Source organism: Pseudomonas sp. P1_A1, from assembly GCF_056406935.1.
Genome location: NZ_JBFTZE010000011.1, coordinates 1 through 216,136, shown reverse-complemented (window position 1 = coordinate 216,136; position 216,136 = coordinate 1). Strand labels below are relative to the sequence as shown.

General features: G+C 59.2%; 206 protein-coding genes, 9 tRNA genes and 4 pseudogenes. 115 read left to right on the top strand and 104 right to left on the bottom strand.

The window, feature by feature from the left end; genetic code table 11:
- Positions 1–226: 226 nt before the first annotated feature.
- The 5 genes from AC1D2Q_RS18485 to AC1D2Q_RS18465 all read right to left on the bottom strand — a co-directional run bounded on the left by AC1D2Q_RS18485 (position 227) and on the right by AC1D2Q_RS18465 (position 5,334).
- Entirely contained in the window at positions 227–1,621 is a 1,395-nt protein-coding gene (locus AC1D2Q_RS18485) for an undecaprenyl-phosphate glucose phosphotransferase (RefSeq protein WP_477814112.1), read from the bottom strand.
- Positions 1,622–2,112: 491 nt separating this feature from the next.
- On the bottom strand, positions 2,113–2,781 hold the full coding sequence (locus tag AC1D2Q_RS18480) for a winged helix-turn-helix domain-containing protein (protein WP_477814111.1): 669 nt from the start codon (positions 2,779–2,781) through the stop codon (positions 2,113–2,115).
- 38 nt (positions 2,782–2,819) lie between these two features.
- Positions 2,820–3,575 (bottom strand): EAL domain-containing protein, encoded by a 756-nt coding sequence (locus AC1D2Q_RS18475; protein ID WP_018928260.1) that lies wholly within the window; start codon positions 3,573–3,575, stop codon positions 2,820–2,822.
- Positions 3,576–3,587: 12 nt separating this feature from the next.
- On the bottom strand, positions 3,588–4,316 hold the full coding sequence (locus AC1D2Q_RS18470; RefSeq protein WP_477814110.1) for a winged helix-turn-helix domain-containing protein: 729 nt from the start codon (positions 4,314–4,316) through the stop codon (positions 3,588–3,590).
- 604 nt (positions 4,317–4,920) lie between these two features.
- A complete protein-coding gene (locus AC1D2Q_RS18465) occupies positions 4,921–5,334 on the bottom strand; it encodes a VOC family protein (protein WP_477814109.1) in 414 nt (137 codons plus the stop codon).
- Positions 5,335–5,580: 246 nt separating this feature from the next.
- On the opposite strand from AC1D2Q_RS18465, the gene AC1D2Q_RS18460 reads away from it, so the two are divergent.
- Complete coding sequence (locus AC1D2Q_RS18460; protein ID WP_477814108.1) at positions 5,581–7,392, top strand: ABC transporter ATP-binding protein; 1,812 nt, start codon at positions 5,581–5,583, stop codon at positions 7,390–7,392.
- A gap of 16 nt (positions 7,393–7,408) precedes the next feature.
- Here the strand turns inward: AC1D2Q_RS18460 and AC1D2Q_RS18455 are convergent, their stop codons facing one another.
- Complete coding sequence (locus tag AC1D2Q_RS18455) at positions 7,409–8,626, bottom strand: YbfB/YjiJ family MFS transporter (protein ID WP_477814107.1); 1,218 nt, start codon at positions 8,624–8,626, stop codon at positions 7,409–7,411.
- Between the two features lie 114 nt (positions 8,627–8,740).
- Between AC1D2Q_RS18455 and AC1D2Q_RS18450 the strand changes: the two genes are divergently transcribed.
- Positions 8,741–9,616 (top strand): LysR family transcriptional regulator, encoded by an 876-nt coding sequence (locus AC1D2Q_RS18450; protein ID WP_477814106.1) that lies wholly within the window; start codon positions 8,741–8,743, stop codon positions 9,614–9,616.
- 30 nt (positions 9,617–9,646) lie between these two features.
- Here the strand turns inward: AC1D2Q_RS18450 and AC1D2Q_RS18445 are convergent, their stop codons facing one another.
- On the bottom strand, positions 9,647–10,162 hold the full coding sequence (locus AC1D2Q_RS18445) for a methylated-DNA--[protein]-cysteine S-methyltransferase (protein ID WP_096480759.1): 516 nt from the start codon (positions 10,160–10,162) through the stop codon (positions 9,647–9,649).
- A gap of 152 nt (positions 10,163–10,314) precedes the next feature.
- Between AC1D2Q_RS18445 and ggt the strand changes: the two genes are divergently transcribed.
- Positions 10,315–12,042 carry a gamma-glutamyltransferase gene (gene ggt / locus AC1D2Q_RS18440; protein WP_477814105.1) on the top strand — a complete coding sequence of 576 codons (1,728 nt, stop codon included), beginning with the start codon at positions 10,315–10,317 and terminating at the stop codon, positions 12,040–12,042.
- Between the two features lie 245 nt (positions 12,043–12,287).
- Positions 12,288–12,821: a cysteine hydrolase family protein gene (locus tag AC1D2Q_RS18435; RefSeq protein WP_477814104.1), complete on the top strand. Its 534-nt coding sequence runs from the start codon at positions 12,288–12,290 to the stop codon at positions 12,819–12,821.
- A gap of 77 nt (positions 12,822–12,898) precedes the next feature.
- Here the strand turns inward: AC1D2Q_RS18435 and AC1D2Q_RS18430 are convergent, their stop codons facing one another.
- Complete coding sequence (locus tag AC1D2Q_RS18430) at positions 12,899–13,189, bottom strand: DUF3630 family protein (protein WP_019582000.1); 291 nt, start codon at positions 13,187–13,189, stop codon at positions 12,899–12,901.
- Between the two features lie 130 nt (positions 13,190–13,319).
- Here AC1D2Q_RS18430 and AC1D2Q_RS18425 point away from each other — a divergent pair, with 130 nt between their 5' ends.
- From AC1D2Q_RS18425 to AC1D2Q_RS18415, 3 genes are all read left to right on the top strand, one after another.
- On the top strand, positions 13,320–14,351 hold the full coding sequence (locus tag AC1D2Q_RS18425) for a lysozyme inhibitor LprI family protein (protein ID WP_477814119.1): 1,032 nt from the start codon (positions 13,320–13,322) through the stop codon (positions 14,349–14,351).
- Between the two features lie 223 nt (positions 14,352–14,574).
- The gene (locus tag AC1D2Q_RS18420) at positions 14,575–15,987 is read left to right on the top strand and encodes a purine-cytosine permease family protein (protein WP_477814103.1); all 1,413 of its coding nucleotides are present in this window, start codon (positions 14,575–14,577) and stop codon (positions 15,985–15,987) included.
- Positions 15,988–16,155: 168 nt separating this feature from the next.
- Complete coding sequence (locus tag AC1D2Q_RS18415) at positions 16,156–16,809, top strand: peroxiredoxin (protein WP_477814102.1); 654 nt, start codon at positions 16,156–16,158, stop codon at positions 16,807–16,809.
- Between the two features lie 134 nt (positions 16,810–16,943).
- Here AC1D2Q_RS18415 and AC1D2Q_RS18410 read toward each other — a convergent pair whose 3' ends face one another.
- Complete coding sequence (locus tag AC1D2Q_RS18410; protein WP_477814101.1) at positions 16,944–17,804, bottom strand: CAP domain-containing protein; 861 nt, start codon at positions 17,802–17,804, stop codon at positions 16,944–16,946.
- Positions 17,805–18,052: 248 nt separating this feature from the next.
- Between AC1D2Q_RS18410 and AC1D2Q_RS18405 the strand changes: the two genes are divergently transcribed.
- From AC1D2Q_RS18405 to AC1D2Q_RS18395, 3 genes are all read left to right on the top strand, one after another.
- Positions 18,053–18,865 carry an AraC family transcriptional regulator gene (locus AC1D2Q_RS18405; RefSeq protein WP_477814100.1) on the top strand — a complete coding sequence of 271 codons (813 nt, stop codon included), beginning with the start codon at positions 18,053–18,055 and terminating at the stop codon, positions 18,863–18,865.
- Positions 18,866–18,961: 96 nt separating this feature from the next.
- Complete coding sequence (locus AC1D2Q_RS18400) at positions 18,962–19,336, top strand: cupin domain-containing protein (protein ID WP_477814099.1); 375 nt, start codon at positions 18,962–18,964, stop codon at positions 19,334–19,336.
- A 171-nt stretch (positions 19,337–19,507) separates the two neighbouring features.
- Entirely contained in the window at positions 19,508–20,329 is an 822-nt protein-coding gene (locus AC1D2Q_RS18395) for a MinD/ParA family ATP-binding protein (RefSeq protein ID WP_305411871.1), read from the top strand.
- Between the two features lie 48 nt (positions 20,330–20,377).
- On the opposite strand, the gene AC1D2Q_RS18390 is transcribed toward AC1D2Q_RS18395, so the two are convergent.
- The 3 genes from AC1D2Q_RS18390 to AC1D2Q_RS18380 all read right to left on the bottom strand — a co-directional run bounded on the left by AC1D2Q_RS18390 (position 20,378) and on the right by AC1D2Q_RS18380 (position 22,076).
- Entirely contained in the window at positions 20,378–20,863 is a 486-nt protein-coding gene (locus AC1D2Q_RS18390; protein ID WP_477814098.1) for an adenosine-specific kinase, read from the bottom strand.
- 48 nt (positions 20,864–20,911) lie between these two features.
- On the bottom strand, positions 20,912–21,415 hold the full coding sequence (locus tag AC1D2Q_RS18385) for an SLATT domain-containing protein (protein WP_477814097.1): 504 nt from the start codon (positions 21,413–21,415) through the stop codon (positions 20,912–20,914).
- Between the two features lie 97 nt (positions 21,416–21,512).
- Positions 21,513–22,076, bottom strand: a complete 564-nt coding sequence (locus AC1D2Q_RS18380; RefSeq protein ID WP_477814096.1) for a histidine phosphatase family protein — start codon at positions 22,074–22,076, stop codon at positions 21,513–21,515.
- A 164-nt stretch (positions 22,077–22,240) separates the two neighbouring features.
- Between AC1D2Q_RS18380 and AC1D2Q_RS18375 the strand changes: the two genes are divergently transcribed.
- Entirely contained in the window at positions 22,241–22,642 is a 402-nt protein-coding gene (locus AC1D2Q_RS18375) for a DUF1801 domain-containing protein (RefSeq protein WP_477814095.1), read from the top strand.
- Between the two features lie 110 nt (positions 22,643–22,752).
- On the opposite strand, the gene AC1D2Q_RS18370 is transcribed toward AC1D2Q_RS18375, so the two are convergent.
- Positions 22,753–23,313, bottom strand: coding sequence for a thioesterase family protein (locus AC1D2Q_RS18370; protein ID WP_477814094.1), 561 nt, complete (start codon positions 23,311–23,313; stop codon positions 22,753–22,755).
- A 106-nt stretch (positions 23,314–23,419) separates the two neighbouring features.
- On the opposite strand from AC1D2Q_RS18370, the gene AC1D2Q_RS18365 reads away from it, so the two are divergent.
- From AC1D2Q_RS18365 to AC1D2Q_RS18355, 3 genes are all read left to right on the top strand, one after another.
- Positions 23,420–24,385, top strand: coding sequence for a GlxA family transcriptional regulator (locus AC1D2Q_RS18365; RefSeq protein ID WP_477814093.1), 966 nt, complete (start codon positions 23,420–23,422; stop codon positions 24,383–24,385).
- A 100-nt stretch (positions 24,386–24,485) separates the two neighbouring features.
- A complete protein-coding gene (locus AC1D2Q_RS18360; protein WP_477814092.1) occupies positions 24,486–24,875 on the top strand; it encodes a c-type cytochrome in 390 nt (129 codons plus the stop codon).
- Between the two features lie 117 nt (positions 24,876–24,992).
- Positions 24,993–25,328 carry a hypothetical protein gene (locus AC1D2Q_RS18355; RefSeq protein WP_477814091.1) on the top strand — a complete coding sequence of 112 codons (336 nt, stop codon included), beginning with the start codon at positions 24,993–24,995 and terminating at the stop codon, positions 25,326–25,328.
- 72 nt (positions 25,329–25,400) lie between these two features.
- Here the strand turns inward: AC1D2Q_RS18355 and AC1D2Q_RS18350 are convergent, their stop codons facing one another.
- The 6 genes and pseudogenes from AC1D2Q_RS18350 to AC1D2Q_RS18325 form a co-directional block, all read right to left on the bottom strand.
- On the bottom strand, positions 25,401–25,706 hold the full coding sequence (locus AC1D2Q_RS18350; RefSeq protein ID WP_007935408.1) for a hypothetical protein: 306 nt from the start codon (positions 25,704–25,706) through the stop codon (positions 25,401–25,403).
- 296 nt (positions 25,707–26,002) lie between these two features.
- Positions 26,003–26,365, bottom strand: coding sequence for a hypothetical protein (locus AC1D2Q_RS18345; protein ID WP_477814090.1), 363 nt, complete (start codon positions 26,363–26,365; stop codon positions 26,003–26,005).
- Between the two features lie 212 nt (positions 26,366–26,577).
- Positions 26,578–27,117: a hypothetical protein gene (locus tag AC1D2Q_RS18340; RefSeq protein ID WP_477814089.1), complete on the bottom strand. Its 540-nt coding sequence runs from the start codon at positions 27,115–27,117 to the stop codon at positions 26,578–26,580.
- Positions 27,118–27,206: 89 nt separating this feature from the next.
- On the bottom strand, positions 27,207–27,965 hold the full coding sequence (locus AC1D2Q_RS18335) for a sulfite exporter TauE/SafE family protein (RefSeq protein WP_477814088.1): 759 nt from the start codon (positions 27,963–27,965) through the stop codon (positions 27,207–27,209).
- 129 nt (positions 27,966–28,094) lie between these two features.
- Positions 28,095–28,382: a hypothetical protein gene (locus AC1D2Q_RS18330; protein WP_231380649.1), complete on the bottom strand. Its 288-nt coding sequence runs from the start codon at positions 28,380–28,382 to the stop codon at positions 28,095–28,097.
- Positions 28,383–28,566: 184 nt separating this feature from the next.
- Positions 28,567–28,858 (bottom strand): annotated as a pseudogene (locus AC1D2Q_RS18325) (DUF3077 domain-containing protein).
- Between the two features lie 100 nt (positions 28,859–28,958).
- On the opposite strand from AC1D2Q_RS18325, the gene AC1D2Q_RS18320 reads away from it, so the two are divergent.
- A complete protein-coding gene (locus AC1D2Q_RS18320; protein WP_477814087.1) occupies positions 28,959–29,897 on the top strand; it encodes a LysR family transcriptional regulator in 939 nt (312 codons plus the stop codon).
- Positions 29,898–29,995: 98 nt separating this feature from the next.
- On the opposite strand, the gene AC1D2Q_RS18315 is transcribed toward AC1D2Q_RS18320, so the two are convergent.
- Positions 29,996–30,556: a lipid-binding SYLF domain-containing protein gene (locus AC1D2Q_RS18315; protein ID WP_477814086.1), complete on the bottom strand. Its 561-nt coding sequence runs from the start codon at positions 30,554–30,556 to the stop codon at positions 29,996–29,998.
- A 347-nt stretch (positions 30,557–30,903) separates the two neighbouring features.
- On the opposite strand from AC1D2Q_RS18315, the pseudogene AC1D2Q_RS18310 reads away from it, so the two are divergent.
- Together AC1D2Q_RS18310 and AC1D2Q_RS18305 are read left to right on the top strand one after the other, a co-directional pair.
- Positions 30,904–31,167: pseudogene (locus tag AC1D2Q_RS18310) on the top strand (hypothetical protein); the annotation flags it as partial.
- Positions 31,168–31,211: 44 nt separating this feature from the next.
- Complete coding sequence (locus AC1D2Q_RS18305) at positions 31,212–31,454, top strand: hypothetical protein (RefSeq protein WP_477814085.1); 243 nt, start codon at positions 31,212–31,214, stop codon at positions 31,452–31,454.
- Between the two features lie 123 nt (positions 31,455–31,577).
- Here AC1D2Q_RS18305 and AC1D2Q_RS18300 read toward each other — a convergent pair whose 3' ends face one another.
- Complete coding sequence (locus tag AC1D2Q_RS18300) at positions 31,578–31,850, bottom strand: hypothetical protein (protein ID WP_477814084.1); 273 nt, start codon at positions 31,848–31,850, stop codon at positions 31,578–31,580.
- A 234-nt stretch (positions 31,851–32,084) separates the two neighbouring features.
- Here AC1D2Q_RS18300 and AC1D2Q_RS18295 point away from each other — a divergent pair, with 234 nt between their 5' ends.
- A complete protein-coding gene (locus AC1D2Q_RS18295; RefSeq protein WP_477814083.1) occupies positions 32,085–33,446 on the top strand; it encodes an MATE family efflux transporter in 1,362 nt (453 codons plus the stop codon).
- 15 nt (positions 33,447–33,461) lie between these two features.
- Here the strand turns inward: AC1D2Q_RS18295 and AC1D2Q_RS18290 are convergent, their stop codons facing one another.
- From AC1D2Q_RS18290 to AC1D2Q_RS18260, 7 genes are all read right to left on the bottom strand, one after another.
- On the bottom strand, positions 33,462–34,211 hold the full coding sequence (locus AC1D2Q_RS18290) for an SDR family oxidoreductase (RefSeq protein ID WP_477814082.1): 750 nt from the start codon (positions 34,209–34,211) through the stop codon (positions 33,462–33,464).
- A gap of 240 nt (positions 34,212–34,451) precedes the next feature.
- Complete coding sequence (locus AC1D2Q_RS18285) at positions 34,452–35,387, bottom strand: SdiA-regulated domain-containing protein (RefSeq protein ID WP_477814081.1); 936 nt, start codon at positions 35,385–35,387, stop codon at positions 34,452–34,454.
- Positions 35,384–36,904: an ArnT family glycosyltransferase gene (locus AC1D2Q_RS18280; protein ID WP_477814080.1), complete on the bottom strand. Its 1,521-nt coding sequence runs from the start codon at positions 36,902–36,904 to the stop codon at positions 35,384–35,386. The genes AC1D2Q_RS18285 and AC1D2Q_RS18280 overlap by 4 nt, the downstream gene beginning before the upstream one ends.
- A 3-nt stretch (positions 36,905–36,907) precedes the next feature.
- Positions 36,908–37,186 (bottom strand): lipid-A-disaccharide synthase N-terminal domain-containing protein, encoded by a 279-nt coding sequence (locus AC1D2Q_RS18275; protein WP_018928220.1) that lies wholly within the window; start codon positions 37,184–37,186, stop codon positions 36,908–36,910.
- Positions 37,183–37,923 (bottom strand): glycosyltransferase family 2 protein, encoded by a 741-nt coding sequence (locus AC1D2Q_RS18270; RefSeq protein WP_018928219.1) that lies wholly within the window; start codon positions 37,921–37,923, stop codon positions 37,183–37,185. The genes AC1D2Q_RS18275 and AC1D2Q_RS18270 overlap by 4 nt, the downstream gene beginning before the upstream one ends.
- 49 nt (positions 37,924–37,972) lie before the next feature.
- A complete protein-coding gene (locus AC1D2Q_RS18265) occupies positions 37,973–38,950 on the bottom strand; it encodes an NAD-dependent epimerase (RefSeq protein ID WP_477814079.1) in 978 nt (325 codons plus the stop codon).
- A 279-nt stretch (positions 38,951–39,229) separates the two neighbouring features.
- Positions 39,230–40,018, bottom strand: coding sequence for an alpha/beta hydrolase (locus AC1D2Q_RS18260; protein WP_477814078.1), 789 nt, complete (start codon positions 40,016–40,018; stop codon positions 39,230–39,232).
- Between the two features lie 142 nt (positions 40,019–40,160).
- Between AC1D2Q_RS18260 and AC1D2Q_RS18255 the strand changes: the two genes are divergently transcribed.
- The gene (locus AC1D2Q_RS18255; RefSeq protein ID WP_477814077.1) at positions 40,161–40,982 is read left to right on the top strand and encodes an aldo/keto reductase; all 822 of its coding nucleotides are present in this window, start codon (positions 40,161–40,163) and stop codon (positions 40,980–40,982) included.
- An 11-nt stretch (positions 40,983–40,993) separates the two neighbouring features.
- Here the strand turns inward: AC1D2Q_RS18255 and AC1D2Q_RS18250 are convergent, their stop codons facing one another.
- The 3 genes from AC1D2Q_RS18250 to fnr (AC1D2Q_RS18240) form a co-directional block, all read right to left on the bottom strand.
- Positions 40,994–42,808: a DAHL domain-containing protein gene (locus tag AC1D2Q_RS18250; protein WP_477814076.1), complete on the bottom strand. Its 1,815-nt coding sequence runs from the start codon at positions 42,806–42,808 to the stop codon at positions 40,994–40,996.
- Positions 42,809–42,979: 171 nt separating this feature from the next.
- The gene (locus AC1D2Q_RS18245) at positions 42,980–43,963 is read right to left on the bottom strand and encodes a zinc-dependent alcohol dehydrogenase family protein (RefSeq protein WP_477814075.1); all 984 of its coding nucleotides are present in this window, start codon (positions 43,961–43,963) and stop codon (positions 42,980–42,982) included.
- A gap of 33 nt (positions 43,964–43,996) precedes the next feature.
- Positions 43,997–44,743 carry a fumarate/nitrate reduction transcriptional regulator Fnr gene (fnr, locus tag AC1D2Q_RS18240; protein WP_477814074.1) on the bottom strand — a complete coding sequence of 249 codons (747 nt, stop codon included), beginning with the start codon at positions 44,741–44,743 and terminating at the stop codon, positions 43,997–43,999.
- 215 nt (positions 44,744–44,958) lie between these two features.
- Between fnr (AC1D2Q_RS18240) and AC1D2Q_RS18235 the strand changes: the two genes are divergently transcribed.
- Positions 44,959–47,340 carry a phosphoketolase family protein gene (locus AC1D2Q_RS18235; RefSeq protein WP_477814073.1) on the top strand — a complete coding sequence of 794 codons (2,382 nt, stop codon included), beginning with the start codon at positions 44,959–44,961 and terminating at the stop codon, positions 47,338–47,340.
- Positions 47,341–47,356: 16 nt separating this feature from the next.
- Here AC1D2Q_RS18235 and AC1D2Q_RS18230 read toward each other — a convergent pair whose 3' ends face one another.
- The 3 genes from AC1D2Q_RS18230 to groL all read right to left on the bottom strand — a co-directional run bounded on the left by AC1D2Q_RS18230 (position 47,357) and on the right by groL (position 51,412).
- Positions 47,357–47,782, bottom strand: coding sequence for a potassium channel family protein (locus AC1D2Q_RS18230; RefSeq protein ID WP_111453728.1), 426 nt, complete (start codon positions 47,780–47,782; stop codon positions 47,357–47,359).
- Positions 47,783–47,837: 55 nt separating this feature from the next.
- Positions 47,838–49,664: an ATP-dependent zinc metalloprotease FtsH gene (gene ftsH / locus AC1D2Q_RS18225; RefSeq protein ID WP_305411903.1), complete on the bottom strand. Its 1,827-nt coding sequence runs from the start codon at positions 49,662–49,664 to the stop codon at positions 47,838–47,840.
- Positions 49,665–49,795: 131 nt separating this feature from the next.
- Positions 49,796–51,412, bottom strand: a complete 1,617-nt coding sequence (groL, locus tag AC1D2Q_RS18220) for a chaperonin GroEL (RefSeq protein ID WP_477814072.1) — start codon at positions 51,410–51,412, stop codon at positions 49,796–49,798.
- Positions 51,413–51,523: 111 nt separating this feature from the next.
- On the opposite strand from groL, the gene AC1D2Q_RS18215 reads away from it, so the two are divergent.
- Positions 51,524–52,348 carry a universal stress protein gene (locus AC1D2Q_RS18215; protein ID WP_477814118.1) on the top strand — a complete coding sequence of 275 codons (825 nt, stop codon included), beginning with the start codon at positions 51,524–51,526 and terminating at the stop codon, positions 52,346–52,348.
- Between the two features lie 64 nt (positions 52,349–52,412).
- Here the strand turns inward: AC1D2Q_RS18215 and AC1D2Q_RS18210 are convergent, their stop codons facing one another.
- Genes AC1D2Q_RS18210 through AC1D2Q_RS18200 form a run of 3 tightly spaced genes read right to left on the bottom strand, consistent with a single transcriptional unit; the run spans position 52,413 to position 56,868 of the window.
- Positions 52,413–54,791 (bottom strand): exo-beta-N-acetylmuramidase NamZ domain-containing protein, encoded by a 2,379-nt coding sequence (locus AC1D2Q_RS18210; RefSeq protein ID WP_477814071.1) that lies wholly within the window; start codon positions 54,789–54,791, stop codon positions 52,413–52,415.
- The gene (locus AC1D2Q_RS18205; protein WP_477814070.1) at positions 54,743–56,014 is read right to left on the bottom strand and encodes a putative glycoside hydrolase; all 1,272 of its coding nucleotides are present in this window, start codon (positions 56,012–56,014) and stop codon (positions 54,743–54,745) included. Before AC1D2Q_RS18205 ends, AC1D2Q_RS18210 begins: the two co-directional genes overlap by 49 nt.
- Positions 56,011–56,868, bottom strand: coding sequence for a polysaccharide deacetylase family protein (locus AC1D2Q_RS18200; protein ID WP_477814069.1), 858 nt, complete (start codon positions 56,866–56,868; stop codon positions 56,011–56,013). The genes AC1D2Q_RS18205 and AC1D2Q_RS18200 overlap by 4 nt, the downstream gene beginning before the upstream one ends.
- 220 nt (positions 56,869–57,088) lie before the next feature.
- Between AC1D2Q_RS18200 and AC1D2Q_RS18195 the strand changes: the two genes are divergently transcribed.
- Together AC1D2Q_RS18195 and AC1D2Q_RS18190 are read left to right on the top strand one after the other, a co-directional pair.
- Positions 57,089–57,649, top strand: a complete 561-nt coding sequence (locus AC1D2Q_RS18195) for a nitroreductase family protein (protein ID WP_305478320.1) — start codon at positions 57,089–57,091, stop codon at positions 57,647–57,649.
- A 158-nt stretch (positions 57,650–57,807) separates the two neighbouring features.
- Positions 57,808–58,392, top strand: coding sequence for a Spy/CpxP family protein refolding chaperone (locus tag AC1D2Q_RS18190; RefSeq protein ID WP_477814068.1), 585 nt, complete (start codon positions 57,808–57,810; stop codon positions 58,390–58,392).
- 35 nt (positions 58,393–58,427) lie between these two features.
- Here AC1D2Q_RS18190 and AC1D2Q_RS18185 read toward each other — a convergent pair whose 3' ends face one another.
- Complete coding sequence (locus tag AC1D2Q_RS18185) at positions 58,428–58,994, bottom strand: phosphoribosyltransferase family protein (RefSeq protein ID WP_028939728.1); 567 nt, start codon at positions 58,992–58,994, stop codon at positions 58,428–58,430.
- 289 nt (positions 58,995–59,283) lie between these two features.
- On the opposite strand from AC1D2Q_RS18185, the gene AC1D2Q_RS18180 reads away from it, so the two are divergent.
- A complete protein-coding gene (locus AC1D2Q_RS18180; protein WP_477814117.1) occupies positions 59,284–59,988 on the top strand; it encodes a phosphoribosyltransferase in 705 nt (234 codons plus the stop codon).
- Positions 59,981–60,631, top strand: a complete 651-nt coding sequence (locus AC1D2Q_RS18175; RefSeq protein ID WP_477814067.1) for a dienelactone hydrolase family protein — start codon at positions 59,981–59,983, stop codon at positions 60,629–60,631. The genes AC1D2Q_RS18180 and AC1D2Q_RS18175 overlap by 8 nt, the downstream gene beginning before the upstream one ends.
- Positions 60,632–60,663: 32 nt before the next feature.
- Here AC1D2Q_RS18175 and AC1D2Q_RS18170 read toward each other — a convergent pair whose 3' ends face one another.
- Both AC1D2Q_RS18170 and AC1D2Q_RS18165 read right to left on the bottom strand, forming a co-directional pair.
- Positions 60,664–62,031: an erythromycin esterase family protein gene (locus AC1D2Q_RS18170; protein ID WP_477814066.1), complete on the bottom strand. Its 1,368-nt coding sequence runs from the start codon at positions 62,029–62,031 to the stop codon at positions 60,664–60,666.
- A 154-nt stretch (positions 62,032–62,185) separates the two neighbouring features.
- Positions 62,186–62,728 (bottom strand): Hsp20/alpha crystallin family protein, encoded by a 543-nt coding sequence (locus AC1D2Q_RS18165; protein WP_477814065.1) that lies wholly within the window; start codon positions 62,726–62,728, stop codon positions 62,186–62,188.
- A gap of 403 nt (positions 62,729–63,131) precedes the next feature.
- On the opposite strand from AC1D2Q_RS18165, the gene AC1D2Q_RS18160 reads away from it, so the two are divergent.
- Positions 63,132–65,414 carry a heavy metal translocating P-type ATPase gene (locus AC1D2Q_RS18160; RefSeq protein WP_477814064.1) on the top strand — a complete coding sequence of 761 codons (2,283 nt, stop codon included), beginning with the start codon at positions 63,132–63,134 and terminating at the stop codon, positions 65,412–65,414.
- 14 nt (positions 65,415–65,428) lie between these two features.
- On the opposite strand, the gene fnr (AC1D2Q_RS18155) is transcribed toward AC1D2Q_RS18160, so the two are convergent.
- The 3 genes from fnr (AC1D2Q_RS18155) to AC1D2Q_RS18145 form a co-directional block, all read right to left on the bottom strand.
- Positions 65,429–66,175 (bottom strand): fumarate/nitrate reduction transcriptional regulator Fnr, encoded by a 747-nt coding sequence (gene fnr / locus AC1D2Q_RS18155; RefSeq protein ID WP_477814063.1) that lies wholly within the window; start codon positions 66,173–66,175, stop codon positions 65,429–65,431.
- 164 nt (positions 66,176–66,339) lie between these two features.
- Entirely contained in the window at positions 66,340–66,987 is a 648-nt protein-coding gene (locus AC1D2Q_RS18150) for a BON domain-containing protein (RefSeq protein WP_105346849.1), read from the bottom strand.
- Between the two features lie 50 nt (positions 66,988–67,037).
- Positions 67,038–67,958 (bottom strand): universal stress protein, encoded by a 921-nt coding sequence (locus AC1D2Q_RS18145; RefSeq protein ID WP_477814062.1) that lies wholly within the window; start codon positions 67,956–67,958, stop codon positions 67,038–67,040.
- 259 nt (positions 67,959–68,217) lie between these two features.
- On the opposite strand from AC1D2Q_RS18145, the gene AC1D2Q_RS18140 reads away from it, so the two are divergent.
- Together AC1D2Q_RS18140 and AC1D2Q_RS18135 are read left to right on the top strand one after the other, a co-directional pair.
- Positions 68,218–69,456: an MgtC/SapB family protein gene (locus AC1D2Q_RS18140; RefSeq protein WP_477814061.1), complete on the top strand. Its 1,239-nt coding sequence runs from the start codon at positions 68,218–68,220 to the stop codon at positions 69,454–69,456.
- 107 nt (positions 69,457–69,563) lie between these two features.
- Positions 69,564–70,481 carry a universal stress protein gene (locus AC1D2Q_RS18135; protein ID WP_477814060.1) on the top strand — a complete coding sequence of 306 codons (918 nt, stop codon included), beginning with the start codon at positions 69,564–69,566 and terminating at the stop codon, positions 70,479–70,481.
- Between the two features lie 61 nt (positions 70,482–70,542).
- On the opposite strand, the gene AC1D2Q_RS18130 is transcribed toward AC1D2Q_RS18135, so the two are convergent.
- Positions 70,543–71,109: a GNAT family N-acetyltransferase gene (locus tag AC1D2Q_RS18130; RefSeq protein ID WP_253425801.1), complete on the bottom strand. Its 567-nt coding sequence runs from the start codon at positions 71,107–71,109 to the stop codon at positions 70,543–70,545.
- A gap of 224 nt (positions 71,110–71,333) precedes the next feature.
- Between AC1D2Q_RS18130 and AC1D2Q_RS18125 the strand changes: the two genes are divergently transcribed.
- From AC1D2Q_RS18125 to AC1D2Q_RS18115, 3 genes are all read left to right on the top strand, one after another.
- Positions 71,334–72,266 (top strand): universal stress protein, encoded by a 933-nt coding sequence (locus tag AC1D2Q_RS18125; protein ID WP_477814059.1) that lies wholly within the window; start codon positions 71,334–71,336, stop codon positions 72,264–72,266.
- A gap of 93 nt (positions 72,267–72,359) precedes the next feature.
- Positions 72,360–73,277: a universal stress protein gene (locus tag AC1D2Q_RS18120; protein WP_477814058.1), complete on the top strand. Its 918-nt coding sequence runs from the start codon at positions 72,360–72,362 to the stop codon at positions 73,275–73,277.
- 97 nt (positions 73,278–73,374) lie between these two features.
- Positions 73,375–74,742: an MBL fold metallo-hydrolase RNA specificity domain-containing protein gene (locus tag AC1D2Q_RS18115; protein ID WP_477814057.1), complete on the top strand. Its 1,368-nt coding sequence runs from the start codon at positions 73,375–73,377 to the stop codon at positions 74,740–74,742.
- A gap of 72 nt (positions 74,743–74,814) precedes the next feature.
- On the opposite strand, the gene AC1D2Q_RS18110 is transcribed toward AC1D2Q_RS18115, so the two are convergent.
- Positions 74,815–75,360: an Hsp20/alpha crystallin family protein gene (locus tag AC1D2Q_RS18110; protein ID WP_477814116.1), complete on the bottom strand. Its 546-nt coding sequence runs from the start codon at positions 75,358–75,360 to the stop codon at positions 74,815–74,817.
- A gap of 153 nt (positions 75,361–75,513) precedes the next feature.
- Positions 75,514–76,410: a DMT family transporter gene (locus AC1D2Q_RS18105; RefSeq protein ID WP_477814056.1), complete on the bottom strand. Its 897-nt coding sequence runs from the start codon at positions 76,408–76,410 to the stop codon at positions 75,514–75,516.
- Between the two features lie 90 nt (positions 76,411–76,500).
- On the opposite strand from AC1D2Q_RS18105, the gene AC1D2Q_RS18100 reads away from it, so the two are divergent.
- Positions 76,501–77,832, top strand: a complete 1,332-nt coding sequence (locus tag AC1D2Q_RS18100; protein WP_477814055.1) for an aminotransferase-like domain-containing protein — start codon at positions 76,501–76,503, stop codon at positions 77,830–77,832.
- A gap of 137 nt (positions 77,833–77,969) precedes the next feature.
- Here AC1D2Q_RS18100 and AC1D2Q_RS18095 read toward each other — a convergent pair whose 3' ends face one another.
- Positions 77,970–78,845 (bottom strand): LysR family transcriptional regulator, encoded by an 876-nt coding sequence (locus tag AC1D2Q_RS18095; protein WP_477814054.1) that lies wholly within the window; start codon positions 78,843–78,845, stop codon positions 77,970–77,972.
- A 119-nt stretch (positions 78,846–78,964) separates the two neighbouring features.
- Here AC1D2Q_RS18095 and AC1D2Q_RS18090 point away from each other — a divergent pair, with 119 nt between their 5' ends.
- From AC1D2Q_RS18090 to mqo, 6 genes are all read left to right on the top strand, one after another.
- Positions 78,965–79,390: a VOC family protein gene (locus AC1D2Q_RS18090; protein ID WP_008013629.1), complete on the top strand. Its 426-nt coding sequence runs from the start codon at positions 78,965–78,967 to the stop codon at positions 79,388–79,390.
- A 113-nt stretch (positions 79,391–79,503) separates the two neighbouring features.
- Positions 79,504–80,760: a cation:dicarboxylate symporter family transporter gene (locus tag AC1D2Q_RS18085; RefSeq protein ID WP_477814053.1), complete on the top strand. Its 1,257-nt coding sequence runs from the start codon at positions 79,504–79,506 to the stop codon at positions 80,758–80,760.
- A gap of 174 nt (positions 80,761–80,934) precedes the next feature.
- The gene (locus AC1D2Q_RS18080; protein WP_477814052.1) at positions 80,935–81,315 is read left to right on the top strand and encodes a nuclear transport factor 2 family protein; all 381 of its coding nucleotides are present in this window, start codon (positions 80,935–80,937) and stop codon (positions 81,313–81,315) included.
- Positions 81,316–81,484: 169 nt separating this feature from the next.
- The gene (locus AC1D2Q_RS18075; protein ID WP_477814051.1) at positions 81,485–82,054 is read left to right on the top strand and encodes a YceI family protein; all 570 of its coding nucleotides are present in this window, start codon (positions 81,485–81,487) and stop codon (positions 82,052–82,054) included.
- Positions 82,055–82,119: 65 nt separating this feature from the next.
- Entirely contained in the window at positions 82,120–82,830 is a 711-nt protein-coding gene (locus AC1D2Q_RS18070; protein ID WP_477814050.1) for a GNAT family N-acetyltransferase, read from the top strand.
- A 318-nt stretch (positions 82,831–83,148) separates the two neighbouring features.
- Positions 83,149–84,789, top strand: a complete 1,641-nt coding sequence (gene mqo, locus AC1D2Q_RS18065) for a malate dehydrogenase (quinone) (protein WP_477814049.1) — start codon at positions 83,149–83,151, stop codon at positions 84,787–84,789.
- Between the two features lie 93 nt (positions 84,790–84,882).
- Here the strand turns inward: mqo and AC1D2Q_RS18060 are convergent, their stop codons facing one another.
- From AC1D2Q_RS18060 to AC1D2Q_RS18030, 7 genes are all read right to left on the bottom strand, one after another.
- Positions 84,883–85,134 (bottom strand): hypothetical protein, encoded by a 252-nt coding sequence (locus tag AC1D2Q_RS18060; protein ID WP_477814048.1) that lies wholly within the window; start codon positions 85,132–85,134, stop codon positions 84,883–84,885.
- Between the two features lie 69 nt (positions 85,135–85,203).
- On the bottom strand, positions 85,204–85,974 hold the full coding sequence (locus AC1D2Q_RS18055) for a sensor histidine kinase (protein WP_477814047.1): 771 nt from the start codon (positions 85,972–85,974) through the stop codon (positions 85,204–85,206).
- Positions 85,949–86,227, bottom strand: a complete 279-nt coding sequence (locus tag AC1D2Q_RS18050) for a hypothetical protein (protein ID WP_477814046.1) — start codon at positions 86,225–86,227, stop codon at positions 85,949–85,951. The genes AC1D2Q_RS18055 and AC1D2Q_RS18050 overlap by 26 nt, the downstream gene beginning before the upstream one ends.
- A gap of 9 nt (positions 86,228–86,236) precedes the next feature.
- Positions 86,237–87,712, bottom strand: a complete 1,476-nt coding sequence (locus AC1D2Q_RS18045; RefSeq protein WP_477814045.1) for an ATPase domain-containing protein — start codon at positions 87,710–87,712, stop codon at positions 86,237–86,239.
- Positions 87,709–88,143, bottom strand: coding sequence for a hypothetical protein (locus AC1D2Q_RS18040; RefSeq protein ID WP_477814044.1), 435 nt, complete (start codon positions 88,141–88,143; stop codon positions 87,709–87,711). Before AC1D2Q_RS18040 ends, AC1D2Q_RS18045 begins: the two co-directional genes overlap by 4 nt.
- Before the next feature lie 370 nt (positions 88,144–88,513).
- The gene (locus AC1D2Q_RS18035; RefSeq protein WP_477814043.1) at positions 88,514–89,743 is read right to left on the bottom strand and encodes a hypothetical protein; all 1,230 of its coding nucleotides are present in this window, start codon (positions 89,741–89,743) and stop codon (positions 88,514–88,516) included.
- Positions 89,744–89,989: 246 nt separating this feature from the next.
- Complete coding sequence (locus tag AC1D2Q_RS18030; protein ID WP_477814042.1) at positions 89,990–90,898, bottom strand: LysR substrate-binding domain-containing protein; 909 nt, start codon at positions 90,896–90,898, stop codon at positions 89,990–89,992.
- Positions 90,899–91,006: 108 nt separating this feature from the next.
- Here AC1D2Q_RS18030 and AC1D2Q_RS18025 point away from each other — a divergent pair, with 108 nt between their 5' ends.
- Positions 91,007–91,381 carry a tautomerase family protein gene (locus AC1D2Q_RS18025; RefSeq protein WP_204124335.1) on the top strand — a complete coding sequence of 125 codons (375 nt, stop codon included), beginning with the start codon at positions 91,007–91,009 and terminating at the stop codon, positions 91,379–91,381.
- 105 nt (positions 91,382–91,486) lie between these two features.
- On the top strand, positions 91,487–91,816 hold the full coding sequence (locus AC1D2Q_RS18020) for a DHCW motif cupin fold protein (protein ID WP_305411942.1): 330 nt from the start codon (positions 91,487–91,489) through the stop codon (positions 91,814–91,816).
- Between the two features lie 310 nt (positions 91,817–92,126).
- On the opposite strand, the gene AC1D2Q_RS18015 is transcribed toward AC1D2Q_RS18020, so the two are convergent.
- Together AC1D2Q_RS18015 and katG are read right to left on the bottom strand one after the other, a co-directional pair.
- Positions 92,127–92,558, bottom strand: a complete 432-nt coding sequence (locus tag AC1D2Q_RS18015; RefSeq protein WP_477814041.1) for a hypothetical protein — start codon at positions 92,556–92,558, stop codon at positions 92,127–92,129.
- 255 nt (positions 92,559–92,813) lie between these two features.
- The gene (gene katG / locus AC1D2Q_RS18010) at positions 92,814–95,111 is read right to left on the bottom strand and encodes a catalase/peroxidase HPI (RefSeq protein WP_477814040.1); all 2,298 of its coding nucleotides are present in this window, start codon (positions 95,109–95,111) and stop codon (positions 92,814–92,816) included.
- A 492-nt stretch (positions 95,112–95,603) separates the two neighbouring features.
- Here katG and AC1D2Q_RS18005 point away from each other — a divergent pair, with 492 nt between their 5' ends.
- Positions 95,604–95,975, top strand: coding sequence for a hypothetical protein (locus AC1D2Q_RS18005; protein ID WP_477814039.1), 372 nt, complete (start codon positions 95,604–95,606; stop codon positions 95,973–95,975).
- A 3-nt stretch (positions 95,976–95,978) separates the two neighbouring features.
- Entirely contained in the window at positions 95,979–96,161 is a 183-nt protein-coding gene (locus AC1D2Q_RS18000; protein ID WP_081626539.1) for a DUF1289 domain-containing protein, read from the top strand.
- Positions 96,162–96,168: 7 nt separating this feature from the next.
- Here AC1D2Q_RS18000 and AC1D2Q_RS17995 read toward each other — a convergent pair whose 3' ends face one another.
- Complete coding sequence (locus tag AC1D2Q_RS17995; RefSeq protein WP_477814038.1) at positions 96,169–97,062, bottom strand: LysR family transcriptional regulator; 894 nt, start codon at positions 97,060–97,062, stop codon at positions 96,169–96,171.
- 129 nt (positions 97,063–97,191) lie between these two features.
- On the opposite strand from AC1D2Q_RS17995, the pseudogene AC1D2Q_RS17990 reads away from it, so the two are divergent.
- Positions 97,192–98,583 (top strand): annotated as a pseudogene (locus tag AC1D2Q_RS17990) (MFS transporter); the annotation flags it as partial.
- Positions 98,579–98,842: pseudogene (locus AC1D2Q_RS17985) on the top strand (LysR substrate-binding domain-containing protein); the annotation flags it as partial. The pseudogenes AC1D2Q_RS17990 and AC1D2Q_RS17985, both read left to right, overlap by 5 nt.
- Here the strand turns inward: AC1D2Q_RS17985 and tcuC are convergent.
- Positions 98,839–100,140 (bottom strand): tricarballylate/proton symporter TcuC, encoded by a 1,302-nt coding sequence (tcuC, locus tag AC1D2Q_RS17980; protein ID WP_477814037.1) that lies wholly within the window; start codon positions 100,138–100,140, stop codon positions 98,839–98,841. The pseudogene AC1D2Q_RS17985 and the gene tcuC sit on opposite strands and share 4 nt — an antisense overlap.
- A 90-nt stretch (positions 100,141–100,230) precedes the next feature.
- Here tcuC and AC1D2Q_RS17975 point away from each other — a divergent pair, with 90 nt between their 5' ends.
- A complete protein-coding gene (locus AC1D2Q_RS17975; RefSeq protein ID WP_477814036.1) occupies positions 100,231–101,280 on the top strand; it encodes an FAD:protein FMN transferase in 1,050 nt (349 codons plus the stop codon).
- A gap of 207 nt (positions 101,281–101,487) precedes the next feature.
- Positions 101,488–102,882, top strand: a complete 1,395-nt coding sequence (gene sthA / locus AC1D2Q_RS17970; RefSeq protein ID WP_095189133.1) for a Si-specific NAD(P)(+) transhydrogenase — start codon at positions 101,488–101,490, stop codon at positions 102,880–102,882.
- Positions 102,883–102,924: 42 nt separating this feature from the next.
- Here the strand turns inward: sthA and AC1D2Q_RS17965 are convergent, their stop codons facing one another.
- Both AC1D2Q_RS17965 and AC1D2Q_RS17960 read right to left on the bottom strand, forming a co-directional pair.
- On the bottom strand, positions 102,925–103,647 hold the full coding sequence (locus AC1D2Q_RS17965; RefSeq protein WP_477814035.1) for a glycerophosphodiester phosphodiesterase: 723 nt from the start codon (positions 103,645–103,647) through the stop codon (positions 102,925–102,927).
- Between the two features lie 13 nt (positions 103,648–103,660).
- Positions 103,661–104,242 carry a PilZ domain-containing protein gene (locus tag AC1D2Q_RS17960; RefSeq protein WP_230172758.1) on the bottom strand — a complete coding sequence of 194 codons (582 nt, stop codon included), beginning with the start codon at positions 104,240–104,242 and terminating at the stop codon, positions 103,661–103,663.
- 94 nt (positions 104,243–104,336) lie between these two features.
- Here AC1D2Q_RS17960 and AC1D2Q_RS17955 point away from each other — a divergent pair, with 94 nt between their 5' ends.
- From AC1D2Q_RS17955 to AC1D2Q_RS17945, 3 genes are all read left to right on the top strand, one after another.
- Positions 104,337–105,587, top strand: a complete 1,251-nt coding sequence (locus tag AC1D2Q_RS17955) for a lipoprotein-releasing ABC transporter permease subunit (RefSeq protein WP_258673107.1) — start codon at positions 104,337–104,339, stop codon at positions 105,585–105,587.
- A gap of 7 nt (positions 105,588–105,594) precedes the next feature.
- Positions 105,595–106,278 (top strand): lipoprotein-releasing ABC transporter ATP-binding protein LolD, encoded by a 684-nt coding sequence (lolD, locus tag AC1D2Q_RS17950; RefSeq protein ID WP_018928149.1) that lies wholly within the window; start codon positions 105,595–105,597, stop codon positions 106,276–106,278.
- 65 nt (positions 106,279–106,343) lie between these two features.
- Positions 106,344–107,588 carry a lipoprotein-releasing ABC transporter permease subunit gene (locus AC1D2Q_RS17945; protein ID WP_477814034.1) on the top strand — a complete coding sequence of 415 codons (1,245 nt, stop codon included), beginning with the start codon at positions 106,344–106,346 and terminating at the stop codon, positions 107,586–107,588.
- 118 nt (positions 107,589–107,706) lie between these two features.
- Here AC1D2Q_RS17945 and AC1D2Q_RS17940 read toward each other — a convergent pair whose 3' ends face one another.
- Both AC1D2Q_RS17940 and AC1D2Q_RS17935 read right to left on the bottom strand, forming a co-directional pair.
- Entirely contained in the window at positions 107,707–109,053 is a 1,347-nt protein-coding gene (locus AC1D2Q_RS17940) for a heavy metal sensor histidine kinase (protein WP_477814033.1), read from the bottom strand.
- Positions 109,053–109,733, bottom strand: a complete 681-nt coding sequence (locus AC1D2Q_RS17935; protein ID WP_064616953.1) for a heavy metal response regulator transcription factor — start codon at positions 109,731–109,733, stop codon at positions 109,053–109,055. Before AC1D2Q_RS17935 ends, AC1D2Q_RS17940 begins: the two co-directional genes overlap by 1 nt.
- A 154-nt stretch (positions 109,734–109,887) precedes the next feature.
- On the opposite strand from AC1D2Q_RS17935, the gene copI reads away from it, so the two are divergent.
- Together copI and queF are read left to right on the top strand one after the other, a co-directional pair.
- The gene (gene copI / locus AC1D2Q_RS17930; protein WP_477814032.1) at positions 109,888–110,424 is read left to right on the top strand and encodes a copper-resistant cuproprotein CopI; all 537 of its coding nucleotides are present in this window, start codon (positions 109,888–109,890) and stop codon (positions 110,422–110,424) included.
- A gap of 61 nt (positions 110,425–110,485) precedes the next feature.
- Positions 110,486–111,316: an NADPH-dependent 7-cyano-7-deazaguanine reductase QueF gene (gene queF / locus AC1D2Q_RS17925; RefSeq protein ID WP_477814031.1), complete on the top strand. Its 831-nt coding sequence runs from the start codon at positions 110,486–110,488 to the stop codon at positions 111,314–111,316.
- Between the two features lie 173 nt (positions 111,317–111,489).
- Here queF and AC1D2Q_RS17920 read toward each other — a convergent pair whose 3' ends face one another.
- Both AC1D2Q_RS17920 and AC1D2Q_RS17915 read right to left on the bottom strand, forming a co-directional pair.
- The gene (locus tag AC1D2Q_RS17920; protein WP_427624503.1) at positions 111,490–111,753 is read right to left on the bottom strand and encodes a DUF4404 family protein; all 264 of its coding nucleotides are present in this window, start codon (positions 111,751–111,753) and stop codon (positions 111,490–111,492) included.
- 109 nt (positions 111,754–111,862) lie between these two features.
- Positions 111,863–112,483, bottom strand: a complete 621-nt coding sequence (locus AC1D2Q_RS17915) for an HAD family phosphatase (protein ID WP_477814030.1) — start codon at positions 112,481–112,483, stop codon at positions 111,863–111,865.
- A 200-nt stretch (positions 112,484–112,683) separates the two neighbouring features.
- On the opposite strand from AC1D2Q_RS17915, the gene AC1D2Q_RS17910 reads away from it, so the two are divergent.
- Complete coding sequence (locus tag AC1D2Q_RS17910; RefSeq protein ID WP_428636450.1) at positions 112,684–113,373, top strand: MlaA family lipoprotein; 690 nt, start codon at positions 112,684–112,686, stop codon at positions 113,371–113,373.
- A gap of 72 nt (positions 113,374–113,445) precedes the next feature.
- Here AC1D2Q_RS17910 and AC1D2Q_RS17905 read toward each other — a convergent pair whose 3' ends face one another.
- On the bottom strand, positions 113,446–113,745 hold the full coding sequence (locus AC1D2Q_RS17905) for a PilZ domain-containing protein (protein ID WP_007935265.1): 300 nt from the start codon (positions 113,743–113,745) through the stop codon (positions 113,446–113,448).
- A gap of 276 nt (positions 113,746–114,021) precedes the next feature.
- Here AC1D2Q_RS17905 and rssB point away from each other — a divergent pair, with 276 nt between their 5' ends.
- The gene (rssB, locus tag AC1D2Q_RS17900; RefSeq protein WP_007935264.1) at positions 114,022–115,203 is read left to right on the top strand and encodes a two-component system response regulator RssB; all 1,182 of its coding nucleotides are present in this window, start codon (positions 114,022–114,024) and stop codon (positions 115,201–115,203) included.
- Positions 115,203–115,685, top strand: a complete 483-nt coding sequence (gene rssC / locus AC1D2Q_RS17895) for an anti-sigma factor antagonist RssC (protein WP_007935262.1) — start codon at positions 115,203–115,205, stop codon at positions 115,683–115,685. Before rssB ends, rssC begins: the two co-directional genes overlap by 1 nt.
- 141 nt (positions 115,686–115,826) lie before the next feature.
- Here rssC and tal read toward each other — a convergent pair whose 3' ends face one another.
- Positions 115,827–116,753 carry a transaldolase gene (gene tal, locus AC1D2Q_RS17890; protein WP_477814029.1) on the bottom strand — a complete coding sequence of 309 codons (927 nt, stop codon included), beginning with the start codon at positions 116,751–116,753 and terminating at the stop codon, positions 115,827–115,829.
- Between the two features lie 358 nt (positions 116,754–117,111).
- Positions 117,112–118,113, bottom strand: coding sequence for a tRNA dihydrouridine(20/20a) synthase DusA (gene dusA, locus AC1D2Q_RS17885; RefSeq protein ID WP_477814028.1), 1,002 nt, complete (start codon positions 118,111–118,113; stop codon positions 117,112–117,114).
- 272 nt (positions 118,114–118,385) lie between these two features.
- Here dusA and AC1D2Q_RS17880 point away from each other — a divergent pair, with 272 nt between their 5' ends.
- The gene (locus AC1D2Q_RS17880) at positions 118,386–118,949 is read left to right on the top strand and encodes a hypothetical protein (RefSeq protein ID WP_477814027.1); all 564 of its coding nucleotides are present in this window, start codon (positions 118,386–118,388) and stop codon (positions 118,947–118,949) included.
- 382 nt (positions 118,950–119,331) lie between these two features.
- Here the strand turns inward: AC1D2Q_RS17880 and AC1D2Q_RS17875 are convergent, their stop codons facing one another.
- On the bottom strand, positions 119,332–119,790 hold the full coding sequence (locus tag AC1D2Q_RS17875; RefSeq protein ID WP_477814026.1) for a hemerythrin domain-containing protein: 459 nt from the start codon (positions 119,788–119,790) through the stop codon (positions 119,332–119,334).
- 485 nt (positions 119,791–120,275) lie between these two features.
- Between AC1D2Q_RS17875 and AC1D2Q_RS17870 the strand changes: the two genes are divergently transcribed.
- Entirely contained in the window at positions 120,276–120,473 is a 198-nt protein-coding gene (locus AC1D2Q_RS17870; protein ID WP_019582096.1) for a hypothetical protein, read from the top strand.
- A 127-nt stretch (positions 120,474–120,600) separates the two neighbouring features.
- Here the strand turns inward: AC1D2Q_RS17870 and AC1D2Q_RS17865 are convergent, their stop codons facing one another.
- From AC1D2Q_RS17865 to AC1D2Q_RS17820, 10 genes are all read right to left on the bottom strand, one after another.
- Positions 120,601–121,392, bottom strand: a complete 792-nt coding sequence (locus AC1D2Q_RS17865) for a transporter substrate-binding domain-containing protein (protein WP_477814025.1) — start codon at positions 121,390–121,392, stop codon at positions 120,601–120,603.
- Positions 121,393–121,473: 81 nt separating this feature from the next.
- On the bottom strand, positions 121,474–123,555 hold the full coding sequence (locus tag AC1D2Q_RS17860; RefSeq protein WP_477814115.1) for a copper-transporting P-type ATPase: 2,082 nt from the start codon (positions 123,553–123,555) through the stop codon (positions 121,474–121,476).
- A gap of 90 nt (positions 123,556–123,645) precedes the next feature.
- Positions 123,646–123,852, bottom strand: coding sequence for a DUF2933 domain-containing protein (locus AC1D2Q_RS17855; protein WP_477814024.1), 207 nt, complete (start codon positions 123,850–123,852; stop codon positions 123,646–123,648).
- Positions 123,853–123,947: 95 nt separating this feature from the next.
- Positions 123,948–124,352, bottom strand: coding sequence for a hypothetical protein (locus AC1D2Q_RS17850; protein WP_477814023.1), 405 nt, complete (start codon positions 124,350–124,352; stop codon positions 123,948–123,950).
- A gap of 227 nt (positions 124,353–124,579) precedes the next feature.
- The gene (locus AC1D2Q_RS17845; protein ID WP_019582098.1) at positions 124,580–124,921 is read right to left on the bottom strand and encodes a hypothetical protein; all 342 of its coding nucleotides are present in this window, start codon (positions 124,919–124,921) and stop codon (positions 124,580–124,582) included.
- 154 nt (positions 124,922–125,075) lie between these two features.
- Positions 125,076–125,999 carry a copper homeostasis membrane protein CopD gene (copD, locus tag AC1D2Q_RS17840; RefSeq protein ID WP_477814022.1) on the bottom strand — a complete coding sequence of 308 codons (924 nt, stop codon included), beginning with the start codon at positions 125,997–125,999 and terminating at the stop codon, positions 125,076–125,078.
- 3 nt (positions 126,000–126,002) lie between these two features.
- Positions 126,003–126,386, bottom strand: coding sequence for a copper homeostasis periplasmic binding protein CopC (gene copC, locus AC1D2Q_RS17835; protein ID WP_007935236.1), 384 nt, complete (start codon positions 126,384–126,386; stop codon positions 126,003–126,005).
- A gap of 55 nt (positions 126,387–126,441) precedes the next feature.
- Positions 126,442–127,329: a copper resistance protein B gene (locus AC1D2Q_RS17830; RefSeq protein ID WP_477814021.1), complete on the bottom strand. Its 888-nt coding sequence runs from the start codon at positions 127,327–127,329 to the stop codon at positions 126,442–126,444.
- 10 nt (positions 127,330–127,339) lie between these two features.
- Positions 127,340–129,157 (bottom strand): copper resistance system multicopper oxidase, encoded by a 1,818-nt coding sequence (locus AC1D2Q_RS17825; RefSeq protein ID WP_477814020.1) that lies wholly within the window; start codon positions 129,155–129,157, stop codon positions 127,340–127,342.
- 146 nt (positions 129,158–129,303) lie between these two features.
- A complete protein-coding gene (locus AC1D2Q_RS17820) occupies positions 129,304–130,011 on the bottom strand; it encodes a murein L,D-transpeptidase catalytic domain family protein (RefSeq protein ID WP_477814019.1) in 708 nt (235 codons plus the stop codon).
- 81 nt (positions 130,012–130,092) lie between these two features.
- Here AC1D2Q_RS17820 and AC1D2Q_RS17815 point away from each other — a divergent pair, with 81 nt between their 5' ends.
- Complete coding sequence (locus AC1D2Q_RS17815) at positions 130,093–131,844, top strand: L,D-transpeptidase family protein (RefSeq protein WP_477814018.1); 1,752 nt, start codon at positions 130,093–130,095, stop codon at positions 131,842–131,844.
- Between the two features lie 3 nt (positions 131,845–131,847).
- Here the strand turns inward: AC1D2Q_RS17815 and AC1D2Q_RS17810 are convergent, their stop codons facing one another.
- The gene (locus tag AC1D2Q_RS17810; protein WP_477814017.1) at positions 131,848–132,330 is read right to left on the bottom strand and encodes a hypothetical protein; all 483 of its coding nucleotides are present in this window, start codon (positions 132,328–132,330) and stop codon (positions 131,848–131,850) included.
- Between the two features lie 193 nt (positions 132,331–132,523).
- On the opposite strand from AC1D2Q_RS17810, the gene AC1D2Q_RS17805 reads away from it, so the two are divergent.
- The 4 genes from AC1D2Q_RS17805 to AC1D2Q_RS17790 all read left to right on the top strand — a co-directional run bounded on the left by AC1D2Q_RS17805 (position 132,524) and on the right by AC1D2Q_RS17790 (position 138,702).
- Complete coding sequence (locus AC1D2Q_RS17805) at positions 132,524–134,095, top strand: sensor domain-containing diguanylate cyclase (protein WP_477814016.1); 1,572 nt, start codon at positions 132,524–132,526, stop codon at positions 134,093–134,095.
- 189 nt (positions 134,096–134,284) lie between these two features.
- Complete coding sequence (locus AC1D2Q_RS17800; RefSeq protein ID WP_477814015.1) at positions 134,285–136,870, top strand: bifunctional diguanylate cyclase/phosphodiesterase; 2,586 nt, start codon at positions 134,285–134,287, stop codon at positions 136,868–136,870.
- Between the two features lie 84 nt (positions 136,871–136,954).
- Positions 136,955–137,749: an exodeoxyribonuclease III gene (gene xth / locus AC1D2Q_RS17795; protein ID WP_477814014.1), complete on the top strand. Its 795-nt coding sequence runs from the start codon at positions 136,955–136,957 to the stop codon at positions 137,747–137,749.
- A gap of 113 nt (positions 137,750–137,862) precedes the next feature.
- Entirely contained in the window at positions 137,863–138,702 is an 840-nt protein-coding gene (locus AC1D2Q_RS17790; RefSeq protein WP_477814013.1) for an arylamine N-acetyltransferase family protein, read from the top strand.
- A gap of 69 nt (positions 138,703–138,771) precedes the next feature.
- Here AC1D2Q_RS17790 and AC1D2Q_RS17785 read toward each other — a convergent pair whose 3' ends face one another.
- Together AC1D2Q_RS17785 and AC1D2Q_RS17780 are read right to left on the bottom strand one after the other, a co-directional pair.
- Positions 138,772–139,116 carry a BrnA antitoxin family protein gene (locus AC1D2Q_RS17785; protein WP_477814012.1) on the bottom strand — a complete coding sequence of 115 codons (345 nt, stop codon included), beginning with the start codon at positions 139,114–139,116 and terminating at the stop codon, positions 138,772–138,774.
- Positions 139,117–139,119: 3 nt separating this feature from the next.
- Positions 139,120–139,401: a BrnT family toxin gene (locus AC1D2Q_RS17780; protein WP_477814011.1), complete on the bottom strand. Its 282-nt coding sequence runs from the start codon at positions 139,399–139,401 to the stop codon at positions 139,120–139,122.
- 253 nt (positions 139,402–139,654) lie between these two features.
- Here AC1D2Q_RS17780 and AC1D2Q_RS17775 point away from each other — a divergent pair, with 253 nt between their 5' ends.
- Positions 139,655–141,172 carry a nucleobase:cation symporter-2 family protein gene (locus tag AC1D2Q_RS17775; protein WP_477814010.1) on the top strand — a complete coding sequence of 506 codons (1,518 nt, stop codon included), beginning with the start codon at positions 139,655–139,657 and terminating at the stop codon, positions 141,170–141,172.
- Positions 141,173–141,355: 183 nt separating this feature from the next.
- On the opposite strand, the gene AC1D2Q_RS17770 is transcribed toward AC1D2Q_RS17775, so the two are convergent.
- Positions 141,356–141,431: transfer RNA gene (locus AC1D2Q_RS17770), tRNA-Asn, on the bottom strand.
- 227 nt (positions 141,432–141,658) lie between these two features.
- Here AC1D2Q_RS17770 and AC1D2Q_RS17765 point away from each other — a divergent pair.
- The gene (locus tag AC1D2Q_RS17765; protein ID WP_019649343.1) at positions 141,659–141,889 is read left to right on the top strand and encodes a hypothetical protein; all 231 of its coding nucleotides are present in this window, start codon (positions 141,659–141,661) and stop codon (positions 141,887–141,889) included.
- On the opposite strand, the gene AC1D2Q_RS17760 is transcribed toward AC1D2Q_RS17765, so the two are convergent.
- Together AC1D2Q_RS17760 and AC1D2Q_RS17755 are read right to left on the bottom strand one after the other, a co-directional pair.
- Complete coding sequence (locus AC1D2Q_RS17760) at positions 141,886–142,086, bottom strand: hypothetical protein (RefSeq protein WP_007935214.1); 201 nt, start codon at positions 142,084–142,086, stop codon at positions 141,886–141,888. The two genes, AC1D2Q_RS17765 and AC1D2Q_RS17760, sit on opposite strands and share 4 nt — an antisense overlap.
- A 140-nt stretch (positions 142,087–142,226) precedes the next feature.
- Positions 142,227–143,423 (bottom strand): amino acid aminotransferase, encoded by a 1,197-nt coding sequence (locus AC1D2Q_RS17755; protein WP_086945457.1) that lies wholly within the window; start codon positions 143,421–143,423, stop codon positions 142,227–142,229.
- Positions 143,424–143,759: 336 nt separating this feature from the next.
- On the opposite strand from AC1D2Q_RS17755, the gene uvrB reads away from it, so the two are divergent.
- The 13 genes from uvrB (at position 143,760) to AC1D2Q_RS17690 (ending at position 155,425) form a co-directional block, all read left to right on the top strand.
- Positions 143,760–145,775: an excinuclease ABC subunit UvrB gene (gene uvrB, locus AC1D2Q_RS17750; RefSeq protein ID WP_019582112.1), complete on the top strand. Its 2,016-nt coding sequence runs from the start codon at positions 143,760–143,762 to the stop codon at positions 145,773–145,775.
- A 189-nt stretch (positions 145,776–145,964) separates the two neighbouring features.
- A complete protein-coding gene (gltX, locus tag AC1D2Q_RS17745) occupies positions 145,965–147,446 on the top strand; it encodes a glutamate--tRNA ligase (RefSeq protein WP_018928106.1) in 1,482 nt (493 codons plus the stop codon).
- 189 nt (positions 147,447–147,635) lie between these two features.
- Positions 147,636–147,711, top strand: a tRNA-Ala gene (locus AC1D2Q_RS17740).
- A 79-nt stretch (positions 147,712–147,790) separates the two neighbouring features.
- Positions 147,791–147,866: transfer RNA gene (locus tag AC1D2Q_RS17735), tRNA-Glu, on the top strand.
- A gap of 53 nt (positions 147,867–147,919) precedes the next feature.
- Positions 147,920–147,995 (top strand) — tRNA-Ala (locus tag AC1D2Q_RS17730).
- Between the two features lie 80 nt (positions 147,996–148,075).
- Positions 148,076–148,151 (top strand) — tRNA-Glu (locus AC1D2Q_RS17725).
- A 183-nt stretch (positions 148,152–148,334) separates the two neighbouring features.
- Positions 148,335–148,874, top strand: coding sequence for a TetR/AcrR family transcriptional regulator (locus AC1D2Q_RS17720; RefSeq protein WP_477814009.1), 540 nt, complete (start codon positions 148,335–148,337; stop codon positions 148,872–148,874).
- 31 nt (positions 148,875–148,905) lie between these two features.
- A complete protein-coding gene (locus AC1D2Q_RS17715; RefSeq protein ID WP_477814008.1) occupies positions 148,906–149,739 on the top strand; it encodes an alpha/beta fold hydrolase in 834 nt (277 codons plus the stop codon).
- Between the two features lie 48 nt (positions 149,740–149,787).
- Complete coding sequence (locus AC1D2Q_RS17710; protein ID WP_477814007.1) at positions 149,788–150,225, top strand: acyl-CoA thioesterase; 438 nt, start codon at positions 149,788–149,790, stop codon at positions 150,223–150,225.
- A gap of 97 nt (positions 150,226–150,322) precedes the next feature.
- Positions 150,323–151,282 carry a tRNA dihydrouridine synthase gene (locus tag AC1D2Q_RS17705; protein WP_064616984.1) on the top strand — a complete coding sequence of 320 codons (960 nt, stop codon included), beginning with the start codon at positions 150,323–150,325 and terminating at the stop codon, positions 151,280–151,282.
- A gap of 133 nt (positions 151,283–151,415) precedes the next feature.
- The gene (locus AC1D2Q_RS17700; RefSeq protein WP_305478220.1) at positions 151,416–151,862 is read left to right on the top strand and encodes an Hsp20 family protein; all 447 of its coding nucleotides are present in this window, start codon (positions 151,416–151,418) and stop codon (positions 151,860–151,862) included.
- 189 nt (positions 151,863–152,051) lie between these two features.
- Entirely contained in the window at positions 152,052–152,750 is a 699-nt protein-coding gene (locus tag AC1D2Q_RS17695) for a DUF1266 domain-containing protein (RefSeq protein ID WP_064616985.1), read from the top strand.
- Entirely contained in the window at positions 152,747–155,425 is a 2,679-nt protein-coding gene (locus AC1D2Q_RS17690) for a DUF805 domain-containing protein (protein WP_477814006.1), read from the top strand. Before AC1D2Q_RS17695 ends, AC1D2Q_RS17690 begins: the two co-directional genes overlap by 4 nt.
- Here the strand turns inward: AC1D2Q_RS17690 and AC1D2Q_RS17685 are convergent.
- The 3 genes from AC1D2Q_RS17685 to AC1D2Q_RS17675 all read right to left on the bottom strand — a co-directional run bounded on the left by AC1D2Q_RS17685 (position 155,422) and on the right by AC1D2Q_RS17675 (position 161,465).
- The gene (locus tag AC1D2Q_RS17685) at positions 155,422–157,113 is read right to left on the bottom strand and encodes an Hsp70 family protein (RefSeq protein ID WP_477814005.1); all 1,692 of its coding nucleotides are present in this window, start codon (positions 157,111–157,113) and stop codon (positions 155,422–155,424) included. The genes AC1D2Q_RS17690 and AC1D2Q_RS17685 overlap by 4 nt on opposite strands.
- A 99-nt stretch (positions 157,114–157,212) precedes the next feature.
- Positions 157,213–160,491: a PAS domain S-box protein gene (locus AC1D2Q_RS17680; RefSeq protein WP_477814004.1), complete on the bottom strand. Its 3,279-nt coding sequence runs from the start codon at positions 160,489–160,491 to the stop codon at positions 157,213–157,215.
- Positions 160,492–160,574: 83 nt separating this feature from the next.
- Positions 160,575–161,465, bottom strand: a complete 891-nt coding sequence (locus AC1D2Q_RS17675) for a LysR family transcriptional regulator (RefSeq protein WP_018928099.1) — start codon at positions 161,463–161,465, stop codon at positions 160,575–160,577.
- Between the two features lie 158 nt (positions 161,466–161,623).
- On the opposite strand from AC1D2Q_RS17675, the gene leuC reads away from it, so the two are divergent.
- The 19 genes from leuC to AC1D2Q_RS17580 all read left to right on the top strand — a co-directional run bounded on the left by leuC (position 161,624) and on the right by AC1D2Q_RS17580 (position 180,716).
- On the top strand, positions 161,624–163,042 hold the full coding sequence (gene leuC, locus AC1D2Q_RS17670) for a 3-isopropylmalate dehydratase large subunit (RefSeq protein WP_019582119.1): 1,419 nt from the start codon (positions 161,624–161,626) through the stop codon (positions 163,040–163,042).
- 11 nt (positions 163,043–163,053) lie between these two features.
- On the top strand, positions 163,054–163,698 hold the full coding sequence (gene leuD / locus AC1D2Q_RS17665; RefSeq protein WP_018928097.1) for a 3-isopropylmalate dehydratase small subunit: 645 nt from the start codon (positions 163,054–163,056) through the stop codon (positions 163,696–163,698).
- A gap of 130 nt (positions 163,699–163,828) precedes the next feature.
- Entirely contained in the window at positions 163,829–164,596 is a 768-nt protein-coding gene (locus AC1D2Q_RS17660) for a class I SAM-dependent methyltransferase (RefSeq protein ID WP_477814003.1), read from the top strand.
- 51 nt (positions 164,597–164,647) lie between these two features.
- Positions 164,648–165,730, top strand: a complete 1,083-nt coding sequence (gene leuB / locus AC1D2Q_RS17655) for a 3-isopropylmalate dehydrogenase (protein WP_007935187.1) — start codon at positions 164,648–164,650, stop codon at positions 165,728–165,730.
- Between the two features lie 68 nt (positions 165,731–165,798).
- Positions 165,799–166,911 (top strand): aspartate-semialdehyde dehydrogenase, encoded by a 1,113-nt coding sequence (gene asd / locus AC1D2Q_RS17650; protein WP_477814002.1) that lies wholly within the window; start codon positions 165,799–165,801, stop codon positions 166,909–166,911.
- 213 nt (positions 166,912–167,124) lie between these two features.
- The gene (locus AC1D2Q_RS17645) at positions 167,125–168,135 is read left to right on the top strand and encodes an aspartate-semialdehyde dehydrogenase (RefSeq protein ID WP_477814001.1); all 1,011 of its coding nucleotides are present in this window, start codon (positions 167,125–167,127) and stop codon (positions 168,133–168,135) included.
- A gap of 208 nt (positions 168,136–168,343) precedes the next feature.
- On the top strand, positions 168,344–171,013 hold the full coding sequence (locus AC1D2Q_RS17640; RefSeq protein ID WP_477814000.1) for a motility hub landmark protein FimV: 2,670 nt from the start codon (positions 168,344–168,346) through the stop codon (positions 171,011–171,013).
- A gap of 184 nt (positions 171,014–171,197) precedes the next feature.
- The gene (gene truA / locus AC1D2Q_RS17635) at positions 171,198–172,022 is read left to right on the top strand and encodes a tRNA pseudouridine(38-40) synthase TruA (protein ID WP_477814114.1); all 825 of its coding nucleotides are present in this window, start codon (positions 171,198–171,200) and stop codon (positions 172,020–172,022) included.
- 63 nt (positions 172,023–172,085) lie between these two features.
- Positions 172,086–172,718 (top strand): phosphoribosylanthranilate isomerase, encoded by a 633-nt coding sequence (locus tag AC1D2Q_RS17630; RefSeq protein WP_477813999.1) that lies wholly within the window; start codon positions 172,086–172,088, stop codon positions 172,716–172,718.
- 212 nt (positions 172,719–172,930) lie between these two features.
- Positions 172,931–173,851: an acetyl-CoA carboxylase, carboxyltransferase subunit beta gene (gene accD / locus AC1D2Q_RS17625; RefSeq protein WP_477813998.1), complete on the top strand. Its 921-nt coding sequence runs from the start codon at positions 172,931–172,933 to the stop codon at positions 173,849–173,851.
- Positions 173,848–175,155 carry a bifunctional tetrahydrofolate synthase/dihydrofolate synthase gene (gene folC, locus AC1D2Q_RS17620; protein ID WP_477813997.1) on the top strand — a complete coding sequence of 436 codons (1,308 nt, stop codon included), beginning with the start codon at positions 173,848–173,850 and terminating at the stop codon, positions 175,153–175,155. The genes accD and folC overlap by 4 nt, the downstream gene beginning before the upstream one ends.
- The gene (locus AC1D2Q_RS17615; protein ID WP_477813996.1) at positions 175,139–175,801 is read left to right on the top strand and encodes an SPOR domain-containing protein; all 663 of its coding nucleotides are present in this window, start codon (positions 175,139–175,141) and stop codon (positions 175,799–175,801) included. Before folC ends, AC1D2Q_RS17615 begins: the two co-directional genes overlap by 17 nt.
- A 98-nt stretch (positions 175,802–175,899) precedes the next feature.
- On the top strand, positions 175,900–176,460 hold the full coding sequence (locus AC1D2Q_RS17610) for a CvpA family protein (RefSeq protein WP_477813995.1): 561 nt from the start codon (positions 175,900–175,902) through the stop codon (positions 176,458–176,460).
- A 41-nt stretch (positions 176,461–176,501) separates the two neighbouring features.
- On the top strand, positions 176,502–178,007 hold the full coding sequence (gene purF, locus AC1D2Q_RS17605) for an amidophosphoribosyltransferase (protein ID WP_007935163.1): 1,506 nt from the start codon (positions 176,502–176,504) through the stop codon (positions 178,005–178,007).
- A gap of 67 nt (positions 178,008–178,074) precedes the next feature.
- Positions 178,075–179,286 carry an O-succinylhomoserine sulfhydrylase gene (locus AC1D2Q_RS17600; RefSeq protein WP_477813994.1) on the top strand — a complete coding sequence of 404 codons (1,212 nt, stop codon included), beginning with the start codon at positions 178,075–178,077 and terminating at the stop codon, positions 179,284–179,286.
- Positions 179,283–180,059: an SDR family oxidoreductase gene (locus tag AC1D2Q_RS17595; protein WP_008007225.1), complete on the top strand. Its 777-nt coding sequence runs from the start codon at positions 179,283–179,285 to the stop codon at positions 180,057–180,059. Before AC1D2Q_RS17600 ends, AC1D2Q_RS17595 begins: the two co-directional genes overlap by 4 nt.
- A gap of 268 nt (positions 180,060–180,327) precedes the next feature.
- Positions 180,328–180,403, top strand: a tRNA-Val gene (locus AC1D2Q_RS17590).
- A gap of 54 nt (positions 180,404–180,457) precedes the next feature.
- Positions 180,458–180,534, top strand: a tRNA-Asp gene (locus AC1D2Q_RS17585).
- A 105-nt stretch (positions 180,535–180,639) separates the two neighbouring features.
- Positions 180,640–180,716: transfer RNA gene (locus AC1D2Q_RS17580), tRNA-Asp, on the top strand.
- 264 nt (positions 180,717–180,980) lie between these two features.
- On the opposite strand, the gene AC1D2Q_RS17575 is transcribed toward AC1D2Q_RS17580, so the two are convergent.
- Complete coding sequence (locus AC1D2Q_RS17575) at positions 180,981–182,264, bottom strand: NAD(P)/FAD-dependent oxidoreductase (RefSeq protein ID WP_477813993.1); 1,284 nt, start codon at positions 182,262–182,264, stop codon at positions 180,981–180,983.
- 183 nt (positions 182,265–182,447) lie between these two features.
- On the opposite strand from AC1D2Q_RS17575, the gene AC1D2Q_RS17570 reads away from it, so the two are divergent.
- The 4 genes from AC1D2Q_RS17570 (at position 182,448) to AC1D2Q_RS17555 (ending at position 184,538) form a co-directional block, all read left to right on the top strand.
- Positions 182,448–182,524: transfer RNA gene (locus tag AC1D2Q_RS17570), tRNA-Val, on the top strand.
- A 202-nt stretch (positions 182,525–182,726) separates the two neighbouring features.
- Complete coding sequence (locus AC1D2Q_RS17565) at positions 182,727–183,194, top strand: anti-virulence regulator CigR family protein (RefSeq protein WP_007935023.1); 468 nt, start codon at positions 182,727–182,729, stop codon at positions 183,192–183,194.
- Between the two features lie 178 nt (positions 183,195–183,372).
- The gene (locus AC1D2Q_RS17560; protein WP_477813992.1) at positions 183,373–183,912 is read left to right on the top strand and encodes a hypothetical protein; all 540 of its coding nucleotides are present in this window, start codon (positions 183,373–183,375) and stop codon (positions 183,910–183,912) included.
- A 170-nt stretch (positions 183,913–184,082) separates the two neighbouring features.
- Complete coding sequence (locus tag AC1D2Q_RS17555; RefSeq protein ID WP_477813991.1) at positions 184,083–184,538, top strand: DUF2214 family protein; 456 nt, start codon at positions 184,083–184,085, stop codon at positions 184,536–184,538.
- A gap of 194 nt (positions 184,539–184,732) precedes the next feature.
- On the opposite strand, the gene csrA is transcribed toward AC1D2Q_RS17555, so the two are convergent.
- On the bottom strand, positions 184,733–184,927 hold the full coding sequence (csrA, locus tag AC1D2Q_RS17550; protein ID WP_007938114.1) for a carbon storage regulator CsrA: 195 nt from the start codon (positions 184,925–184,927) through the stop codon (positions 184,733–184,735).
- Positions 184,928–185,177: 250 nt separating this feature from the next.
- On the opposite strand from csrA, the gene AC1D2Q_RS17545 reads away from it, so the two are divergent.
- Positions 185,178–185,543, top strand: a complete 366-nt coding sequence (locus AC1D2Q_RS17545) for an SPOR domain-containing protein (protein WP_477813990.1) — start codon at positions 185,178–185,180, stop codon at positions 185,541–185,543.
- A gap of 95 nt (positions 185,544–185,638) precedes the next feature.
- On the opposite strand, the gene AC1D2Q_RS17540 is transcribed toward AC1D2Q_RS17545, so the two are convergent.
- From AC1D2Q_RS17540 to ftrA, 5 genes are all read right to left on the bottom strand, one after another.
- Positions 185,639–187,102: a GDL motif peptide-associated radical SAM/SPASM maturase gene (locus AC1D2Q_RS17540; RefSeq protein WP_477813989.1), complete on the bottom strand. Its 1,464-nt coding sequence runs from the start codon at positions 187,100–187,102 to the stop codon at positions 185,639–185,641.
- 170 nt (positions 187,103–187,272) lie between these two features.
- Entirely contained in the window at positions 187,273–187,854 is a 582-nt protein-coding gene (locus AC1D2Q_RS17535; protein WP_477813988.1) for a DUF1842 domain-containing protein, read from the bottom strand.
- 55 nt (positions 187,855–187,909) lie between these two features.
- Complete coding sequence (locus AC1D2Q_RS17530; protein ID WP_477813987.1) at positions 187,910–188,545, bottom strand: DUF1842 domain-containing protein; 636 nt, start codon at positions 188,543–188,545, stop codon at positions 187,910–187,912.
- A gap of 41 nt (positions 188,546–188,586) precedes the next feature.
- A complete protein-coding gene (locus AC1D2Q_RS17525) occupies positions 188,587–188,775 on the bottom strand; it encodes a DUF1843 domain-containing protein (RefSeq protein ID WP_477813986.1) in 189 nt (62 codons plus the stop codon).
- Between the two features lie 257 nt (positions 188,776–189,032).
- On the bottom strand, positions 189,033–190,004 hold the full coding sequence (gene ftrA / locus AC1D2Q_RS17520; RefSeq protein WP_477813985.1) for a transcriptional regulator FtrA: 972 nt from the start codon (positions 190,002–190,004) through the stop codon (positions 189,033–189,035).
- A 101-nt stretch (positions 190,005–190,105) separates the two neighbouring features.
- Between ftrA and AC1D2Q_RS17515 the strand changes: the two genes are divergently transcribed.
- Positions 190,106–190,540, top strand: coding sequence for a rhodanese-like domain-containing protein (locus AC1D2Q_RS17515; protein WP_477813984.1), 435 nt, complete (start codon positions 190,106–190,108; stop codon positions 190,538–190,540).
- Between the two features lie 95 nt (positions 190,541–190,635).
- On the opposite strand, the gene AC1D2Q_RS17510 is transcribed toward AC1D2Q_RS17515, so the two are convergent.
- Positions 190,636–191,277 carry a type 1 glutamine amidotransferase gene (locus tag AC1D2Q_RS17510; RefSeq protein ID WP_477813983.1) on the bottom strand — a complete coding sequence of 214 codons (642 nt, stop codon included), beginning with the start codon at positions 191,275–191,277 and terminating at the stop codon, positions 190,636–190,638.
- Between the two features lie 321 nt (positions 191,278–191,598).
- On the opposite strand from AC1D2Q_RS17510, the gene AC1D2Q_RS17505 reads away from it, so the two are divergent.
- The 3 genes from AC1D2Q_RS17505 to AC1D2Q_RS17495 all read left to right on the top strand — a co-directional run bounded on the left by AC1D2Q_RS17505 (position 191,599) and on the right by AC1D2Q_RS17495 (position 194,472).
- A complete protein-coding gene (locus AC1D2Q_RS17505; RefSeq protein ID WP_064617000.1) occupies positions 191,599–192,378 on the top strand; it encodes an ABC transporter substrate-binding protein in 780 nt (259 codons plus the stop codon).
- A 121-nt stretch (positions 192,379–192,499) separates the two neighbouring features.
- Positions 192,500–193,612: a succinylglutamate desuccinylase/aspartoacylase family protein gene (locus tag AC1D2Q_RS17500; protein ID WP_477813982.1), complete on the top strand. Its 1,113-nt coding sequence runs from the start codon at positions 192,500–192,502 to the stop codon at positions 193,610–193,612.
- A 143-nt stretch (positions 193,613–193,755) separates the two neighbouring features.
- On the top strand, positions 193,756–194,472 hold the full coding sequence (locus tag AC1D2Q_RS17495) for an alpha/beta hydrolase (RefSeq protein WP_477813981.1): 717 nt from the start codon (positions 193,756–193,758) through the stop codon (positions 194,470–194,472).
- An 11-nt stretch (positions 194,473–194,483) separates the two neighbouring features.
- On the opposite strand, the gene AC1D2Q_RS17490 is transcribed toward AC1D2Q_RS17495, so the two are convergent.
- Positions 194,484–195,071 carry a DcrB/PsbP domain-containing protein gene (locus AC1D2Q_RS17490; RefSeq protein WP_477813980.1) on the bottom strand — a complete coding sequence of 196 codons (588 nt, stop codon included), beginning with the start codon at positions 195,069–195,071 and terminating at the stop codon, positions 194,484–194,486.
- Positions 195,072–195,142: 71 nt separating this feature from the next.
- Complete coding sequence (locus AC1D2Q_RS17485) at positions 195,143–195,925, bottom strand: hypothetical protein (protein ID WP_477813979.1); 783 nt, start codon at positions 195,923–195,925, stop codon at positions 195,143–195,145.
- 148 nt (positions 195,926–196,073) lie between these two features.
- Between AC1D2Q_RS17485 and AC1D2Q_RS17480 the strand changes: the two genes are divergently transcribed.
- Entirely contained in the window at positions 196,074–197,393 is a 1,320-nt protein-coding gene (locus tag AC1D2Q_RS17480; RefSeq protein ID WP_477813978.1) for an Nramp family divalent metal transporter, read from the top strand.
- Between the two features lie 200 nt (positions 197,394–197,593).
- Here the strand turns inward: AC1D2Q_RS17480 and AC1D2Q_RS17475 are convergent, their stop codons facing one another.
- Genes AC1D2Q_RS17475 through AC1D2Q_RS17465 form a run of 3 tightly spaced genes read right to left on the bottom strand, consistent with a single transcriptional unit; the run spans position 197,594 to position 200,187 of the window.
- A complete protein-coding gene (locus tag AC1D2Q_RS17475) occupies positions 197,594–198,775 on the bottom strand; it encodes an acetyl-CoA C-acetyltransferase (protein WP_477813977.1) in 1,182 nt (393 codons plus the stop codon).
- 11 nt (positions 198,776–198,786) lie between these two features.
- Positions 198,787–199,452 (bottom strand): CoA transferase subunit B, encoded by a 666-nt coding sequence (locus AC1D2Q_RS17470; RefSeq protein WP_018928064.1) that lies wholly within the window; start codon positions 199,450–199,452, stop codon positions 198,787–198,789.
- Between the two features lie 36 nt (positions 199,453–199,488).
- Positions 199,489–200,187, bottom strand: coding sequence for a CoA transferase subunit A (locus AC1D2Q_RS17465; RefSeq protein ID WP_018928063.1), 699 nt, complete (start codon positions 200,185–200,187; stop codon positions 199,489–199,491).
- Positions 200,188–200,335: 148 nt separating this feature from the next.
- On the opposite strand from AC1D2Q_RS17465, the gene AC1D2Q_RS17460 reads away from it, so the two are divergent.
- Positions 200,336–201,232 (top strand): LysR substrate-binding domain-containing protein, encoded by an 897-nt coding sequence (locus AC1D2Q_RS17460; protein WP_477813976.1) that lies wholly within the window; start codon positions 200,336–200,338, stop codon positions 201,230–201,232.
- A 39-nt stretch (positions 201,233–201,271) separates the two neighbouring features.
- On the opposite strand, the gene AC1D2Q_RS17455 is transcribed toward AC1D2Q_RS17460, so the two are convergent.
- Positions 201,272–202,318 carry a class I SAM-dependent methyltransferase gene (locus tag AC1D2Q_RS17455; RefSeq protein ID WP_477813975.1) on the bottom strand — a complete coding sequence of 349 codons (1,047 nt, stop codon included), beginning with the start codon at positions 202,316–202,318 and terminating at the stop codon, positions 201,272–201,274.
- Positions 202,319–202,618: 300 nt separating this feature from the next.
- Here AC1D2Q_RS17455 and AC1D2Q_RS17450 point away from each other — a divergent pair, with 300 nt between their 5' ends.
- The 5 genes from AC1D2Q_RS17450 (at position 202,619) to AC1D2Q_RS17430 (ending at position 210,174) form a co-directional block, all read left to right on the top strand.
- A complete protein-coding gene (locus AC1D2Q_RS17450) occupies positions 202,619–203,455 on the top strand; it encodes an HvfB family MNIO-type RiPP peptide maturase (protein ID WP_477814113.1) in 837 nt (278 codons plus the stop codon).
- The gene (locus AC1D2Q_RS17445; RefSeq protein WP_477813974.1) at positions 203,448–204,218 is read left to right on the top strand and encodes an HvfC family RiPP maturation protein; all 771 of its coding nucleotides are present in this window, start codon (positions 203,448–203,450) and stop codon (positions 204,216–204,218) included. Before AC1D2Q_RS17450 ends, AC1D2Q_RS17445 begins: the two co-directional genes overlap by 8 nt.
- Positions 204,219–204,366: 148 nt before the next feature.
- On the top strand, positions 204,367–209,028 hold the full coding sequence (locus AC1D2Q_RS17440) for an RHS repeat-associated core domain-containing protein (RefSeq protein ID WP_477813973.1): 4,662 nt from the start codon (positions 204,367–204,369) through the stop codon (positions 209,026–209,028).
- Positions 209,021–209,395 (top strand): hypothetical protein, encoded by a 375-nt coding sequence (locus AC1D2Q_RS17435; RefSeq protein ID WP_477813972.1) that lies wholly within the window; start codon positions 209,021–209,023, stop codon positions 209,393–209,395. The genes AC1D2Q_RS17440 and AC1D2Q_RS17435 overlap by 8 nt, the downstream gene beginning before the upstream one ends.
- A 455-nt stretch (positions 209,396–209,850) precedes the next feature.
- Positions 209,851–210,174 (top strand): hypothetical protein, encoded by a 324-nt coding sequence (locus AC1D2Q_RS17430; protein ID WP_477813971.1) that lies wholly within the window; start codon positions 209,851–209,853, stop codon positions 210,172–210,174.
- A gap of 189 nt (positions 210,175–210,363) precedes the next feature.
- Here AC1D2Q_RS17430 and AC1D2Q_RS17425 read toward each other — a convergent pair whose 3' ends face one another.
- Both AC1D2Q_RS17425 and AC1D2Q_RS17420 read right to left on the bottom strand, forming a co-directional pair.
- A complete protein-coding gene (locus AC1D2Q_RS17425) occupies positions 210,364–211,674 on the bottom strand; it encodes an ATP-binding protein (RefSeq protein WP_477813970.1) in 1,311 nt (436 codons plus the stop codon).
- Positions 211,671–212,411, bottom strand: coding sequence for a response regulator (locus tag AC1D2Q_RS17420; RefSeq protein ID WP_026345826.1), 741 nt, complete (start codon positions 212,409–212,411; stop codon positions 211,671–211,673). Before AC1D2Q_RS17420 ends, AC1D2Q_RS17425 begins: the two co-directional genes overlap by 4 nt.
- Before the next feature lie 315 nt (positions 212,412–212,726).
- On the opposite strand from AC1D2Q_RS17420, the gene AC1D2Q_RS17415 reads away from it, so the two are divergent.
- Complete coding sequence (locus tag AC1D2Q_RS17415; protein ID WP_019649304.1) at positions 212,727–212,990, top strand: DUF2790 domain-containing protein; 264 nt, start codon at positions 212,727–212,729, stop codon at positions 212,988–212,990.
- A 51-nt stretch (positions 212,991–213,041) separates the two neighbouring features.
- Complete coding sequence (locus AC1D2Q_RS17410) at positions 213,042–214,250, top strand: cytochrome c biogenesis protein DipZ (protein ID WP_477813969.1); 1,209 nt, start codon at positions 213,042–213,044, stop codon at positions 214,248–214,250.
- Positions 214,251–214,267: 17 nt separating this feature from the next.
- Here AC1D2Q_RS17410 and AC1D2Q_RS17405 read toward each other — a convergent pair whose 3' ends face one another.
- The gene (locus tag AC1D2Q_RS17405; protein ID WP_477813968.1) at positions 214,268–214,726 is read right to left on the bottom strand and encodes a GNAT family N-acetyltransferase; all 459 of its coding nucleotides are present in this window, start codon (positions 214,724–214,726) and stop codon (positions 214,268–214,270) included.
- Positions 214,727–214,958: 232 nt separating this feature from the next.
- Between AC1D2Q_RS17405 and AC1D2Q_RS17400 the strand changes: the two genes are divergently transcribed.
- On the top strand, positions 214,959–215,231 hold the full coding sequence (locus AC1D2Q_RS17400; protein ID WP_253425282.1) for a DUF4242 domain-containing protein: 273 nt from the start codon (positions 214,959–214,961) through the stop codon (positions 215,229–215,231).
- A 37-nt stretch (positions 215,232–215,268) separates the two neighbouring features.
- Positions 215,269–216,081, top strand: coding sequence for a class I SAM-dependent methyltransferase (locus tag AC1D2Q_RS17395; protein ID WP_477813967.1), 813 nt, complete (start codon positions 215,269–215,271; stop codon positions 216,079–216,081).
- Positions 216,082–216,136: the final 55 nt, after the last annotated feature.

Below are 216,136 nucleotides of genomic sequence, written 5' to 3'. Positions count from 1 at the left end.
GATACACCGCATGTTCTGGTTTGACGACTGCTGCGCAGCCGAACGCAGCCTCGCAGGCTCGCAGGCTCGACAGCTGCTACGGGTGAACGCAGCCGTTGGCAGGCTACAAAACAGAGGGCGAATGGGGTGAGGCGGGGAGATAGGCTCGGGCAGTCAGAGATCTGACTGCCCGGACTGCGGCTCTGTTAGCCACAAGCTGAAGAACAGGCGGGGGGAATCGCAGCGGTTAATAGATGTCCTTGGAAAAGAGCGTAAAGGGTGTCTTGATCAGGATCTTGATGTCGAGCCACAACGACCAGTTGTTGATGTAGTTGAGGTCGATCTCCACGCGCTTTTGCATCTTGTCGAGGGTCTCGGTTTCGCCACGGCAGCCACTGATCTGGGCCAGCCCGGTGATGCCCGGTTTGATTCGATGACGGGCCATGTAGGCCTGGATCTTGCCGGTGTAGTAGTCGTTATGGGCAATCGCATGCGGCCGCGGCCCGACCAGCGCCATATGGCCTTGCAGTACGTTGAAGAACTGCGGCAGTTCATCGATGGACGTGCGTCGAATGAAACGGCCAACCGGGGTAATGCGAGGGTCTTCACGGCCGGCCTGGCGGACTTGATGGTCGTCGTGCAGGCGCATGGAGCGGAACTTCCAGACCTTGATGATCTTGCCGTTCCAGCCGTGCCGTTCCTGTTTGAAAATGATCGGCCCCGGGGAGGAGATCTTCACTGCGACGGCGATCACCAGCAGCAGTGGACTGAAGGCGATCAGCGCCAGGGCGGCGAGACCTCTGTCCAGCAGGGTCTTGCTGAGCGCCGCCGTCGGGTAGCTGGTCAGCGGGCTTTCATTGAGGTGGATGGCGGGCAGGCCATCCAGCTCGCTGACGGAGTGATTGAGCAACGTCATGCTGCCCAGGTCGGGAACCCAGACCACATCCACATTCGAATCGAGAAGGTCGATATACAGTGCTTCCACCTGTTTGGCTTCGCTCAAGGGCAGCGCGATGTACAACCGCCGGACATCGTGCACCCGGATCAGCTCGCGCAGCTCCTGCAACTGGCCCACGATCCGGTGGGTATTGAGGTTGGTCGACAGCTCGTTGGGTTTCGAGCTGATCAGACCGACCAGCGGTGGAAACTCGGTTTTGGCCAGTTTGTCCGCCAGATTCACCGCCAATTGATCGGTGCCGATGATCAGGGTGTTGTATTGGCTGTGCAGTTGCCGATGGTAGTGCCTGGAAAAGCTGTGCAAAGGCAGGTACAGCAAGGCCTGCACGCAATAACCTGCCACAGCCCAGACCATGATGATTTCCCGGGAGAACAATTCGCTGGTCTTGCTGAGAAAGCCAATGCTGGTCATCCCGGCCAGCGTCAGCAGCCATCCCAGCAGCAGTCGGCCCAGACCGGAGAGGTATCCATGTTGCTTGTGATAGACCAGCAGCAGCGAGTAGGAAGGGACCGAGCCCAGGAAAGTCAGCACGGCAAGCACACGATAATGAGCTTCGATTTCTCCTGTCTGGTACAACGCCAAAGCAAATAACAACACATTGACCGAAGTGATGGCAATTATCCATTGCCCCCAGAAGGTCAGTCCTTTGGATATGCTGTTTCGATTAATACGATTATGTACCATCGCGGTGTCCCTCGGGCGTGCGCCACGTTGTGTATCAGTCGACGGTTAATAAATGGCAGCCGCGCGCAAAGGCTGAGCGAGCGCAGTTCGGTCAGAAGTTATTTTTATTATTGGAAGGGAATAACGCGGGCTATGGCTGGCCATCCGAATGTTGTGTTCAAGTCAGCTGATACGGTTGTCTCAGTGTCCGGTTTTTATACTAGTACCTTAATCTTTGTGGGTGTCTGACGAATTATAACGGACACTACTTCCAGTGCCCCTGTTATAAAAGGTCGTGCTCTTTTGTTAGGAGGGCATCGCTAAATCGTCTATAAAATTACAGCATTCCGATAAGCGCTTGCCCGCCATGGGGAGGACCCCGGCAGGAACGATGGAGAGAAAGATGTGCGAGGGGCAGGCGGCAGGAAGTACAAGGCGAGGTGGTTAGGCAATCAAGCGGTATTGGGTGGGGTGGAAAATCGCATTTATTGTTATTGTTCTTGCGATCTCACTCAGTAAGCGATTCTGATCCTTTGTGCCAGGCAATAACCACGGTTTCTGACCGAACGAATCAGACGTTCCCCGTTGGCGGCCGTCTTGAATTTTTTCTGCAGCCGGCTCAAGCACATTTCAAGGCCGCTGTAATTCTCCGGATCTTTATCGATGCGTAGAATAAGATCGTTTTTGCTAAGTACCCGTCGATCACTGATGACCAGTTGGGTGAGCATTAACGATTCGGTTCCGGTCAATGGGATGGTTATATCTTCCTTGATTAATGTTCTATCGTCGGCATTAAACCACCAGATGTCGGGGTTACCCTGAGACTCTTTAATTCGGCTGACTGCAGAGATGAACTCTTCGTCTGCCACCGGTTTCTTGAGAAAACCATCAACCCCGAAATGCGAAAAGTGATGGAGTTCTGAATGCTCCGAGTTGGGAGTTATGAGTATGATTTCCGCATCTTTTTGATTCTTGCGGATAAAGCTGACATCGCTTAGCGAGATATCGGCCTGGTCGAGCAGGATGTGCGTAAATCGACTCTTTCGGATGCGTTCGCTGCTGAGTTTGCCAGATTCGATTTCAAAAGATAAATACAGGCGTTGTGCGAGAAGCGATTCTATAGCTTGTCGCGCCAGTTGATCTCGGGTGAAAATTAGAAAGCTGTTGTTTGACGTATTCACAATAAGGCTCCTTCCTAGTTTGGTGAAATTTTTAAAGCTTAAATAACCTCGGTCGGAGAGTAGTATCTCCCCTGGAAAAAATCGAAAGGCATGCTGCGGGCCAGTGTGTGCAGTGCTTTGTGCTCGACCCGGTCCGCGATGAATCTGATCTTACTGTCATGGATCATGCTGCTCAGGCAGTCGTAAGATCTGTTGAAAAAGTCCTGGCTGTTGTCGACCATGATGTCGAAATTGGATCGGGTCAGGTCCACTTTTATGTAATCGAACAGCTTCGGGCTGATCAGTTTTTCAGCGCTGTCATCGCTTAAGTCATAGCCGTCGAAAGCAATCTCGATCCCGTTGTCCTTCAATAAATGGATGTGATTGATAATGGTTCTTTTTTCTTTGAGATTGAACGAAAGGAGCGAACTGCCGTTAATGCTGGGGATTAACTGTTGTTCATGCTTCTTGAGTGTCGTTTGAGCGTCGTTCAGTTCTCGGATGAACGCTTTATCCAATAACGCGGATTGGTTCATGGTCACGAATAATTTATTGGGTGTCTGTACGGATGGAGACGACGTGGCCTCGATCTGTGAAAGGGCATTTAATTGGATCCGCATCAGTACTTCACGATAAATCGCCAGTGGGTGATCGGGATGCAACGGCTGATACCCCTTGTTCAGAGGTGTCTGTTGTTTGGTCGCTTTGGCATAAATCTCACTGCCGAACAATTCATCGTTTCGCTTGAGGATTGATTGCCTGAAGAAAACCAATGCGAAGTTATCTTGCACGGTATATTGCCTGCTGGACTCCATCGTTTAGTCCCTTTAAGAATGAAAGTTTGCTTGCTTTACTGAGACGACCCCTCGAAGTAATCGATAGCCATAACCGCGAACACTATGAATGATGTTAATGCCGAAGTGCTTTTTGATTTTGTTTCGAAGGCGGCTGATGGATTTCTCCAGAACACGTGAGTCATAAAGCTTGATATTCAAACCCATGGATTCGGCCATGCAATCGTGGTGCAGGATATTACCTTCCGCATTAATAAGCGCATCCAGGGCTTTCATTTCCTGATAAGCCAGATCCAGTTTGAACTCATCGTTGTATAAGTGCAGGCATGTTTGGTCCAGGGTCAACTTAATGGCGGACTGCCATTCAGGTGTTTCGAGCAACTCTGAAATTAACCTGGCTTTTTCATCCTGGTCGTTAGGTACATTGATACAATGATCGGCGCCGGCCAGGTAACATTCAATTTTTGTTTGCGGAGCACGAAAATTGATTGCAACGATAATGGACAGTTCTGTTGGGCTCGTACGTAATTTCTTGATGAGCGCCAGGCAGTCATTAAGAATGGAAGGGCTTTCAATGTCGATTAGTACGGCATCGTGGGCTTGAGCTTCGTTATCTGGGCTTAATGGGTTTGTATAATCTAATGTATATATAGGCGTGAGATTGGGTGCAAATAACTGTCGAAGTTTCTCTGCCGAGCGCCAAGTGCGCCCAATAGCGAGAATACCCCTCTGGCTATTTTCGATTTTGCTCTCAGTACTCATCGTGCAAATTACTCATATGTGCTGGCGTTGCAATCTTAATACACAAAATACTGAAATTATCTGACTTTTTATAACATTTTGAGCTTGTCAACAGGTGCCATTCTATCGCCAGTAGTTTCAGTTGATTCAATGACATAGCCAACTGTGGAGGCTTTAGCCAATTTGATTTTCTGATATCCGAATTAGTTGGTGAGCGCCTTTGCGTCGGACTAGGCCCTCGAGGTTGACTTTTCTATGATCAACACTGAGGCGTGGCTGATCCGCGGATTGGGCTACAGAACGAGGCATCACTGAGATGTCTTGCGTATAAATTGTGCGGAAGTCCGCATTTTTGATATCTGGAGTTGATTTATAAGGATATTCCACGGTGTTCTATGGCAGTTCAGGTGCGCGCTCGAAAGGCGCCAGTTCAACTGTTGCCTCTTTTTAGGGCGAATGAGAGCGGGGGGGGCATATTAATTGACTCCTTTTGCGTTGTATTCGTAATATTTTATGTCAAGAGCTGATTTTTTGAACGATGTAGTTGTTCCGTCTGGTTATTGAATAAAAAAAGCTAAGATTGATATCAGGGGGCCATTATACTTAAGTATTAGTCTTGGGCCCATCATTGGCCCTTTTCGCAATTAATCATCCATGACACGCCAAACCGATCGACCAGCATCCCGAAGCGTGCCGCCCAGAACGTCGTCTCCAATGGCATTTGAATACTCCCGCCTTGCGCCAATGCCGCAAACACTCGCTCTGCCTCAACCACACTGTCGAAATTCAATGACACCGAACAACCGCTCATGCCGGCGCTGGGGCGATCGGGTGTGGTATCCGACCCCATGATCGACTGATCCCCGACCAGCAGGCGCGTATGAATGATCAGGTTGTGGCAGTCCGCCGGCACATGGTCGCGAGCCGGGGTTTCGCCGAAGGTCATCATGACTTCGATCTGGCCAGGCAGGCTTTTGGCGTAGAAGTTGAAGGCATCCTGGCAGTCGCCGTTGAAGATCAGGTAGGGGGTGATTTTCATGTTCTGCTCCCGGTGATGGAGTGGGGCACATTGGTTGGACGTTCAGGTTCGTCTTCCAATCCCGATAGGCATTGACTCCTCATAGCAAAGCGCTAAAACGTGGTGAGCGACGATACTTTTTTAGATGTTTTTCCTATGGGCGAGGCGAGGCTTATCGCCTCATATCCACGTAAAGCGGGCGTCGCTCATTCCCCATACAGTATGACCTGCAGCGCCCCTTTACATCCGCCACCGAGTCCATCGCCCATGCCTGTCCTTACCCGTTTCGCCTCTTTGCTCGACCRGGCGAGGCGTGCCTTGCTGCTGGTCTGGGGAACGTCCCGCGGGCTGTTTCTGGGGTTGGTGCTGGGGACGCTGATCGCTGGTGTGCTGCCGGCACTCGCGGCCTGGTTGGGGCAGCGGATTGTCGACGCGGTAGTTACCGCGATGCAGTTGCACGCGCAACAGGGCAGCGCACCGTTGTGGCCGGTCGTGCGCTATGTGCTGTTTGAAGCGGGCGTGCTTGCGTTGCTGTCCGGGACGCAGCGCGCACTGTCGGTGCAGCAGTCGCTGTTGCGGGTGCAGTTGGGGCAGAAGGTCAACACGATGATTCTGGAGAAGGCCCAGACGTTATCGTTGGTGCAGTTCGAGAACTCCGAGTTCTACGACAAACTGGTTCGGGTGCGGCGCGAGGCATCGACCCGGCCATTGGCGCTGGTGATGAAGTCGCTGGGGCTGATCCAGAACCTGATCGTGTTGATCAGCTTTGGCGTGTTGCTGGTGCATTTTTCGCCCTGGGCGCTGGTACTGCTGGTGGTCGGGGCATTGCCGGTGTTCTTTGCCGAAGCGCACTTTTCCGGGGATGCCTTTCGGCTGTTCACGCGCCGGGCGCCGGAGAGTCGGCAGCAGAACTACATCGAGACACTGCTCTCCCATGAGGGCTACATCAAAGAGGTGAAGCTGTTTGGCTTCGCGCCGCTGTTGTTGCAGCGTTATCGGGACACGTTTGCTCGTCTCTACGCCGAAGACCGGCGTCTGACGTTACGTCGCGATGGTTGGGGATTTGTGCTGGGACTGCTGGGCACCGCGGCGTTTTATCTGGCCTATGCGTGGGTCGTGGTCGATACCGTTCACGGCAGCATCAGCCTCGGGCAAATGACCATGTACCTGGTGCTGTTCAAGCAGGGGCAGACGGCGGTGAGCAGCAGCTTGAGCGCGATCAGCGGTCTCTATGAGGATGGTCTTTACCTGTCGAGCCTCTATGAGTATCTGGCCGAACCGGTGGTGGCCGATGCCGGAAGCCTTACAGTGGGTGCGGTGCCCGGCGATGGGTTGCGTTTCGAGAGTGTCGGTTTCCGTTATCCGGGGGCGAGCCGCGCTGCTTTGCAGGGCATCGATCTGCACCTGTTGCCCGGACACAGTGTCGCGCTGGTGGGAGAAAACGGTTCGGGCAAAACCACGCTGATCAAGTTGCTGACGCGGTTGTATCGCCCTGATCAGGGCCGCATTCTGTTGGATGGCAGTGATTTGCAGGCCTGGGAAGAAGAGGCGCTGAGACGGCGCATCGGCGTGATTTTCCAGGACTACATTCGCTACCAGTTCTCCGTCGGCGAGAACATTGGTGTGGGCGACACCCTGGCGTTCAACGATGAAACCCGTTGGCAGCAAGCGGCCGCCGAAGGCATGGCCGCGCCTTTCATCGAGCGTCTGGATCGTGGTTACGCCACGCAATTGGGACGGTGGTTTGCCGGTGGGCAGGAACTGTCCGGTGGGCAATGGCAGAAGATCGCCTTGTCTCGCGCCTACATGCGCCGCGACGCCGATATCCTGATCCTGGACGAACCGACCTCGGCCCTGGATCCGGCGGCGGAAGCGGCGGTGTTCGAGCATTTCAGCCAACATACCGAAGGGCGCATGACGTTGCTGATTTCTCACCGCTTCTCCAGCGTGCGCAATGCCGACCACATCATCGTGCTGGATCAGGGGGCGATCCTTGAGCGAGGCGATCACGACAGCCTGGTCGCGGTGGGTGGGCGTTATGCGCAGTTGTTCAACGTGCAGGCGCGTGGTTATCGATAGCCGCAAACTTGGGCGATCATGAACAACTCACCGGCATCATCCGGTCGCGCAGGTTCAGCAAGCGCAAGGCCTGTTCCAGCAAGAGCGCGACGACGATGGCCCCGGCCGCGATGACGAACAGTAACCCGTGATGACCGCCGCTGGCGTTGAACAGCGCCGAGTAGGCAAACCCGGCGATGGCCTGAAAGGTTGCGAATGAAACCGTGGCTCGGCTCCAGGCCACTTGCTGTTGATGGTGTTGTGGCACCAGCTCATGCACCCGGGCCAGCGCCAGCGGCACGATGCCCGGCGGGAACGAACCGAGGATGACTGCCAGCAGGGCCAGGGCGGTGAACGAACTCGATATCGCCAGCAGGCCGACGGCAATCGCCTGCACCACCAGCACCAGGCGGATGCTCAGCTTCGCCCCCAGTTGATCGGCCAGAAAGCCATAACTCACCGGCCCGACTATCGCGCCGAGGCCGTACATCAGCCAGATCAGTGCACCGACATGGGGCCCGGCACCGAGGCCGCGTGCCACGTAATCCACCAGAAACACCATGGCTGGCACCAGCCCGGCAGCCATGAACGCGTACTGTGCAAACAGCAGATAAAGGTTGGGATCAAACGGCGATTTGGTGTGCTGAGCGTGTGGTGCAGCCGTTTCATTGGCAACGGATGACGGCCAGCCAAACCAGCTGGCGGCGGTCAGAATCAAGGCCAAGGCGCCGAGCCCAAGCCAAGTGTTCTGTAAGCCAAGGCTCAGCAGCGGTGGAACGAGGGTGCCTGAGCCGGCAATGCCCAAGCCGATGCCAAGGAAAATCGCACCGCTGGCCAGGCCTCGGCGCGAGGCGGGCACATGGGGCAACACGGTCGACGCCACCAGCACCATGATCGCGCCACCGGCAATCCCCGACAGCAAACGCCAACCGAAGAACCAACTCACCGATAACGGAAAGGCACAGGCAAAAAACGCCAGTGTCACCGCCAGCATCATCAGCCGCAAAGCGGTTTTGTTGGATGTGCGACGGGCCAGCGGATGGCCGATCAGTGCGCCGATCAAGTAGCCCACCAGATTGGCGGCGCCGAGGTACACCACGTCGTTGGCGGAAAACCACTGGGCCTGAATCAACGACGGTATCAACGGCGTGTAGGCAAAACGCGCCAGACCAATACTGACCAGGCTGGCGCAGAGGCCGGCGAAGATCGGCAGCCAGATCGCGCTGCGCCCAGTGTCGAGGGATGTGCTGTGCATGGGAGCGGTCCTGTGAGTTTGTGTTTGGCCTCAAGCATATCGAGGAACACTGATGCAATATTGCTGCGATTTCGCGCTACGATGATGCGTATATGCATCACTACAGGAAACGCTATGAATTGGGATGATGCGCGAGTGTTTTTGGCGGTTTGTCGCGAATCGACATTACGCGGTGCAGCGCGGGTGCTGAAGGTCGATCAGGCAACCGTCGGCCGGCGAATCGCCGCGCTGGAAAAATCGTTGAGCGCGACCCTGTTTCTGCGCACCTCCGAGGGCTATGCGCTGACCGCGGTCGGCGAAGCGGCGTTGCAATCCGTGGAAAAGATGGAGCACTCGGCATTTGAGCTGGAGCGACAGATTCAGGGCCTCGACGAACGATTGATCGGCAATGTGCGCGTCAGCACTACCGATTCTCTGGCCATCGATTTTCTGATCCCGGCCATCGCTCGTTTGCATGCGGTGCACCCCGACGTGCGGGTGCAGTTGGACGCCTCCACGCAAATCCTCAGCCTGGCCAAGCGCGAGGCGGATATTGCCGTGCGTAACACCCGGCCGGACAATCCCGACCTGATCGCCCGGCGCATCGCGCGCTGGCCGGTGGGGCTGTTCGCCTCGCGAAGTTATGTCGACGCCAACGGCATGCCGCAACCGGGCTCGGCCTTCGAGGGGCATGATCTGGTGGTGTATCAGCCGTACTTGCAGGGCAACAAGAACATGACCCTGGTCTCGGAACCCCTGAGCCGCGGGCGGATTGTCGCCAGCCTGAGTTCCAGCCTGCTGGTGCGTCGTTCGATTGCCGCAGGTCTCGGGGTGGGGGAGATCCCGGTGTACATGGGCGAGCGCGATGGGCTGGTCAGGCTCTGGCCGGAACGCACGCGCCCGTTGCCGTATGAAGTGTGGCTGGTGACCCATGCGGACCTGCGCCATACCGCGCGGGTGCGGGCGGTGATTGAGCAGATTGTCGAGGCGTTTGCACTGGAGAATGAATAAGTCAGGTTGTTCGTGTCGGTGCCCATTCAGTCAAAACAAATCACCCATCCTGCCTGCCCCCGACCATTCACAGCCTTCCAGCGTCAGCAACCGCTCTTTGGCCTCAAGCCCCCCGGCAAACCCCGTCAATTTCCCCGACGCCCCAATCACCCGATGACACGGCGCGACGATCGATATCGGATTTTTGCCGTTGGCCGCGCCCACCGCCCGAACCGCGCTGGGATTGCCGATCTGCCGGGCTATCTCGCTGTAGCTGCGCGTCTCGCCAAACGGAATCGTCAGCAATGCCTGCCACACCTGCTTCTGAAAGTCCGTCCCGGCAAAGTCCAGTTCCAGCTCGAAATGATTACGCGTGCCGGCAAAGTATTCCCGCAACTGCTGTGCGGCGCGTATCAGGATCGGGTTGTCCGCCGCTTCACTCATCGGCCCCAGTCTTACCCGGCCGGGTTTGTCGTTTTCCCAGAGGATGGCCGCCAGACGCGTGCCTTTCGCGACCAGCTTCAACTCGCCGACCGGCGACGCCAGGGTGGTGAAGGTGTAGGTCATGCCGGCGGACTCCGCACACGTGTTGAACAGGGGCCCAGCATACTGCCTCACCGGGGAGGCGCAATACGCAATTGCAGCCATACTTGCCTACTGCTTTTGAACCGTTCCCTCTGTTTCTGCACAGAGCCTAAAAACAAAAAAGAGACCGACTCATGAAGTTTGAACCTTTTGCCAAATCGCTCATGGCGACCACCTTGGCGCTGAGCTGCCTGATGGCTCACGCGGCCTCCGTTGCCCCGGTCGCGGCCGAAAACGGCATGGTCGTCACCGCCCAGCATCTGGCCAGCCACGTCGGCGTCGATGTCCTCAAGAATGGCGGCAATGCGGTCGATGCGGCGGTGGCGGTGGGTTATGCGCTGGCGGTGGTGTACCCCGCTGCAGGCAACCTGGGCGGCGGCGGCTTCATGACGATTCAATTGGCGGACGGGCGCAAGACCTTCCTCGACTTCCGTGAAAAAGCGCCGCTGGCCGCCACGGCCGACATGTACCTCGACAAGCAGGGCAGCGTCATCCCTGATCTCAGCACCCGCGGCCACTTGGCCGTCGGCGTGCCGGGCACTGTGTCTGGCATGGAGCTGGCGCTGAAGAAATACGGCACCAAACCCCGCAAGGAAGTGATCGCCCCGGCGATCAAACTTGCTGAAGACGGTTTTGTGCTGGAGCAGGGCGATGTCGATTTGCTGGAGTACGCCACAGACGTCTTCAAGAAAGACCTGCGCGACTCGGGCTCGATCTTCCTGAGCAACGGTGAGCCGATGCAGGTCGGGCAGAAACTCGTGCAAAAAGACTTGAGCAAAACCCTGCGGGAAATTTCCGAGAAGGGCGCCGACGGCTTCTATAAAGGCTGGGTGGCCGACGCCATTGTCACCTCCAGCCAGGCCAACAAGGGCATCATCACCCAGGCCGACCTCGACAAATACCAGACCCGCGAACTGGCACCCATCGAGTGCGACTACCGCGGCTACCACGTGGTCTCGGCGCCGCCGCCAAGCTCCGGCGGTGTGGTGATCTGCGAGATCATGAACATCCTCGACGGTTACCCGATGAAAGACCTCGGCTACCGCTCGGCGCAGGCCATGCACTACCAGATCGAAGCGATGCGCCACGCGTATGTGGATCGCAACAGCTACCTCGGCGATCCGGACTTCGTGAAAAATCCGATCGCCCATTTGCTGGATAAAAACTACGCGACCAAAATCCGCGCCGCCATCGATCCGCAAAAGGCCGGCGTGTCCCGCGAGCTCAAACCTGGTGTGGCGCCCCACGAAGGCAGCAACACCACCCATTACTCGATCGTCGACAAATGGGGCAACGCGGTGTCGGTGACTTACACCCTCAACGACTGGTTTGGCGCCGGCGTGATGGCGAGCAAAACCGGGGTCATCCTCAACGACGAAATGGACGACTTCACCTCGAAAATCGGCGTGCCGAACATGTACGGCCTGGTGCAGGGCGAAGCCAATGCCATCGCCCCTGGCAAGGCACCGCTGTCGTCCATGAGTCCGACCATCGTCACCAAGGACGGCAAAGTCGTCATGGTCGTCGGCACGCCCGGCGGCAGTCGCATCATCACCGCAACCCTGCTGACCATGCTCAACGTGATCGACTACGGCATGAACATCCAGGAAGCGGTGGATGCGCCGCGTTTCCACCAGCAATGGCTGCCGGAAGAAACCAACCTGGAGAACTTCGCCACCAGTCCGGACACCAAGAAGATGCTCGAAAGTTGGGGGCACAAATTTGCCAAGCCGCAGGACCCCAACCACATTGCGGCTATTCTGGTAGGTGCGCCTTCGCTGGAAGGCAAACCCGTGGGCAAGAACCGGTTCTATGGGGCGAACGACCCACGGCGTAATACCGGGTTGTCACTCGGTTACTGAAACAGGCGATCATCGGCCACCTGAACTCCCTGGGTGGCCCTGATCCCCGTAGGAGCTGCCGAAGGCTCGGGCCGCGTTCGGACGATCTTTTGATCTTGCTTTCGCTGACATCAAAGGCAAAAGATCGCAGGCTGCGCCAGCTCCTACAGGTGCTCGAACGCAGCCTCGCAAGCTCGACAGCTGCTACACAGGCTGAAAGGGAGTTGAAATCCATCGTTCCAGCGACCTGTCTAAGGAAGGAAGCCATGAGCACCGCACTCCTGATCATCGATGTCCAACGCGCGCTGTGTACCGGCGAGTATGAATGCTTCGACATCCAGCGCGTCATCGACACCATCAACGGCCTCAGCTCCAAAGCCCGAGCCGCCAATATTCCGGTCATCCTGATTCAGCACGAAGAAGAGGGCGACCTGCTGCAATACGGCACCGAAGGCTGGCAACTGGCCGACGGCCTGAAGACGTCACCCCAAGACCTGCGCGTGCGCAAAACAACTCCGGATTCGTTCTACCAGACCCACCTGCATGAACATCTGCAAGAGCTGGACGTCGACTGCCTGATTATCTGCGGCCTGCAAACCGACTACTGCGTCAACGCCACGGTCCGTGAGGCATTATCGCGAGGCTATGACGTAGTGCTGGCAGCCGACGCCCATACCACGATCGACAATGGCACGATGAGCGCCGAAGACATCATCACCGAACACAACAAGGTTCTGGCGCATCTGACCGGTTCCGTGGCGCGGATTGACGTAGTGCCGGCCAGCGAAATCAATATCTGAAAGCATCGGTAATTCCTGGATGTATTTCCCTCTCGCTTCAAATAAAACGGGCGCCGATCATGGCGCCCGTTTTTTGTTCAATCCGTCTGTAGCCGCCGCACCACCGCCTGAAAACGCTCCGACGCAATCCAGTCCGGATCCGCGTCCTCCACCAGCAGCATGATCCCCAGATAGTGTTCCAGATGCAGCGTAATCGTCTGCCCCTCGACGGCCAAGTCCCAATAACGCTGGTCCAATCCATTGATCTGTGCCGTCCAGGTCCCGCCCAGCCCTCGTGCCAATTCACTGGCGATGCGATTGAACAGATCCCGGTCGGATGTCTGCGAGAGATAAATTTCCCGTGGCGGCGGGGGCGACGGATCAGTCATGTTTTGCTCCTTGAGAATGAGCATGACTTTACGCTTCCTGCTGGATTTGTGGCGAGCGAGCCATACCAAAACAAGCGCCTTTTCACGTTTGTCTCGGCATACTGGCGCGCTCAAAGAATGGAATCTGCCCATGCCCCCGACCTTGTTCTGCTCTAACGCTCGCCGCGCTTTACTGCTGGGGTTTCTCGCATTCTCTGCCGCAGCCCATGCCAGTAGCTTCGATTGCACCAGCGCCGCCAGCTCCAGTGAAAAAGCCATTTGCGCCGACGCTTACACGTCGAAGCTGGACCAAAAACTGGGAGCGGTCTGGCGCTCGACGCTGGAAAAAGTCCCCGCCCCTAAAGTGTTAAAAGCAGACCAGCGTGAGTGGTTGAAACAACGTAACCGCTGCGCAGACCAAATCGATTGCTTGCGCCAACAGTACTTGATGCGCATCACTGAACTCGAACACGCGGCCATTCCGTTTACCTGGGACGCGACTTGGCAGCGCATTCCCTGGGGCGTTTCGACGGGAGCTGAGTTGAAGACAAAGCGTCGGGATTCGACTCATCTCGCCTTCGAAGTTTCTGCCGCGAGCGGCGCAAACTCTGGCGACCTGGATGGCGTCGCCAAACTGGATGGCACTCAGGCGCATTACGTCGAAGGTGCATGCGCGTTGACCTTCCAAGCCATCAACGGCGTGCTTGATGTCACCCAGGACGGCGCCGATGCCGATTGTGGTGCGGGCATGGGCGTGTTCTATGCCGGGCGCTATGTCGCGTCGGAACAGCCCTTGGCTCTGGACAACGATTTGCTGAGTCTGGGGTTGGCGCGTACACAGCAAGAAGACGATGCATTGCGGCAATTGCTCAAGGACGATTACCAGACGCTGGTGGACAGCAGCAGTTCCAGGCTGATCGGCGATGAGTCGAATGACCTGCCGGGCGCCGAAGTGACTGAAATGTGGGTACGCGGGCTGGGCAATACCAACGCCGCCATCCTCATGCGTACAGCGGACGTTCGATTTTGGCTAGTGCTGCTGGTGTTCGATGAGCAGAACAATTCCCGAGCCCGTTACTACACCAACGCGTCGGGTTGGAAAGGCCGCTTGCCCGATGTGCTGCAGCATTGGTATGACGAGCGAACGAAAGGGCAGGTGATGCCGTTGGATCTGATGCCTTAATGCAATCTCGTTGGCGACCACGCTAATGCGACGCTGCCGAGTAGTTATGTCTAGACTCGGTTGTTGGCTCGATAGAAGTGGGCGGTAACGGAACAACAGAAATAAAAGCACGCCCCAATGCCGGTAAGTTAAGAAATTTGAGCGACGAAAGCCTCGCTCCCACAGGTTCTGCACTTTGGCTCACTGGCATTAGCGTCTACCTCAATAAGAAGAGAACAAAAAAATGACCAAGGTCAGCGATATCCAGCAGCGAAGTCCCCTGATCGAGACACGTTCGATCGATTACATCCCCGAGGCCGAGCGCCATGGCAGCCTCTACAGCCAGTTCACCCTGTGGCTCGGCGCCAATCTGCAGATCACGGCGATTGTGACTGGCGCGCTGGCCGTGGTGCTGGGTGGCGATGTGTTCTGGTCACTCATTGGTTTGCTGATCGGCCAGTTGCTCGGCGGCGCGGTGGTGGCCCTGCACGCTGCACAAGGACCCAAGCTCGGGCTGCCGCAGATGATCTCCAGTCGTGTGCAATTCGGGGTCTATGGGGCGGCGATTCCGATTGTGCTGGTGTGCCTGATGTACCTCGGCTTCAGCGCCACCGGCGCGGTACTGTCGGGGCAGGCCATTGCCCAGTTGGTCCATGTCAGCGACAGCGCCGGCATCCTGATTTTCGCCTCCTGCATCGCGTTTCTGACCCTCTTCGGCTATCGGGTCATCCACCTGGTCGGCAGGGTGGCGAGCGTGCTGGGGATCATCGCCTTCGTCTATCTGTTTACCCGGCTGATGACGCTCAACGACATCGGTCTGTTGCTGGAAAACCGCCATTTCGGTTGGAGTACTTTCTTGCTGGCGGTGTCTCTTTCCGCATCCTGGCAGATTGCGTTCGGCCCTTATGTGGCCGACTACTCACGCTACCTGCCGAGCAAGACCTCGTCCTGGAAGACGTTCACCGCCGTCGGCCTGGGGACGGTGGTGGGGGCCCAGGCTTCCATGGTGCTGGGAGTGTTCGCCGCTGCGTTGGCGGGCGCGAATTTTCGTGGGCATGAGGTCGCTACCATCGTCGGGTTGGGCAGTACCGGGGTGATGGCCTCCCTGCTGTACTTGAGTGTGGTGTTCGGCAAGGTCACGGTGTCGACCCTCAACGCTTATGGCAGCTTCATGTGCGTGGCCACCATCATCAGTGGCTTTCGTCGTGGCTTCGAAATATCCGCCGGTAAACGCCTGCTGTTTGTGCTGGTGATTGTCGGCGCGTCCACCACGCTCGCGCTGCTGGGGCAGTACTCGTTCCTGAGCACGTTCAAGTACTTCATCCTCTTCCTGCTGACGTTCTTCACGCCGTGGAGCGCGATCAACCTGGTGGATTACTACTTCATCAACAAGGAGCGCTATGACATTCCGGCGTTGTCCGACCCAGCGGGGCGTTATGGCCGTTGGAATGTGTTGGGGATCAGTGTGTATGTGCTCGGGGTGTTGGTCCAGCTGCCTTTTGTCGACACTCACTTCTACTCCGGACCAATGGTCGCGCAGCTCGGCGGTGTCGATATTTCCTGGATCGTCGGGCTGGTGGTGCCGGGCATGCTCTATTACTGGCTGGCCAGGACATCAGCGCTTGCGGTGTCGGTCGAGCGCAGTTCGCAGGCTTGAATGCCCGGTCATCAAAGGGGGCAGGGCGGGCGCGCGGCTAACTACCGGGTCCTCGAGCGTCTCCTATACTGATCCGCGTTGACGGTTCAACGCAGACACCGAATGCCGCCGGAACAGCAGCCAGCGTTCCGGCGACTTCCCTACGACTCAACAGTAAGGAGAACGAACATGGCAATCCGTATTGGCGACGAAGCACCGGACTTTACTGCCGAAAGCACCGAAGGCCCGCTGCATTTCCATGAGTGGATCGGTGACAAGTGGGCGATTCTGTTCTCGCACCCCAAGGACTTCACCCCGGTGTGCACCACTGAGCTTGGCTACATGGCGGGGCTCAAGCCGGAGTTCGATAAGCGCAACACCAAAATCGTCGGGCTCAGTGTCGACCCTGTCAGTAACCATAAGACCTGGGCCAAAGACATCGAAGAAACCCAGGGGCATGCGGTCAACTACCCCATGATCGGCGACGAGAACCTGGTGGTGGCGAAGCTCTACGACATGATTCATCCGAATGCCAGTGGCGGCGCACGGACTGCCGTGGACAACGCCACGGTGCGTTCGGTGTTCATTATCGGCCCGGACAAAAAGGTCAAGGCGATGCTGATCTACCCGATGAGTGCCGGGCGCAACTTCGATGAAGTGCTGCGTCTGCTCGACTCTCTGCAACTGAACGCCAAGCACACCGTCGCCACGCCGGTGAACTGGCGTCCGGGCGAGGACGTCATCATTCCCACGTCGGTCTCCGATGAGGACGCCAGGAAGAAATACCCGGATGGCTTCAAGACGCTGAAACCTTATTTGCGCACGGTGGCGCAACCGAGGTAAGGCGCAGAACCTGTGGGAGCGTGGCTTGCCCGCGAAGAATGCACCGCGGTTTTTCAKGGATTACGCGTCATCGTTCTTCGCGGGCAAGCCACGCTCCCACAGGATTTTCGTCACTCGAATTTGCCGGCATTCACTCAAGGCGCCCCAAACAGCATCGTCCAATAAACCCCTTTGTTGCTGCGCGAATCGCTGGCATACGCCGCGCCGACCTGGGTAAACATCGGGTTCATCAGGTTGGCGCAATGCCCGGGGCTGGCCAGCCAGCCGGACATCGCCTGGCCGGGGGAGCCTTGCCCGGCGGCGATGTTCTCTCCGATCTGCCGGCCGCGGTAACCGGCGGCTCTGGCGCGATCCGCCGGCATGTCACCGTCGGGATCCTGGTGGGCGAAGTAGTTGCCGTAGGCCATTGCCTTGCTGTGGCCTTGAGCGGCGGCGCCAAGGGCGGCGTTCCAGGTTAATGGCCGTGCGGCGGCAAAGCGTTGGCGCCCACACATACGTGGCCTGGCCCTTGCCGCGTTGACCTGCGCCAGCAACGTCTTGCCCGCAGCGCGCGAATCGCCGATACGCCCATCGAGCACCGGTTGCGCCAGCACCACCCGCCATTCGCTGCGGGCACGAGTGACGCCGATGTCGGCGTATTGGGTATCGAGCAGCGCCCCACAGTAATCGCTCTGAAGCATGTCGAACGCCTCATCGGCGTCTTGCGCGCCGACCAGGCGGATGGTCCGCACCGTTACAGCCTGATAGCCGTTAGCCTTCAAGCCTTCCCGCAAGCCACCGCCATAGCTGATCGGCAAGGACAAGTCCGATTTCAGCGCCAGTGGCCGTAACGGCCTGACCGCACGCCCCGCGCAGCGGTCGGGATCGGCGCGATAGTCGTTAATGACTTCCACCAGTTGCCGTTCCCCACTGGCCTGGGCGGGGCTGGCGAACAGCGGAAACAAAGGCATCAGGCACAGCGAAATAAAGCGGCAGCAGCGGACAGTCGGGCGCATGAACAGACAGCTCTGATGAGTTGACGACGATAAGGGTGGGATAAAGATGAGCAATAACCGCATGAGCGCTTCTTTGGGCGAGCGTCTTTTACGGCACGGCTATGACTGCGGGTCTCAAAACTGGTTCACGAGGGGAGCAGACAAATTTGACGGCTACGCTGAGAGGCCCGATTCAGGCGGGTCACCAGCCTGGGACAGCAGACGCTCGCACTGGTAACGTACTGACATCATTCGAGTGGTACAGGGACATGACTAACACCAAGGGCGACAAGGATTGGGTCAAGCGCTCGGCACAGCCGTTGAAGATGGAGCGCATCGAAGCCTTTTTTGGCGGCCATGGCTTTACGCCGCATCGCCACGATACTTACGCGATCGGGCGAACGCTGTCGGGTGTACAAAGTTTCCAGTACCGCAAATCCCAGCGCCACAGCCTGCCCGGGAAAACCATCGTCTTGCACCCGGACGAGGTGCATGACGGTGAGGCCGGTACCGAAGCGGGTTTTCATTACCGGATGATCTACATCGAACCTGCCTTGATTCAGCAGGTGTTGGGCGGCAAGCCGTTGCCATTTATCGAGGGCGGCTTATCGAGCGACCCACGGCTGGGTGCCGCAACCCAGGTGCTGCTGCAAAACCTCGACGCTTGCATTGAGCCCCTGGAAGAAGACGATGCCATTTACGATCTCGCGCAGGCGCTGGATACGCTCTCTGGTCAGCGTGGGCGGCGCAAGTCATTTGATTTTGCAGCGGCCGAGCGCGCGCGTGCGCTGATTCATGACTCGCTGGATCGAGTCATTACCCTGGATGAATTATCCCAGGCGAGTGGTCGAGACCGGTGGAGCCTGAGCCGTGATTTTCGGGCGCTGTACGGCACAAGCCCCTATCGGTACATGACCCAACGCCGGCTCGACCTGGCAAGGGCATTGATGATTGGGGGCCACTCGATGGCAGAGGCGGCCGTATGCGCAGGTTTTTTCGACCAAAGCCACATGACGCGTCAATTCGTCCAGACCTACGGCGTCTCCCCCGGCCGGTGGCTGAAGAGGTTGGGCCTTGATTGAGCATGGCCCCCGCCAACTTGCACAATCATGCAATACGCAGCGTTAGGTCATCCCTAGAGTCAGGGCTCGATATCTTGTCCAATGAGGGTGACTTAAATGAATTCCCAGGCCTGCACCGCGATTAACTTTGCCGAAAAATATGCCTTGTTCAGCGAGCAATGGGCGCCAAAGGTGATTGCCGAAATGAACGACTATCAGTTCAAGGTGGTGAAAATCGAAGGCGACTTTGTCTGGCATTCCCATGCCGATACCGATGAAGCCTTCATCGTCCTTGAAGGCGAGCTTCGCATCGATCTTCGGGAGGGGGCCGTCGTGGTTGGGCGGGGAGAAATGTACGTCGTCCCCAAGGGCGTCGAACACAAGCCTTACGCTGAACGCGAGGTGAAGCTGTTGCTGATCGAGCCGCGAGGTGTGCTGAATACCGGTGATCAAGCCGGGGAAAGAACCGCAATGAATGATGTGTGGATCTAGACGTTTTAGTGGTTTTTGCCGGCCTTTTCGTTGAAACGATTCGATGGAGGCCGGCAGAATGCCTCTCGTCGGGAGATAAAGCAGCTATTGCGCGCTTTTCAGCTATTCTTGCGGCATCTGGAGGGTGCCATTACGTGATGGCACACGATGCACAGGGAAGGGAAAGATAAAATGGATGATGTGCATTGCGTGCAAGTTATCGCTGTGACCGGCGGCAAGGGTGGCGTGGGCAAGACCACGGTGGCGGTTAACCTCTCGTTGGCGTTGGCGAAAATGGGGCGGCGCGTCGTATTGCTGGATGCCGATCTTGGCCTGGCGAATATCGATATTCTGCTGGGGCTGACCCCGCGCTACACACTGGCCGATGTTCTCGAAGGGCGTTGCGAGCTGTCCGAGGCACTCATGCCAGGGCCTGGAGGCATTCGTGTGGCCCCGGCCTCTTCTGGTTTGCAGAACATGACTCATCTGGAGCCTGCGCAATACCGCGCGCTGATCCAGGCCTTTAGCGATATCGGCGACAAACTGGATGTGCTGATCATCGATACGGCCGCCGGTATCGGTGGCTCAGTGATCAATTTCATCCGCGCGTCTCAGGAAGTGCTGGTGGTGGTGTGCGATGAACCCACCTCGATCAGCGGCGCCTACGGGCTGATCAAATTGCTCAACCTGAACTACGGTTTGCAGCGTTTTCGCGTGCTGGCCAACATGACAGGCAGTCCGGCGGAAGGTCGCAATCTGTTTGCCAAGCTGGAAAAGATTACCGAAATGTTCCTGGATGTCTCGCTGCAATACGTCGGCGCGGTGCCGAACGACGAAAGTGCGCACAAAGCCGTGCAGAAGGGGCGTGCAGTGTTTGAAGCCTTCCCTCGTTCCAAGTGCGCTCAAGCTTTCCAGGCCCTTGCTCACAACGTCGATAGTTGGCCATTGCCGACTCATCCGAGAGGGCACGTGGAGTTCTTCGTTGAGCAACTCGTGCAGAATTCCGGCAGGTGAGRCTGTCGACGGCGGCAGCCCATCGCTAGCTCGGCAGCGAAACGTGTTTCACAGCTTGTAGCCAATCTGCCGCAACAAATTCTTGCGCCACAGGATGTCTTCGTCGCCTTCAATGCCATTGGCACAGAAGCCATCCACGACGCCCAGGATCGCGCGTCCCTGTTCCGTCTCGGCAAGAATCACTTCGGTTGGATTGGCTGTTGCACAAAAAATGCGGCACACCTCTGGCACCATTTTTACGACGTTCAACACGTTCAGCGGATAGAAACCGTCGCCGAGGAAAATGATGAAGCTATGGCCGGCGGCAATGGCTTGCGCGTTTTTCTGCGCCAGCTCGATCATGGCGGTATTGGTGCCAGACCATCGCACCAGGCATTTGCCGGAGGCTTCACAAAAAGCCACGCCAAACTGGATACCTGGCACGGCGTTTATCAACGCTTCGTGGATGTCTTCAACGGACTTGATGAAGTGCGTCTGACCAAAAATGAAATTCGTCGCTTCCGGTTTGTCGATTTTCAACGTGATGAGTTGCATCTCAAACGCCTCCTGTCACGATGTCGCGGACCGGCATCGGGCCTCAATTCAAGCCGGGACGATCTCCTGCTCCTCTGGCTGCGTCTCCGGGTGGATGCGAACATCCCCCAGTCTCCTTATGGTTGACTTGGGCAAGGTCGGGGCATCCAGAAGAATCGCATCGATGCGCTTGCGGATGTCCAGCACGATTGGGCCCAGGATAGCTTCGTCCTTGCCGCTGGCGATTTCGTCCTGAATCTCGCGAGACATCGCACCGAGCTTCTCGGAGGTGTCTTTGTGCCCGGCAGCCCGGGTATCAAAGTTCAGGAAGGTCTGCACTGAACTCAGCACCAGGGTCAGCAGTGAAAGGATGCCGGCTGCATATTGGAGCCATGCTGGCGATGAGTCACTGATTGAACCAAAGACGCTGGCGCTGACTATCGCCGACAACACCACGCAAGGGATGCCCAGTTTCCAGCTGAACTTCTCGAAATCCCGGGCACTGATTTCGTGCTCGATCTGCAACCGCACGATCATGCGATTCCATTTGGTCAGTAACTCGAGCCGGCTCATGATTGCAGTCCTTTGCAGAGGAATACAGATGAATATTAGCTCCTATTTGACCACCAGCCAGGGCGCCGGGATTCAGTCTGTGGGCTGTCGTCGTACCTTAACGTGGTTTCATTCGATAGGCCGTCGCGCTCCAGTACCGATTACCATTGCTGGTATGGCGAATCCATCCGGTAGCCTCCAGGTGCTTGGCAATCATTCGATTCATTATTCCATGACCGAGCAGTAGAACGGGCCCTTCGTCGGCAAAGGATTGAAGCCGTTGAGCTGCCGTATTGGCCCGCATTCTGGCCTTACTGGCAGACTCGACCTTCCCCGAGAAACCGCACAACCATAAAACACGAAGAATAAATGCCCACGTAAACGGTGAAAGGCGCGGCAGTGTCCATCGTCCATGGGGGAGCTGCGCTTCGCAGAACACATCATCGACAAGGCTGGCTTGCAGGCCTAGCGCTCGAACCGACGTCAGCGCCCGGGGCGCACTGCTCGACACGATCATTCTGGCGGTACGCGCCAGCGCGACACTCGATTGCGGGGCGGGTTGGTCGATGATTTCTGACAGGTCGTATTGCTCGATCCAGCGTTTCATATCGCGCGCTGAAACTTTGTCTTGCACGGCCAGATCTGGCTGGCCATGACGCATCAAGATGATTTCCTTTTCCACTGTTGTTACGTCCTTGTTTTGCTATTCCGTGAGTGGTTGCACCCATCGGGGATTTGAAGGCAAACGACTCGTTGTGGGTCAAACTACAATGCCTGCGTTGTAGTCCTGTCAGCGATACTCAAGAGGCAGGCGAGCGACAATCATTATGAAGAGGGATAACCACCATGAGCAAGGAGACGGCCGGTTCAAAGGACACTGAGGGGCAAGGCTCTGCCTCTGCGCTGATCGAGGCGAAAATCAAGGCACTGGATGATTGGCGGGGCGAGACGCTCGCTCGGGTTCGAACGCTCATCAAACAGGCCGACCCCGACGTGGTCGAGGAGTTGAAATGGCGGGGCGTTCCGGTGTGGTCGCATGCCGGCATCCTCTGCACCGGCGAGACGTACAAAAATGCCGTGAAGATGACGTTCGCCAAGGGCGCCTCGCTGGAAGACCCTTCAGGACTGTTCAACGCCAGCCTCGATGGCAACACCCGGCGTGCCATCGATATTCATGAGGGCGACCGGATTGATGAAACAGCCTTGAAGGCGCTGATTCGCGCCGCCGTGGCGCTTAATCTGTCGTAGCGCCGTTCAGTCGAGCACAGATTCCGGTTCATCCAGGTGATCGATGTGCTTGAACCGCTCGACCAGAAAATCGATCAGGCTGCGCACTCGCTCCAGGGAATTGCGCTTGATCAGAGGGGCGGTTGAGCAACCAGGCCTTCTTCCCCTCGCAGCTGACGGCTCATGTCGTCGCAGCTTTGCGACCAGGTTGTCAGCCACATCGACATCTCGGGTGACTGTTCGGCCAACCCCAGCTCGCGGACGAACTCGACCGGTGCAACCGTGCCTTTGGCCGCGCGGAACAGCCCCCGCATGATGACGACGCCAATTACCCGGCCTTTACTCACGAAGCGGTGTTCCATAAAGCTCCATTTATCGTCCCAGCCGAGTATGCGGGTATGAATCTCGAACGATTCGAACAGCTTCAGTTCACGACGAAACTTGCCCCAGGTATCGCCAACGATCGGCACGGCCTTATTGCGCAAGGCTACTCGAAAGGCGCCACTGCGCAGCACGAAATCCATGCGGCCTATATCGGCCAGAGTGAAATAGCGGCCATTGGTGACGTGGCGGTTGAGGTCGAGGTCGAGCGGCCAGACACGCAGGCGGATGACGGTGGTGGCCAGGCCGTCCACCGGTTTGCGCCATGGGCGACGGAACAGCATGAGGATAAGTCGGAACCAGAGATTCATAAGTACGCCGAGGATTGAATGACCGGTGAACTTTAGGGGGCGGAAATCGGATAAGGTAGGTGCACAAATGACTTTTTTCATGCGAAAAGCGCAATCTGGATGATTCATGCACGTCACCCTGTTACTGGCTGATCAATGTTCCGCCGCCAGCGCCACCCTGGCGCTGGAGGTCCTCAGTGCCGCCAACCTGTTCGCCGATACCGCCAGCGCGCCGTTTGAGGTGGTTGCCGCCTCGCTGGATGGCGCCAATGTCGCCGCATGGGGAGGGCAAACGCTGCGCGTGGACCAATCCATCGCCGACATCCCCCGAACCGATCTGGTGGTGGTCCCGGGGTTTCTCTTCACCCTGAAGGAGGCCTTGCCAGCATTTCCCGGTTATGGGCCGTGGCTGCGTCAACAGCACGCGCAAGGTGCCGTCGTGGCTTCCATGTGTACGGCGGCGTTCATGCTCGCCGAAGCGGGAATGCTGGACGGCATTCGTGCCACCACGCACTGGGCCTTCGCCGATTTTTTTCGGCGCCGGTATTCAGAGACCTGTCTGGAAGAGGCGCAGATCCTCTGTGAAGACAATCGCGTGATCACCTGTGGTGGCGCGATGGCCGCCATGGATCTGTTGCTGCATCTGATCCGCCGCTTCGCGTCACTGGAACTGGCGCAGAAGTGCGGCAAATACTTGCTGGCCGACAACGTACGCAGCGAGCAATCGGTCTATGTCATGTGGTCGATGCCGAAGAACCATGGGGATGGCGAAATCCTGCAGGTTCAAGCGTGGCTGGAAGATCACTTCCATCAGCCGCTGCTGATCAATGACATGGCCGAGCGATTCGGATTCGGCGTCAGGAACTTCAAAAGGCGTTTCAAGGAAGCCACCGGTTACACGCCGCTGACCTACCTGCAAACGCTGCGTCTGGAAAAGGCAAAGCAGTTGCTCGAATCCACACGAATGACCCTGGACAGCATCACCTACAAAGTAGGTTACGAGGACAGCAACTCATTTCGCAGGCTTTTCCAGCAGCGCGTGGGCCTGCTTCCGGCGGCTTACCGGAAGAAGTTTCAAGCGAGTGTGGGTTGAGTGACACGCCTGGTCCAGATCAGTGTTTCGACGTAGCAGCCAGTCATGATGAAATAGCCGCCCGCTTTTGCTGTCAGCAACACCTGATTTGGAGCCGAACATGAAAAACGCCGCCGTACTCACCTTGGCCTTGGTGCTCAACATGGGGTTGTTCAGCACGCAAGCAGCAGCGGCCGGCGATGCTGAGGCGGGTGAGAAACTGTTCAAGCGAATCTGCGGTGGCTGCCATCAGGTAGGGAGTTCGGCGCGAGGTTTTTTTGGTCCGCAACTCAATGCGATTTTCGGGCGCCCTGCGGGCAGCACGGCGGACTACCAGTACTCAGACGCGATGAAATCATCAGGCGTCGTCTGGACCCGCGAAACACTCACCGCCTACATCCAGGCACCGAAGGAAGTGGTCCCCGGCACCCGCATGATTTTCTGGGGCCTCAGCGATCCGGAAAAGATCGAAAACCTGTTGGCCTATCTGCAGACGTTTCAGCCGCAATGATCGGTGCCTCATCGATCCGCTTTTTTCAGTGCTGAGTGATATCAATGAGCCACTTCATCCGTTAGAGTATGCGCCGCCCGAGAGATGGATCCCGGGTATTTCTAACGGAGTGACACAGTGAATGACCTCAGCAAAGCGGTTGCCGTAGCCCTGTTTGGCCTGGTTCTGGCGGGTTGCACCGGCACCCCGATGAAGACCCAGCAATACGACAGCAGCCAGTACACCGTTGTCGGCCACAGTGAAGCCACCGCCACTGGCCTGCTGCTGTTCGGTGTCATCCCGATCCAGCAGAACAACCGCTTCATCCGCGCTCAAGACGCTGCGATCAAGGCCAAGGGCGGCGACGCGATGATCAACACCCAAGTGCAGGAAAACTGGTTCTGGGCTTGGGTCCTGACCGGCTACACCACCAAAATCTCCGGTGATGTGGTCAAGCTGAAAACCGTTCAGTAAGCGTCAGTGCTTCGCCTTTGTGGCGAGCGAGCATGCCCCCTCGCCACAGGTTTCTCACTCATTGATCATGCCTCACGCCCACGCTTTTCCGAGTTCCTCCAGACCGGCGTTTTGCAGGTCCTGCGGGTTCATGACCACACGGAATTTGCAGTTGGCCTGGAAGTTGAGGAAGAAGGGTTCCGCATATCCGGGGATTTCTGAGGGATCCACGATATCGATCAAAAAAATCCCATTTCGCATGCCATCTTGCTCAGTGAAATAAGTCGCCTCGGGCTTAATGGTGTCCAGGATACGGTTCATGATTTCGCCGATCTTCCCGGACCTGACAAACGCGTTGAAAGGCTCATGGGGAAACTCGACCATCAGTAGCATTTTCATCATTCGATACTCTGTGAGAAGTGGCGCACTCCTTACCCGGATCCTTACTCCTGGTTTTGATGCCGCAAGCCGTGCCCGCGGTGTGTGTGGTTAAGAATAGCGAAGGGTGAGAGGCCGTCGGGGCGGGGTTACGGACGGTCGTTGTTGATGATTCAGCGCGGGCGCTAATTCGCTGAAACCCGCATCTATGCGGCTTCGGGTGAACATCGATGCAGTCGGGTACTAAAAAAAGGCATGAAAAAACCCGGCTGATGAGGCCGGGTTCTTTGGTCGAGTGTTGCGGTAAAGCCACTCATTCATGCAGCACGGTTTTCGATCAGACGATCCGAACCACCTTCAGCGACGCGGTTTTCGATCAGACGATCCGAACCACCTTCAGCGACGCGATTCTCGATCAGACGATCCGAACCACCTTCAGCGACGCGGTTTTCGATCAGACGATCCGAACCACCTTCAGCAACGCGGTTTTCGATCAGACGATCCGAGCCGCCTTCAGCGACGCGGTTTTCGATCAGACGATCCGAGCCGCCTTCAGCGACGCGGTTTTCGATCAGACGATCCGAGCCGCCTTCAGCGACGACCGGGTGAGCAGGGGAAGCGGCGAAAGCGTTTACTGCAAAAACCGAGAAAGCGATGCTGAGAAGGGTTTGGCGTTTCATGATGGTGTGCTCCGGGGTGTTATTGGTTGGGTATGGAGCGGATGTTACGCCGAGGATTTTTTATGAGAACTTCATTGACGTGATGGTGACTATCGACGTCAGCAATGGTTGAAACGTGGTGGGCAACCCCAGCCAATCTGGCGGTGCTGGGAGTGATGCTCTATGCCGCTACAGCCAGGCTGACAACGGCGGTCAGCGGTGTAAAGAACCACTTACTTCAGCGTGAATGTTGCTTTGAGCGGCATGACTACCTTGCGCAAGTTGTCTTTGAGGGTGATTTCCAGCGTCCAGACGCCTACGGGATCGTCAGGCTCACCGATGAAACCGATCACGGGGGCGGCGAGATACATGTTGTTCGGGTCCCCTTTAAGACGCCCTTGAAAACAAACGGCATCTCGCTGATTGATCGATTCTGTACCGTTCGGCCTTGTGGCTTTCAAATCGCACGTGATGTTGGCTTCGTGATTGGCATTGAGCTTCGGGTTTGCAAAAAACGTAAGCGCGAAGATCCTTTCACCTCGGGTGACTATTTTGGCTTCGGTAAATACTGGAGTGGTTTCGGCCGGTGTATTCCACTTTTTCTCCCAATCGGGATCGGAAGTGATGAACAGCGAGCCACCAAACTCCCCGATGGTTCGTCTTGATTCAGAGTCCGGGATTGGATTGCCGTTTGAATCCTTCCAGTAGCCGGCCTGTGCACTTGCCCATGAAAGAGAAATCGCGATGAAAGCGGTGAGCAATCGACGGTTCATGAACGACCCACTCTCAATAGACGATGGAAATGGCGTAATGCCCATGTGTAATGCCTTGCTCCGCTTGAGTGTAGCGGCAGAAAACGCGCTTACACGAACAGGTCATAAGACAGTTTGCCGATCAGGATCAGCAGCAACACCAGGAACAGCGCGCGGACAAAGGGCACGCCTTTATGCACCGCCAGCCAGGTGCCGGTCAGCGCACCCAGGATGTTGAATGCAGCCATGGGGATGGCGATCAGGTAGAGCACGTTCCCCGTCGGAATGAAGAACATCAGCGCTGCTACGTTGGTGGCGATGTTCACCAGCTTGGCCGACGCCGAGGCATGCAGGAAGTCGAAGGCGAAGCAGCGGATGAACAGGAAGATCAGGAAGCTGCCAGTGCCGGGCCCGAACAGCCCGTCGTAGAAGCCGATGGCGCCGCCGATGACGATCGCCAGCAGTTTTTCCTTGGTGCCGATGTGCATGGGCTTGTGCAGGGCGCCGAAGTCCTTTTTCCAGAAGGTGTAGATCGCCATCAGCACGATCAACACCAGCACCGCTGGCCGGATCACCGACTGGGGGACGAACGACACCGTGGCCGCTCCGAAGAAGGACATGACAAACGCCGAACTGGCGGCGGGGATCACCAGACTCCAGTTGATCACTACCTTGCGCACGAAGGATCGGGCGGCGAATGCAGTGCCGCAGGCTGCCGCAACTTTGTTGGTCCCTAGCAGCGCCGCCGGTTGTGCCGTGGGCAGCACGTTGAACAGCGCGGGAATCTGGATCAGTCCACCGCCGCCCACCGCCGCATCGATCAGGCCGGCGGAGAAGGCGAATACGCAAAGGATGACAATATCGATCATGGAATCAGGCTCTGACGGTGAAGGGGGCAGCGGCTTCGACGTGTTTCATGGCATCGGCCCAAGTCATGGTCGATTGGTCACACCTTGGCGCATCCCGTAAAGCCTCAATTGAGTAGTCGAGAAATTGAATCAATCGTCCTGCTCCTTAATCAAAGTGAACCAGACCACGCCAACACCACGGATCGTTGCCATATTTCGGGCAAAGCGCCCATCGGCGCTGCAGTGCATTGCGCGAAGCTCATGCCCAAAATGCCGCGATAGCAGCTCGACGCTTCGCTGAGTGACGAAAATTTTATTGTCAGCAAGTACCAACGCCTTGATTGCAACTCCCGCCTCACGCATGTCGCGAGTCAGGGCATTGAAGGCCATCAGCTTTGCAGGAAACTCTTCAGTGAGAATGCTCAACGGTTCGGCCACTTGTGCGTGCCTACCGAGTACCGAGTACCGAGTGACCATGCCACACCTCCTTGACCACGATGACCGCACTCATACGGGCCGCTGATTACCCGACTATCTGGCCGCACTGGGGCCATGGGGAGTGCTCCCCCATGGCGATCTGAATGTCCCGAAAGCGCCGGGCTCATGTCAGGGTTGATTAGTGTTAAATCTCGGTTTGGTCCCTCGTCCGAGCAGGTTTCGGAGTAACTGCCTTCACCACATCATCAATCACCGCCTTACCCATTGACGTTAAATAATGCGTGGCCCAGGCATGTCGGTCAGTGTCTCTTTCGAAAGCTGCGTCTTCTGCAAGTACCTTGGCTAGGCACAGCAGATCGGAAGCCATTGCCAATGCTTTGTTAACGGGTACGCCAGCGCTTACATGGAACAGGGGGGGCTGAGCAGTAAATGCAGGGGGTGACGCCTATGGTTTTTGCTTCTGCTTGTTCGGTCATTTTCTGTTACTTACATCCTTGTGAATTGAGCGAGAAGGTTAACGGAAGCGTTTTTTTTGTGTTGCAATACCACGTTGTGAAAAGTGCAACGAGGTGGCGCATGGCATTGGATATGTTGGGGGAACTTGAAGCCTTCGCAACGGTGGCTCGTAAGCGAAGCTTCATCGCGGCAGCACGAACTCTGGGGCGCTCCCCCAGCGCGCTGACCCGCGCCGTTCAAGCCCTGGAGGAAAGTGTCGGGGTCAAGTTGTTCAATCGCTCCTCCAATGCCGTGAGCTTGACCGAGGCGGGTGAGCGCTTGTTGCCCCACGCCTACAAAATGCTGGATCTGCAACGTGAGGCGGACGAAGACCTGGCCGGCATCAGCGGCCAGGCCTACGGCTGGGTCCGCTTTTCCGCCCCCGAGTTTCTCGGGCACGGGGTATTGCCCCGGCTGATCGCGCAGTACGCCGAGCGTTATCCAGACGTGAACGTCGATGGGATTTTCACCGACGAAACCATCGACCCGGCCAAGAGCAAACTGGACTTCTCGATTCGCGGCGGGTATCCGCAATCCAGTGACCTGATCGGCTTTCCACTCTGGAGTTATTCACGTTACCTGTATGCCAGCCCCGGATACCTGGAGCGGTGCGGAATGCCCGACTCCATCGAGGCGCTGGAGTCGCACTCGCTGATCCTGCACACGGCGCCGCGGATTCTCAAGGAGTGGAATTTTCGCAGTGAGGCGCAGGCCATCAGCGTTCGGGCTCATCCCAAATTTCGCTTCAACTCCGGTTCGGCGGTGTTCCAGGCGGCCCTGGCAGGCCTCGGTATTGCCCGCCTGGCGGACTGGCTGGCAGAGCCCGAAGTGCAAGCGGGGCGCCTGCTGCGGGTCTGTCCCGAGTACAAACTCACCTCCAGCAGTGGTGAGAGCCCGCAGATGCACGCGGTGTACCCGGCCGGGAATCTGCCGCTGCGGGTGAAGTCGTTGCTGGAGATGATCCGTGGTTTTGGTGAAAGTCTTGATCGAAAGCATGCAGTAACGCTCCAGGGGGCCTGACGCATCACGAATCGCGGACATAAAAAAGCGGGCGCCACTCGGCTGCCCGCTTTCATTTCACTTCACCGCTTGCGCCCGCAAGCGCCAAACGAACGGTTTCAGCGCTTGATCCGGGAAATCTTGGTTCCTTCGATGCTGACCCCAGCCATTAATCCCTGCTGGTCGAAAATGAACGCGTAAGCATCGTCCTTCAGCGTGGAGCTGGACAGATTCTTCGCCACCCCTTCATCAACCACAACAACAGTGGGGCCTACGCCAATTTCCCAACCCTTGGTTTCACGTAAATATTTCACGGCTTTATCGGTCATCAGGAACACCGCATAGCCATATGACTGGGCGCCTGCCTGCAACCCCCAGGACCCGGTTACGGAGTTGTAATAATCCTCGACTTTCTTACCCATCAACAATTCGCCTTCGCCATAGCTGCCGCCAAACACCAGGCCCGCCTTGATGATTTTCGGGAAGACAAGAATCGCTTTAGCGTCGTGTGAGATTTTTTCGGCAACTGGTCTGGCCTTGTAGAGCGTTTGCAACGCTTGCCGAGAGTCGGTATTCAGATCCTCGGCGGTTGCCGCACCTGCAGTGTTCAGAAAGCTCGCCGATGCCAGTGAGGCCGTCGCAAGAACGATCGATAGGAAGAACCGCATTGACTGAGTCATGTTAGTACTCCGATACGGGAGCATGGGATGTGAGCAGCAGTCAGCACCTGCCCTCGGCAGAATCTGAGCCTGCTGAAATTATCCGGCGCACCCTAAAGTGTGTGAGCTACTGGCGTCGCCCTTGAATGAAGCAGGCCAGAGGCCTGTGATCAGTGGCAATGTCATCACTTGTTTCGACATCTGTGTGTTGGCGGGGTTCGAAAAAACAAAACGGGCGCCTGACAAGGCGCTGGCATCATTCAAGTACTGACAAACCGAGTACACACCTTGCCAGCAAGGTGAAATGATTTGAACCCAATGCGCTCCTTGTAGAGAATCGCCGTCTTTGCCTCGAAAGGATGCGCGGGATGAAGTTCGGAGGGACTTTCCAATACATGGGGACTCACGGGATCGTCTTCAACGTCTCGCAGATCACCCTCAACGACAGCGAACGTGGGCGCCTGCGCGAGTTGCATTTTGGCGAAGCGAAAAGCGCCCACTATGAGGTCAACAGCAAGGTCGTCGAGGTGTACGACAAGATGCAGGCCAAGAGCCTGCCGTGCGTGATGATGATCGGTATCTCCAAACCGCTGACCCGGCAACAGGGCGATACCCTCGATGCCCAACGCACCAAGCCCTCTCGACATTGATCATCAAGGCCTGACTGGAAACGTACATGTCCGTAATTACTCAATTGGTCATTGCCTTGGTGTTGTCCTTTCTGCTTGATCAATTCCTCAAACCGTACCTGCTACGCAAGTGGCTAGGAGTGGTGTTGGTGGTGGCGGGTGCGGTTGGCTGCGTTGTGGCAGGTCAGATCCGCTTGTTGGGGTTTGATCTGGGGTTGCTGTCGGTTTTTGCCGTGGCGATAGGGATGGGATTGTTCATGAAGCGGCGGCGGTTCGAGCAGATTGACTGAAGGGATGTAGGGATTTATCGCTACCAGGGATAAATCCTACCGCTATGCTGGGGCTGTACGACATCGCCATGAAGCGTTCACGCCATATCAAAAAAACGGGCGCCGGTCAGCACCCGTTTTCATTTACTCCGCCGCCTGCGCCCGCAAGCGTCGGCCAATCACATCCATCAAGTCACAGCCATCGCGCAGGGGAATGGCCAGCAGTTTGGCAAAATCCGACAGCACCACCGGATCGCAACCGATCTCGGCGCGGAAGGCGATGTTTTCCAGCACTTGGGTGACCGTGCGGATGCGGTAGTCGGCCATGGCTTGCAGGACATCGAGTGGGGCTTGGGTGTCGATGAGCAGGGAGGCCGGGATCAGGTCGATTCCGGTGAGGGGCATGTATCTATCCATAGGTGAAACTCCGAATCAGATTTAAAGGGACTGATCCGATCTGCAGGTCGCCAAACCTGGTCGCGTTGTGGGTGACGGGGTGACTATAGGTTTTTCCGCACCGGTGGTGATAGGAGCGATTTCCGAGGTTGGTGTAGGAACTGTATGCAAAGCAGACGTGATAGGAGCGCGTTATTCCCAGTGCCCTAGCGTAGAATTTCCAAAACGCCAGCCCCCACCCGAGACGGACCCTCAATGCAAACCCCAGCCAAACCCCAACACCCCCTCTGGCAAACCTACCTCCTGTTCCTCGCCCCCATGGTCCTTTCCAACTTCCTCCAGGCCATGTCCGGCACCGTCAACAGCATCTACATCGGCCAATTGCTCGGCACCCAGGCATTAGCGGCGGTATCGGGCATGTTCCCCGTGGTGTTCTTCTTCATCGCCCTGGTCATTGGCCTCGGCGCCGGTGCTGGGGTGTTGATCGGTCAGGCCTGGGGCGCCCGTGAGCCGCATCTGGTGAAGGCCATCGCCGGTTCGACGTTGCTGTTGGGGGCGATGATCGGCTTGGCGGCGGCGGTGTTGGGCAGTGTGTTTGCCCGGCCTGCGTTGCAGGGGTTGGGCACGCCGGGGGATGTGCTGGACGATGCGGTGGCGTATGCGCATGTGATGATGTGGATTTTGCCGTCGCTGTTGGTGTTTGTGTTGTTCACGCAGTTGCTGCGTGGGGTGAGCGATACGCTGTCGCCGTTGTTGGCGCTGGTGGTGTCGACGTGTGTCGGGCTGGCGCTGACGCCGGCGTTGATTCTCGGGTGGTTGGGGCTCCCGCCGATGGGGATTCAGAGTGCGGCGTGGGCGGGGTTGGTGGGTAACTTGTCGGCGATGGGGTGGCTGGCGTGGCGGTTGATTCGCAAGGGGCATCCGTTGGCGCCGGATCGCGAGATGTTTGCGGCGATGCGGCTCGACAGGGTCATCCTCGGCAAGGTGTTGCGCATCGGGCTGCCGACCGGGTTGCAGATGGTGGTGTTGTCGTTGTCGGAGTTGGTGATTCTGGCGCTGGTGAACCAGCACGGGTCCCAGGCGACGGCGGCGTACGGGGCGGTGACGCAGATCGTCAATTACGTGCAGTTCCCGGCGCTGTCGATTGCGATCACGGCGTCGATCCTCGGCGCGCAGGCGATCGGGGCAGGGCGCCTTGAGCGCATGGGGGAGATTTTGCGCACGGGGTTGTTGATCAACGTGTGCCTGACCGGCGGCCTGGTACTGTTGGGTTATCTGCTGCCGCACTGGTTGCTGGGGTTGTTTCTTACGGATGATTCCACCCGGGCGATGGCCGAACACCTGTTGCACATCATGCTCTGGAGCCTGCTGGTGTTTGGCTTTCAGGCAATTGTCGGCGGCATCATGCGCGCCAGCGGCACGGTATTGGTGCCGGTAGCGGTGTCGATCGTTTGCGTGGTCGGGGTGCAGTTGCCGGTGGCCTATTTGCTGGATACGCGCTTCGGGCTGCCAGGGGTGTGGATGGCGTTTCCGGTGGCGTATCTGGGCATGCTGATGCTGCAGACCCTGTATTACAAAATGGTCTGGCAGCATCAGAAGATCGAGCGGTTGGTGTAAGCCCTCGATTGAAGGTTAAACGCTGCTCTTGAGCCAGGTTTCGAAGCGCGTCGGCCCGACGATGGGGTGCTCTCCCGGCGTCAGTGAGTGGTCATCGATCGGCGCGCCGAAGTAGGGGACCGTGTCGTCCGGTTGGGCCTGGCGCGGGTCGTTGGTGTGTTGCAGAAACAAGCGCACGAACTCCACCAGCGGCCAGCGCTCGGGCCCGGCCACTTCCAGGGTGTTATTGCTCGGCGCTTGCACCGCGACTTTCGCCAGCGCCGTCGCAACATCGAACGCGGCAATCGGTTGCAACGCGGCGGAGGTCAAGCGCACTGCGTCGCCATCCTGCACGCCCGAGTACGAAATGGCCCCGATGAACTCGAAGAACTGTGTGGCCCGCAGGATTGTGTAAGGAATGCCTGAGTCCTTGACGAGTTGTTCCTGGGCCATTTTTGCCCGGAAATAGCCGCTGTCGAGCATGCGCTCGGTGCCTACCACCGACAGCGCGACATGGTGTTTGATGCCGGCGGCTTTTTCGGCGGCGAGCAGGTTGCGCCCGGAGGTTTCGAAGAACTCGAGCACGGCAGCGTCTTCGAAGGAGGGCGAGTTGGCCACGTCGACCACCACGTCGGCGCCTTGCAAGGCACCTTGCAAGCCCTCGCCAGTGAGGGCGTTGACACCGGTGCTCGGTGATGCGGCCAGGGTTTCATGCCCCAGGTCTTGCAGGTTTTTGCAGAGCTGCTTGCCGATCAGCCCGGTACCGCCAATCACGACGATTTTCATGACGAGTCTCCCGATGCGTGTGCAGTGGGGTGCGAGGTGTCAGCCCCGCTTGGACGTCGTGTTTCTGGTGGGGGTGGGGGCTGGCTTGGAATCCTGCAACCATTAAAGACCCGGAATCGGCTTAATGGCGCAAGGGGTGGGAAGTTGTCCGATAGGTGGTCAGTACAGACGTGATCCGATCCGTAGCAGGTAAGGTCGGAGGTTGGAGGAGCTCGCGTGCCCCATCCAACACAAAACCCACTATTGCTTCTGCTGATTCTCTGCCACAGCAGCCTTTGATTTGCTGAACCGATAGAACAGGTTGGGCTCGCTCACAATGTAGAGCTCGCCGGAAGTGTCCATGGTCATGCCTTCGGCTTGCGGTATGGTTTTTTTCAGGTCATTCAGGCCGAGCAGGGAGCGGAAGCTGACGAAGTTGCCGTCCTGGTCCAGTTCGGTCACGTTGCTGGATTGCTCGCTCAATAACAGCAAGTGACCGGTCCGCGGGTCGTAGTAACCCTCGGAAAGATCCAGGCCGAAGACGCTACGGTCGATCCAGTGGGTCAAGTCCTGGATGTGCACCTGCAACGGGCTGCCGATGGACGCCAGCATGCCCGTGACCGTAAACAGCTGCCGCGGATCGCGCTCCTTGATCGCAAAGATACGATCATTGGCCGCGTCATAGGTCACGCCTTCAAAGCCCTTGTTGTGTTCGCTCAGGTTGATCTCGATGGCAACAAACGGGGCGTTCTCGACATGGATCGGGCCAGGGCTGTCCGGCAAGGTGACGACGTACAGTCGCTGCAACTGTTCATCGGCGATCACTACACGTCCGTTGCCTATGTAAGCAAGGCCTTCGGTGTCCTGGAAGCCGATCAGCGGGTAACGTTCAAGCAGATCGCCGTTGCGGTTCATGGCCACAATCTGCATGGGCCCACCATTGGTGATGCCCAGCAGCCGATCATGGTCCGGGTCATAGGCGATGCCGGACAAATTGGTGATGTCCGCTACGGGCTTGGCCTGGATCACGGCTTTATAGTCTGGCAGCCAGATATTTTTATCGGGCGCCTGATTGCCATGCCAGAGGTTTTGCCAGTACGCATACAGCTGCTGGTGGACCATGAAACGTGCGGAAATCGCGTAGGCGCCAAGCAGTACAACAATGAACACTATCCCCAGCGTCCCTCTCTTGCTCATGACTTGTCCTTGTCCCAGCTGAAGCGATAGACCTTTTTGGGTTGTCCGGGCTGGCATTGGCCGTTATCGGCATCGGCGCCGACGATCGACCATTGCGCACGGGACGTTTCGCCCAGTTCATGAGCGGCTTGGGGATTGAAACACTTGCTCAGCACTTCGTCCGGGACCAATGCGTAGGCGTCACGGTGTTCGCGCAGCCACAGCGCCGCTTGTTCGACCGAGGAGTTGCTCATCCCGAAATGCACGATCGGCTGCCGGGCGAATAACCAGTGCCCCTCGCGCCAGTCGACCAGCACCAGCTCGGCACCGTGGGTCATGGTCGCCGCCTGCGCCATGATCGCTTCGTGGGGGTTCGGACCTTCCTTGATCGGCTCGATAAACCCGCGGGCGAACCACAGAACGAACCAGCTCACCACCAGCGCCTGGAATACCCGCATACCGCGCGGACGCTTTCCGAACCAGCGCTTGAGCAGCCAGGGAATCAGTGGCGCCGCCACCAGCACCAGACCGGGCAACGCCGGATAGATGTACAACTTGCGCTTGCCGGTGCTCAGGCAGAAAAACAGCACCACCAGCACGACCCAGCTCAACAGCACCAGCACTCGACCGTCGTGCTTGCGCAGTTGCTTGCGCCAGGCCGGCACCAGCCACGGCAGGGCCAGCACCAACGGCAGCCAGTATTGCGGGATCACGTTGACGAAGAAGTACCAGAATGGTTCGCGATGGTCCCACGCGGCGGCATAGCGTGCTGCTGTCTGGCGCAGCAGGATTTCTCGCGCATAGGCGACTTCTTCCGCGGTGCCATTGAGCACAATGGACAGTGCCAGAGGCAGCAGCCAGATCGCGATAGCCCCGAGCGCCACCAAAAAGCCCAGGAACCATTTGCGCTTCTGGCCGGGCATGGCCACCACGCCGGACCAGTTTTTGCGCACCGCGTAGGCATACGGAATCAGCATCAAGGCCGGGACGAAGCCGACCCCTTTGGTGATTATGCCAATGCCCATGGCGGCGCAGCCCACGTAAAACCAGCGCCAGGCTGGCCCGAGCAGCAGGTGCCGCGCCAGTCCGTACAGGCCCAGGGAGGTGAACAGAATCAACAGGCTGTCGATCTGGCCGGTACGCAGGATGCTGTAAGTCTGATAGGTGGCCAGGTACAACAGCGCCGCTATTCGACCGATGCGCTGATTCCACAGCCGGCGGCCCAGGTCATAGACCACGGCCGTGACCGTCGCCGCCGACAACATCCCCGGAATATACAGGGCGAGGGCGGGCAGGCCGGTGAGCCACGCGAAGAACGCCACCATCCACATGAAGACCGGCGGTTTATCGCCGTAGATCTCCGCAGCGCGGTGAGGGATGAACCATGACCCGTTGTGCAGCATCTCCAGCGCTACGCCGAGGAAACGCTCCTCGTCGACGTTTTGCGGTTGACGCAGCCCCAGGCCAGCGCCGATCAACAGCAAGGCAAGCAGCACCAGGCCCAGGCATTCGATGCTGGGCGACAGGGTTTTACGCATGGCTCAGTCCTTCAGGTGTTTGGTGCGGGCAATCAATTGCAAATTGCGCAGATAGACGATGGAACCAAAGGCCTGGCCAGCGATGAACACCGGGTCTGCCCGGTAAATGGCATAAGCGAGCAGCAGGGCGCTGCCGACAATGCTCAGGTACCAGAAGCTCACCGGGATCACGCTGCGTTTTTTGTACTCGCTATACAGCCACTGCAGGATGAAGCGACCGGTAAAGGCGATCTGGCCAGCGAAGCCGACCACCAGCCACAGGGTTTCGCGGGAGAGGTTCATCCTTCGATCTCCTGCGCGTTGGTGTTCAACCGCGTGCGCTTGATCAGCCACCACACACCGAACAGGTCGAGAATACCCACCAGGGCGCGGTCGATGTTGCCGTATTTGGACACACCCGCGGTACGGGGCCGGTGGTTGACCGGGTGGACGATCATTCGGCCGTTGTGACGCTGGATCAGCGCGGGAATGTACCGATGCATGTGGTCGAAGTACGGCAGGCGCAGAAACGCCGCGCGTTCGATCAGCTTCAGCCCGCAGCCGGTGTCCGGGGTATCGTCATTGAGCAGGCGGCGACGCAGCCCGTTGGCAAAACGCGAAGCCCAGCGCTTGCTTGCGGTATCGCGGCGGTTGACCCGGTGCCCGGCTACCAGCTGAACGTCGACCAGACCCTTTTCACCGCGCACCAGCGCCAACATCCCGGGGATGTCCGCGGGGTCGTTTTGACCGTCGCCATCAAGCGTGGCCAGCCATTGCCCCCGGGCGGCGATTGCCGCGTGGTAGAGCGAGGTGCTTTGCCCCAGCGAGCGCTCATGGCGCAGGATGCGCAACGCGTCCAGGCCATTGTTTTTCAGCTGCCGCAGTTCATGCAGGGTGGAGTCGGTGCTGCCATCGTCCACCACAATGATTTCGTAGGCCTCACCGTTCAATGCGGCGTGGACTTCCTCAAGTAACGGCTTGAGGTTGTTTGCTTCGTTCTTTGCTGGAATCAATACAGATACAAAAATGTCTTGGCTCATAGAGTCCTCTCCCTTGCTCCCTGGTCTATTTTTATCAAGGGCTAACGTTTTATATCTGATAGAAGTGGCGATACCACTTCACAAATTCCGCTACGCCAGTTTCAACCGCCACTTGAGGGCGGAAATCGACCCACTCGGCCAGCGCCGAAATGTCGGCCCAGGTCTTGATCACATCGCCTGCCTGTAGCGGCATGAAATTGCGTTGGGCCTTGATGCCCAGCGCCGATTCCAGGCAGTCGACAAACTCCAGCAGTGGCACGGGTTGGCCACGGCCGATGTTGAAAATCCGGTTTACGCCAGCGCCCGGCTCGTTCGGCACCGGTGGCTTGGAGCGCAGGCGGGCGACGCTTTCAACGATGTCGTCGACATAGGTGAAATCGCGCGACATCTGGCCATGGTTATAGATGTCGATCGGCAAGCCTTTCAGGAGTGCCTCGGTAAACTTGAACAGCGCCATGTCGGGGCGCCCCCAAGGTCCGTAAACGGTGAAAAAGCGCAGGCCGCTGGCTTTCAGGCCATAAAGGTGGCAATAGCTGTGCGCCAGCAGTTCATTGGCGCGTTTGCTGGCGGCGTACAGCGAAATGGGGTGATCGACGGCGTCTTCGACACTGAACGGCATTTTGCTGTTGGTGCCGTACACCGAGCTGCTCGAGGCATAGATCAGATGCGCGGGGCGATGGTGCCGGCAAGCTTCCAGCACATTCAGAAAGCCCACAAGATTGGACTGCGCATAGACATCCGGGTTGTCCAGTGAATAGCGAACACCCGCCTGGGCGGCCAGGTGCACAACCTCGGTGAAAGCATGGTCTTTGAACAAGGCCATCAAGGCTGGTTTGTCGACGATATCCATGGTCTGGAAACGAAAGCCCGGCAAGGATTCCAGCTCTTTGAGCCGTGCGTGTTTGAGTTCTACGCTGTAATAGTCGTTGAGATTGTCGATGCCGACGACTTCAAGGCCTTCTTGACACAAACGCTTGACGGTGTGATACCCAATAAAACCGGCGGCGCCAGTAACCAGAACCGTCATGAGGCCTGCGCCTGTGCGTGACTGATTCCGATTCTGCGCAAAGGGCGCTTTTGCATCACAATCCCCTGTAAGTACTCGCTGATCAGTATATTTTTTGGGCTTGTTGCCACCATTGGCTCCATGCCTTGCTCCATTGTATTGGTAAAGTTCTGTGCAGTGCACATCATGAGCCGCAGAAATGGCAGCCGTATACCCTGCCAGTTGGATTGTAAAAAAAACGTTAAGTAATTACTTCGTTTTTCTGACCGCCTGCTTAAAGGCGTGCTGGTGTGAGGGTGCTCACAACGCGGCGCCTAGCATTTGCAGGTAGTTGGGGCTCTCGGAGATCGAGTTGTGGCCCGTGTCCGGTATGACCTGCAGCGAGGCCACGCCTTTGGCGAAATGGGTGTATAGCTGGTCTGTGCTTGCGCGCGGTATGACTTCGTCGTGCTCGGCCGCAACCAACAGCGTCGGGACGGTGATGTGAGCGGCGTATTTCCAGGATTCGAACTTGTCCTGCAACAGCCATTTCACCGGGAACCAGGGAAACTGGCGGGCGGCGAGGTCTTCAAGGCTGTTGTAGGGCGTGATTAGGATTAGCCGCGACGCCGGGCGCTGGCTGGCCAGACGCACGGCAACGCCTGAACCCAGGCTGCGTCCGATCACTGCAATATCGGGATGGCTGTTGTAGACATAGTCGAACAGGGTCATGGCGTCACGCTGAATCGCCTCCTCGGACGGCGACCCGGTACTGCCACCGTAGCCTCGGTAATGAAGCAAGTAGATCGCATGATCCGCAAACGCCTGCGAAAACCCGGGCAGGCTGCGGGAAACGTCCTCGGCGTTGCCACCAAAGTAGATCAACGCCTTCGGCCCGTCGTGCGGCCTGACGGTCACCAGCACCTGCGCGTCGGCGACTGACAAGGCAAGCAGCGATTCGGGTGTGTCGATGGCGCGAGGTTGCGGGTAGTAGATGAGGGCCCGTTGAAACACGAACAGCGCGACGCAGAGCAGCAGGTATGCAACGGCAATGAAAGCGAAGAGAGACACCAGGGTTCGCGACATTCGGCTAAGTTTAGTGGACGACATGGACTGCTTCGGGCCTTGAGACAGCTATTGCTGGAGCGTCGCCAGAGTGTAGTCCAGCAATATCGGCTGTGCAGGAGCGGTCTTCACCTTCGATCCGGCCTTTGCTGCATCGACGCCATCGACGCAAACAGGAGGCAAGAACATGCTGACCCGAGCCATTCCTTCCAGCAACGAGCCGTTGCCCATCGTCGGCTTGGGTACTTATCGCGGTTTTGATGTCACGCCTTCCGACGCCGCTTACAAGCAACTGCAGGCGGTGCTCAGCGCGTTGTTCGAAAAGGGTGGAAAGGTGATCGACAGTTCGCCCATGTACGGTCGCGCCGAGCAGACCACCGGTGAGTTGCTGTCGATCCATCGCCCTCGCTCGCCGGCCTTCCTCGCCACCAAGGTCTGGACCCGTGGCCGCGAAGAAGGCATCGCGCAGATGGAGCAGTCGTTCAAACTGTTGCAGACCGACCGGATCGACCTGATGCAGATTCACAACCTGCTGGACTGGAAAACCCATTTGCCGACCTTGCGTCAATGGAAGGCAGAAGGGCGCATCCGCTACATCGGCATCAGCCATTACACGGCGTCGGCCTACGACGAAGTGGAGGCGGTGTTGAAAGCCGAATCGATGGATTTTTTGCAGATCAACTATGCCCTGGACGACCGCGCTGTCGAAAAGCGAATCCTGCCGCTGTGTCGTGAGCGTGGTGTGGCGGTGATCTGCAATCGGCCCTTCGGCGGCGGTGGCTTGCTCGCTCGCTTGAAAGGCCAACCGTTACCGGGATGGGCTGCGCAAGTGGGGATTAATAGCTGGGCGCAACTGGCGCTCAAGTTCCTGCTGGCTCATCCGGCGGTGACCTGTGTCATCCCAGGCACCGGCAACCCGCGCTACATGGCGGCAAACGCCGGTGCAGGTGGAGGACCGATGCTCACGGATGCACAGCGCCAGCAGTTGATTGCGCTGGTGGGTAGTTAGATTGGCAGCTGCTACAGGCTTACGGCTGTTGGTAACGCGTTCGCCGTCTCCAGCGGAATCTCCAGGGTAAAAACCGCTCCCTGGCCGGGTCCATCGCTATGGACGCGAAGGTGCCCGTTCATTTCCACCGCCGCGAGCGCGCAGCTGTGCAGGCCGAATCCATGGCCTTCCTTGCGCGTGGTGAAGCCGTGATTGAAGATGCGGGTCATGTTTTCGGCAGCGATCCCTTCACCCTCGTCCTTGACGCTGAAGCACAGCGTTGCGTTATCGATGATCCTGACGCCCAGCGTCATGTGGCGCTCATGATCGTTGACTTTCGACAGCGCATATTTGGCATTGCTGATCAGGTTGATCAGGATCAGCAGCAGACGGTGTTTGTCGCCGATGATGGTAGGCGTGGCCTGGTAGTCTTTGGTGACTGTCACATGGTGCCGATTCAAGGCACCGGAATTCATGCGTAACGCATCTTCGAACAGATCGACGACATTCAACGGCTCGACCAGCCGGGCGGCGCCGGCATAGGCCTGTTGGGTGGCAACAATATCCTTGATGTGATCAATGCTCTTGGTGAGTTGCGCCAGCTCGTCAACGATGCTCGATTGCTCGGCCGCGATGGAATCGACCAGTTGATTGAAGTAAAGGGGCAGCAGTTTGCCTTTTTCATCGTGCGTCATGAACTGCCCCAGGTCTTCGGCATGTTCATTGATCATTTTTACCGCTTTGCCCAGGCCGAGGGTTTTGCTGGTCGACAATTTGCGGGTGATCAATTCCGCGGAGACGTTAACGCTGTTCAGTACATTGCCGACGTTGTGCAGCACATTGGTGGCGATCTCCGCCATACCGGCCATCCGCGCGGCGTCGATCAGTTCGCGCTCGGCTTCCAACAGTTCGCGAGTGCGTTCCTCGACACGTTGTTCCAGTCGCTCGTTTGCCGTCTGCAATTGGTTGTTCATCTTGTTGATCAGCGCATAACTGCGAATCAGACGGGCCGCCAGGTACAGCAACAGCAGCGCCATGATGCCGGCGCAGATCCCCAGGTAAAGGTGGTATTGGCGGTCTGTCGCGGCTGTGCGCCGTTGTGTCTCGTTCAATAATTCGTTGATGCTGTCCAGTTGCTGTGCGACCGGAATGACACTGATGCGATCAACCAGGTCATTGACGATGGGCTGCTCTTGCACAATCGCATTCACAGCCTCTACCAAGGCAGTGAATGGCGGGCGCTGTTCAGGCGGCAGTTGATGGATGTATTCATCCAGATATTTCAGATGTCCGGAGATTTCCTCAGCCCGTTCGCTGGTGACATAGAGAGCGTATTCAAGGGTGTCCAAGGTAAGGTCGAACACCTCTGAGGCCGCCCGAGCATCCACCGACGGGCGTTTTGCGCTGGAATCCTGCAGCAACACCCGGATGGCATCTTCCAGCGCAGGCAAGGCCTCGAATGCTGTTCGCAAAGCCGTGTTGTGCTGTTTGAATTGCTCGACCAACCGGGTTTTGTTTTCTACCGCATTCATATAACCCTGGCGTCGGGATTGCCAAAGGGGCGAGAGGGGGCCGACCGCGTTGAGGCTATCGAGCTTTTCCCAGCGCTCTTCCGCTTCAGGAGGCGCCACCAGCAGCAGGTTGTTGTTCATGCCGATTTTGGCCCGCAGGATCTTCACGCTCCAGTTGGCATCGTATTGCTTGAGTTGACGCACGAAGTCGCGCGACTCGAAGTAGGTCGATGTGTCGTACGAGTAGGATTTGATCAGCAAAAATATCAGTACGCTGAAGAGGGTCAGTGCAATGGCTGCCAAGGCAGTCCATTTGTAATGATTAGAAATCTGCATGGCGGCATTCCTCCCTGATACAGGCTGTCCTGAGAGAGAGAGGCTGCCAACGGTCAATTAATTCCATTTTTTGCGCTCCCTGCAGAATGACGAGGCATCGCCACGTCATCCGTAAGCCTAGCGGTGTTAGTGGACGGTGCCGGAAAAAACACCGAACGGCAGGGGCGAGCGTCAGGGGACGAGCACGATCGCCCCTTTGACCTGACCGGCCCGCAGGCTTGCCAGCGCCTGATTGGCATCGTCCAGGGCAAAGCAGGTGATGTCGCTGTGCACGGGCGTATGACGCAGCTCTGCAAAAAACGCCGTGCCGTCTTCGCGGGTCAGGTTCGCCACCGAGCGGACGCTGCGTTCGCCCCACAGCAGTCGATAGGGAAAGCTGGGGATGTCGCTCATATGGATGCCGGCGCAAATCACGCAGCCGCCCTTGACGCTGGCTTCCAGCGCCAGCGGCACCAGCGCACCGACGGGGGCGAAGATCAGGCTGGCGTCGAGCGGGTGTGGCGGTGGCTGATCCGAGGGGCCCGCCCACTCCGCTCCCAGGGTTCGGGCATAGGCCTGGCCCTCGCTGTCGCCCGGTCGAGTGAAGGCGTACACCTGCTGCCCCCGTCCCCGCGCCACCTGAATTGCCAGATGCGCCGCGGCGCCGAAACCATAGAGGCCCAGGTGGCGTGCGCCTTTGGCCATTTGCAAGGCGCGAAAACCGATCAGCCCGGCACACAGCAGCGGTGCGGCTTCGGTGGCCAGGAGCGCGTCCGGGAGGGGGAAACAGAAGCGCGCGTCGGCAACCGTGTAGTCGGCATAACCGCCATCCAGATGACAGCCGGTAAACTGTGCCCGGTCGCAGAGATTCTCCCGGCCCGAGCAGCAGAAGGTGCACTCACCGCACGTCCAGCCAAGCCAGGGAACGCCGACGCGCTTGCCGACCCAGTCGGGCGCGACGTCGCCACCCACCGCCGTCACTTCACCGACGATTTCATGGCCCGGCACCCGCGGCAGCACTGCTTGCGGCAATTCACCGTCCAGCAGATGCAGGTCGGTGCGGCACACGCCACAGGCCAACACCTTGATCAACAGTTGCTGCGCGCCGGGCTGCGGTACAGGGCGCTCTTCCCGTTGCAGTGGCTGGCCGGGGGCATGCAGAACCATGGCGCGCATAACGATTCTCCAAAACCGATGCACCGCAAGGCGTCAGAGGGGCGCCTCCCGGTGGCAGCCGGCGACCAGTTGCTTGAGCCCGTCCAGATCCAGCACCTTGACGTTACGCCCGGAAATCTCGACCAGTTCCGAGTCCCGCAGATGAGCGATGCCCCGACAGATGGTTTCCAGACGCAGGCCCAGGTAGGAGCCGATCTCTTCGCGACGCATCTTCAGCACAAAATCTCGGGACGAGTAACCTCGAATACTCAGCCGTTGCGACAGGTTCAGCAGGAAGGCGGCCAGGCGTTCATCGGAGTTCATGTTGCCCATCATCATCAGCAGGTTGTGCTCACGGACGATTTCCCGGCTCAGGATCTTGTTCATGTTGTGCTGCAACGAGGGCAGCTCCAGAGCGAGCTTCTCCAGTTGGGTGAAGTTGAAGGGGCAGACTTCGCTGTCCTCCAGAGCAAAGGCACTGCAGGTGTGATGATCGTCGCTGATGGCGTCCAGACCGAGCATCTCGCCGGGGATCTGAAAACCGGTGACCTGTTCGCGGCCGTCGACCGACAGCATGCTGGTCTTGAATGAGCCAATCCGTACCGCATAGAGCGAGCGCAACGGATCGCCGGCCCGGTACAGGGCTGCACCTTTTTTAACCTTTACACGCTGAATGATCAGGGTATCCAGCCGTTCGACTTCGTGACTGGTCAAGCCAATCGGCAGACACAACTCCAGAACGCTGCAATTGGCACACGCGGCTTTCAGATAATGATGTTGATACGGCCGGGTTTCAGGCATTGCAAAAGTCCCCCCTGACAGGAGCTTAAAGCATAGTTCGGATCCCCCGTTTCAATCGGGCGTTTACAGATAGAGTCGATGAGCGGGGAAAAGCTTGTTCCTGTTGAGCCGGGATAGACGGCCCAAGACTTGATGTAAATCAAGTCTTGGGCGGTGCAGACACCCAGAATCGACGCATGTCTTGCGGTTTACCCCAGGCCCTGGCGGAGGACGTCATGAGCGATTTTCTGAGTGCCGAGCAACTGGAAGGGCTGGATGCCTACTGGCGGGCGTCCAATTACCTGGCGGTCGGGCAGATCTACCTCAAGAACAATCCGCTGATGGCGGTGCCGCTGACGCTGGCGGATGTAAAGCCACGGTTATTGGGGCACTGGGGCACGACGCCGGGGTTGAACCTGATCTATACGCACCTCAATCGCCTGATCACGGCCTATGACCTGAACATGATCTTCATTGCCGGCCCCGGACATGGCGGGCCGGCCATCGTGGCCCAGACCTACCTGGAAGGCACGTACACCGAGCTCTACCCGTCGGTGGGGCGCAATACCAATGGCCTGGCCCGACTGTTTCGGCAGTTTTCCTGGCCCTATGGCATTTCCAGCCATGTGTCGGCGCAGATTCCGGGGTCGATCCATGAAGGCGGCGAGCTGGGCTACAGCCTGGCCCATGCCTATGGCGCTGCGTTCGACAACCCGGACCTGATCGTGGCGTGTGTGATTGGCGACGGCGAGGCGGAAACCGGGACGCTGGCGGCCAGCTGGCATTCCAACAAGTTCCTCAACCCGGCGCGTGACGGGGCGGTGTTGCCGATTCTGCATTTGAACGGATACAAAATCGCCAACCCGACGGTGCTCTCCAGCATCAGCGAGGAGGAGTTGTCGGCGTTGATGTACGGCTATGGCTACGATCCGTATTTCGTCGAAGGCGATGACCCGGCAGAGGTTCATCAAACCCTGGCCAGAACGCTGGACACCATCGTGCAGGAGATTCGCGACATTCAGCGGGGCGCGCGTCAACGATCGTCGTCCCGGACGCTGGAGCGGCCCCTGTGGCCAATGCTGATCTTGCGCACGCCCAAGGGTTGGACGGGGCCGACATTCGTCGATGGCCAGCGGGTCGAAGGCACCTGGCGGGCGCATCAAGTGCCCTTGGCCGACTTCCAGCAGCCGCAGCATCTGCGGCAACTGGAGGAATGGCTCCGCAGTTATCGCCCCGACGAATTGTTTGACGCCAATGGCACCCTGTTGCCCGAGATCGCGGCGTTGGCGCCGACCGGCCATCGGCGAATGAGCGCCAACCCCCACGCCAACGGTGGGCTGCTGTTGCGCACGCTGGACCTGCCACGGTTCACCCAGTATGCGGTGAACGTCGAGGCGCCCGGTGGCCTGCGGGCAGAGGCCACGCGGGTGCTGGGCCGGTTTTTGCGCGACGTGATGAAATGCAATCTGACGTCGAGCAATTTTCGCCTGTTCGGTCCGGACGAAACCGCCTCGAACCGGCTGGATGCAATGTATGAAGTCAGTGCCAAGGCGTGGATGGAGCCGCTGGGGCCTGATGACGTCAATCTGTCGACCGATGGCCGGGTGATGGAGATTCTGAGCGAACAGGTGTGCGAAGGCTGGCTCGAAGGTTATTTGCTGACCGGCCGTCATGGGGTGTTTTCCTGTTACGAGGCGTTCATCCACATCGTCGACTCGATGTTCAACCAGCATGCCAAATGGCTGAAAACCGCCGCCGAAGTGCCGTGGCGCAAACCCGTGGCCTCGCTCAACTATGTGCTCACCTCCCATGTCTGGCGCCAGGACCACAACGGTTTTTCCCATCAGGACCCGGGGTTCATCGATCTGGTGGCGAACAAAACGGCGGACGTGGTGCGGATCTACTTGCCGCCCGATGGCAATTGCCTGCTGTCAGTGGCCGATCACTGCCTCAGGAGCCGCAACTACATCAACGTGATCGTGGCCGGCAAGCAACCGGAGTGGCAGTGGCTGGACATCGATGCCGCCATTCGTCATTGCCAGGCCGGTATCGGACGCTGGGATTGGGCCTGCCGCGATGACAGCGATCCGGACGTGGTGATGGCCTGTGCCGGCGACGTTCCGACCCTGGAAACCCTGGCGGCGGTCACTTTGCTGCGCGAATACGTGCCGGATTTGCGGGTGCGGGTGATCAATGTCGTCGACCTGATGGTCCTGCAGCCGTCGTACCACCATCCCCACGGTTTGCCCGATAGTGCCTTCGATGAACTGTTTACCGTCGACCGGCCGGTGATCTTTGCGTTCCACGGCTACCCCGCGCTGATCCACCGGCTGCTGTACAAGCGCACCAATCATGAAAACTTCCATGTTCGCGGGTTCAAGGACGAGGGGGCGACCACCACGCCGTTCGACATGGCGGTGCTCAATAACCTGGATCGGTATCAGTTGGCCCTGGATGTCATCGAGCGCGTGCCCCGGCTGCACGATCAGCTCCAGACCGCCCGGGCGCGCTACTGGGCGACGATGGAGAAACACAAGCTTTACCTTATCGAACACGGGCAGGACATGCCCGAAGTGATGCAGTGGCAATGGACGCCCGCGCCGGGCAATCAGGGCTGATGGACGGCGCCGGGCGTTACTTGCTCTTCCAGTACTTCTGCATCTCCAGAAACAGGAACGAAGCGGTCCAGGAAATCAGCACCAGTCCCGTCAGTGCCTCCAACCCGGTCAGGTACTTGAGGTTACCCATGGGTGAAATATCGCCGAAACCGATAGTCGTGAACGTGGTGAAGGAAAAGTACACGCAGTCCATGAACGAACCATCGAAATTGCCGCTCAGGCTGCCCCATTCACCGGAGCGGATCAGCAGGTAATAGACCAGCGCGAAACACCAGACTTCTAACGCATGGGCCGCCATCGCGCCGAATACCCCGACGACGATCCGAAAGCGGCTCCAGAGTTTGAGCCTGGGCAGCCAATCGTTCAGGCGCAGCAGGCATTCGTAATGAATCACCACCGTGATGACCACCACCAACGTGTTGATTAGCGTGACTGCGAACATGATGAGCCTTCAGCGATGGGGGCAGGGCGCCGTCTGCGGGCGATTGTTCGCAGCGTCATGGGGCTGGTAATGCCGGGGTGGGCTTGAATGGCATCAGCGCCGGGAACTCCTCGGGCGTGAGGGTTTCCTTTTCCAGTAACAGGCGGGCGCCCTCGTCCAGGTCGGCCCGACGACTCTGAAGCAGCGCCTTGGCCCGTTGGTAGGCTTCATCGAGCAGGGCGCGAATACCCAGGTCGATTTCCCGGGCGGTCTGTTCCGAATAATCCTTTTCGCCCATCGTGGCCATGCGATCTCCCAGGTACGTTGGGGTTTGCTTTTCCAGTACCGACTGGCCGAGTTCGGGGCTCATGCCGAAGCGGGTGATCAGTTGCCGGGCGATATCGGTCGCGCGACCCAGATCGTCGGCGGCCCCGGTGGAGATCTGGCCGTAGACAAGGTCCTCGGCGGCGCGTCCGGCCATCAGCACGACAATCCGGTCCTTGAGTGTCTGGCAACTGATCAGGAAGTGATCCTCGGTCGGTCGCTGCAAGGTATAGCCCAGCGAGCCGATGGCCCGGGGCACGATCGACACTTTATGCACCGGGTCCATGGCCGGCAGGCTGCTGGCGGCCAGGGCATGCCCCATCTCGTGATAGGCCACCACCCGGCGTTCGTCGGGATCGAGCAGGTTGCTCTTGCGTTCAAGCCCCGCGATAAGGCGTTCTACCGCGGCTGTGAAGTCATTCAGGTTGACGGCATCGGCGCCGCGTCGGGTGGCGACGATGGCCGCTTCGTTCACCAGGTTGGCCAGGTCGGCGCCGGTGAAACCGGTGGTGATTTCGGCGATACGTGCGCCATCGAGCCCTGGTTCCACAGTGATTTTCTTGAGGTGAACCTTGAGAATCGCTTCCCGGCCTCTGCGATCGGGACGGTCGATCAGAATTTGCCGGTCGAAGCGCCCGGCGCGCAACAACGCCGGATCAAGGACCTCCGGCCGGTTGGTCGCAGCCAGCAACACCACGCCCTCACGCGGATCGAAGCCGTCCAGCTCGGCCAATAACTGGTTGAGGGTCTGTTCTTTTTCGTCATTGCCGCCTAATACGCCGACGCCACGCATCTTGCCCAGCGCATCGAGTTCATCAATGAAGATGATGCAGGGTGACGCCTGGCGGGCCTGTTCGAACAGGTCGCGGACCCGGGCCGCACCGACCCCGACGAACATTTCGACAAATTCGGACCCCGAAATCGAGAAAAACGGCACACCGGCTTCACCGGCGATGGCTTTGGCCACCAGGGTCTTGCCGGTGCCGGGGGGGCCGACCAGCAAAGTGCCCTTGGGAATGTGCGCGCCCAGGCGTGCGTATCGGGCCTTGTCCTTGAGGAACGAGACGATTTCCACCAGTTCGGCCTTGGCTTCGTCGATGCCCGCGACATCGGCGAAGGTCACTCCGGTGTCGCGTTCGACAAAGATCCTGGCCCGCGACTTGCCGACATTCATCAACCCGCCAAGGCCTTGTTTGTCTGCCATCCCGCGAAACAGGAAATGCCAGAACACCATGATCATTATGAACGGCAACAACCAGCCCAACAGGCTGTTCATAAAGGTGTTTTCGTTGACTCCGGTAAAACCGACGCCCGATTGGGAGAGTTCGGTCGCCAGCGACGGATCGACCCGCACCGTGGAGAACCGGTCGCGTCCGTCGATGGGTTCCACCAATTTGCCGCTGATCCGGTCCTTGTCGATCTGCAAGTCACTGACTTTTTGCTCGTTCAACAATTGCATGAACTGGCTGTAGGGGAGGGGCTGCACGGCCTGGCGCTCGACAAAGAAGACCTGCATGAGGCCCATGACGATAAAAGCGATCGCCAAGTAGGACAGGTTCCACTGGTCGTTCTTTTTCATGGCCTTGGCTCAGAGTGGGAACGCATATCGGTAAGCCCGCGGCCAACCCATTTAATAAAGATAGCCTGCTTCAGCTTCTCCCTCGCGCAGGGCGCCGGATGATGTGCACAGATCACCTCACCTCGTGTAGGTCATTCAGGAAACGGTGGCTGGGCAGGTGATTCCTTTTCTGGAATATCCGTCATGGTCGCCTCGGTGAGCAGCAGGACACTGGCGACCGACACGGCATTTTCCAGGGCAATGCGTACCACTTTGGTCGGGTCGATGATGCCGGCTTCGTACATGTCCACATAACAATTGGCCGCCGCATCGAAGCCCACGTTGCCCGGTTCGGCGAGCATGCGGGCAATGACCACGCCGGCATCCACCGCCGAGTTTTCAGCGATGAACCGGGCCGGTGCTTCCAGAGCCCGACGCAGAATCTGCAGGCCGGTTTTGACATCGCCCTCATGGCTGGCTTCTTCGGCTGCAATCATCGGCACGGCTTTAAGCAGCGCCAGGCCGCCACCCGGAACAATGCCTTCGGCGATCGCCGCCCGGGTCGCGGAAATCGCATCGTCCAGTGCATCCTTGCGCGATTTCATTTCAGCTTCGGAAGGCGCGCCGACGCGGATCACCGCCACTCCGCCAGACAGTCTGGCCAGGCGTTCCTGAAGTTTTTCCCGGTCGTAATCGCTGGTGGTGTTGTCCATTTGCACGCGGATCTGTTGCAGGCGCGCCTCGATAGCTTCGCGTTTACCTGCGCCGCCAATCAGCGCGGTGCTGTCTTTTTGCACCACGACGCGATGAGCCCGGCCCAACTGGCTCAATTCCACCTGTTCGAGGTTGATCCCCAACTCATTGGAAATCACGGTTGCGCCGGTCAGAACGGCAATGTCCTGAAGCATTTCCTTGCGTCGATCACCGAAACCTGGCGCCTTGATCGCCACCGCGCGCAATACTCCCCGAATCTGGTTGACCACCAACGTGGTCAACGCTTCACCCTCTATGTCGTCGGCGATCAGGACCAGTGGCTGGCCACTTTTGGCAATCAGTTCCAGCAATGGCAGCAGGTCTTTGAGCACGCCGATCTTATGGTCACAGAGCAGCAGATAGGCATCGTCAAGTTCGGCCTGCATCTTCTCGGTATCGGTCACGAAGTAGGGCGAGACATATCCACGATCCAGGCGCATCCCTTCCATGACCTCGACCACTGTTTCGGTGGTCTTGGACTCTTCGACACTGACCACGCCTTCAATGCCGACCTTTTCCAGAGCGTCGGCCACCAGCTGACCGATGACCGCGTCGTTATGGGCCGAAAGCGTGGCGACCTGGGCTTTTTCCTTGGGCGTGCTGACCGGGCGCGATTGCGCCAGCAGTGATTGCATGACCAGAGAAAGCCCCCGGTCCATGCCGCGCTTGAGGTCGATCGCACTGGCACCGGCGACGACGTTGCGGATGCCGTCGGCCAGGATTGCATGGGCCAGCACCGTTGATGTGCTGGTCCCGTCCCCCACGGCCTCGCCGGTGCGTTCCGCCGCCTGACGCAGCATTTGCGCCCCCAGATTCTCCTCGGGGTCCAGCAGGTCGATCCGTTTGGCGATCGTCACGCCATCGTTGCAGACCGTCGGATTACCCCATTTATTCTGAATCAACACCGATTTCGATTTCGGTCCCAGGGTCACCCGGACAGCGTCCGCCAGTTGTGTGGCTCCGCTGAGGATTTTCTCGCGAGCGCCAGCACGAAACAGGATTTTAGTGTGAGCCATCAGGTTGTTCTCCTGAAGAGTTCTGCATTGTTTCAGCTTCTATGAAATGGCACGTGCAGCGTTGATTTTTATCAACAAAGTCACACAGGCGGGTGTGCAGTCGCTCCTGCGATACAACATGCGGCGGCCCTGGCCAAGGCCAGCGGGGCACGTTTGCATATCGCTGCCTTGATCAAGTCGTTGGATATTCTGTCGTTGCTTGAAGAGGGCGTGCGGGAAACGGCGCGGGAGACCTACCTGCAGGACCACCGTGACTGGTTGAAGTATCAGGCAAAAAATATCCGTGACCTGGGGATCGAGGTGACGGCGGAAGTGGCCTGGGCCGATGACCTGCAGCAAGACATTCTGGATCACGTCACGGAAATGCAGCCCGACCTGTTGATCAAGGAGGTTCAGCATGAATCGGCGCTCAAGCGCGCGTTCTTCACCCCGCTGGATTGGCACTTGCTGCGCCACTGTCCAGTGTCGGTCTATCTGATGGGCGGCAGTGGCCATACCTTGCCGCACAAGATCGTGGCCGCGGTTGACGCTTCGGGTACCGATGCCGACAAAGAATTGAATGACCGGATCATCCAGCAGGCCAATGGCCTCGCGCTGCAGTGCAATGCCGAGTTGCACCTGCTGTATGCCTGCGATACGACAGACTATCTGGGCGATATGGGCGGCGGCGGCCTGACACTGTCGCAGCTGACCAAGCAGCTGCGCAGGGAACTGGAAAAATCGTTCCTGGCACTTGCCGGGCGGTACGGCGTGGCCTCTGACCGTCGGCATTTCATTCTGGGGCACCCGGTCTCGGCGCTGAGTGAGTTTGCCGAGGAAAATCAGGTGGACGTGATCGTGATGGGCAGAGTCCAGTCCCATGGATTGAACAAACTGGTGGGCAGCACGACCGAACATATTCTGTATCAGGTGCCTTGCAGCGTCCTGGCGGTCTAGGGGACGGCCCGACAAAGCCCAATAGGCTGGACAGCCATCGACCGGCAACCGATGACGCTGCCGATCAATACAACAAATTCTCCTGCCGTAGCCGCGCGAAGCGCGCAAGTGGCACCGCGTCGAGCGCTTGCGCCGCGTCAGGTGTCGCGCCATCGCGAATCGCCTGCCACACGCTTTGCGAGCCGATTGAATCACGGGTCGCCGCCAGGTCGAGTATGTGGGGATAGAGCGTGTGCAAGGTGGCGAGCAGGGTCAGTCCAAGGCTGGCTACAGGGCGTTGCGCAGGCATTGAAAGGCGGGTGATGCTCACACCATGACAGAGCCGACCGTGCCAGTTTGATTCGGTGGGGACGAAGTCGATCGGCTCGAAATGCGCGCCGACGTCAAACGCATTCAGCGCGTTTGCGAGCCGGGTCGCGTCGATCCACGGCGCGCCGACCCACTCGAACGGGTGCGGTGTGCCGCGCCCCACACTCAGATTCGCCCCTTCGAGCAAACCGATATCCGGGTACAGGTCCAGCTGGGAGAGCGTGCGCAGGTTCGGCGAGAGCGGCACCCATCCCAACCCGGTGTCGGCAAAGGTCATCGTGCGCCGGTATCCCTGCATCGGCACAACGCGCAGATCCGCACCAATGTGCTTGTTGCGGTTGAATAGACGCGCCAGCTCACCGACGGTCATGCCGGGCTGTAGCGGTGCAGGGAAATAGCCGGTAAACGATTCGCGGCGACTGTCCATCACCGGGCCGCCGAAGCGCTGTGCGCCGAGCGGGTCGGGCCGGTCCAGCACGAACAGCGCAATGCCTTGCGCCGCGGCGGCTTCGAGTGCGTAGCCGAGTGTCGTCTCATAGGTGAAGAAGCGCACGCCGGCGTCCTGAATATCGAAGATCAGCGCATCCAGCCCTTTGAGCGAACCGGCCGGGAAGCGCTGCGTTGCGCCGTAGAGACTGTGCACGGTGAGGCCCGTCGCCGGGTCGCGGGTGTCACCGACTCGTTCGTCCACGTCGATGTTCAGGCCATGCTCGGGTGAGAACAATGCCGCCAGCCTGACACCTGGCGCGTGGGCGAGGACGTCGACGGTGCGTCGGCCTTTGGCGTCGAATCCGCTGCGATTGGTGATCAAGCCCACGCGCAGGCCGGTGAGCGGGGCAAATTGCTGTGCCTCAAGCACGTCAATGCCTGTCTGCACCGGGCCCGTCGAGGTGGGCAGGCGATCGGCGGCACGCAGCGCCGACAACGCGGAGGGCAGCAACCGGCCGATTTGCGCGCCGCTCCCAGGTGCGCCGCGACTGGCCATCAGTGCAAGCAATTGCGCACGAAGCGGGCGAGCGTCACCGCGGTCATCGGGATACACCCGGTTGCTCAGGATGACGATGAATTGGCGGGTCACCAGATCAATCCACAGTCCCGTGCCGGTGTATCCGGTATGGCCGATGACGCCAATCGGCGGCAGACGATCATGGTTCGATACGAACGGTGCGACCAGTTCCCAGCCGAGGCCGCGCCACGGCACGCTGTCGAGCGGCGAAGCGGCGCTCGTGAGGGCGGCGATGCTCGCTGGCCGCAGGATCTGTCGGTTGCCGGCGTGCCCCTGGTTCAGCACCATCTGCGCGAAACGCGCAAGGTCGTCCGCCGTGGAAAACAGCCCGGCGTTACCGGAGACACCGCCCATCCATTGCGCCGTCGGATCGTGTACGTGCCCCCGGAGCGTGCCGGCCTTGGTGGCGAGTGTCGGTGCGCTGCGTATCGCTCGCCGGGTATCCGGCAGAAAAACCGTGTCGCGCATGCCCAGCGGCCCGAAGATGTGAGCCTGGCAATAGGTGTCGAGCGAGCTGTGCGTGATGCGTTCGACCAGCTCGCCGAGCACCACGAAATTCAGGTCACTGTAAATGACTTGGGCACCCGGCGCGTTGCGCAGCCGCTGCGCCGCGATGGCGCTCAACACACCTTTGCGGCCCGCACCGGGTGGCCGCCCAGGCAAATCTGGGCGCAGCCCGGACGTGTGCGCCAGCAGGTCACGCACTTTCACCGCCTCTTTGCCGTGCGCCCCAAAGGCCGGCCAATACCGTGCAACGGGGGCGTCCAGGCTGATGCGGCCCGTTTCGGCCAGTTGCAGGATGGCCGTGGTCGTCGCGATGACCTTGGTCAGCGATGCCAGATCGAACTCGGTGTCCAGCGTCATCGGCTCGCGGGGGGGCGTCGTCGTGCGTTGTCCAAAGGCCTGACGATAGAACACCTTTGTGGCGTCACCGATCAGGACAACGGCTCCCGGAACGCGTCCGGCGGCGATCTGGCCCTCGACGATCTGTGCGACTTGCAGGCGCGTCGTCGCATCGAGATCGGCGGCGCATGCAATGTGCGCCGCCATCGCCAGGCCAAGCAGCATCGCCCAGCGCTTCAGCGCTGTGGCAAATCGGCGGCCTCGTAGTGATTGCGTGGGTTCCATAACATCCATCCATCGGTGCCGGCGGCGTCGGCGGCGTTCACCTGTGCGCTGATCGCTTCGGCGTCAAACGGCCGACGATCGAAGGCGTAGTCGCGAAAGCCCTGCAACCAGGGACGAAAGCGCACGCCCGGCAGGTGGGTGCGTTTCATCGCCTCCGCCAGGGTACGCCTGACAATCTGGCCGGGGTCGGCTGTCGGGTTGGTAAAGCCCGGCAGCCCCCATGTGAAACCGGACGGGTACAACATTGGCGAAATGTAGTCGAGCTCCGCGCCCAGCAGTTCGATTTGCTGGCCGATCGCCGTATCGTCGAGGTTCCAGCAGACGTAGCCGAAGATGTCCGCGGAGACGAATACATTGTAGGGAGCGAGCCGTGCGCGTGCGGCCTGAAGAAAGCCGATGATCGCCGCGGTCCGGTTGGCGCGGTTGTTGGGGAGGGCAAAGCGTAGCCCGCTCTTGTCGGGAAAACGCACATAGTCGAACTGGATCTCGTCGAAACCCATCCGCGCGGCCTCCTCGGCGACATCGAGATTGTGCTGCCAGACCTCGTGCGAAAACGGGTCCATCCATTGCAGTTTTTCGAGATCCCGCCACGGCTGGCCATCGGCGGTGTGCACGCTCCACTCTGGATGCGCACTGGCGAATGGATCGTCCTTGAACACCACGATGCGCGCGATCAGGTACGGGTGTTGCGCGCGCAGCTTGGCAAGCAGCGCCGGAAAGTCGCGCATCTGAGGTGCCCGTGTGGTCAAGTGGGCCGTTGCGCCGATCGCCTCGCGCGCCGCACTGCGATAGGGCGTCAGGCCACGGTCACCCTTGACATCGATCACCAATGCATTGATCTCGGTGTTTTCAGCAAGGCTGACAGCGTTGTTGCGCAGGGTCGAACTGGTCACGCCGAACACCGACAGATAGACCGCTTTGGGGCGAAACGGGGTCAGGGCGAGCGTCATAGGGGTTTCGTCGCTCACGTTGGCCTCGGTGCGCAAATACCCAGGGGCGCGGGCAGCGACACGCTCGACTGCCTTGGCCGTCTCGAACCGTCCGTTTTCGTCGGTACGCATCACGCCGGCCGACGTCGTGATGATGGCGTCGGCGATCGGGTTCTGCGTGCTCGAGTCGAGCACGACACCGGTGACGGCCAGTGCGCCTCGCCCGGTCAACAGGGCAGTGACGACGAGCAGCGCCGGGATCGCAGAGCGCCTCAATGCGCGAATGAAGGTCATCGCGGGTTCCCCGCGGTCGGCTGAGTGTCCGGTTCACCGAGCAACTGCGTGAACGCGTGCGCGCCGTAGGCATCACTCATCAGAAAGCGCGGCAGGGCGAGCAGTCGTGCGTGCCGGTCGGCCTTGCGCGCGTCTAGTGTGAAGGCCACTGCGTAACCCTCGTCGGAGGCGAGTGCGATCAATTCGTCGTCATAGATACCGAACGGCCACGCGAGCATGTCGATCTGCTGCACACCGGTTTGCGACTCGATGCGTTGACGTGATTTTTGCAGTTGGGTACGGACGAATTGCTGGAAATCCGCCGGCGTGCGGTGCCTGCGCTCGACGTTGAAATTGGGATGCCAGTACGTATGCGACTGGATGTCGATGAGCCCGGTCTGCTTCAGGGTTCGCAACTGCTCCCAGGTCAGCGCATAGGACGCGTTGGAGATGGCCGATGGATAGATAAACAGGGTCACCGGAAAGCGTTCGCGCTGGATGACGGGCAGCAGTTTGTCGAAGACCGAACGATGCCCGTCGTCGACGGTGATCGCCACCGGCTTCGACGCTAATGTCGCATCGGGATTGCGCAGCCAGTCGACCACCTCGCGCAGCGACACAATGTGATAACCGTGCTCGCGCAGGACGCGCAACTGAGTTTCGAAGGTGCTCATGCGCACGGTCATCGAGTCGTCGGCCGTGTCCGAGAACCGGTGGTAAACGAGGATCGTGACGCCTGGCTCGACGCTCTTTGCGGCGTTCTGTGCGGCGCCGTCCGCGCTCCAGGCCAGTGCGCAGACGCCTGTCAGCATGACGCGGATCAGCAGCCGCAACGCGACACTCCCACCGATACACGCCATGATTTTCCCGCGCATGTCAGCGCTCCTGCGCGAGCCAGACGCTTGCAGTGCGCATTGAGCGTTCATCGTCTATCAGATGCAGATCAATTTCGCGCAATGTGGTCCGCTCCGAGGGGGTGAGTCGTCAGACAAAACGGGAGGCCGGTTGTGCCTTGATTTGATTTTGATCAACAGCAAGCCCTCGTGGGCGGATGACTTTATAAAGGATATGACACTCTTTTGAGGTATGCCCCCCATGAACATCGATAAGGCGATCTCGGGCCGTCGCTCGACGCGGGAGTACACGACAGAAGCGGTTGATGAAGACGTCATTCGTCGTTTGATCAGTGCCGCTGCGCAGGCGCCCAGCGCGATGAACCAACAACCGTGGACATTTACCGTCATACGCGACCAGAGCCTGCTGGATCGGGTCTCGCGCGAAGCGAAGGCTCACCTGTTGGCGACAATACCCGCAGCGGCCCAGCCCGAGCACTTCCATACGTTGCTCGATGATGAAAACTATCAAATCTTCTACCACGCGCCGGTACTCATCCTGATTTCGGGAACCGCGCCGGGTCAGTGGGTCGTCGAAGACTGCGCACTTGCTGCCGAGAACCTGATGCTCGCGGCGTACGCTGAAGGGCTTGGTACTTGCTGGATCGGTTTTGCCCAGGGTTTTCTTGGTACGCCGGATGGAAAGCATGACCTTGGCCTTCCCGCCGAGTGGACGCCAGTGGCACCGATCATCGTCGGTCACCCGAAATCCGCGCCCGCGCCCGTGCCCCGGAAGGAGCCAGTGATCCGCTGGATTGGGTGACAGCACTGTGGATAGCGATGGTTGGCCGCTCCTCTTACGGGGCAACTCGACCGTCTATCCACTTGCCCGGCGGCCTGCCTGTTTTCTGATGTGGATCAGATACACCCCCAGGCCGACTTCTATTCTCGAATCAACCCACGGTGTCGAGATGAACTGAAATGAACAGATCAAGCCTGATCGGCCAATGCATGTTGATGGCGGCAAGCGTGTTGCTGGCGTCATCTACCAGCGTCTTCGCCAACCCGCCGATGTCTGCGCAAGGTGGCATGTATCATCGTTTTCAGGATTTCGATTGGGTCAAATACACGCAACAGACCCTGGACGATCTCAAGGGCAAGCTCAATCTCAAGCCGGAACAAATGGCTGCCTGGGATACCTGGGCCACGGGGGTCATGGCGGACGCCAATCAGCATCAGGAAAAGGCCAAGGCCGAACGTGATGAAAGGGCGAGCACGAAGAGGGCGTCGACGGATGAAACGACCCCCGAAAGAATGGCCAGAGAGATAGAGCGTTTGCGCATGCAAACCAAGTGGATGGAGGCGCATCTGGAGCGCATGGATGCTGCGCTGGTGCGTACCAAAACTTTCTACGAGGTTTTGGATGCTGAGCAGAAAACCATTTTCGATCTGTTCTGGACGGTGGTGCATCACCGGCTCTACGGCAATGACCGTTGGCAGATGCCGATGCACATGTTCAGACCACGAATGATGGAAGGCGACCAGGACGAAAAAAGTAAACAGTAAGCGCTACTCACTGTTCGATTACGCATGTCGCGCCGTCATCGCGCGGCGCCATGCCGCCAGACCTCAATACAGAACTCCTTTTCGTAAGGGGGCACGTTGCATTCGACGATGTCAGTGGCGGCCACTTGCAGATGCACGCCGACGATATCGGCATGGATCGGCTGCTGGCAGACGTGCCGGTCGACCAATACGGCCGTGTAGACCCGACGAGCACCGAGTTGCGCCAGATACGCGCAGGTACGCAGGAGTGAATGGCCTTCGAACAGCACATCGTCGACAACGAGCAGGGTGGTGCTGGCAAGGTCCAGTTCGCCCAGCAGCGGGTTTTCGGTCAGTTCGGTGTGGGCATGCAGCACTTTGAGGTCATCGGCATAGCGCTTGACCTTCAAGGGGTAGAGCGGCAGTTCTGGCTGGCCGGTCTGATGTGACAGATGCTGTTGTAGACGCTGCGCCAGAGGTTCGCCGCGGCGCTGGATGCCAATCAGTGCCACTTGAGTGGATGGCAACAGTGCCGCTGCCTGGCGCGCCATTGCCTGCAGCACCGAATCGAGTTCATCGCTGTCGTACAAGCGCAATCGCGGGCTCGCAAACAAGGTCGGCATGACAGTCTCCCATAGCGCGCCGCTGCGGGGCGGCGCTGTCCACTATTGGCAACGTAATCCATTGGGCCCCAGCCTGATTGATATTGATCAACAACGGCGAAATGAAATGCCCGGTCTCTTGCGCGGACAGGGTTGGCCTTGCGCGCGAGCTTGATAAAAATCAACGACAAGGAGACTCCAGCGGAGGATTTTTAATAAAAACTGATGCTTGATCCCGCAAGGACGTGGAGAGGTCAAGGCTGTGTGATACGAACCGACAGGTGTGCTCGCCTGGGGAGGTTTTCAAGTGATTTATAGTCCCTCAACGCAAACCCTCCTGCGTGACCGGGTGGATGCCGGTCGAAGGCTGGTGGAACCGTTGCTCAAATACGCTCATCGACCCGATGTCATCGTTCTCGCCTTGCCCCGTGGCGGCGTGCCGGTTGCCTATGAAATTGCCACGGCCCTGGAGGTTCGCCTGGACCTGATGCTGGTCCGCAAGCTCGGGGTGCCATTCCATCAGGAGTTCGCCATGGGCGCGATTGCCAGTGGCGGCATCCAGATCGTCAATGACGATACGCTGCGGGCGAACCGCATCGATCAGCGCACGCTCGATAACGTGGTAGCACGGGAAACCCAGGAGCTGTTGCGTCGCGAGCGCCTGTACCGGGGCTCGCGTGCCCCCTTGGCGCTCAAGGATCAGGTGGTGATTCTGGTCGACGATGGCCTGGCGACCGGGGCCTCGATGATGGCGGCGGTCCAGGCGGCGCGCCTGCAAGCACCGTCGCGTATTGTCGTCGCCGTGCCGGTGGCGCCACCGGAGACGGTAGCGGCGATGTATGGCGAAGTCGATGAGGTGATCTGCCCGCTCACCCCCGAGTGGCTGATGTCGATCGGCAATTGGTACATGAATTTTTCCCAGACCTCGGATGAAGAAGTCATCGATCTTTTGCATCGGGCCTGGCGCAAAGAATCCGGTACGAGTGCTTCCGGTCAGGAGAACTCCAATGTTTGAGCTTCGCTATCGAAAGCTGGACCTGGGGAACGTGGAGCTGTCTGCCGACCTGCGTCTGCCGGTGCACGCTGGCGGCCTGGTGGTGTTCGTTCATGGCAGCGGCAGTGGTCGCTCAAGCCCGCGCAATCAACAAGTTGCGCTGTCGCTGGCTCAGCGGGGGGTGGGCACGTTGCTGTTCGATCTGCTCACGGAGCCAGAGCAATACCTGGACAACCAGACCCGGGAATTGCGTTTCAATATTGCGCTGCTGTCCAACCGACTGGTGAAGGTGATCGACTGGATTGGCCGGGACGCCGAACTGCAACCGCTACCGATCGGATTGTTCGGCGCCAGCACCGGTGCTGCGGCGGCACTGTTGGCAGCCGCCGAGCGGGCGGACGTGGTGCATGCGGTGGTGAGCCGGGGAGGGCGCACCGACCTCGCTGGAGCGGCGCTGTCCCGCGTGAGGGCGCCGACCTTGCAGATTGTCGGTGAGCTGGATCCGGTGGTGCTCAATCTCAATATGCAAAGCAGTCGCGCCCTGCAGTGCGAGCAGCGTCTGGAAGTGGTGGCGGGCGCGACACATCTTTTTGAGGAACCGGGAACCCTCGAAGAAGTCGCCAGACTGGCCGGCGACTGGTTCGAGCAGTATTTGCGACGGTAGTCGTCCCGCGCGGACAACCACCGTCTGGCCTGTCATATGCCGAATGGAAAAGTTTCGTCTTCCGGTTCCAGCGCCTGGCTTTTCGGCAGGGGCAACGCGGTTACCGGTTGCGTCTGTTCAATCCAGACCATGGCGTCGAATTGTTCGCTCAGCACTGACTCGAAGTAGTGGCTGCTGCGCTCGCTGGCGGGTCGATAGATCACACCGATGGCCCGCTCCAGCAGCGGTTTGGACAGGGCCCGGCGCAGCTCTTTTCGCTGTGGATCCCGCCAGTCGGTCAATGAGGCCGGGACGCCGGCATCGAGGAACTTGCGCTCCCAGCTGTCTGGCCGGGACGGCCGGATCTCCTTGATGAGCATCTCGCCATCCCAGTCGTCGGCCGCGGCCACCTGGCCACGGTCGGTGCTCATGCCAATCAGAACCACATCGCGCCCATAGGCATTGCGGCACAGTTGACCGATATTGAACTGACCCTTCCAGCCCATTTCCGTGGCGGCCGCATTGCCGATATGCGAGTTGTGCGCCCACACAACGGCCTTGGCTTGAGGGCCACGGTGTTCGAGCAGTGCGCGTAACGTGTCGAACATGTGCCTGTCACGCAGGTTCCAGGAAGTCGTCGAACCTCGATAAATCGCTCGGTAATATTGTTCCGCCGCCTGGATGACCCGGGCGTTCTGGGTCGCATCGAAAAACGCCTCATCGTCCTTGATTGCCCCGCTCAGTTGCTCGGCCAGCATGGCATTGAGCTGTTCGACCACCGCATGCTCGCAGGGCATTATGCCGTCGCGTTCGACAAAGTGGCCGTACAGCGCAGGATCATCCTGCCACGGGGTCAAGCAGCCATAGCGCCGCCGCGCTTCGTGTGCCAGCGGCGGGTCGACACGGTCCAGATAGCTCAGCACCTCATGGATGGAGTTGCGCAAACTGTAAACGTCCAGACCGCGAAACTCGACGCGCTGTTCAGGCGCGTGTTGGTGGTTGTACTGATGCAGCCAATGGGTGAACGCTTTCACATCGGTGTTGCGCCACATCCAGGTCGGGAACCGGCTGAAAATGTGTCGTGCCCAGGCCGAGCGCGCCAGCCCCCGGGCATAACGGTCTACATGACCCGCGTCTGGCCAGTCTGCTTCAACGGCCACGATATTGAATCCGTGCTGCTCGATCAGCCGTTGGGTAATCGCCGCCCGGGTCCGATAGAAATCACGGGTGCCATGGCTGGCCTCACCGATCATCACCACGCGCGCATCCGCGAAGCGGTCGAACATTTCACCAAAGGCTGGTGAACTCAGTTCCGGCAGGGGTTCGGCGTATTGACGCAAGAGCGGGACGATGGAGGCCTCGTCAATGCGGGTATGTGAGCCATACAGCTGGTTCAGCATGTTTTGGGAAGGTGTGTTCATGAACGTCATCCCCATAAAGGCGGGTTGGTCGACGTGCAGGGCTGCGTAGTGTCATGTCGACGGCCAGAGGCCGCGCTGACTTGCACTTTTTTGATCGGGTCCCTCTCGGAAAGCAGCCCCCTGCCGGTTTCCCGGCAAGGGGCCGGGCTTGCGGTCAGTCGGCTTTGATCGTTACGACTTTGTCCGCTTTCATGGCTTCGGGTTTTTTCGGCAGCGAGATGCTCAGTACGCCTTTGCTGAAGCTCGCTTCGATCTTCTCGGCGTCGACCCCCTTGGGCAGGTTGAACACCCGTTCGAAGGAGCCATAGTGACGCTCGCTGAGGTGATAACCCTTTCTCTTTTCTTCCTTGTCCTCTTTCTTTTCTCCTTTAATGATCAGGCAACCGTTGGACAGTTTGAGCTCGATGTTCTTCTGATCCATGCCGGGCAGTTCGGCAGTGATTTCGAAGCTCTTGTCTTTCTCGGTGATGTCCACGGCAGGCACGCCATAGCCTGTCAGTTCCTTGCGCCAGAGCGGTTCGACATCAAACAGTCCGCGACCGAATAGCGACAGCCCTGTGCCGCGGCTGAAGTCTTCGAACACGTGATCGATCTGTTGGCGAAGGTTTTCAAAGGGCCGCCACAGCTCGGTTGTCATTGGCTGCGCAGCGGTTTTCTTTTCGGCTTGCACCGGCATTTTTTTCACGGAATTGGCCATTTCTTTCTCCTCTTGGCGAATAAGGTGAACCGAACGAACATGGGGTGTGCGGCCCACCACGACAAAACAACAACCCGACACTCGCCCTTACTAGGCCAGTGTTCCGGACCGCAACATCCAGCCGGAATCGAAAGAGTGGGTGCCGGCCGCAGATACGGCGGTGTGAACGCTGACTCTAAATGTCTACGTGAACGGGCAATGCCTGTTTGATTTAAATCAGAAAGAAAGCACACAGCGATTTTGTCCTGCTGCCGCTATTGCGCTAACGCCAGGCGAAGCTTCAATTGATAGCGCGCAGCGAACATGCCGGGCATTCCAGACCTAAGCTCTACCCATGACGGCGATGAGCCGCAGGCATTTGTACAACGAGGGCTGCGCAGCGTTTCTTGAGGAACCCACATCGATGTTCAGTAAGTGGCTGGACCCGATTTTATTGCTGCTCACCACCCTGACCCTGCTGGCCGGGGGCATTGCGCAGGTTGCTCACAAGTCTGACTGGGCATCGATTTGCTGGGCCGCGGGCAGTCTGGTGATGGCCCTGGTGCTGCTCGTCGAGATTGTCAGGCGCCTGGCCCGGCGCGAGGCGGGTGTGGACCTGATCGCCCTGCTGTCGATTGCCGCCGCGTTGTTTTTTCAGCAGACGCTGGTGGCGGCGGTGATTGCCTTGATGCTGGCGTCGGGGCGCATCCTGGAGTTCTTCACCCAACAACGCGCCGAACGCGAACTGCGTGCGCTGGTCGACCGGGCGCCACGCGTTGCCTGGCTGCAGGAGAACGGCAATTTACGGCAGATTCCGGTCGAGCAGATCCAACTGCATCAGACGCTGCTTGTGCGCCTGGGGGAGGTGGTACCGGTCGATGGCCGTCTACTCAGCCCCACGGCGATTCTCGACGAGTCGGCGCTCACCGGCGAGTCATTGCCGGTCACCCGCCGGGAAGGGGAACTACTGCCCAGCGGTGTGACCAATGTCGGTGCGCCGATGCTGCTGACAGCCACTCGAACCGCAGCGCAGAGCACCTATGCCGGGGTGGTGCGCCTGGCCGAAGCGGCACGACGCTCGCGCGCGCCTTTCGTGCGTTTGGCCGACCGTTACGCGTTGTTCTTCATTCCGCTGACATTGTTGATAGCCGGCATCGCCTGGTACATGAGTGGCGACTCTTTGCGCGCGCTGGCGGTTATGGTGGTGGCCACGCCTTGCCCGTTGATTCTGGCCGTGCCGATTTCGATCATGTCAGGTATTTCCAGGGCAGCGCGGCGCGGGATCCTGATCAAGGACGGCGTCACCCTGGAAGCGCTGGCCGAGGTCAAGCAAGTGTTTCTCGACAAGACCGGCACGTTGACCAGCGGCCACGCCCGTTTGCAGTCGATCGAGACCAACGGAGCGCTCGATCCGCAGCGTCTGTTGAGCCTGGCCGCTTCGCTGGCACAGGCCTCGACACACCCTATCTCCCAGGCCATTGTCGAGGCGGCCTGTCAGCGTGGATTGCCGCTCAGCGTGCCGCAGGCGGTCGAGGAAAGTCCGGGCTCCGGTCTTTGCGGGTTGATCGATGGTCTGCGGGTGCGTTTCGGCACGTTGTCCTTTGTTCAGAATGAATCACCGGTTGGCGACTGGGCCGCCACCATGCTGCGTCGCATGGATTACCTGGCGTGCAGCGGCAGCTTCGTTGAAGTGGACGGGGCACTCGCGGGCCTGCTGATCTTCTCCGACAAGCTGCGTCGGGAAACCCCGCTGACCCTGCGCCGACTGCGCAACAGAGGCATCGAGCGGATCGTCATGCTCACGGGCGATCGCGTGGAAACCGCCGAGATGATTGCATTGTCGGCCGGGATCGACGAGTTGCGCGCCGGGTTGAGTCCTGGGGACAAGGTGCGTGCGGTACAGGATGCCTGCCAGCACGCCAGCACACTGATGGTCGGTGATGGCATCAACGATGCCCCCGCCCTGGCGGCGGCCAATGTCGGGGTGGCCATGGGGGCGAGCGGTGCCACGGCGTCCGCGCAAGCAGCGGGTGTGGTGCTGCTGGTGGATCGTCTGGATCGTCTGGTCGAGGTGCTGGACATCGCCCGTCAGACCCGCCACATCGCCCGTCAAGGCGTATTGGCCGGCATGGGCATGTCGGTGCTGGCCATGGGAGTGGCCGCCTTCGGTTACCTGCCGCCGCTGGTCGGTGCCGTGGTGCAGGAGGGCATCGACGTGGTGATCATTTTCAATGCCTTGCGTGCATTGGGGCCGTTGCCGGGTTTGCGCCAACGCAAGCTGGCCGCCGAGCATATCGATCACCTGCAAGACGAACACGACCAGCTCGCTTCGGTACTGAGCGATCTGCACCAACTGGCAAGCGACTTCGCCCAGCGCCCACTCGAGCAAGCGCAGAGCGACTTGCTGGCGCTGGTAAAAAACCTGCAGGAATCACTCGCCCGCCACGAACGGGACGATGAAAACACCCTGTACCCGCTGTTGACGCAAAGCCTGCCCGGCGAGGACCCCATGTCGGCGATGAGTCACGTCCACCGCGAGATCTTCCGCCTGATCCATTTGCTGGCGCGCATGAGCACGGATTTCAGTACCGACCCGGCAAGAGCTTCTGTCGATGAGATACAGCATCAGTTGATTCGTCTGGATACCCTTGTGCGGCTGCACTTCGATCAGGAGGAAGAGCTGTTTCGTTACCTTGATAAGCGCTGAAAAGCCATGCAGGGTCAGTGGAAGGCCACCGAATGGCAACCAGCGACCAGCTGCTTGAGCCCGTGCAGGTTCAGGATCTTGACCTCACGACCGACTATTTCCACCAGCTCCTGTTCCCGCAGATGGGCGATACCCCGGCAGATGGTTTCCAGGCGTAACCCCAGGTAGGAGCCTATTTCGTCGCGCCGCATCTTGAGTATGAATTGGTTCGATGAGTAGCCGCGCGTGCTCAAGCGTTGCGACAGGTTCAGCAGAAAGGCGGCAAGACGCTCATCCGAGTTCATGTTGCCCAACATCATCAGCAGATCGTGATCGTGGACGATTTCGCGGCTCAGAAACCTGTTCAGGTTGTGTTGCAGTGCCGGCAGCTCCCGGGCGAGTTTTTCCAGCTGAGAAAAGTGGATGGGGCAGACTTCACTGTCTTCCAGGGCAAATGCATTACAGGTGTGCTCTTCGGCGCTGATGGCGTCCAGGCCGAGCATCTCGCCGGGCAACTGGAATCCGGTGACCTGCTCGCGGCCATCGAGCGACAACACGCTGGTCTTGAATGAGCCGATACGGATCGCATACAGCAAGCGCAAGGGATCGCCTGCGCGGTAGAGGGGAGCGCCTTTCCTGACCTTGAACCGTTGCAAAATCAGCTTGTCCAGGCGCTCGAGTTCCAGTTTGCCGAGACCAAAAGGCAGGCAAAATTCTAATACACTGCAATTGGAACAGGCAGCCTTGAAGTGTTGACCCTGAAGCAGGCGGACTTCAGTCATGTCAATGGCGCCCTTGGGGGGTTATATATAAAGCATAGGTGCTGTGCACCCGGGCACGGATTCCGTTCGGAAGATCGCCGGAAGCAATCGACAAACGGAAAACCGTTGGCCCGTCGCAAGTGCTTGTTATCCCGGGAAATTACAGGTTCCCCGGGATCATTGACTCAGGCAATGCGCAGATGATCATCCACTTGCCTCACCCCCGGTACCGACCAGGCGGCACGTTCGGCGATCTTGCGTTCGCGCCACAAATGAACCTTGCCTTCCAGCTTCACCACATCGCCTTCGACCTTGACGTGAATTTCCTGGGCATCGACTTCGGCATTGCGCTTGAGGGCTTCTTCGATACGACGCTGGATATCCTCCACGTTCACCTGCGGGCGAAGGGTGAGCCGATTGTCTACGCCTACCACTCCCGACAACTTGCGCACGGCCATCTCGGCGGTTTCTTTCTGGTACTGCCAGTCCACTTCGCCTTCAAGGGTGATCCACCCTTTCTGCACAATGACCTTGATGTCCTGCTCGGGAATGTCGGAGCTCCAGGTGAGGATATTCAAGGCGCGGGAAGCAATAGCGTCGTCCGCCGTGCCAGCGCTTTTCATCGGCCTGACCTGAATTTCTTCGGCAACGGCGCGTACCCCTTTTATGCTTTTTACCGCGCGTTCCGCGCTGACTTTTTGCGCGTAGCTTTTAACGTGCCCGGTGAGCGTGACGACGCCGTTGTCCACGGTTACCCCGATGTTGGCGGCATCGATCTCAGGCTGGAATTCAAGCTCATCCATAATGCTCTGACGCAGACTCAAGTCGTTCATGGTGATGTCCTTTGTCTGAAAGGTTGGTAGGTCAGGTGCGAAACAGCGCTCTACAGTTCCTCAGGTGAAACCACCCAGACACTGCACGGCATTTTGTACAGCAGATGCTCCACCGTACTGCCCACCAATCGGCCCACGCCCCGGTGGCCGACCCGGCCCATGACAAGCACGTCGATGTCGTAGGCATCGGCGTATTGGGTGAGGACCTTGCTCGGGTTGCCCATGATCATGTGCTGTTGCTCTGGCGCAATACCATTGCGCTCGGCCAGTTCGCGGAAGGCATCGGCCTGTGCGTCGAACAGTGTCTTGGCTTTGCCAGAAGAAAACAGCGCCGAGCTACTGTCGAAATCGAACTCGTCTGCGCTGAGGGATGAAAGGTCGTGGGCGTAGATCACGTCGAGCTGGGCGTTACAGGTGCTCGCCAGTTTTGAGGCCTCGCGCAAAATCCTGTCGTTGAAATCCTTGTACTGGGTATTGCTATGGAAGGGATCGACCGCGGCGACGATTCTGCGCGGCAGCGCGTGCTTCACGTGGCTGACAAAATGCAGCGGCACCGGGCATTCGCGCAGCAAATGGATATCCAGGGGCGTGAACATGATCCGTGACAGCAGCGACTCGTATTCCAGTGCCTTGATCAGTACCGCCATCGGCTGTTCTTTGAGATGAATGAGGATTTCCTGCAAAGGTCGTTCAACCCAGATCACCTCCGTGGTGACGGGCACCCCGATTTTACGCAAGGGGCGGGCCTGTTCTTCGAGCCATTGCCGATGGCGCTCGACATACCCCAGCCGCATCTCCTCCAGCGCTTGTTCGTTGACCATGCTCGCCGTTGCCAGGCCTTGCAGGTAATCGAAGGCGACGATATGCAGGGCCGCGCCCGAGGCCTTGGCCAACGCAGCGGCGCGGTCGAATGCGGGGCTGTTTTCCATGAGGGGTGAGACGACCAGCATGAAGCGTGACTGCTCAGACATGACCAAACTCCCGTCAATAAACGTAGATATTCCTGTACTCACTGGCACCCCTGCGTTTGGGCAGTGGTCCTCTGGCTTTTATCCTGCCGCTGACCGGGGTGACGGGATTGATCTTTATCAATTTGGCGAGTGATCCAGCCTGCGTCCCGACGTGTGGCGGGGGGCGCCACGTCCATCTATAAAACATTGACCACTATCAATCTCTCCTGCGTCATGCCGGTGCAGTCTTGGGGTTGAGGCTTACCCGGACAGGAATCACATGAACGACACCTTGGGCCTGGCAGGGGCGGCAGCTGCGCTGGGGATCGGCATGCTCATCGGCCTTGAACGTGAACGGCACAAGGGGCGGGGGGACAGTCGTGCCTGTGCCGGATTGCGCACGTTTGCGATCACCGCGTTGCTGGGGTATGTGGCGATGCAGGTCGGTGGTGGTCTGCTGTTGGGGACCATGGCGATCTGTCTGGCCTTGCTGGTCACCGTGGCTTACTGGCGAAGCCTGAGCAATGATCCTGGTGTCACCAGTGAAGTGGCGTTATTCACGGTGTTGGTATTGGGGGCGTGGTGTGGCACCGCGCCGGAGTTGGCCATTGCCATTGGTGTGGTGGTGGCGGGGCTGCTGACGTATCGTCAAAAGCTGCACCACTTTGCGCGTAGCCAATTGACTGAAGCGGAAATGCGCGACGGTCTGGTGCTGTTGGTCGCCGCGCTGGTGGTGTTGCCACTGGCGCCTGACCGTTTTATCGGTCCGTATGCCTCTATCAATCTGCGCACCATTTGCAGCTTGACCGTGTTGCTGATGGCCGTCGGGGCGATAGGGCATATCGCCGTTCGTATCCTGGGCGCTCGTTACGGCTATGCGGTCAGCGCCATCGCTTCCGGATTTGCTTCCAGCATCGCGACCATCGCCGCGATGGGGCACCTTGCCGCCAAGGAGCCAGGCAACATCAAAATCCTGAGCGCGGCAGCGATGCTGTCCAACCTGGCTACCGTCATTGAGGTCGGCCTGATCCTGGGGGCGGTCGACACCGGTCTGTTGCGGCACATGTGGGGACCGCTGTTGTGTGGTGCCGCCGCCACGGTGTTGTATGGCCTGAGCCTGATGTTCCTGGAACCTGCGAGTGGTGCCAATCAGCCGGTCAAGGTCGGCGGTGCATTCAACCTCAAGCTGGCCTTGGTCATCACGCTGACCATGACCGGCATCACCTTTGTGTCTTCGATGGTGCTCAGCCACTTTGGCGAAGTGGGCGTGATGGTCACGACGACGCTCACCGGTTTCGCCGATGCCCATTCTTCGACGGCGTCCATTGCCGCCCTGGCCAAGGCCGGGCTGTTGCCGTTCGACGCCATTGCCGGGCCCACGCTGGTTGCCGTCAGCAGTAACTCCCTGAGCAAATGCCTGGTGGCCTGGGTCAGCGGCGGACGACGGTTCGCCGCGTATATCATCCCCGGCCAGGTCTTGCTGACGTTGGCAATGTGGGCGGGTATGTTGCTGCATTAACGGGCATACGCGCGCTGTAGCTGACAAAGATCAAGTCGCCCGAATCTGCCGCGATCACTCTAGGGTTCTACTCATTGCATCGAGATGGCCGCGTGCCGAGGTGTCCCATGTCGCAGACTCAGCGTTTACTGTTGATCGCCCCCCATTCCATGACCCGTACTCCGGCGTTCGACCGGGCCGCCGCGTTGGCCCGCGCGATGCGATCGCCGCTGCACATCGTGGCATTCGATTACTTGCAGGCCCTGGCCGTCGCCGGCCTGTTCGCCCCCGAGCAAATTGCCCAGGCCCGGGAAGGCTATTTGCAAACCCATCGGCAATGGCTTGCCGAGCAAGCCCATTTGATAAGCAAACACGGCGTCGAGGTCACCAGCGAGGTGGTGTGGGTACAGCACCCTTACGAGGAAATCCTGCAATTCGTCAACGAGATGTCGCTGAGTCTGATCATCAAGGACGCCCAGGAAGAGTCGGCGTTGAAACGGGTGTTTTTCACACCGCTGGATTGGCAGTTGTTGCGCGATTGCCCGGTGCCGGTGCATCTGGTGACCAACGCCCGGAACGCGCGGCCACGTAACGTGCTGGCCATCGTCGATGTGTTGCGTAGCGAAGAGCAGGACCTGGTATTCAATGACCAGATTATCGACGCCGCCACCAAGCTGGCTGAACAATGCGAGGCGCAAATCGAGTTGGTGCATGTGTATGACTGGACGGCCGTGTATGCCCTGGACATGGGCGTTGGCGCACTCCCGTTGGCCTCCGGTCTTTACGAAGCCATGGGCACGGCGCAACACCAGACGTTTACGGCGCTGGCCGAGCGTCACGGCGTGCCGTCGGAGCGTCGGCACTTCATCGAAGGTGCGCCATTGCCGAGTATCTGCAAGTTCGCCGAGGACCATCACACCGATGTCATTGTGATGGGGACGGTGCGGCACTCGGGGTTGAGCAAGCTATTGGGGACGACTGCCGAACAGCTCTTGCACCGGGCCCCTTGCAGTGTGCTGGCGATCAAACCCGACAGGTCGTTGTAACCCTGAACGTTGACTTGCCCCACGGCGGACCGTTGGCCGGTACGTCGTGGGGCAATCGGCTTTACGACATATACAGACGATGAATGACCTGGCGGCTGTCGTTGGGATCATTGTGCCGCTCGAAACCCAAGGCTTTGGTCAGGTCGCGCATGAGGGTATTGCTGGCGGCGTCGATCGAATACATCTGATTAAAACCGTTTCTGCGGGCCGCCTTGATCAGATGTTCCATCAAAATGGTGCCCAGACCCAAGTGCTGCCATTCATCAGCGACCGTCACCGCGCACTCACACTCATGTTCCGCTGTGGCGGCGTAGCGACTGACGCCGATTTCGATCAATTTGCCGTTTTCGTGAACCAGCGCGATGTAGGCCATGCGCTGTTTATTATCGGTGTCCATCAACTGATCGAGCATGGCGGCGCCGGGCTCGTTGATCTGCGCGAGAAAACGCATGTGCCGGGACTCGGGTGACAGGCGCTTGATGAAGGCGTATTCAAGTTCGCGGTCCTTTTCCAACAGTGGCCGGATCAGCACATGGCGGCCGTCCTTGAGCGCTTCGATCCAGTATTTTCCGGTGACTGCGGCATAGGCGGCTGCGGCCCGATCATTGTGGTCTTTGACTGTGAGCATGGAAGGTCCTCCATCCTGTTTGAAAAGCGGATGCGTGGAAATCAGTCACGCGGTCGATTCCTTTTTACCCTGCTGGCAGCCGTTGAATCTGATCTGGATCAGACACCCGTCACGAGGGCGTTCATTGGCGGGTATTTGATGTAAATCAACCTGGGGGAGGGGGCAACGAGCGCAGTCTTGGCTCATGCCGGCGCGTAAGGACCGGTTTCGAGCGGAGGTGTGAGATGGGTCAATATCAACGTTTGTTGCTGATTGCCGACCGGACCCTGCATCAGTCCCCTGCCTTGCTCCGTGCCGTCGCGCTGGCCAAGGCGAGCGGGGCCGCGCTGGATGTGCGGGCCTTTGTCGATCCGGCACCGATTGTTCATTTATGGGAAGAAAAAATCGACGAGGCGGGGTATCAACGTTATCTGCGCCACTGTCATCGTTGGGTGGCCGACGAGGTCGAGCGGCTTAGCGGGCAAGGTGTGACAGTGACGGTTGAAGCCGTCTTCACCACCCATCCGTTGCTGGACATTTTGAAGGCAGTCGAAGACCTCAAGCCCGACCTGCTGATCAAGGATGTCACCTTGGAACCGGCGCTCAAGCGGGTGTTCATCACCCCGCTCGATTGTCACCTGCTGCGTGAATGCCCGATCCCCGTGCACTTGGTCAATCAGGTCCGTTACGGGCTGCCGCACCGGGTCGTGGCCGCCGTGGACCCGTTCGATCCGGCGACACAAATCAGTGGCCTGAACGACACCATCATCCAGACGGCCAACGCATTGGCGCTGCAATGCGATGCACCGCTGCATCTGCTGTACGCCTACGACTTGTCGCCCGCGTTCAATGGCGATGCGCCGCTGATCGCCGGTGGCTGGGGCGTGGACTTCGTCGAAGAATTGCGCGAATCCCTGCATCGGGCATTTATCACCCTGGCGGATCGCTACGGTGTTCCTCCCGAGCGTCGGCACTTTGTCATGGGCCTGCCGGTGCCGGTGATCAGTGAGTTTGTCGAGCAATACCTGGCGGATGTGGTGGTGATGGGCACGGTGCATCGCGTGGGGATCGACCGGTTGATCGGCAGCAACACCGAGCGGGCGTTGTACTCGGTGCCGGGCAGCATTCTGGCGGTCAGGCAGCCGGGTTCAAGCGTCGGGCGCCAAGCCGATGCCTGACCGGCCATTAGTTGATAAAAATCAGAGCCGCATGGCGAGAGCCCCTCGATACTTGAGCCACAACCTGAAGCTATCCAGATGAGGTGGGTGAGGGTGAAAATTCAACGTTTGCTATTGATTGCCCCGACCGAAATGATCCGCACCCCGGCGTTCGAACGGGCGCGGGCCCTGGCCTGTGCAACCGGTGCGGTGTTGCACATTGTCGCTTTCGATTATGTCCAGGCGCTGGCGGCGGCCGGCCTGTTTGACCACGACGCAATGGCCCAGGCGCGGGAAGGTTACTTGCAGGTACATCGCCAATGGCTGGAGCAGCAAGCCCGGTTTCAACGATGCGAGGGCGTGCAAGTGAGCACTGAAGTGGTGTGGGCCAGACCGACCCTGGCGCATCTGCTGGAGTACGTGAATGACTTCCATGCAGACCTGGTGATCAAGGACACACACCGCGTATCGGCGCTCGATCGTGCTTTCCATCGGCCGCTGGACTGGCAGTTGCTGCGCGACTGTCCGGCGCCCTTGCACCTGGTCATCGATGCCACAAATCCCAAGCCGTTGAGCATACTGGCGACCATCGATTTGTCCCATCTGGAGGAGCTGACCCAGGGGCTCAATGACCGGATTCTCGATCTCGCATCGAGCCTGGCCGAGCCCTGCGGCGCTACCTTGCACCTGCTCAATGTCAGCGGCTGGTCGGAGTTGGGGGCGGCGCAAGTGAATGTGCCGACGGCGACACTGGGTGGCAGTTTGAGAGATGCGGTCAGCGATGCTCAGCTGGAGGCCTTTGAGGCGCTTGCCGAACGCTACGGAATCGAGAAACGACAACGTCATCTGCTGCCCGGCACTCCCCCCGAGGTGATTGCCCGTTTCGCACAACAATGTGCTTTCGACATGGTGGTGCTGGGAACGACCTACCATCGCGGGATCGATATATTCATCGGCAGTACGGCCGAAAGTGTATTGAACCGGTCACCTTGCAGCCTGACGATCGTCAAGCCATTGCCCCGGCTCGACTGAAAAGATCAACCCGTGTGGCCTCGGTTGACAAAAATCAACTACCCATGGGCGTAAAGGAGCGATCAATAGCGCTCCATGAATGCGCAAGGAAACGGCCATGCGAATGACATTTCTCGGTGCTGCGGGCACGGTCACGGGCAGCAAGTACTTGCTGGAACATCGCGACCAGCATGTGCTGATCGATTGCGGCCTGTTCCAGGGCTATAAACAACTGCGCTTGCACAACTGGGACCCGTTCCAGCTGTCGGTTCGCGACCTCGAAGCCATTGTGCTGACCCACGCTCATCTGGACCACAGCGGCTACCTGCCGGTGTTGGTGCGCAACGGTTATCGCGGCCCGGTGTATGCCACGCCAGCCACCTGTGAGCTGGTGAAAATCCTGCTGCGTGACAGCGGCCGCTTGCAGGAAGAAGAGGCCGAGTTCGCCAATCGCCATGGCTTCTCCAAACACTCTCCGGCCTTGCCGCTGTACACCGAGCAAGACGCCGAGCGGGCATTGAAATTGCTGCGGCCGGTGCAGTTGCACCACCGGGTCGATATTGTCCCGGGGATGAGCATTCTGTTGCGCGGTGCCGGGCATATTCTGGGCGCAGCGACCGTGGAAGTCGTCGCCGACGGCGTCACGCTCGTGTGCTCCGGGGATCTGGGGCGGCCGAACGATCCATTGATGTTTGCCCCGGAAACGATCGAGCAGACCGATTATCTGCTGGTGGAGTCGACCTATGGTGACCGTCGGCATCCCGACGAGCCCCCGGAGGATCAACTGGCCGAGGTCATCACCCGTACCGCGCTGCGCCATGGCATCACGCTGGTGCCATCGTTCGCGGTCGGTCGCGCGCAATTGCTGATGTATCACCTGTATCGCTTGCAACAAAAACGCGCGATTCCCGACCTGCCGATCTACCTAAACAGCCCCATGGCCACCGACGTTACGCGGTTGTACCAGCGTTTTCGCAGCGAACACCGGTTGTCCCTGGAAGAGTGCGAAGGCATGTGCCATGTCACGCGTTTTGTGCGTTCCACCAGAGATTCCATTGAGCTGGACCAGCAGCGCACACCTGCGGTGATCATCGCCGCCAGCGGCATGGCCACTGGCGGGCGGGTACTGCACCACCTCAAGGCGCTGGCGCCCAACCCGCTCAATACGCTGCTGGTGCCGGGCTTTCAGGCGGGCGGCACCCGCGGTGCGCAGATCATCGCAGGCGCCCCGTCGGTACGTATTCACGGCAAAGACGTGCCGATTCGCGCCGAAGTGGTGCCGATGGAAACCCTGTCCGCGCACGCCGACTGCGATGAAATCATGCTGTGGTTGCGCGGCTTCAAGCGGCCGCCGAAACACACCTATGTGGTACATGGCGAACCCAATGCCTCGGATGTATTGCGCCGGCGCATCAGCCTGGAGCTGGGCTGGTCGGTCTCGGTGCCGGAGTACCGCGACAGCGTGGAACTGACGGGGCCTCTTTAGTGCTCTGGCCGCTACATAAAAAGCCCCTGGCCGGTTTCCCGACCAGGGGCTTTCTGTTGCACGACAGCGGGTTCAGCTTGATTTGATTTGCACCTTTTTGTCCGCTTTCAAGGCTTCAGGTTTCTTCGGCAGCGTAATGCTCAGCACGCCTTTGCTGAAGCTCGCTTCGATCTTGTCGGCATYGACGCCTTTTGGCAGGCTGAATACCCGTTCAAAGGAGCCATAGTGACGCTCTGACAGGTGATAGCCTTTCCTTTTTTCTTCCTTGTCCTCTTTCTTTTCACCCTTGATGATCAGATTGCCGTTGGACAGTTTGAGGTCGATATTCTCCTGATCCATGCCCGGCAATTCGGCGGTGATTTCGAAGCTTTCATCCTTCTCGCTGATATCCACCGCAGGCAGGCTGCGGCCGATAAAATCCCGGCTCCAGAACGGTTCGACATCAAACAGCCCACGCCGGAAAGGTGTCAGCGCCGAGCCACGATTGAAGTCTTCAAACAGGTGGTCGACTTGTTGGCGCAGTCTTTCCAAAGGCCGCCAAGGGTCTGGCACCTGTGATTGTTGACTGGTTTTTTCGTCGTCGGTGTGCACCGGCAGTTTTTTCGCGAAATTGGCCATTTTCATTCCTCCTCCAGTACTGCGGTGGACCGATAACATCTCGGAGGCCGGTCCACCACGGCAGAACACAAATCATGCCCTCGCATTAAAATATTAGCCCTCCTGCCGCCCGGAGGCCGACCAGCAGTCGGTTTGTTTCGCCACGTGAGCTGTCTATTTCGAGAACTTTCGTGCCCCGGCCACGCAAAGAATCACTGCCACGGTCACCCCCAGCATGGCAACGCTGACCTGCTCATGCAGCAACGTGGCCGCCAGTGCCAGGCCGAAAAACGGCTGCAGCAACTGAAGCTGGCCGACGGCGGCAATTCCGCCCTGAGCCAGCCCGCGGTACCAGAACACAAAGCCAATCAACATGCTGAACAGCGACACGTAAGCCAGGCTCAACCACGCAGGCGGGGTAATTGCCGAGAGCGAAGGCGGGGCCAGCAACCAGGTTAGCGGGGCCATGACGGGCAGCGACAGCACCAGGGCCCAGGAAATCACCTGCCAGCCTCCCAGAGTCTTGGAAAGCTTCGCACCTTCGGCATAGCCCAACCCACACACCAGGATCGCCAGCAACATCAGAATGTCCCCCGCAGGAGCGGCCGTCAGGCCTTGGGAGACGGCAAACCCCACCACCAGCAGGCTGCCCAGCACCGAGAAGAACCAGAACACTGGCCGGGGCCGTTCGCCGCCGCGCCAGACCCCGAACGCTGCGGTGGCGAGCGGCAACAGGCCAACGAAGACGATGGAGTGCGCAGACGTTACATATTGCAGCGCCAGTGCGGTCAACAGCGGAAACCCAAATACAACGCCCAGGGCCACGATGGCCAGGGAGAGCAGCTGATGCCTGGCCGGCCGTTTCTCCTTGAACAGCAGCAGCAAGCACAGCGCCACAAGGGCAGCGATACTGGCCCGGGCGACAGTCAGGAAAACCGGGTCGAACTGCAGAACGGCCACCCGTGTCGCCGGCAGCGAGCCGCTGAAGATGAGCACGCCGATGAACCCGTTGAGCCATCCGCTGGCGGTCTTTTCCGTGGTGTGCTGTTGCAGGTTCGATGTGCGTTCCATTCTGGATCCCCTTCATGCTCAGGTTGCATGGAAGGCATCGTATGGACGAAACTCAATACAATCAAAATATTGTCATGGATACATCTGCTCATGCCTCGTTCCCGCTACAAATCACTGGTGGATACGTTTGCCGCGGATATTCGTTCAGGGCGCCTGTTGCCGGGCACACGCTTGCCGACTCACCGTCAGTTGGCAACCACGGAAGGCCTGGCCCTGGTGACGGCAAGCCGGGTCTATGCGGAGCTGGAAGCCATGGGCCTGGTCAGCGGGGAGACGGGGCGGGGGACGTTCGTCAGGGAAACCTCGTGGTCGCCCAACCAGGCTATCGATCAACACAGCGTTGCCGCCGGCATGACCGACCTGAACTTCAACTATCCGGCGCTTCCCGGGCAGGCTGAATTGTTGCGCAATGCCCTGCGCCAACTCGCCTCGGCCGGCGATCTGGAAGCGTTGCTGCGCTACCAGCCACACGCCGGGCGCCCGCATGAGCGCGCCGCTGTGGCGCGTCATCTGCGCGTTCGAGGGCTGACGGTCGAGGCTGAGCAAGTGCTGATCGTCACCGGCGCCCAGCAAGGGCTGGCGGTGACGATGATGGCGCTGTTGCAACCCGGTGACGTGATTGCCGCGGACGCGTTGACCTACCCGGGGTTCAAGGCCCTGGCCGACACGCTGCACCTTGAAATCGTGCCCATTCCGGTACTCGATCACGGGCCGGATCTGCAGGGGCTGGAAAGCCTGTGCCGGCATCGACGCGTGCGGGCCGTGTACACGATGCCGACCCTGCACAATCCGCTGGGCTGGGTGATGAGTGCCGAGCAACGGGAACACCTGGTGACGATTGCGCGCGAGCATGGGCTGCTGATCATTGAAGACGCTGCTTACGCCTTCCTCGCCGAAAATCCACCCGCGCCGCTGGCGGTACTCGCCCCCGAGAGGACGATTTATGTGTCAGGGCTCTCCAAAAGCGTGGCCACCGGACTGCGCGTCGGCTTCGTCGCCGCCCCCCTGCAGAACGTGCCCGCGCTGGAGCGCACGATCAAGGCAACCACCTGGAATACCCCGGGTGTGATGACGGCGATTGCCACCACCTGGCTTGACGACGGCACCGTCATGCAACTGGAAGCCGAAAAACGCCGGGACGCGCAGGCCCGGCAAATCGTGGCCGGCGAGGTGCTGGCGGGGCTGCGCTGTATTCGCCATCCTTCGTCGTATTTTCTTTGGCTGCCATTATCGGAAGACGCACGGGCCGACCAGATCGCCATGGCGTTGATGCGGGAAAATGTGTCGGTCTCAACCGCCGAACCGTTTGCCACGTCGGCCAACGTTCCACATGCGTTTCGCCTGGCGCTGGGCTCCGTGGAGATGGGGGCGCTCAGGGAGGCGCTGGAGAAAGTGAAGTGGGTGGTTGGGGCTTTTACATAGTCAGCCCCTACAGACGAATTCTTAAGTTGTAATGCGACCTGTAATTGAATGGACTCGCCCAAGCCGTGGCGCACAGACGCCTCGGTTTGGGCGAGTCCATTCAATTACGGATCGCGTTATGGCATAACTGCCTGACACTAGACCGTAGCAGGGACCTGCTCACCAATCAGTTGAGCCATTACCCGCACTGGCTCGGTAAAGCTTTGCCATGCCCGATGGACCAGGCCGATATCACGATGGAAGGTGTGCAGCCCCAGGTCCAGCGCGCGTACTCCGGCGGGCCAATCTTGATGGGTCGCTGTCTGCGGCACCAGCGCTACACCGACGCCATTTTCGACCAGCTTGATAATGGCCTCCAGTTCATCCAGTTCGCACACTTCACGCAAGTTGAAATGCATCTGCCGCAAGAAACGATCGACCTGCCTGCCGCCAAAGGATGATCGGTCATAGCGAATGAAGGGGTGGCTGGAAAGCAATTCCGACCAGTCTTCCCCGGGCACATCCCGTGGCACGATCAGCCGGTAGGGCTCAAGGGCCAGGGTCGTCCAGCGCAGATCGCTTTGCAGCGAGAAGGGCGGGCGAATGATTGCCGCCATGTCGATCTCGCCGGCATCCACCAGGTTGACCAGCTCCATCGACAGCCCCGGGATCACCCGGGTTCGGCATTGCGGGCATTGTTGGTGAAATTTGGCGAGAGCATCGGGTAAGAACGAGCGCTGCACTGAAGCGATGGCGCCGATGTTCACCAGAACGCTGGCCGGCAGTCCGACTGTGGTGGAACCCAGATTGTCATACAGGCGAAGCAGCTCCTGCGCCTGCAGCAGTATTTGATGCCCCATCCGGTTCAAGTGAGCCGAGCGGCCCTTGCGGTCGAAAATCTGGAAACCCAGCTCGGCCTCCAGACGTTGCATTTGCGCGCTTACGGCGGCCTGGGTAAGCCCGATCCTGTTCCCGGCAGCGGCAAAGGTGCCTTCCCGCGCGACGGCGATGAGTGTTTTCAGTTCTTTGATCATTCATAAATATTAATTGTGTTTCTAAGAAATATATATTGATTTTTTTACTGGTTCTGCAGCTCTACGATGGCTCCGTATTAAAAAACAAAACCGATAAAAACACCTTGATTGGAGTTCCTATGAGCCTTTCTCCTTTTCACCTGGCGATCCCTGTTTATGACCTCGCGGCGGCACGCACCTTTTACGGTGAAGTGTTCGGGCTGCAAGAGGGACGTTCCAGCACGCAGTGGGTCGACTTTGATTTCTACGGTCATCAACTGGTTATTCATGAACACCCAAAGACCGCTTCCCAAGAGAGCGTGCATAGCAATCCGGTAGACGGGCACGACGTGCCGGTTCCGCACTTCGGCATCATCCTGGAGTGGCAGCAGTGGGAAGCCCTGGCCGAGCGACTGAAGTCCTTCGGCACCGAGTTTGTGATTGAGCCCTACATTCGATTCAAGGGGCAGGTCGGCGAACAAGCCACGATGTTCCTGTTCGATCCGTGTGGTAACGCACTTGAGTTCAAGGCGTTCAAGGATATGAGCCAGCTCTTCGCAAAATAATAGAAGTAATGGCACAGCCTCGTTGTGCCATTCGATTTCAAATGAGCTGGAAGCTCATGACTCTAGCAACTGCTACGTAATGCAGTCCTTTCATTCCAACAAAAAGGCTAGACATGAAACGTATCCCTTTGGTTTGGCAAATAGTTGCCGGGCTGTTGCTTGGCGTGCTCGTTGGTTGGTACTTCAATACACACCCGCATTATCAAGTGTGGATAAGCGCTGAAATCCTCAAACCCCTTGGCGATATCTTTATCAAGATGATGAAGATGGTCGTGGTTCCCATTGTGTTCTGTTGCATGATCCTGGGGATTGCCGGCGGTGGCGATAACAAGTCCTTTGGTCGCATGGGCGTCAAGTCGCTGGGTTATTTCTTTGCGATTACCGGCCTGGCCATTGTGATGGGGTTGTGTTTCGCGAATATTTTCGAGCCTGGCACCGGCACTGATATTTCGGGCATTTCCCACAGCACCGCATCGGTCAACATGGAACCTTCGAAGGGTGCCCTCGTTATCTTGCAGAACATCGTTCCCGATAACGTTTTTGTCGCGATGTCGGAAGCAAAGTTGCTTTCGGTGCTGTTCTTCGCCGTGCTGTTCGGCTTGGCATTGAACACGCTCCCCAGAGAAAAAAGCGCGCCGGTGGTGGCGGTGGTTCAAGGCATCTCTGATGCCATGTTCAAAGTTGTCAGTATCGTCATGGCTTATGCGCCGATCGGGGTATTCGGCATGATCGGCGCTACCGTGGCGACCTTCGGTTTTGCCTCGCTGTTGCCGTTGCTCAAGTTGATTGGTGTGGTGTACCTGGCACTGATTTTCTTTGCTTTGGTGGTGCTCGGCGGTATTTGCTACTTGATTGGCGAGAATATTTTCAAACTAATCAAGTATTTCCGTAATGAGCTGATTCTGGCGTTCTCCAGCGCTGCGTCGGCGTCGGTCATGCCGCAGCTGATGAGCAAGCTGGAACACTATGGTGTGCCGCGACGGATCGTCAGTTTTGTGGTGCCAGTGGGGTATGCATTCAATCTGGATGGCGCTTCGATCTTCCTTGGCGTGGCGACGATTTTTGTCGCGCAACTCTATGGGATCGACCTGTCGCTGTCCCAGCAAATACTGCTGGTGGTGACGATGGTGCTGACGTCCAAAGGGGCTGCCGGGGTTCCCGGGTTCGCCATCATCATCCTGTCTGCCACGTTGGCGTCTGCCGGTCTGCCACTGGAAGGGGTCGCGTTGATTGCCGGGATCTTCAGGATTATCGACAGCGGAACTACCACCCTGAATGTGCTGGGAAATGCGATTGCCCCGTTGGTCATCGCCAAGTGGGAAAAGGTCAGCATCGAGCCTTCAGTTGCCCGAGTGGTGCAGAAAACCTAAGCGCCGTTTAGTAAAACCAGTCAGTAAAACGCAATACCTGTGGGGGCGGGCTTGCCCGCGAATTCGGAGCGCCAAGCAACATTAATGTCGACTGATACTCCCTCTTCGCGGGCAAGCCCGCTCCCACAGGTTCCGCGCATTAACCCATGTCAGCTACTTATCAGGAGTCACGCAATGAGCAGTCTTACTTACGTTCAGGAATATAACGCGATTGTCGATGTGCTTAACCAGTACAACGAAGGTGGCGCCAAGGCCGACAGCGCGCTGATGAAACCCGCCTTCAACGAGCAAGCCACTATGTTTGGTGTCGATGGCGACAAGCTCGTTGGCGGCGCGATCCAGAATCTCTACGACGTTATCGACAACGCGTTCCATCCGTCCCCGGAAGCCAAAGCCGCTATCGTGCGCATCGACATCGTCGGCACGGCTGCCAGTGCGCGGGTCGATACCGACAACGTCTCGGGGTTTCGCTTCACCGATTTCTTCAACCTGCTGAAGGTAGAAGGCAAGTGGAGCATCGTCAGCAAGATCTACCACACCCACCCGAGCGCCTGATCCGTCGGGTGAGGGAGCTATCGTTTGAAGAAATCAGGAAAGCCCTCAACGCCGAGGGCTTTCCTGTCTGGCTGGAATAAATATCGAATATTTGCTTAAGTCCAGCTATCGCAGCCACACGGGGGGGCGGCACTTCAATCCCTGAAGGACGTTCCACCCGGAGAATTCCATGCCTCTTCGATTCCCGCGTTTAGCCGCATTGCTCGCCATCCTCACAATCGGCGTCTTGCCCTGTGCCCAAGCCGTTGAATACACCCGGGTCAACACCACTGCCAGCAAGATCTCCTTCACCTATAACCAATTCGGTTCGAGGGTGTACGGCACCTTCGGCAAATTCGACGCCACGCTCGATTTCGACACAGCAAACCCCACCGCGGCCCACGCCAGGATGACCATCGACCTTGCCAGCATCGACGCCGGCAGCAGCGATGCCAATGCCGAATTGCAAAAGCCTGCCTGGTTCAACACGGCGGACTATCCGGTGGCGACCTTTGAATCGACCCGGGTGAAAGCGCTGGGCAATCAACGCTTTTTGATCACCGGCAAACTTAACCTCAGGGGCATGACGCGTGAATTGCAGGTGAAGGTGCTGTTGAAGCCGGAGCAGGCCATCGGGATTTTTGATGGCAACATCATTCTCAAACGCAGCGACTTCAAGATCGGGGAGGGGGAGTGGGCCGATACGGTGGTCTCCAACGACATCGACATCCGCTTCCGCATCGTCGCGCCGCAGCGGTGATTTTCCTGTAAGGGGCTCGATCTGTGACAATAGCCGGGCAGCCTTAATCCGGAGTCAGAAACGCAATGCCCCAGCTCACCCACTTTGCCACTCCATGCCCGGAGCCCATCAACAGCCAGATTCTGCAGATGGTCGTCGACAACCTGACCGACATCAGCATGGTAGGCATCGCGCCGAGCAACCCGTTGTACAACGTCTATCAATACGCGGTGGGTTATGAGGTTCATCTCTACCTGGAAGCGCTCGGCGGCGCCAAAGGCATTTCGGTCGAGTTGATCGTCGCCATGGATGACGAAGATCCCGAGGAGGTCATCGGGTTTTTGCTGTACCTGCCGGTCAAGGACGATCCCGAGGCCTGCGGCGTGGCGTACATGGCGGTGCAGGCCAGTCACCGGCGACAGGGCATCGCGCGGACGATGCTGCAAGACATGCTCGGCCGCTACCCGCATGCCGAGTTGACGTGTACCGTCGCCAAGGTGCCCTGGTTCGAGTCGATGGGCTTCCAGGTACTGGGCGTGCGCGGCACTCAGGTGCTGATGAACACCCGGGATCACGCCACTGAGGGCCTGATGGGCTTGTTGGATGTCACCTCGATCTACAGTTCTTTGGAGGTGCGGCAGATACATACGTATCTGCTGCAAAAACACGGCAAGCGGGCAATGATCGATGCAGAGAAGCAACGCGACCGGCATCTCGACCAAATGACGCGCAACGCCAAGGCGTTTGTGCTGGATCGTTTGAGCAAAAACGCCGAACGCGGGTCTCGTCCCGTCTAGACTGTTGAGTCCTTTCGGGCGCGCAGGCTGGCCGAGGCGTGATATTCTGTCGCATTAACTTGGTTTGACTTATTCGGTTCGTACGTCCACAGACGTGCGACAGAATCAATGTCGCTCAAGTAGCTGAGCCAATAATGATAAGAAGTCAGTGCACGAGGGACATATAACTGAGGTCGATGGAGACACGTCGGCCTTGTGTGCCCACCTTCAAATCTTTCTGAATGCAGAAACCCGCGGCACGCTGCCTGCGTACCCGTGAACCTGGGTTGCTCATGAATGAGGGTTGGAGGCGGATGGCGTTTATCATAGGTGCTACAGATGTTTAAGAAACTGAACACGGCCCTGCTGGGGCTGGCTTTGTCGATGGGGATCACGTCCGCTTACGCGGAGGCAAAGAAAGTTGATGTGCTGCTCATTGGCGGCGGCATCATGAGTGCAACGCTGGGTGTATGGCTCAATGAGCTGGAACCCGACTTGTCGATGGAAATGGTCGAGCGCCTCGATGGCGTCGCCTTGGAAAGCTCCAACGGCTGGAACAACGCCGGTACCGGTCACTCCGCCCTGGCCGAGTTGAACTACACCCCGGAAGACGAGAACGGCAAAGTTCAGATCACGAAAGCCGTTGAAATCAACGAAGCCTTCCAGATCTCCCGTCAGTTCTGGGCCTGGCAGGTTCAGCAAGGCGTGCTGAAGAACCCGCGTTCGTTCATCAACTCCACTCCGCACATGAGCTTTGTGTGGGGCGATGACAACATCAAGTTCCTGAAAAAGCGCTACGAAGCCCTGCAAGCGAGCCCGCTGTTCGCCGGCATGCAGTACTCCGAAGATCCGGCTGTGATCAAGAAGTGGGTTCCGCTGATGATGGAAGGGCGTGACCCGAACCAGAAAGTCGCGGCCACCTGGAGCCCGCTCGGTAACGACATGAACTTTGGCGAGATCACTCGCCAGTTCGTCGCGCACCTGCAAACCACGCCGAAGTTCGACTTGAAGTTGTCTAGCGAAGTGCAAGACATCACCAAGAACGCAGACGGCAGCTGGCGCGTCAGCTACAAGAACCTGAAAGACGGCACCAAAACCGAAACCGACGCCAAGTTCGTGTTCATCGGCGCGGGCGGCGGTGCACTGCACCTGCTGCAGAAGTCCGGCATTCCTGAAGCCCAGGAATACGCAGGTTTCCCGGTTGGCGGCTCGTTCCTGGTCACCGATAACCCGGCCATCGCCGAACAACACCTGGCCAAGGCCTACGGCAAAGCCTCCGTTGGCGCACCGCCAATGTCGGTTCCGCACCTGGACACCCGTGTCCTGGACGGCAAGCGCGTCATTCTGTTTGGCCCATTCGCGACCTTCAGCACCAAGTTCCTCAAAGAAGGCTCGTACCTGGACCTGCTGAGCACCACCACCACGCACAACGTGTGGCCAATGACCCGCGTCGGCATCAAGGAATATCCACTGGTCGAGTACCTCGCAGGCCAATTGATGCTGTCTGACGAAGACCGCATGAATGCCCTGAAAGAATACTTCCCGAACGCCAAAGCCGAAGACTGGCGCCTGTGGCAAGCCGGCCAGCGCGTGCAAATCATCAAGCGTGATGAAGCCGCCGGTGGCGTGCTGAAGTTGGGTACCGAAATCGTTGCTTCCGCTGACGGCACCATCGCCGGTTTGCTGGGCGCATCGCCAGGCGCATCGACTGCCGCACCGATCATGCTGACCGTGCTGCAGAAAGTGTTCAAGGACAAGGTTGCCACCCCAGCCTGGCAGGAAAAACTGCACCAGATCGTGCCTAGCTATGGCACTCAGCTGAACAACAGCCCTGAGAAAGTGGCTCAAGAGTGGGCTTACACCGCCAAGGTGCTGGAGCTGACTCCGCCGCCGGTGATTGGTCAGGCAGCGGCTCCTGCTGCTCCGGCTGAGAAGCCTAAGGCTGTGAAAGAGAATGCTGCGACGGATATGGCTTTGTAAGTAGAAGCGTAATCGGAAAGCCCACTGAACCGGTGACGGTCAGTGGGCTTTTTTGTGGGCGAAAGATCAAAAGATCGCAGCCTTCGGCAGCTCCTACGAGTTCGTGGTGTTTGCGTGTCGTGCCCTGCGCAGATATCGCCGATACAAAACGACACCCATGACAACCGAAAGCAACCCAACCCCCGCATTACCCAAAAGCCAAATTGCAAAGTTCCGACTTTGGTCTGCCTCATTCTCGTAGAACGGCCCAAAGTAGCCAGACACTGCCACGAATATCAAGTTAAACGCCCCGACGGCCAGGGCAACAATAAGAATGACGAACAACGCCCCTTTAATAGTTTTCATATGACCTTCCAAAGAGAGCTTGATCCAAATACAAGCAGTAGTTTTCTGTCGATCAGCTCTAAAGAAGCATCAATGGCTCACCAGCGGCAGCATCACCACGAACTCACTTCCCTTACCATTCCCCTCGCTCGTGACGGTGACCTTGCCCCCGTGTGCTTCGACCAGCTCCCGAACGACGGTCAACCCAATGCCCAAGCCGGAGCCGTTGAAACCTATGGCGTGTTCGTCTTGAACATAAGGGTCAAAAATAAAAGGGAGTGCTTTAGCCGAAACGCCGATTCCATTGTCGGAAATACTTATCTTCAGAACGTCGGTCTCTACCGTGGCAGACAGCTTGATTCTGCCTTCGGCCGGAGTGTACTTGGCCGCATTCGCCAGTAGATTGTGGAGAATCTGAGCGAGGCGTCCTGAATCACCATTCACCATCAAGGTGCCATCTGGAAGATGGACGTCGAACTGCTGCTGTTGCGCGATCATCACAGGACTACACGCATCAACAGCCTCAATCAGAATTTGCATCATGTCGACATCGCGGCGATTGATTCGCAGCTTGCCCGTGCTGGCGCGGGAGACGTCGAGCAGATCGTCGACCAGCTGCGAAATATGCTGTACTTGACTCTCAATCAACTCACGCATTCGCGGCAGTTGGTCGCTAGGCAGTCGAACCATACGCTCTGCAATCATGCTGATAGGTGTTAACGGATTTCGCAGCTCATGGGCCACCATCGCCAGTACGCTTTTCTGCTGGCTCAATGCGCGCTCGGCTGTAGCCTGAAGGTCTTGAGCGCTGAGCGCAGCCATTACCAGCTGCGCATTAGCCTCGCGCAATTGCTGGTACAAACGCTGCTCCTCCAGACGAGGGGGGGGGGACAGCGTCTGATTGCGCCAAGAGTATCGCCAGTACCAGCTGCTGATTGGCCTCGATCACTTGCTCGACCTGCTGGGTATCCACCAACCGGCTGCTGGCGTCGCTCAACTGTTTTTGCAGTGCTGCCAGTACGGCGCGCGCTTCAACAGTCTTTTGTCCAAGCAGGAAGAGTTCGTGAGCAGCATTGGCCATCTCACGCTCATTCTTGCCACCGGCTTTACTCATGAGTCGGGCTCAAACATTTTTATCCCCTGTACGTACCGCTCCTGAACGTTGTTTTGTCGGTCGACCACCGAGCAGCCCCTCCTGGTCCGGCAGCATTTCGCCGATCTGGAGGCCGTTATCGTCGATGTGGTACTGGCGCAACTGATCTGAATGGGCGCTGGCTCGGACCTTGACCACGGCCATGATCCGCAACAAGCGGCTCTCTACTTCAATATAGCGCTGAACGATGATCGCATCGGTGAGAAAGGCGGTGCCGTAAGGACTGAACCGCAGATCGGTGTAGCGGTCTTCCAGCTCGGAGGTCATCAACACACTGACCCCGGCGCCGGTCAGCGCGGTGACCATGCGTGACAGCGACTCGCGGAAGTCCTCGCGGAAGGTCGGCGCCAGCGCCAGTTCGAAGCCCGACAGCGAATCGATGACAACGCGAGTGGCTTTCAGCCGGGTGATCTCGCTCAACAGCAACTGCACGATTTCGTCGATGGAGAGGTCCGGGGCCCGGCTGTCCACCAGACCGACCTGGCCCCTCTGGATCAGGCCGGCGAGGGTGGCATTCTGGGAGTGATTGGGCCGCTGTTCGAACACCGCGATCACGCCGGTTTCGCCATTGCGCGCGCCTTCAGCGAGAAATGTCGCGGCCAGAATGCTTTTGCCCGAGCCCGACGGCCCGGCTACCAGCAAGGAATAACCACGGGGCAGGYCGCCGCCGAGCATCTCGTCGAGCTGCGGCACGCCCATCTTCAGGCGCTTGATAGGGAACTCCAGCGGCGCTTCAACCGGGTTGGGTGCCGCTGGAGCAAAGACCTTGATCCCCGACGTCGCGATGCGGAAGGTATGCAGCCCCGGCAGTGTCGGTTGGCCGCGCATCTTCATGATTTCCATCTTGCGTACCATGGAGTTGCGCTGGACGCTTTGACGTAGCCAGATCAGGCCATCGGCCACGGTGAAAATCGGGTTGGTGTCGGTTTCGGTGAAATATTCGCCGATCAGGAAGGTCGTCGCCTGCCAGGTGGTCATCAACATGCCCAGTTGCTGAACGAACTGCGGCAGGTTGTTGTTGGGGTTGTCCTGGGTTTGGCTGGCCAGCACCACCGAACGGAACGAGTCGACGAACACCAGTGACGGAGAGTGTGCCTCCACCTCGCTGACGATGCGCCGCAGCACTTCGTCCAGATTTCCGGCGAGGGTATCGTTAGCCAGGTTGATATAGCGAATCGAATGGTTGATCGCTTCATTGTCGAAAAAGTCGAATTGCTGTTGATAGCGCAGCATCTTCAGCGGCGGCTCGCCAAGCACCGTAAAGAACAGCGCCGGACGTTCGGGCGTCGCCAGGGCAAACATCATCTGGTGAGCGAGGGTAGTCTTGCCGCAGCCGGGAGGGCCGGCGATCAAGTTGAACGAAAACTCCGGCAAACCTCCGCCCAGCACTTCGTCCAATCCTGGCACGCCGGTGGCCAAGCGGTTGATAGTCACTTTGGTGCTCATGGCGAATTTTCCTGCGATGGGGTGTCGCTCAAAGAAGGTTCCCACACGTCACGAAGCAACCGTGCGGTGAGCGAGGGCCCGATCAGCGTGGTCAGCAGTTCGTAGAAGGTGATCAGCATCACTTCACCGAAAAACAACGCATCGGCTTCGCTTTGTTCAACGAGTACGGATTTGAGGGCAGCCAGATCCAGCGCGGCCTGCACGCGGTCATAGGTACCGGCCAGGCGCGGATGAGCACAAGCGCACAGCTGGAGGCTGCGGCGGTACAGCGCGGCAACCCCTTGCGGCCCAATGATGGGCGTGAGGGCTGCTTCCATATCCTGCAAGGTTGAAACGATCGCCTGGGCGACCCTTGCAATGTCAGCGTCGGGGCCAACACGGTGCGCCAGAGAAGCTACGATCTGGCGGCTCTCTTCGCTTAGCGTGGGCATGACTGACTAATATCTGATGGACAGAGCCTGATGGTACACCCTATCTCGAGTTTATCGAGGCTCAGTCTGAGGCAGCGTTGCAAAAGTCGTCTGATTAGGTTTTTGGGGTCATAGCGGATTGCCAGCGCTTGGGCAGATCTGCCCCGACCATGGGGTGTACATTCCCCCCTATCGGGTGCCAGCCTTTCGCTATTTCTGTTGAGTCGCGGGGCGAACCGGCATCGCTTGGAAACCCGGGGGTACGGCGAAGTCTGGGCCGGCCGCTTCAATGTCGTCCATTCATCCATTGCTCTGCCTCTACCTTGCTTTGAGGTTGATAGCGTCTTGGCGCGGCTTTATATCCGGTACGTGAAGCCGCATTGCCAGTCGCTCACCGTAAGTTTGCTTTTACCCTCTTCAAACATTCATCCATTGCTCTTTCTTGCACTGCCGATACCTTGATTTGAGGTTGATAGCGTACCGGGATGGCTGTATATCCGGTGCGTGAGGCGGCATTGCCTGTCGATCCCTGTAACTTTGCTTTTTCCTCCTTCAAGCATTCATCCATTGCTCTTTCTTGCTCTGCCGATACATCCATTTGAGGTCTGCTGGTGTCATAACTTGGCGCGTCGTTTTTAATGGTGTCATCCTTCAATGGCTCCAATGAGCTAGTAATGCTGCTTGAACTGTTATCGTCTGTTTTAGTTTCAGTCGCAGCCTGGCTTGAGTTCTGACTGACAGGGTTTTTACTCGATGTAACGGTGTTTGCGGTGGGGGTCTCACTAGCTGTGCCAGGTTTCAGAGGGCGGGTAGCGGGAGCGGAGACGGTGTCTACTCTAACGGTTGGCTTGTTTTTCTTCGTCGATTTATTACTATTTTTTTGCGTTTTCTTAGCCATTGAAAAAGCAGAGTTTAGTTCTTTTTTGTTCATGTGAATGAGACTATCGATCGGCACATAGCTAATAATTTGGTTGGGTTTTCTTTTAATATTTGAATTATAAAATTTCACTTGCTTCTGCGTTAGCTGGATATCGGCAACAGGCGACAATCGAATGAGGCCAAAAATCGCCTCGCGAGCAATAGCATATGTCAGTTGATCAAGGCTGTAAGAAAAACTATTGCTGGTTTCTGGTATGGCAGAGGGTGGAGCTATTAATTCAATGGCGCTCTCGTGCTTGGAAAGTATTTTTCCTGACACTAAATCTTTATATGTGTAAATAACATTGCTTTTTGATCGAGCTCCACTCCGGGCGTTGCTTGTAGATACTGAAGATACTTCTGTGCTTATTTCAATGCGGCCGCTGTAATTTCCAAATTCGATAAAGCGATCACTGTTATGGATTTCTTTCTGGGTCGCATTCTTGATACTATTACCCCAGTTTGACATTTGTAATTCGTCTGAAATGTTCTTGTCTATATCTGCATTTTCTTTAATTTTTATTTCTGCAGGAAGCACAATAATGTCTATGTTGTATGCAAGGTCATAATAGTCAATATCAGGAACAATGCTCTTATTTCTTTCGCTTGTGATTTCTGAATGATTGCTGATGCCGGCGCAACTCGTTACTCCAAAAAAGCTAAAAACCAGCACGAGTAAGGCAGTTGTTTTTTTTATCGACATGTTACCCTCCCATAATTATTGATTAAGGGCTTGTTTTGTCGCTGACGCATAACAGTGATTAGGCCGAATTCGCCGATAACGGAATAATAGAGGTCTCTGGGTAAGTCTGCGCTACCAATGCCGACTTTTTTAAAACTCTATATAAATCATAGGGCTATGTTTCACACTCACCCCCTCAGCTGTAATCGCGCGATTTCTGTTTTTTGACGTCAATATCCTGTTGGGTCAGGTTGATCCGCAGGCTCGTTAGTTATTCGCTACCGTCTCGGGGACTCCGCCAGCGATACTGAACGACTGCTCTTCCAGACTCGTTTGTATCAACGCAGCCAATTGTCGGGTGGCAGGCGCCAAGTGTTCTGCTCCTCGATAAAGCACATAGCCGAGGGTCGGCAGCGGGGGTAGACCGGCAATAACGGCAAGATGCGCTGGCAGTCCAATGCGGGTTCGCACTGTGAGGCCTAAACCGGCCGCAACGGCCGCCCAGATTCCACCAACGCTGGGGCTGGTCAGCGCGATTCGCCAGGGAATCTGCATTTCATCCAGTGCCTGGGTGGCCGCGCTGCGCAACACGCAAGGGGCGTCGAACATGATCAATGGCAGGGGGGAATCGACAGAGCCGTTGATGGGGGGCGCGTCACGAGGCCCGATCCAGTGCATCTGCGTTTCACCCAGGTGCGTGGCGTAGGGGGACTTGTGCCCTGTGTCCCAAGACAGGGCCAGGTCCAGGCCACCGCTGTCGATCAATGCAAGCAGTTCGGTATTACGCGCGATCCTGACTTCGAGGCTCACCATCGGGTACATCTTGATGTAGCGTCGCAGAATGTCGCTGAGAAAGTGTTCGCCAAAGTCTTCCTGAAGCCCCAGGCGTACCGTGGCGGCAGTCTGGCTTTCGTGCAGGGTCTGGAAAATGCTGTCGTTCAGTTCAAGCAGTCGGCGTGCATGGCTGAGCAGGGTTTCACCCACCGGCGTCAACACCAGCCCTCGACCGGATTTTGACAGCACTGGCGTACCTACCTGTTCCTCAAGCTTCTTGAGTTGTGCGCTCACGGCAGACGTCGAGCGATTGAGGCGATCCGCCGCCTTGGCAAAGCTGTTGAACTCCACGCCGGTCACGAAAGTACGCAGCACATCAAGATCGAAGGTCGGACGGCGCATCGAATCATCCATTAATTCGGGACTAAGGCCGCTATTAAATCTGATATTCGGAATGATCGCGACTTGATAGTTTTTCCCGGTCAGTTGGATTTTCAGGAGTAGGTCTTAATGCCATTTGCCCGTATTTCACTGCACCGGGGAAAGTCTGCCGAGTATTTACAGGCCCTCTCACAAGGGCTGCACGACGCCTTGGTAGAAAGCTTCGAAGTGCCGATGGCCGACCGGTTCCAGGTCATTCACCAACATGAAGTGGGCGAACTGATCTTTGACCCCAACTACCTGGGCGGTCCGCGCAGCCATGACTTTGTGCTGATCGCGATTACTGCCGGTCGCCCTCGAGACATCGAGACGAAACAGCGTTTCTATCGCAACCTGGTCGAGAGACTGGGCCGAGCGCCGGGCATCGATTCTGAGGACGTGATGGTGGTGATTACCACGACCGCGGCAGATGAGTGGTCGTTTGGTGGTGGGCGGGGCAACTAGTTTTTGCTCTCCAGCCTGTATTCCGTAAATGCGGGCTATCTGTGTCTATCGGCAGCGTGGCCCGATTGATAGGGTCCGTACTCACTCCACGTTGATGAGGCAATAATGGACCTTACCGCCATCCCCTTTGGGACTACCGATTGGTCGAAGATCGAACCGGTCGAGCATGCCGGCCAGACGGGCATGGCCTATTGGCGGACCTGCCAGTTTGGTTCGATACGTGTACGGATGGTTGAATACAGCCCCGGATATCTGGCCGATCACTGGTGCTGGAGAGGTCATATCCTGTTGTGCCTGGAAGGCGAGTTACACACAGAACTGGAAGATGGCCGCCAGTTCACGCTGACTGCCGGAATGAGCTATCAGGTGGGCAACGATGCTGAGGGGCATCGCTCGTTTACCACTAGCGGTGCGAAGTTGTTCATTGTGGATTGATGCATCGGATCTGATCCGTATTTTTCTTGGCTATCTGCATCTGTAATGGGATCAGCCCGCGGCTCACAATGACGGCACGATCAGCAGTGGCGGTAACCGCTGCACCGCATACTCATAGCGTAGGAGGCCCCATGGGCAAGATGGCGATTTTCCTGGGTGGATTTCTGGTGTTGACCATTTTGATTGGTGCGCTGGCCACGATCTCTCCCGTTTAGTCTCGTCCTGCGATCAGCAAAAAGCACAACGCCTCCACACTGGGAGGCGTTGGTTTTCTTCGGACAAGCTGATGGCAGGGGGAATCAAGACCGCTTCAATGAATATGCTTGGAATAGGCCGCCTTGAGTGCCTCGGATACAAGGGCAATCAGTATCGGGGTAGAGCTGGACTGCATGTCTCTGCCGATGTCAATTCGCCGCTCCAGCACTTTGCCAGCGTATTTGGATGCCTGGCCTTCAGACGTGAGTGATAAAAGCTCTTCTTCAGTAAAAGACTTCTCATAAGCCGCAGCAAGATTTTGATTCCATTTCGGCTGGTACTGCGGAAGTAGCGCGTCAATTTCGCTCGATACGGCACTGTGTGCTTTTTCACTCCCTAACTTTTCAATGAGCATCGCAAAGGTTTGCGTTTTCTTCGCCGCCAACAGTGCCAGTGTTGGCAGGCTGTCACCCACATGGGTTTGAGCAACAAAAGCGAGCGCTGTCTTATGCGCAAGTACTTCAGCCGTGACCGTGGTGGACAACACGATGGGCGCTACGAACGCGACTGCGACACACAAAGACCTCATCAATTGATCTGGCTCCTTCGGTTCGCCACGTCGGTGATGCGCCACTGCGATCGGTGGTTTAATCGCAATGACACAGACAACCCTAGTTGGGAAAAACCTTTGTCGCTAGTGCTTCGGTTCCACTTGGGATTGAGCCTGAGGGCCAAGCAATAAAAAGCCCACTGAACCAGTAACGGTCAGTGGGCTTTTTTCACGCTGGATTGAGCGCCAGCATCACCTCAGATCAAACCGATCCAGATTCATCACCTTGACCCAGGCCGCCACGAAGTCTTTCACAAACTTCTCCTTCGCGTCGTTGCTGGCATAAACCTCAGCCAACGCCCTCAGCTGTGCATTCGAGCCAAACACCAGATCAACACGCGTCCCCGTCCATTTGAGATCGCCGGTTTTGCGGTCGCGTCCCTCAAACTCTTCATTGGTCTCCGACACTGGTTTCCATTCCACGCCCATGTCGAGCAGGTTTTTGAAGAAGTCGTTGGTCAACGCTCCAGGTTGCTTCGTGAACACGCCGTGTTGGGTTTGGCCGACGTTGGTGTTCAGCACGCGCAGGCCACCAATGAGCACGGTCATTTCTGGCGCGGTGAGGGTCAGCAGTTGCGCCTTGTCGATCAGCAGGGCTTCGGCCGGTACGCTGTAGCGGGTTTTGAGGTAGTTACGGAAACCATCGGCAGCGGGTTCGAGGTAGCCGAAGGATTCAACGTCCGTTTGCTCTTGCGAGGTGTCCATGCGTCCCGGTGTGAAAGGCACCGTGATGGTATGGCCGGCGTTTTTTGCCGCTTGTTCGACGCCGGCGCAACCGGCCAGCACGATCAGGTCGGCCAGGGAGATTTTCTTGCCGCCGGTTTGCGCGCTGTTGAACTCGTTCTGGATGCTCTCGAGTTTCGCCAGCACGCTTGCCAGTTGCTCAGGCTGGTTGACCTGCCAGGATTTCTGCGGGGCCAGACGCAGGCGTCCGCCGTTGGCGCCGCCACGTTTGTCGGAGCCGCGGAAGGTGGAGGCCGCTGCCCAGGCGGTCGACACCAGTTGCGAGACGCTCAGGCCGCAGGACTGGAGTTTGCCCTTGAGTGTGGCGACATCGCTGTCGTTGACCAAGGCATGGTCGACCGGTGGGATCGGGTCTTGCCACAGGAGTACTTCGTTGGGCATTTCCGGGCCGAGGTAACGGGAGAGGGGGCCCATGTCGCGGTGGATCAGTTTGAACCAGGCGCGGGCGAAGGCGTCGGCCAACTGGTCCGGATTGGCGAGGAAGCGCCGCGAAATCGGTTCATAGATCGGGTCGAATCGCAGCGACAGGTCTGTGGTCAGCATGGTCGGATTACGCCGCTTGGACGGGTCGTGAGCATCCGGAATGATGCCCGCGCCGGCACCGCCTTTCGCCGTCCACTGGTTGGCACCCGCCGGGCTCTTGGTCAGTTCCCACTCGAAGCCGAACAGGTTTTCCAGGTAGTTGTTGCTCCATTTGGTGGGCGTGGTGGTCCAGGTCACTTCCAGGCCGCTGGTGATGGTGTCGCCGCCTTTACCGCTGCCGAATTTGCTCTTCCAGCCCAGGCCCTGTTGTTCGAGACCAGCGGCTTCGGGCTCGGCGCCGACGTTGTCGGCAGGGCCGGCGCCGTGGGTTTTGCCGAAAGCGTGGCCGCCAGCGATCAGCGCCACGGTTTCTTCGTCATTCATTGCCATGCGCCCGAAGGTTTCGCGGATATCTATCGCGGCAGCGACCGGGTCCGGTTTGCCTTCCGGGCCTTCCGGGTTGACGTAGATCAGGCCCATTTGCACGGCGGCGAGCGGATTCTCCAGGATGCGTCCGCCCTCGGTGCGGCTGTCCTCATTTTCCCCCGGCTCAGCGACGAGAGGGCCTTCGCCGGGTTCTTGCATGGGTTCTTTTTTGTCTTTTTCGTAGCGGGTGTCACCTGCCAGCCACTTGTTTTCGGTGCCCCAGTAGACGGCCTCATCCGGTTCCCAGACGTCTGGCCGGCCGCCGGAAAAGCCAAAGGTCTTGAAGCCCATGGACTCCAGTGCGACGTTGCCGGTGAGGACGATCAGGTCGGCCCAGGAGATGTTGCGACCGTACTTTTGCTTGATCGGCCAAAGCAGCCGGCGCGCCTTGTCGAGGCTGACGTTGTCTGGCCAACTGTTGAGCGGTGCGAAGCGTTGCTGACCGGAGCCGGCGCCACCACGACCGTCACCGACGCGGTACGTACCGGCGCTGTGCCAGGCCATGCGAATAAACAGCGGCCCATAATGGCCGAAGTCCGCAGGCCACCAGTCTTGCGAGTCGGTCATCAGTGCATGCAGGTCTTGCTTGAGTGCCTGAAAGTCCAGATTTTTGAACGCTTCGGCGTAGTTGTAACCCTCGTCCGTGGGGTCGGACAGCCGCGAGTTCTGGTGCAGGATCTTCAGATTCAGTTGGTCGGGCCACCAATCGCGGTTCGTCGTGCCACCGCCAGCGGCGGCGTGATTGAACGGGCATTTCGATTCATTTGCCATGTGTGCGCTACCTTTGGTCGTGTTCATCCGGCTATCCGGCCCGGGGTTGGGCACGCAATAGCGACGAGCGGAATCAATGACATAGGCTGCAGCCGTGCGATCAATTGATCGTCGTGGTCATACGGGAAATCCGGATAGCGGCAATCGAGTTGCCAGCACGGTGGCCCACGGCAAGCCTAGTACGTTTCCTGACTCATTCGTATCTCTTCTCAGGTCTCAACCGGCCGGCTGACGCCAGCGCTCCAGTAAGGTTAGACGCCTATAAAGCAGTCAGCTAATAGGGGGAGTATTGGGGGGTGATAGGGATAGTCTTTTATCTGAGTCGTCGAGATGGAGCCGATCAAAAGATCGCAGCTTTCGGCAGCTCAACACAAAACCTGTGCGTGGCTTGCCCGCGAAGACGACAGCGCAGACGCAGAAGCTTCCAGATCAACCCGAATTCAGGACTGCTCCACCGTTTTTCGCTGAACGGTATCGTATGATGGACCTTTCCGTTGACGCCACCCAAGGACCCACCCGATGTCTTTAAGCAAACGCGATCAGGCACACCTCGAGCGTCGCCTGGTCGCCACTCTGACCGAGGCGTGCGAAACAGCCAAAGCGGAAATAGTCGGGTTTTGCTGGTTGACCCACGAAATCGATTACGAGGTTTTTCCTTCCAGCCTGCGGGTGATTTGGGTCTTCGATACCCAGGCCCATAAGGATCAGGCGCTGGCGAGCGGGCAGGGCGAGCGCATGGTTGAACTGACGGCCTTAGCATTAAATGAAGCGGACGTTCTCGTCATCCCGGTCGCGGCCCATGTGCAGTTTGATTCTGAGGAGCAATGTCAGCGCGCCAATGGCGGCAACTGGCAGCAACGCCTGGCGCCCAAACGCTCGACGCGAGGTTGAGCCGTGGCCAAGGATATCGAAAATCCGTGTATTTCCGTTTGCCAGTTGAGTGGTGAGCTGTGTGTCAGTTGTGGTCGCACCAAGGACGACATCAGAAAATGGAAGCGCATGAAGCGTCCGGAAAAAATGGCGGCGGCGCAGCGTGCTAGTGTGCGGTTGAAGGGGCTTCAGAAAAGGAAGGGTTGAGGGTTCCTCAGGGCTGCGCACAAACCTCTCGAACACATTCACGCAGCCAGCGATGCGCCGAGTCGGCATCCATCCGTGGGTGCCAGAGCATCGAAATGGTGATCGGCGGCAGCTCGAACGGCAGCTCGAAACTGTGCAGGCCGGTGCGCAGGTTTTGGGTATGTCGGGCGGGCACGGTGGCGATCAGGTCCGAGGCGCGAGCCAGCGCCAGCGCGGCCGAGAAACCGCCGACGACGGTGATGATTTCCCGCTGCAGTCCCAGCGCTTCCAACGCTTCATCCATCGGCCCCTTATCGAGCCCGCGCCGTGAGACCAGGATGTGCCGGCCAGCGGCGTAATGGGAGGCGCTGACCTCGCGTTGGCTCAGCGGATGCCCCGTGCGAACGACGCCCACGAAACGATCCTCAAACAATGCACGGGTGCGCACTTCCGGGCTGGTCGTGCCGCCGACCACACCGGTTTCCAGGTCAACGGTACCGTCGCGAAGTGCGGCGCTGTCCTTGCTCAGCTTCTGCACAAAGTGCAAACGCACGCCGGGGGCTTCCTCACCGGCGCGGGCGATCAGCGCCGGGCCGAAGTTTTCGACGAAACCGTCACTGGTGCGCAGCGTGAATGTTCGAACCAGTTGCTTGAGGTCGAGCTGTTCGGCGGGGCGCAAAACCGCTTCGGCGTCTTGCACCAATCGACTGACGTGTTCGCGCAATTCGAGCGCTCGGGGCGTTGGCACCAGGCCGCGTCCGGCCCGGACCAGCAGCGGGTCGCCCGTGGTTTCGCGCAACCGCGCCAACGCCCGGCTCATGGCCGACGGGCTCAGCCGCAGTCGTTGGGCGGCGCGGGCGACGCTGCCTTCGGCGAGCAGCACGTCCAGGGTAATCAGCAGATTGAGATCGGGAGTGGTCATGCCGCAACGTTAGCACGGCGCAGGGCTGACATGGCGTCAAACGCATCTATCAAGTGCAAATGCTGCGCCTTCCGCCTTGTCACACGCGGGCATACGCTGCTGATCTACCTTTCAGACGGTGGCCAGATAATGAAATCCATCACTCAATCAGGTTCGGTGCGCTGGGCGCTCGCCAGCCTTTCGCTGTCGATGCTGATGCCTTCACTCGACACCAGCATCGCCAATGCAGGCTTGCCAACGTTGGCCGAGGCGTTCGATGCTTCCTTCCAGCACGTGCAGTGGATTGTGCTGGCGTATCTGCTGGCGATCACCACGCTGATCGTCAGCGTCGGACGGCTTGGCGACATGCTCGGCCGTCGGCGTTTGCTACTGGTGGGCATCGCCATTTTTACCCTGTCATCGCTGGCCTGCGGTGTCGCGCCGTCGCTTGGGTGGCTGGTCGGCGCACGGGCGGTGCAGGGGCTTGGGGCGGCGATCATGCTGGCGCTGACCGTGGCGTTTGTCGGTGAGACGGTGCCGAAAGCGCAGACCGGCAGCGCCATGGGGTTGCTCGGAACGATGTCGGCGATCGGCACCACGCTGGGGCCGTCGCTCGGTGGGATGTTGATTGCCGGCGTTGGCTGGCAGGCGATTTTTCTGATCAACATACCGCTGGGTGTGCTGAATATCTGGCTCGCGTATCGCTATTTACCGGCGGATGTTCGGCGAGTGAAAGCGGGGCGGGTGGGGTTCGACAAGGCCGGCACGTTGCTGCTGGCGCTGACGCTCGCAGCGTACGCGCTGGCCATGACGATCGGGCACGGTGATTTTGGACCGCTCAATATCGCGCTGCTGCTGGCGGCTGTTTTCGGCGTTGGGCTTTTCATCTTCGTTGAGGCCACGGTCGCATCGCCATTGATCACATTAGCGCTGTTCCGCCAACCGGGATTGAGCGCCAGCCTGGCCATGAGCGCGCTCGTTTCGACGGTGATGATGGCGACGCTGGTGGTCGGGCCGTTTTATCTCTCGGGTGCGCTTGGCCTCGGTACGGCACTTGTCGGTTTCGCCTTGTCGGTCGGCCCGTTGGTGGCTGCATTGAGCGGCGTGCCGGCCGGTCGCCTGGTGGACCGTTTTGGCACTCGGCGCATGACCCGTCTCGGACTCGCGACAATGGCGCTCGGCGCGAGTGCTTTATCAATGATGCCAGCGGGGTTCGGCCTCCTCGGTTACCTCGCGCCTATCGCGGTGATCACGGCCAGCTACGCGTTGTTTCAGGCGGCCAACAACACCGCGATCATGACCGACATCCGCCCGGACCAGCGCGGCGTGATTTCCGGCATGCTCAGCCTGTCGCGCAATCTCGGCCTGATCACTGGAGCTTCGGTGATGGGTGCTGTGTTTGCGCTTGCTTCGGCGACGACAGACATCACCACCGCGTCTGCCGCAGCCGTCGCCAGCGGCATGCGGATAACGTTTGCCGTCGCCGTGGCACTGATCATCCTGGCCCTTGCTGTGGCCCTGTTGCCGAGGGTTTCGGACTGTGACCTCGAACGATGGCGAAGCGTTGCTCGCTGCGGCCAAGGCCGGCGTCGGTATCCTGGGCGCCGGCGAGTGGCTGATGAGCCGGGAGATTGCCAACGGTCAGTTGGTGCGCGTTCTGCCGGCGTGGGATCTGGAAGCCCAGAGCGGGATTTATCTGGTACGTGCGTCAGTCGCGTTCACACCGGCGACGCTCATGGCATTCAAGACATGGCTTGAGACCAGATTCGCAGAGGGGCCGCCTTGGCTGCATGCCTTTTAGCGAGCGCCGCCGACGATCTGCGCTTGCGCCGTGCGCAACGCATGCCGATTGCCACGGAACAACACCAGTGTCGCGATCAGCCCCAGCACCGCCGCGCCACTGAGCCAGATCCCCGGCGCTGCCTTGTTGTCCAGCACATGGATCAGGTACGTACAGGCCGCCGGGGTGAAACCACCGAACGTTGCGGTCGCCAGGCTGTAGGCCAGGGAGAAACCGGTCGTACGCACTTCCACCGGCATGATCTCGGTCAGGGCCACCACCATGGCGCCGTTGTACGAGCCATACAGGAACGACAGCCACAACTCGACGATCAGCAGATGGCTGAAGCTGGGATTCGCCACCAGCCATGACAGCGCCGGATAAGCCGTGAGGATCGCCAGAATCGTCGCACCCAGCAGCAGGGGTTTGCGTCCGATCTTGTCGGAAAGCGCGCCCATCACCGGCAACCAGAAGAAGTTCGACAGGCCGATGCACACCGTCACCAGCAACGCATCCAGATCCGACAGATGCAGCTCGGCTTTGCCGAAGGTCGGGGTGTAGGCGGTGATCAGGTAGAACGACACCGTGGTCATCACCACCAGCGCCATGCCAGCGAGGACAATGCCAAAGTTCTGACCGATCGAGCGGACGATGTCCCGCAGGGTAGGGCGGTGTTTACGCGCCTGGAATTCCGGGGTTTCTTCCAGCGAACGGCGGATCACGAAGATCGCCGGCACGATCATGCAGCCGATCAGGAACGGCACGCGCCAGCCCCACTCACCCATTTGGTCGGGGCTCAGCCAGTGGTTCAAACCCACGCCGAGCAGGCCGGCGAATACCACCGCGGCTTGCTGGCTGGCGGACTGCCAACTGACGAAGAAGCCTTTGCGACCCGGTGTGGATATTTCGGCGAGGTACACCGACACACCGCCCAGTTCCACGCCCGCCGAGAAGCCTTGCAAAAGGCGGCCGAACAATACGATCAGCGGCGCCGCGACGCCCAGCGTGGCATAACCCGGCACACCGGCAATCAGCACTGTGCCGGCGGCCATCATCGCCAGCGTGATGATCAGGCCTTTGCGGCGGCCGTGGCGGTCGATGTAGGCGCCGAGGAAAATCGCCCCCAGTGGACGCATCAGGAAACCGGCCCCGAAAGTGGCCAGAGACAGCATCAGGGAAGCAAATGCGCTATCGGCGGGAAAGAAGGTTTTGGCAATGGCCGTGGCGTAAAAGCCATAGACCATGAAGTCGAACATTTCGAGAAAGTTACCGCTGACAACGCGAAAAATCGCTTTGCCTTTGCTCGTGCTGGAAGACATTTGTAGATACTCACTCTGGTAAGTCTTGTTTGAGAGCGCTGAACCTGTGGGCATGAGCCGACCTCGCTCCCATGCGCTCTGAAGCCCATAATGGCGGGCGCGGTTTTGAGGGGAGATGAAGATTTGTTAACTGGACGGTGGGGCGGACTTGTGGTGCTGGCCGGCATTTTGTCCGGTTGCGGTAACGGCGACAGCCTGGAACGATTCGACGGCCCGACCATGGGCAGTCGCTATTCCATTCAATACGTAAGGCGTGCCTCCACGCCCGGGCCGAAAGCGGTGCAGGCCGAAGTGGAAAATATCCTCGCCGAAGTGGATCGACAATTCTCGACTTATCGCAGCGACTCGGACATCGAGCGCTTCAATAATTTGCCCGCCAACCACTGTCAGAAAATGCCCACGCCGATCCTTGAATTGATCCGCGTCGGCGAGCAATTGTCTTCGCAAAGCGAAGGCTCCTACGATCTGACGGTGGAGCCGCTGCTCAACCTCTGGGGATTTGGCCCGCAGGCGCGCGAGGAAAAAGTCCCGAGTGCCGAAGCGCTGGCCGAGGTGCAGCAACGCGTCGGCCACAGTCACTTGCGCATTGACGGTGACCAGTTGTGCAAGGATGCCGCGGTCGAGGTCGACTTCAACAGCATCGCTGCCGGTTACGCGGTTGACACGATTGCCGCCAGACTCGAAGCGCTGGGCATCCACGACTACCTCGCTGAAGCCACCGGCGAACTCAAGGCCGTCGGCAAAAAACTCGACGGCTCACCGTGGCGCATCGCCCTGGAAGAACCCCGTGATGATCAGCAAGTGGCCGAGCGCATCATTGCTGTCGACGGCTACGGCGTGTCCACCTCCGGTGACTACCGTAACTATTTCGAGCAGGGTGGCCGACGCTATTCCCACACCTTCGATGCCCGCACCGGAACACCGGTCCTACACACCCTGGCGTCAGTCACGGTGATTCATCCTTCAGCGTTGATGGCCGATGGCTTATCGACGATGTTGCTGATTCTTGGCCCTGAACGGGGTTGGGACTATGCCCAAACGCATGACATTGCTGCATTCTTTGTGATTCGTGCCGATACAGGTTTTGTCACACGCACCAATCAGGCTTTTGAGCGCCTGGCCGGTGAGAAAACCGAGTGATTGCGGCTGCAAAAGCGTTTTTTGATGGCTTTGTAGTGCAGGCAAAACTAGCCTACGACGCGACCAAGGGTTAATGTGCGCGGCGTTGACGCTTCTATAGACTGTGTCCGGGTTCTGCACTGGCCCCAAATTGTTCCTTCACGTCGCCGATCGGCGTGATTTAGCCGCAGGCGCCGAAGGTGCCGCGGCCTGTTCTGAGGAGTACGCATGGCTGTCTACAACTACGATGTGGTGGTGTTGGGTTCCGGCCCGGCGGGAGAAGGCGCGGCAATGAACGCCGCCAAGGCAGGGCGCAAGGTGGCGATGGTCGATAGCCGTCGCCAGGTCGGCGGCAACTGCACCCACCTGGGCACCATCCCGTCCAAGGCCTTGCGTCACTCGGTCCGGCAGATCATGCAGTTCAACACCAACCCGATGTTCCGGGCCATTGGTGAGCCGCGCTGGTTCTCGTTCCCGGACGTGTTGAAGAGCGCTGAAAAAGTCATCTCCAAACAAGTCGCCTCGCGCACCGGCTACTACGCCCGTAACCGCGTCGACGTGTTCTTCGGCACCGGCAGCTTCGCCGACGAGCAAACCATCGAAGTCGTCTGCGCCAACGGCGTGGTTGAAAAACTGGTGGCCAAGCACATCATCATCGCCACCGGCTCGCGTCCTTATCGCCCGGCGGACATCGATTTTCATCACCCGCGTATCTACGATAGCGACACCATCCTCAGCCTCGGCCACACCCCGCGTAAACTCATTGTTTACGGCGCCGGCGTGATCGGTTGCGAATACGCCTCGATCTTCAGTGGTCTGGGTGTATTGGTTGAACTGGTGGACAACCGTGGTCAGTTGCTGAGCTTCCTCGACTCGGAAATTTCCCAGGCCCTGAGCTACCACTTCAGCAACAACAACATCACGGTTCGCCACAACGAAGACTACGACCGCGTCGAAGGTGTCGACAACGGCGTGATCCTGCACCTCAAGTCCGGCAAGAAGATCAAGGCCGACGCCTTGCTCTGGTGCAACGGCCGTACCGGCAACACCGATCAGCTGGGTCTGGAAAATATCGGCGTGAAGGTCAACAGCCGTGGCCAGATCGAAGTCGACGAGAACTACCGCACCTGCGTACCGAACATTTATGGCGCCGGTGATGTGATTGGCTGGCCGAGCCTGGCCAGTGCCGCCCACGACCAGGGCCGTTCGGCCGCTGGCAGCATCGTCGACAACGGCAGCTGGCGCTTCGTCAACGACGTGCCGACCGGCATCTACACCATTCCGGAGATCAGCTCGATCGGCAAGAACGAGCAGGAGCTGACTCAGGCCAAGGTGCCGTACGAAGTGGGCAAGGCATTCTTCAAGAGCATGGCGCGTGCGCAGATCGCCGGCGAGCCGCAAGGCATGCTGAAGATCCTGTTCCACCGCGAGACGCTGGAAGTGCTGGGCGTTCACTGCTTCGGTTATCAGGCGTCGGAGATCGTGCACATCGGTCAGGCGATCATGAACCAGCCGGGCGAACTGAATACCCTGAAGTACTTCGTCAACACGACGTTCAACTACCCGACCATGGCCGAAGCCTATCGGGTAGCGGCGTACGATGGCCTCAACCGGCTTTTTTGAGCGGCTCCGGCCGGTGGCCTGAGCCGGCCGGGGAGACCGATTTCAGCAATTCTCGAGCGTGGCGGTGGCCAAACCGGGAAAGTCTGTAATCAGGCTGTCAACGCCGAAGTCGGCGAGCCTGCGCATCAGCGCGGGCTCGTTGACTGTCCACACCGACACATGCAACCCCTGACGCTGCGCCTTCTGCAGGCGTTCCGGCGTACACAGGGTCCAGTTCAGCGCCAGCATCTCACAACCATAGTTTTGCGCGACCTTCAACGGGTCGAGCCAGGCGTACTCGGCCACCAGTCCGCGAGACACGTCCGGCACCAGGTCCAGCGCGGCTTTCAACACTTCACGTGAACTCGAGGTAATCGTGACTTTGTCCCGCATGCCGAAACGCTGGGCCATTTCGCGAATCGCCAGCACGGTGGTTGCGGCACGGGTGCGTGAAGCACTTTTGACTTCCAGTTGCCAGTGCTCGAAATCGCATTGCTCGAACAATTGTTCCAGCGTTGGAATCGGGCAGGGCTTGATCCAGCCCGGGCCGCCCTTGCGCGCGTCGTAAGTCATCAGTTCCGCAGCCGTGTGTTCGGCCACTTTGCCGCGGCGGTCGGTGGTGCGTTTGAGGGTCGGGTCGTGGATCACCATCAACTCGCCGTCCATGGACAGGTGCAGGTCCAGTTCGCAGCGGCGCACGCCGTGCTTGAGGCATTGCTGAAAGCTGGTCAGGGTGTTTTCCGGTGCTTCGCCCTTGGCGCCGCGATGGCCGTAGATGAGAGTCACGGTTCTTCCTTAATTAATGGCCGGTTTCGTTTTGTTCGCGCGCCAGGCGTCGTTCTTGTGCCTGTCGCTGCAAGATGTAGCGGGCCAGCAGTTGTCGCTGGGCATCGGACAGGTATTCGAACTCGGTGCCGACGTCGTAGCCGCCGCCCTTGCGGTCGCAATGGGTGACGCGGGCCCGCAGCAACAGGCCGAGGGCTTGTGGCATCAGCACCAGCTTGACCGACAGGTGCGCGCCGACGGCAATGGGCGTCGGATGCTGAAAGTCGATGCCGCCTTCGGAGATGATCACCGGCTGCGGTTCGCCGATCTGTCCGAGCACGGTCAGGGCGACCACCTGGCTCAGCAGATCGATGCGTTTGTTCTGTGATTTCAGGAATGCGGCGATGGTCCTGTCGCGTTCGTTGATCTGGCGCAACAGGTGTTGCGACTCGAATTCGCTCAGGTGCAGTTCGCTGAGCAGGTTGAATAGCGGGGAAGCATCCTGCAACACTTCCTGGCCTGCGGCTTCGGGAGCAGACAGGGGCCGAATTTCCAGTGCGATCGTGTCCTCGATACGGTAGTATTCGCGGCGATCTTCTTCATCTAATGTCGACATGGCGAACCCATGGTAGCGGCGGTGGTCTGAGTGTAAAGCTGGTTATCGACCCCCGCCACAAGGACGTTCCTTTTCCCTCCGAACAAGCCCCGACATGTTCAGACCTCTCTTCGTATTTATCGGCACGCGTTATACCCGTGCAAAACGTCGCAATCATTTTGTGTCATTCATTTCCCTGACCTCGATGATCGGACTCGCCCTCGGCGTGGTCGTGATGATCGTTGTGTTATCGGTCATGAACGGCTTCGATCATGAAATGCGCACCCGCGTGCTGGGCATGGTGCCCCACGCGACCATCGAGTCCGGCGAGCCGATCAGCGACTGGCAAAGCCTGGCCGCCAAGGTCAAGCAGAATCCGCAGGTGGCGGCGGTTGCGCCCTTCGTCCAGATGCAGGGCCTGCTGACCAACAACGGCAAGGTTTCCAAAGTGCTGCTCAATGCCATTGACCCTGTGCAGGAACGGCAGGTGTCGATCATTGATAACTTCATGCAGCAGGGCAAACTCGACGACCTGGCGCCGGGCAGTTTCGGCATCGTCATCGGCGACAAGGCGGCAGCCAAGCTCGGCGCGGCGGTTGGCGACAAGCTGACGTTTGTCGCGCCGGAAGTCACCGTGACCCCGGCCGGGATGTTCCCGCGCATGAAACGCTTTACCGTGGTCGGCATCTTCCATGTCGGCGCCGGTGAGCTGGACGGCTATCTGGGCCTGACCAATCTGCAGGATCTGGCCAGGTTGCACCGCTGGCAACCGGATCAGGTCCAGGGCCTGCGACTGAAGTTCGACGACCTGTTCCAGGCGCCGCGCACCGCGTGGACCATCGCCCAGCAACTTGGCGAAGACAAGTACTACGCCCGCGACTGGACCCGTACCCACGGCAACCTGTATCAGGCGATCCGCATGGAAAAAGCCATGATCGGCCTGCTGTTGCTGCTGATTGTCGCCGTTGCTGCGTTCAACATCATTTCCACGCTGGTGATGGTGGTAAACGACAAGAAGGGCGACATCGCGATTCTGCGCACCCTGGGCGCCACGCCGGGCTCGATCATGGCGACGTTCATGGTCCAGGGTACGGTCATTGGCGTGGTCGGTACGCTGATCGGCGCCGTGGTCGGGATCTTCGCCGCGCTGAACGTCAGCGCCGCGATCTCGGCCCTTGAAGGGCTGATCGGCCACAAGTTCTTGAACGCCGACGTGTATTTCATCGATTACCTGCCGTCGCAAGTGCAGAGCCAGGACGTGTTGATGGTCTGCGCCGCCGCGTTGGTCCTGAGTTTCCTCGCCACCCTGTATCCAGCCTGGCGTGCCGCGCGCACCCAGCCTGCGGAGGCGCTACGTTATGAGTGAGTCGGGCATGAGTGATAAAGCAATCTTGAGCTGCCGCAACCTGGGCAAATCCTACGTGGAAGGCCCGGAATCGGTAGAGGTTCTGGCCGGTCTGCAACTGGAACTGCATCCGGGCGAGCGCGTGGCGATCGTCGGTACGTCGGGTTCGGGCAAAAGTACCTTGCTCAACCTGCTGGGCGGCCTCGATACGCCGACCAAGGGCAGCGTCTGGCTGGCCGGTGAAGAACTCTCGGCATTGAACGAAAAGGCCCGTGGCCTGTTGCGCAACCGGTCGCTGGGTTTCGTTTACCAGTTCCACCACTTGCTGCCCGAGTTCACCGCGCTGGAAAACGTCTGCATGCCGCTGCTGATCGGCAAGACCGCGATCCCGGAAGCGCGTCAGCGTGCGACGGCGTTGCTGGAGCGGGTAGGGCTGGGCCATCGCCTGGAGCACAAACCGGCGGAATTGTCCGGTGGCGAACGCCAGCGTGTGGCCATTGCCCGCGCCCTGGTGAACAAGCCAGGCCTGGTGATGCTCGACGAGCCGACCGGCAACCTCGACTCCCACACCGCCCAGGGCATTCAGGATTTGATGCTGGAACTCAGCACCTCGATGCGCACGGCGTTCCTGGTGGTGACCCACGACATGAACCTGGCTCGCCAGATGGATCGCGTCCTGCATTTGCAGGAAGGTTGCCTGACCCCCATCTGATTGGCTGAAACCCGGCACACTGAACAGTGTGTCGGGTCTTTTATTTTTATACGGTGCCCCAGCGAATGTTCAGACCGTTATCGATCTTTATCGGCACGCGCTATACCCGCGCCAAGCGCCGCAATCGCTTTGTTTCCTTCATCTCGATGACCTCGATGATCGGCCTCGCCCTGGGCGTGCTGGCGATGATCGTGGTGCTGTCGGTGATGAACGGCTTCCAGCGCGAAATGAGCTCGCGCATCCTCGGCATGGTGCCCCACGCGACCATCGTCGGCGTGAACCCTATCGACGATTGGCAGCCGGTGGCCGCCGCGGCGATGAAGAATCCTGAAGTCACCGCCGCCGTGCCATTCACCGAGATGGAGGGCATGCTGTCTTACAAGGGCACCATGCAGCCGATCCAGGTCAGCGGGGTCGATCCGGCGCTGGAAAGCAAGGTCTCGATCGTTGCCAAGCACATTGTTCAGGGGCGTCTCGATGCCTTGAAGCCGGGCGAGTTCGGCGTGGTGATCGGCGAGATCACCGCGCGGCGCTTTCGCTTGAACGTCGGCGACAAGATCACCCTGATCGTGCCGGAAGTCAGCAATGCACCGGGTGGCATCACCCCGCGCATGCAGCGGCTGAACGTGGTGGGCGTGTTCAAGGTCGGTGCCGAACTGGACGGTTCGATGGCGCTGATCCACATGGCCGATGCCGCGCAAATGCAGCACTGGCAACCGAATCAGGTGCAGAGCGTGCGCCTGGCGGTGAAGGATCTGTACGCCGCGCAGCAAGTCTCGAGCGACATCGCGACCGGTCTGGGCGCCGCCTACAAGGCTGACGACTGGACCCACACCCAGGGCAGTCTGTTCAGCGCGATGAAAATGGAAAAAACCATGATCGGCCTGCTGTTGCTGATGATCGTCGCCGTGGCGGCGTTCAACATCATCGCCACCCTGATCATGGTGGTGAACGACAAGGGTGCGGACATCGCGATCCTGCGCACCATCGGCGCCACACCGCGGCAGATCATGGCGATCTTCATGGTGCAGGGCACGGTGATCGGGATTGTCGGCACTTTGATCGGTGGCGTGCTGGGCGTGATCGCGGCGTTGAACGTCAGTGAACTGGTGGGCTGGATGGAGCGGGTCAGCGGGCAGCACATCTTCAGTTCCGATGTGTACTTCGTCAGCAACTTGCCGTCCGAATTGCAGGGCGCGGATGTGCTGTTGATCTGTTCCGCCGGTTTCATCATGAGCTTTCTGGCGACGGTTTATCCGGCGTGGCGGGCGGCGAAAGTCGAGCCGGCTACCGCGTTGCGGTATTCGTAAGCCCCCAATGATCGTTCCCACGCTCCGCGTGGGAATGCCTCAACGTACGCTCTGCGTTCGGCTCTTGGTGTGACGCAGAGCGTCACTGGCTGCATTCCCACGCAGAGCGTGGGAACGATCAGGTTCGTGGCAACTCAATCACAAATCGCGTCCACCCCTGAGCCGATTCGCAACGAATCTGCCCGCCATGGGCGCGGATGATCGACTGGGTGATCGCCAATCCCAATCCCGCATGCTCACTGCTGCCTTCACGGCGCGCGGGGTCTGCCCGGTAGAAACGGTCAAACAAACGCGGCAACAGGTCCTCGGAAATCCCTTCACCACTGTTTTCAACGGTCAGGCTCAAGCCTGCCGGTTGCTCGACAATCTTTACCCGCACCTCACCACCGGCCGGGGTAAACCGCAACGCATTGTCCAGCAAATTGGACAGTGCCCGGCGCAACATGCTGCGATCGCCCTGCATGCTCGCGTGGCCGTCACGACTCAACTTCACCCGGGCGTCCTCGGCCAGCGGCGCGAAAAACTCCAGCAGCACATCCGCTTCTTCCGCCAGGTCCAGCGGTTCGCGCTTGGGCATCAGCAAACCGTGGTCAGCCTTGGCCAGGTACAACATGTCGTTGACCAGTTGCGCCATCCATTGCAGCTCTTCGAGGTTGCTGTGCAGCGCCTCGCGGTAATCCTCAAGGGGGCGAGGGCGGGTGAGGGTGACTTGGGTGTGGGTCAGCAGGTTCGACAGCGGTGTGCGCAGTTCATGGGCGATGTCGGCGGAGAAGGCCGAGAGCCGCTGAAAAGAGTCATCGAGGCGTCCGAGCATGGCGTTGAAGCTGTGGGCCATTTCCGCGAGTTCCGGCGGCATGTCTGCTTCCGGCAGGCGGGCGTTGAGCGATTGCGCCGATACGCCGCTGGCGACCGCGCTCATGCGCAGCAACGGACGCAAACCACTGCGCGCCGCCCAGGCACCGAGCAGGGCGGTGGCCAGGGCCGAGAGGCCGACCGTCAGCCAGATCAGGTGCTGCATGCGCTGCAGAAAGTGTTGGTGATGGGTGATGTCCAGCAACAAGGTCAGTTGCGGTGAGTCGGGTTTGTCGAGGAACAGCGGCGCATTCAGGACGCGGTAGTCGGTGCCGTCATCACTTACCGTCGACAGGCCTGGTTTGCGCGGTAAATCTTTGGGTAAGCGGGCCGAGCTGTCATACAAACGTTGGCCGTCACTGCTAATGATGCGCAGCGAAAGATCGGCTTGTCGGCTCAATTCATCGGCCAGCCTGGCTTCAGTTTCGCTGGACTTAATGTCATCCAGAGCCCGGCGTAAACCAATCAGCTTGCCATCCAGCAACTGCTGGTCCAGCTCAATAAAGTGCGCCTCGCTGGCGCGGCTGAACAACACTCCTGCGAACAACGACACCACTGCAGTGCAGGCGGCAAACAGCAAGGCCAGACGGCTGCTTAATGAAAGTCGGCGCATCAGGCGGGGCGCTCTTCAAGGACGTAACCCATGCCACGTACGGTGTGAATCAACTTGTTCGGGAAATCGTCGTCGATCTTCAGGCGCAAACGGCGGATCGCCACTTCGATCACGTTGGTGTCGCTGTCGAAATTCATGTCCCACACCTGGGACGCGATCAGCGACTTGGGCAGAACTTCGCCCTGGCGCCGCAGGAGCATTTCCAGCAGGGCGAATTCCTTGGCGGTCAGGTCGATGCGCTGACCGTTACGCTCGACCCGGCGACGGATCAGGTCCAGGCGCAAATCGGCCAGTTGCAGGCTGGTTTCCTGGGGCGTGGCGCTGCCGCGACGCAGCAGGCTGCGAACCCGAGCCAGCAGTTCGGAGAAGGCGAAAGGTTTGACCAGATAGTCGTCGGCGCCCAGTTCCAGGCCGTGGACTCGGTCCTCCACCGCGTCTCGTGCGGTCAGAAACAGTACCGGCGTGTCCAGGCCTGCGCTGCGCACCGCTTGCAGAATCTGCCAGCCATCGCGCCCAGGCAGCATCACATCGAGAATCAACAAGGCGTAATCGCCGCTCAAAGCCAGTTGCTGGCCAGTGGTGCCGTCTGCCACCAGTTCGGTATTGAACCCGGCCTCGGTCAGGCCCTGGCGCAGGTAATGGCCGGTTTTCGGTTGGTCTTCGACGATCAGCAGTTTCATGGGCGACTCGGGCAGTTTGAACAGGTGCGTTATACCGTGGGCGGCGAGGAAGCAGGCCAACCTGACAAAGTTGTAATCTGCCTGTCAGGTAGCTGGCAGAGCCGACGGGGTAGAGTTTCCCACAAGCTGAACCTCATCTTGTTGGAGTGCGACTATGTTTTTGCAAAAGCGTCTGGCGCTGGCCGCTTGTTTGCTGACTCTGAGTTTAGGGCTGGAAGCCTCACCGGCGCAGACCTACGATTTCGGTCAGCCGGCCTCGGCCGCCCAGGCCACCCGCAGCGTTGAAGTGGTAATGGGCGATATGACCTTCAGCCCCAAGACCCTCGATATCAAGGCCGGGGAAACCGTGCGCCTCGTACTGGTGAATAAAGGCCAGTTGCTGCATGAATTCAACCTCGGCGATGCACAGATGCATGCCAGGCATCAGCAGGAAATGCTCCAGATGCAGCAAAGCGGCATGCTGATGCCTACAGGCATGAAGGCCATGGACCACGGTTCCATGGCCGGAATGGATCATGGCGCCATGGATCACGGCATGAAGCATGACGACCCCAACAGTGTGTTGGTGGAGCCGGGTAAAACCGCCGAGCTGACCTGGACCTTCACCAAGGCCACTCACCTGGAATTTGCCTGCAACATCCCCGGCCATTATCAGGCCGGCATGGTCGGCAAACTGACAGTCAGTCAGTAAGCACTCAAAGGCGGGAGCAAAGGCTGGTAGAATCCGCTGATTCTTCAGTCAGGTTTCCGCCATGCATCCCGCAGCCGAACATTCGCCGCTGGGCAAATCCAGCGAATACATCGCCACCTACACGCCGTCCTTGCTGTTCCCGATCCCGCGCGCCGCGAAATGGGCCGAGTTGGGCCTGACCGCGCAAACCCTGCCGTACAAGGGCGTGGACTTCTGGAACTGCTTCGAGCTGTCGTGGCTGTTGCCGTCCGGCAAGCCTGTGGTGGCGATCGGCGAATTCAGCATCCCGGCAGATTCGCCGAACATCATCGAGTCGAAGTCGTTCAAGCTGTACCTCAACTCGCTGAACCAGACGCCATTTGCCGACACCGCGAGCCTTGAAGCGACGCTGGTGAAAGACCTCTCGGCCGCTGCCGGCAAACCGGTGGGCGTGCGGGTTCGCAGCCTGAAAGAGGTTGAGGCAGAAGGCGTCGTGGCGTTGCCGGGTGTGTGCATCGATGACCTGGACATCAGCGTCAGCAACTATGAGCATCCGCGTCCGGAACTGCTGCGTTGCGATGAGTCGCGCATCGTTGAAGAGTGCGTGCACAGCCATTTGCTCAAATCCAACTGCCCGGTCACCAGTCAGCCGGACTGGGGCAGCGTGGTGGTGGAGTATCGCGGCGCGGCGCTGGATCACGCGAGTTTGCTGGAATACATCGTGAGCTTCCGCCAGCACTCGGACTTCCATGAGCAGTGCGTGGAGCGGATTTTCCTCGACCTGCAGCGGTTGCTGAAGCCGGAGAAATTGACGGTGTACGCGCGGTATGTGCGTCGCGGTGGGTTGGACATCAACCCGTATCGCAGCACCGAAGAGGTGCAGCTGCCGAACCATCGGTTGGTCCGTCAATAAGGCCAGAATCAAAAGATCGCAGCCTGCGGCAGCTCCTACATTGGGACGACGTACACCCTGTAGGAGTTGCCGAAGGCTGCGATCCTGGCGCAATTCCAGTCGACCAATAACTTGACTGCCGGAAATCAAAAAGCCCCGCTATCGATAGCGGGGCTTTTTTGCATTTGACGGGCTCAAATTCCCATATTGCCCAAAGCCTGCACGATGTTGCGCAAAGTGCCGGCCAGCGTGGGATGTTCAAGTTCGAAGCGCTCGACGGCCAAGTTTACATTGTCGGCGAGGTTGGTGTCCTGGGTTTTGGTTTCCAGTTCAAGTTCGAGTTCAATCTGTTGCATCAGCGCGTGCAGGTCATCGCGCTCGGCTTCGGTCAGTGGCGGATTCTGTTCCAATTGCTCGCGCAGTTTGTTGAGCTGTTCTTGCAGTTCGCGGGCAGGCATGGCGTTCTTCCTTTTCTCGATAGGCACTGGCATAGACCGCAGCGTCGTGCCAAAGGTCTATGGCTGACCTTTAGATTAATCCACTCCCGGGCAACCTGCATGATCTCAGTCAGGGCTTTTCGCCTTTGAGCCGACGCAGACTGATATCGGCCAGGCAGGTATCGAGCTCGCCCAGATGATCGATCACCGAATGCACGCCCAGGCCGAACAACTGCACCGTCGCCTTGCCGCGCAAGTGTTCCCGTTCCTTCTGGCTCAAGGCTTGCCATTCGTTCGGCGCGAGCCCGCATAACGAGCCGCACGACGCCAGGCCGATGGTCCACAGCCCGGCGTTCAGGCCCGATTGCAGCAGTCGCGGCTCGCCGCTGACCAGCACGCAACCGTCCAGGCGCTCGACATTCAACGCCATCAAGGCTTGCCAGCAGGCATTCGGGGCCGGCCATGGATGGATTGTTTCGGAGTGTTGCAAAGATTTGATCCAGGCCGGAAGTGCGACGGCCAGGGAATGGCTGAGAGCAGGGGGTAGTTCATCAAGCCAGGCGCAGGGAATCCGTTGTCGCTGCAAGCTGGACAAGCTTTCCAAAGCGCCGGGCGTGACCTCGGCGTGCTCGGCAGAAACGGTGCCGTGCTGACGCGTGCGCGCGCCGAAATCCACCAGGCAACCACTGAGACCGAACAGCACGGCGGTCAGATTCGGTGCGGCAAGGGGCAAGACTTCGGCGTGCGGCATGGAAACGTCCCTGAAATAGCGACAAGGCTATTCATGGACGATGACAATCAAGTGACACGGATGTGAATGGCTCGCCGTCAGGAGGCGTCGTTCGTAGGCCATCGTGCACGATGCTGCCTAAACCGGGTTTTCCGTCATATACTAGCGGTCTTTGCGCCTGGGCCAAGCGCCCGCGTCAGTACAATCCAAGGAGTTTTTCTATGCGCTGGAGCAATCGACTCGCTCAGCTTTGTATGTGTGCCAGTGTATTGCTGGTTCCGTTCGCGGCTCAGGCCGCCACGGAAGAAGACCCTTGGGAAAGCATCAACCGCCCGATCTACAAATTCAACGACTTTGTCGACACCTACGCACTGAAGCCGTTGGCTCAGGGCTACCAGTTCGTCACGCCGCAGTTTCTGGAAGACGGCATCCACAACATGTTCCGCAACGTCGGCGATGTGACCAACCTCGCCAACGACGTGTTGCAGGCCAAGCCCGCTGCGGCTGGCGTCGACACCGCGCGTTTGATTTTCAACACTACCTTCGGCCTGCTGGGCTTCTTCGACGTGGGCACCAAAATGGGCCTGCACCGCAACGACGAAGACTTCGGCCAGACCCTCGGTTACTGGGGGGTGGGCAGCGGCCCGTACGTGATGCTGCCGCTCTTGGGCCCAAGCACCTTGCGTGATACGCCTTCCAAGTATGTCGACGGCTATACCGGTCCGTACCCTTACATCAACGATATACCGGTACGTAACTCGATTTACGGCCTGAACATCGTCGACACTCGCGCCAGCCTGTTGTCGGCCGAGAAACTGGTCACTGGCGACAAATACACCTTTATTCGCAATGCATACCTGCAAAACCGCGAATTCAAGGTCAAGGACGGTAAGGTCGAAGACGATTTTTAATCTCGACCGGTAAAACGAAGAGGGCGGCCAATTGGCCGCCTTCTTTCGTTTGGCTTGCGGGTTAAGTCAGGGCTATTTCATCTTCAGGATTGTAAGCCCGAGTTTCTGGCCGCCACCATCCTGTGCTTTCACCCACACCACCTCGGTGTCGGCCTCAAGGCCTTTGAGCGCTGCGTGATCGGAATCGATCCGCACGCTGAGCCGGTCACCGACCTTGAATGAGCGAGGCGCCTCCAGCTGCATGCCACTGCTGGAAAGGTCGATGCAGACGGCTTGCACCTCATCGCCTTCATGAATCAGCGACACATCGGCATCAACCCGCATGCGGATGAAATCGCGCTTTTCGCTGTAGTCCCGATCGGTTTGGCTCATGGGCTCGATCCTTCCTTTGGGTTACGGTTTTGCCTGTTCTTATAACTCTCGGTGATTTGACAAGTAAAGACGTCAAGCGACCATCGGCGTGAGCTTGAAACGCCTCGCGGATGGGAGTACCGTCTGCGCCTTAGAAGGGCACCTCTGGTGGAACAGTGAGTAGGGCAAACGCTCGAAAACGGTGCAGCAGAGAGGCTAGAAAGCGAATCCAGTAGTGTGTGCAGGGCCAAATGCCCAGCCTGCTACGCCAACCTAATTCTGGCGCCGTTTGCCCACATGCCAAAAACCAGTGCCACGCTGCTGATAATCGATGATGACGAAGTAGTGCGTGCGAGCCTCGCGGCCTACTTGGAAGACAGTGGTTTCAGTGTCCTGCAGGCCAGCAATGGCCAGCAGGGTCTTCAGGTATTCGAGCAAGACAAGCCCGACTTGGTCATCTGCGATCTGCGCATGCCGCAGATGGGCGGACTCGAACTCATTCGCCAGGTCACCGAACTGTCGCCGCAAACCCCGGTAATCGTGGTTTCGGGCGCCGGTGTGATGAACGACGCCGTCGAGGCCCTGCGCCTGGGCGCAGCGGACTACCTGATCAAGCCTCTCGAAGATCTCGCCGTACTCGAGCACTCCGTGCGCCGTGCCCTGGATCGTGCGCGTCTGCTGCTGGAAAACCAGCGCTACCGCGAGAAGCTGGAAAAGGCCAACCGCGAGCTGGAAGCCAGCCTGAACCTGCTCCAGGAAGACCAGAACGCCGGTCGCCAGGTGCAGATGAACATGCTGCCGGTGAGCCCCTGGACCATCGACGAGTTCCAGTTTGCGCACCAGATCATCCCGTCGCTGTACCTGTCGGGCGATTTCGTCGACTACTTTCGGGTCGACGAGCGTCGGGTAGCGTTCTACCTGGCGGACGTTTCCGGTCATGGCGCCTCTTCAGCCTTCGTCACCGTGCTGCTGAAGTTCATGACCACGCGCTTGCTGTTCGAATCCAAGCGCAACGGCACATTGCCGGAATTCAAGCCTTCAGAAGTCCTTGGTCATATCAACCGGGGCCTGATCAGTTGTAAGCTGGGTAAACACGTCACAATGGTCGGTGGTGTCATCGACGAGGAGACAGGTTTGTTGACCTATAGCATCGGCGGTCATTTGCCGTTGCCTGTGTTGTACACGCCAGACAGTGTTCGTTACCTGGAAGGGCGTGGTCTGCCGGTGGGCCTCTTCAATGAAGCCACCTACGAAGACCACGTACTGGAGCTGCCGCCGGTATTCAGCCTGACGCTGATGTCTGATGGCATTCTGGACCTTTTGCCAGAACCCACACTCAAAGATAAAGAAGCTGCTTTGCCTCAACGGGTTAAAGCGGCGGGCGGCAGCCTGGATGGTCTGCGCCAGGTTTTTGGATTGGCCACGCTAGGGGAGATGCCGGATGATATCGCCCTGTTGGTGTTGAGCAGGAATCTTTAATGAGTACCGGTAGAATCCAGTTCGCCGAGCAGGACGGCACCTTCGTCCTGAAGTTCGTCGGTGAAGTTCGCCTGACCCTGTGTTCGGCGTTGGATGCGACTATTGAGCGGATCTTCACTGCGTTGAACTTCAACGCCATCGTGATCGACCTGACTGAAACCCGCAGCATCGACAGCACCACCCTGGGCCTGCTGGCCAAGCTGTCGATCCTGTCGCGGCAAAAAGTCGGCCTGTTGCCGACTGTCGTCACCACCCACGAAGACATCACCCGTCTGCTGCAGTCCATGGGTTTCGAGCAAGTGTTCAACATCGTTGACCGCCCGATCCCATGCCCTGAATGCCTGACCGACCTGCCAGACCAGGACCAGTCCGAAGAAGTGGTGCGGATCAAAGTCCTCGAAGCACACAAAATCCTCATGGGCCTGAACGACTCCAACCGTGAGGCGTTTCATGACCTGGTGAACGCGCTGGAGCGTCACTGATTAATTCCCTGTGGGAGCGGGCTTGTCCGCGAAGGCGCCCTAACAATCACCACATCTTCCAGTGCTAAGCCCATTACCCAAATTCAACGCAAAAAAAGGGCGAACCCATGGTTCGCCCTTTTTGCATCCAGCTAACTCAAATCACAGCTTGGCCTGCAACAACGCCTCAAGCTTCTCCTGGTCCCGAGCAAACTGACGAATGCCCTCAGCCAGCTTCTCGGTCGCCATCGCATCCTCGTTGGACAACCAACGGAACTGCGCTTCATTCAAGCTCAGACGCGCTTCACCCGCATGCCCCGGCACCAATTTGCGCTCCAGCTTGCCGGTATCCGCCGCCAGTTTCTCCAGCAGATCCGGGCTGATGGTCAACCGATCACAACCGGCCAACTGCTCGATCTGATTCAGATTACGGAAGCTCGCACCCATCACTACGGTTTTGTAGTCATTGGCCTTGTAGTAGTTGTAGATGCGCGTCACCGACTGCACGCCCGGATCATCCGCGCCGGTGTAGTCGTTGCCAGTGGCCTTTTTGTACCAGTCGTAGATACGGCCCACGAACGGCGAAATCAGGAAAACCCCAGCGTCAGCACATGCCGCCGCCTGAGCGAAAGAGAACAGCAAGGTCAGGTTGGTCTGAATGCCTTCCTTTTCCAGCGTCTCGGCAGCGCGGATGCCTTCCCAGGTGGAAGCGATCTTGATCAGTACACGGTCACGGCCAACGCCGGCCTTTTCGTACAGGTCGATCAGACGGTGCGCACGCTTCAATACGGCGTCAGTGTCGAACGACAGGCGCGCATCCACTTCAGTGGAAATACGGCCAGGAATCACCTTCAGAATCTCTTGCCCCACCGCCACACCAAAACGGTCACTGGCCAGGCCCACATCGCCCTTGCAGTCGCTGACGCAAGCGTTCAGCAGCTCGGCATAACCGGGAATGGCCGCTGCTTTGAGCAGCAGGGAAGGGTTGGTGGTGGCGTCCACGGGTTTAACGCGAGCGATTGCTTCGAAGTCGCCGGTGTCGGCAACCACGGTGGTCATTTGTTTGAGTTGTTCCAGCTTGGAAGTCATGGGCGTGCTCTGTCCTATGGGTCTAATGACATTACCCGAGCGCTGACAGCCACTCAAGGGTGCATGTGCGTATCGAAGGCCCCAGTGGCAACATCCTGAAAAACGAATGTTTGAAAGGCGGGGCGTGGTCTCGGTAAATACGATGCTGAAATGGAGGGCAGGTTCAATGGAGGTGACGGTTAGCGTGTTGAGCAGGCCTGGGTCATGTCCTCAATGCTTACCGATTTGACCAGCTTGCGAATTAGACCTTTGAGCGCTCGAGCCGAACAAGTGACGGCCGCCATTTCAAAGCGGCCATTTTCTAACGAGACAGAGCGCGGACACCGGCGCGCGAAACCTACAAGCGAGTGACGAGGGATTAGCGTCCCTCCAACAACTCTGCCGCCTGATCCAGCAACGCCAACGGCTCTTTAGCCTTGTGAATATCCACCGACAACAACTGCCGAAACTTGCGCGCCCCAGGAAACCCGGTGCCCAGCCCCAGTACATGTCGGGTGATGTGATGCATCGCCCCGCCCGCCAGCAGATGCTCGGCAATATAAGGCCGCAACTGCGCCAGCGCCTCGGCGCGAGTGATCACCGGCGCCGTGCTGCCGAACAGCTGCTGATCCACCTCAGCCATCACATAAGGATTGTGATACGCCTCACGGCCCAGCATCACACCGTCGAACGTCTGCAAATGCTCGTGACAGGCCTCCAGCGTCTTGATCCCGCCGTTGAGAATAATCTCCAGCTCCGGAAAATCCGCCTTCAACCGCGCCGCCACGTCATAGCGCAGAGGCGGAATGTCTCGGTTCTCCTTCGGCGACAACCCCTCCAGAATCGCAATCCGCGCATGCACCGTAAAACTCGTGCACCCGGCATCCCGAACCGTGCCGACGAAATCACACAACTGCTCGTAACTGTCCCGCCCATTAATCCCGATCCGATGCTTCACCGTCACCGGAATCGACACCGCATCACGCATCGCCTTCACACAATCAGCCACCAACTGCGGATGCCCCATCAGGCATGCACCGATCATATTGTTCTGCACCCGATCACTCGGGCAGCCGACGTTCAGGTTTACCTCATCGTAACCGTGCTCCTGGGCCATGCGGGCGCAGGCAGCCAGGTCCAGCGGGACACTGCCACCGAGTTGCAGGGCGAGCGGGTGCTCGGCTTCGTTGTGACGGAGGAAGCGGTCGTGATCGCCGTTGAGGAGCGCGCCGGTGGTGACCATTTCGGTGTAGAGCAGGGCGTGCTTGGAGAACAGGCGCAGGAAGAAGCGGCAGTGGCGGTCTGTCCAATCCATCATCGGCGCAACGCTGAAGCGGCGGGAGAGGGCTGGCACAGAGTTTGGAGCAAATGATGGGAGCATTGGGCATCTGGGTGTGTGAGGCGAGGAGTGGGAAGTTTATCAGGAATGTCTGTCGGGGCGGAGAGGGGGCTGTAAAGCCGTCGAACTTGCGTTGGGATAGGCAAAGAATATTTTTTGTCTTCGCTCTCGCATGTTCTTGAAAATGCCGAGTTTCTGACTAGCCTCAAGACACTGGGGGTGTCAGATTGACATTTTTTGATTTGGATAATGAGGCTTTAAGCAGAATAGTAATGTAAAGCAGGACGCATGCTTGATGATAAAGGAGCTATCAGATGATTGAGATTCAACCCTGCAACCAAGCACTATTTATTGGTCCGCTTCCTGCGCCGAATAATATGGGTGTGTGTTTTTCCCTATCGATTCATTGGCTAGCAAACGACTGCGAAGATGTAATGTTTCAATCTGTCGCAGATGGTGCGTTGGCTGCGTATGGGCCTGGAAGTGCCAACCGACTAAATCAAATGCAAAATGCTGGAAATATGATGGCTGGCGGTGGCATTACACTGCAAACGTTGGTCGCGATGGCCCAAGCATTATATTCAAATATTAACCAGGTGGTACCTGTGCCGGCCAATGTTCTATCGTTTGGCAATCTTTTTGCTTCGTTTACTCTTGCCTTGTACGACGAAAGTATTGTGTGGTTGCAAAATCCTTTAGTTGCTGGAGATAGGGGGCATGTTGTTGCCTATAATCGTCGTTCAGGACGATTTTATGATGCTAATAATGGAAGCTATAATGAAGAAGTTGATCTGCACTCGGAAATGGCCAGTTTTATTGTTCATGAGTATGAAAATACATATACTCATTTTCAGGTTTTTTCGCTTGATATTCACTGAAAAGGCGAGTTTGAAAGGTGGTGAGTAAATAAATTAGTCCCTAATCAGTCCATTTTTTATACTTTTTTATAGGCGTGGGTGAGGCTGGGAGGTGGGGGGCGGGATTGAGCTTGTGGAGCTTAGGCGAGTCTAGAGAGTGAGCACGGGAACGGGAGAAATTGGAAGGTTTGGCACGAGTAAGTGAATTTGTCCCCATTTTTCTTTTGGCAAATAGCCTTGGATCTTTGTGTAGTCAGCACAGGCGCCAAAGCGAAGGGACTTGCAACGAGGAGCCCCCGATATACGGACACCCCTGTGAGTTAATACACGGTGTCCGCGTAATTACTTAGTGAAGTTGGTGCTAAGTAGCAGCTAAATTTTGAAAGTGTACGGTGACTTCCAATTAATGCCATTGACGTTTGATTTCCTGCCACTGGTCGTCTGACAGCCACTTATCTGCCGCCGGAAAGAAAATATTTTCCTCAGCGTCCATATGATCGTAATATTTTTTGATGAAGTCATCGATAGTGTCAGCAATTACTCTCGTTTCCTTAGTGGTGTCCTCCAACATCTTCAGCTGTCCAGCAATGCGCCCAAATGCTTGATGATCTCGCTCGATATCCTTGACCCGTTGGTGGATCGGCGCCTCAGTCTCTAGCAAGGCCAGTCGAATAAGTTCTTCATTTTCATGGTGGTGTCGCTCTGCATCACCGTGCAAGGCTTCCAGCATCGCGAACAACGACTTGCAGTCATCAGTCCCATCGGATTCATGTCTCATTTTCCTCAGCAACTCTTTGATCTGAGTAATTTTCATGGCCACTTCATGATGATAGGCCTGAAGTTCTTTCAATAAGACGTTCATATCAAATCCTCGTTACGACACCAAATCATCACGGAAAGATGTTTTTAACCAGCAACTCTCAAGGATATCTAGGCTTTTAAATTTCAATATCTTCTTAAATGCGCTCGCTGGCACTATTCAATCTTTTTAGTATAGGCGAGACATAAAGCTGTCACCCCGGGAAATTTTCTGCCTTTGGAAAAAATTGAAATATCGAGTGAATGTTTATATGCACTATTTGATCTGCCGGATGTCCGCCAGCGAAAACGGAAGGAAAAAGCAGCGCCCCAATCGACGAGGTGGCAGCCGTGCGCGGGTCTGCAAGACCGGGAAACCAGGAACCCGGCAGACCCGAAAGTCTCCCGCACAAAGCCGCCATTGAGCGGACGCAAATGCTGAACCAACGCTGTCGCTCAGCAATGTTTCATCAAGTGTGGCGGCCGTGTGGCATAGGATGACCACCTAAGACCGTGCTGCCACACCTCCAGCCCACAGGAAACAACAAGATGATCTCGAACCTCTTCAAAGCCATGCTGATCACCGGTGCTTTGCTCTTGAGCGCCTGTTCGGGTGTGAGCACCAGTTCCTGCTTTTCAGAAGGCTGCCAACAGTTCGACGGCCATAACCCCAACAAGGTGAACTTTGGTGGGAGCGCCATCGGCAACAGCTTTAATGAGTACAGCTCGGGCTTGCTGCACGACTAAGGAATGACGCAACGGCTTGGGTGTTTTCGCCGTTGCGTGATTTGCCTGATGCTCCGCGACGTCGACGACGACTGCTTCGCAGCCGGACGCAGGCTGCGCCAGCTGCTGCAGGGAATGGACTAACAGGCTATTTGGCCTCTGGCACCGCGATCCACTGACCGAGGACTTTCTGGTAATTCCCCGTCACCTTGGCCAGGTGCAGCCACTGATCGACATACATCTTCCAGCTGATGTCATCCCGCGGCAGCAGATATGCCTTCTCCCCATACTGCATGTATTGCGTCGGGTTGACCGCGCACAACCCCGGTTTGAGTTTCTGCTGATACAGCGCTTCCGACGCATCGGTAATCATCACGTCAGCCTTCTTCTCCAGCAGTTCCTGGAAGATGGTCACGTTGTCGTGCAGCTGCAATTGCGCCTTGGGCAGGAAGGCATGGACGAAGGCTTCGTTGGTGCCGCCGGCCGGTTCGACCAGGCGAACCGAAGGCTGGTTGATTTGTTCGAGGGTCTGGTATTTCGCTTGATCTTCGCAGCGCACCAGCGGGATTTTGCCGTCGACATCCAGGGTGGTGCTGAAGAAGGCTTTTTTCTGGCGTTCCAGGGTGACGGAGATGCCGCCGACGCCGATGTCGCATTTGCCCGCGAGCATGTCGGGCATCAGGGTTTTCCAGGTGGTCTGGACCCACTCGACCTTCACGCCCAGGCTCTCGGCCAGCGAGCGGGCCATGGCGATGTCGATTCCCGAGTATTCGCCGTCCTCGGCTTTGTAGGTATAGGGTTTGTAGTCGCCTGTCGTACAAACCCGCAGTTGGCCTTGTTGCAGGACGGTGTCCAGGTGCGAAGGGCTTTGCTCTGCCTCAGCGCCGCAGGATAGCGCCAGCAGGCCACTGAGCAGCAATGTGCTTTTTATGGTTTTCATCGTTATCGGGCTTTTGTGATGGAGTGGGGGGCAAGGCTGGATCAGTGTAGTGAAACCGCTTCCTGGCTGTCAGCAATGTGCTCAGTCAATCACGGCCCGGCGCAGGCGCAAGGCATTGAACACTACTGAGGCAGAACTCACGCTCATGGCCAGGGCAGCCACCAACGGGGACAGCAAATGCCCGGTCAACGGGTAGAACAACCCGGCGGCGAGGGGGATGCCCATGGCGTTGTAGGCCAGGGCAAAGGCAAGGTTCTGGTGCATGTTGCGCACGGTTGCCACCGACAGGTTGCGGGCATGCAGAATGCCGAGCAGGTCGCCCTTGACCAGGGTGACTTGAGCGCTGTTCATGGCGACATCGGTGCCGGTGCCCATGGCGATACCGACGTCGGCACGGGCCAGGGCCGGGGCGTCGTTGATGCCGTCGCCGGCCATTGCCACTCGGTGCCCGCGTTCCTGCATACCGGCGGCCAGGCGTTCCTTGTCCTGTGGCTTGACCTCGCCGTGGACTTCTTCGATACCCAGTTGGCGGGCGACGGCACGGGCAGTGGTGAGGCCGTCTCCGGTTGCCATGATTACCCGCACGCCATCGGCCTGCAGGCGTTCGACAGCGAGCCGGGTGGTGGGTTTGATCGGGTCGGCGACGGCGAGCAACCCCGCGAGCACGCCATCCACGGCCAGGTACATGATGCTGGTTCCGTCGCTGCGCAGTTGCTCGGCTTGAGGTTGCAAGGCTTCCAGGGCGATGCCGGCTTCAGCCATTAGCGTGGTGTTGCCCAGTTGAACACGGTGCCCGTCGACCTGGCCGCGCACGCCGATCCCTGACGCCGACTCGAACGTCTGCGCTGTGCTCAACACCGCGCCGTTGGCGCGAGCACGTTCGACGATGGCGTGAGCCAATGGGTGCTCGCTGCCCTGGTCGAGGCTGGCGGCCAGGCGCAGCACCTCGTCAGCACTGTAGCCAGGCGCAGGTTCGACGCTGTGAAACGCCGGGCGGCCTTCGGTGAGGGTGCCGGTCTTGTCCACGATCAGGGTGTCGATTTTGCGCAGGTTTTCGATCGCCGCCGCATCCCGAAAGAGCACGCCGCTGCTGGCCGCCTTGCCGGTGGCGACCATCACCGACATCGGTGTGGCCAGGCCGAGGGCACACGGGCAGGCGATGATCAGCACCGCCACTGCGTTGATGAGACCGAACACCCAGCTCGGTTGCGGCCCCCACAATCCCCAGCCGACAAAAGTCAGGGCGGCAATGGCGATCACCACCATGACGAAGTAGCCAGCAATCACGTCCGCCAGGCGTTGCATCGGTGCTTTGGAGCGTTGTGCCTGGACCACCATCTGCACAATTTGCGCAAGCACGGTAGCTGAGCCCACTTTCTGCGCCTGCATCACCAGGCTGCCGTGGGTATTGAGGGTGGCGCCGATCAGCCCGTCACCAGGGCGTTTCATCACGGGGACCGGCTCGCCTGTGAGCATGGACTCGTCCACCGCACTTTCGCCCTGCAACACCACACCATCGACCGGGACCTTCTCGCCGGGGCGCACGCGCAAGGTGTCACCGCTGTGCACATGACTCAGTGCGATGTCTGCTTCGCTGCCGTCGGCGTTGATCCGGCGTGCGGTCTTGGGCGCCAGGCCGAGCAGTGATTTGATCGCGGCCGAGGTTTGCGAGCGCGCCTTGAGTTCCAGCATCTGTCCGAGCAGCGTCAGGGAAATAATGACCGCCGCTGCTTCGTAGTACACGCCAACCCGGCCGTCCATCATGAAGGTGGCTGGAAACAGGCCGGGTGTCAGGGTGGCGGCAAGGCTATAGAGGAAGGCCGCCGCGGTGCCGAGGCCGATCAGCGTCCACATGTTGGGGCTGCGCTGGATGACCGAACGGGCGCCGCGCACATAGAACGGCCAGCCGGCCCAAAGCACGACGGGCGTGGCGAGCACCAGTTCGACCAGGTTCTGTGTGGCGCCGTGAAACAGGCTCAAGCCATGACTGCCCATCGCCAGCGCGGTCACTGCCAGGGTCAGAGGAAGGGTCCACCAGAAGCGCCGGGAAAAGTCGGCGAGCTCAGGGTTGTCCGCTTCCTCCGGTTCGGGCAACACCGGCTCAAGGGTCATGCCGCACTTGGGGCATGTACCCGGACCGCGCTGGCGGATCTCCGGGTGCATGGGGCAGGTGTACTCTTTTTCGGTCGTCGGCTCCGCTGCCTGCTGCGCCAAAGCAGGTGATTTGAGGTGATCGAGATGGCGGTGCATGGGTCAGTGTCTGCCGCCGTGGTGATGCCCGAACAGGTGCATCAGCGGGCACAGCAATAGAATCAGATAGGGCAAAAGCGGGTAGATATGACCGTAATGCTCGCGGGCCAGGTAGAACAGTCCGATCACCAGCAGCATGCCCAGCGCGATGCCGGGTTTGCTGCGCCAGAACGAGGGGGCTGGAGGTGTCGAGGGGTTTGAGTGGTTCATGTGACTCGCTCCATTTTTGACGAAAATGTTGCGGGGTGTCGTCCGGCCATGCCGGCCAATGCCAACCGTCAGCGACGGGGGCTATGGCGCAATGCTTATTGGCCCATTGGCATCTTCATCATCCTGGATTGCTGATCCATCATTTTCATCATCATGTCCATCATCGCCGTGTCCGAGTTGTCCTTGCCGCCGGACATGCCTTTGCCCATACCCATCCCCCTGCAATTGTCGTGCATCATGCCGAGGCTGTTTCTCATCGTAGTCATGGCTTCCTGCATCGCCGCCTGGCGTTCGGCCGGGGTTTTGGCAGCGATCATTTTGTCGTGAGCAGCCTGCATTTTCTTCATCTGTTCGCTCATGGCCTTGTCTTGCATGGGCATGGTTTGGGTGGCGTCATTGGAGGGGGCGGCGGGCACCGTTTCGGGGTATTCAGCAGCTGGCGCCAGCAATGGGCTGCTCATGAGCAGAGCGGCCAAGAGGGATTTGACGTAGATGTGCATGGCGATCTCCACAGTGATAACGCGGGGCGGCAGCCTCGGATGGCTGCGGACCAGGGTATGTTGTGTTCCCGTTAGCGGGAGTGATCTTGAACTTACGCCACGGTCGGAGGGTGTTGTTGATCCATATCAAACGACGCCCACAGAGGTTTATTGTGCTGCCAGGGTGACATTCCAATGGCTGATACGTGTCAGGCAAGGCCCGACACGTATCCCTCTACATGAGTTGTTTATCCACAAGCCACGGACTTCGAACTCTTAAGATGAGCTTCAATCGAGTTGCTGGCAGAGTGGACTCTTACTCCCTTGAGTTTATCGAGTGGCGGGTCTTTCCAAAGTTTTGATGCGTCGATGGGAAGGATGACCTGTATAGCAGCCCCTTGGGGCGGATCAGCAACAAAATCGAAGTCCTGAATGCCGTCTGGTGGGAACTGAATGTAAACCCGCGGCTCCAGTCTCGGGTTTGTCCATCCACCAGAATTCACCAGGCCAATTGCCGATATGTGCAGCTGCGGTGGGTTTGATTTAAGTATTTTTAAGTCGACATCCACCACTTTCATTACTTCAGCCATTTTCGAACTCCTTTCGATAATTGCGCCGCTTTTTTCACCTTGGCGCTTGGGTGTTGAACCCTCTGGCTTGAAATCTAGTGTGGTTAAACGCTAGTAAAGGCCCCTCACCCTGTCCACTGACTGCTCTGGCCGGTCATCGGATGCTTTCATTTCCCTACTGGGCACCCATTTCCGGACTCAGCGTTCCGAGCCAAGCCACCAATCCCACGATCAACATCGCCGCCGCCAGTTCCACCACTACGCTGCGCCGCAACGCATTGGCGGCGACCGTGTATTGCCCGTCCCGCAACGAGCGCTCCAGAAACGGCCCAAGGTGAAACCGGTTCAACGCGGCGAGCACCAGCATGCCGGCAAACAGCACCACTTTGATGAACAGCAGAATCCCGTAAGTGCTGAGAAACACCTCATCCAGCTTCGGCCCAACGATGAACAGATAATTCACGACTCCCGTCGCGGTGATGACCACGACGATGGCCGCGCCAATCGCCTCAAACCGATTAACCGCGCGGGCCAGCAACCTGAGGCGCGCTTCGGTTTGCAGGGCGTTGATCTTCGCCATCAACGCAAACGCCAGTAATGCTCCAAGCCAGGCCCCCGCTGCCAGCAGGTGCAGAATGTCCACCGTGAAATGCCAAAAGCGACGATTGCCTTCATCCATCGCCCCATGTCCGCTCCAGGCCAGGCTGGCGAGGGCAACGGCACCGGCAAAAGCCGCGACCCATAAACCGAAACCAGGCGCACGGAGCATCACCGCTAAGCCAGCGACGACCAGCGCAACAATGCGAACCCCCCAAGCCAAGCCGACATCCGTCTCGAACAGCATCATCTCGATGTGCGGACGCAGCTCGGCGAAGTCCGTTTCACCGCTCATGGCACTTACCATCATCACCATGCTGGCGACAGACAACACTGCGCCCAGCACCGCCGTCCCCGCCAACATCAACCGGAACGGCAGCACCGCCCCAGATACCCGTTCCTGCCCTTTAAGGCTATACAGCCCAAAAAGTGCCACCCCGAACAACAGCATCAAATCCACATACAACGCAAACCGCAGGGCAATGCCGACCGAGTCGCTCATCAATCACTTCACTTTGAACGTAACGTTGCCGGTAATCGGGTGAGTGTCCGAAGACACGGCGCGCCATTCGACTTTGTAGCTGCCGGTGGGCAGGGGCGAGAGTGGGGTGATGACCATGGTTTTCGGGTCGCTGCCGCCGGAGACCTTGGCTTTCATCGGCATGGGGGAATGGGCCATGCCGGGCATTTCGGTCATGACCAGTTTTGCGCCGGAGAATTGGGTCATGAGGTTTTCGGAGAAGTGCAGTTCGATGTTGCTCGGTGCTGCGCCGTCCGCGCCTTCGGTCGGGGTGGAGGAGAGCAGTTTCGGGTGGGCTTGAGCCAGTGCGCTCATGAGCAGCCCGGTGGAAAGTGCGATGGCGACAGCGGTGATTTTGATGGTGCGCATGCAAGGCCTCTTACCGCTTTAAGCGGTTGTTTTTTAGGTTTTTGAGTTGAAGCGTTTAGAACCACATTCGAACGCCGACGACCAGTCGGGCTTCGCTGCGGTCCTCGCCTTCGTCCCTGGCGTAATCGGCGGTTTTGCCGTAGGTGCGGTTCCAGGTCACGCCGATGTAGGGCGCGAATTCCCGGCGGATTTCATAGCGCAGGCGCAGCCCGGCTTCGGTGTTCGACAGCCCGGAGCCGATGCCCCGTTGCGGGTCGTTTTTGCCGTAGACGTTAAGCTCGGCGGTCGGCTGCAGAATCAGCCGGTTGGTGAGCAGAATGTCGTAGTCGCCTTCCAGCCGTGCGGCGGTCTGGCCACCTTCGCCGATGAAGGCCGTGGCCTCGGTTTCGAAGTTGTACAGGGCCATGCCTTGCACGCCGAACGCAGCCCAGGTTTGCGGGGCGCCGGGTTTGAAATCCTGGCGCACGCCGGTTACCACGTCCCACCATGGGCTGATCGCGTGGCCCCAGAGGGCCTGGACTTCGGCATCTTCGGTTTTGCCATTGACGCGTTCGCCTTCGGAGCGCAGCCACAGGCGATCGATATCGCCGCCGATCCAGCCGGACAGATCCCACGCCAATGCGCTGCCGTTATCGGCGTCCTGCCATTCGAGTTTGTCGGCGAGGAAGTAATAGTTGAGCGCACTGTCGTGCATGTCATGGCCGGCGGGGCTGACGAAAACGGCGGCACGGTCGGCGTCGGTCAATGCCGGGATCGGCGTGCGGCTTTGGGTCGGTGCGGCGGGCTGCATTTGCCCGTAATCCTCGCTCTGCATCTGGCTGTGATCCATGCCCGGCATCTGGCTATGGTCCATGCCCTGCATGTTGTCGGTGGCGGCCATGGCCGAAGAGAGCGTCAGGCCCACGGTAACGAGGGCCAAAGAGATCGGAGTGAGTCTGGTCATGGGGAGCGCCTTATTCTTCCACGCGAACTTCACGGAACATGCCCATTTCCATGTGGTACAGGAGATGGCAGTGGTAGGCCCAGCGACCGAGCGCGTCGGCGGTGACCCGATAGCTGCGCCGTGATCCGGGCGGCACGTCGATGGTGTGTTTGCGCACCATGAACTGGCCGTTCTCGTCTTCGAGGTCACTCCACATACCGTGCAAATGAATGGGGTGGGTCATCATCGTGTCGTTGACCAACACCACCCGAATCCGCTCGCCGTACTTGAGTCGCACGGGTTCGGCATCGGAGAACTTCACGCCGTTGAACGACCACGCGAACTTCTCCATGTGACCGGTCAGGTGCAGCTCGATGGTGCGGCCGGGCTCGCGGCCGTCCGGGTCTTCGAAGGTGCTGCGCAGGTCGGAGTAGGTCAGCACACGGCGGCCGTTGTTGCGCAGGCCGATGCCCGGGTCGTCGAGTTTTGGCGTGGTGCTCATGGCTTGCATGTCCACCAGCGGGTTGTCTTTTTCCGTGTCGGGATGGGATTGCATCCCGGCCATTCCGGCCATGCCACCCATGGCCATGCTGCTGTGATCCATGCCGGCCATGCTGTCCATGCCCTGCATGTCGCCGCCGTCCATGCCCTGCATATCACCACCAGTCATGCCCTGCATGGCACCGTGGTCCATCCCCGCCATGTCGCCGCCCATGCTGCCGTGATCCATGCCGCCCATGCCCATGTCATCCATGGTCACCAGCGGTCGCGGATCCAGCGCTGGAATCGGCGCCGACAATCCGGCCTTCACCGCCAGGGTGCCTCGCGCATAACCCGTTCGATCCATCGACTGGGCGAACAGGGTGTAGGCGTCCTGGGTCGGCTCGACGATCACGTCGAACGTCTCCGCCACCGCGATGCGGAACTCGTCGACGCTCACTGGTTTGACGTGTTGGCCATCCGCCGCGACCACGGTCATTTTCAAGCCCGGGATGCGCACGTCGAAGTAGGTCATGGACGAGCCGTTGATAAAACGCAGGCGCAGCTTTTCGCCGGGACGGAATAAGCCAGTCCAGTTCATGTTCGGCGCCTGGCCGTTCATCAAGTAGGTGTAAGTGGCACCGCTGACATCCGCCAGATCGGTGGGGTTCATCTTCATCTCGGCCCACATCTTGCGATCGGCCACCGTCGAGCCCCAGCCTTTCTCGCTGACGTCGTGGATGAAGTCGCCCACGGTGCGTTTGTTGTAGTTGTAGTAGTCCGATTGTTTCTTGAGTTTTTTCATCAGGCCGACGGCGTCTTCGTCGGTCCAGTCGGTGAGCATCACCACGTAGTCGCGGTCGTACTGGAACGGCTCCGGCTCCTTGGCGTCGATAACCAACGGCCCATAAACCCCGGACTGTTCCTGAAAGCCCGAATGGCTGTGGTACCAGTAAGTGCCGTTCTGCCGGACCTTGAACTGGTAGACGTACATGCCGTCCGGTTCGATCCCGTGAAAGCTCAGGCCTGGAACGCCGTCCATGTTGGCCGGCAGCAAAATGCCGTGCCAGTGAATGGAAGTGCTGTCCTTGAGTTTGTTTTTCACCCGCAGCGTGACGGTGTCGCCTTCGCGCCAGCGCAGCAGGGGGCCGGGAATGCCGCCGTTGATGGTCATCGCGGTTCGAGGGTTGCCGGTGATGTTGACCGGGGTTTCGCCAATGAACAGGTCGAAGTCGGTACCGGCCAGCACATTCGGTTCGCCGGGGCTGGTGACCGCCCAGACCGGCGTGCGCCACAGCCCGAGGCCAGCGAGCACCCCGCCAGCGGCCAGGCCCTTCACGAAGGTGCGTCTTGAGGTGTTGGAATGCATGCCGTTTTATCCCGTCCGTCAGCCTGATGAAGCCCTCAGGTCCATCCTGAGCGGAAGGAAGAGAGCTCAATGAGGAGGAGGCTAACGGGCGGTGCCTTTCAGCAGGCTGAGGCCAAGATTACAGTTTTGACAGTTTCACGCGGTGTTCAAGGACTGCTATTGGACCTGGACGATTCCGCCACGGTGGCGTTACCGCAATTGATATACGAAGAAGACTTCAACCAACGCTGATCCGGGTAGTAAGAAAATAACAACTGCCCATCCTTCATCGAGTCGATCAGCCGATGTGCAATCGCGGGTCTCACCGCCGGGCAGCCGAGACTTCTGCCAATCCGGCCATTGGCCCGCGCCAGGGCAGGGCTGACGTAAGGCGCGCCGTGAATGACGATCGCCCGTTCGAAGGCGTTGTCGTTAAAACCCGGTTCCAGACCTTCCATGCGCAGGGAATAACCGTTCTGCCCGACGTAGCTGGATTGGGTGCGGTACAAACCCAGGCTGGTGGCGTAGCTGGCATTCTGATTGGAGAACTGGCTGGCCATGTTCTCGCCACTGTTGCGACCGTGGGCGACCAGTTCATGGAACAACAATTTGCGTTGTTTAAGGTCGAATACCCAAAGACGTTGCACGGTCGAGGGCAGGGAATAATCGATCACTGCGAGTCTCTGCACCGGGGACGTGCCTTGGGCCCGGCTGCATTGGGAGGCGCGAACGGCCAGGGCAATGACTTTGGCGTTGGCATCGGGGGCCGCTTTGACCAAGGCAGCTTCAAGCGAATCGGCGTAGGCTGCCGGTAATGAAAAAAAAGCAGTCAGCAGCACGGCCGTCATTAAGCAGCCAAAGCGGTGTGGGGCCATATGCAAGTCTCATCTGAATATTTCGAGTCTAGCAGCGCGCACGACGCTAGCCGGTTGAAAACGGGAGATTAAGGATTATCCATGGGGCAGTTAACAAGGTTATTCGTCATAAGCCGCATATTTTTTATGGGCTTTCTGATAAGCGGCACGGCGATCGCACAAACTTCGCCGATTGAGCCGGTATCACCCGTTAGCCCTGCGGCTGAAGCGGCACCAGGCGATTATGTCGGCCAAGCGATTCAGGCGGAGTTGGCGCCATTGAGTTCGGCGTTTCCGCCGCTGCTCACCTCGCCACGTCATCAACGGGTCGATGTGAACCGAGTGGTGATGGATTTCTATAGTCATCGTGGCTATCGCGCTGCCTGGACGGACGATGACGATGTCGCCCTGTTGTTGAAAAGCCTGGGCGATACCCAGGCCGATGGCCTGAACCCCGCGGATTTCCGGACCGCCGAGTTGGCCGAGGCCCGCGCATTGATGCAGACAACCACCCCAACCCCCGGGCAACGGGCAGCCTTTGATATCTCCGCCACCCGAACGTTCATCACGGCGCTGCTGCAGTTGCGGCGCGGCAAGGTCGACCCTTCGCGGTTGGACATCCACTGGAACTTCGACCCCGCTGGCGTCGATCCTCGGGAGGACGTCAATAAATTTTTTGCCGCCCTCGACAGCCATGACATTGCGCGCGCCTTCGCCCAGGCACCGCCCCAAGAAGCGATTTACGGCACCTTGCGCCATGGCCTGGCGCAACTGCGCAAGGTTCGTGATCGGGGTGGCTGGCCAAAGATCCCGGAAGGGCAGACGCTCAGGCCCGGCATGGACGACGCCTCGGTCGCTCTATTGCGTACGCGTTTGGCGGCGGGCGGCTATCTCGCCGCGCAAGGAACTGCTCGCACCGACTACGACGACACCGTCACTGCGGCGGTGAAGAAGTTTCAGACCGAGCAATACCTCGGGGCGGACGGCGTAGCGGGGCCGGCGACGCTCGCGGAGCTGAATGTGTCGGTCGAGGCGCGAATCGATCAAGTGCGGGTGAACATGGAACGGGCGCGGTGGCTGCTGTACAAGCTTCAGGGCACCTTCGTCGTGGTCGATATCGCCGGGTATAAAGTTGCGTTCTATCGCGATGGCAAACCGATCTGGCGCTCACGGGTGCAGGTCGGTAAGCCGTTTCGCAGCACGCCGATTTTTCAATCCGCGATCACCTACGTCACGTTCAACCCCACCTGGACCGTGCCGCCGACGATTCTGCTCAAGGACATGCTGCCGAAAATTCGCGACAATCCTGGCTATCTTGAGGCAAGCCGGATTCGCGTGATTGATCGAGATGGCAATGTGCTCGATCCGTCCACTGTCGATTGGGACAACCCGCGCGGTCTTACCTTGCGGCAGGATGCGGGGTCGGATAACTCGCTGGGGCAGGTGGTGATTCGTTTTCCCAATGAGTATTCGATTTATCTGCACGACACGCCGCATCGAGAGTTGTTCGCGAAATCCAACCGCGCGACCAGCTCCGGCTGTATTCGGGTAGAAAACCCGCTGCAATTGGTAGAGCTGTTGTTCAACGATCCGGTTCACTGGAACAGCGAAGGGATTCAAAAGCAGTTAGCCAACGGCAAGACAGAGAACATCAGGCTCCCGGTGAAAGTGCCGGTGCTGTTGGCCTACTGGACGGTGGACCTGAGTCTTGATGGACGCGTGACATTCAAGCCCGATGTGTATGGCTATGACTCCCCGGTATTGCGAGCGTTGAATCGGCCTTCGGAGCGGCCGGCGCTGGACGGGAGGCGAGAGGCGCCTCCCTCGGTAGCGGCGGAGCAGAGCAATTTGTAGGCCTTAAAGCCCCAAGCCTTCCTGCACGGCCAGCAGCAAATTGTGTTCCGTCAGCGCGATCGCATCCGGTTGTTGTCCGGATTGTTCGCTCGCCTGGAGCCACCACTGCGTCTCGCCGTGTTCGTTCACGGTTCGTAACAAGGCGAGTTCCTTGCCTGTCGAGTGGATTTCGATCCGCCCGGCACCGTCGACGGTGAAACGCGCGACGGGATCGAAGGTGATGCTGTGGTGGTTGCCTTCGATCAGCAGTTGGTCGATGGCGTAATCGTAAGTCGCACCGTCCGGCGCACTCTCGAACACATGAGTGGAATTGCGTCGCAGCTTCAGGCCCACCTCGATCAGTGGTTGCAGCCAGGCTTCGATCTGGTGATACAGCTCGTAGACCTGGGCGGGCCAGCTGTCGATGGCTTGATCGGCGATGGTCGCGTCGGCACTGGTTTGCCGGGATTGTTTAAGCTTCGCGGCGAGCTCGTCTACCTTACTCATTTCGATTTCCTGTCGTGATGTCAGTTAATCGTAGCTCCTTCAAGGTCATGTGGTTTTGCCTTGCGTCATGGGATTAAAACACAACCATTTATCCCCCAATTCTCCGTTTATCCCGCACAACCCCGTAGACTACGCGCACAAAAAATAAGGGCTTTGGGCCGTTGCCCATGTCTTACCCTTCCAGGACTCACTTTTGCCTATTCCCATTCACGATCCGCAGCACGCGTCCGGCGATGCCTTGAAGCGACTGCCTTTGCTCAAGGCTGCGGTGCTGTTCATTGCAGCGGTATGCCTTTGTCTCTGTGGGCTGCTTTACCTGCAACTGGAGCAGTCGCGTCGGCACGACCTCGCGTTGGCCGAGGTGTCGTCGTCGAACCTGACCCGGGCCATGGCGCAGCAGGCCGAAGACACGTTCATGAAGGCCGATCTGGTGCTGACCAGTCTGGTGGACTGGATTCAGGCTGAAGGTTTCGACGCTGCCCAGACGCCACGCCTGCAGAAAACCTTCGCCCGGCGAGTGCAGGCGCTGCATCAGTTGCACGGGATATTTCTGTTCGACAGGCAGGGGCAATGGGCCGTGACGTCGTTCGAGGATCTACCCCGCGGGGCTGGTGTGGCGGATCGCGAGTATTTCAGGTTTCACCAGCAAAACATCTCGACCCTGGCGCACATCGGCCCGGCAATTCGCAGTCGGGAAAATGGCGAGTGGATCATTCCGGTTTCCAGGCGGATAAACGATCAGAGCGGTCATTTCCAGGGTGTGCTGCTAGCCGGGATCAAGATGTCGTACTTCGATCAGTTCTTCAAAAGCTTCAGCCTCGACGACAACGGCGCGATGTTTTTGGCATTGACCGATGGAACACTGCTGGCGCGGCGGCCGTTTGTGGAATCGCAGATCGGTACGTCATTGGCTAAGGGCGAGATTTTTCAGAAACTCTTGCCCTTAGCCACGTCCGGCAACGCCATGATCGACTCAGTGGTCGATGGCATCCCTCGGCTGTATGGCTACCGTCAGCTCGATGCCTATCCGGTGGTGGTCGCGGCGGCATCCTCCAAAGACGCAGTCCTCAAGGACTGGTACGACACGGCGATTCAATCCGGTGTGATCGTCGCTCTGGTTGTCCTCGGTGTGGGGTTGTTCGGTTGGGTGTTCATTCATCAGGTTCGCGCGGGCGAGCGCATCGAGGCGGATTTGCGCGAGGCGCAGAAAACCCTGGAGCTGATCGCCACCCACGACAGCCTGACCGGGCTGGCCAACCGCCGCTTGTTCGAACGGGCGCTGGAGAAAGAGTTCGGGCGCGGTGCCCGGCGGTCGAGCTCGCTGGGCCTGATCATGCTCGATATCGATTACTTCAAGCGCTACAACGACACTTACGGTCATGTGGCCGGGGACCATTGCCTGGCCGAAGTGGCGCGGGCCCTGAAGAGTTGTTGCCACCGCAAAGCCGATCTGGCGGTGCGCTACGGCGGTGAAGAGTTCGCGGTGTTGCTGCCAGACACCGACATCCATGGCGCGCTGACGATCGCCGAGCAAATCCGCCGCAGTGTCATGGACAAAAATATCACCCATAGCGGTTCGCCCACGGGCTACGTGACGGTCAGTCTTGGCTGTTATTCGTTCGTGCCGACGGCGCACGACAGCACCGAAATGTTGATCAAGCGCGCGGATGCGGCGTTGTACCAGGCCAAGCACTCAGGGCGAAATCGCTCGGCGGTGTTGTCGATGGAAGGGGGCGTCGAGGCGCTGATGCGCTCGGATCGATGACGCTTGCGGCCATCGATGGGCAATAGTTCTTGTGACCGGTTCTTCAAGTGTGGCAATGACTTGCGTTATCCAGGAGCGATGATCAGGTATGCCTGCTATGGTCAGTGCAGAGAGCCTGGCTGTCACACCTGACCGACCGGGCCCACCGGTCTCATTCCGATCGGGCAATCGATTGACAGGATCAAGTGCATGGATTTATCTGCCGTTACCACCGCCGCACCTGCGCGCCATACCCCGATTACCCGCAACCTGATGTTGGTGGTCGGTCTGTTGTTTGTGGTTGGGGTGCTGATTGCGCTGATCGCCCTGTTCAGTATTGCCGGGCGGCTCGATGCCGGGGACCGGGCCAAAACCACGTTTTATACCCAGCGCGCCCTGGAAAACCGTATCACTGCGACGAAAAACTACATTGCCAGTTATGCCAACTGGACGTCGGCCTATGATCACCTGAACGGCGAGGTCGATGTGCAGTGGGCCTACATCGAGCAGAACCTGGGTAAAACCCTGTTCACCATCGATCACTATGATGGCGTTTTTGTGGTCGATCCCCAGCGAACAAAATACGCCGTGGTGAGTGGGCTTGCGGTGCAGGATGAGGCGGCGGCCTATCTGTCGGCCTCGATGGCGACGCTCATTGACGAGGTTCAGGGTCAGGAGAACCTCATCAAACCCGTCAGCCACTACACCTTGTTCGAGGGCAAACCCGCGCTGCTGTCGGCCGCCGCGATTGTGCCCAACGACGAACGCCCGGCGGTCGATCCCAAAAGCACGTCGGTGCTTATATACGTCGACCAACTGAACCCTGAAAAGCTCAGCACCTTGGGCGCCGATTACGGTTTGCACGACTTGAGCCTGAAGCCCGACAACGCGATCGCTACCGGTCAGCCCGCTATTGCCCTCGCTGGCACCGGTTACAGTCTGGTCTCCCGGCTCGATCGACCGGGTCATCAATTGCTCTGGTCGCTGTTGCCACCACTGGGCGGGGCGCTGCTGGTTCTGGCGTTGTTGACCGCTTATTTCTTTCGCTATGTCCTGCGCACGTCGGGGCATGTGGATGCCAGTTACACCAGCCTCGATTTGTCGAACCAGGCGCTGGAGGCCAGTGAAGAGCGTTTTCGTGCGGTGGCCGAGGCCGCGTCCGACTGGATCTGGGAAATCGACGACCAGCATTGCATCACTTATCTGTCGGGACGCTTCAGCACCGTCACCGGGTTCTCCGATCAGCAGTGGCTGGGACAGAACATCGGGCAATTGCTCAATTGTGATACGACGCCGTTGTCGCTGTGGCTGAACAAACTCGATGAAGAGCAAGCCGTCAGCCATTTGCGCTGTTCCTACCGCGATCAATCGGGGCAGCAGCGGGTGTGTCGGGTGTCGGCACGGCCGATCCAGCGCAAGGGCGCGGTGCTGGGCTATCGCGGAACGGCCAGCGACATCACCGACGAAGTCGCCGCCCATGCGCAGATCCAGCATCTGTCGTTGCACGACGCCCTGACCGGCCTGCCCAACCGCAACAAACTGGCGCGCTTTCTCGATGAGGCGCTGGCGCTGAAAGAGCAGTCGACGGCGCTGACGTTGTTGATGATTGACCTGGATAACTTCAAGCCGATCAACGATTCCCTCGGCCACCCGGCCGGCGATGCGGTCTTGCTGGAAATCGCCACCCGTTTGCGCGAGTGCACACGAGACATTGACCTGGTCGCCCGACTGGGGGGCGACGAGTTCGTGCTGGTGCTCCATGGGATGGACAGCCACGCGGAAATCGACCGGTTTTGCGAGCGCTTGCTCGACAACCTGCATCAGCCGATTCACTATGACCATCACTCGCTGCACATCGGCGCGAGCATCGGTATCGCCTTGAGTCGGCGCCAGGGGCATATTCCACAGGAGCTGATTCGGTGTGCCGATATCGCGTTGTATCAGGCCAAATCCGCTGGCAAGAAGACCTGGTGCTATTTTGCCGCGCACATGAACGATCAGATCCAGCATCGCCGGCAACTGGAAAACGACCTGCGTCGGGCGATCAAGAACAACGAATTCGTGATGCATTACCAGCCGCGTTATCACGTCGATGGCAAGCGCATCGTCTCGGTCGAAGCGCTGCTGCGCTGGCAGCATCCAGTGCAAGGCTTGTTGAGCCCCGATGCGTTTATCCCGCTGGCCGAGCAAACCGATCTGATCGTGCCATTGGGCCGCTGGGTGCTGCGCGAGGCGTGCGAGACGGCTCTGACCTGGCCCGGCGCGATGATGGTGTCGGTCAACCTGTCGCCGGTTCAGTTCGCCCGTAGCGATGTGATCGAGGACGTGCGCGAAGCGTTGATCCAGACCCGCTTGCCCGCCAGTCGGCTGGAGCTGGAGATCACTGAAAACGTGATGCTCATCGACGTAGATGGCGCCTTGGCGACCATGAACGCGCTCAAGGAGTTGGGCGTGCGCCTGAACATGGACGACTTTGGCACCGGTTATTCTTCGTTGGGTTACCTGCGCACGTATCCGTTCGACGGGATCAAGATCGACAAACGCTTTATTTCGTCCATGAGCAGCGGCAGCAATGATCGCGCCGTGGTGCAGGCGATCATCAACCTGGGCAAGGCGATGGGCCTGACCGTAACTGCAGAAGGTGTCGAGACGCTGGAGCAACTGGATTTCCTGATCTCGGATCAGTGTCATGAAGTGCAGGGTTTTTACCTCAGTCGTCCGGTGGACAGGTATGCACTGCTGCCGTTGCTCAAGGTCTCGCAGGAAGATTTCCCGCTGCAGAGCGCGCACCTTTAGTCGCCTGTTACATCCGCCGCGGCAACTGCCGGGACGGCCCCCGGTCACAATTGGATACCGCCCATCCGTTGCGAGCATCGGATCATGAACAACCTGAAAATCGCCACCTTCAACGTCAACGGCATGCGTGCGCGCCTGCCCAATCTACTGGCGTGGCTGGCGCGGGAGCAGCCAGACATCGCCTGCCTGCAGGAACTCAAATCGGTGGATGGCGCGTTTCCCGCCGCCGAGCTGGAGGCGGCTGGTTATGGCGCGATCTGGCAGGGCCAGGTGTCGTGGAACGGGGTGGCAATTCTGGCACGCGATGCGCAACCGCTGGAGAGTCGGCGCGGTTTGCCGGGCGATGACAGCGATACCCATAGCCGCTACATCGAAGCGGCCGTGCACGGGGTTCTGGTGGGTTGTCTGTACTTGCCCAACGGCAATCCGCAGCCAGGGCCGAAGTTCGATTACAAACTGGCGTGGTTCGAGCGGCTGATCTCGTACGCCAAGGACCTGCAAGGCAGCGACCATCCGGTGGTGCTGGCCGGCGACTACAACGTGGTGCCCACCGATATGGACATCTACAACCCACGCTCCTGGCTCAAGGACGCGCTGCTGCAACCCGAGAGTCGTGCGTGTTATCAGCGTCTGCTGGATCAGGGCTGGACCGACTCCCTGCGTCATCTGTACCCGGAGGAGCAGATCTACACCTTCTGGGACTACTTCCGCCAGCACTGGCAGAAAAACTCGGGACTGCGCATCGATCATCTACTGCTCAATCAGGCAGCGAGTCCTTATCTGCAAGAGGCCGGCGTCGACGCCTGGGTCCGCAACGAACCTCATGCCAGCGATCACGCGCCGACGTGGATTCGATTGGGTTCACGCAAACGGCGATAGTTTTGGCGCGTGCGGCGATTGGCGAAATCAATTATCGGTCCGAGCGCTTTTTCCCTTATACATGGCGGCCATCGGCGGAGCGATCCGCGGGCTCCATGCATAAGGATTGAGCGATGAGCGAACCACGACTGACAAATCTTGCGCTATACCTGCAACGCCTGGGTTTCGAAGCGCCCCCGGCGCCGACCCTGGAAACCCTGCGTCAACTGCAGTTGCGCCACACCGGTGCTTTTCCGTTCGAAAATCTCACCACGCTGTTAGGGCAACCGGTACTCATCGACCTGCCGTCCATCGAGCAGAAAGTCCTGCACGACGGCCGTGGCGGTTACTGCTACGAACTCAACAACCTGTTCCTGGCCTTGCTGCAGACGCTGGGTTTCGAGGCGCGCGGCATCACCGGGCGCGTGGTCATGAACCAGCCCGAAGGCGCGTGGACCGCACGCACTCACCGCTTGAGCCTGGTGACCCTCGACGGCGTGCGCTACATCACCGACGTCGGCTTTGGCGGCCTGGTGCCTACCGCGCCATTGATCCTCGACACCGATGTTGAGCAACTCACCCCTCATGAATCCTATCGCATCGAACAGCATGTGGACGGCTACACCTTGCGTGCCAACGTCGGCGGTGAATGGCGCGCGATGTACATCTTCGACCTGCAACGTCAGGGAGACATCGATTACACCCTCGGTAACTGGTACGTCTCGACTCATCCCGAATCGTCCTTCGTCAAACAATTGATGGTGGCGAGGACGGGGGAGGGATGGCGACGCACGCTGAACAACGGCAGTTTTGCCATCCACCACATGGGCAGCGACAGCGAGCGGCGGCAGGTGACGGATGTGGATGAGTTGATCGGGTTGCTGGAACGTGAATTCGACATTCGAGTGCCGGCGAAGGGGGCGTTGAAACCGGTGCTGGAGCGGTTGATCGAGCCGGTGCCGCAGGCAAACTGAGCACCACGCGAAGGGGCGGATCTGATCAATTCGCCCCTTTTTCATTGGGCCGACTCAAGCGGTTTGTGTCTAGGAACGAACTTCGAGCTCCATCACGTGATGGATTTCGTTGAGGGCCTCTGACAATTTTTTCTCCAGGCTTTTCAGCTCCGAGGCGGTTATGCCTTTTTTGAAATGCCCGACGTTTGCATCCGCGGTGTTCTCATCGGGCTTCGCCGCTTTGCCTTTATCGCTGAGCAACACCTGGCGCAAAGTATTGTTGATCACTGTCTGGTAGCCATACCCCTCGTTTTCTGCCAGAGCGCGTGCAGCCTCTATGACGACATCGTCGAGCATGATGGTGATTCGGGTCTTGCCTTTGCTGGAGGCAATCGCTCCGCGCTTGGCATTGCTGAAGTCGTATTCGTCTTTCATCGTTCAAGCCTCCAAATAGTGGCGACGCTCGCCTTTGGTGGCGATGCGCGCGGAAATGATTCGCACGAAATTCGGGTCGCGATAGGTGTACGCAACGACCAGCAAGCGACCTTTGGCATCCAGCCCCATGATGATCCACCGCTGCTCATCATGATGGTCGTCCTGAAAAGTCAGGGCTCGTTCGTCATAAAACACCGGTTCTGTCTCTGCGAGGCTGATGCCTTGATGTTTTAGTTTGTTGGCCGCGTTCTTTGCCTTGTGATACTGAATTTCGAATGACTTCATTATGCATACTTTATATGTATAAGCGAGAGGCGTCCGTGCCGGCGGTCGCTTGGAAAGCAAAAGATTAGCGGTGGGGAGGGAACGGGGCGCAAGGATGTATTTCAAGAGGTTTTGGGGTGGAGGTGTTATGGCCAAGGGGCGGCGTGGACAAGTGTCCATAATCTGACTGGCTAGTTGTATACAACTATATGGACATTTGTCCTTGGTATTGAATACAGTGTGCGCATAACAAAAACCAGGGAACCCCCCAACCATGAAAACGCCCCATGTTTCACACCAACGGCCCGAGGACGAAAACCTTGGGATCGGCGCGAATATGGCTTATGGCCTGCAACACGTTCTGACCATGTACGGCGGTATTGTCGCGGTGCCTTTGATCATCGGCCAGGCGGCCGGGCTCTCGCCGGCGGACATCGGTTTGTTGATTGCTGCTTCATTGTTTGCAGGGGGGCTGGCGACATTGCTGCAAACCCTGGGTTTGCCGTTTTTCGGTTGTCAGTTGCCGCTGGTGCAGGGCGTGTCGTTCTCCGGCGTTGCGACCATGGTCGCGATTGTCAGCAGTGGCGGGGAGGGTGGCTTTCAGTCGATTCTCGGGGCGGTGATTGCCGCGTCGCTGATTGGCTTGCTGATCACGCCGGTGTTCTCAAGGATTACCAAGTTCTTTCCGCCGCTGGTGACGGGTATTGTGATCACCACCATCGGCCTGACGCTGATGCCGGTGGCCGCGCGCTGGGCCATGGGTGGTAACAGCCATGCGCCGGATTTCGGCAGCATGGCGAACATCGGTCTGGCGGCGGTGACGCTGGTGCTGGTGCTGCTTCTGAGCAAGATCGGCAGCGCGACCATCTCCCGTTTGTCGATCCTCCTGGCGATGGTTATCGGCACGGTCATCGCTGTGTTCCTCGGCATGGCGGATTTCTCGTCCGTTACCCAAGGGCCGATGTTCGGCTTTCCGGCGCCGTTCCATTTCGGCATGCCGACCTTCCACTTCGCCGCGATTCTGTCGATGTGCATCGTGGTCATGGTGACCCTGGTGGAAACCTCGGCCGATATCCTCGCCGTCGGTGAAATCATCGGCACCAAGGTCGACTCCAAACGCCTGGGCAACGGTTTGCGCGCCGACATGCTGTCGAGCATGATCGCGCCAATCTTCGGCTCCTTCACTCAGAGCGCCTTCGCCCAGAACGTCGGGCTGGTGGCGGTGACCGGGATCAAGAGCCGCTTCGTGGTGGCCACGGGTGGTGTGTTTCTGGTGGTGCTCGGATTGCTGCCGTTCATGGGCCGGGTCATCGCCGCCGTGCCGACCTCGGTGCTCGGCGGCGCCGGCATCGTGTTGTTCGGTACTGTCGCCGCCAGCGGCATTCGGACACTGTCCAAGGTCGACTACCGCAACAACGTCAACCTGATCATCGTCGCCACTTCCATCGGTTTCGGCATGATTCCCATCGCCGCCCCGAACTTCTACGACCACTTTCCAAGCTGGTTCTCGACGATCTTCCACTCGGGCATCAGCTCCTCGGCGATCATGGCCATCGTGCTGAACCTGACCTTCAACCACCTCACGGCCGGCAACTCGGACCAGCAATCGGTGTTTGCCGCCGGTACCGAGCGGGTCTTGCGTTATCAAGACCTGGCGGCGTTGCGGGAAGGGGATTACTTCAGTGAGGGTAAACTGCGCGACTGCGACGGGAATGAGATTCCGGTGGTGGAGATGGACCATGGGCACGCCGAGTTGCGAGCGGTGCATGCGAAAAGCGGTGAGCATGTCTAAAGACTGGTAGATCAAAAGATCGCAGCCTGCGGCAGCTCCTACATTGGAATTGCGAACGCCCGTGAATCATCGGGCGAACACCAATTCTGTAGGAGCTGCCGCAGGCTGCGATCTTTTGACTTTATGGCAAGCACAAAAAAGCCCCTGAACCTTTCGATTCAGGGGCTTTTCGATTTTGCTGTCTGGCTCCACGACCTGGACTCGAACCAGGGACCCAGTGATTAACAGTCACTTGCTCTACCAACTGAGCTATCGCGGAATGGCGTGTATGTTACTGATTCAAAAAGAGAAGTCAAGCCTCTGTTGGCAATTTGATGTTTTCATCGGATCAGAGGGAGGTTTATCGGCCATCGGCGGTTACCAGAAGCGCGGGAGAGGTCTACCATGGCTGCCCGGAAGTGGTGACACGCGCTGCCGGCCCTCAGCCGAAAAGGTATGCGCCATGAATCACCCAGCCTTCACACCCCGAAACAGTGGGGTGTTCCCATGAGCATCGCTCAGATCAGCCTGCCCAAAGGTGTCGGCCCGCACGCCGAGAAACTGTTCGACGCAATCACTCAGGCCAGCACCGCTGACGAGCTGAACCGCGCAGGCGGCAAGGCCGAAGGTTTTGTCCTGGGTCTGGAAAGCACCAAGGCGATCAAAAGCCAGGTGGCCGAGTCGCTTTATGTCGCCTATGACGATGCGGCCAGCCAGCGTGCGAGCGAATTGGCCTAACCGCCAAAAGTGATGGTGCCGAGCATCAGCTTGGCATACAGCATCGTGGCGGCCAGTTGCACCAGCCACAAGGCCAGGCCGCCAAGGAACACGCCCGCGGCCACTTGCAGTACCAGGTTATTACCGCGTTTGGCCGAGGAGCGGGGCACGAAGTGGTCCAGCTCGTCGCGGTCGGCGCGTAGGTCGTCGTTTTTCATGTGGGGTTCTCGCAAGAATTCTCGGGTGTACATAAAGCCTGTGGGAGTTTAAAGGGCGCAGCGGCTGCTTTGAGATTTATCTGAGGCCAATAAAAAACGGGAAGCCATTTTGGCTTCCCGTTTTCACGTCACGCGACGACTCAGATCACCTGAACGATGGCCTTGGTCACGGCGTCGATGTTGCTCTGGTTCAGCGCGGCAACGCAGATGCGGCCGGTGTCCAGGGCGTAGATGCCGAACTCGTTGCGCAGACGGGTCACTTGCTCAACCGTCAGGCCGGAGTAGGAGAACATGCCGCGTTGGCGACCGACGAAGCTGAAATCGCGCTGTGGAGCGTTTTTCGCCAGCAGGTCGACCATCTGGGTGCGCATGCCGCGAATCCGCAGGCGCATTTCTGCCAGTTCTTCTTCCCACTGGGCACGCAATACCGGGCTGTTCAGCACAGCGGCGACGATGCTTGCACCGTGGGTCGGCGGGTTGGAGTAGTTGGTGCGGATCACGCGTTTGACTTGCGACAGCACGCGCGCGCTTTCTTCTTTCGATTCGCTGACGATCGACAGGGCGCCAACGCGTTCGCCGTACAACGAGAAGGATTTGGAGAACGAACTGGAAACGAAGAAGGTCAGGTTCGATTCGGCGAACAGGCGCACAGCGGCAGCGTCTTCATCGATACCGTCGCCAAAGCCCTGGTAGGCCATGTCGAGGAATGGAACGTGACCTTTGGCTTTCACCACGTCCAGCACGTTTTTCCAGTCCGCCGGGCTCAGGTCGACGCCGGTCGGGTTGTGGCAGCAAGCGTGCAGCACAACGATGGAGCCGGACGGCAGGGCGTTCAGGTCTTCCAGCAGGCCGGCGCGGTTAACGTCGTGGGTGGCGGCGTCATAGTAGCGATAGTTCTGTACTGGGAAACCGGCGGTTTCGAACAGTGCGCGATGGTTTTCCCAGCTCGGGTCGCTGATCGCCACGACGGCATTCGGCAGCAGTTGCTTGAGGAAATCGGCACCGATTTTCAGTGCGCCAGTACCGCCGACGGCCTGGGTGGTGATGACCCGGCCAGCAGCGATCAGCGGCGAATCATTGCCGAACAGCAGTTTCTGCACGGCCTGGTCGTAAGCGGCGATGCCGTCGATCGGCAAGTAACCACGGGAAACGTGTTGAGCGGCGCGAATCGTCTCGGCTTCGACAACGGCGCGCAGGAGAGGGATTCGCCCTTGCTCGTCGCAGTAAACACCGACCCCCAGGTTGACCTTGGTGGTACGGGTATCGGCATTGAATGCTTCGTTGAGGCCCAGGATTGGATCGCGTGGTGCCATTTCGACAGCGGAGAACAGGCTCATTATTGCGGCGGCTCTGAATGGAGTGTGGAGGGACGTGTCGCGCTCCAGCCGAATGCACTAGAGCGGTGCACAAACGGGGAGCTAGTATAGAGGCCATCAGCGATTGATGGCGACAGGCGATTCGCCTTTTACGGTAAGTTTTTCCAATTATTTTTCGATCGTTGGTCGAGTGGCATCGTCAAAGGTTTTACCCGATGTAGGACGTTTGCCTTGAAAGGGATGGCAATCGGCTCCACATTGAGCACAATCCAGTTTTTTCCTCGGGCGACATCGGTCGTTTGCGGTCTTTCTCGTTCCTGTCCGGCTTAACCGGGCAAGAGTGAACCAGAGGTATGTATGTCTGAATTCCAGCTAGTCACCCGCTTCGAGCCCGCCGGCGATCAGCCGGAAGCCATCCGTCTGATGGTCGAGGGCATCGAGGCCGGGCTGGCGCACCAGACGCTGCTCGGTGTGACCGGCTCGGGCAAGACCTTCAGCATCGCCAACGTGATCGCCCAAGTACAGCGCCCGACGCTGGTGCTGGCGCCGAACAAGACCCTGGCTGCGCAGTTGTATGGCGAGTTCAAGGCGTTCTTCCCGAACAACGCCGTTGAATACTTCGTGTCCTATTACGACTACTACCAGCCCGAAGCCTATGTGCCGTCGTCCGACACCTTCATTGAGAAGGACGCCTCGATCAACGACCACATCGAGCAGATGCGCCTGTCCGCGACCAAAGCGCTGCTGGAGCGAAAAGACGCGATCATCGTCACCACGGTGTCGTGCATCTACGGTCTGGGCAGCCCGGAAACCTATTTGAAGATGGTGTTGCACGTGGATCGCGGCGACAAGCTCGACCAGCGTGCGCTGCTGCGTCGCTTGGCCGACCTGCAATACACCCGCAACGACGTGGACTTCGCCCGGGCGACTTTCCGGGTGCGTGGCGATGTGATTGATATCCACCCGGCGGAATCCGATTTTGAGGCGATCCGCATCGAGCTGTTCGATGACGAGGTGGAGAGTCTGTCTGCTTTTGATCCGTTGACGGGCGAAGTCATCCGCAAGCTGCCGCGCTTCACCTTCTATCCGAAGAGCCACTACGTGACGCCTCGGGAAACCCTGCTCGACGCCGTCGAGGGGATCAAGGTCGAGTTGCAGGAGCGCCTGGAATACCTGCGTTCCAACAACAAACTGGTAGAAGCCCAGCGGCTGGAGCAGCGCACTCGTTTCGACCTGGAGATGATTCTGGAGCTGGGTTACTGCAACGGCATCGAAAACTACTCGCGCTACCTGTCGGGCCGTGCATCCGGCGAGGCGCCGCCCACCTTGTTTGACTACCTGCCGGCCGACGCCTTGCTGGTGATCGACGAATCCCACGTCAGCGTGCCGCAGGTCGGTGCCATGTATAAGGGCGACCGGTCCCGTAAGGAAACGCTGGTGGAATATGGCTTCCGCCTGCCATCGGCGCTGGATAACCGGCCAATGCGTTTCGACGAGTTCGAAGGCATTAGCCCGCAGACAATATTTGTCTCGGCCACGCCGGGCAATTACGAGGCTGAACACGCAGGGCGCGTGGTCGAGCAAGTGGTGCGCCCGACTGGCCTGGTGGACCCGCAGATCGAAATCCGTCCGGCGCTGACTCAAGTCGACGACTTGCTTTCGGAAATCACCAAGCGTGTGGCGCTGGAAGAGCGGGTGCTGGTGACCACGCTGACCAAGCGCATGTCCGAGGATTTGACCGATTACCTGGCCGATCACGGCGTGCGCGTGCGTTATCTGCACTCGGACATCGACACCGTGGAGCGGGTCGAGATCATCCGTGACTTGCGCCTCGGCACCTTCGATGTGCTGGTGGGGATCAACCTGCTGCGTGAAGGCCTGGACATGCCGGAAGTCTCGCTGGTGGCGATTCTCGATGCCGACAAGGAAGGCTTCCTGCGCTCCGAGCGCTCGCTGATTCAGACTATTGGCCGGGCGGCACGCAACCTTAATGGCCGGGCGATTCTGTATGCGGATCGGATTACTGGTTCCATGGAGCGGGCAATCGGCGAAACCGAGCGTCGTCGCGACAAGCAGATCGCCTTCAACCTGGCCAACGGCATTACGCCCAAAGGGGTGTTCAAGGACGTTGCCGACATTATGGAAGGCGCGACTGTGCCGGGTTCGCGCAGCAAGAAGCGCAAAGGCATGGCCAAGGCTGCTGAGGAAAGCGCCAAATACGAAGCCGAACTGCGCTCGCCGAGCGAGATCACCAAGCGCATTCGTCAGCTGGAAGAGAAGATGTACCAGCTCGCCCGCGACCTGGAGTTCGAAGCCGCGGCACAGCTGCGCGACGAAATCGGCAAGCTGCGGGAGCGGTTGATCGCGGTTTGACGCTCCCTCTGTAGAAGCTGCCGAAGGCTGCGATCTTTTGATCTTGTTTTTACAGGCAAAGTCAAAAGATCGCAGCCTTGGCAGCTCCTGCAGCGCTTAAATCCCGCACTCACTGGAGCCGGGCGGCTATCGCCTGTTACCATTCGCCCCTTGTTTGATCTTCGCTTTTCATTCTTTTTGAGACATGCCATGACCACCGTCCGCACTCGCATCGCGCCATCGCCTACCGGGGACCCCCACGTAGGTACCGCTTACATCGCTTTGTTCAACTACTGCTTTGCCAAGCAGCATGGCGGTGAGTTCATCCTGCGGATCGAAGACACCGACCAACTGCGTTCGACCCGCGAGTCCGAACAGCAGATTTTCGACGCCCTGCGCTGGCTGGGTATCGACTGGAGCGAAGGCCCGGACGTCGGCGGCCCGCACGGTCCTTACCGTCAGAGTGAGCGCGGCGATATCTACCAGAAGTACTGCCAGCAATTGGTCGACATGGGCCATGCCTTCCCATGCTTCTGCACTGCCGAAGAACTGGACCAGATGCGCGCCGAGCAAATGGCCCGCGGTGAGACCCCGCGTTACGACGGCCGTGCGCTGTTGCTGTCCAAGGAAGAAGTCGCGCGCCGCCTGGCCGCCGGCGAACCCCACGTGATCCGCATGAAAGTGCCGACCGAAGGCGTGTGCGTGGTGCCGGACATGCTGCGTGGTGACGTCGAGATCCCGTGGGATCGCATGGACATGCAAGTGCTCATGAAGACCGACGGCCTGCCGACGTACTTCCTGGCCAACGTGGTCGACGACCACCTGATGGGCATCACCCACGTGCTGCGCGGTGAAGAATGGCTGCCTTCGGCACCGAAACTGATCCTGCTGTACGAGTACTTCGGCTGGGAGCAGCCGCAGCTGTGCTACATGCCGCTGCTGCGTAACCCGGACAAGAGCAAGCTGTCCAAGCGCAAGAACCCGACCTCGGTGACGTTCTACGAGCGCATGGGCTTCATGCCGGAAGCGATGCTCAACTACCTGGGCCGCATGGGCTGGTCGATGCCAGACGAGCGCGAGAAGTTCTCCCTGCAGGAAATGGTCGACAACTTCGACCTGAGCCGCGTCTCGCTTGGCGGGCCGATTTTCGACATCGAGAAGCTGTCGTGGCTCAACGGCCAGTGGCTGCGTGACCTGCCGGTGGAAGAGTTCGCCGCTCGCGTGCAGAAGTGGGCGCTGAACCCTGAATACATGATGAAGATCGCGCCGCACGTGCAGGGCCGAGTTGAAACCTTCAGCCAGGTCGCACCGCTGGCCGGCTTCTTCTTCGCTGGTGGCGTCAATCCAGACGCTAAACTGTTCGAATCCAAGAAGCTCTCGGGCGATCAGGTTCGTCAGTTGATGCAATTGATCCTGTGGAAGCTGGAAAGCCTGCGTCAGTGGGAGAAGGACAGCATCACCGCGACGATTCAGGCGGTGGTTGAATCCCTGGAGCTGAAGCTGCGTGACGCCATGCCGCTGATGTTTGCCGCGATCACCGGGCAGGCCAGTTCGGTATCGGTACTCGATGCGATGGAAATCCTCGGTCCGGACCTGACCCGTTTCCGTCTGCGCCAGGCCATTGACCTGCTGGGCGGCGTGTCGAAGAAAGAAAACAAAGAGTGGGAAAAGCTTCTGGGCGCGATTGCCTGACGGCGTTTGACTCTGTAGGAACTGCCGGAGGCCGCGATCTTTTGATCCTGATCTTCGGCGCTTCCCCCGAATTTACGGGGGGAGGGCGGTAAGTGATTGTTATGTCGGCAAAAAATTTTAAATTTTTTGAAAAATAAGTTTGACAGCTTTCCGATGCGCCATTAAGATTCGCCCCGTCCTCAGCGATGAGGGGCTATAGCTCAGCTGGGAGAGCGCTTGCATGGCATGCAAGAGGTCGACGGTTCGATCCCGTCTAGCTCCACCAATTTACACTTCAAGGTCTGGCCACACCGGCCTTGAAGCGATCAACACTCAGCGTTGATCAGTTGTATAGAAGGGTTTGCGTCCCCTTCGTCTAGTGGCCTAGGACACCGCCCTTTCACGGCGGTAACAGGGGTTCGAGTCCCCTAGGGGACGCCAGTTTTACAGAAGCGATGTTGCAAGATATCGCTCCGCCGCGAGGCGAAAAATCCGGGGCTATAGCTCAGCTGGGAGAGCGCTTGCATGGCATGCAAGAGGTCGACGGTTCGATCCCGTCTAGCTCCACCAATTTTACAGTTCAAGGTCTGGCCACACCGGCCTTGAATCGATCAGCTCTCAGCACTGATCAGTTGTATAGAAGGGTTTGTGTCCCCTTCGTCTAGTGGCCTAGGACACCGCCCTTTCACGGCGGTAACAGGGGTTCGAGTCCCCTAGGGGACGCCACGATTACCCGCTCTGCGGGATTTTTAAGGGTCATTCAATTATTGAATGGCCCTTTTGTTTGTCTGGCGTTTGGCCAAATCTCCTTTTCCCCCCAAAACTGTTCTTCAGACCAGCGGTCACATCCACGACTTGCGAAAAATTATTATGAGAATAATATTCTAGTCGTAATATTCGGAGGTAACGATGAACGATAAAAAAGCTCAAACCCGCGAACGCATCCTCAAGGCTGCCAGTGCAGCGCTGATCCAGCGCGGTCCGGCCGAGCCGAGCGTGGGTGAAGTGATGGGCGCGGCCGGCCTGACGGTTGGTGGTTTCTATGCGCACTTCGAGAGCAAGGACGCGTTGATGCTGGAAGCGTTCAAGCAGCTGCTCAGTCATCGTCGTGACTTGATCGCCGACATGGATGCCGAGTTGACCGGCGAAGAGCGTCGCGCGTTGGTCGCAGCGTTCTACCTGTCGCGCAAACACCGTGATTCCACCGAGCAGGCATGCCCGGTTCCAGCGTCGATCAGTGAACTGGGCCGTCTGCCGGACGAATTCCGTGTGGCGTTGAATGAACATGTTGAATTGATGGTCGCGCAGTTGGCAGCCAGCCCGGAAGACACTGACAAGGCCTTGGCCGACATCGCCTTGATGGTGGGTGGTTTGGCGCTGGCGCGGGCGCTGGGGCCAGGAGAGTTGTCCGATCGATTGCTGCGCGCCGCCAAATCGGCGGTGTTGTGACCTAAAGGCATCCAGCCTGGGGAGATGAGCGATGAACACGTTGAGCTGGGTTCGTGGCGTTAATGGCACCTTGGGCTGGTTCGCGCCGAAGCTGGTGGCGAGCAAGATGCGTCTGGCATTCATGACCCCGCGGGAATTGCCGCCGCGTGATTGGGAATTGCCGCTGCTGGCGAAATCCGAGCGGATCACCTTGCGCTTCGGCCTCTCGGCGCTGCGTTGGGGGCAGGGTCCGGCGGTGTTGTTGATGCATGGCTGGGAAGGCCGGCCAACGCAGTTTGCCGCGCTGATCACGGCGCTGGTCGATGCCGGTTACACCGTGGTCGCCCTGGACGGCCCGGCTCACGGTCGCTCGCCTGGAAGCGAAGCCAATGTGGTGCTGTTCGCCCGGGCGATGCTCGAAGCGGCCGCCGAACTACCGCCGCTGCAAGCGGTAATCGGTCACTCCATGGGTGGCGCCAGCGCCATGCTCGCGGTGCAGTTGGGCCTGCGCACCGAAACCTTGGTCTCGATCGCCGCCCCGGCGCGAATTCTCGGGGTGCTGCGCGGTTTTGCGCGTTATGTGCGCCTGCCGCCCAAAGCCCGTTCGGCGTTCATTCGTCAGGTCGAAAAAGACGTCGGCATGCGCGCCGCTGCGCTGGATGTCGCGCACTATCAGCTCGACATGCCCGGCCTGATCGTCCATGCCGAGGACGACAACTATGTTTCGGTCAAGGAATCCCAATTGATTCACGAAGCCTGGTTCGATAGTCGCTTGTTGCGCCTGGAAGAGGGCGGTCATCAGCGAGTCCTGGCCGATCCGCGGGTGATCGATGGCGTGCTCTCGCTGCTGGCCGGTCGTAGCCTGCAATCGCGCCAATCGGCCTGAGCTTCCGTTACACTGCCCCGGTCGAAATAATCTGACCGGGAGTGGGGCATGGGCTGGGATCGAGCAACGCCGTTTATCATTGATCTGGAAGTGGGCGCCGAAGACATCGATGGGCTGGGCCACGCGAACAACGCGGTGTACGTGACCTGGCTCGAACGCTGTGCCTGGCGTCACTCGCAGCGGCTGGGCCTGGACCTGGTCGAGTATCGGCGGCTGGACCGGGCGATGGCGGTGGTGCGGCATGAGATCGATTACCTTGCGGCGGCGTATGAGGGCGATGAACTGCAGCTGGCGACCTGGATCGTCGATTGGGACCAGCGCCTGAAAATGACCCGCCACTTCCAGCTCAAGCGTCCCAGTGACAACTCGACGTTGCTGCGGGCGCAGACCACGTTCGTGTGCATCGAACTGTCGACCGGCAAGCCCAAGCGCATGCCGGCGGAATTCATCGAGGGCTACGGCCCGGCGTTGCAAGTTCCAAGCTGACACAGTCCGCACATTTGCCACCGTCCGGTCTGACGAAATACCTTCTGCACGCCGAAACCAGTAAACTGCCGCACGTTTTTCGTCGAGTGTGTTTTTCATGCAAATTGCTTTGGCGCCCATGGAGGGGTTGGTCGACAACATCCTGCGGGACGTGCTGACCCGTGTGGGCGGTATCGATTGGTGTGTAACCGAGTTCATTCGGATCAACGATCAGCTGCTCACGCCTGCCTACTACCACAAGTTCGGTCCGGAACTGCTGACCGGCGCCCGTACCGCCTCCGGTGTGCCGCTGCGGGTACAACTGCTTGGCTCTGATCCGGTGTGTCTGGCGGAAAACGCTGCACTGGCCTGCGAGTTGGGTTCCGAAGTCATCGACCTGAACTTCGGCTGCCCGGCCAAGACCGTCAATAAGTCGCGCGGTGGCGCCGTTCTGCTCAAAGAGCCTGAGCTGCTCAACGAAATCGTCGAACATGTCCGCCGCGCGGTGCCAGCACACATTCCAGTGACCGCCAAAATGCGCCTGGGCTTCGACAGTCCCGATGGCTCGCTGGTTTGCGCCACGGCCCTGGCTGAAGGCGGCGCTGCGCACATCGTGGTTCACGCGCGGACCAAAACGGATGGCTACAAGCCGCCAGCTCACTGGGAATGGATCCCGCGGGTGCAGGACGTGGTCAAGGTGCCAGTGTTCGCCAACGGTGACATCTGGAGCGTCGAGGACTGGCGCCGTTGCCGCGAGATCAGCGGCGTCGAAGACATCATGCTCGGTCGTGGCCTGGTGTCGCGCCCGGACCTGGCCCGACAAATCGCCGCCGCCCGCGCCGGTGAGGAGGTCGTCGAGATGACCTGGGCCGAGCTGCTGCCGCTGATTCAGGATTTCTGGCTGCAAGCCAAGGCCCAGATGACACCGCGCCAATCGCCGGGTCGCCTGAAGCAATGGCTGGCAATGCTGACCCGTAATTATCCCGAAGCGGTAGAGTTGTTCGGCGTCCTGCGTCGTGAAACCGAGCTGGATCAGGTCTCGCGTTTACTGGGGTTGCAGGTGTCTGAAGCCGCCTGAATCTGCTTGAAAAAAAAATCTGAAAATAATCTCTTGAAAAGTAATCAGCGGTCCTTATCTAAGGATTACGCGATGCCGAATTCGGGTCGCGGAGACAAAAAAACTTGCTGATTATGTTCAGGAGATTTGAATCATGAGTACTGCATTTTCCTTGGCCCCACTGTTCCGTTCCTCGGTAGGTTTCGACCGTTTCAACGACCTGTTCGAAACCGCCCTGCGCAATGAGCCAGGCAGCACCTATCCACCCTACAACGTTGAAAAATACGGTGATGATCAATACCGCATTGTTGTAGCGGCCGCCGGTTTCCAGGAAGACGACCTGGACCTGCAAGTAGAAAAAGGTGTACTGACCATCAGTGGCGGCAAACGTGACGCGGACGAAAACGTCACTTACCTGTACCAGGGCATCGCACAGCGCGCCTTCAAACTGTCGTTCCGTCTGGCGGACCACATCGAAATTAGGGCCGCCGAACTGCGCAACGGTTTGTTGAGTATCGACCTGCTGCGTGTGATCCCGGAAGAAGCGAAAGCCAAACGCATCCCGATCAATGGGGCGGAAAAACCGGCTCTGCAGCACTGAGTCATTGGAAGAAATACATTCGTCTGAACAGGCTGTAACCCGCTGAATGAAGGCCCCGACTTGTCGGGGCCTTTTTGTTTTTCCGCCAAAACGGTCATGCAAGCTTTACCGCCTTATGGCGGCTTCTCTACAATCCGCGCCAGTTTTGCCGACCCCACATTCTGCCTGGTCGGCCCGGAGCTTTTTTTCATGGAAGAGATACAACAGCGTTGGCTGTGCGGTCTTTCTGCGCCGATGGTGGCCCTCAATCCTCGTGCCGATTACGACGAGCCTGCTTTCTACTCCGATCCGCAATTTATTGACCTGCAATGCAGCTGGGGCATCAATGACCGGCCGCAGTTGTTGAGCATGCTCGAAGGGATGGCGGACGACGGTCATGCCTCACACCTCGATGGAGCGTATCGGGCGTGGCAGCGTTGCTTACCTGGCGAATGGCAGGCACTGCTTGAAACACTGTCCCCCCGTGAGCGCGATTTGCACGAATTCGCCGGGCGTACCTTTGGTGGATGTGGACCGGGTGGTATCAGGGCCTGGGATCTCGGGCGTATGGGGTTTCTCTTGCGCTGTGGCTTGCGCAATGAGTGGATCGATTTATCCGAGAGTCTTTGGTTGCATGCCCGACTGGCTGTAAGGGCGCAATACCATTACGGCAGTTGGTTTTCTTATTTCAACGGTTTCTTGGCTGGTCATGCGTTCTGGAGCTGTCTGGGTAACAGCGACGAACAGATGGCTCACGAGCTTGATCGGCAAGGGGAGTCTTCGGGTAGCGCTTTCATTGCACGAGGTCTTGCGCGCGACATCCCTTCTTTCCTGACCGACTTGCCCTGGCACATAGACCTCGATCCGCCGCCGCGCCCGGCGTCCCTGGGGGAGTTCGACTGGTCATGAGTTGCTGGACACGCTTGGGTATAGAGCCCACCAAAGATCAGGCACTGATTCGAGATGCCTACCGCGCGCGTTTGCCGCAACATCACCCGGAGAGTGATCCCGAAGGCTTTCAGGCGCTGCGTGTTGCCTATGAAAGTGCCACCCGCTTTGCCCGTCATGAAGAGGTCGAAGTCGAAGATGAGGACGCCAGTGTTCCCGAGATTCCGCAAACTTTGGTGGATTTTTACGCGTTGCTCGAAGATCCGGCTCGACGCTTCCATCCGCAGGCCTGGCGAGCATTTGTCAAAGCGTTGGATCAGCTGCCTCTGGACACACTTGATGACCTCAGTTGGGGGCTGTTTCACCCATTGACCAATGCCGGACCGTTGTCTTACCGCTGCGCGAATCTGCTGGCGCAACGAATGGGGTGGGAGCATCAACTGCTGGATCTTGAGTTCGAGCAGGCGAATAAAGTCGAAGAGTTCCTGCAACGTATCAAGAAGCCAGACCCGTTCGACACGACACTGATGAGTGGCTGGTCAGAGCCTGTGCAGATGGAAACCCTGTGGTATGCCCGTAGCCTCGACTACCTCTTTGAGCATCGGCCGCTCCATGAATTCGAAGACTTCGCCAGCCATCACACCTGTCTGCCGCTGCCGTCGGACGAAGTATTCATCAAGCGCTTACTGGTGCAGTTCACTCAAGCCGGTATCGGTGGTGCAGGCCTGCTGCAACTGTGCGTCGAACGACAAGGGCAAGCACCAGACGATAGCGATTGGCTTTATCTGTTGGCTTGCCAAAGCAGTTTGTTGGGCCTTGAAGATCAAGCGCTGCCTTGCTGGATCCGGCTCTGGCTGGAGTACCGTCATCCGAAGGCCGAAAGCTGCTTGCTGGAGCTTTGTGCCAAACGTCAGCCGGACTTTCTCGCACTGTTGATCCAGGCATTCGACCGTTTGGAAAATTTCCGTGACTGGTCCCATGACCTTGACGATGTTACTCAAGAATATGGCAGCCCTTCACAGCGTCCCGAAACGTTGGCTCGCTGGCTTGGGGTCGGGCAACTCGATCTGCAAGGTTTGGCAGGCGCATTTGTCGATTGGCGAATGACGGGGGATGAACTGCCTCTGCTGGCATTGCTGCTAGGAGAGCATGCGGATTCCCGCTTGCAGCGTCTATACCAGCATGCATGGGCCTTGCATCGTGGGGATGTGGGGTTGTTGCAACAAATACTGGACGAGCCGCATCCGTTCGATGCCCTTGAGGGGTTGGTGTTGACCGGGTTCAAGTATCAGGCAGAGCAGCAACTCTGTTGGTTGAACCAGGCGCCGATTCCGTTGGCAATGAAGGCCTTTCTCAACAGTCGTTCAGTTGAACCGAAACTGGCCGAGGAGCTGACAAAAGGCGAGCCGCACAAGATTTGCCGCCTGTGGCTGAGCAGGCTGCGGGGCTACGATCAGTCTGCCCTGGTGCGGATCGATCAGGTATTTGATTTGCTGGACGCAGAAGCGGACGTGAATTTGCGCAGCTTGAGTCTGCTGGTCCAGTTGGGGCAGCGAGGCGCAGTCCTGCCGGTCATTGCGCAAGGCGAGGCTGCGTGGCAATGGCACGCTCAAACAGTATTCCTGTTGGCGTTGTTCGTAGAGCCGGAACGTTGGCTGACGTTGATCGATACCCAATGTCTGGAGCGACTGGAGCTCAACCCGGCTCACCCTCTGAGTCGGCTTCAGCCGTTATTGCGGCGCCTGCAGCGCGAGCAAGGTAACTGCGCGGGTTTGCTGGGGTGGCTGCAAGGTACTGACCCGGTTCATGGCCTGCTCGTGCAGCAGCTGTTCAATGTGCAACAGGCCCTCGACAGCGCAGCACTGCCCACTAATGCGCAGCTCTATACCTGCATTGAAAGTGATCCTGATGCGTGCGGCGAGGATTTGCTGGGGCTGATGCTGCTCTGGGGCGTGCTGTATCACGACCCGAGCCTTGACGCCGAGCAGCATCGCGCACTATTGCAATCCATCGCCGCTATCAGCTGTGAAGATGGTTGGTTCGAAGCGTTTCGTAATGGTTTGATCAAAGGAGAGCCTGTTTGGCCACCGCGCAAAGTGCTGACGGATTTCGACGTCGACAAGCTGTTGGTCTATGAAGTCCTCGATACGCTGAAAAGTCTGATTCGTTATGGCGCCTCAGGAGTGCCCAGGACCAAGGTGCTGCAACAGTTGCAGCGTGGCAAGGATGACGCCGCGAACAGTGTGGGCCTGCGTCTGGCATTGACTGCCTTGCTGTCCTGGAGTGAGCGTCTGCTCCTGGCCAAAAGCGACACGCGCCCGGTGCCGTCCACTGCGGTCTGGCGCTTGGGCTCTCGATTGGGGCGCAAGGCGTTTATCGGGCAGGTGCTGGGAGGTGTGCTGATCACCCCGATCATGGTGCTGCTCAATGGCACCGTTGTCTTGGGAGTTGTCATGCTGCTGGGCATCGCGCTGTTGCTCAGTGCGATTCTGCGTCGGCTGCATGACATGGGGCGGGGGATTCCCACGCTGCTGATCTTTGCCTGTCTGACGCCGGTATTGCCGTTCCTGCCTCTGGTGCTGTTCGGCTTTCCCGGTGACAAGCTGCCTAACCGCTATGGTGTGCCGCCGGGCAGCGCCGGTGAGGACACGCTGCCCGGTGGCTTGCAGGCGACTCTGCGGCGGCTTAATGGCTAAAGGCGCAGCTGATCCAGTGCTTTATTGAGTTGTGACCGATGGCTGGCAATCTCCACCGATTGCTGGCCACCGAGCGCGGCGGTAAAAGTATCCAGCCAATCGGCAATTTGTTCGCGTTCGTCGCCCAGGCTTTGCGTCCATGCACGCTCCAGTCGCGCCAGCAGAGTGCGATTGGGCAGCGCGTCCCGTGGATGGATTTTCAGGGCTTTGAGCCGCTCATGGCTGCTTTTCCGTGATTGTGGGTCGAGCCCGGTGGGGCTGCGATCGATGCTGTGGCTGTGGCGTTCGCCGCTGGCCAGCAGGGTCACGTCGACTTCAAGCAAACCGTTGATGTCGTAGCTGAAGCGCACATCCAGGGCTTGGGTCTGGTCGCTGGGTGCTACCGCGACGTCGAAGGCATCGATGAAAATATTATCCCGCACCCACGGCCGCTCTCCCTGATAGACCTCGATATGGATGTGGTCTTGCTGCGGATGGGTGGTGTAGAAGCGTTGCACCCGAGAAGTCGGGATCACGGTGTTGCGTTCGATGATCGGCGAGAAGGCGCCGCTGACGTCCTCACCGCGACGGCTCGAAATGCCCAGCGTGTAAGGGCAGACGTCAGTGAGAATCAGCTCCTCGATTGCGCTGTCTCGGGCCTTGCACGCTGCCTGGGTAGCGGCGCCCAGTGCGACAATCGTGTCCGGGTCGAGGTGGCGATAGGGCAGGCGCCCGAACAGCGTGGCGACCATCTGCTGCACGGCTGGCATTCGCGTGGCGCCGCCGACCAGCACCAGGTTGTCGAGGTCCCGAGGCTTGAGCCGTGCATCGCGCAGGGCTTGTTCGATGGGGGCGCGCAACCGGGCCAGCAGCGGTTCCCAGGTCTTCAGCGCGGCGGCTTCATCCAGCGACCACTCACGCAAGGCGCCGGCGCCGTTCCAGCTCAGGTGCTGGGTGCCTTCACTGAGTTTGCATTTGAGTTGCTCCAGAGCATCGCCCAGGCTGGCCAACCCCTGGTTATCGATCTGTTGAGAGGTGAGTTGCCAGTCTTTCAGGCAGGCCTGCAACAACGCGGCGGTGAAGTCTTCACCGCCGAGGAAGTTGTCGCCGGTGGAGGCATGCACTTCGATCAGCGGCAGTGCGTATTCCAGTACCGTGACATCGAAGGTACCGCCGCCCAGGTCGAAAATAAGCGTGCGCTCGAACTTCTGCTCGTGCAGCCCGTAGGCCATGGCCGCGGCGGTCGGTTCGTTGATCAGCCGCGACACCGTCAGGCCTGCCAGTTCGGCGGCAAACAGCGTGCGTTTGCGTTGCTCGTCACTGAAATAGGCCGGCACCGAAATCACCGCCTCATACACCGGATGGCCTAGCCAGGCTTCAGCATCCTGCTTGAGCGAGCCGATCACCAGTGCCGACAGCTCTTCGGGGCTGAATTGCCGTCCGCCCAGTTCGAACTGTTTGTCGCTGCCCATAAAACGCTTGAACGCCGCCACCGTGCGTTCCGGATGGGTGGTCAGACGCGCGCGGGCGGCCTTGCCTACCAGAATGCTGTCGTCCTCATCGAGGCTGACCACTGAAGGGGTGAGGACATCGCCAAGGGCGTTCGGAATCAACTGCGCCTGAGCTTCCTGCCAAACGGCGATCAGGCTATTGGTGGTCCCAAGGTCGATGCCCAGCAAGGCCGGACGGGAGAGGGTTGCATCCTGCATGGTTGATCTCTTTGAGGCAGTACAAAAAAAGCGCGACCCTACAGGTTGCAAGAAAAACTGGCAATTGGAGCACCTGTTACGGAACGTCTCCCATGCGGACTATTTGAGGAGTTTCTGAAACTCCTCCACCAGCAACGGCCTGCTGTGCAAATACCCCTGATACAAATGGCAGCCCAGCCCTTGCAAGAACTCCAACTGCTCCAGGGTTTCCACCCCTTCGGCAATCACTTCCAGCTCCAGGCTGCGGGCCATGGCGACGATGGCGCGAATGATTTCGGCATCGTTGGGGTCGGTGGTGGCGTCGCGGATGAACGACTGGTCGATTTTCAGGGTGTCGACCGGCAGGCGCTTGAGGTAGGTCAGCGAGGAGTAGCCGGTACCGAAGTCGTCCATGGCAAAGCTCACGCCGAGTTTTTTCAGGCGACGCATTTTGCTGATGGTGTCGTCCAGGTTCTGGATGACGATGCCTTCGGTGATTTCCAGTTTCAGCAACGAGAAGGGCAGGTCGTGGCTGCCGAGGCTGTGCTCGATGCGTTCGACAAAGTCGTTCTGACGGAATTGCCGCGGGCTGATATTCACGCACAGGCTGAAATTGAGCGGGTCGATCAGGCCTTTGGCGATCAGGCTTTTGAAGGCCGCACAGGCTTCGTCGAGGATCCATGTGCCGACTTCCAGTATCAGCCCGCTGTCTTCCAGCACCTTGATGAACTCGGTCGGCGATTGCGCACCCAGTTGCGGGTGGTGCCAGCGCACCAGGGCTTCGGCGCCGGTAATGCGGTTGTTGCGGGCGTCCACCTGAGGCTGGTATTGCACGCTGAATTCACCCCGGGAAAGGGCCAGGCGCAGGTCGGTTTCCATGCGCAGGCGTTCGCTGGCGGCCTTCTGCATGGTGTTGTGATACATCTGCGTGGTGTTGCGGCCTGAGTCCTTGGCGCGATAGAGGGCGATATCGGCGCGCTTGAGCAGGTCGGTCGGGGTCGAACCGTGGTCGGGGATCARCGCGATGCCGATGCTCGGCGTCACTTGCAGGCGCTGTCCGTCGAGGAACATCGGTTCGGACAGCAATTCACGCAAGGTGTCCGCCAGTTCCCGGACTTGAGCGCTGACGTCGCTGCGCGAGCCTTCCAGGCCACTGAGCAGCACCACGAACTCATCGCCGCCCAGGCGTGCGACGGTGTCTTCCATGCGTACGCTGGCTTCAAGGCGCGCGGTGATGATTTTCAGCACCGTATCGCCCACCGGGTGGCCGAGGGAGTCGTTGATGTGCTTGAAGTGGTCGAGGTCGAGGAACATCAGGGCGCCACGCAAGTTGTGGCGCTTGAGCAGGGCGATCTGCTGGCTCAGGCGGTCCATCAACAGCGCGCGGTTCGGCAGGTTGGTCAGCGGGTCGTGGTAGGCCAGGTGACGGATCTGCGCTTCGGCATTTTTCAGCAGGCTGACGTCCCGGGCGGTCAGCAGCAGGCAGGCGGTTTCGTTGAGGGTGATCGGTTCCACCGAGACTTCGACGGTCAGCAACTCGCCGCGCTTGTTGCGCCCGAGCATTTCCAGGTGGTGAACCCGGCCCTTGATCTGTAGTTCGGCCAGCAACGCCGAGCGTTGTTTCTCCTCGGCCCAGATGCCGACCTGATACACCGTGCGGCCGACCACTTCATCGGCACGGTAGCCGGTCAGGCGACAGAAGCCGTCGTTAACCTCCAGGTAGCGTCCAGTGTCGCGCTCGGTAATGGTGATGGCGTCGGGGCTTGAGTGGAAGGCCTTGGCGAATTTCTCCTCGCTAGCCTTGAGCGCCGCTTCCGAGCGTTGCTGTTGGGTGATGTCGCGCAGGGTGGTGACGATGCACGGCTGGTCGCCGACGCTTATCTGGCGGCTGGAGATTACGCAGGTCAGCGACTGCCCGTCCTTGTGCTGAACGATGATCGCCACGTTGTTCAGGCCCTGTTCGCGGATGACCCGCTCGATCCTTTGCAGGCTTTTCGCCGAAGCGTCCCATAGACCGATTTCGTCGGCGCTGCGGCCAATGACGTCGGTGGTGCTCCAGCCGAACGTCTGGGTGAAGCTGGAGTTGATCTCGATGAATTGGCCGGTGTCCTGGCGCGTGACGCAGATCGGGTCCGGGCTGACCTGGAATAACGTGGCGAATTTCTCTTCCGACGCCACCAGTTGCTGTTCGCGCTCCACCTGATCGGTGATGTCCAGCAGTGTGCCGGCCATGCGTAGCGGGCTGCCCTGTTCGTCGCGATAGAGTCTGGCCCGGCTCTCCAGATAGCGCGAACTGCCGTCCGGCAGCTGCACACGGTACGTCAGCTGATAATTGCCGGCCGGGCCTTCGCGCAAGCTGCGGTAGGCGTCGCGCATGGTGCCGCGCTCTTCGTCAGGCACCCCTTCAAAAAACGCATCGAAGGATTCATGGAAGGGTTTGGGCTCCAGCCCGTGCAGCTGGGCGGCCCGCGCCGAGCCGTAAAGCATGCCGCTGGGAATGTGCCAGTCCCAGGTGCCGAGTTGCGCCGAATCGAGGGCCAGGTCGAGGCGTTCCTGGCTGTCTTTGAGGGCGTGCTCGGCGATTTTGCGTTCGGTGGTGTCAAGGAACGTGCTCAGCAGATAAGGCTGGCCTTCGAGTTCGACCTTTTGCGCGCTGAGAATGCCGTCGTGAACCTGCCCGTTGCTGGCGCGAAATTGCACCTCCATGTTGATCAGCTCACCTTTGGCCTTGGTCGCCTTGACCAGTTCCGCCCGTTGCTCCGGGTTGACCCAAAGGCCCAGTTCCAGCGTGGTTCGGCCGATAGCGTCTTGCACCGGCCAGCCGAACAGGCTTTCGAAATACTGGTTGGCTTCGCTGATCAGGCCGTCTTCCTGACGGGTCAGCAGCACCATGTTCGGGCACAGGTGAAACAGCGTGGCGAAGCGTTTTTCCGAGCTGCTCAGCGCTTGTTCACGCTGGCGCTGGTGGGTGATTTCGCGGATGACCCCGATCATTCGTGGCCGGCCGTTTTTGTCCGGCAGCAGGCTGCCGTTGATTTCCAGCCAGTGCAGGCTGCCGTCGGGCCAGCGGATGCGGTGGTGCATGGCCTGCTCCAGTGGAGCGCCGGCGATCACTGCATTGAAGGCGCGGATGGCTTTCGCCCGATCCTCCTGGGGCAGCAGGTCGAGGTATTCCAGATCCTCGGGCAATGGTTGCCGGGGATCGAAGCCGAACAACGCCTGAGTGCCCCGTGACCAGCTGATCTGCCCGCGCTCGATGTCCCAATACCAGGCGCCCAGTCGGGCACCATTGAGGGCCGCGAGCAACTGTGGGGCGCTTTCCCAGCTCTGCTCGGACCGTTTTGGGTCAATTGCCTGAATTCGCGGCATTGGCGGCATACGTTCAACAGATTTGGGCATGGATGACAGGCCTTGGGCTGAATTGGGCGTTAGGCACAGGGTTTTGGGGCTCTATAGGCGTAGCACAAAAGAAGAAGCACAGCTTAGCCGCGAGTCCCTGGCTGATCGATTTGCGCATCCAGCAAAGCCATGAAGGCCTTTGCCGCGTTCGACAGCGTCCGTTCGGTGTGCAGGATATAGCCTAGCTGGCGAGTGAGCTGTATGCCCGGCAAAGGTATGCGCGCCACTTGTTCATCCAGCATGGTGCGCGGCAAAACGCTCCAGGCCAGGCCGATCGAGACCATCATCTTGATGGTTTCCAGATAATTCGTGCTCATGGCGATGTTCGGCGTCAGGCCCTGGGCTTCGAACAGGCGTTGCACGATATGGTGGGTAAAGGTGTTGCCGCCGGGGAAAACCGCGGGGTGCAAGGCAATATCCGCGAGGCTGACCGCGCCGTTGCTGATCAGCGGATGCTCCGGGGCGGCCACGAAATCCAGCGGGTCGTCCCAAACGGGCGTGGCCTTGACCAATGTGTGAGGTTCGGGTGCCAGGGTGATGACCGCCAGTTCAGCGCGACCATGGAGGATTTCTTCGTAGGCCACTTCCGAATCGAGGAACTGAATGTCCAGTGCCACCTGCGGGTAACGTCGGGTGAACTCCCTTAATAAGGGTGGCAAGCGATGCAGGCCGATGTGATGGCTGGTGGCCAATGTCAGACGGCCGGTCACTTCGCCAGTCAGGTTGGTCAGGGCACGGCGGGTGTCATCCAGTACATTGAGGATCTGATAGGCCCGTGGCAGCAGGGCGCGGCCGGCTTCGGTCAGGCCAACTTCCCGGCCCAGTCGATCGAACAGTCGCACCTTCAATTGCTGCTCCAGCCCGGCGATGCGCTTGCTGATGGCCGGTTGCGTCAGGTGCAGCCGTTCACCGGCGCCGGAGAAGCTTCCGGTCTCGGCAATCGCGATAAAAGCGTTGAGGTTGGCGAGGTCCATAATGAGGTCTCAGTGGCATTCCAGTTGGTTATGCAAAGCATAAAAAATATGAATTTGAGTTATTTAATGTAACCCCCTAGGATCGACCTCACAAGCCAAGGGGTTATTGAATTACTCAAGATCCGGGGCATAGAAACAAGCTGATGAGGAACCGTCTGATGGCCGGCAAAACGCTCTACGACAAGCTCTGGGATTCGCATTTGGTCAAACAGCGCGACGATGGCTCTGCGCTGATCTACATCGATCGTCACATCATCCACGAAGTGACCTCGCCGCAAGCCTTCGAAGGCCTGCGTCTGGCCGGGCGCAAGCCTTGGCGCATCGATGCCAACATCGCGACCCCGGACCACAACGTACCGACCACCCCGGAGCGCAAGGGCGGCATCGAGGCGATCGTCGACCAGGTCTCGCGTTTGCAGGTTCAGACCCTCGACGATAACTGTGACGAATACGGCATCGTTGAATTCAAGATGAATGACGTCCGCCAAGGCATCGTCCACGTCATCGGCCCGGAGCAGGGTGCCACCCTGCCGGGCATGACCGTGGTCTGCGGCGACTCCCACACCTCGACCCACGGCGCATTCGGTGCCCTGGCTCACGGTATCGGCACCTCCGAGGTCGAGCACGTGCTCGCCACTCAGTGCCTGGTCGCCAAGAAAATGAAGAACATGCTGGTGTCGGTCGAGGGCAAATTGCCGTTCGGCGTGACCGCCAAGGACATCGTCCTCGCCGTGATCGGCAAGATCGGCACCGCCGGCGGTAATGGCCACGCCATCGAATTCGCCGGTAGCGCGATTCGCGACTTGTCCGTTGAAGGCCGCATGACCATCTGCAACATGTCCATCGAAGCCGGCGCTCGCGTTGGCCTGGTGGCCGCCGACGAAAAAACCGTGGCTTACGTCAAGGGCCGCCCATTTGCTCCGAAGGGTGCGGAATGGGATTTGGCCGTCGAAGCCTGGAAAGACCTGGTCTCCGACGCCGATGCCAAGTTCGACACGATCGTCGAGCTCGATGCCTCTCAGATCAAGCCGCAAGTCAGCTGGGGCACCTCGCCTGAGATGGTGTTGGCCGTGGATCAGAACGTACCGGATCCGGCCAAGGAAATGGACCTGGTCAAGCGTGACTCCATCGAGCGCGCCTTGAAATACATGGGTTTGACCGCCAATCAGGCGATCACCGACATTCAGTTGGACCGCGTATTCATCGGCTCCTGCACCAACTCGCGGATCGAAGACCTGCGCGCCGCCGCGGTGATCGCCAAGGGCCGCAAAGTGGCTTCGACCATCAAGCAGGCCATCGTGGTGCCGGGTTCGGGGCTGGTGAAGGCTCAGGCCGAATCCGAAGGCCTGGACAAGATCTTTATCGAGGCCGGTTTTGAATGGCGTGAGCCTGGCTGCTCGATGTGCCTGGCGATGAACCCGGACCGTTTGGAGTCGGGCGAGCATTGCGCGTCGACCTCCAACCGTAACTTCGAAGGCCGTCAGGGCGCCGGTGGTCGTACCCACCTCGTCAGCCCGGCCATGGCCGCCGCCGCCGCTGTGAACGGTCGTTTCGTCGACGTCCGTGAATTGATCTAAAGGAGCGCAGCATGAAAGCTTTTACCCAGCACACTGGTCTTGTCGCGCCTTTGGATCGTGCCAACGTCGACACTGACCAGATCATCCCGAAGCAGTTCTTGAAGTCGATCAAACGCACCGGTTTCGGTCCGAACCTGTTCGATGAGTGGCGTTATCTGGACGTTGGCCAGCCGTATCAGGACAACTCCAAGCGCCCGCTGAACAAGGACTTCGTCCTCAACGCCGAGCGTTATCAAGGCGCCAGCGTGTTGCTGGCCCGCGAGAACTTCGGTTGCGGCTCCAGCCGCGAGCACGCGCCGTGGGCACTGGAAGAGTACGGTTTCCGCAGCATCATCGCGCCGAGCTACGCCGATATCTTCTTCAACAACAGCTTCAAGAACGGCTTGCTGCCGATCATCTTGAGCGACGCTGAAGTCGATGAGCTGTTCAAGCAGGTTGAAGCGAACCCGGGCTACCAGTTGCAGATCGATCTGCAGGCCCAGACCGTGACCCGTCCGGACGGCAAAGTGCTGAGTTTCGAGATCGATGCCTTCCGTAAGCACTGCCTGCTCAATGGCCTGGACGATATCGGCCTGACTTTGCAGGATCACGAGGCGATTGCCACGTTTGAAGCCAAGCACCGCGCAAGCCAGCCGTGGTTGTTTCGCGACGCGTGATGTTTTGAGGTGACCGTTGAAAAGATCGCAGCCTTCGGCAGCTCCTACAGGTGCATGCCATTCCATGTAGGAGCTGCCGAAGGCTGCGATCTTTTGATCTTGAAAACCAGCAACCCAAAAGGAAGTCCCGATGACCAGCACCGCCCAGCACAGCCAGGTAGTCCAAAAACAATTCGGTGAACAGGCCTCGGCCTATCTGAGCAGCGCCGTACACGCTCAAGGCACCGAGTTCGCGCTGCTACAGGCTGAACTGGCGGGGCAGGGCGATGCCCGGGTACTGGACCTGGGGTGCGGCGCCGGTCATGTGAGTTTTCATGTGGCCTCGCTGGTCAAGGAAGTAGTCGCTTACGACCTGTCCCAGCAGATGCTCGATGTGGTTGCCGCCGCCGCTGTCGACCGGGGTTTGAGCAATGTGACCACGGTCAACGGCGCCGCCGAGTGTCTGCCGTTCGCCGATGGCGAGTTCGACTTCGTCTTCAGTCGCTATTCGGCGCACCATTGGAGCGACCTCGGTGTGGCCCTGCGCGAAGTTCGCCGGGTGCTGAAGCCGGGCGGGGTGGCGGCGTTCATCGATGTGTTGTCGCCGGGCAGCCCATTGTTCGACACTTACCTGCAAAGCGTCGAAGTGCTGCGCGACACCAGCCACGTGCGCGATTATTCTGCGGGCGAGTGGTTGCGTCAGGTCAGCGAAGCGGGGTTGCATACCCGCAGCACCACGCGCCAACGGTTGCGCCTGGAGTACACCTCCTGGGTCGAGCGCATGCGCACGCCGCAGGTGATGCGCGCAGCGATCCTCGAGTTGCAGCAATCGATGGGCAACGAAGTGCGCGAATATTTTGAGATTGAAGCCGATGGTTCGTTCAGCACCGATGTGCTGGTGCTGATGGCTGAACGATAGAATTTTTCCGGGCGCACTCGCGAGTGCGCCGACTGATGACATGAGGAAAGCATGAGCAAGCAGATTCTGATTCTCCCAGGCGACGGTATTGGCCCGGAAATCATGGCCGAAGCGGTCAAGGTGCTGGAGCTGGCGAACGACAAGTACAGCCTGGGCTTCGAACTGAGCCATGACGTGATTGGTGGCGCCGCCATCGACAAGCACGGCGTGCCGCTGGCCGATGAAACCCTGGCCCGTGCACGCGCAGCCGATGCTGTGCTGCTGGGCGCCGTGGGCGGCCCGAAATGGGACACCATCGAGCGTGACATCCGCCCTGAGCGCGGTCTGCTGAAAATCCGTGCGCAACTGGGCCTGTTCGGCAACCTGCGTCCGGCGATCCTGTACCCGCAACTGGCCGAGGCTTCCAGCCTGAAGGCAGAAATCGTCGCCGGCCTGGACATCCTGATCGTTCGTGAATTGACTGGTGGTATCTACTTCGGCGCGCCACGTGGCGTGCGCGAACTGGAAAACGGCGAGCGCCAGGCCTACGACACGCTGCCATACAGCGAAACTGAAATCCGTCGTATCGCCCGTGTCGGTTTCGACATGGCCCGCGTACGCGGCAAGAAGCTGTGCTCGGTGGACAAGGCCAACGTGCTGGCCTCCAGCCAGCTGTGGCGTGAAATCGTCGAGCAAGTGGCCAAGGACTACCCGGACGTCGAACTGAGCCACATGTACGTCGACAACGCCGCCATGCAACTGGTGCGTGCACCGAAGCAGTTCGACGTGATCGTCACCGACAACCTGTTCGGCGACATTCTTTCCGACGAAGCGTCGATGCTCACCGGTTCCATCGGCATGCTGCCGTCGGCGTCGCTGGATGCCAACAACAAAGGCATGTACGAGCCGTGCCACGGTTCGGCGCCAGACATCGCTGGCAAGGGCATTGCCAACCCGTTGGCGACCATTTTGTCGGTGTCGATGATGCTGCGTTACAGCTTCAATCTGCAGGATGCGGCCGACGCCATCGAGAAGGCCGTGAGCCTGGTTTTGGATCAAGGCCTGCGCACGGGCGACATCTGGTCGGCTGGTTGCACCAAGGTCGGTACGCAGGAAATGGGCGACGCAGTAGTCGCCGCGCTGCGGAATCTGTAATCTCTCTGGCCCGCTGCAATTTTCAACCTTGAAAGCAGCGGCCCACTTTTCAAGAAGGTGTAGTTGCGATGAAACGTGTAGGTCTGATCGGTTGGCGCGGCATGGTCGGTTCCGTGCTCATGCAGCGGATGCTGGAAGAGCAGGATTTCGATCTTATCGAGCCGGTGTTTTTCACCACTTCCAATGTCGGTGGCCAAGGCCCGTCCGTGGGCAAGGACATTGCTCCGCTCAAGGACGCTTACAGCATTGAAGAGCTGAAAACCCTTGACGTGATTCTGACCTGCCAGGGTGGCGACTACACCAGCGAAGTGTTCCCGAAACTGCGCGAAGCCGGCTGGCAGGGTTACTGGATCGACGCCGCTTCCAGCCTGCGCATGCAGGATGACGCGGTGATCGTGCTGGACCCGGTGAATCGCAAGGTCATCGACCAGCAGCTCGACGCGGGCACCAAGAACTACATCGGCGGCAACTGCACCGTCAGCCTGATGCTGATGGGCCTGGGTGGCTTGTTCGAAGCCGGCCTGGTGGAGTGGATGAGCGCCATGACCTATCAGGCGGCCTCCGGTGGCGGCGCGCAGCACATGCGTGAGCTGATCAAGCAAATGGGTGTGACCCACGGCGCCGTCGCCGATCAACTGGCCGATCCGGCCAGCGCCATCCTCGACATCGACCGTCGTGTTGCCGAAGCCATGCGCAGCGACGCGTACCCGACCGAAAACTTCGGCGTACCGCTGGCCGGCAGCCTGATCCCGTGGATCGACAAGGAACTGCCGAACGGCCAGAGCCGTGAAGAGTGGAAGGCCCRGGCCGAGACCAACAAGATCCTCGGTCGCTTCAAGAGCCCGATCCCGGTGGACGGCATCTGCGTGCGCATCGGCGCCATGCGTTGCCACAGCCAGGCGCTGACCATCAAGCTGAACAAAGACGTGCCGATCGCCGACATCGAAGGGCTGATCAGCCAGCACAACCCTTGGGTCAAGCTGGTGCCGAACAACCGTGAAATCAGCATGCAGGAGCTGAGCCCGACGAAAGTCACCGGCACCCTGAACGTGCCGGTCGGTCGTCTGCGCAAGCTGAACATGGGTTCGCAATTCGTCGGTGCCTTCACCGTCGGTGACCAACTGCTGTGGGGCGCGGCCGAGCCGCTGCGTCGCATGCTGCGGATCCTGCTTGAGCGTTAATCGATTGATGCAATGAAAGAACCCGCGCCTTGAAAGAGGTGCGGGTTTTTTATGATTGTTCAAAGATCGCAGCCTTCGGCAGCTCCTAGCATGGGTCGCGTGTAAACCCGATCCTGTAGGAGCTGCCGAAGGCTGCGATCTTTTGCTGTAAATTGCTTCACTGCCAACCACCCGGTAAAGTGCCGCTCCCCCCGTTTCGCCAGAGGTAGAACCATGAGCCAGTCCTTCGATATTGCCGTGATCGGCGCCACCGGTACTGTCGGCGAAACACTCGTCCAGATTCTCGAAGAGCGCGACTTTCCGGTCGGCAATCTGCACCTGCTGGCGAGCAGTGAATCGGCCGGACACTCGGTGCCGTTTCGCGGTAAGAACGTGCGGGTGCGGGAAGTCGATGAGTTCGACTTCAGCAAAGTCCAGTTGGTGTTCTTCGCCGCCGGCCCAGCGGTGACCCTCAGTTTTGCCCCGCGCGCTACGGCCGCCGGTTGCTCGCTGATCGACCTGTCCGGCGCGTTGCCTGCCAATCAGGCGCCGCAAGTGGTGCCCGAGGCCAATGCTGCAGTTCTCGCCGGCCTGAAAAAGCCCTTCCAGGTCAGCAGCCCAAGCCCTTCGGCGACAGCGCTGGCGGTGGTGCTGGCGCCGTTGCTCGACTTGCTCGACCTGCAACGCATCAGTCTGACGGCGTGTCTGGCGGTCTCTGCCCAGGGCCGCGAAGCGGTCAGCGAACTGGCCCGGCAAACCGCCGAACTGCTCAACGTGCGTCCACTGGAGCCGGCTTTCTTCGATCGGCAGATGGCTTTCAACCTGCTGGCGCAAGTCGGTGCGCCCGATGCTCAGGGCCACACGTTGCTGGAAAAGCGTCTGGTGCGCGAGCTGCGTCAGGTCTTGTCGCTGCCTTTATTAAAGATTTCCGTCACTTGCATTCAAGCCCCGGTGTTTTTTGGCGATAGCTATAGCGTGACCTTGCAGTCATCGAGCGCTGTCGACCTGGCGAAAGTCAACGCGGCACTGGAAACGGCGCCCGGTATCGAGCTGGTCGAGGCGGGCGATTACCCGACTCCGGTAGGCGATGCGGTAGGGCAGGACGTGGTTTACGTTGGTCGGGTTCGCAGCGGGATCGACGACCCGGCGGAACTTAACGTGTGGCTGACGTCAGATAACGTACGCAAAGGCGCCGCGCTCAATGCTGTGCAGGTGGCTGAATTGTTGATAAAAGACCTGCTGTAAAAGATACTTGGCGACAATTTTTCGAATGAATCCGACCGAGCGCTATGCCGGGTCGGAGTGCTTGAGGCGAGCCACCCCACAGGGCCTTGCATCGCATGAATGAAATGATCGCGCGCGACGACCCTTCGCCGCCGCGCGCAATGCCTTAGGGCAGCGACTATCAACACCTTCTCGCTGGCCGAGGAATGTTCAAACAAAGGATGAGGCTATGGTTCAAGTTCGCAAACTGGTGTTAGCAATAGCGGCCGCCTCGGCGCTGTCCTCCGGTATGGCGCATGCCCTCGGGCTGGGGGAGCTGACTCTGAAATCGACGCTGAACCAGCCTCTGGTAGCAGAAATCGAGTTGCTCGACGTCAAGGACCTCACGGCTGCCGAAGTGGTGCCGAGCCTGGCCTCGCCCGAAGATTTCGCCAAGGCCGGCGTCGACCGTCAGGCGTTCCTCAACGACCTGACTTTCACGCCGGTGCTTAACGCCAGCGGCAAAAGCATCCTGCGCATCACCTCCAGCAAACCGCTGTCTGAACCGATGGTGAAATTCCTGGTTCAGGTGATGTGGCCAAGCGGTCGTCTGCTGCGCGATTACAGCGTGCTGCTCGATCCGTCCAAATTCTCGCCACAAACCGCCGATGCCGCCGCGCAACCGGCGCCAGCCCAGGCGGTGACCGCGCCAGTTACCGGCGCGACCAAATCGACCCAATACACCACCACGCCGCGCGATACCCTGTGGGAAATCGCCGCCAAGGCGCGTAACGGCGCATCGATCCAGCAAACCATGTTGGCCATCCAGGCGTTGAACCCGGATGCGTTCATCGACGGCAACATCAACCGACTGAAAGCTGGTCAGGTGCTGCGTCTGCCCGATCAAGTGCAGAGCGCCAACCTGCCGCAACCCAAGGCCATTGCTGAAGTCGCGGCGCAGAACTCTGCATGGCGCCAGGGGCGTCGCTATGTGGCGAAGCCCGGAAGCGGGCAGCAACAACTCGATGCCACCAAGCGTGCTCGCGGTGAAGGTGCTTCGTCGCAAGCCGCCACGGACAAGCTGAGCCTGGTGTCTGCCGATACCGGCAAGGGGCGTGGCAAAGGTGCTGCCGGTGACGCGAAAGCCTTGAGCAACAAGCTGGCCGTGACTCAGGAAAGCCTCGACACGGCTCGCCGTGACAACGCTGAACTGAAAAGCCGCATGAACGACCTGCAAAGCCAGGTGGACAAGCTGCAACGCCTGATCGAGCTGAAGAACAATCAGTTGGCCAAGCTGCAGGCCGAAGGCGATGCGGGCGCACCGGCGGCGGCCACGACGACTCCGGCGATGTCGGCCCAGCTGGCGAGCAATCCTGCCGCAAAAACTGCGGACGTGGCTCCAGTCGCTCCGGCGCCAGAGGCTGGTGCACCGGAAGTCGTTCCAGCACCGCCCGTCGAACCGACACCTGTGGCGTCCGAGGAGCAGAAATTCAACGAACTGCTGACCAACCCGATCCTGCTGGGTCTGGTGGGCGGCGGTGCGGTGGTTCTGCTGCTCTTGCTGCTGTTGCTGGCCCGTCGCCGCAAAGCTCAACAAGAAGCAGAAAAACATCTGCGCATGGCCCGTGCCTTGGCCGAGGAGCAAGAGTTTTCCGCCGACCTCGACCTGCCGGAAAGCAGCTTCGAAGGCCTGGAGGTTCCGCCGCCAAGCGTGAAACTCGCGACCGCACCAACGCCTGCACCTGCACCGGCCCCGGTAATTGCCCCGGTTGTGGTGACGCCACCGATCGCTGCGCCGTTGGTTGCGCCTGCCGCCGAACGCTCTGACGACGTCTTGGCCCAGGCTCAGTCGCACATCGCGGCCGGTCGCCTGAATCAGGCTGCCGCGTTGCTGGAAGACGCTATCAAGCAAGAGCCGCAACGCAGCGACCTGCGCCTGAAGCTGATGGAAGTCTACGGTCAGCAGGGCGATCGCGATGCGTTCGTCGCTCAGGAGCGTCAGCTGGTGGCCAACGGCGACAACTTCGCCCGGGTCGAACAGCTGAGAAGCCGCTTCCCGGCCATGGTGGTCGCGGCGGTGGGCGGTCTGGCCGCCGCGGCTGTCGCCGCCGAGCTGGACGCACAGTACGTCAAGGACCTGCTGCTGGACGAGCCGCAAGCCCCGGAACCGGCATTGGCTGACTTTGACAGTGCTTTCGATCTGAGTCTCGACGATCTGGAAGCGGTTACTCCGATCGCCCCTGCGGTTGCAGTCGAGCCAGCACCGCAACCACAGCCAGCACCAGAACCAGAACCAGAACCAGAGTCTCTGGCTGAGCTGGACGAGTTTCCGCTGGACGACGACCTGAGCTTTGAGTCGGTGTTGCAACAACAGACTGAAATCAAGGAAAGCCTCGACGATCTGTCGGACTTCGACCTGGACATGGATCTGGGTGGCGATGCTTCCCCGGAGACTCTGGCTGAAGACGACTTCCTGCTGAGCCTGGATGACGACCTCAAGGACTTGCCTGTCGCTGAAGCACCGACCCTCACTGAAGCGCCAAAGGTGACTGAGACGCCGCTCGACGACCTGGAGTTGCCGGCTGATTTCGATTTGTCGCTGGCCGATGAAATGGACGCTACCCCGGATCAGCCTGACGCCTTTGAAAACGAACTCAACGACGTCAATGCCGAGCTGGATCGTTTGTCCCAGAGCCTCGGCGAGCCAAGCTTCACCGAGGAAGACGCTTTGGCTTCCGCAGACGATGAGCTCGATTTCCTCTCTGGCACCGATGAGGTCGCCACCAAGCTTGACCTGGCCCAGGCCTACATCGACATGGGCGACAATGACGGCGCTCGGGACATCCTCAATGAGGTGGTGACCGAGGGCGATGCGGGTCAGAAGAGCGAAGCCAAGGAAATGCTCTCGCGTCTGGCGTGAATCGTCGGTAAGGCGTAAACAAAACGGCAGCCCATCAAGGCTGCCGTTTTTGTTTGGGGGATGCGCATTCAATGTCGTGTCACAGTTACACTGGTATCCCGGTCCGCCGGCCTTATAATGCCTGTCTTTGCGTAGATCAGCAGGCTGTCACCCCTTGGCAAATATAGATAATCCGGCCGCCGAAATGGCGGCCGACGGCTTTTTCCGGATCGCGTTGGGCGTTGAATACAAAGGTTCGCGTTATCGCGGCTGGCAACGTCAGGCCTCCGGTGTGGACACGGTGCAGGAGCTTCTTGAAAAGGCCTTGTCCAAAGTCGCCGACTCACCCGTGTCGCTGCATTGCGCCGGGCGCACCGACGCCGGTGTGCATGCTTGCGGCCAAGTGGTGCATTTCGATACCCAGGTAGAGCGCTCGATGAAGGCCTGGGTCATGGGTGCCAACATCAACTTGCCGCACGACATCAGTGTCAGCTGGGCCAAGGTCATGCCGGCGCATTTCCATGCGCGGTTCAAAGCCATCGCCCGGCGCTATCGCTACGTGATCTACAACGATCAGATCCGTCCGGCGCACCTGAACGAAGAGATCACCTGGAACCACCGTCCGCTGGACGTCGATCGCATGTCCGAGGCCGCTCAGTACCTGGTCGGCACCCACGACTTCAGCGCTTTTCGCGCCGGCCAGTGCCAGGCCAAGTCGCCGATCAAGGAGCTGCATCACCTGCGCGTTACCCGCCATGGCAAAATGATCGTGCTGGATATCCGTGCCAGCGCGTTCCTGCACCACATGGTGCGCAACATCGCAGGCGTCTTGATGACTATCGGTGCTGGCGAGCGTCCCGTGGAGTGGATGAAAGAGGTGCTGGAGAGTCGCATTCGCCGTTCCGGTGGGGTGACGGCTCATCCGTTTGGCCTATATCTGGTACAGGTCGAGTATCGCGACGAGTTCGAATTGCCCGAGCGTTACATCGGTCCACACTTCCTCACCGGCTTCTCGGAACTTGACGGCTGACGCCTTCGAACGCTTTTGATACCATCCGGGACTTTCCCGGAATTGCCCTGAGGTTCTATCGACATGTCGGCCGTTCGCAGCAAAATTTGTGGGATTACCCGCATAGAGGATGCGTTGGCGGCGGTTGAGGCCGGGGCCGATGCCATCGGATTTGTGTTCTACGCCAAAAGCCCGCGGGCCGTGACGTTCCAGCAGGCGAGGGCGATCATCAAGGCCTTGCCGCCGTTCGTGACCACCGTGGGTTTGTTCGTCAACGCCAGCCGTTGCGAGTTGGGGGAAATCCTCGACGCCGTGCCACTGGACCTGTTGCAGTTCCATGGCGACGAAACCGCCGCTGATTGCGAAGGCTGGCACCGACCGTACATCAAGGCATTGCGGGTCAAGGCCGGTGATGACATCGCGGCAGCTTGTGACGCATACCCAAGTGCCGGCGGTATTTTGCTCGACGCCTATGTCGAAGGTGTTCCCGGTGGAACCGGTGAAGCCTTCGACTGGTCACTGATACCGCAAGGCTTGAGCAAACCAATCATCCTGGCGGGTGGCTTGACGCCAGACAACGTCGCCGAGGCGATTGCCCGGGTTCGGCCTTACGCGGTGGACGTCAGCGGAGGGGTAGAGGCGAGCAAGGGCATCAAGGATCACGCAAAGATTCAGGCATTCATCAAGGCGGTACGCGGTAGCACGTCGTTGATGTGACGGCTGGCAGACTGCCGCCGTCCACTGCTCTGTACAAAAGAGGTGCACCTGCACAAAGCAGGCATGGCTGAGAATTTTTGGGTTGTGCGCAGGTCAGCGTCTCGCTGACCCGGCAATCCATCGATCATCGCTACACATATGAATTTAGCTCAAGGGCATACGCGGGGCTGCGAACCAGAGCGTTCGGGCCGCCGGTACTGGAGAAAGAAAGCATGAGCAACTGGTTAGTAGACAAACTGATCCCTTCGATCATGCGTTCCGAGGTCAAGAAGAGCTCGGTGCCTGAAGGTCTGTGGCACAAATGCCCGTCTTGCGAGGCGGTGCTGTATCGTCCGGAGCTGGAAAAGACCCTGGACGTTTGCCCCAAGTGCAACCACCACATGCGTATCGGTGCACGCGCGCGCATCGACATCTTCCTCGACGCTGAAGGTCGTGCCGAACTGGGCGCGGACCTGGAGCCGGTTGACCGTCTGAAATTCCGTGACGGCAAGAAGTACAAGGATCGCCTGACCGCTGCGCAAAAGCAGACTGGCGAAAAAGACGCACTGATCTCCATGAGCGGCACCTTGCTGGGCATGCCGGTCGTGGTGTCGGCTTTCGAATTCTCCTTCATGGGTGGCTCGATGGGTGCCATCGTCGGTGAGCGCTTTGTGCGCGCCGCCAACTACGCCCTGGAAAACCGTTGCCCGATGATCTGCTTCTCCGCTTCCGGCGGTGCACGGATGCAGGAAGCGCTGATCTCCCTGATGCAAATGGCCAAGACCTCCGCGGTGCTGGCACGTCTGCGCGAAGAAGGCATTCCGTTCATTTCGGTGCTGACCGACCCGGTCTACGGTGGTGTTTCCGCCAGTCTGGCGATGCTCGGCGACGTGATCGTCGGTGAGCCGAAAGCCCTGATCGGTTTCGCCGGTCCGCGCGTGATCGAACAAACCGTTCGCGAAAAACTGCCGGAAGGTTTCCAGCGCAGCGAGTTCCTGCTGGAGCACGGCGCGATCGACATGATCATCCCTCGTCAGGAGTTGCGTCCGCGTCTGGGCAACCTGCTGGCACAATTGACCGGCAAGCCGACGCCTAAATTCGTCGCCGCGCCTGTCGAGCCAGTCGTGGTCCCACCGGTACCTGCGAACCTATGATCGAGCGCACCCTTGGCGAGTGGCTCGCCTACCTTGAACAGTTGCATCCTTCGGCCATCGACATGGGGTTGGAGCGTTCGCAACAGGTAGCGTCCCGCATGGGGCTGGGCAAGCCGGCGCCTCGGGTGATCACGGTCACCGGCACCAACGGCAAAGGGTCTACCTGCGCATTCGTGGCTTCATTGCTGCGGGCGCAGGGCCTGAACGTGGGTGTCTACAATTCTCCGCACCTGCTGCGTTACAACGAGCGGGTGCAGGTCAATGGCGTCGAAGCCACTGACGCGCAGCTGTGCGAAGCCTTTGCCGCGGTCGAGGCGGGTCGCGGCGAAACATCCCTGACTTACTTCGAAATGGGCACCCTGGCGGCGTTCTGGCTGTTTCAACAGGCCGGTCTCGATGCGGTGGTGCTGGAAGTCGGCCTGGGCGGGCGCCTGGACACGGTCAACGTGGTGGATGCCGATATCGCGCTGGTCACCAGCATTGGTGTCGACCATGCGGATTACCTGGGTGATACCCGCGAATCCGTGGCCTTCGAAAAGGCCGGAATCTTCCGCCAGGGCGCGCCTGCACTGTGCGGCGATCTGAATCCTCCTCAACCTCTGCTGGATAAGGCGCGCGAGCTCAATTGCCCGTTTTTCCTGCGTGGGCGCGATTTCGACCTTGGTATCACCGATCACAACTGGCAATGGCGCGGCGTTGATGCCCAAGGGCGTGCGGTCGAATTGCACGATCTGCCATTGCTCGATCTGCCGATGGAAAACGCCGCGCTGGCGTTGCAGGCTTACCTGCTGCTCGGTTTGCCTTGGGTGGATGCGCAGATTATTGAAGCGTTGAAAGCGACGCGGATCGTCGGTCGTCTTGATCGTCGACAGTTCGACTGGCAGGGCAAGCGTCTGAATCTGCTGCTGGACGTGGGGCACAACCCTCACGCGGCAGAATATCTGGCTCGGCGTCTGGCCAGCCGACCGCCGGCCGGCAAGCGTCTGGCGGTGTTCGGGTTGTTGGCGGATAAGGACCTGGATGGTGTTGTCGGTGAATTGAATGCTAGTGTCCAGCATTGGGCCGTCGCGCCGCTGGATTCGCCGCGGGCACGGCCGGTTGCTCAGTTGCACGCAGCGTTGCAGAACCTTGGCGCTTCGGTTACGTCCTATGACAGCGTGGCCGCTGCCCTGGAAGGGCAGTGCGCGCAGGCGACGAGCGACGACGAGATTCTGTTGTTCGGATCATTTTATTGTGTCGCCGAGGCCCTTGAGTGGCTGGCCCGGCACGCCACGGAGGAAGCGGCAAATGGCTTTGCTGGATAAGGCGTACAAGCAGCGCATGGTCGGTGCCCTGGTGCTGGTGGCGCTGGCGGTGATTTTCTTGCCGATGCTGTTTTCCCGTCAGGACGAACAGCGTCAGGTAAGGGTCGACGCGCCGGCCGCGCCGCATGCCCCCTCGGTACCGCAAGTGCAGATCGAGCCGGTGGCGGTGCCTGAGCCGCAGGCATTGCCGCAAGAGCCTGTGCCAAGCGACGACGAAATTGCCGAGCAGCAAGCACCGTCGGCACCGATTGTGCCAACGGCTCCCGTAGCGCCAGCGCCGCCGGCTGCCAAGCCAGTCGCGCCGCCCGCAGCGCCAGTTGCCAAGCCTGTACCGGCACCTGCCCAGCCAATCGCGGTTGCACCGGCCAAGCCGGTCGCTACTCCAAGTCGCGTCGATGCCAATGGCCTTTCGGTCAGCTGGTCGGTGCAACTGGCCAGCCTGGCGAGCCGTGAGAGCGCTGAAAGTCTGCAGAAAACCCTGCGCAGCCAGGGCTATAACGCCTATATCCGTTCCTCCGATGGCAAAAATCGGGTGTTCGTCGGGCCGCTGATCGAGCGTGCGGAAGCCGATCGTCTGCGTGATTTGTTGAGTCGTCAGCAGAACCTCAAGGGTTTTGTGGTGCGTTTCCAGCCTGAGCGCGGCTAAATCTATCACCCCGATTTGAAAAGCACTGACAATCTCAGCTTACCGACAGCCATGGGCTCTGCTAAAATGCGCCGCCTCATCTGTCTGTAGGCTGCACTGTGCCATTTACCTGGGTTGACTGGGCGATCGTTGCAATCATCGCCATCTCCGCTTTGATCAGTCTGAGCCGCGGCTTCGTCAAGGAAGCACTCTCGCTGCTGACCTGGATCGTCGCGGGAGTCGTTGCCTGGATGTTCGGTGGTTCATTGTCCGAGTACCTCGGCGGATACATTGCTACGCCGTCGGCTCGTGTGATCACGGGCTGTGCCATCATGTTTGTCGCCACTTTAATCGTAGGCGCAATGATCAATTATCTTATCGGCGAGTTGGTTCGCGTCACCGGGCTATCCGGAACCGATCGATTCCTCGGCATGGCTTTCGGCGGGGCGCGTGGCGTGTTGCTGGTGGTCGTGGCGGTCGGGCTGTTGAGCCTGGGGCCGGTACAGCAGGACGGGTGGTGGCAAGAGTCACAGCTCGTGCCAAAATTTCTATTGGTCGCAGACTGGTCCAAAAACCTGATCCTCGGGTGGAGCAGTCAGTGGCTTGCCAGCGGAATCAGCGTACCCGCTGATATTCCGTTCAAGGAGCACCTCTTGCCGACGGCCAAAACGCCTCAGTGAGTTGTGTTCAGTTCAGATCCATTAAGTAGGGGTTGCGTCGCATGTGTGGCATCGTCGGTATCGTCGGTAAGTCGAACGTCAATCAGGCGCTGTATGACGCGCTAACCGTCCTCCAGCACCGCGGCCAGGACGCTGCCGGTATCGTGACCAGCCACGATGGCCGGTTATTCCTGCGCAAGGACAATGGCCTGGTACGTGACGTGTTCCATCAGCGTCACATGCAGCGCCTGGTCGGCCACATGGGCATTGGCCATGTGCGTTATCCGACCGCGGGCAGCTCGACCTCGGCCGAAGCTCAACCGTTTTACGTCAACTCGCCGTACGGCATCACCCTGGCGCACAACGGTAACCTGACCAACGTTGAACAATTGGCCAAGGAGATTTACGAATCTGACCTGCGCCACGTCAACACCAACTCCGATTCGGAAGTGCTGCTCAACGTGTTCGCACACGAGCTGGCCCAGCGTGGCAAGTTGCAGCCGACTGAAGAAGACGTGTTCGCGGCCGTCACCGACGTGCACAACCGTTGCGTCGGTGGTTACGCGGTCGTGGCGATGGTGACCGGTTACGGCATCGTCGGTTTCCGCGATCCGCACGGCATCCGCCCGATCGTCTTCGGTCAGCGTCACACCGACGAAGGCGTCGAGTACATGATCGCCTCCGAAAGCGTCTCCCTGGACGTGCTCGGTTTCACCCTGATTCGCGACCTGGCTCCGGGTGAAGCGGTCTACATCACTGAAGACGGCAAGCTGCACACCCGTCAGTGCGCGACCAACCCGTCGCTGACGCCATGCATCTTCGAACACGTCTACCTGGCGCGTCCGGACTCGATCATCGACGGCGTCTCGGTTTACAAAGCCCGCCTGCGCATGGGCGAGAAGCTCGCCGAGAAAATCCTGCGCGAGCGTCCGGACCACGACATCGACGTGGTCATCCCGATTCCGGACACCAGCCGCACCGCGGCCCTGGAGCTGGCGAACCACTTGGGCGTCAAGTTCCGCGAAGGCTTCGTGAAGAACCGCTACATCGGTCGGACCTTCATCATGCCGGGTCAGGCTGCGCGGAAAAAATCCGTACGCCAGAAGCTCAACGCCATCGAACTGGAATTCCGCGGCAAGAACGTGATGCTGGTGGACGACTCCATCGTTCGCGGCACCACCTGCAAGCAGATCATCCAGATGGCTCGCGAAGCCGGCGCCAAGAACGTCTATTTCTGTTCGGCGGCACCAGCCGTGCGTTACCCGAACGTCTACGGCATCGACATGCCGAGCGCTCACGAGCTGATCGCCCACAACCGTTCGACTCAGGACGTGGCCGACCTGATCGGCGCTGACTGGTTGATCTATCAGGATCTGCCTGACTTGATCGAAGCGGTCGGTGGCGGCAAGATCAAGATCGACAAGTTCGATTGCGCGGTGTTCGACGGCCAGTACGTCACCGGCGACGTCGACGAGGCTTACCTGAACAAGATCGAGCAGGCACGTAACGATGCCTCCAAGGTCAAGACCCAGGCAGTCAGTGCGATCATTGATCTGTACAACAACTGAGTAACTACCGGCCCTGAGGGGCCGGTTTTGTATCTACTAAATAAAGAGCAAGGCAAGGAGTGACAGCATGAGTCAGGATTGGGATGCCGGTCGGCTGGACAGCGACCTCGAAGGCGTAGCGTTCGATACCCTGGCCGTCCGCGCCGGTCAGCACCGTACGCCGGAAGGCGAACACGGTGATCCGATGTTCTTCACTTCCAGCTACGTATTCCGTACCGCCGCCGACGCGGCTGCGCGTTTTGCCGGTGAAGTGCCGGGCAACGTTTACTCGCGCTACACCAACCCGACCGTGCGCTCGTTCGAAGAGCGCATTGCCGCGCTGGAAAGCGCTGAGCAAGCCGTGGCTACGGCGACTGGCATGGCCGCGATCATGGCGGTGGTAATGAGCCTGTGCAGTGCCGGCGATCACGTGCTGGTGTCGCGCAGCGTGTTCGGCTCGACCATCAGTCTGTTCGAGAAATACTTCAAGCGCTTTGGCATCGAAGTCGATTACGTAGCGCTGGCGGACTTGTCCGGCTGGGATGCGGCGATCAAGGCCAACACCAAACTGCTCTTTGTAGAATCGCCGTCCAACCCGCTGGCCGAGCTGGTGGATATTACCGCGCTGTCGGAAATCGCTCACGCCAAGGGCGCGATGCTGGTGGTCGACAACTGCTTCTGCACGCCTGCACTGCAGCAGCCACTGAAGCTGGGCGCGGATATTGTCGTGCACTCGGCGACCAAGTTCATCGACGGCCAGGGTCGTTGCATGGGCGGTGTCGTGGCGGGTCGCAGTGAGCAGATGAAAGAAGTCGTCGGTTTCCTGCGCACTGCCGGGCCGACCCTGAGTCCGTTCAATGCCTGGATTTTCCTCAAGGGTCTGGAAACGCTGAGCCTGCGCATGAAGGGGCATTGCGCCAATGCCCAGCAACTGGCTGAGTGGCTGGAGCAGCAGGACGGCATCGAGAAAGTCCATTACGCCGGCCTCAAGAGCCATCCGCAGCACGAACTGGCCCAGCGTCAGCAGAAGGGTTTCGGTGCGGTCGTGAGTTTCGAGGTCAAAGGCGGCAAAGAGGGCGCCTGGCGCTTTATCGATGCGACTCGCCTGATCTCCATCACCGCCAACCTGGGCGACAGCAAAACCACCATCACGCACCCGAGCACCACCTCTCACGGCCGTCTGGCGCCGCAAGAGCGTGAAGCTGCGGGGATCCGTGACAGCCTGATTCGCATTGCGGTCGGTCTGGAAGACGTGGCAGACCTGCAAGCCGATCTGGCGCGCGGGTTGGCTGCCTTGTGATCGAGTTGTCGACGCCGACCACGGGGACCCATGGCCGCGTCGCGCTGGTCACCGGTGCCGCGCGCGGCATTGGTCTGGGCATTGCGGCTTGGCTGATCAGCGAAGGCTGGCAGGTGGTGCTGACCGATCTGGATCGCGAGCGTGGTTCGAAAGTGGCGAAGGTGCTCGGCGAAAACGCCTGGTTCATCGCCATGGACGTCGCGAATGAAGCGCAGGTGGCGCTGGGTGTGGCCGAGGTGCTGGGGCAGTTCGGGCGTCTGGATGCATTGGTGTGCAATGCGGCGGTGGCCGATCCGCACAACATCACCCTGGAAAGCCTCGACCTGGCCTACTGGAACCGGGTGCTGGCGGTGAACCTCAGTGGGCCAATGCTGCTGGCCAAGCACTGTGCGCCGTACCTGCGCGCTCACAGCGGCGCGATCGTCAACCTGGCCTCGACCCGCGCCGCGCAGTCAGAACCCGACACAGAGGCTTATGCGGCGAGCAAGGGCGGTCTGTTGGCCCTGACTCACGCCTTGGCCATCAGTTTGGGGCCAGAGATTCGCGTCAATGCGGTCAGTCCCGGCTGGATCGATGCGCGGGATCCAGCGGCACGGCGCGCCGAACCGCTGACTGACGCCGATCATGCGCAGCATCCGGCGGGCAGGGTAGGGACCGTCGAAGACGTGGCGGCAATGGTGGCCTGGTTGCTGTCGAAGAACGCTGGTTTCGTCACGGGCCAGGAGTTTGTGGTCGATGGTGGCATGACCAAGAAGATGATTTACAGCGAGTAACGGGGCAGGGGCGCTGCCCCGGCATTGATGTTGAATGTGTTGCCATCATCGTCGGCTCGCCGCCTAGAGTCGGGTCGCTCCCACATTAGAAAACCTGTTGTCTGAAGAAGCGCGGTCCACTGTGGGGGCGAGCCTGCTCGCGAAAGCGGTCTGACGGTTGTCGGCCTCGTCCGGAATGACACGATTTTGTCTTTTTTAGAAAAACTTCAAGCGGGGTATTGACTTAGCTTCGGTACCTGCGTAAATTTCGCGGCCTCAGAGATGCAAAGGGTGATTAGCTCAGCTGGGAGAGCGTCTGCCTTACAAGCAGAATGTCGGCGGTTCGATCCCGTCATCACCCACCAACTCTTGAGACTCTTGTGTAAGCAAGAGGGAAGCTGAAAAGCCTCCACCGACGCGCAGCGGTAGTTCAGTCGGTTAGAATACCGGCCTGTCACGCCGGGGGTCGCGGGTTCGAGTCCCGTCCGCTGCGCCATATTTTCCGAATCAGGTTTACCCTGGTTCGAGATTGAAAAGCGAGATCGAAAAGTCTCGAAGTTTCAATCAGACGAGTTACTTGAGCGTCAGCTCAAAGCGATACGCAGCGGTAGTTCAGTCGGTTAGAATACCGGCCTGTCACGCCGGGGGTCGCGGGTTCGAGTCCCGTCCGCTGCGCCATATCTGCCTCAAGGCCCACTGAACGCCTTGGAGCTACGAAGAAGGCCATTGGCAATCTTCGAGTCGATAGCAAAGACCCTGGTCGAAAGACCGGGGTTTTTTGTGTCTGTGATTTGGCTTTTTCTTCTTTCGCGCCTTTGCGCTCTAATCCTTCTGCATCCAGCCTCGGCACTACAACGGCCGAGTCACTTTGCGCGCCACTGACACCTGTTGGGCTTCGACGGCGACTTCGCTACAAGAAGTCGCCGCTCCTGAGTCGGTCGATCAGACCCCGAGCTTGTCCCGCAATCCGTAATACCAGGCGCCCAACGCTGCGAACGGTGTGCGCAGCAATTGCCCGCCGGGGAACGGGTAGTGGGGGAGGTCGGCGAAGGCGTCGAAGCGTTCAGCCTGACCACGCAATGCTTCGGCCAATACCTTGCCCGCCAGGTGCGTATACGTCACGCCGTGGCCACTGCAGCCCTGGGAGTAGTAGATGTTATCGCCAAGTCGCCCGACCTGAGGAAGACGCGACAGGGTCAGCAGGAAATTGCCGGTCCAGGCGTAATCGATTTTCACGTCCTTGAGTTGCGGGAAGGCCTTGAGCATCTTCGGTCGAATGATCGCCTCGATGTTCGCCGGATCCCGCGCGCCATACACCACGCCGCCACCAAATATCAGGCGTTTGTCGGCGCTCAGGCGGTAGTAGTCGAGCAGGTAGTTACAGTCTTCGACGCAGTAGTCCTGGGGCAGCAGGCGCTTGGCCAATTCATCGCCCAAGGGTTCGGTGGTGATCACTTGAGTCCCGCAGGGCATCGACTTGGCCGCCAGCTCCGGCACCAGATTGCCGATGTACGCGTTGCCGGCGACGATGATGAACTTGGCCCTGACCTTGCCCTGAGGCGTATGCACCACCGGGTTGGCACCGCGCTCGATGCGTACTGCCGGCGATTGCTCGTAAATAGTGCCGCCCAACGACTCCACGGCTGCTGCTTCGCCCAAGGCAAGATTGAGTGGATGAATATGCCCGCCGCTCATGTCGAGCATGCCGCCGACATATTGATCGCAAGCCACTACCTCGCGGATACGACGCTGATCCAGCAGCTCAAGCTGTGTGTGACCGAAACGCTCCCACAGGCGCTTCTGAGACTCTAGATGGCCCATCTGCTTGTCGGTAATGGCGGCGAACACACCGCCATCCTTCAGGTCGCACTGGATATTATATTTGGCCACTCGCTCACGAATGATCCGCCCACCTTCGAACGCCATCTGCCCCAGCAACTGAGCTTGTTTGGGGCCGACGCTGCGCTCGATCACATCGATATCACGGCTGTAGCTGTTAACGATCTGGCCACCGTTGCGTCCCGACGCACCGAAACCGACCTTGGCGGCTTCCAGCACCGTAACCTTGAAACTGTTTTCCAGCAGGAACAGGGCAGAGGACAGGCCGGTGTAACCGGCGCCGATTACACAGACATCAGTCTCTACATCATCCTGCAAGGCCGGGCGCGCTGGTGCCGCATTGGCCGACGCGGCGTAATAGGACTCTGGGTAGGAAGTGTTCGCCATCCTGCAGCCTCTGTTTAATATATTTTACGAGTGCATTGATCCTACCCGAGTTAAAAATCGACCGCCAGCCACCGGAAAATCTTCTTTGCCACAGCGAAATTAAATATTTTGCATATTCATAGGGTTAGGTGAAAAAAAGGTGTTGACACCCCTCCGGAATTCCGTAGAATGCCGCCTCACAGCAGGCACGTAGCTCAGTTGGTTAGAGCACCACCTTGACATGGTGGGGGTCGTTGGTTCGAGTCCAATCGCGCCTACCAAACAAAATCCGCTCTGCTGGGCGGTCTAGAAGGGCTCACCGAAAGGTGGGCCCTTTTTTGTTGTCTGCGATTTACCTGGCTTTTGCAAAATCCTCAAAAACGCCAACTCGGCGCCTTACTTCCAGTAAACACTGTTGCTGAACTAATACCGCCATAGCCGTCTACATTCTTCAGGGGACATCCCCTTTCGGAGAGAACGGATATGTTTAGATCTCGCTCGTTGATCGCCGCTATGACGTGTCTTGCCTTGGTGTCTGGTTCAGTGACTGCATTGGCCGACCCGGGAAACGGGAAAGGCCAGGGAGGAGGCAAGGGAAATCCACAATACAACCAGGACCATGGCAACTCCGGCCATGGAAACAAAGGGAAAGGTTCAGGGGGGGACGATTGGAGTCACGGCCCGAGCATCAACCACGGTAGCGTCCTTGGCATCGTGGGTGGTTATCGCGACTACTGGAGCCCCGGTCCCGCCTTGCCACCCGGTATTCAGAAAAACCTTGCGCGCGGTAAACCTCTGCCGCCGGGGATCGCCAAAAAACTCGATGGCCGTCTGCTCGGCCAGCTTCCCCACTACGATGGCTATGAGTGGCAGCAGGCTGGCACTGACTTGATTTTGGTGGCCATCGCTACCGGGATCATCTACGAGGTGCTCAATGGCGCATTCGATTGATGTGAGGGCGATAAATTTCAATCGCGCCCTTGCCGCATAACGACCAGCAACATCGCGGGAAGCAGTGTGCAGGTTCGATAGCTGCACATTGCTTGCCCACTGGTCGCCGGCCTTTGAACTGTGTGAGGCCGAATCGGTCAATTAATCCGTGCAATATCAACCTCCACGGAACCTCACCATGCTATTAAAAAACAAGAGCTTTGTTGCTGTCATGTCCTGCGTGATGATGCTTGCAGCTGCCCCGTTATTGCCCGCTGAACTGTCCATCATGAGCTCCGCCTATGCGAAGGGTGGTGGCGGTGGCGGTGGCGGCGGTGGTAACGGTGGTGGCAATGGCGGCGGTAACGGCGGTGGTCATGGTGGCATCGGCGGTTCCGGCCATTCCGGCGGCGTCAGCAGCAATGGCCGTGGCGCAGGCTTGAGTAGCGACCACATCGGCCGTGGCGCAGGCCTGAGCAGCGACCACGTCGGCCGTGGTGCCGGCTTGAGCAGTGATCACGCCGGCAAAGCCGTCCGGGACCATGGCCTCAAAGGCAACCACTATGGCAGTGAACGTAACAGTGACCGCGGCCATGGCTCCGTCACTTCGGGCATTGCTCACTCCAGAGACACGCGAGGAGTGGCGAAGGCCTCTGCCATTTCGGCCTCTACACCTGGCGATCACAACACGAAAGGGTTGAGCAACGCTCGCACTTCGATTTCAAAAAGACTGGATTAAGTCCAGGACTCTCAAAACCGGGTATCCATCAGGAACCCGGTTTTTTTTCGCCTGCAATTTGCCCGATGGCGAGGTGCGGGAGATCAGCCCAGCTACATGCGTGAGCAAATCCCACACGATGGACTACTACTGTAAGGCTGATTCAACTTTGTCCTGATGGGAGTATGTCGATGCTGGCTCACTGGTTTCTGGCGGCGGTTCACCTCTTGGCCTTTGCTCTGGGTTTTTGGGCTGTACTGACCCGCGGTACGGCGTTACGTCGTCTGAGTGCCGGGGCAGGGGACGCTCGCCGTGTTTTGATTGCAGATAATCTGTGGGGGATCTCTGCAGTCACTCTGCTGATCACGGGTGGGCTGCGAGCCTTTGGCGGGTACGAAAAAGGCACTGATTACTATCTTCACCAACCCCTGTTTCATCTCAAGATGACGCTCTTCGTGTTCATCCTGTTGCTTGAGATTGCACCGATGGTGACGCTGATCAAATGGCGGATTGCGCTGGGGCGTGGCGCGGCTATCGATACTGGGCGTGCAACGCTGTTTGCCCGTATCAGTCATATCGAGGCGCTGTTGCTGGTGCTGATGGTCGTGGCGGCGACGGGCATGGCGCGTGGTGTGACGTTTGGCTAACCGGGAAGGGGAGCGCTCTTTCTCGCAGCAAATCCGAAACGTCTGACAGTCATTGCAGGAGGCAGGGCGGTAGTATCGGCTCCGTGTTGCGATGGCATCGCAAAGAGTGACGGAGCGCAGAGCGAAGTGGCGCCTGAATCTTTAGCCAGCCGTTATTCGAGGCAGAATGGGCTGGCTACTGACTGCAGCAGGATTCAGGGCGTTTGCGGCTTGTCCGGGGCGGTCAGGCCAGCCTGGATGCGTTGATAGATTTCTTCGCGATGCACCGCAACGTCTTTCGGGGCGTTGATGCCAATCCTGACTTGCTGGCCGCTAACGCCCAGAATGGTGATCGTAATGTCATCACCGATGTTTATGCTTTCACCGACTTTGCGGGTGAGTATCAGCATGGTTTTCTCCTTGATTGCTTTGTAGGGCACCTGGTTCGGACAGTGCAGAGGTCGGTATTAGATATAGATTAGTGCGAAGTTTCACGGTTTGGGTGCCTCTTTCTGACGCGCAGAGGCTGCATTAATTCCCAAGGTGTAACTATACAGAGGCCGCCACCATCATTCTCGTTGTTTTGAGCCCATTTTGCGGCACTCGGGATGGATCCATGGATGTTAAAATCGCCGCTTTAAGCATTCGGAGGAAAGCGTTGTGCGCAAAATGGTCTTGGTAATCGCGGTACTGACGCTGGCCGGATGCGGTGAGGATAAAGGGGTTGACGCTCAAAAGCCGCAACCGGCAGTCGCCTCCGTCCCCACGGCGGTAACGGGCCCGCAGTGGGACGTCGAAGTGCGTGGCGAGACACCCCAGGCGGTCAGTGACCTGAGCGGCTGGTTGATTGAGCACAGCTTCGTTCCCAACGTCGTGAAGGAAAATGGAAAGGTTCGTATTCTGGTCGGGCCGTTCGGTTCGCAAGCCGAGGCGCAGGCCAGGCAAGCTGAAATAACGGCGGCGCTGACCCGGGCGAAAAAAATGAACATCGAATCACTGATCGTCGAACACCCGACGGCTCAGTAACCGTCCTTTTCGCAACGCGCAGACCCGCATGCCGGGTGATGTGCCAGGGAAGCGATCTGCGAGGTCGCTTCCCTGGTGATGCGTCGGCATAAACGCTACATCAAATTATTTTGCGGCAATCCCAGCAGGCCGGTCAGCGTGTTGATGATCGCTTGTTGCCGGGCACGGTCTATCTGATGCACGGCTTCCGCAGCGGCGACATCGGCGTCGCAGTGGGGGCACGTCACTTCGTGTGCATGGATGTACTGCAAGCAGCCTCGACACAGCGCCAGTTGCGGTGGAATACGTCCTTCGTCAGGCGATTTCTGGCCCTGGTTCGCCCAGGCCAGTTTGATCACCTGGCCGCTGTCGCTGACGCTGTTCACCTTCTCGCCGGTATCGATGCGCTCGGTAATCAGATCAAAGCGTCCGACGGCGAAGGAGGTTTTTGCCGCATCCTCGAGTTTGACGATGCGCTCGCGTAGCCCGCGTTTTTGCAGGTCCAGCGCGCGGTAATGGCAGTAGGGATTATTGCCGGGTTTGCCAAGCAGGGAGTGCGAGGTCCAGGTGCAGCCGCCACGGCAGACGTCGTTGTAGTAACAGCCTCGGCAGTAGCCCCACAGGTCGTCGACCGACCGCAGGCGGCCAAAGTGCATGCCTTCGCTGTAATGCCAGATATCGTGCAGGCTCATGTTGCGTACATTGCCGCCCGAAAACCCCACCGTGGCCAATGACGGGCAACCCTTTACCGTGCCGTCGGCTTCCAGCGCCAGCACGGTCTGGCCGGCGGCGCAACCGCTCCAGTGCACGCGCTCGTCGCCGAAACCACGCCACATGTGCTCGTAAGGGCCGTAGTAACCAATATTATTGCCCACGTTCATCAGCAGGCCGCGATCGACCCCTTCGCGGTAGAGGCGCGCCAGCAACGGCATCACCTCCAGCAGTTGATAGGGCTGCAACAGCAGCTCCGGGTGATCGACGGCATTGCCCATGGCGACTGTCAGCTGGATCTGCCAGTGAGTAGCGCCGAGGTCGATGATCAGGTCCATCAGCTCGGGCAGGTCGGGCAACGTCGCCGCGCCGATTTGTGTGTTGACGCTCACCGCGAGCCCGGACTGTTTGGCGCGTCGCAGGGTGTCCACCGCCTTGTCGAACGAGCCCGGAACATTGCGCACTGCGTCATGCAGTGGGGCCAGTCCATCCAGTGACACACCGACGCCATTGAGCCCGGCGTCCACCGCTGCCTGCATTTTCGCGGGCGTCAGGTTGCGCCCACCCGTTTGTATCGCGCAATACATGCCGTGATCGTGGATGGCCTGTATCAGTTGGGTCCAGTCCTTGCGCAAATAAGCTTCACCGCCGATCAGGGTGATCTCGCGGGTGCCGAGTGCCGCCAGGGAATCGATGACGTCGAGGCACTCCCGGGTGTTCAGTTCATCGGGGCGTCGATGGCCGGCGCGTGAGCCGCAATGCAGGCATTTGAGATCGCAAGCCAGAGTGATTTCCCAGACCACATGCACCGGCACGTAGCGTTTGAGGTCGGTTTCACTGAGGTAGCGGGCAGGGCGACTGTCTGACATGGGAAATCCTTGCGCACCAACGCGTGCGCGGCACGAATCCATCGAAGTGTTCGCGCCTTCCTTGAGTCAATGGCGCGACCGGATTTACCTTTTGTTGTTGGTCAATAGCGCGGACCCTGTGGGAGCGAGCAAGCCCGCTTCCACATGGGTTTGCGCTTACCTGACTGGGGTTATCGGGCCTCCAGGCGGGCGATTTCAGCGTTCAGCTGCTCCAGCGCGCTGCGCAGGGCACCGCTGTTGGCCAATTGCTGTTCACCCTGGCTCACCACGGACTTCAGTTGCGCCAGGTCACCGCTGGTTTGCGCTTGCTGTACCGCGACGGCATAGAGCGGCACCGCATGGTGCGGATGCTCTGGGCGCTCAATCACTGGGGCCTGGCTGACGGCGGCGTGTCTTACGGTAGTCCAATGGTCCTGATTGAAGTACTTGTAGTCGGCAAAACCGCTGGCCCAATCGCCACCTAAAATGCCCCTCAGGTCGAAGGTCTGGGCAATCTGGCTGAGAGGGCCGCTCGGGCTGCCATCCAGGGAGAGGAGGATATGGCTTTCCGCCTCGGGAATCAGTTTGGCCTCCGAGTAGCTACCCCAGACACGGGCACGGAAGTTGAGTGGAGGGTAGGTGCTTTGAAAAATGCTGGCCACACCGCTGACTTTCTTGTTTACGGTATCCACCAACAGATCCAGGGTTAAAACCGGTGCGCCCAGTAGATGATTGCTGACATTCAGGCGGGTATGAAAAAGTCCGATTGACATGGTGCTACTCCCTTATTTTGTATTCAGGACAATTCGGGCATGTTTCGTGGGCGGGTCAGCGGCGTTCCTGCCGGCTTATTTCGCCCTTGGCCGTTTCAAGCGCACTTTGCAGTTGGGGTTGCTGATCCAGTTGTTGTTGGGCCAGGCGGGCCAGGTTTTTCATCTGGGCCAGGTCGCCGCTGGCAATGGCACTTTGAATCGGTGCGGCGTACAGCGGCATGATCGGTGGATACGCCGGAATGACCGGGCCGGGCTCCAAAGGCACTGATTTATAAGCGTTGGAGGGTACCGACTCGACAAGATGGGCGGGAGCATTGACCTGGACCCACCGCTGACCATTGAAGTACTCGTAATTGGCGACGCCTTCTTTCCAGTCGCTACCGACCACCAGATGCAACTTGAAATTCACGATGGAGTTCGAGCCCGGGCCGCCATTATTGCCTTGAGCGGTAATCAGAATCTTGCTGACACCCGGTTTCATAACTGTCATGTAGGTGTATTCGCCCCAGACATCCGAATGCACATCCAGCGGCGGGTTGGTTGCCTGAGTGATTGCGGCAGTGCCGCTTACCGTTTGCTCAGGGGTAAAGACCAGAAGATTGAGTGCCAGACTTTGTGCTCCGGGTGCCGAAGTACCAATTCGGTAGCAGAGTGGGAACAAGCCGACAGGTTGCTGATTAGAACCAGACATAATTATTGCCTCCATTGCAATAAGGGGAGCGGAAATAGCTATTAGTGCTTTTCCAGGCGTGCGATTTCCTTAACCAACTGCTCGTAAGCAGTTTTTAGCTCTTTATTTTCTGGTGTGGATGCATCGCGTTGTTTCAACAGCGTCTTCATTTGCGGCAGGTCGCCTGCCTTGATCGCGCCTTGGATGGCCACCCCATAGGGCGGCATGCTATGGCGAGTTGAACTGCTCATAACGACTCCTTCCGTGGTTTTGCGGGCACTGCTGTCATCAGCAGTTTTTGCAGTTAAGCAGGCGCCGATAAATATGCAATGGGCTGCGCAAGAGTAATTTTTAATATTGTTTTACTAATCGCGGCGGGTGAGGAGTCGAGATATTTGATATTAAGATTGGCGATAAGTTAGTGCGATTCCTCATGAGTCCTTATTGTTTTTATCGCCATTGATAAAGAGTGTTGGGGCGGTCTGTAACGCCTCTGGACTGAGATGATTCAAACAGCACTGACCTTGCGCCCGAACCGTTCCCGATACACCGAAGGCGGCACGCCGACCACGCTGCGAAATGCCACCCGGAAACTCTCCACCGAGCGATAACCGCAGTGCTGGGCAATCTGGTCAGTGTTTTGATTCGTGCTCTCCAGCAGCTCGCGGGCCCGGGCCAGGCGTTCATGCTGCAGCCACGCTTTGGGCGGCATACCGCTGGCTTCGGTGAACCGCCTCAGGAACGTGCGCTCACTCATGGCCGCCTCGCTGGCGAGGTCGCGAACCTCCAGCGGTTCATGCAGACGTTCCCGCGCCCACTGCATGACCCGCGACAGATCGCTGCGCGGCGTCTGGCTGACCGGCGACGGAATGAACTGCGCCTGGCCGCCGGTGCGTTGCGGCGACATCACCAACCGGCGGGCCACCGAGTTGGCCACCTGCGTGCCGAAATCCCGCGCGACCAGATGCAGGCAGGCATCGATGCCGGCGGCGCTGCCGGCCGAAGTAATCAACTGACCCGAATCGACATACAGCACGTCCGGATCCACCAGAATGTTCGGGAAGCGCTCGGCCAGTTCAGTGGTGTAGCGCCAATGGGTGGTGGCGCCGTGACCGTCCAGCAAACCGGTGGCCGCCAGTACGAACACCCCGGAACAGATCGACAGCAACCGCGCGCCTCGGGCATGAGCCTGGCGCAGGGCGGCGAGCAAGGGCTCCGGCACCGGCGCGCTGCGGTCGCGCCAGCCGGGGATGATGATGGTTCGGGCGCGCTCAAGCAGTTCCATCCCGCCGTCGGCCAGCACCTGAATGCCGCCCATGGCGCGCATCGGCCCTTGGTCGACGGCGACGATTCGGTGCTCGTACCAAGGGAAATCGAACTCTGGCCGCGCCAGGCCGAAGATCTCCACGGCAATGCCGAATTCGAAGGTACAGAGGCCGTCGTAGGCCAGAATCGCGACTAAACCTGGGGTGGGCTGCATTTGGCGGAAAATTCCCGGTGAGTGTCTTGTGCGCCACTGTAGCGGCAAGGCCGGAGCAGATAAAGTTTTCTCACACCCACTGAGACTTTGGAGTACAGCCCATGCCTAGCCTGGTTCGCGAGATTCCCGCAGCCCCGTCCGCCATCGCCCTGATGCACTTCAGCAATCGTCTGACCTTCGAAACCGATTGTTCCGACGTCTACAGCAGCCAAGAGGCCGGCGAGGTGGATTTTGTTCTGGTGGATGTGCGCGGACCGTTGGCGTTCGAACGAGGACATGTGCCAGGCGCGATCAACATCCCGAGTCGATTGATCACAGCTGATGGCCTGGCGGCCTATCCGAAGTCCACGCTGTTTGTGGTCTATTGCGCCGGACCTCACTGCAACGGCGCCAACAAGGCTGCGGTGAAACTGGCGGCGCTGGGTTACCCGGTCAAGGAGATGATCGGCGGGGTGACCGGGTGGCTGGATGAAGGGTTTGAGTTGAGTGTTGCGGTACAACGGCCGGTCAGTACGGTGATTGGCTGCGAATGTTGATGTAGCCGAAAAGATCGCAGTCTGCGGCAGCTCCTACGTTGGAATGTGTACCCTCTGTAGGAGCTGGCGAAGCCTGCGATCTTTTGATCTTGTTTTCAAACTGCTGTCCGCGCCGCCCACCACTCATCGAGCGTCACCTGCAACCAGTCAAACACCGCTGCATAAGCGGCGCTGTCCTGTGGCTCCCTGGGCAGCGGTGATTCCTCGCCAAAGTGCTCATTGAGGATCGCCACCGATTCAGCATTCCATTCCGGGTGGAACTGCAACCCCACCCGCGTCGCCCCGACGCGATACATCTGCTGCTCACAAACCTCGCTGCTGGCTAGCAACTGTGCAGCGGGCGGCAGATCGATCGCGTCTTCATGCCACTCCAGCACCTTCAGCGCCGGACCATCGGCAAAGGTCACGGTAGTCCAGCCGGTTTCGGTGTGAGCCATCCGCCGCACATTGCCGCCCAGGCTCAGCGCCAGCAACTGCGCCCCCAGGCAAATCGCGAACACCGCCGCGCCCTGATCCAGGCTGCCCGCCAGCCACTGACGCTCTGTTTCCAGCCATACCGGCCCGGCACCTGATTCATAAGGCCCACCCAATAGAATCAGCGGTGTCGCGCTCACCGACGGCAACTGACCGAGGTCGGCGCGAAACACGTTCAGGGTAATGCCTCGGGACCGGGCCCATTCGGCAATGGCGCCGGGGCCTTCGGCAGGATGGTGCTGGATCAGATTCAGCGCGGGCATCACGTTTCTCTTGTGGGGGCGGTTGGCGGGTCAATGTGAGGCAAAAAAAGGTTCATCGCCAGTGCGACTCTTCGATCGGATCAGTACCCGAAAATGTGTAGGTTTTGTCTGAAGCAAAGGATTGTCCTACAGTCCTTGCACCACCTCGGAGCACACTTCAAGTGCGTCGAATCCCTCGGCTTCTTTTTTATAAGTATTTGTCGCCTAAACACAATTTGCCCTCCTGTAGCCGCTCTAGACTGCCGGCCACTTCGGTCTTCACTAGCCGAAAGTTGCCAATCGAAAGCTGCCAATAAAAGCCTCCGCACACAGGAGTTATAAATGAAGAAGCGAGTGATGTTCGGTGCTCTGGCACTGTCGATGTTGTCCCTGACCGCCGTGGCCGAAGACGCCAAACCGATTCGCCTCGGGATCGAAGCCGGTTACCCGCCATTCTCGATGAAAACCCCCGACGGCAAACTCACCGGTTTCGACGTGGACATCGGTGACGCGCTGTGTGAACAGATGAAAGTGAAGTGCACTTGGGTCGAGCAAGAGTTCGATGGCCTGATCCCGGCCCTGAAGGTCAAGAAAATCGACGCGATCCTGTCGTCCATGACCATCACCGACGACCGCAAGAAGAACGTCGATTTCACCATCAAGTACTACCACACCCCGGCGCGTTTCGTGATGAAGGAAGGCACCGACGTCAAGGATCCGCTGACCGAGCTCAAGGGCAAGAAAGTGGGTGTACTGCGCGCCAGTACCCACGACCGCTTCGCCACCGAAGTGCTGGTGCCGGCCGGCATCGACCTGGTGCGTTATGGTTCCCAGCAGGAAGCCAATCTGGACATGGTTGCCGGTCGCCTTGACGCGATGCTGGCCGACTCGGTCAACTTGGACGACGGTTTCCTGAAAACCGACGCCGGTAAAGGTTTCGCATTTGTTGGCCCGACCTATGAAGACGCCAAGTACTTCGGCGGTGGTGCCGGTATTGCCGTGCGCAAGGGCGATAAAGAGCTGGCAGACAAATTCAACACCGCCATCACGGAAATCCGCGCCAACGGCAAGTACAAGCAAGTGCAGGACAAGTACTTCAACTTCGATGTTTACGGCCATTAATACGCCGTAGAGAAGTGGCCACCGTGGATGCGGTGGCCATTTTTTCATGCTGGACTTTGTGGTTGCGGGCAGGCTCGCTCCCACAAGAATGGCCTCATCGCACAGATATTCAGGAGTCCCCATGCAACGCATCGATCATTCACTGCCCTGGAGCCATCTGGGGACTGAACGCACGCTCAGCGTGTTTCGTTATGGCGCGGGTACTCGCAAGGTTTACATCCAGGCCAGCCTGCACGCGGACGAACTACCGGGCATGCGCACCGCCTGGGAACTGAAGAAGCGTCTGGCCGAGCTCGAAACCCAGGGGCAACTTCAGGGCATCGTCGAACTGGTGCCGGTGGCCAATCCCATCGGCCTCGATCAGCACCTGCAAGGCAGCCACATGGGTCGCTTCGAATTGGGCAGCGGCAAGAACTTCAACCGCTCGTTCGTTGAACTCAGCGCACCGGTGGCTGAGTTGATCGGCGATCAATTGGGGGGTGACGCCCAGGCCAACATCGTACTGATTCGCCAGACCATGGGGCAGGTGCTCGATGGTCTGCCGGCACCGCTTTCGCAATTGGAAGCCATGCACCGCTTGCTGCTGCGCCACGCCTGCGAGGCCGACATCACCCTCGACTTGCATTGCGATTTTGACGCGGCGATTCACCTGTATGCCTTGCCGCAGCATTGGCCGCAATGGCGCTCCCTGGCGGCTCGCCTGAAGGCCGGGGTGGCGTTGTTGTGTGAGGATTCCGGCGGCAGCTCTTTCGATGAGTCGTGCTCTACGCCGTGGTTGCGCCTGGCACGGGCCTTTCCCGAGGCAGCGATCCCGCCGGCCAACCTGGCGACCACGCTGGAGCTGGGCAGCATGGGCGATACACGGGTCGATCAGGCCCAGGCCAACTGCGAGGCGATCCTGGGGTTCCTCGCCGAACAGGGTTTCATCACCGGCACCTGGCCGGCAGCGCCGAGCGAATGCTGTGAGGGCCTGCCGTTCGAAGGCACCGAGTACCTGTTTGCACCGCATCACGGGGTGGTCAGTTTCCTGCGCATTTCAGGTGAATGGGTGGAGCGGGGCGACGCGTTGTTTGAAGTAGTCGATCCATTGAGCGACCGGGCCACCACCGTGTGCGCCGGAACCAGTGGCGTGCTGTTTGCCATCGATCGCGGACGCTACACGCAACCGGGCACCTGGCAGGCGAAAGTCGCCGGACGTGAGCCGATCCGGGTCGGGAAACTGGTCAACGACTGACGTCCCGATGCGATTCAAATGTAGGAGCTGCCGCAGGCTGCGGCAGCTCCTACGAGGGGATGGTGCATCAGAGGGAAACGGTGCATCGGAGGGAAGAGATGTTAGGCTCTGTCCCGAATCCTGCGCGCTGTGAAGGAAGGTTTATGTTGAAGTTTCTCGCTCTGCTCACGCTCCTGGCGTCCACCGCCGTCCACGCTCAAATCCCGCTACGCACCGATCTGCCGCTCAAGTACCTGGAACAGGCCAACGCTGAATTCCGTAACCAGCCCTTGGTGATTTTCCTGCACGGTTACGGCAGCAACGAGCAGGACCTGTTCGGTATCAAGGATGAATTGCCGCCGCAGTACAACTATCTGTCGGTGCGGGCGCCGATGACGTTGGAAGAGGGCAGTTACCAGTGGTTTCGCAAAAAGGGCGAGGGCGCCTATAACGGCGAGACGGACGACCTGAAGGCCAGCGGCCAGGTGCTACTGGATTTCGTCGCACAAGCGGCAAAGAAATATCACACCGAAACGGACAAGGTTTTCCTGGTGGGTTTCAGCCAGGGCGCGATCATGTCCTATGAAGTCGCGTTGCGTCATCCCGAGGCGGTGGGCGGCATTGCGGCGTTGAGCGGGCGCATCCTGCCGGTGCTCAAGTCCGAACTCAAACCGGATGAAAAACGCCAGTCGCTGGCGATTTTCATCGGTCATGGCACCGCCGACAAACGCCTGCCCTACAACGATGGCACCGAGGCCGACAGCCTGTTGCAACGCGTGTCACTCAAGCCTGAGTTTCATGCCTACGAAGGTGTCGGCCACAGCATCAGCGCCACCGAGATGCAGGATTTGAGCGCCTGGTTGCAGCGCCTCAATCCCTGAACCGGTCGGGTTTATTTGCCGGTAATGATCTGGTTCACCAGCGTTTCGTGGCCGGTTTTGTCGTTGGGGCGGGAGATGACCTGAATGATGGCCATGCGAGTGCCGGAAGCGGCCATCAGCGAGGTGTCGAGGGTCATGCCGCCGCCCTGGGTGGCGGTGCTGTCGATCTGTCGCAGGCCCAGCCCCGTGCCTTTCTGGGTCAGGCTTTTTTCGCTCAGCTTGTTGAAGTCCGGCAAGGCGTTGCGTTGCTCGGTGGCGAAAGCGGACACGGTGGCGTCGAGGAACTCACCGTCGTTGTCCTTGACGTTGGCGCCGCCGGGAATGGTGTTTTCGGCGGCGATCACCACGGTTTTAGTGGCCTGGTTGGTGTACATCGTGCCTGTCGCCCCGGCGGTACCGGTGGCTGCATCGCCGGCCGGCAGCGGGTTGGCGATGAAACCCTTGGGCAGGGTGAAGGTGAACTTGCCGCCGAGCATCGAGACCTTCTGGGTCGGCGCTTTGTCGCTGGAAGTGGCCTTGGCTGCCTGCGCATTCAAGGCTCCCAGGCTGGCAGCCGCTGTCAGCAGCAGAACAACGGCTTTTTTACTCAACAATGACATTCAAACTCTCCGTGGGATGGTTGCGCTATGACGGCGATCATCCCATGGATCGCGAACAGGGTGCAGGGTGATCATCGCTGCTGTTCGTTGAAACGATAAGGCGCTGGGCGCAATGCCCGTTGTTTAGTCACCAACAGCATCCCGAACGAGGCGCCTATCCCCAATGCAAATCCCGTCCAGCCGAACCTCGGCAACGCCAACGCCAGCACCAGACAAAACGCCGCGAACGAATACATCCCGGTTGCCGTGGCCCTGAGCAACGCCGCCGTAAACGCCGGCCCGCGAGTCTGCTGGGAAAACACCGCCATCACACTGCCCAGTACCGGGAACACTGCAAGCAGTCCGCTCCAGCGCTCGCCGACGGTGCTGGCCAGCAGCGTCACGGCCAACGTGAGCAGGGCGCCAGCCAACATACGCAGCAGCAGCTTGTCGGACTTCGGCGCGGGTCCTGAAACGACGGGTTGCACCGAGGGAAACAGGTAGGGCGCGGCCAGCAACGCGGTGGCGGCGGCGATCACCGAGAGCGCCAGCGACGGCGGGATCAGCGACAGCACAACAGCCACCAGCGCCCAGACCAGCAGCGCCATCGTCAACGCCCATCGCCAGCTCACGCGTTGTGCGACCTGGGCATACGTCACGCAGAAGGCAATCATCGCGAACATGGCTGATAGCGCCGCCGTTGCCGCTTGAGCCGCGAACACATGGCCTTGCTCGATGGCGAGGAACAACAGAATCGGCCCCACCACCACCGGCATCCCCGACAGCCAACCAGCCACGCTCGGTCCCCAGCGTTTACCGGCCAGGGAAATCAGCAACAGAAATCCCGGAATCACCAGCAGTTTGAGCATCAGCACGCACGCATCTCCATCTGTGTGAGCCGGTCACGTTAGCATTGCGGGCGATGGATTGCTTAAGGCGGGCCTCTGCGCAAGCGCTGAGCGCCTACACCCGCGTGCGCGAAACGTCTAAGCTGCGCGCTCCCACCTGTTGACGGATGCTTGCGTGAAATTCAGTTTGCCCAAAGTCGGCACCGCGCCGTTTTGCCCACCGGAAGTGGCCGGCACGGTTGCCGTTGACCCTCGTGCTTCGTTCTTCAAGCGCGTTCTGCGTTTCGCCGGCCCCGGTTTGCTGGTGTCCATCGGCTACATGGACCCGGGCAACTGGGCCACGGCCATCGAGGCCGGTTCGCGGTTTGGCTACAGCCTGTTGTTCGTGGTGTTGCTGGCGAGCCTGGCGGGGATGGTGGTGCAGTGTTTGTGCTCGCGCCTGGGCATCGCCACCGGGCGCGATCTGGCGCAGTTGTGCCGGGAGCGCTACAGCACGCGGACCGCACGGACCCAGTGGCTGCTGGCGGAAATTTCGATCATCGCCACTGACCTCGCCGAAGTGCTCGGCTGCGCCCTGGCGTTCCACTTGCTGTTGGGCTGTTCGCTGACGTTTGGCATTGCGCTCACCGCGTTCGACACGTTGCTGGTATTGGCCCTGCAAAACCGGGGTTTCCGCCGGTTGGAGGCGATCATGCTGGTGCTGGTGGGCACGATCGGCGTGTGTTTCTTCGTCGAACTGTGGCTGATCAAACCCTATTGGCCGGATGTCGCTCGCGGTTTCACACCGTCACTTTCGGCGATTGGCGATGCGGCGCCGTTGTACCTGGCCATCGGCATTCTCGGGGCCACGGTGATGCCGCATAACTTGTTCCTGCATACCTCGATCGTGCAGACGCGGATGATCGGCAAGGACCTGGCGAGCAAGCAGGACGCGGTCAAACTGGCGCGCATCGACACCATCGGCTCCCTGGCCCTGGCACTGCTGGTCAACGCGGCGATCCTGATTCTCGCCGCGGCGGCCTTCCACAAGACCGGGCACACCGACGTGGTGGACATCCAGGATGCCTATCACTTGCTCGATCCATTGGTGGGCGGGGCGTTGGCCAGCGTGTTGTTTGGTGTGGCGTTGCTGGCGTCGGGGCAGAGCTCGACCTTCACCGGCACCATCGCGGGCCAGGTGATCATGGAGGGCTACCTGAATCTGCGCTTGCCCTGCTGGCAACGGCGCTTGATCACTCGCGGACTGGCGCTGATCCCGGCGTTTATCGGCGTGTGGCTGATGGGCGACGGGGCGATCGGCAAACTGCTGGTGTTGAGTCAGGTGGTACTCAGCCTGCAACTACCGTTCGCGTTGTACCCGTTGATTCGCATGACCAACGATCAGACGCTCATGGGGCCGTTTGTGAATCGGCTGCCAACTCGGATGTTGGCGTGGGGATTGTTTACGGTAATCAGTGCGGCCAACAGCTGGTTGATTTTGCAGTTTGTGGGCTGAATCGTTCAAAGATCGCAGCCTTCGGCAGCTCCTACAGGAGTATGCATTCCTCTGTAGGAGCTGCCGAAGGCTGCGATCTTTTGATCTTCACCCCCGCTCACTCACATAATCTACGAAAAGTACCGAGATTTTGGGGCCGCTGCGCAGTCCAGCGGGAGCAAGCTCCCTCGCCACAGGGTATCGGGTGTAACCAGAGGGGCTTACGCCCGCTCGATGGCCAATGCCACGCCCTGACCACCACCGATACACAGGGTGGCCAGACCTTTCTTCGCATCACGCTTGATCATCTCGTGCAACAAGGTCACCAGCACCCGGCAACCCGAGGCTCCAATCGGATGACCCAGGGCAATCGCGCCGCCGTTGACGTTGACCTTGCTCAGGTCCCATTCCAGGTCCTTGGCCACCGCCAGGGATTGCGCGGCGAAGGCTTCGTTGGCTTCGATCAGCTCCAGTTGATCGATGGACCAGCCAGCCTTGTCCAGGCAACGACGAGTGGCCGAAACCGGGCCGATGCCCATGATCGCCGGGTCGACGCCTGCGTTGGCGTACGCGGCGATTTTTGCCAGCACCGGCAGGCCGAGGGCCTTGGCTTTCTCGGCACTCATCAGGATCACCGCAGCCGCGCCGTCGTTCAGCGAAGAGGCGTTGCCGGCGGTCACCGAGCCGTCCTTCTTGAAGGCCGCTTTCAGCTTGCCCAGGGACTCGGCGGTGGTGCCGGCACGCGGCTGTTCATCGGTGGCGAAGGCCAGCGGATCGCCCTTGCGCTGGGGGATCAGGATGGGGGTGATTTCATCGACGAAACGCCCGGCTTCGATGGCAGCCACGGCTTTCTGTTGCGAGGCGGCAGCGAAGGCGTCCTGGGCTTCACGGCTGATGCCGTACTTGTCCACCAGGTTCTCGGCGGTGATGCCCATGTGGTAATCGTTGAACGCATCCCACAAACCGTCACTGATCATCGTGTCGACGATCTGGCTGTGGCCCATGCGCAGACCGGTACGGGCGCCGGGCAGCACGTAATTGGCCAGGCTCATGTTTTCCTGGCCACCGGCGATGATCACCTCGGCATCGCCGCAGCGAATCGCCTGCGCCGCCAGGTGCAGCGCTTTGAGGCCCGAGCCGCAGACCTTGTTCAGGGTCATGGCCGGTACGGCGTGAGGCAGGCCAGCCTTGATCGCAGCCTGGCGCGCAGGGTTTTGCCCGGCGCCGGCGGTCAATACCTGGCCCATGATCACTTCATCGACCTGCCCCGGGTCCAGGGCGGTTTGCGCCAACAACTGGCGGATCACCGCCGCTCCGAGGTCAACCGCGGACACATTGGCCAACGACCCCTGGAAACTGCCGATGGCAGTGCGAGTGGCAGCAACTATCACAACGTCTTGCATGGACGGATTCCTCACTGGGCAGCGAACTGCATTTCAGGGACGTGGTCAGGCACGATCAGTTTGCCGGCGGTCTTGGCGACGATTTCCTCGACGCTCACGCCTGGTGCGCGTTCCTTGAGGATGAACGCACCGTTGTGGATTTCCAAGTAGGCCAGGTCAGTCAGCACGCGTTTGATGCAACCGGCGCCGGTCAGCGGCAGGCTGCAACGGGGCAGCAGTTTCGACTCGCCGTCCTTGGAGGCGTGGGTCATGGTGACGATGATGTTGTCCGCACCGGCCACCAGGTCCATCGCGCCGCCCATGCCCTTGACCAGTTTGCCGGGGATCATCCAGGAGGCGATATTGCCTTCGACGTCCACTTCGAACGCGCCGAGCACGGTCAGGTCGATGTGGCCACCGCGGATCATCGCGAACGATTCGGCGGAGGAGAAAATCGATGCCCCGATTCGCGCGGTCACGGTTTGCTTGCCGGCGTTGATCATGTCGGCATCGACTTCGGCGTCGGTCGGAAAGGCGCCCATGCCGAGCAGGCCGTTTTCCGATTGCAGCATGACTTCCATGCCTTCGGGGATGTAGTTGGCGACCAGGGTCGGAATGCCGATGCCGAGGTTTACGTAGTAGCCGTCCTGCATTTCGCGGGCGACGCGCTGAGCCATTTGTTCGCGGGAAAGTGCCATTGTTGTTATTCCTTCATTCGGTCCGGGGGCAGGGGGTCACTTACGCACGGTGCGCTGTTCGATGCGCTTTTCGAACGTGCCGCAAATGACCCGGTCGACGTAGATGCCAGGGGTGTGGATCTGCGACGGGTCCAGCTCGCCGGGTTCGACGATTTCTTCGACTTCGACCACAGTGATCTTGCCAGCGGTGGCGGCCAGCGGGTTGAAGTTCTGGGCGGTGTGGCGATAGACCACGTTACCGAAATGGTCGGCTTTCCAGCCTTTGACGATGGCGAAGTCACCGGTGATGGATTCTTCCATCAGGTACTGGCGGCCCTTGAATTCGCGCACTTCCTTGCCTTCAGCGACCGGAGTGCCGACGCCGGTGGCGGTGAAGAACGCCGGGATGCCGGCACCGCCTGCGCGCATTTTCTCGGCGAGGGTGCCTTGGGGGGTCAGGACGACTTCGATTTCGCCTTTAAGCAGTTGGTCTTCGAACAGTTTGTTCTCGCCGACGTAGGAGGCCACCACTTTGCGGATCTGCCGGTCCACCAGCAGCACGCCGAGACCGAACCCATCGACGCCGCAGTTGTTGGAGACCACGGTGAGGTCACGGGTGCCCCGGTGCTGGATCTCGGCGATGAGGTTTTCCGGAATCCCGCACAGGCCGAAGCCGCCGGAGATCACGGTCATGCCGTCTTCAAGACCGGCCATCGCTTCCTCATAGGAATACACGCGCTTGTCGAACCCTGCCATATGCACCTCTTTTATTCTTTGTGGGCGGCTGGCTAGCCGGATGGGGAGGGAGTGTCTCGCCGCAGGATTTATTTGTTAAGTTGATTTTTAAGGTTGATTGATAGATAAAACTCACCAATGAGTTCGCGCTATGTTGGAGACAGTGGCCATGACCGTTAAACAGATCCGCGCCTTCCTGGCCGTGGCCCAGAGTTTGAGCTTTGCCGTGGCTTGCGAGCGGCTGCACCTGTCCCAGTCGGCATTGAGCCTGACCATCAAGGCGTTGGAGGAGGGCCTGGGCGGGCGCCTGTTCACGCGCAATACCCGCAACGTCGCACTGACCGCCGAGGGTGAATCACTCCTGCCACTGGCCCGTCGGCTGATCGCGGACTGGGATAATGCCGAGGATGAGCTGCGCCAACGCTTCACCCTTCAGCGCGGCCGCGTGACGCTGGCGGCAATGCCGTCGTTTGCCGGCAACCTGCTGCCACCGATTCTCAAGACCTTCCGCGCGCGTTACCCCAAGGTCAACGTCACGGTGAACGACGTGATCAACGAGCAGGTATTGGAAATGGTCCGCGACCGTCAGGTGGAGTTGGGCGTGGCGTTTGAGCCGACCCAGAGTTCGTCACTGCAATTTACCCCGTTGTACATCGACCGGTTTGTGGCGGTGGTGCCGCTTGATTCACCGCTGGCGGACCTGAGCGACATCGATTGGCAGACTCTGCTCAAGGAGCCGTTCATTACCTTGCAGCGTCCTTCCACGGTGCGGGTGATGCTCGAAGAGCACTTGCAGGCGCGGGGCATGAAATTGCCGGTGGAGTTTGAAAGTCATCAGTTGGCAACGGTCGGGCGGATGGTGGCCAGCGGACTGGGCGTGAGCGCGGTGCCAGCGTTGTGCGCCGGGCAGATGCGCGAGTTGGGCGCCCGTTGCATCACCCTGCGCGACCCGGTGGTGGAACGGGCGATCGGGGTGCTGACCACGGGGCAAGAACTGTCGGCGGCGGCGCAGGCGTTGTTCGATATTCTCAAGGCTGAAAACCTTGGCCAACAACTTTCCCTCTGAAACCCGACAACGGTCCCGTAAATCAGCAGTCAGCGGTGTTTATTTACGCGCCTCCAGAATCAGGTTGAACGGCGTTTCCGTGGCTCGCCGGAACTGGGTGAACCCCGCCTCGGTGAAGACCTTGCGCAACCGTGCCTCGCCTGCCTGGGCACCGAGCCCGAGGCCGACCTCCTGGGACAGCGAGTTGGGTGTGCAGATAAAGGTCGAGGCGGCGTAGAACAGCCGTCCCACCGGGTTGGTGTTCTCCTCAAGCGTGTCGTTGGCGAAGGGTTCCACCAGCAGCACCGTGCCGTCGGGTTTGAGCGATTCATAGGCATGCCGTGCGGCGCCCACCGGGTCACCCATGTCGTGAAGGCAATCGAAATAGCAGATCAGATCATAGTCGTCGCCCGGATAGCTCTTGGCGGTGCCCTGGAAGAACCGTGCCCGTCCGGACACGCCACCTTCTTCAGCGCGCTGAGTGGCGACGGTGACCGAAGGCGCGTGGTAATCGAAACCGACGAACCGCGACTCGGGGAATGCCTGGGCCATGATCACCGTCGAGGCGCCGTGGCCGCAGCCGATGTCCGCCACTTTCGCGCCAGCCTCCAGTTTGGCGACCACCCCGTCGAGGGCCGGCAGCCATTCGCTGACCAGATGCGCCTTGTAGCCTGGGCGGAAGAACCGCTCGGTGCCGCTGAACATGCACGGATGGTGATCGCCCCAGGGCAGGGCGCCGTTGCCGCGCATGGCGTTGACCAGTTTGTCCTTGTCATGGAAAAACGACGCAACCACCGCCATACCGCCGGCTACATAAACCGGTGAGTCTTCGATCGCCAGCGCCAGGGCCTGCTCTTCGGGCAGGCGGAACTGGCCGTCGCGGTGTTCCATGTAACCGGAGGCGGCGTGGGCGCTGAGCCATTCACGCAGCAGGCGGGTGTTGCAGCCGGTCTTCGCGGCGAGTGTTTCGGGGGTGACGGGCTGACTGTCGGCCATGGCCCGGTACAGGCCGAGTTCTTCGCCGAGGATGACGTTGGCGAGCATCGCCGCTCCACCCATGTCGCTCACCAGTTTGCCCATGAAATCATTGAGTCTGGCCTCGTCCATCTTGTGTGCTCCTTCAGCAGGATCACAGCCCGCAGGCATTGTTTGTCGAGGCGTGCACCTGTGGCGGTGATCGTGGGAATGAACAGGACGATAACCGCGTCCTGGCTCCCCCCTGCGGGGGGTAATCAACAAGTCTAGTTCGTGTATCCGTCTGTATCTGGCTACCTGTCCGATACAGTGCGCTGAGAAGAGGGGCGTTTGCGCACACAGACCCGACACATCGCGGCGTTTGACTGGGCCTGCCGGCCGGCACTGAGCGTTCAGTTGCTGGAGACCGGATCCCAGGATGAGATCGACACCATGCAAATTCCCCTCACATCTGCGCAGGCGACCGTCGGGCTAGGCTTGCGCCGCGGTTTGATGAAGGACCTGCAAGCGGCCCCGAAAAGCGCTTTCGACTTTCTGGAAGTCGCGCCGGAAAACTGGATCGGCATCGGCGGCGCGCATGGCGCGGCGTTTCGTGCCCTGGCCGAGCGTTATCCATTGTCCTGTCACGGCTTGTCCTTGTCGCTGGGCGGATCGGCGTCGCTGGACGTCGGGTTTTTGCGGGAAGTGCGGGTTTTCCTCGATCACTACAAGGTGCCGCTGTACAGCGAACACCTGAGCTACTGCAGCGATGACGGGCATCTTTACGATCTGCTGCCGTTGCCGTTTACCGAGGAAGCGGTGCATCACGTCGCCGCCCGAATTCGCCAGGCACAGGACATTCTCGGTCGGCGCCTGGCGGTGGAAAACGTCTCCTACTACGCCGCGCCGCAGCAGGACATGGACGAATTGACGTTCACCAACGCAGTGCTGCGCGAAGCCGATTGCGACCTGCTGCTGGACGTCAACAATGTCTACGTCAACTCGATCAATCACGGTTTCGATCCGCAGACGTTTCTGGCGGGCATCGACACGGGGCGGGTAGTCGCAATGCACGTGGCGGGGCATTTCGACGAATCCGACACCCTGAAAATCGACACCCACGGCGCCTCGGTCAAACCGGTGGTCTGGGCTTTGCTGACCGAGGCGTATGCGCGGTTCGGTGTACAGCCGACGCTGCTTGAACGGGACTTCAACTACCCGGCGTTCTCTGAATTGGTGAGCGAGTTGCAGATCATCCGTCGACTGCAGGAGGAGGCGAACCGTGGATAAACCGACGCTGCACCAGCAGCAGGACACATTGACTCGCTACCTGCGCGACCCCGACCACTGCGCACCGCCTGCCGGGATGGACGTGGCACGGGCGCAGGTTTATCGCGATCTGGTGTTCTCGAACCTGTCGTCGTTGCTCAGTGGCACCTTTCCGGTGTTGGTGAGAATACTGGGGGACAGTGACTGGCGTTCTCTGGTGCGGATCTTCCTGCGGGACTACCGCGCTCACACGCCAAAATTCGGCGAGATCGCCCGGGAGTTCGTCGGGTTCCTCGCATCGATGCCGCTGGCGTTGAGCGATGGACCGTGGCCGCCGTTCATGGTCGAACTGGCGCATTACGAATGGGTCGAAATGGCCCTGCAACAATCTGACGCCGAGCCGCAACCTGCCAGCGATGCAGGGCTGCTGCTGGATCAACCGTTGCAGGTTTCGCCACTGGCCTGGCCGTTGGCCTATGGCTGGCCGGTGCAAAAAGTGGGGCCGGATTATCGGCCGCAAGTGCCACCGACCCAGCCGACGTTGCTGTTGGTGCGTCGGGCCGAGGACTGGAGTGTGCACTTTTCCGAACTGAGCCCGTTGGCGTGGCGGTTGTTGCAGCGGATCGGGGAATTTCCTCAGCTCGATGGCCGGGCGCAGCTGGAAGGGCTGGCGGTGGAGGCAGGGATGGCGGGGTCGCAGGCCTTTATCGATAGTGGATTGGCGTTGTTGCGGCAGATGCATGGGGAGGGGGTAATCGGCATAGCGGCCTTTAGTCGCTGCTAATCAGCGAATCGCCCTACATCCATTTCCACCTTTCCCGACTTCATTCCTGATCGATCCCCCGCAAAGTCCCCGCGCCTAATTTTCTGCGCAAGGGATTGCTTATGTTCGACTCCTTTTCTCCAGTCACTGCCTACTTTCCGGTGCGTTGATGGAGCACATCGCCCGTATCGATCAGGAACTCGACAGTTTTCCGGACACCCTGTCCCTCTACCGTGAACAACTCAAGCACTGGTTCAGTCGGGCGGTGGATAAGGCCAGTCACGCCGCCGATTTGCCTTCGCTGATGGGCATGGAACGGATCATCCGGTTCGGAAGCTCCAGCACCGCAGTCAGCAGCAGCGACGATGATTTTTTCTCCACCGTCGTCCAGTGCCCGAAAGGCGGAAAGCTCGAAATCGAGAGCAAGTTCGAATCGGTTTATGACATTCCCGTGGGGAACATTCAGGTCGATGTGATTGCGCAGGAGAGCGGGGAGTCGACGCCGGTCACGCTCGATGAACACGGTAAGGGACAGTTCACCGGTACACCCGGCAAGTTCTACCGTATTCACATTCACGACGAAGTCACAGCGCAGCACGTTGAAGATCTTTTCTCTTCCTACGATGGCCTGACGAAGGAGCTCGAAAGCTGGCTGCGTGAGGAATGGCAGACGTTCAAGCCGAAGTGGTCGCAATCGTCTTCGGTTGCTGTAGGCAATGGCATGCTCGCGGGAAGTTGGGCGGCGGTCGAGGGCGTGTGGGACGGCATCGGCCTGCTGTCGGACATTCTCAAGGATCCGGCGAAGTTTGGAGAGCGGTTGGGCGAAAGCGCCGCAGAGCTGGAGAAGCTCGCCAAAACCGCGCCGGATATCATGGAAAAAGCCCAGTTGCTCGTCAGTGACGAAGCAGCGCTGTGCTTGCTGGTGCGCAGCGCCAGCCTCTGGCTGGACATGCTGCCACCGAGCGAAATCGCCGGCAAAACCGCCGAAGCGGTGTCGATGGTGGTGGTGCAGCTGCTGATCGATATCCTGATTGGCCTCGTCCTGACGTTCGCCGGGGCGGGCGCCGGCATCGCCTATCTGACGATGCGTTTGGCTGATCGAGCTGCGCAGTTACTCAGTGCCGTTGTGCGTCTCGTGAAGGCGATATTCACGATCATCAATAACTTCACCAGCTACGTCGACCGCTACAAAAAAGTCGCCGCGCGGGGCATTGCGGCGGGGCTGAAAAAAGGCCGGATGCAACTGCGTTGGGATGCCAAGCGCAACACCACGCTCAAGCAAAACGAACACCACGACGACGTCCCGGATCAGGCGAAAAATCCCAACGGCGACAGCGCCACGTGCGTGCCGTCCACCTGCAAGAACGGCTGCCCGGTGTCGATGGTCACCGGCGAAGAACTGCTGACCCTCACCGATGGTTCGCTCGACGGCCTCCTGCCGTTCGACTTCACCCGGCTCTACCGCACCAGCGCCGCCGAGATCGATGTCGGCCTCGGTTTTGGCTGGAGTCATTCGCTCGCCCATCGGCTGGAAATCGACGGCGACCAGGTCATCTGGATCGACCACGAAAACCGCCGCACCACGTTTCCATTGCCGAGCAGCGAACGCCCGGCGATCCACAACAGCCTGTCGCGCGCGGCGATTTATCTCGGCGATGACCCCGAGGAACTGATCCTCGCCCAGGCCGGCGATGACACGCGTTTCTATCACTTTCAAAGCGGTCGGCTGACGGCCATCAGCGACGCCTACGACAACCGCTTGCGCATCACCCGCGACCGCCAGGAGCGCATCCAGCGCCTCGACAACGGCGCCGGTCGTGCCTTGCTGTTGCGCTATGACCGCGCCCACCTGATCGCCGTCGACTATCAAAGTTTTCGTCCGGCCCAGAGCCTCGCCGATGCGTGGCACACCGAGCAGACGCTGGTCAGTTACCGGTACGACGAGCGCGGGCAACTGATCGAAGCGAGCAATGCCGCCGGGGAAAGCGAGCGTTACGACTACGACGACAACCACGTAATTTTGCAACGGCAACTGGCCGGTGGGGCGAGTTTCTTCTGGGAGTGGGAGCGGCCCGGCAAAGCGGCACGCTGCGTCCGGCATTGGGCGTCGTTTGCGCAGATGGACACGCGTTATGTCTGGGATGACCAGGGCAGCGTCACGGTCCGGAACATCGACGGCAGTGAAGAGGTTTACGTCCACGATGATCGAGCGCGGCTGGTGCGTAAGGTCGAGCTGGATGGTGGCGAACACCTCAAGGCCTATGACGACAGCGGGCGGCTGATTGCCGAGCAGGGCCCGCTCGGGGCCGTCACTGAATACCGTTACGACGACGTCGGACGGTTGGTGGCGTTGATTCCACCGCAAGACGAACCGACGTCCTACGAGTATCGCAACGGTTTCCTGCATGCGCGTTATCGCGGCCAAGCGGTGTGGACCTATCGGCGCAATGCTCAGGGAGACGTTACCGAGGCGGTCGATCCCGACGGCCAGGTCACCCACTATCACTACGACGACAAAGGTCAGCTGCTGTCGATCCGCTACCCGGACACCAGCCGGCATGTGTTCGTCTGGAACGCCTTGGGCCAGTTGCTCGAAGAGACCTTGCCGGACGGCGGTCAGCGGCGGTTTTCCTACGATGTTTTGGGGCGGCAGATTACCCGTCAGGACGAACACGGTGCGGTCACCCAATACCAATGGGATGCCGTCGGCCGACTGATCCAGACGACGTTGCCTACCGGCGCCACCCGCGCCTTCAGCTACAACGCCTACGGCAAGATCACCGCCGAACGCGATGAACTGGGCCGCGTCACCCGCTACGAATACGCCGACGACCTGCATCTGGTCAGCCGCCGGATCAATCCCGACGGCACCCAGCTCCAGTACCGCTACGACAACGCGCAGCTGCTGCTCACGGAAATCGAAAACGAATCCGGCGAACACTATCGGCTGGACTACACACCCAACGGCTTGATCCGACAGGAAACCGGTTTCGACGGTCGTCGTACCGCGTATGCCTACGACCTCAATGGTCATCTACAGGAGAAAACCGAGTTCGGCGATGACGGCTCGCAGCTGATCACCGGGTACGAGCGGGATGCGGAAGGGCGGCTGTTAGTCAAAACCTTGCCCGACGGCATCCAGGTCGAATACCGCTATGACCGCCTGGGCCGATTGACCAGCGTCGATGACGGCCACGACCATCCGCTGGAATTCGAGTACGACCAACAGAACCGACTGATCACCGAGCACCAGAGTTGGGGCACCTTGCGTTATGGCTACGACGCCTGTGGCCAGCTTAACCGCTTGCGCCTGCCGGACGGCAGCAAACTCGATTACCACCACGCCAAGGGCGGCGCGCTGACGGCCATCGACCTCAATGGCGCGCGTCTTACCAGCCACACGTACAAATCCGGCCGCGAACAGCAGCGCCAACAGGGCCTGCTGCTCAGCGAATACGCCTACGACGATCAGGGTCGACTGAAGGCCCATGCCGTCAGCCAACAGCAAAAAAACCTGTACCGCCGCGACTATGCCTACAGCCTCAACGGCAATCTCGACCATATCGCCGACACCCGCCACGGCCAGCGCAGCTACCAGTACGACGCGCTGAACCGGCTGACCCGCGTGCGACACACCCGCGACGACCCACCGGAAAGCTTCGCCCACGATCCGGCCGGCAACCTGCTGATGCAGGGCCGCCCCGGCCCGACGACCGTCAAAGGCAATCGCCTGTTGATGCAAGGCGACCGTCATTACGACTACGACGCCTTCGGCAACCTGATCCGCGAACGCCGCGGCACCGCGCAGAAACTCGTCACCGAATACCGCTACGACTGCCAACATCGGCTGGTCGGCGTCACGTTGCCGGATGGAAGTTGCGCGAGCTACCGCTACGACGCTTTTGGCCGGCGCATCGCCAAAACCGTCGACGGCCAAACCACCGAGTACTTCTGGCAGGGCGACCACCTCGTCGCCGAAAGCCGCAAAGAGCGCTACCGCAGCTACGTCTACGAACCCGGCAGCTTCCGCCCGCTGGCCATGCTCGATGGCAAAGGCCCGAAAAAGGCCTGCCCGTTTTATTACCAGCTCGATCACCTCGGCACGCCGCAGGAACTGACGGATTACGGCGGCGAGATTGTGTGGTCGGCGAAGTACAACGCCTACGGCAAGGTTACGCATCTGGCACTCGGTGGAGGCGAACAGCTCGACCAGCCGCTGCGTTTCCAAGGGCAGTATTTCGACGCCGAGAGTGGTCTGCACTACAACCGGCATCGGTACTATGATCCTGAGGTGGGTCGGTATCTGACGCCGGATCCGATCAAGCTGGCCGGTGGGCTGAACCAGTACCAGTACACGCCGAATCCGACGGGGTGGGTTGATCCGTTGGGGTTGAGCGGGAATTGTCCGCCACCGAATAAGCCTGGGTGCAAGGCGCCGGATGATACGACTGGCGTTAGGGTTGATGTGGGTGAGCCCAAGGCTCCAAAACCGAAATCGCGCCCTCAAAATTTCGGTAGTGAAGAGAAGCTTATTGGGCATTATGAAAAGCATGGTGTCGAATTCGGGGCTATGAGCAAAGAAGAGTACTTACAAGTAGCTCAAGACGTTGTGAATCAAGGTGCCCGTGTGGAGTATGAGTATAAGGGTGAAGTTCGAGCAGGGTACTTACAGCTGATGGGCAACAATCGAAGAGGTGATGCCAAATTTGCATTCGTAGGTACGAACAATAGCCAGGAGATTACGACTTTGCATACAAAAAGCGGAAAAGACTTCTGGAGGGCAATAAACGGTGATGCGCGAGATAAAACTGTGAGACCTGTGAATGACTAAAAAATATGAAGTGTTAGTGGTCGAAATCGACGAAGTCGTCGAGGAGGCGGTTGTGTTGCTTGTCAATGGCGTGATTGTTAAATGCTTTGCGAGCTACTGTTCTTTCAAGATTGAAGTGGGAAAACAATATGAAGTGGAATTCGACCTGGTCTTACCCGATCATGATTTTGTTGTCGTGGCACAAGAAGCGAGTGCCCCAGTCGAGATGATTGGCGGCGGTTTTTCGTGCGTTCTTTATGGGTATTTGGATGGAAATGTTTTCCGATCCTTTGTTGATTTTCCGGATCAAGAGATTCACTACGAATTTCCATATCTCAACGAGAAGTACGTAAAGGTAGCGGTGGATCGGATTGATGTAGTCTTCTGATGAGGTGAGAAAGTTCTGAAATAAATATATCCGTTCCCTTTATGAACTAAAGCGACGGACTCTCAGCGCATTGATTGTTAGTACTACAGGCTAGGCGCTGTTTAAATCTCTCGGGATAACTGCGAAATTTCTGGGCAAGGTCTTCGGACGTTTCCTTCAAGTTGTAGCGTTTTTCGTGAACTGGTGGGCGATGGGGTATAGGGATAGTCTTTCGCTGTCACCGCGGAAGTGGTGGCAGGGTGTAGGAGCCCTCTCTCATGGTGCAACAGCTTTGTCGTTTGATTGCGGCACTTAATGTGTGTCCGTAAGATCGTTCGCGGCGGCTGTGCGCGGGACACGCTTCGGCGTGGCCGAGGTTCATGAGTGCTCGGTACTCCTACTCCTGCGCATGGCTGCCACCCAAACCTGTAGGAGGGTGCGTTGGCAGCTCATATTCATACTCATGGAAATTACAAATGACGACGCTAACGCCAGATCCACCCTACGAAAAACCAATCCCCCACCCCAACAACCGCTTCATGGCCCTCACCGGCAACTGCACCGACATGCCCACCCTGTTCGTCGATACCCACGCGCCGATCGATGTTTTGTATGACACTGCCAGCTATCGAATTCGCGCAGTTACTCAGGTGCTTGAGAACATGTCGATGCGAGGTTCAGTCGAGTGCGAATCCTTCATTCTCAGTGACTTTGCCTTGCTCTGCGCTATTCCGTTACGGGATGGGTGCGATGTGCTGGATGTCATTGGACGGCGGTTGCGGGCTCGGCCTTCGAACTAGAGCCGAGTGGCTTTTGATGATCGTTCCCACGCTCTGCGTGGGAATGCAACCCGTGACGCTCTGCGTCACATCGGTGTCTGGCTCGACAGCGGCGGTGGAGCTGGAACGCGGAGCGTCCCTTGAGGCATTCCCACGCGGAGCGTGGGAACGATCAATCAATACACCACACCTACATTGGATGGGCGGTGTTTATTGGGGCTTTGGCAACTTGAGCTCCGCACACAACCCGCCGTCCACGCGATTGCTCAAGGTCAGTGACCCGCCAATCGCCAGCGCCAATTGCTGGGCAATCGCCAACCCCAAGCCGGTCCCGCCGGTGCTGCGATTACGCGAATTCTCTACGCGGTAGAACGGCTGCATCACCTGAGCCAATTGCTCTTCGGCAATCCCCGGCCCTCGGTCCATGACCTTCACCGACAAGCTGCCGTCGGCCTTCGTTTCCACCCACAACTCAGCCGCGCCGGCGAATTTCAGCGCGTTGTCCACCAGGTTCACCAGCACTCGCCGCAAGGCATGGGGCCGGGTGTCGATGACTGCGGCGCTTTTGCCGCCCAGCTGCACGTCTTTGCCCATGTCCTGATAGTCGAACACCAGGCTGTCGAGGAACGAATCCAGATCGGTGCGGCGACTTTCCTCGGTGGCGCCATGGATGCTGCGGGCATAGGCCACGCCTTCGCGCACCAGGTGTTCCATCTCGCCGAGGTCATTCCACAGTTTGTCTTTTTCGCTGGAGTCGTCCATGAATTCGGCACGCAGTTTCATGCGCGTGATCGGGGTTTGCAGGTCGTGGGAAATCGCCGCCAACAGTTGCATGCGCTCCTTGAGATACGCCGCGATGCGCGCCTGCATGGCATTGAATGCCCTGGCGGCGTAGGCGACTTCGGTCGGGCCTTTTTCATCGAGGTGCACGGCGTGGGTGTTGGGGTCGAGGGTTTCCACGGCTTGGGCGAGGCGGGTGAGCGGGCGGATGGCGATTCTCACGGCCAGCCAGGTGCAGGCGATCAGCAGCGCCAGTTGTCCCAGTAATACCGCCGGTAACCACGGGGACAAAGGCACCATCGCGGGGCGCACGTCGATCGTGACGGGGCTGCCGTCCTTCAGTTTCAGATGGGCCTGGAAGTGTTTCTTCGGGCCGGGGATGTTGGTAAAAGTCAGCGGATATTCTTGGCCGATGGCGTCCTGAATCGAGGGGACTGCAATCGGCACATCGCTGGGCACCATCGGTGTGCCGGGCGAACCTTCATTCAGCAGATAACCATAGTTGGTGCGTTCCAGGCGCTGCAGCCAGCTCGCTCGTTCGTTGGCAGGCAAGCGGTCGAGGATGGCGAGGGAGGTCGAAACGTCGGTTTCCAGATTGCCCAACATCGTATTTTTCGCACTTTCATAACGCTCGTAGTACTGCGCGCCAAAGGACAGCGCCTGGGCGAGGATCAGGCCGATCAGGAAAATCAGCGACAGCCGCGAGGCCAGCGTGCGGGGCCAGTGCAGCGCAAGGTTCATGACGGCGCACCGAGCACTTCCACCGGCAGGGAAAACACATAGCCTTCGCTGCGTACGGTCTTGATGTAGGCCGGTTCCCGGGCATCGTCGAGCAGGCGCTGACGCAAGCGGCTGACCAGCAAATCGATGGAGCGGTCAAACAGATCGGCGTCGCGACCTTGAGTCAGGTTGAGCAACTGGTCGCGATTGAGCACCCGCTGAGGATGATCGAGGAACACCCGTAGCAAGCGATATTCCGCGCCACTGAGGGCGACCATGGTGCCGTCCTGATCCAGCAGATGCCGGGCCGAGGTGTCCAGGCGCCAGCGACCGAACCCCAGCAGGCGACCGCTTTCGGTGATCACCAGATTCGGCGGCAGCATCCGCGTACGGCGCAGCACGGCGTTTATACGGGCGAGCAATTCACGGGCGGCGAACGGTTTGACCAGGTAGTCGTCGGCGCCCATTTCCAGGCCGATGATGCGGTCGGTTTCATCGTTGCGCGCGGTGAGCATCAGCACCGGCGTGGCCTTGTGTTTGCCGGCGCGCAGCTCACGGCAGAGCAGCAGGCCATCGTCGCCCGGCATCATGATGTCGAGCACGATCAGGTCCACCGGCGTGGTCTCCAGAAACGCGCGCATCTGCCGTCCATCCGCTACCACGGTGGTGCGCAGGCCGTTCTTCTTCAGGTAATTGCCTACCAGTTCCCGGATCTCGCGGTCATCGTCCACGATGAGAATGTGATCGACGTGTTCCATGGTCGCCATGCCTCTTGAGTAGGAGTTTTCGCGCAGTCTACCGAGTCAAGGCTCGCTCGCCCGCAGCGGTTTGTATTGCAGTGTATCTGGCCTGTCGGCGGATACACGGGGACGCAAAAACAGCCGGTTTCAGGGGTTTTGTATCGCTATGTATCGCCGGCCGGTGCTGATACATAGCAATTTACTCGCGCTTGTTCCAGACACAGACGGGATACCTCGCGGGCTTCTAATGGCTTCCATCGAGGCAAACCCAACCGCCTCGGACCCATCAACGATTGGCAACGATTGACCTATTGAAGCCCCGAGGAAACCACCATGAATACCAAAGCCGTCTACGCCGCCTGCCTGTTTGCCGCCCTGAACATCTGCACCTTGTCGGCCCGGGCCGAAGCCAATGTCACCCCGCAAACCTACACCTATGGCACGCACCTGGACATCCAGAAAGTGCTGTCGATGAAAGAGGACGCCACGCCTTCCTGCGGGATTGTGAATGCGCGGATGACTTACCTGGATTCCCAAGGCAAAACCCAGGCCCTGGATTACCGCAAATTCGCTGACAACTGCAACGAAGACAACTGAGTCCTCTGTAACCCCCCCCCACATGGAACTCGTATTTTCAAGGTGATCCCCATGTTTCTCATCGCATTCCTGGGCGGCATTTTGACCGTCCTCAGCCCCTGCATTCTCCCGGTCGTGCCATTTCTGTTTGCCGGTGTTAAACGCACACGCACCTCGATCCTGCTCACCCTCGGCGGCATGGCCCTGACCTTCGCCCTGATCTCCAGCCTGGCCGTGGTCAGCAGCGATTGGGTGATACAAGCCAACAACACCGGCCGCCATGTGGCGCTGATCGTGATGGTGCTGTTTGCGCTGTCGCTGATCTCCGCCCGCATCGGCGGCTGGCTGGCGCGCCCGTTCGTGTTGTTGGGCAATCGCCTCGACCCCAACACTCGCAAAATGTCCGGCCCGCTGGGCTCGGTGATGATCGGCGTCGCAACCGGCCTGCTCTGGGCACCGTGTGCCGGGCCTATCCTCGGGGTGATCCTCACCGGCGCCATGCTGCAAGGCGCCAACGCGCAGACCAGTCTGCTGCTGGTGGCGTATGGCCTGGGCAGCGCGTTGTCACTGGGCACCTTGATCTTCGCCGGTCGCGGCCTGGTCAATCGCTTGAAACCGTCGATTCCGGTCACCGGTTGGCTGCGTCGCGGCGCGGGTGCCGGGGTGTTGGTCGCGGCGRCGGTCATTGCCACCGGAACCGATAACAGACTGCTCGCCGGCACCTCCTCCGAAGGTGTTACCTCGGTGGAACAGCAGGTGCTGGAAACCGTGCCGAAAGTGGTCGATTACCTGGTCAGCAAGGTCAAGGCCGACCCGATGGACRCGGCCAAAGGTGCGATGCCGTCACTCTCCGGCGCGGTCGAATGGCTCAACTCTCCAGCGCTGAGCAACGACTCCCTGCGCGGCAAAGTTGTGCTGGTGGATTTCTGGACCTATGACTGCATCAACTGCCAGCACACCTTGCCCTACGTGAAGGACTGGGCGAAAAAATATGAAAAGGACGGCCTGGTGGTGATCGGCGTGCACACCCCGGAATACGGTTACGAACGCATCCTCGACAACGTTCGCGATCAGGTGAAAAAGCTCGGCATCACCTACCCAGTGGCGATCGACAACAACTACGCGATCTGGCGCGCCTTCGACAACCAATACTGGCCGGCTCACTACCTGATCGATGCCAAGGGGCAGGTGCGTTACAGCCACTTTGGCGAGGGTCGCTACGAGACTCAGGAGCAGATGATCCGGCAGCTGTTGGAAGAGGCCAAGGCACCTGCCGCGTAACCTTTCCAATCAATGGCTCACAGGTTGCGCACCATGAGCCATTGGTCGTTTTCCCAGGCCTGAAAACGCTCCAGCACTGTCCATCCGCGTCTGGCGTAGTAATCGCTCTGGTCCCGGGTGTGTAAATAGATCTTCGCCACGCCACGTTCCCTGGCCTGCGCGCATATCCCCTCAATCAAACGCTCCGCCAATCCTTTTCCCCTTGCTTGGGGGGTGACGAACACACAAGCCAGCCAAGGACCCAGGTCAGGCCGGTGAGCCAGGTCGGCGGCGGCCAGTGCCGCACCACCCAGCAGGCGGTCTTCATCCAGGGCGATCAAACATTGCCATGTGCCGTCGAATTGGCCGTCAGCGAATTCCCGTTGCCACTGAGGCAAGGGCTGGTCGGCGTATTCATAGTGGAATTGTTGGTGAATCCATGAAGCAAAGATGTCGCTGTGGTGCATGTGCTGAGCGAGCCAGTCCAGGCGAGGCATGAGGGAATCCTTTCAAAAAACGGTGGCCCATAAGAGCTGAATCAGGGCGCATCGGCAATCCCGGGGGCCGGGTGTTAATCCTGCGTTACAAACGCATGACCATGTATCGGAGATCGGTGTATTTCGTGAGTCTGCCGGACGACCGGGCAGGACGGATACCTGTCCGGGAGCTTTAGTTTGTGGACGGGGTCACTTGCGACCCTGCCATCACCATCATGAAAGGGAGAGGGTTATGCCTAAGTTCATTATTGAACGCGAGCTTCCGGGGGCCGGTGCACTGGCGCAACAGGAACTCAAAGCGATCTCGCAAAAGTCCTGCGATGTGTTGCGCGGATTGGGGCCGCAAGTGCAATGGCAGCAGAGTTACGTCACGGGCGACAAGATTTACTGCGTGTATATCGCGCCGAGTGAGGAACTCATCAGGGAGCATGCCAAACAAGGTGGCTTTCCGATCAACAGCGTTTCCCGAGTCGTGAACATCATCGATCCCACCACGGCGGAGTAAGCCGGGACGCGTTCCAACCCGCAGCGGAGCAGACGTCATGAGCACACCCATTGATCTCACCGCCCTGAAAAACCGTCAGATGACTGCGTGGGCCAGCGGCGACTACGCCGTGATCGGCACCACCCTACAGATCGTCGGCGAGCTATTGGCCGAAGCCTGTGACTTGCTCTGTGATGAGCGGGTACTGGACGTCGCTGCGGGCAACGGTAATGCCACGCTTGCCGCTGCGCGCCGGGGCTGTAAGGTCACGTCCACCGACTATGTAGCCAAGTTGCTTGAGCGTGGCGAAGACCGGGCACGGGCGGAACACCTGAACGTGACCTTTCAGGTGGCCGATGCCGAGGCGCTGCCTTTCGAGGATGCCAGTTTTGATGCCGTGCTCTCGACCTTTGGGGTGATGTTTACGCCGGATCAACCCAAGGCGGCTGCGGAACTGGCGCGGGTGTGTCGTCCGGGAGGCCGGATCGGCCTTGCCAACTGGACGCCTGAAGGCTTTGTCGGCCAGATGTTCAAGGTCCTGGGGCGCCACATGCCGCCATCCGTAGGGGCCCAACCACCTTCAAACTGGGGCTCCGAAGCGTGGTTGCACTCGCACTTCGATCAGCGTGACTTCGTGCTTCAGGTGACACGACGCTTATTCAACTTCCGCTATCGCTCGGCGGCTCATTTCATCGACATCTTCCGCACCTGGTATGGCCCGGTTCACAAGGCCTTTGCGACCCTGCCACCCGAAGGGGCCGCCGCCCTGGAACACGACCTGACCGAACTGCTCAAGCGCCTGAACCGAGCGGGGGAGCGGTCGCTGGTGGTGCCCGGTGAATACCTGGAGGTGGTGATCACCCGACGTTGAAACCCTGACGAGCCCCTGTAGGAGCTGCCGCAGGCTGCGATCTTTTGATCTTCAG

Excerpts from the sequence above, each read along its gene's own strand:
- AC1D2Q_RS18485 (WP_477814112.1), bottom strand. The coding sequence starts at position 1,621 with ATGGTACATAATCGTATTAATCGAAACAGCATATCCAAAGGACTGACC.
- AC1D2Q_RS18475 (WP_018928260.1), bottom strand. The coding sequence starts at position 3,575 with ATGGAGTCCAGCAGGCAATATACCGTGCAAGATAACTTCGCATTGGTT.
- AC1D2Q_RS18470 (WP_477814110.1), bottom strand. The coding sequence starts at position 4,316 with ATGAGTACTGAGAGCAAAATCGAAAATAGCCAGAGGGGTATTCTCGCT.
- AC1D2Q_RS18465 (WP_477814109.1), bottom strand. The coding sequence starts at position 5,334 with ATGAAAATCACCCCCTACCTGATCTTCAACGGCGACTGCCAGGATGCC.
- AC1D2Q_RS18455 (WP_477814107.1), bottom strand. The coding sequence starts at position 8,626 with ATGCACAGCACATCCCTCGACACTGGGCGCAGCGCGATCTGGCTGCCG.
- AC1D2Q_RS18450 (WP_477814106.1), top strand. The coding sequence starts at position 8,741 with ATGAATTGGGATGATGCGCGAGTGTTTTTGGCGGTTTGTCGCGAATCG.
- AC1D2Q_RS18445 (WP_096480759.1), bottom strand. The coding sequence starts at position 10,162 with ATGACCTACACCTTCACCACCCTGGCGTCGCCGGTCGGCGAGTTGAAG.
- ggt (WP_477814105.1), top strand. The coding sequence starts at position 10,315 with ATGAAGTTTGAACCTTTTGCCAAATCGCTCATGGCGACCACCTTGGCG.
- AC1D2Q_RS18435 (WP_477814104.1), top strand. The coding sequence starts at position 12,288 with ATGAGCACCGCACTCCTGATCATCGATGTCCAACGCGCGCTGTGTACC.
- AC1D2Q_RS18430 (WP_019582000.1), bottom strand. The coding sequence starts at position 13,189 with ATGACTGATCCGTCGCCCCCGCCGCCACGGGAAATTTATCTCTCGCAG.
- AC1D2Q_RS18425 (WP_477814119.1), top strand. The coding sequence starts at position 13,320 with ATGCCCCCGACCTTGTTCTGCTCTAACGCTCGCCGCGCTTTACTGCTG.
- AC1D2Q_RS18420 (WP_477814103.1), top strand. The coding sequence starts at position 14,575 with ATGACCAAGGTCAGCGATATCCAGCAGCGAAGTCCCCTGATCGAGACA.
- AC1D2Q_RS18415 (WP_477814102.1), top strand. The coding sequence starts at position 16,156 with ATGGCAATCCGTATTGGCGACGAAGCACCGGACTTTACTGCCGAAAGC.
- AC1D2Q_RS18410 (WP_477814101.1), bottom strand. The coding sequence starts at position 17,804 with ATGCGCCCGACTGTCCGCTGCTGCCGCTTTATTTCGCTGTGCCTGATG.
- AC1D2Q_RS18405 (WP_477814100.1), top strand. The coding sequence starts at position 18,053 with ATGACTAACACCAAGGGCGACAAGGATTGGGTCAAGCGCTCGGCACAG.
- AC1D2Q_RS18400 (WP_477814099.1), top strand. The coding sequence starts at position 18,962 with ATGAATTCCCAGGCCTGCACCGCGATTAACTTTGCCGAAAAATATGCC.
- AC1D2Q_RS18395 (WP_305411871.1), top strand. The coding sequence starts at position 19,508 with ATGGATGATGTGCATTGCGTGCAAGTTATCGCTGTGACCGGCGGCAAG.
- AC1D2Q_RS18390 (WP_477814098.1), bottom strand. The coding sequence starts at position 20,863 with ATGCAACTCATCACGTTGAAAATCGACAAACCGGAAGCGACGAATTTC.
- AC1D2Q_RS18385 (WP_477814097.1), bottom strand. The coding sequence starts at position 21,415 with ATGAGCCGGCTCGAGTTACTGACCAAATGGAATCGCATGATCGTGCGG.
- AC1D2Q_RS18375 (WP_477814095.1), top strand. The coding sequence starts at position 22,241 with ATGAGCAAGGAGACGGCCGGTTCAAAGGACACTGAGGGGCAAGGCTCT.
- AC1D2Q_RS18370 (WP_477814094.1), bottom strand. The coding sequence starts at position 23,313 with ATGAATCTCTGGTTCCGACTTATCCTCATGCTGTTCCGTCGCCCATGG.
- AC1D2Q_RS18365 (WP_477814093.1), top strand. The coding sequence starts at position 23,420 with ATGCACGTCACCCTGTTACTGGCTGATCAATGTTCCGCCGCCAGCGCC.
- AC1D2Q_RS18360 (WP_477814092.1), top strand. The coding sequence starts at position 24,486 with ATGAAAAACGCCGCCGTACTCACCTTGGCCTTGGTGCTCAACATGGGG.
- AC1D2Q_RS18350 (WP_007935408.1), bottom strand. The coding sequence starts at position 25,706 with ATGAAAATGCTACTGATGGTCGAGTTTCCCCATGAGCCTTTCAACGCG.
- AC1D2Q_RS18345 (WP_477814090.1), bottom strand. The coding sequence starts at position 26,365 with ATGAAACGCCAAACCCTTCTCAGCATCGCTTTCTCGGTTTTTGCAGTA.
- AC1D2Q_RS18340 (WP_477814089.1), bottom strand. The coding sequence starts at position 27,117 with ATGAACCGTCGATTGCTCACCGCTTTCATCGCGATTTCTCTTTCATGG.
- AC1D2Q_RS18335 (WP_477814088.1), bottom strand. The coding sequence starts at position 27,965 with ATGATCGATATTGTCATCCTTTGCGTATTCGCCTTCTCCGCCGGCCTG.
- AC1D2Q_RS18320 (WP_477814087.1), top strand. The coding sequence starts at position 28,959 with ATGGCATTGGATATGTTGGGGGAACTTGAAGCCTTCGCAACGGTGGCT.
- AC1D2Q_RS18315 (WP_477814086.1), bottom strand. The coding sequence starts at position 30,556 with ATGACTCAGTCAATGCGGTTCTTCCTATCGATCGTTCTTGCGACGGCC.
- AC1D2Q_RS18305 (WP_477814085.1), top strand. The coding sequence starts at position 31,212 with ATGTCCGTAATTACTCAATTGGTCATTGCCTTGGTGTTGTCCTTTCTG.
- AC1D2Q_RS18300 (WP_477814084.1), bottom strand. The coding sequence starts at position 31,850 with ATGGATAGATACATGCCCCTCACCGGAATCGACCTGATCCCGGCCTCC.
- AC1D2Q_RS18295 (WP_477814083.1), top strand. The coding sequence starts at position 32,085 with ATGCAAACCCCAGCCAAACCCCAACACCCCCTCTGGCAAACCTACCTC.
- AC1D2Q_RS18290 (WP_477814082.1), bottom strand. The coding sequence starts at position 34,211 with ATGAAAATCGTCGTGATTGGCGGTACCGGGCTGATCGGCAAGCAGCTC.
- AC1D2Q_RS18285 (WP_477814081.1), bottom strand. The coding sequence starts at position 35,387 with ATGAGCAAGAGAGGGACGCTGGGGATAGTGTTCATTGTTGTACTGCTT.
- AC1D2Q_RS18280 (WP_477814080.1), bottom strand. The coding sequence starts at position 36,904 with ATGCGTAAAACCCTGTCGCCCAGCATCGAATGCCTGGGCCTGGTGCTG.
- AC1D2Q_RS18275 (WP_018928220.1), bottom strand. The coding sequence starts at position 37,186 with ATGAACCTCTCCCGCGAAACCCTGTGGCTGGTGGTCGGCTTCGCTGGC.
- AC1D2Q_RS18270 (WP_018928219.1), bottom strand. The coding sequence starts at position 37,923 with ATGAGCCAAGACATTTTTGTATCTGTATTGATTCCAGCAAAGAACGAA.
- AC1D2Q_RS18265 (WP_477814079.1), bottom strand. The coding sequence starts at position 38,950 with ATGACGGTTCTGGTTACTGGCGCCGCCGGTTTTATTGGGTATCACACC.
- AC1D2Q_RS18260 (WP_477814078.1), bottom strand. The coding sequence starts at position 40,018 with ATGTCGTCCACTAAACTTAGCCGAATGTCGCGAACCCTGGTGTCTCTC.
- AC1D2Q_RS18255 (WP_477814077.1), top strand. The coding sequence starts at position 40,161 with ATGCTGACCCGAGCCATTCCTTCCAGCAACGAGCCGTTGCCCATCGTC.
- AC1D2Q_RS18250 (WP_477814076.1), bottom strand. The coding sequence starts at position 42,808 with ATGCAGATTTCTAATCATTACAAATGGACTGCCTTGGCAGCCATTGCA.
- AC1D2Q_RS18245 (WP_477814075.1), bottom strand. The coding sequence starts at position 43,963 with ATGCGCGCCATGGTTCTGCATGCCCCCGGCCAGCCACTGCAACGGGAA.
- fnr (WP_477814074.1), bottom strand. The coding sequence starts at position 44,743 with ATGCCTGAAACCCGGCCGTATCAACATCATTATCTGAAAGCCGCGTGT.
- AC1D2Q_RS18235 (WP_477814073.1), top strand. The coding sequence starts at position 44,959 with ATGAGCGATTTTCTGAGTGCCGAGCAACTGGAAGGGCTGGATGCCTAC.
- AC1D2Q_RS18230 (WP_111453728.1), bottom strand. The coding sequence starts at position 47,782 with ATGTTCGCAGTCACGCTAATCAACACGTTGGTGGTGGTCATCACGGTG.
- ftsH (WP_305411903.1), bottom strand. The coding sequence starts at position 49,664 with ATGAAAAAGAACGACCAGTGGAACCTGTCCTACTTGGCGATCGCTTTT.
- groL (WP_477814072.1), bottom strand. The coding sequence starts at position 51,412 with ATGGCTCACACTAAAATCCTGTTTCGTGCTGGCGCTCGCGAGAAAATC.
- AC1D2Q_RS18210 (WP_477814071.1), bottom strand. The coding sequence starts at position 54,791 with ATGGAACCCACGCAATCACTACGAGGCCGCCGATTTGCCACAGCGCTG.
- AC1D2Q_RS18205 (WP_477814070.1), bottom strand. The coding sequence starts at position 56,014 with ATGACCTTCATTCGCGCATTGAGGCGCTCTGCGATCCCGGCGCTGCTC.
- AC1D2Q_RS18200 (WP_477814069.1), bottom strand. The coding sequence starts at position 56,868 with ATGCGCGGGAAAATCATGGCGTGTATCGGTGGGAGTGTCGCGTTGCGG.
- AC1D2Q_RS18195 (WP_305478320.1), top strand. The coding sequence starts at position 57,089 with ATGAACATCGATAAGGCGATCTCGGGCCGTCGCTCGACGCGGGAGTAC.
- AC1D2Q_RS18190 (WP_477814068.1), top strand. The coding sequence starts at position 57,808 with ATGAACAGATCAAGCCTGATCGGCCAATGCATGTTGATGGCGGCAAGC.
- AC1D2Q_RS18185 (WP_028939728.1), bottom strand. The coding sequence starts at position 58,994 with ATGCCGACCTTGTTTGCGAGCCCGCGATTGCGCTTGTACGACAGCGAT.
- AC1D2Q_RS18175 (WP_477814067.1), top strand. The coding sequence starts at position 59,981 with ATGTTTGAGCTTCGCTATCGAAAGCTGGACCTGGGGAACGTGGAGCTG.
- AC1D2Q_RS18170 (WP_477814066.1), bottom strand. The coding sequence starts at position 62,031 with ATGAACACACCTTCCCAAAACATGCTGAACCAGCTGTATGGCTCACAT.
- AC1D2Q_RS18165 (WP_477814065.1), bottom strand. The coding sequence starts at position 62,728 with ATGGCCAATTCCGTGAAAAAAATGCCGGTGCAAGCCGAAAAGAAAACC.
- AC1D2Q_RS18160 (WP_477814064.1), top strand. The coding sequence starts at position 63,132 with ATGTTCAGTAAGTGGCTGGACCCGATTTTATTGCTGCTCACCACCCTG.
- fnr (WP_477814063.1), bottom strand. The coding sequence starts at position 66,175 with ATGACTGAAGTCCGCCTGCTTCAGGGTCAACACTTCAAGGCTGCCTGT.
- AC1D2Q_RS18150 (WP_105346849.1), bottom strand. The coding sequence starts at position 66,987 with ATGAACGACTTGAGTCTGCGTCAGAGCATTATGGATGAGCTTGAATTC.
- AC1D2Q_RS18145 (WP_477814062.1), bottom strand. The coding sequence starts at position 67,958 with ATGTCTGAGCAGTCACGCTTCATGCTGGTCGTCTCACCCCTCATGGAA.
- AC1D2Q_RS18140 (WP_477814061.1), top strand. The coding sequence starts at position 68,218 with ATGAACGACACCTTGGGCCTGGCAGGGGCGGCAGCTGCGCTGGGGATC.
- AC1D2Q_RS18135 (WP_477814060.1), top strand. The coding sequence starts at position 69,564 with ATGTCGCAGACTCAGCGTTTACTGTTGATCGCCCCCCATTCCATGACC.
- AC1D2Q_RS18130 (WP_253425801.1), bottom strand. The coding sequence starts at position 71,109 with ATGCTCACAGTCAAAGACCACAATGATCGGGCCGCAGCCGCCTATGCC.
- AC1D2Q_RS18125 (WP_477814059.1), top strand. The coding sequence starts at position 71,334 with ATGGGTCAATATCAACGTTTGTTGCTGATTGCCGACCGGACCCTGCAT.
- AC1D2Q_RS18115 (WP_477814057.1), top strand. The coding sequence starts at position 73,375 with ATGCGAATGACATTTCTCGGTGCTGCGGGCACGGTCACGGGCAGCAAG.
- AC1D2Q_RS18105 (WP_477814056.1), bottom strand. The coding sequence starts at position 76,410 with ATGGAACGCACATCGAACCTGCAACAGCACACCACGGAAAAGACCGCC.
- AC1D2Q_RS18100 (WP_477814055.1), top strand. The coding sequence starts at position 76,501 with ATGCCTCGTTCCCGCTACAAATCACTGGTGGATACGTTTGCCGCGGAT.
- AC1D2Q_RS18095 (WP_477814054.1), bottom strand. The coding sequence starts at position 78,845 with ATGATCAAAGAACTGAAAACACTCATCGCCGTCGCGCGGGAAGGCACC.
- AC1D2Q_RS18090 (WP_008013629.1), top strand. The coding sequence starts at position 78,965 with ATGAGCCTTTCTCCTTTTCACCTGGCGATCCCTGTTTATGACCTCGCG.
- AC1D2Q_RS18085 (WP_477814053.1), top strand. The coding sequence starts at position 79,504 with ATGAAACGTATCCCTTTGGTTTGGCAAATAGTTGCCGGGCTGTTGCTT.
- AC1D2Q_RS18080 (WP_477814052.1), top strand. The coding sequence starts at position 80,935 with ATGAGCAGTCTTACTTACGTTCAGGAATATAACGCGATTGTCGATGTG.
- AC1D2Q_RS18075 (WP_477814051.1), top strand. The coding sequence starts at position 81,485 with ATGCCTCTTCGATTCCCGCGTTTAGCCGCATTGCTCGCCATCCTCACA.
- AC1D2Q_RS18070 (WP_477814050.1), top strand. The coding sequence starts at position 82,120 with ATGCCCCAGCTCACCCACTTTGCCACTCCATGCCCGGAGCCCATCAAC.
- mqo (WP_477814049.1), top strand. The coding sequence starts at position 83,149 with ATGTTTAAGAAACTGAACACGGCCCTGCTGGGGCTGGCTTTGTCGATG.
- AC1D2Q_RS18060 (WP_477814048.1), bottom strand. The coding sequence starts at position 85,134 with ATGAAAACTATTAAAGGGGCGTTGTTCGTCATTCTTATTGTTGCCCTG.
- AC1D2Q_RS18050 (WP_477814046.1), bottom strand. The coding sequence starts at position 86,227 with ATGAGTAAAGCCGGTGGCAAGAATGAGCGTGAGATGGCCAATGCTGCT.
- AC1D2Q_RS18040 (WP_477814044.1), bottom strand. The coding sequence starts at position 88,143 with ATGCCCACGCTAAGCGAAGAGAGCCGCCAGATCGTAGCTTCTCTGGCG.
- AC1D2Q_RS18035 (WP_477814043.1), bottom strand. The coding sequence starts at position 89,743 with ATGTCGATAAAAAAAACAACTGCCTTACTCGTGCTGGTTTTTAGCTTT.
- AC1D2Q_RS18030 (WP_477814042.1), bottom strand. The coding sequence starts at position 90,898 with ATGCGCCGTCCGACCTTCGATCTTGATGTGCTGCGTACTTTCGTGACC.
- AC1D2Q_RS18025 (WP_204124335.1), top strand. The coding sequence starts at position 91,007 with ATGCCATTTGCCCGTATTTCACTGCACCGGGGAAAGTCTGCCGAGTAT.
- AC1D2Q_RS18020 (WP_305411942.1), top strand. The coding sequence starts at position 91,487 with ATGGACCTTACCGCCATCCCCTTTGGGACTACCGATTGGTCGAAGATC.
- katG (WP_477814040.1), bottom strand. The coding sequence starts at position 95,111 with ATGAACACGACCAAAGGTAGCGCACACATGGCAAATGAATCGAAATGC.
- AC1D2Q_RS18005 (WP_477814039.1), top strand. The coding sequence starts at position 95,604 with ATGTCTTTAAGCAAACGCGATCAGGCACACCTCGAGCGTCGCCTGGTC.
- AC1D2Q_RS17995 (WP_477814038.1), bottom strand. The coding sequence starts at position 97,062 with ATGACCACTCCCGATCTCAATCTGCTGATTACCCTGGACGTGCTGCTC.
- tcuC (WP_477814037.1), bottom strand. The coding sequence starts at position 100,140 with ATGTCTTCCAGCACGAGCAAAGGCAAAGCGATTTTTCGCGTTGTCAGC.
- AC1D2Q_RS17975 (WP_477814036.1), top strand. The coding sequence starts at position 100,231 with ATGGCGGGCGCGGTTTTGAGGGGAGATGAAGATTTGTTAACTGGACGG.
- sthA (WP_095189133.1), top strand. The coding sequence starts at position 101,488 with ATGGCTGTCTACAACTACGATGTGGTGGTGTTGGGTTCCGGCCCGGCG.
- AC1D2Q_RS17960 (WP_230172758.1), bottom strand. The coding sequence starts at position 104,242 with ATGTCGACATTAGATGAAGAAGATCGCCGCGAATACTACCGTATCGAG.
- AC1D2Q_RS17955 (WP_258673107.1), top strand. The coding sequence starts at position 104,337 with ATGTTCAGACCTCTCTTCGTATTTATCGGCACGCGTTATACCCGTGCA.
- lolD (WP_018928149.1), top strand. The coding sequence starts at position 105,595 with ATGAGTGATAAAGCAATCTTGAGCTGCCGCAACCTGGGCAAATCCTAC.
- AC1D2Q_RS17945 (WP_477814034.1), top strand. The coding sequence starts at position 106,344 with ATGTTCAGACCGTTATCGATCTTTATCGGCACGCGCTATACCCGCGCC.
- AC1D2Q_RS17940 (WP_477814033.1), bottom strand. The coding sequence starts at position 109,053 with ATGCGCCGACTTTCATTAAGCAGCCGTCTGGCCTTGCTGTTTGCCGCC.
- AC1D2Q_RS17935 (WP_064616953.1), bottom strand. The coding sequence starts at position 109,733 with ATGAAACTGCTGATCGTCGAAGACCAACCGAAAACCGGCCATTACCTG.
- copI (WP_477814032.1), top strand. The coding sequence starts at position 109,888 with ATGTTTTTGCAAAAGCGTCTGGCGCTGGCCGCTTGTTTGCTGACTCTG.
- queF (WP_477814031.1), top strand. The coding sequence starts at position 110,486 with ATGCATCCCGCAGCCGAACATTCGCCGCTGGGCAAATCCAGCGAATAC.
- AC1D2Q_RS17920 (WP_427624503.1), bottom strand. The coding sequence starts at position 111,753 with ATGCCTGCCCGCGAACTGCAAGAACAGCTCAACAAACTGCGCGAGCAA.
- AC1D2Q_RS17915 (WP_477814030.1), bottom strand. The coding sequence starts at position 112,483 with ATGCCGCACGCCGAAGTCTTGCCCCTTGCCGCACCGAATCTGACCGCC.
- AC1D2Q_RS17910 (WP_428636450.1), top strand. The coding sequence starts at position 112,684 with ATGCGCTGGAGCAATCGACTCGCTCAGCTTTGTATGTGTGCCAGTGTA.
- AC1D2Q_RS17905 (WP_007935265.1), bottom strand. The coding sequence starts at position 113,745 with ATGAGCCAAACCGATCGGGACTACAGCGAAAAGCGCGATTTCATCCGC.
- rssB (WP_007935264.1), top strand. The coding sequence starts at position 114,022 with ATGCCAAAAACCAGTGCCACGCTGCTGATAATCGATGATGACGAAGTA.
- rssC (WP_007935262.1), top strand. The coding sequence starts at position 115,203 with ATGAGTACCGGTAGAATCCAGTTCGCCGAGCAGGACGGCACCTTCGTC.
- tal (WP_477814029.1), bottom strand. The coding sequence starts at position 116,753 with ATGACTTCCAAGCTGGAACAACTCAAACAAATGACCACCGTGGTTGCC.
- dusA (WP_477814028.1), bottom strand. The coding sequence starts at position 118,113 with ATGCTCCCATCATTTGCTCCAAACTCTGTGCCAGCCCTCTCCCGCCGC.
- AC1D2Q_RS17880 (WP_477814027.1), top strand. The coding sequence starts at position 118,386 with ATGATTGAGATTCAACCCTGCAACCAAGCACTATTTATTGGTCCGCTT.
- AC1D2Q_RS17875 (WP_477814026.1), bottom strand. The coding sequence starts at position 119,790 with ATGAACGTCTTATTGAAAGAACTTCAGGCCTATCATCATGAAGTGGCC.
- AC1D2Q_RS17870 (WP_019582096.1), top strand. The coding sequence starts at position 120,276 with ATGATCTCGAACCTCTTCAAAGCCATGCTGATCACCGGTGCTTTGCTC.
- AC1D2Q_RS17865 (WP_477814025.1), bottom strand. The coding sequence starts at position 121,392 with ATGAAAACCATAAAAAGCACATTGCTGCTCAGTGGCCTGCTGGCGCTA.
- AC1D2Q_RS17860 (WP_477814115.1), bottom strand. The coding sequence starts at position 123,555 with ATGCACCCGGAGATCCGCCAGCGCGGTCCGGGTACATGCCCCAAGTGC.
- AC1D2Q_RS17855 (WP_477814024.1), bottom strand. The coding sequence starts at position 123,852 with ATGAACCACTCAAACCCCTCGACACCTCCAGCCCCCTCGTTCTGGCGC.
- AC1D2Q_RS17850 (WP_477814023.1), bottom strand. The coding sequence starts at position 124,352 with ATGCACATCTACGTCAAATCCCTCTTGGCCGCTCTGCTCATGAGCAGC.
- AC1D2Q_RS17845 (WP_019582098.1), bottom strand. The coding sequence starts at position 124,921 with ATGGCTGAAGTAATGAAAGTGGTGGATGTCGACTTAAAAATACTTAAA.
- copD (WP_477814022.1), bottom strand. The coding sequence starts at position 125,999 with ATGAGCGACTCGGTCGGCATTGCCCTGCGGTTTGCGTTGTATGTGGAT.
- copC (WP_007935236.1), bottom strand. The coding sequence starts at position 126,386 with ATGCGCACCATCAAAATCACCGCTGTCGCCATCGCACTTTCCACCGGG.
- AC1D2Q_RS17830 (WP_477814021.1), bottom strand. The coding sequence starts at position 127,329 with ATGACCAGACTCACTCCGATCTCTTTGGCCCTCGTTACCGTGGGCCTG.
- AC1D2Q_RS17825 (WP_477814020.1), bottom strand. The coding sequence starts at position 129,157 with ATGCATTCCAACACCTCAAGACGCACCTTCGTGAAGGGCCTGGCCGCT.
- AC1D2Q_RS17820 (WP_477814019.1), bottom strand. The coding sequence starts at position 130,011 with ATGGCCCCACACCGCTTTGGCTGCTTAATGACGGCCGTGCTGCTGACT.
- AC1D2Q_RS17815 (WP_477814018.1), top strand. The coding sequence starts at position 130,093 with ATGGGGCAGTTAACAAGGTTATTCGTCATAAGCCGCATATTTTTTATG.
- AC1D2Q_RS17810 (WP_477814017.1), bottom strand. The coding sequence starts at position 132,330 with ATGAGTAAGGTAGACGAGCTCGCCGCGAAGCTTAAACAATCCCGGCAA.
- AC1D2Q_RS17800 (WP_477814015.1), top strand. The coding sequence starts at position 134,285 with ATGGATTTATCTGCCGTTACCACCGCCGCACCTGCGCGCCATACCCCG.
- xth (WP_477814014.1), top strand. The coding sequence starts at position 136,955 with ATGAACAACCTGAAAATCGCCACCTTCAACGTCAACGGCATGCGTGCG.
- AC1D2Q_RS17790 (WP_477814013.1), top strand. The coding sequence starts at position 137,863 with ATGAGCGAACCACGACTGACAAATCTTGCGCTATACCTGCAACGCCTG.
- AC1D2Q_RS17785 (WP_477814012.1), bottom strand. The coding sequence starts at position 139,116 with ATGAAAGACGAATACGACTTCAGCAATGCCAAGCGCGGAGCGATTGCC.
- AC1D2Q_RS17780 (WP_477814011.1), bottom strand. The coding sequence starts at position 139,401 with ATGAAGTCATTCGAAATTCAGTATCACAAGGCAAAGAACGCGGCCAAC.
- AC1D2Q_RS17775 (WP_477814010.1), top strand. The coding sequence starts at position 139,655 with ATGAAAACGCCCCATGTTTCACACCAACGGCCCGAGGACGAAAACCTT.
- AC1D2Q_RS17765 (WP_019649343.1), top strand. The coding sequence starts at position 141,659 with ATGAGCATCGCTCAGATCAGCCTGCCCAAAGGTGTCGGCCCGCACGCC.
- AC1D2Q_RS17760 (WP_007935214.1), bottom strand. The coding sequence starts at position 142,086 with ATGAAAAACGACGACCTACGCGCCGACCGCGACGAGCTGGACCACTTC.
- AC1D2Q_RS17755 (WP_086945457.1), bottom strand. The coding sequence starts at position 143,423 with ATGAGCCTGTTCTCCGCTGTCGAAATGGCACCACGCGATCCAATCCTG.
- uvrB (WP_019582112.1), top strand. The coding sequence starts at position 143,760 with ATGTCTGAATTCCAGCTAGTCACCCGCTTCGAGCCCGCCGGCGATCAG.
- gltX (WP_018928106.1), top strand. The coding sequence starts at position 145,965 with ATGACCACCGTCCGCACTCGCATCGCGCCATCGCCTACCGGGGACCCC.
- AC1D2Q_RS17720 (WP_477814009.1), top strand. The coding sequence starts at position 148,335 with ATGAACGATAAAAAAGCTCAAACCCGCGAACGCATCCTCAAGGCTGCC.
- AC1D2Q_RS17715 (WP_477814008.1), top strand. The coding sequence starts at position 148,906 with ATGAACACGTTGAGCTGGGTTCGTGGCGTTAATGGCACCTTGGGCTGG.
- AC1D2Q_RS17710 (WP_477814007.1), top strand. The coding sequence starts at position 149,788 with ATGGGCTGGGATCGAGCAACGCCGTTTATCATTGATCTGGAAGTGGGC.
- AC1D2Q_RS17705 (WP_064616984.1), top strand. The coding sequence starts at position 150,323 with ATGCAAATTGCTTTGGCGCCCATGGAGGGGTTGGTCGACAACATCCTG.
- AC1D2Q_RS17700 (WP_305478220.1), top strand. The coding sequence starts at position 151,416 with ATGAGTACTGCATTTTCCTTGGCCCCACTGTTCCGTTCCTCGGTAGGT.
- AC1D2Q_RS17695 (WP_064616985.1), top strand. The coding sequence starts at position 152,052 with ATGGAAGAGATACAACAGCGTTGGCTGTGCGGTCTTTCTGCGCCGATG.
- AC1D2Q_RS17690 (WP_477814006.1), top strand. The coding sequence starts at position 152,747 with ATGAGTTGCTGGACACGCTTGGGTATAGAGCCCACCAAAGATCAGGCA.
- AC1D2Q_RS17685 (WP_477814005.1), bottom strand. The coding sequence starts at position 157,113 with ATGCAGGATGCAACCCTCTCCCGTCCGGCCTTGCTGGGCATCGACCTT.
- AC1D2Q_RS17675 (WP_018928099.1), bottom strand. The coding sequence starts at position 161,465 with ATGGACCTCGCCAACCTCAACGCTTTTATCGCGATTGCCGAGACCGGA.
- leuC (WP_019582119.1), top strand. The coding sequence starts at position 161,624 with ATGGCCGGCAAAACGCTCTACGACAAGCTCTGGGATTCGCATTTGGTC.
- leuD (WP_018928097.1), top strand. The coding sequence starts at position 163,054 with ATGAAAGCTTTTACCCAGCACACTGGTCTTGTCGCGCCTTTGGATCGT.
- AC1D2Q_RS17660 (WP_477814003.1), top strand. The coding sequence starts at position 163,829 with ATGACCAGCACCGCCCAGCACAGCCAGGTAGTCCAAAAACAATTCGGT.
- leuB (WP_007935187.1), top strand. The coding sequence starts at position 164,648 with ATGAGCAAGCAGATTCTGATTCTCCCAGGCGACGGTATTGGCCCGGAA.
- AC1D2Q_RS17645 (WP_477814001.1), top strand. The coding sequence starts at position 167,125 with ATGAGCCAGTCCTTCGATATTGCCGTGATCGGCGCCACCGGTACTGTC.
- AC1D2Q_RS17640 (WP_477814000.1), top strand. The coding sequence starts at position 168,344 with ATGGTTCAAGTTCGCAAACTGGTGTTAGCAATAGCGGCCGCCTCGGCG.
- truA (WP_477814114.1), top strand. The coding sequence starts at position 171,198 with ATGGCGGCCGACGGCTTTTTCCGGATCGCGTTGGGCGTTGAATACAAA.
- AC1D2Q_RS17630 (WP_477813999.1), top strand. The coding sequence starts at position 172,086 with ATGTCGGCCGTTCGCAGCAAAATTTGTGGGATTACCCGCATAGAGGAT.
- accD (WP_477813998.1), top strand. The coding sequence starts at position 172,931 with ATGAGCAACTGGTTAGTAGACAAACTGATCCCTTCGATCATGCGTTCC.
- folC (WP_477813997.1), top strand. The coding sequence starts at position 173,848 with ATGATCGAGCGCACCCTTGGCGAGTGGCTCGCCTACCTTGAACAGTTG.
- AC1D2Q_RS17615 (WP_477813996.1), top strand. The coding sequence starts at position 175,139 with ATGGCTTTGCTGGATAAGGCGTACAAGCAGCGCATGGTCGGTGCCCTG.
- purF (WP_007935163.1), top strand. The coding sequence starts at position 176,502 with ATGTGTGGCATCGTCGGTATCGTCGGTAAGTCGAACGTCAATCAGGCG.
- AC1D2Q_RS17600 (WP_477813994.1), top strand. The coding sequence starts at position 178,075 with ATGAGTCAGGATTGGGATGCCGGTCGGCTGGACAGCGACCTCGAAGGC.
- AC1D2Q_RS17575 (WP_477813993.1), bottom strand. The coding sequence starts at position 182,264 with ATGGCGAACACTTCCTACCCAGAGTCCTATTACGCCGCGTCGGCCAAT.
- AC1D2Q_RS17565 (WP_007935023.1), top strand. The coding sequence starts at position 182,727 with ATGTTTAGATCTCGCTCGTTGATCGCCGCTATGACGTGTCTTGCCTTG.
- AC1D2Q_RS17560 (WP_477813992.1), top strand. The coding sequence starts at position 183,373 with ATGCTATTAAAAAACAAGAGCTTTGTTGCTGTCATGTCCTGCGTGATG.
- AC1D2Q_RS17555 (WP_477813991.1), top strand. The coding sequence starts at position 184,083 with ATGCTGGCTCACTGGTTTCTGGCGGCGGTTCACCTCTTGGCCTTTGCT.
- csrA (WP_007938114.1), bottom strand. The coding sequence starts at position 184,927 with ATGCTGATACTCACCCGCAAAGTCGGTGAAAGCATAAACATCGGTGAT.
- AC1D2Q_RS17540 (WP_477813989.1), bottom strand. The coding sequence starts at position 187,102 with ATGTCAGACAGTCGCCCTGCCCGCTACCTCAGTGAAACCGACCTCAAA.
- AC1D2Q_RS17535 (WP_477813988.1), bottom strand. The coding sequence starts at position 187,854 with ATGTCAATCGGACTTTTTCATACCCGCCTGAATGTCAGCAATCATCTA.
- AC1D2Q_RS17530 (WP_477813987.1), bottom strand. The coding sequence starts at position 188,545 with ATGTCTGGTTCTAATCAGCAACCTGTCGGCTTGTTCCCACTCTGCTAC.
- AC1D2Q_RS17525 (WP_477813986.1), bottom strand. The coding sequence starts at position 188,775 with ATGAGCAGTTCAACTCGCCATAGCATGCCGCCCTATGGGGTGGCCATC.
- ftrA (WP_477813985.1), bottom strand. The coding sequence starts at position 190,004 with ATGCAGCCCACCCCAGGTTTAGTCGCGATTCTGGCCTACGACGGCCTC.
- AC1D2Q_RS17515 (WP_477813984.1), top strand. The coding sequence starts at position 190,106 with ATGCCTAGCCTGGTTCGCGAGATTCCCGCAGCCCCGTCCGCCATCGCC.
- AC1D2Q_RS17510 (WP_477813983.1), bottom strand. The coding sequence starts at position 191,277 with ATGCCCGCGCTGAATCTGATCCAGCACCATCCTGCCGAAGGCCCCGGC.
- AC1D2Q_RS17505 (WP_064617000.1), top strand. The coding sequence starts at position 191,599 with ATGAAGAAGCGAGTGATGTTCGGTGCTCTGGCACTGTCGATGTTGTCC.
- AC1D2Q_RS17500 (WP_477813982.1), top strand. The coding sequence starts at position 192,500 with ATGCAACGCATCGATCATTCACTGCCCTGGAGCCATCTGGGGACTGAA.
- AC1D2Q_RS17495 (WP_477813981.1), top strand. The coding sequence starts at position 193,756 with ATGTTGAAGTTTCTCGCTCTGCTCACGCTCCTGGCGTCCACCGCCGTC.
- AC1D2Q_RS17490 (WP_477813980.1), bottom strand. The coding sequence starts at position 195,071 with ATGTCATTGTTGAGTAAAAAAGCCGTTGTTCTGCTGCTGACAGCGGCT.
- AC1D2Q_RS17475 (WP_477813977.1), bottom strand. The coding sequence starts at position 198,775 with ATGCAAGACGTTGTGATAGTTGCTGCCACTCGCACTGCCATCGGCAGT.
- AC1D2Q_RS17470 (WP_018928064.1), bottom strand. The coding sequence starts at position 199,452 with ATGGCACTTTCCCGCGAACAAATGGCTCAGCGCGTCGCCCGCGAAATG.
- AC1D2Q_RS17465 (WP_018928063.1), bottom strand. The coding sequence starts at position 200,187 with ATGGCAGGGTTCGACAAGCGCGTGTATTCCTATGAGGAAGCGATGGCC.
- AC1D2Q_RS17460 (WP_477813976.1), top strand. The coding sequence starts at position 200,336 with ATGACCGTTAAACAGATCCGCGCCTTCCTGGCCGTGGCCCAGAGTTTG.
- AC1D2Q_RS17455 (WP_477813975.1), bottom strand. The coding sequence starts at position 202,318 with ATGGACGAGGCCAGACTCAATGATTTCATGGGCAAACTGGTGAGCGAC.
- AC1D2Q_RS17450 (WP_477814113.1), top strand. The coding sequence starts at position 202,619 with ATGCAAATTCCCCTCACATCTGCGCAGGCGACCGTCGGGCTAGGCTTG.
- AC1D2Q_RS17440 (WP_477813973.1), top strand. The coding sequence starts at position 204,367 with ATGGAGCACATCGCCCGTATCGATCAGGAACTCGACAGTTTTCCGGAC.
- AC1D2Q_RS17435 (WP_477813972.1), top strand. The coding sequence starts at position 209,021 with ATGACTAAAAAATATGAAGTGTTAGTGGTCGAAATCGACGAAGTCGTC.
- AC1D2Q_RS17430 (WP_477813971.1), top strand. The coding sequence starts at position 209,851 with ATGACGACGCTAACGCCAGATCCACCCTACGAAAAACCAATCCCCCAC.
- AC1D2Q_RS17425 (WP_477813970.1), bottom strand. The coding sequence starts at position 211,674 with ATGAACCTTGCGCTGCACTGGCCCCGCACGCTGGCCTCGCGGCTGTCG.
- AC1D2Q_RS17420 (WP_026345826.1), bottom strand. The coding sequence starts at position 212,411 with ATGGAACACGTCGATCACATTCTCATCGTGGACGATGACCGCGAGATC.
- AC1D2Q_RS17415 (WP_019649304.1), top strand. The coding sequence starts at position 212,727 with ATGAATACCAAAGCCGTCTACGCCGCCTGCCTGTTTGCCGCCCTGAAC.
- AC1D2Q_RS17405 (WP_477813968.1), bottom strand. The coding sequence starts at position 214,726 with ATGCCTCGCCTGGACTGGCTCGCTCAGCACATGCACCACAGCGACATC.
- AC1D2Q_RS17400 (WP_253425282.1), top strand. The coding sequence starts at position 214,959 with ATGCCTAAGTTCATTATTGAACGCGAGCTTCCGGGGGCCGGTGCACTG.
- AC1D2Q_RS17395 (WP_477813967.1), top strand. The coding sequence starts at position 215,269 with ATGAGCACACCCATTGATCTCACCGCCCTGAAAAACCGTCAGATGACT.